Source organism: Mesorhizobium sp. P160187, from assembly GCF_057766425.1.
On sequence record NZ_JBYMDX010000004.1, the window covers coordinates 781,360 to 1,010,562 of the forward strand.

Below are 229,203 nucleotides of genomic sequence, written 5' to 3' on the forward strand. Positions count from 1 at the left end.
GGTGGCCTGCTTGCGGTGCAAGCCGGCGCCAATGCCCAACTTTCAAAGGCGGTCGGCTCACCCTTTGCCGCGACCACGCTTCAGCTCGCGGTCGGCGCCATCGTGCTGTTGTCGATCACGGCCCTCACCGGAACGACACCGGCTCTGCTTGCCGTTCGGCAAGCCGAATGGTGGCATGCGATCGGCGGCATGGCTTCGGCCTTCTACGTTGTTTCGACCATTCTTCTGTTCCCTCGCCTTGGCGCCGTCGTGTCCGTCGGGCTCTTCATCGCTGGGCAGATGCTTGCATCCTTCGCCCTCGACACGTTCGGCTGGCTCGGGATCCCCGAAGCCGGACTGCGAGCCGGGCCTGCCTTCGGCATGCTCGTCTTGCTTGCCGGGGCTGCCCTCATCGTTCTGGGACAGAAGGGCGCGGCCGACAATACCGCATCCTCAAGACCAGGGTGGATCGGACTGGCGCTGCTGGCAGGCGCCGTGCTTCCGGTGCAAGGCGCTGTAAACGCCTTGCTTCGGCACGACCTTGGCGGCGCGCCGTTTGCGGTCGGCACCATCTCGTTCCTGGTGGCGATGCTGGCCATGGCCGCGGTGCTTCTGATCGCGCTTGCCCTGACGAAGACGCCCCGCCCTCGCCTCGCCGGCCTGTCGTCGATGCCCTGGTGGGGCTGGCTCGGAGGTTTTGCCGGCGCCACCTATGTCACGACCGTGTTCACCGCCATCCCCGTCATCGGAGCGGCAGCTGCCGTCAGCCTGACGGTGGCCGGCCAGCAGGTCGCCGGCATCTTCGTCGACACCTTCGGCTGGTTCCGCCTGCCGCAGCGGCTTGTCTCCGGCATGCGGCTCGCCGGCGTCGTGCTGCTTTTGGCCGGCTGCATCATCATCAAGGCGCTTTGATCCCGCTGGAACAAGGCAAGCCGAATCAAGCCAGCCCCTGCCCTCCCTGATTTGGGGGGTCAGGTGTCGCTCCGGCGTCACCAACGAAGCAAGGTCCGGGCGCCGCAGAAGCAATTTTTCGCTCCTTCCACAACCGGCTCTAGAATTTCGATCGCAAATCACGCATGATGCACTTGGTATTTTCCCGGGACGGCTTCGCGCCCCCTGAAATACCGGGAGGAACGGGACATGCCCATAGTGGTTGTACTCGTTTTGATCGTCGTGGGCTCGGTGTTGTTCCACTTCCTGAGCCCATGGTGGTGGACTCCGATTGCCTCGAATTGGGACTATATCGACAACACCATCATCATCACCTTTTGGATTACCGGCGTCGTCTTCGCCGCAGTCGTCCTATTCATGGCCTATTGCGTTTTCCGCTTCCGTCACCGCGAAGGCAACCAGGCGGCCTACGAACCGGAGAACAAGCGGCTCGAATGGTGGCTGACGATCGTCACCGGAGTGGGTGTTACCGCCATGCTGGTTCCCGGCCTGTTTGTCTGGAGCCGGTTCGTCAACGTTCCAAGCGACGCAACCGTGGTCGAAGTCGTCGGCCAGCAATGGCAGTGGAGCTTCCGCTTGCCCGGCAAGGACGGCAAACTCGGCACATCCGACACCCGCGACGTCACCGCTGAAAATCCGCTGGGCGTGATCGCCAAGGATCCCAGCGGCCAGGACGACGTCGTGGTCGAAGCGGCCGACCTGCATCTGCCGGTCGGCAAGCCGGTCAAGATGCTGCTGCGCTCGATCGATGTGTTGCACGATTTCTACGTTCCGGAATTCCGCGCCAAGATGGACATGATACCGGGCTCGGTCACCTATTTCTGGTTCACCCCCACCAAGACCGGGACCTTCCAGGTTCTGTGCGCCGAACTGTGCGGCCAGGGGCACCCGATGATGCATGGCATCGTCATGGTCGATACCGAGCAGGACTATGTGGCCTGGCTCGACCAGCAGCAGACGTTCGCGCAGTTGTCGGCGCCGCAGCAGACGGGCTCGGTGGAACAGGCGCCGGGCAACGCGACGGCGTCAGCTCTAGAAGTTGCGGCAAAACTCGAAACTGTCGGGTCCCGCTGAAGGGCACGGAGGTGCTCCGCCTATGGTCGATATCACGCCTGCAGATGCCGTCCCGCCCGCCGAAGTCGCGGAAATGGAGCTTTACCATCCGCACAGCTGGTGGACGAAGTATGTCTTCTCGCAGGACGCCAAGGTCATCGCCATCCAGTATTCGGCGACCGCAACGGCCATCGGCCTGGTCGCGCTGGTGCTGTCCTGGCTGATGCGGCTGCAGCTCGGCTTCCCCGGCACGTTCGATTTCATCACCCCCGAGGCCTACTACCAGTTCATCACCATGCACGGCATGATCATGGTGATCTACCTGCTCACGGCACTCTTCCTCGGCGGCTTCGGCAACTACCTGATCCCGCTGATGGTCGGCGCCCGCGACATGGTCTTTCCCTATGTCAACATGCTGAGCTACTGGATCTACCTCCTTGCCGTGCTGGTGCTGGTGTCGAGCTTCTTTGCGCCCGGCGGACCGACCGGCGCCGGCTGGACGCTCTATCCGCCGCAAGCCATCATGACCGGCACACCTGGCGGCCAGGAATGGGGCATCATCCTGATGCTCGTCTCGCTGATCCTGTTCATCATCGGCTTCACCATGGGCGGTCTGAACTATGTCGTGACGGTGCTGCAGGCCCGCACGCGCGGCATGACGATGATGCGCCTGCCGCTGACCGTCTGGGGCATCTTCACCGCCACCGTCATGGCGCTGCTCGCCTTTCCGGCGCTGTTCGTCGCCTGCGTGATGATGCTGCTTGACCGCGCGCTTGGAACCTCCTTCTTCATGCCCGCAGTTGTCGAGATGGGGGAACAGCTACAGCACAATGGCGGCAGCCCGATCCTGTTCCAGCATCTGTTCTGGTTCTTCGGCCACCCGGAAGTCTACATCGTGGCGCTGCCGGCCTTCGGCATCGTCTCCGATCTGATCAGCACGCATGCGCGCAAGAACATTTTTGGCTACCGAATGATGGTCTGGGCCATCGTTGGCATCGGCGCGCTGAGCTTCGTGGTCTGGGCGCACCACATGTATGTCAGCGGCATGCACCCCTATTTCGGCTTCTTCTTCGCCACCACGACACTGATCATCGCCATCCCGACGGCGATCAAGGTCTACAATTGGGTGCTGACGCTGTGGCGGGGCGACATCCATCTCACCATACCGATGCTGTTTGCCATGGCTTTCATCGTCACCTTCGTCAATGGCGGGTTGACCGGGCTGTTTCTCGGCAACGTCGTCGTCGACGTCCCGCTGTCGGACACGATGTTCGTCGTCGCTCACTTCCATATGGTCATGGGTGTTGCTCCGATCGTCGTCATCTTCGGCGCGATCTACCACTGGTACCCGAAGGTCACCGGCCGGATGCTGGACGAGACGCTCGGCCGGTTCCATTTCTGGGTCACATTCCTCGGCGCCTACCTGATCTTCTTTCCCATGCATTACATCGGCCTGATGGGCGTGCCGCGGCGCTATGCCGAACTGAGCGACGTGACGGTCATGACGGAGTCGGCGCATCACCTGAACTCGTTCATCAGCATCATGGCGTTTATCGTCGGCTTCGCCCAGATCGTTTTCCTGTTCAATCTTATCTGGAGCATCCGCCATGGGCGCGAGGCCGGTGGCAATCCATGGCGAGCCACGACACTCGAATGGCAAACGCCGCAGACGCCACCGGCGCATGGCAATTTCGGCAAGGATCTGCCGATTGTCTATCGCTGGGCCTATGACTACAGCGTGCCGGGCGCCAAGGAGGACTTCATTCCGCAAAACATGCCGGGCACGTTCGGCCCCTCCAGGGAGCCGGCATGAGCGTCATCCTGGTCTTCCTTCTCGTGATCGCCGGCTTTGCCGGCTGGTGGCTCTCGCATCAGCGGCTGATGGCGAAACCATGGCTCGAGCAAGGTGTGGCAGGAGATTTTGTCGCCTTCGACCGATCGAGCCTGCCGACCGCCAAGATTGGCCTCGGTGTCTTCCTCGCCGTGGTCGGCTGCCTGTTTGCGCTGTTCACCAGCGCCTACTTCATGCGTATGGCGCTGTCGGACTGGCAGCCGCTGCCCATCCCACGCCTGCTCTGGCTCAACACCGGCATGCTGGTGCTGAGCAGCGTTGCCCTGCAATGCGCCTCGATCGCGGCGCGCAAGCGCCAGATGGACACGGTCAGGCTCGGCCTTGCCGCGGCTGGGCTCACCGCGATCGCCTTCCTCATCGGGCAGCTCATGGCATGGCGGGACCTGACCGCCGATGGCTATTTTCTGGCCTCCAATCCGGCCAACAGTTTTTTCTACCTGATAACCGGGATGCACGGCCTGCATATAGTGGGAGGGCTGGTGGGCCTGGGCAGGACAACCGCCGGCGCCTGGAACGGGGCACGGCCGGAACGGCTTCGCCTCAGCGTCGAATTATGCGCCATGTACTGGCATTTCCTGCTTTTCGTCTGGCTCGCCATCTTCGCTCTTTTAGCCGGCTGGGCCGCGACGTTCATCGATATTTGCCGGCAGTTGCTGACCTAGGAGGTCGAGGAGCATGGCAGAAACGACACTGACGCATACCGGCCAAACGGAGACGCGGCCCGCAGGCTGGCAAGGGATCGCCGCCGATTGGTCCTCGGATCAGCGCGCGTTCAAGAACGTGTCCTGGGGCAAGGCCATGATGTGGATCTTCCTGCTCAGCGACACCTTCATCTTCGGCTGCTTCCTGCTCTCCTACATGACCGCGCGCGTCTCCACACGTGTGCCGTGGCCCAATCCGAGCGAGGTCTTTGCGCTTCGCATCGGCGGTTCGGACATTCCACTGATCCTGATCGCCATCATGACCTTCGTGCTGATATCGAGCAGCGGAACGATGGCCATGGCGGTCAATTTTGGCTATCGCCGCGACCGCCGCAAAACCGCAATCCTCATGCTTCTGACGGCAGCGCTAGGAGCCACCTTCGTCGGCATGCAAGCCTTCGAATGGACCAAGCTGATTACCGAAGGCGTACGGCCGTGGGGCAATCCCTGGGGCGCGGCACAATTCGGCTCGACTTTCTTCATGATCACCGGCTTCCACGGCACGCATGTGACGATCGGGGTGATCTTCCTCATCATCGTGGCGCGAAAGGTCTGGCGTGGAGACTACGACGTCGGTCGTCCCGGCTTCTTCACCAGCCGCAGGGGTCGCTACGAGAACGTCGAAATCATGGGGCTCTACTGGCATTTCGTCGACCTGGTCTGGGTGTTTATTTTCGCATTCTTCTATCTTTGGTGAGAGGCTGACATGGCTGAAGCAACCGCAAACGGCCTCGGGCAACACGCGCTGCACTCTGATCATGCGCATGAAGGGCCATCGACCGGCGTCGCGGAGGTTCATCAGGAACATCCGATCAAGCTCTATCTGGTGGTCTGGGCATGGCTGTTCATCCTCAGCGCCTGCTCCTACATGGTCGATTATCTCGGCATCCACGGCTATCTCAGATGGTCTCTGATCCTGATCTTCATGATCCTCAAGGCCGGGCTGATCGTCGCCGTGTTCATGCACATGGCCTGGGAGCGGCTGGCCCTGACCTATGCGATCATCCTGCCGCCACTTCTGATATTGGTGTTCGTGGCGATGATGCTCTTCGAAGCGGACTACACGCTTCTCACCCGGTTGTCCTTCTTCGGACCGGGGCCCTGACGCACAGTCTTCATCTCCGGTCAAAGACCGGAGATGAAGCTTCCCATCAGCTGATCTGCAGGGTCAGAGGCCTACCCGCGTCGGGGACGATGGCGGCTCCACAACCTTGCGGTAGACATGCCAGGTGGCGTGACCCAGGATCGGCAGCACGACCGCCAGCCCGGCAAACACCGGCAGCGAGCCTATGATCAGGGCGACGGCGACAATCAGTCCCCAGACAGCCATGGGGATCGGGTTCGCCAGCACCGCTCGCACCGACGTGTGGATGGCTTCGTAGGCGCCGACGTCGCGGTCGAGCAGCAATGGGAAGGCGACAACCGTCGTGCACAACACCACCGCGGCGAAGACGAAGCCGATGGCGTGCCCCAGGACAATCAGAGACCAGCCGCGTCCGGTGGCAAATATTTCATTGATGAAGCCCGAAATCGATGCAGGCGGAGCCGGGCCGAAGAGATATTCGTAGAACACCTGCGCCGCCAAAAGCCAGGCGATGAAGATTGCAACCAGCATGATCCCGACTGCGGCGATGGCTGGCAGGGCCGGAGAATTCCTGACCTCGAACGCGTGCGTCCAGGAGGTGTCGAGCCCGGCTTCTCGTCTGCGGCTGATCTCGTAAAGGCCGATCGCCGCGAATGGACCGATAAGCGCAAAGCCGGACACCAGCGGAAACAACATCGGCAACGCATTGGCACCCGAAGTCCAGGCAGCGAGCACCACGCCGACAAGCGGATAGATCAGGCAGAGAAAGACGATGTGCGACGGTTTGACCATAAAATCGTCAACACCGCGCTTGAGCGCATCGAAAAGATCGGAAACACTGATTTTTCGGATTTTGGTGTGTTCCAGCGTTTCGCTGGCGCCTGCAATCACGTGAAAACTTGTCATGCCCGTTCCTCCAGACCAGGTCCGGCAAGGTCGCGGTATCACGGTGCTGCCGTTCTGCATGACTGGCCACGCGAACCGCGACCTGCACCGCAATCAATATACTCCATTGACTGGAGCTTGTCGCCCGTTCTTACAAAAGGCTCCCGGAGGCGAAGTTTCCGAACACAGCGTCATGCCGTCACCCTCCGGCTGACATGAACGCGCGCATCGCGATGGTATCGGCAAGCAGCACGGCAAAGATCGCGAAAAGATAGAAGATCGAATAGGCAAACAGCGCCTTGGCCGGCTTCATCTCCTTGTTGAGGATGACCAGGGCGTTCCAGGCATGCCAGATGAAACCCGCGCCCAACGCAGCCGAAACAATCCCATAGACCCCGCTCGTAAATCCGAACGCCCAAGGCAGCACTCCGATCGGTGCCAGGAGCAGTGAATAGGCGAAGATCTGCCTTCTGGTCGAGGCCTGGCCGGCCACGTTCGGCATCATCGGGATGCCGGCAGCGGCATAGTCGCCGGCCTTGAACAGTGCGAGCGCCCAGAAATGCGGCGGCGTCCACAGGAAAATGATCAGGAACAGGATGAGGCTTTCAATGCCGATGGCGCCGGTGGCCGCCGCCCAACCGATCATCGGAGGAAGGGCACCCGCCGCGCCGCCGATGACGATGTTCTGCGGTGTCGAGCGCTTCAGCCACATCGTATAGATGACGACGTAGAAAAAGATGGTGAAGGCCAGCAGTGACGCGGCAAGCCAGCTCACCAGCACGCCGAGCGTCATGACCGAAAGTGCGGAAAGCACCAGGCCGAAGCCGAGCGCTTCGCCGGCCGTGACGCGGCCCGACGGAACCGGCCGCTTTGACGTGCGCGACATCAGCGCGTCGATGTCGGCGTCGTACCACATGTTGAGCGCGCCGGCCGCTCCCGCTCCAACCGCAATAGCACCTATGGCGATCACGGCGATGACCGGGTTCATCGCGCCGGGCGCCACCATCAGACCGACGAAGGCGGTAAACACGGCAAGGGCCATGACCCGAGGCTTCAAGAGCGCAAAGAAATCACTGGCCGTCGCTTCCGAGAGGCGGACGCCGGTATCCTTGAGGCTTTCCTTGACCGACATTTGAGACGACCATCGATGGAAACCGGGCAGCCTAGAGCAATTCCAGGAAAGTGTATGGGGTTTTCCGCCCGGAATTGCGTAAGAACAAAGAGATCGAGCGGATCGCAGTTTCCGTGAAACGGTGAAACGCTCTGGCCGGCCGAAGAGCCAGGTTACGGGGAAAATTGCTTCAGATAGGCGATGACGTTGGCGACGTCCTCGTCCTTCTTGAGGCCGGGAAACGCCATCTTCGTCCCTTTGACCATTGCCTTGGGGTCGTGAAGATACGTCGTCAGTGTCGGCTCATCCCATTTGACGCCGGATGTGCCGGCCGCGATCATGGCTTCGGAATATTTAAAATCCGGATGCGTGCCGGCCGTCCGGCCGATAACGCCATGCAACGAAGGGCCTATCTTGTTGGTGTCTTGGTCTGCGACGTGGCAGACCTTGCATTTGGTGAAGACCTTCTCGCCCGCCGCGGCGTCCTGTGCCCGCGATGGATTGGCGATGAAAGTTGCAACGGAAACGACGGCGAAAAACGCAACCAAGCGCATGGCATTCCTCCCTGATCGTCAAATTTTCCTCAGACGGTCTGCACATGCCGGTAGCACCAGCATGCGCCCTGCACGGCAGAATAGATTCTCCGCTCCTCCCCAGATGGAATTGCGCCACCTGTGTACCACAGAATCTGGCCGGTAGGTAGAACAGGTCGACCGTACAAAGGTTCAGGTGGGCTGCGGTGGCTCAAGGCACATCCGCCACAACGTAAAAGGCCGCCTCGAGGGCGGCCTTTTCTGATCTTGTCGTCAGACGCTTATTCGGCGTCCTTGGCGGCCTTCTTCTTCGGGGCTGCCTTCTTCTTCGGCTCTTCCGCGTCGTCGGCCTTTTCAGCCTTGTCGGCCTTCTTGGCAGCGGCCTTCTTCGCCGGCTTGGCCCTGGCGGTATCGCCCTCTTCGTCGTCAGCCATCAGCTCTTCCTTGCTGACCTTGACGTCGGTGACCGAGATCTGGCTGAGCAGATGGTCGACGACCTTCTCCTCGAACATCGGCGCGCGCAGCGTGTTCAGGGCTTCCGGATTGCTGCGATAGAACTCGAAGGCTTCCTGCTGCTGGTTGGCCGGGTAGCGGCGCACCTGCTCGAACAGGCCGCGCTGCAGTTCCTCGTCGGAAACGGTGACGCCGGCCTTCTCGCCGATCTCGGCCAAAACCAGGCCGAGACGCACGCGGCGCTCGGCAAGCCGCAGATATTCGGCGCGTGCCTCTTCTTCCGTCGTCTCCTCGTCGGCGAAGGTACGGCCGGCGGCTTCGAGATCGCGGTTGACCTGGGTCCAGATGTTGTTGAACTCGGCATCGACGAGCTTCGACGGCGCCTCGAACGAATAGGCCGCGTCAAGCTGGTCGAGCAGCTGGCGCTTGACCTTCTGGCGGGTCATCGAACCGAACTGGTTCTCGATCTGGCCGCGCACCACGTCGCGCAGGCGCTCCAGCGATTCCAGGCCGAGGTTCTTGGCCATCTCGTCGTTGATTTCCAGCGCGCCGGGCTTGGACACTTCCTTGACGGTGACGTCGAAGGTGGCTTCCTTGCCGGCCAGATGCGCGGCCTGGTAGTTTTCCGGGAAAGTGACCGTGACCTGCTTCTCGTCGCCGGCCTTGGCGCCGATCAGTTGGTCCTCGAAGCCCGGAATGAATTCCTTGGACCCCAGAACCAGCGGCTGATCGGTGCCGGCGCCGCCGGAAAAGGCCTCGCCGTCGATCTTGCCGACATAGTCGATCGAAACGCGATCGCCTTCGGCGGCCTTGCCGGTCTTCGGCTCGAAGCTTCGCGCCGATTCGGCAACGCGCTGGACCTGCTCGTCGATCTCGCTGTCCGGCACTTCGAATACCTGGCGCGTCACCTTGATGTCGGAGAAATCCTTGATCTCGATCGCCGGGATGACCTCGTAGTTGAGGCGGAATTCGAAGTCGGCGCCGCCGGCCAGGATCTTCTCGGCCTCTTTCTCGTCTTCCGTCATGATCACTTCAGGCTGCATGGCGGCCTTTTCGCCGCGCCCCGTGATGATCGAACGGGTCGAATCGTTGAGGATCTCATTGACCACTTCGGCCATGAACGACTTGCCGTAGACCTTGCGCAAATGCTGCACAGGCACCTTGCCGGGACGGAAGCCGTTAATGCGGACCTTGTTCCTGGCGTCGGACAGCCGCGCCATCAGCTTGGCTTCCATATCACCGGCCGGCACGGTGATCTTGATCTCGCGCTTGAGACCGGAGTTGAGCGTTTCGGTGACCTGCATCGTAAAACCTTTATCTTCACCAAAGAGGCTGCCACGGCGTCTTGCCGTTCACAGCCTGCCGGTACAATCTTGCCGGGAATGGCTTTTGGTACGGAACCTGGCGATTTGACCGAAATTACGGCTCAAATTGTTCCAAACTGCGTTCCAAGATGTGAATAAGTTCTTGTTTTTCCTACTTCTTATCACATTCTGCAGAAGCGGATCGGCGCGTCCCGTCACATTTGACACGCCTTTTGTCACAGGCGAGGCCAATTTTCAACCATCTTCGCGTTGCAGCGAATGACCGCCCCAACGGCAGACATTTTCGCCCCGACATTGACAGAATGATGGCTACATGGGATTGCCGACAAATGCGGATGTGGCGGAACTGGTAGACGCCCTGGATTTAGGTTCCAGTGCCGAAAGGCGTGGGGGTTCGAGTCCCTTCATCCGCACCACCCTTCGCTCTATCGAGGTTCGGGTGGCAGGCCACCCAGGAGCTTGATAAAGCGAAGGGTGTCCTCCGAAGCCGTGGCGTAGGAGGACTGGCGGCGACGGCCTACACTTCAAACACTTGACCGGTAAACCACTCCGCCAATTTCGCCAGCTCCGGCCCCAGCACCCGGTCGGCGTCGACCGGCGGCACGATCTTCCTGATATCCGCGACAAAATCCTGCAATGCCGGCGGCGCGGCGCGTTCAGTCACGTACAGGGCCTGCGAGGCGATCATCGCCAGCATCGCCATTGCCGCATCGAGGCAGCGGCCGGCCGTCGCTTCCTTGGTCCAGGCGAAGAATGCGGTGGTGGCGACGTCGTCCTGGCCGGCGCCGGCCGATTCGGTGCCCGGAATGAAGGTGCGCTGCGCCGCGAGTTTGGCCTGTTCGAGATAGCCGGTGATCGCCATCGGCACATAGCCGACATTGCCGTGCCCGTCGCTGTCGGCCCAATGCCGCCCGGTCATCAACAGGTCGGGCAGCAGCGACACCTTGCCGTTCAGCAGCTTTGAGGCGTGGCGGTCGCAGAGCAGGCAGAGATCGGCCCAGATCGCCGCCAGATCGTCGAGCGCCGGCGTCGCCATGGCATTGTGATAGCCGCCGGTGGAGATGCAGCGCCCCAGCGGGTGCGCCGCGTCGGGCGGGATATAGACTGGATTGTCCGAGATCGAGGCCAGCGATACGGTCGCCGCCTGCTCGGCGCCGGCCAGCGCCCGATGCGCATGGCCGAGCACGCGCGGCACGATGCGGTAGCTGACCGGCGCCTGATAGTTGCGCCGGCCGTCGCCGGCGCCAACCAGATATTGCCGCAACCCTTGCAAGGCGGCCGCTTCGTGCGCGTCACCCCAGAGCCCGTCGAGGGCCGCATCATAATGCTCGAGCGGCGCACGAAAGGCTTCGATCGACAGCGCAAACACCTTGTGCGCCATGGCGGCGCGTCGGCGCGCGGCAAGTGCTGCGTCGGCCACGAGCGCCGCCGCGCAAGGTGAACCATTGATCAGCGAACCGCGCTCCTTCACCTCCAGCTCGAAACGCTGGGTAAGCGCGGCAAACAGCGGGTAGAGCGCCAGGATCTCGCCAGCGCCGCCCTGCCCCTGCGACGACACCACCGGCATCGGGCCGCCGTCGAGCATCGCCGCAACGGCTAGCGCGATGCGCGGCGTGGTGGCGGCATTGCCTTCGATGAAATTGGTCAGCCGTGCCAGCACGATCGCCCTGACCACGCGCTCGGGCAACGGCTCCCCGAAGGATGTGGCGGCGGCAAACGCCTTGATGCGCGCATGACGGTCCCGCTCGTCAAGTTCCAGCTTGCGGCTCGCCAGTTCGCCCATGGCGGTGGTGACGCCATAGATCACCGGCGGCGGATCGGATTCGATGAGTTTCAGGAACGAGGCGCGGCATTCGGCAATGCGTTGCAAGGCCTTGTCGCCGATTTCGACCGTGTCGTTTCTCCAGGCGACGCGCAAAACGGCATCGAGATTGATATCTTCGCGCGTCGTCACCGTAATCGGCATTGTCTTCGCCCGTCTGGTTTGCATGAGGGCGAAGCGATCGATCGTTGCCGAAATCCATGCCCTGGGTAATGTCTTCTAGTAGAGCGGTTCCTCAAACAATGTCTTGTCGCCGTCCATCAGCGCCTTGATCTGTGCCTGGCCACTGGCGGCGAGCGCGACGCGCACGCCGAATGGCCGCACCCGCATGTCGTTCTGGATCGCCATGCCCTGGCCCTCAGGTAGGTAGAAGCGGTCGATGCCGTATTGCGGTGCGATCGTGGATTCAGGATCAAGCGTCCAGCCCGGCGCGACCTGGCCGACAATATCGGCTTCGTCGGCGGTCGCCGGCGTCGGAGCCCTGCCGAACCAGGCCGTGGTCGCATGCCAATAGCCGTCGGCGCCCGGCTTCAGCCGGACCACGATCGGCGTGTTCTCGCTCACGAGCTGGCCGGCCGGGATGTTGGCGATCAGCTTCACCGGCAAGCGCGATATTTCATAGCCGAGGATAATATAGTCGCCGCGCAGCAGATCGCGCGGATCGACCGGCTCGACTTTCAGCAAGACCTCCTTGCCGGTGCGCAGGATCGCCGCGCGGCCGGCGATGATCCAGCTCAGGAAGCCGATCTGGACGAGCGCCAGGACCAGCGCCGAGATGACAAGTTTCTTTCCCGACATCATGCTGCCGCTCCTTCCGGGGCCTTCATGCGTTTTTCCACACGGATGATGACGAGAGCCAGGATGCCGAACAGCACTGCGGCAGCCAAGAAGAAGCCGGCCGTGCCGAGCATCGTCTGCAAGGTCACGACATAGATAATGGCAAGTTCGAAGGCAAAGCCGGCATAGGCAACCCAGCGCAGCCCCCTGCTCTCGCGCCCGCCCAGCATGATCGCCGCGGCAATGCCGGCCAGTGCGATGACCGACGCAATGGCAAAGCCGTTGCTGAAGGCGTTATCATCGCCCAGTTCGATCTGGATCATCGCCAGCCCGGTGAGAAAGCCGGTCAAGGCGTGCAAAGGCAGCCGCCCGCCGAGCTGCAAGATCCAGTCGGCCGGCCCGGCGGCGAAGATGGAAACCGCAAACAGCAGCGCCGACACCGCGACCAGAGGAATAGCCAGGGCGAGCGTGTTCTGGTCCAGGCCGCGCACCGCGATATAGAAAATGACCGAAAGAATGATCAAGTGGCGTGCCGGCTGGCTACGCGTCCAGAATGAGACGACAAAAAGCACCGGCGCCATCACGACGAAGAAATCCGGAAATACGGGGCGGTCATAAAAGTCGAACGCGCGCACGAACAGCCAGGCAATGGATATGCCGACGGCAGCGACCGTGAGCGGGTTCGAGCGCAACGCCACCGCGGCAAGTGCCGTGCCGATGCCCCAGGTGACGATGGCCGAGGCCTCGTCGCCCGTGAGATGGTACATCTGGCCGATCAGCGCGATCGATCCGCCGAAGGCCGCGGCGGCCACGATCCACAGCGCCTCGCCGATCGCCGCATGGTCGCGCATCTTCAACACCGCGCCGCCGACATAGCCGGCGAGAATGACGGCAAACAGTGCCGCGACCCGCACCAGCCGCGGGATGGCGTCCCAGTTGGCGGCGACGAAGAGCAGGATCGCGGCGCCGAACAGCAGCGCCGCCATCATGGCCAATATAGTGCCGAAGCTCAGCGATTTGCGCTCGTTTGCGTCGATGTCGCACTTAAGCGCATCGGCCGTCTTCGCGTCGATCAGGCCGGCCTGCAGCCACCGCCCGATATCGGCCCTCGCCCGTGACGAATAACTCGCCATGTCGCTTCTCCCCCAGCTTGGTCTTTCTGACAGCCGATCCGCTCAAATCGTTGACGCAACGTCATTTTCCGATTCGGGTCTCTTCATGACGAAGCCGTGAACGCGCGTTAATGTTGCATTGCACAATTTGCATTGCTGCCATGCGCCAACAGCACTTTTAAATCGATATTACCCAGCCTATTTACTGTTCGTACACAAACGGAATGAACCGAAGAAAGACGAAACGAGCACTACCATGAACCTGATCCGCAACTACCGCAACTGGCGCCGCTACCGGGACACCGTCTCCGAGCTGAGCCGCCTTTCGAACCGTGAACTGACCGACCTCGGCATCAGCCGCAGCGACATCCACTACGTCGCCCGCAAGGCGGTCTAATCCTCTTCGGATCGCAAATGGTCCGAACCAGTTTTGAAAAAGAGAACGACAATGAACCTGATCCGCAACTATCGTAACTGGCGCGTTTACCGCGACACCGTTACCGAGCTGGGTCGCCTTTCGAACCGTCAGCTCCATGATCTCGGCATCGTCCGTGACGAGATCAAGATCATCGCCCGCAGGGCGACGATCTAGCCAGAATTTCGCCAGGGTCGACCTCCTCCCCGACCCTGACGGATACGGTCAGCCTTCACCTCCTCCCGAGGGTTGACCACCAAAACGGCGCCCGCCGCACCTCCTCCCGCGGCGGGCGCTGTTTCCAAAGCGAACGCAGTTCGTCTTTCCGAAGCGAACGCTAGTTCGTCTTCAAAGTGAACGCAGTTCCTCTTCCAGGGATTTCGCCTCCCTCGATCCGGCGAACAGAATTTCGTCAAAGCCGACCTCCTCCCCGGCGATGGCGAATACGGCCGATCCCCACCTCCTCCCGAGGATCGGCCCCAAAAACGACACCCGCCGCACCTCCTCCCGCGGCGGGTGTTGTTGTTTTTGGGGCAGGTTTGCGGCTGTGCTTGCGGTCGATCGAGGCGCTTTGCGCCGCCATCCAAGCGTCGCCGCGGACATAAGAAACTCGAGCTCCGTCGTTGCACGACAATGACCCACGCTCGCACCGGCCAATTGCAAACGGCGCGCCAAGTGATTATTCCGGCGCTCATGAGCAAAAATCCTATCCACATCGTCGGCGGCGGCCTCGCCGGCTCCGAAGCCGCCTGGCAGGCAGCACAAGCCGGTGTTCCCGTCATTTTGCATGAGATGCGCCCGGTGCGCGGCACCGATGCGCACAAGACCGATGGGCTTGCCGAACTTGTCTGTTCCAATTCCTTCCGCTCCGACGATGCCGAGAACAACGCCGTCGGCCTGCTGCATGCCGAAATGCGGCTGGCCGGCTCGCTGATCATGAGCGCCGGCGACGCCAACCAGGTGCCGGCCGGCGGCGCGCTGGCCGTCGATCGCGACGGCTTCTCCGACGCGGTGACGAAAAGGCTCGAAGCGCACCCGCTGATCACCATCGAGCGCGAGGAAGTGCCGGGCCTGCCGCCGGCGGAGTGGGACCAGGCGATCATCGCCACGGGACCGCTAACCGCGCCGTCGCTCGCCCAGTCGATTGCCGAGGCAACCGGCGCCGATGCGCTGGCCTTCTTCGACGCGATTGCCCCGATCATCCATTTCGACACGATCGACATGGACACCTGCTGGTTCCAGTCGCGCTATGACAAGGTTGGGCCCGGCGGCACCGGCAAGGACTACATCAATTGCCCGATGGACAAGGACCAGTATCTCGCCTTCGTACAGGCGCTGGTCGACGGCCAGAAGACCGAATTCAAGCAGTGGGAAGGCACGCCCTATTTCGACGGCTGCCTGCCGATCGAGATCATGGCCGAGCGCGGCGTCGAGACGCTGCGCTACGGGCCGATGAAGCCGATGGGGCTGACCAATGCCCACAATCCGACGGTAAAAGCCTATGCCGTGGTGCAGCTGCGCCAGGACAATGCGCTGGGCACGCTCTACAACATGGTCGGTTTCCAGACGAAGCTGAAGCATGCCGAGCAGGTGCGCGTGTTCCGCACCATTCCGGGTCTGGAAAACGCCGAGTTCGCCCGTCTCGGCGGCCTGCACCGCAACACCTACATCAACTCGCCGACCTTGCTCGACGCCTCGCTGCAGCTGAAGTCGCGGCCGGGCCTGCGCTTTGCCGGCCAGATCACCGGCTGCGAGGGTTATGTCGAGAGCGCGGCGATCGGCCTGCTCGCCGGCCGCTTCGCCGCCGCCGAGCGGCTCGGCCACGCGCCATCGCTGCCACCGCTCACCACCGCCTTCGGCGCCTTGCTCAACCACATCACCGGCGGCCACATCGTTTCCGACGACGAGCCGGGCAAACGCTCGTTCCAGCCGATGAACGTCAATTTCGGCCTGTTCCCGCCGGTGGAAGCACCGAAGACCGAAGGCAAACGCCTGCGCGGCAAGGACAAGACGGTGGCCAAGCGCCACGCGATCACCTCACGCGCGCGGGCAGATTGTCGGGAGTGGCTAGGGCTGCCGGCGCAAACAGCGGAAGCTGCTGAATAGCCAAGTCTCAGAGTCCTAACGCGATTGACGTTTACGTTAACTCGCTGGCCAACCCCGCGTTGCGCGCCTGAGCAACAGCCAATGCCGGCGCAGAGCCGAAAGCCGGTCTGCGCCACCAAGCGGCGAGCGGCCATTGGCCATCTTGCCGAGATAGGCGCTGGTCAGCGCCAGCGGCAGGAACGCCGGACGCAGCGTTTCCGGAAGTGCGGACGCCCCTTGCTCGAAAGCGCGGAGATGCTCCTGCGCCAATGCAATCATCGCAGCCACCGCGCGCTGAGCGCCGGGGCCGCCGTCGCCGCTGACGAACTCCTCCGGCGACGAGCCGGCCGCTGCAAGGATATCCGCCGGCACGAAGCATTGCCCGCGTCGGCGATGCAGCGGCAACAGCAGCAACAGGCCGGTCATCGCCTGGGCGCAGCCGGCCCTGCCCGCCAGTTCGGCAAAGCGCGGCGCCTGATTGGGATCGAGCACCATCGCCGCCAGCTGGATCAGCGCGGCCGCCGTCTCGCCGCAATATCCCTCGAGATCGGTGCGCGACGGCATCGGATCGTCATAGAGGTCGAAGATGCGGGCCTCGAGCATGTTGTCGAAGGCAGTTTTGGGCAGGCCATGGGCAGAAATCGTCGCCTTCAGCGCATCGGCGAGCGGGTTGCCTGTGGCTGCGGCTTCAGCAGCGATGACATCGCGCCACCATTGCAGCCTCACTTCGCCCGGCAATGCCTCGTGGATGCGGTCGCGGACAGACGCAATCTCGGCATTGAAGGCGTAAAGCGAAAACAGCGCCGCGCGCTTGTTGGCCGGTGCATAGAGTGCGCTGACATAGCGGTCATGGTCGCCGGCGCGCACCGTCTCCATGACGATGTCAGCTGTATCGGTCACGTCAGTCGACGGCGATCAGCGCCGCGGCCACGGCGCGGTCTTCGGCGAGCAGAACATTGTAGGTCCGCACCGCTGCCCCCGTCGACATCGGGTCGGAGCCAATGCCAGCCGCTTTCAGCGCCGCCCGAAGTGCTGTCGGCAAGGGCCGCAAATCCTTGCCTGTGCCGACCAGCAGGATCTCGACCTTGCCTGCCTCAGCCAGCAGCAGGTCGAAATCCGCCGCCGTCAGGGCCAGCGGATCGGCCGGCTCCCAGCCATGGATGCCGGAGGGCAGGCAAAGAAGCGAGCCGCGATGCGACATGTCGGCGAAGCGGAAGCCGCCATTGCCGTAGGCTTCGATCGGCGCCCGTCCGGGGAAATGCGCCTCGCGGATGACGATACCTTTTGCCACCAGCGCAGCCGTCAGGTCGCCATGGCCTTGCCGCCACCAACCGGCTTCTCCTCATCGGCGCTCGCTCCCTGCGGCCTGAGCCTGAACAGGATCAGCAAGGGCGCTGCGATGAAGATCGACGAATAGGTACCGAAGACGACGCCGAACAGCATCGCCATGGTGAACGAGCGGATCACCTCGCCGCCGAACAACACCAGGGCCAGCAGCGCCAGGATGGTCGTCACCGAAGTCAGCGTCGTTCTCGACAGAGTCTCGTTGATGGCGTTGTTCAACAATTGCGGGAGCGGCATTCGTTTGTATTTTCGCAAATCTTCTCGAACACGGTCATAGACGACGATCGTGTCGTTGAGCGAATAGCCGATAATGGTCAGGATCGCCGCCAGCGAAGACTGGTTGAATTCGAGCCCGGTGATGACGAAGAAGCCCAGCGTCATCACCACATCGTGCACCGTCGCCACGATGGCGCCGACCGCGAACTGCCATTCGAAGCGGAACCAGACATAGACCAGGATGCCGATCAGCGCGATGATCATCGCAATCGTGCCTTGCTTGGCCAGCTCGCCCGAAACCGTCGGGCCCACCACCTCGACGCGGCGGAAATCGTAATTGTCCTGCAGCTCGCCGCGCACCTTGTCGATGACGGTCTGCTCGGCGTTCTCGCCGCCATCCTGGGTGCCGACGCGGATCAGCACATCATTCGGCGCGCCGAATTGCTGGACCTGCACTTCACCGATGTTTAGCTCCGACAGCCGGCTTCTGATATCGCCAATATCGGCGTCGCCTTGCTTGGACTGCACCTCGATGATCGAGCCGCCCTTGAAGTCGATGCCGTAGTTGATGTCGATGGTCAGGAATCCGATAACCGACGCGATCGACAGCAGGCTGGACAGTGCGAAGGTCCAGCGGCGGATGCCCATGAACGGGATTTTCGTGCCGGCCGGAACGAAGGTCACCGGCGCACGCGGCAATTCCTTCGGACGCGCACGGCGCAGCCAGATCGACACCAGCAGACGGGTGAAGGTGAAGGCGGTGAAGACCGTGGTCAAGATGCCGATGGCATAGGTGATGGCGAAGCCCTTGACCGGTCCGGTGCCGAGATAGAACAGCACGACCGTGGCAATCAGCGACGTCACGTTGGAATCCACGATGGTCGCCAACGCCTTGGTGAAACCTGTGTCGATCGATTGGATGACCGAACGGCCGGCCCGTCGCTCCTCGCGGATGCGCTCATAGATCAGCACGTTGGAATCGACCGCCATGCCGATGGTCAGCACGATACCGGCAATGCCGGGCAAGGTCAGCGTCGCGCCAAGCAGCGACAAAACCCCGACGATCATCGCCACGTGCACGGCGAGCGCAATGTTGGCGAGGAAGCCGAGAAGTCCGTACGCGACGAACATGAAGGCGACGACGAGAATGGAGCCGATGATGCCGGCGACCTTGCCGGCATGGATCGAATCCTGGCCGAGGCCCGGGCCCACCGTGCGTTCTTCGATCACGGTCAGCTTTGCCGGCAACGCACCGGCCCGCAGCAGCACGGCGAGGTCGTTGGCGCTTTCGGCGGTGAAATTGCCTGAAATCTGGCCGCTGCCGCCGAGGATCGGTTCGCGGATCACCGGCGCCGAAATCACCTGATTGTCGAGGATGATGGCGAACGGCTTGCCGACATTCTGCTGGGTCGCCTGGCCGAACCGTGTCGCACCGCGCGAGTTGAAGACGAACGAAACCACTGGCTCGTTGTTTCGGGAATCATAAGTTGCGGTGGCCTTGGCAAGATCCTCGCCGGACACGATGACGCGATTTTCCACCAGATACGGAACCGGCGGATCGTCCTGCGAATAAAGCACCGAGGAGCCTGCCGGCGGGCGGCCGTTCAGCGCATCCTGCACCGACATCGAGGTATCCACCATCTGGAAGGTCATCTTGGCGGTCTGGCCAATGATCTCCTTCAGCCTTTGCGGATCCTGCAGGCCCGGCACCTGGACGAGCACACGGTCGTCGCCCTGCCGCTGCACGATCGGCTCGGTGGTGCCGAGTTCGTTGACGCGGCGCTCGACGACTTCGATCGACTGCGCCAATGCGGCTGAGGTGCGGTATTTGATGCCGGCGTCGGTGACGGTGAATTTGAGCAGCCCGGCTTCGGAATCATCCAGGGACATTTCCTGGATGGAGCCACCGGTGAACAGGCCGGCGGCGACCGGATCGGTCAGCGGCTTAAGCGCCGTCTTAGCGGCATCGATCTGGGTTGGATCGGTGATGCGCACCTGCACGGTCCTGCCGGTGCCGCCAAGGCCAGTATAGGCTATCTTCGCATCACGCAGCAGCGTGCGGATTTCGTCGCGCGTCGTTTCCAGCTGCGCCTTGACCAGATCGTTCTGGTCCATCTGCAAGAGGATGTGCGAACCGCCCTGCAGATCGAGACCAAGCGTCATCTGCCGCTTCGGCACCCAGTTGGGCAATTGCGCCAATGTGCTGGCCGGGAAGAGATTTGGCGCGGCAAGGATGAATGTGACGGCCACGGCGATCCAGATCAGGATCATCTTCAGGCGCGAAAAATACAGCATATGGCGTTGTCCGTCAGGGCGTACTGGCGGATCGTTCCGCCGACAATTCGGTTATTTCTTGGCGTTCTTATTTGCCACCGGCTCGCCCTTAACCCGCACTTCGCCGATTGTCGAGCGCGCTGAGGTCAATTTGGCGCTGCCGCCGGCAGCGGTTTCGGCGTCAATCGCCTCTGTCGGTTCCCATTCTAATTCTGATCACCGCCGGGCGCTATCGTGCGCTACTCGACTATTTTCAATTGTGCAGGCATCGGTCCGGAACGCAAAAGTAAGGCCAGATCATCGGCGTTCTCCTTGGTGAGGTTGCCCGATATCTGGCCGCGGCCGTTAAGAATTGGCTCGCGGACGACTGGCACCGAAAGCACTTGGTTGTCGAGGATCATCGCAAATAGCTTGCCGACATTCTGCGAGGTCGCTTGCGCAACGCGTGCCGTTGCCCTGGAATCGAAGGTGAACGAAACCGCCGGCTCATTTGTGACGGAGTTGGGAGTCGCCTGAGCATTGACAATGTCGTCACTGGAAACGATCGTCCGGCTCTCAACCAGATAGGGAACCGGTGGATCGTCCTTCGAATAAACCACCACCGAGCCAGCGGGCGTCCGGCCATTGATCGCATCAGCGACCGGCATCGACTCATCAACCCACTGAAAAGTCGCCATTCCGGTTCGGGTGAGAATTCTCCTCAACCTTTGCAAATCCGCAACGCCCGAAGTCCGGACCAGCATACCGTCTTCGCCCTCTGGCTGAACTACTGGGTCGGCAACACCAAGATCACGCAGGCGATTCTTAATGACCACGATCGACTGCGCAAGCGCGATCGAAATCCGATACTTGATGCCTGTGTCTGTTACCGTGAACTTGAGCAACGCTGCTCCGGTATCATCCAGGATCATTTCCTGGACCGGACCAGCGCTGCCAAGGACAGGATCAGTCACCGCCTTCAATGCCATCTTGGCCGCGCCGACCTGAGCGGGGTCGGTGATATGCACCTGAACGGCCCGACCCGACTTAGCAAGAGCAGTATAGCCGATCCTTGCATCGCGCAGCAGCGTCCTGATTTCGTCACGCGTCGCCTCCAACCGGCGATCGATCACATCGGTCGCGTCCAATCGAAGCAGCACGTCCGGGCCGGCAGCGTGAAGACTGGGCGCGTCGACGAGCATTGTGGCCATAGCAAGCCAGATCAGGATCATTTTCAGGCGCGAAAAATGGACCATACCCCGTCTTTTGTCAGAGCTCTGCCCGCGGATCGCTCCGCTTGGGAAACTGGCTTACTTCTTGGCGTTCTGGTTGGCCACCGGCTCGCCCTTGACCCGCACGTCGGCGATCGTCGAGCGCAGCGCCGTCACCTTGGTACCGCCGCCGAGGTCGATCTCGAGCTCGTGGTCGTCGATCACCTTGGTCACCTTGCCGACGAAGCCGCCGCCGGTGATCACCGTGTCGCCACGACGCACGGCCGAGATCATCTCCTGGCGCTTCTTCAACTGGGCGCGCTGCGGCCGGATGATGAGGAAATACATGATCACGAAGATCAGAACGAACGGGAGTATCATGCCGATATCCCCGAACGGACCAAGCGGAGTTCCGGTAGCTTGGGCGTATGCCGGTGTGACGAACATCAAGAACTCCTGGTTACGAAGAAGGCCGTAGGGCGGCCTCGCCAAATTTGGCCGGAATATAGTGGGTAAAGTTACCAATGCAACTGCGCGGCCGGGCTTTCAGCTGCTTTTCCGGCCGGTTGACCCGTGTTAGAGCATGCTCCCGGAATACGAGCGTGGTTTTCGCAAAAGATCATGCCCAAACAAAAGCTTGGAACCAGTTTCTATCTCGCCCGGATCAAGACGATTTCGGCCCCTACGCACGTTCGTGCGGAAACATAAAAGACGAGACATGACCGACAGCACCATCGAGGCCCTGAACAAAAAGCTCGACCGCCTGATCGAGGCAGTCACCCGCCTCGCTCCGCCGCCGGTGCCGCAAACCGATCTTGCGGTTGCCGATTGCTTCGTCTGGCAGGCCGACCCCGGCTATCTCGAGCCGGTGCGCAAGGTCAACCGCGTCGAAATCGGCCTGATCCGCGGCGTCGACCGCGTGCGCGACATTCTGGTCGAAAACACGGAACATTTCGCCGCCGGCCATGCCGCCAACAATGTGTTGTTGTGGGGTGCGCGCGGCATGGGCAAATCCTCGCTGGTCAAGGCCGTGCATGCGCAGATCAACGCCCAGGCCAAATCCGACCTGCCGCTCAAGCTGATCGAGATCCATCGCGAGGATATCGACACGCTGCCCAGGCTGATGGGCCTGCTGAAGGCGGCGCCGTTTCGCTTCATCCTGTTTTGCGACGACCTCTCCTTCGACCATGACGACACCTCCTACAAGTCGCTGAAGGCAGCCCTTGAAGGCGGCGTCGAGGGCCGCCCGGCCAATGTCATCTTCTACGCCACGTCGAACCGCCGGCACCTGTTGCCGCGCGACATGATCGACAATGAGCGCTCGACCGCCATCAACCCGTCCGAGGCGGTCGAGGAAAAGGTTTCGCTGTCCGACCGCTTCGGCCTGTGGCTCGGCTTCCACAAATGTTCGCAGGACGAATATCTCGATATGGTCAACGGCTATGCCACCCATCATGGACTGAAGATCGACCCGGAGCAGCTGCGCGCCGACGCCCTGGAATGGGCAACGACACGCGGCAGCCGCTCGGGCCGCGTCGCCTGGCAATTCACTCAGGATCTGGCCGGCCGGCTCGGCAAGCCGCTGAACGACTGATTGATTTCCGTCAGGTCACTGAAAAAGCCCGCCCCTTGCGGAGCGGGCTGAGCCGGCGGGCCGGACTGGAGGTCAGACGGCCTGCAAAACGTTTATTGTTCTATTCCCGACTATTCGAGATAACCTGAGGGGTCGACCGGGGCCGAGTTCTTGCGCACTTCGAAGTGCAGTTTCGGCGAGTCGGTGGTGCCGCTCATGCCCGACAGCGCGATCTCCTGGCCGCGCTTGACCTTCTGGCCGCGCTGCACCTCGATCGACCTGGCGTGGCCATAGACGGTGACCAGCCCGTTTTCGTGGCGCACCAGCACCGTATTGCCGAATTCCTTGAGGCCGTCGCCGGCATAGATGACCACGCCGTTCTCGGCCGCCTTGACCGGCGTCCCCTCAGGCACGGCGATGTCGACGCCATCCTTGCCGCCACCAAAATTGGAGATGACGCGGCCACGCACCGGCCAACGCATCTTGCCGATGCCGGTGGCATCGGGCGCAACAGCATCGTCGTCCTCGGCCTGCTGGATGACCTTGGCGTCCTTCTTCGGCGGCGTGTAGGTGGCGAGTGTCTCCGTCGGCTTTGCCGCCGGTTGGGTGGTCGCGGTCGTCACCGGATCAACTTTGGTCGGCTTGGCGCTGGCGACCGTTGCGGTGCCACCTGCCGGAACCTTCAGCGTCTGGCCGATCTTGAGCAGGCCGTCCTGCATGCCGTTCGCCTGCTTCAGCGCCACGACGCCAACGCCGGTCTTCCTGGCGATGGAGGACAGGCTGTCGCCCGACTGGACCGTGTAGGTGCCCGCGCCGGCTTTTGGCGCGGCCGAGGCAGTCTGCGCCGGCTTGTCGGTCTTCGGCTTGTTCGCTGCCGAAGCGTCAACCTGCGCGGCGGACTTGCCGTCCTTGAGTTTCGGCTGCTGCGGCAGTACGGCGATCTTCTCCGGCGCCGGCGCCTTGGGGCTGTTTGCCGGCTTGCCGTCGGCAAGTTTCGGCTCTGTCCCCTTGCTTGAATAGGCATAGGCCGGGATGACCAGTTTCTGACCGGTCTTCAGCCCCTTGGTGGCGCTCAAGCCGTTGACCTTCATGATCACGTCGGCGGGCACATGATAGCGATGAGCGATGCCGGAAATGGTCTCGCCGTCGCTGACCACGATCTCGGTCGCATGCGGCGTACCAGCCGCAACTGGTTTCGGATCGGAGTCACCGGCATTCTTGAACGGCCTCGCCGGCTGGACCGTGCCGGTAGTCGTTCTGTCGACATGCGGTGCCGGTGCAAGCGCCGGCGCGGAAGCGGTGCGCATCGGAGCAGCTTTGGGCGCGCTCGGCGGCGGCAGCTGCTGGACGGTGACTGGCTCCAGGCTGGAGCGGCTGACCGACTGGTTATGGCTGCCATCGACAGGTGCCGCAGCGATCGGCTCGGCCGCCACATCGCCCGGATAGGGCTGCGCAGTGCTCTGCTTGTCGATGATGGCGCGCTGATTGTTGGTCGAGGAGGTGAAGACGTCGTCGACACCATTGAACCGCGAGACTTGGGAGCTACACCCCGCCGCCACTCCGGCTAGCATGAGGACAGCGCAGCCCCGCGACAGAGTACGCCCGTTTGCCTTCAAAACACTGAATTGCATCGCACTAACCCGCACAGACCCGGTACACACTGGTCATGATTAAAGCGCGTTAATGTTACTGGCGGGTTAACCCCATAGAATCAGGCGCAAATTTTCTTAAAACATTTTCGAACGCGCCGAAGGTGCGTTGAGATTCAGGTCAGGCCGAGTCGAAAATGACAGGTTCTGAGAACCGGCCTACCGGCCGTAGCCTTCATAGAGCGGAGGCATTTATGACGGCTTCGGCCGTCGAAGGCCGGAGCGGAGCGTACTCAAACACGTGAGCACCGGAAGCGCAGGAACCTGCCATTTGCAGGCCGGCCTCACATGAATATCAGTGCACCTAAATAACCGCCGCGACGCTGCGCAGGATCGGCTGCAGGCGCACGGTGCCGATATCCTCGCGCTCGAAGCGGCTGCCGACCTTGGTCAGCTTGGCCAGCACCTGCTCGCCCTCCTCCGGCCCGATCGGGGCAATGACGATGCCGCCGCTCGACAATTGGTCGAGCAGGAAGCGCGGCAGGCTGTCGAAAGCCGCCCAGGCTACGATGCGGTCGAACGGCGCTTCATTGGCAAGCCCGTTGGAACCGTCGGCCTGGCGCACGATGACATTGCCGATGCCGAGCGCCTCGAAGCGTTGCCTGGCCTGCTCGGCCAGCGTTTTGTAGCGGTCGACGCTGACGATGCGAGCCGCGAGCCGCGACATCACCGCTGCCGTGTAGCCCGAGCCGGTGCCGATCTCCAGCACCCGGTTGCCGGGCTCTATTGCCAGGGCCGCAATCACCGCCGCCTGCAGATCGGCGCCCTCGATCGCCTCGCCGCATTCGATCGGCAGCATGCCGTCCGACCAGGCGATGGAATGGAACTGGCCGTTGAGGAAGCCGCGCCGCGGCGTCGCCTCGAAGGCTGCGATCAACGCCTTCGGCACCGCGCCTTGGCCGCGCAGGCGCAGCAGGAAAGCGGCAAAACCCTCGCGATCGTCGAGCGGCAAGTTCATGCCAGAACCTTCTTCATGCGAACACCTTATTCAGACAGCGCCTTGGTCAGTTGGTCACGGATTTCATGCGCGGTCAGGTCAAGCTGCAGCGGCGTCACAGACACGAGCCGGTTGCGCAGAGCATGGAGATCGGTGCCTTGCTTGCCCTCGACCGGTTCGCGGCCGAAGCGAAGCCAGTAATAAGGCAGGCCGCGCCCGTCGCGGCGCTCGTCGACCCACAGGCTGTGCACCAGCTTGCCCTGCGACGTCACGACGGTACCGGCAACCTCGTCAGGCAGGCAGTTGGGAAAGTTGACGTTGAGCAGCACGCCGTCCGGCAGCGGCATGGCGACGAGCTTTTTCAGCAGCGCCGGCGCCAGCACCTCGGTGGTCTCATAGGGAACGACGCGGTCCTCGCCGACATAGGAATAACCCTGGCTGAGTGCGATCGAGCGGATGCCGAGCAGCGCGCCTTCCATGGCGCCGGCGACGGTGCCGGAATAGGTGACGTCGTCGGCGATGTTGGCGCCGGAATTGACACCGGACAGGATCAGGTCCGGCGCGCCAGGCAGGATCTTCTTGACGCCCATGATGACGCAGTCGGTCGGCGTGCCGCGCACGGCGTAGTGTTTCTCGCCGATCTTGCGCAGCCGGAGCGGCTCCGAGATCGACAGCGAGTGCGCGTAGCCGGACTGGTCCTGCTCCGGCGCCACGACCCAGACATCGTCCGACAGCGTGCGGGCGATGCGTTCGAGCGACGCCAGGCCCTCGGCATGGATGCCGTCATCATTGGTCAGAAGGATGCGCATTACTTCGATTCGATCTTCGCCAGACCGCCCATATAAGGCCGCAGCACTTCAGGAATGGTTACGCTGCCATCCTCATTCTGGTAGTTTTCGATGACGGCAATCAGCGCACGGCCGACAGCGGTGCCCGAACCGTTCAGCGTGTGCACAAAGCGGTTGCCCTTGCCATCCCGGTCCTTGTAGCGGGCATCCATGCGCCTGGCCTGGAAGTCGCCGCAGACCGAGCAGGACGAGATTTCGCGATAGGCGTTCTGGCCGGGCAGCCAGACCTCGATGTCGTAGGTCTTGCGCGCGCCAAACCCCATGTCGCCCGTGCACAGGACCATGGTGCGGAACGGCAGCTCCAGTCGCTTCAGCACCTCTTCCGCGCACTGCGTCATCCGCTCGTGCTCGGCGAGCGAAGACTCCTGGTCGGTGACCGAGACCAGCTCGACCTTGTAGAACTGGTGCTGGCGCAACATGCCGCGCGTGTCGCGGCCGGCGGAGCCCGCTTCCGAGCGGAAGCACGGCGTCAGCGCCGTATAGCGCAGCGGCAGCTTTTCATGGGCCGTGATTTCTTCGCGCACCAGGTTGGTGAGCGGGACCTCGGCGGTTGGAATCAACCCGAGCCGGCCATCGCCATGCTGCACGAAGAACAGGTCGTCCTCGAATTTCGGCAGCTGGTTGGTCCCGAAAAGCACTTCGTCGCGCACCATCAGTGGCGGGATGACTTCTTCATAGCCATGCTCGGTCGTGTGCAGATCGAGCATGAACTGGCCGATGGCGCGCTCCATCCGCGCCAGCCCGCTCTTCAGCACGGTGAAGCGTGATCCCGACAGCTTTGCCGCCCGCTCGAAATCCATCATGCCGAGCGCTTCGCCGATCTCGAAATGCTCGTTCACCCAGTTCGGCCGGGTCGGCACCTCGCCGACGATATGCTTGACGACATTGTCGTGCTCGTCCTTGCCGACCGGCACGTCGTCGAGCGGCACATTCGGCAGCACCGCCAGCGCATCGTTCAGCGTCTTGTCGAGCTCGCGCTCGCGCGCCTCGCCATTCTGGATGAAGGTCTTGATATCGCCGACTTCGGCCTTGAGCTTTTCGGCAAGTGCCGTGTCGCCCGAACGCATGGCGTTGCCGATCTCCTTCGAGGCGGCGTTGCGGCGTTCCTGCTTGGTCTGCAGCTCGGTGACGTGCTCGCGCCGCGCTTCGTCCTTCTTGATCAGCTCATCGACCGTGGACTGCGCCTCGTCAGCCGACCACGAGCGCTTGGCCAGCGCCTCGACAAGGGCCTTCGGGTTGTCGCGAATCCATTTGATATCAAGCATGGTTGGTCGTCCTCGAGCTAAGGCCTGAGGGCGTAAACCGCATCCTTCATCGATGCAAGATGGCGGCTGTCGCGTTTTTCCGCTAACGCGGATACCCGAACGCGACGGCCTATGAAGGAGCCTGCTTTGAGGACGCGTCCGCCGCCTTTTCGGCCACGGCTTCGGCGGGTTCCTGCTTCTCGCGCGCCAGCTTCTGCTTGACCTGGTCGCGCTCGATCAGCCGGGCCGCCCAGATCGACACCTCGTAGAGCAGGATGGTCGGGATGGCCAAACCGATCTGGCTCATCGGATCAGGCGGCGTCAGGACCGCCGCGACGACGAAGGCGATGACGATCGCCCATTTGCGCTTCTCGGCCAGCGCCTTCGACGACAGCATGCCGACGCGCGTCATCAGGCTGGTCACCACCGGCAGCTGGAACACCAGGCCGAAGGAGAAGATCAGCGTCATGATCAGGCTGAGATATTCCGACACTTTCGGCAGCAGCGAAATCTGCACCTGGTCGTCGGTGCCGGCCTGCTGCATGGCGAGGAAGAACCACATCACCATCGGCGTGAAGAAGAAATAGACCAGCGACGCGCCCATCAGGAACAGGATCGGCGATGCGATCAGGAACGGCAGGAAGGCGTTGCGCTCGTTCTTGTAGAGGCCAGGCGCAATGAATTTGTAGATCTGCGTGGCGATCAGCGGAAAGGCGATGACCATGCCGCCGAACATGGCGAGCTTGACCTGGGTGAAGAAGAATTCCTGCGGCGCCGTATAGATCAGCTCGACCTTGTGCGGATCGAGCCCGGCCCATTGCGTGGCCCATTTGAACGGAACGACCAAAAGATTGAACAGCTTCTTGGCAAAGAAGAAGCAGACGAGGAAGGCGACGAAGAAACCGCCGATCGACCAGATCAGCCGCCGGCGCAGTTCGATCAGATGCTCCATCAGCGGAGCCGACGACTTCTCGATCTCGTCCTTTTCGCTGTCCGTAATGCTCACTTGGCGGCCCCCGCCGTCTTCTTGGACGCGGGCTTCGTGGCCGGCGCAGGCTTCGGCTCAGCCTTTGCGACCGCCTTCGGTGCAGCAGCGGGCTTGGTGGCGGCTTTTCCAGGTGCAGCCTTGGCGGGCGCCGCTGACGGCTTGGCCGCAACCTTCGCCACAGGCGCCGGCTTTGCCGGTGCTGCCTTGGCTGCCGCTGTTTTGGTTGCCGGAGCCTTTGATATCGCAGCCCCCTTGGCGCGCGCGTTTCGTGGCGCCGCTGTTGCTGCAGCCGGTGTCACCACCGCCTCGTCGGTCATCGCCGGAAGGATCGGCGCCGCCGGCGCTGTCTCCGGTCCGTTGACACCCGGCATCACCGTCGCGCCGTTCTTGAGCGGCTCGGCCGCCTGTGGTGTTTCTGCCGCGGGCGTTGCGGGATCGACGGTGGGCTTCGGCTTCATCACCGCATCGACGCCGGAGCGAACCTCTGCTGCCGCCTGTTCGAACGGATTGAGCTGCTTGCGGATCTCGGCCGCCGGATTGAGGCCGCGCAGCGTATCGACCGACTTCTTGACGTCGTCGAGCTCGGCTTCCTTCAGCGCCTCGTTGAACTGCTTCTGGAAGTCGGAGGCCATGGCACGCAGCTTCGCCGTCGTGCGGCCGAAGGTGCGCAGCATATTGGGCAAATCCTTGGGTCCGACGACCACGATCATGACGATCGCGATCACCAGCATTTCGGTCCAGCCGACTTCAAACATGGCAATCAGTTCCGACTAGTGCTTGTCGCCCAAGAGTGCGAAGCGGCTTTTGGACAGGACTTGCTCAAAAGCAACAACCTCGGGCTCAGCTCTTGCTGGCCTTTTCCTTCACTGCCGAAACGGTCTCGTCCGGGCGGTGCTCGACGGTGCGCTTGTCTTCGGCGGTATCGTCGTCGGCCATGCCCTTCTTGAAGCTCTTGATGCCCTTCGCCATGTCGCCCATCAGCTCGGGTATCTTGCCGCGGCCGAACACCAGCAGCACAATCACCAGCACGATCATCCAGTGCCAAATCGAAAATGAACCCATTGTAACTCTCTCTCGAATGTTTTCCCTGGCGATGATCTATGCGTTTTCGCGTTGGGATTCAAACACAACAGCGACAAAGTTTATGAAGGCGCGGCTTATGTCACGCATTTTCGGCAAAGCTGCCCGCTACCAATCGGCGCATCTACCGCAGCAATGCAGCTTTTTGACAGCCGCTTGCGGTCAATCTTCCGTGACGCGCGGCGTCAGCAGGCCGAGTTCCTCGAGATCGATGTCGGTCAACGCATCCTCGTCCTCGGTCAGGGCGTCCGGATCGGCCGGCGGCAACGGGATGGCGAAATTCGACGGCATTCGGCCGGAAAGCAGCCCTGCCCCCTTCAGTTCGTCCATGCCGGGAAGATCGCGGATATCCTCCAGTGCGAAATGGTCGAGGAAAGTGTCTGTCGTGCCGTAGGTGACGGGACGGCCGGGCGTGCGGCGGCGGCCGCGCATGCGCACCCATTCCGTTTCGAGCAGCGTATCCAGCGTGCCCTTCGAGGTCTCGACGCCTCTGATGTCCTCGATCTCGGCGCGCGTCACCGGCTGGTGGTAGGCGATGATCGCCAGCACTTCGAGCGCCGCGCGCGACAGCTTGCGCTGCTGCACCGTGTCGCGGCTCATCAGGAAGGCGAGATCGCCGGCGGTACGGAAAGCCCAGGCATCGCCGACCCGGACCAGATTGACGCCGCGCCGCGCATAGATCTGCTGCAGCTCAGCCATGGCAGCGGCTATGCTGATGCCGTCGGGCAATCTGGCTGCGAGCTGCTTTTCGCTGACCGGCTCGGCGCTGGCGAACACAATCGCCTCGGCCATGCGTATGGCTTCGGCCATATGCAGCCGTTCGCCAGGATTCAGAAGCAGGGTATCAGTCGGGTCCTGGGCGATAATGCCCTCCTCGGTCTCTTCTTCGACCTTGAACGGAATGACCGAAGCGTTGGCGCGTTCGCTCATGATGCCACCTCGACTGCCTTGATTGGCTGCGCGCGGCCGCGCAGATAGAGCGGCGCGAACACCTGGTCCTGCCGCATCTCGATGCTGCCTTCGCGCACCAGTTCCAGCGACGCCGCAAACGAGCTGGCAATCGCGGTACGCCGTTCGTCCGGGCTGGTCAGGTAATTGATCAGATAGCTGTCCAGCGCCGTCCAGTCGCGCAGCGAGCCGACCAGCCGGGTCAGGATATCGCGCGCATCCTTGAGCGACCACACGCCACGCCGGGCAATTGTCACATTGGTGATCGCCTGTTTCTGGCGCTGCTGCGCATAGGCGGTGAGCAAATCGTAGAGCGAGGCCGAATAGGCGTTACGCTTCTCGACGATGACCATTTCAGGCATGCCGCGTGCAAACACGTCGCGGCCGAGCCGGTTGCGGTTGACCAGCCTTGCCGAGGCGTCGCGCATGGCCTCCAGACGCTTCAGCCGGAACTGCAGCACCGCGGCCAGTTCCTCGCCGCTTTCGCCTTCCTCGCCGGGCTGCTTGGGGATGAGGAGCTTCGACTTGAGGAAGGCCAGCCACGCCGCCATCACCAGGTAGTCGGCGGCAAGCTCAAGCCTTAGCGCCCTCGCCGTCTCGACGAAGGTCAGATACTGCTCGACCAGCGCCAAGATGGAAATCCGCGACAGATCGACCTTTTGGTTGCGGGCGAGATGCAGCAAGAGGTCGAGCGGACCTTCGAACCCGGCGACGTCGACGACAAGCGACGGGTCGCCGGTGACCCGTGAATCGTCGTTCTCGGCCCACAGACGGTCCATCGGTGCGGCCTTCGCAGCCTTGCTGTCCAATGTCTCCGCCACTTGTTCCTTTACCTCTGGTTAGAGCATGATGCCGAAAAGTGTGAAGCGGTTTTCGGACGACATCATGCTCTCTCTATCTAATTTAGAGACGGATTCAGATTTCAGGTCGAACAGACCTGAAATCATCCGTCTCTAGGCCACCGCATCGAAATAGGTGGCAAACTCGGCGCGTATCTCGGTTTCGTCGGCCCGGTCGCGATCCCTTATATAGGTCAGCGCCCGCTTGGCGCGCTCCAGCGATGTCCCTTCAAGTCCCGTGGTTCGCGATGCGATGCCCGCCATCTCCTCGAAAACGCCATTGCAGTGAAGGACCAGATCGCAGCCCGCCGCAAGGATCGAGGCCGCCTTTGTCGGGAAATCCCCAGAAAGTGCCTTCATCGAGGTGTCGTCGCTCATCAACAGCCCGTCGAAGCCGATCTCGCGGCGGATGATCTCGTCGATGACCTTACCTGACGTGGTCGCCGGGTTGTTCGGATCGATGGCGCTATAGACGACATGCGCCGTCATCGCCATCGGCAGATGGCTAAGCTCGCGGAAAGGGGCGAAATCATGCCGCTGCAGGTCGCTCAGCGAGGCATCGACCACAGGCAGTTCGAAATGCGTGTCGGCAAAGGCGCGCCCGTGACCCGGAATGTGCTTCATGACCGGCAGCACGCCGCCCGACATCAGCCCTTCCGCCGCCGCGCGGCCGAGTTCGATGACCGGGCGCGGCTCCTTGCCATAGGCGCGCGCGCCGATGACGTCGCTGGCGCCCTCGATCGGCACGTCCAGCACCGGCAGGCAATCGGCAGAGATACCGTAGCGTAACAGGTCGAAGGCGTGCAGCCGCGCCATCAGCCAGGCAGCGCGGGTGCCGGCATCATGGTCCTTGCGCCACAATGCACCGAGCGCGCCGCCGGCGGGATAGTTCGGCGCCAGCGGCGGCCGCAGGCGCTGCACCCGGCCACCTTCCTGGTCGATGAACACCAGCGCATCGGGGCGCCCGATACAGTCGCGCATTTCGGCGACCAGATCGCGGATCTGCTCGGTTTCGCCGATGTTGCGCGCAAACAGGATGAAGCCCCACGGGCATTCATTGCGATAGAAACGGATTTCTTCGCGGGTCAGCGATTTCCCGGCACAGCCGAGGATCATGGATTTTGATTCGGTCATTCCACCAGTTTAGGGCTTCGCGCCGGCAAAGGGAATCTCCCCGGACGGCAAGCGCCTCAACCTCTCGCCCATCCACATGAAAAAGCCGGCGCGACCCTTGGGAACGCACCGGCTCTGATAATTGGATCCGGCCTTACCGAGACACGAAGCAGTTGCCGCCGGCAGCCTTGTAGCTGGTGCACAGATTGATCGCATCGTTGCGCGATTGCGCAGGCACCCGGACACGGTAGAAGGTGCCCTTGCCGGCGATCTCCGCCTTGACGATGTTGGCGGTGCGACCGGCGAGCACATTTCCATAGCGGCGCTGCAGGTCGGCGTAGTTGGCCTGGGCGCTTTCGACCGTCGGCTGCGAAGCGATCTGCATCGACCACGAACCGCCCGATGTCGAAGCCGTCGCCGGGATGGAGGCAACCTGGTCGGGCTTGACCTCGCCGACCACGTCGACCGGCTGGTCGGACGGGCGCTGCGGCGCCACGGCAACCGTCTGCGGCGTGTTGGCGGACTGGGTCTCAGCCTTCGGCGCAGCCGCCGGCTTCACCGGCTTGACCGGCTTGGCGGTCTCGGCACTTGCCTGGTCGCTATTTGCCTGATCGGCAGGCGCCACGGTGCCGGTCTGCTCGGCATCGGCCGAAGGGGCGACGTGCTGCGGCGCCGGGTCAAGCGGCTCAGTCGCCGCAACCTGCGGCGCGGCCGGCGTCGAGTCCTCGCGTGCCACCAACGAGCCGTCGGGCTTGACCACCATGGTCCGCACCTTGCGCGGGGCAACGGCGACCGTATCGGGGTTCTTCTCGGCTTCCTGCAGCACCTGCGCAATGCGGTCCTCGGATTTTGGCGCCGGCGCGACAGCCGCGTCGGGGTTGCCGGCAGCGTCGGGGTTGACGGCAGCTTCGGGGTTGCCGGCAGCGTCGGGGCCTGGGGCAGTATCGTAGGGCGACAGATCGACGACGCGGCTTTCAGGCTCCTGCGCCTTCACATCGACCGGCTCTTCGGTGTTGGTGACCAGCTTCTCCTGAACCGGCTCGGCCGGCTTGGTGCCCTTGGCGACCGCATCATAAACCTTGTTGTCCTGGTTCGGCACCACGGCGCCGCCCGGATTTTCGGGCTTGACCTTGATCGGCCTGTTGTCGGCTTTGACAATGACCGGCGCATCGCTGCCGCCCTTGCCGCCGAACGACAAGGCGAAGGCGCCAAGGCCGCCGGCAATCGCAACCGCAGCAACGACCCCCGCGAACAGCAGCCCGCTCCTGCGCGGCCGTGCGGCTTCCTGCTCGGCGAGGCCCGGCACCGCCATTGCCTCGTCCAGATCCGGATCGTAGTCGAGTTCGTCGACCGCGAAATCGTCGGCCTGCGAAACCGGCTGGCTGCCGGGCAGATCGTCCATGTCGAAGCCGCCGGCGGCATCGGCGTGGTGAGCTTGCGTGGCTGCAAGCACTTCGGCTGGCCGCGCCGCATAGGCGCGCTGGTCGAGCTCGTGGCCCGAACTGAAGCTGGAACTGTAGGAATCGTCATCATAGCCGGCACTGCGTGCGGCAGTGGGCGGCGCCACTTCCACCGCGTTCATGTCGTTGAGCATGCCGGCGAATTCGGCGTCGATGTCGTCATAGGCGGCCGGCTCGTCTTGCTCGAAGCTGAGTTCTGGAATGTCGAGGTCGTCGGCAATCGCCACCACACGCTCCGGCACATCGACCGTCTCGACATCCGGCATCTCGTCATAGGCCTGAGGCGGCGCCTGGCGCGATGGCGTCGGCGCCACATAGGCAGCAGCGGCAACCGGCTGGTCGCGATAGCTTGGCGCTGCCGCCGGCGGCATGGACGGCTTTTCTGCAAAAGAAGCTTGCGGCTGCGCTGCAAAGGAAGGCTGGGCCGGGGTGGGAGTCACGCGGCTCCACGAACGCGCCGGCTCCGGCGGCGTCGAGCGCCAATCGCCAGCGACCGGTGCTGCCGTATCGTCATGACCGAGATCGATGCCCTTGGCCAGCGCCGCGTCGAAGGCGTGATCATCGAACTCGATCTCGGGCACATGGCCTTCAAGTTCGCCGGCAAGCAGATCGTCGAAATCGGCATCGTCCGCCTGGGCCTCCTGAGGAGCAGGCGCGTGTTCGTCTAGGTCCCAGTCGAGATTATCGACCGGAGCGACCGGCGTCGCGACGGACCGCTGCACCGGGGCAACCGGCTCATAAGTCCTGGTGGGCTCGATGGCGGCAGCCCTGGTGGGCTCGGTGACCACCGGAATCGGGGCGACTGGCGCCGGGCGTGGTGTGGTCATGGCGCCAAGCAGCGCGTTGAGTTCATCTTCCAACGTCCGTTCGTCAGCGACCGGAGCGGCCGGGGTCGCCATATTGGTAGGCGCCACATAGGTTGGTGCGACCGGAGTTGGCTGAACCGGAGCGGGTGCGGTCTCGGCCACCGGCTCGTGATCGGCAAGCGCATCATCGATGCTCAGATCGAAATCGTCGAATGCTTCGTGCGCAGTCTCATGAGAGGGGCTGGCCTCCACGGTCCAGGCCGGCGTCTCGTCCACTTCCGGCGCATCCATCTCAACCGGCGCGCTGGCCTGCAGATCGCTGACATCCAGATCGCGCTCTTCCGGATCCTCGGCCTCAACAGGCTGAGCCTCGAAAGCCTGAGGCTCGAAATGCTCGGCCGCAAAATCCTGGGCTGCAAAATCCTGGGCCGCAAAGTCCATGTCGACATCGGCCATCGCGCCATCGAAATGACCCGCAAAATCCTCGTCGGCAACAGCGTGGTCGGCGGAGCCGACGGCGTCGAAGGTATGGATCGGCGCCTCGGCTACTGGCGCGGCATACTGGTCCTGCGCCGGCGCAGGACCGTCCAGCGTCAGCTCGTCTTCCAGCGACATCGAGACGGCATTGTCGAAATCATCGTCGAACGCGAGATCGTCGGCAGGCGCAGCAGCAACCTGCGCGACATCTGCGGCATGGGCGACGGTCGCATCGTCATCGAGCAGCAACCCCTGCTCGAGCGAAGCGGCAAGCTCGTCATCCATCGGCAGGTCGTCTTCGAGCGGCGATACGTTTTCCAGTGAACTGGCCACGGCATTGTCGAAATCGTCATCGAATGCAGCTTCGTCGAATGCGGGCTCGGCAAACCAAGGTTCGGCAACCGAGGGTTCAACGGGAGCAGCCGCAGCCTGCGGGGCAGCGCCGAAATCCAGATCGGCGGCATCGTCGAAGACGAAATCATATTCCAGCGAAGCAGCCAGCGCATCGTCCATCGCGGCATCGGTGGTTTCGAAAGCCGGCTCGCGAATCTCGGCAGCAGGTTCGTAGGGCTCAGCGGCAGGCTGGTGAACCTCGGGAGCTGGCTGGCTGGCCTCCATGGAACCGACTTCATCGCCGAATTCGCCCATCAACTCCTTCTCGAGGTCGATGTCGAAATCGCCCTCGTCCGCAGCCGTCTCGACGGCTGGCGCCTGCGGCTTGACCGGCTGGCGCGGATCGAAACCCATGATCCTGGTCAGTTCAGCGAACGGATCATCTTCGGCGATGTCGTTGTTGTCGGCTACTCTCAGCTGGGTTCTGTCTGCCATTATTGTTCCCGAACTCGCACTCATTCGGACGCCATGGACGTCGCGTAGGGTTGGCCCTTACCAGCGCAATGTGGGCAAATGGTGACAGGTGTTTTAGTTAAACCTAACGCATCTCAGTGGGCGCATCAGCCCCAATCAGCGTCAGGCCGGAGGTCAAAACATCCGAAACAGCCTGCACCAGCCCTAGTCTGGCATGAGTCAATTGTCGGTCGTTAACCTTAACAAAACGTAAGTCGGCATTCTCGGTGCCCCGATTCCAGTGTCCATGGAAGCTGGAAGCCAGATCGTAGAGGTAGAATGCCAGCCGGTGCGGCTCCAGCGCAAGGGCCGCAGATTCGACCAGCCGGGGATATTCAGCCAGCTTCCGGATCAGGCCGATCTCGCCCTCATCGGTGAGCGACGCCGAGGCCGCGGCCAGGCTGTTGCGGTCGAAATTGGCCTCGCCCAGTTGCTCGCTCGCCTGCCGGAACACCGAATGACAGCGCGCCGAAGCGTACTGCACGTAGAACACGGGATTGTCCTTGGACTGTTCGGTGACCTTGGCGAAATCGAAGTCGAGCGGCGCGTCGCTCTTGCGGTAGAGCATCATGAAGCGGATCGCATCGCGGCCCACCTCCTCCACCGCTTCGCGCAAGGTCACGAAGTCGCCCGACCGCTTCGACATCCGAACCGGTTCGCCATCGCGAAACAGCTTCACCAGATTGCACAGGAGCACCGTGAGTTGCAGCTTCAGATCATCGCCTGCAATCGCCCGCGCCAGCGCTTCCAGCCGCTTGACGTAGCCGCCATGGTCGGCGCCCAGCACATAGATCAGGCCGACGAAACCGCGGTCGACCTTGTCCTTGAGATAGGCGACGTCGGCGGCGAAATAGGTGAACGAGCCGTCGGACTTGACCAGCGCCCGGTCCATGTCGTCGCCGACCGCCGTCGAGCGGAACAGCGTCTGCTCGCGGTCTTCCCAGTCGTCCGGCTTCTCGCCCTTGGGCGGCGGCAGCTTGCCCTTGTAGATATGGCCCTTCAGCGTCAGATCGTTGATCGCCGAGCGGATCCTCCTGGCATTGTCGGCATGCAGCGTGCGCTCGGAGAAGAAAACGTCGTGATGGACATTGAGCAACGCCAGATCCTCGCGGATCATCACCATCATGGCGTCGATCGTGCGGTCCTTGACGATTACCAGCGACTCATCGTCGGGCATCTGCAAGAGCTTGCGGCCAAATTCGGCAGCCAGCGCCTGACCGACCGGCACAAGGTAATCGCCGGGATAGAGACCGGCCGGTATCTCGCCAATGTCGTCGCCCAGCGCTTCGCGGTAGCGCAGGAAGGCCGAACGCCCGAGCACGTCGATCTGCGCGCCGGCGTCGTTGATGATGTATTCCTTGGTGACGTCATAGCCGGCGAAGGCCATCAGATTTGCAAGCGTGTCGCCGACAACCGCGCCCCGGCAATGGCCGACATGCATCGGCCCGGTCGGATTGGCCGAGACATATTCGACATTGGTCTTCTTGCCGCCACCAATGGTCGAGCGGCCGTAGTTTTGCCCCTCGCCCAGCAGCGCAGTCAGATGTGCCTGCCAGAAAGCGTCCTTGAGCCGGAGATTGACGAAGCCGGGACCGGCGACGTCGGCTTCGGCAACATCGGCGTCGCTGCGCAGCACTTCCACCAGCCGCTCGGCCAGCGCGCGCGGGTTCTGCCCGGTGGGCTTGGCCAGTACCATCGCCGCATTGGTGGCGAGATCGCCATGGCTGGCGTCGCGCGGCGGCTCGACGGCGATGCGCGACAGGTCGGGCGAAACGCCATTACTGTCTTTCAAATCAAGCGCTTCGACGGCTTTTGTGATTCGCGCGCTGAAATCGGCGAAGATGTTCATGGGTCTTGCTCTGGCGGACTGTGCAGGGGAACCGGCTCATTGGCCGGCAAATCGCGCCCGCCCTAGCTTAAATCGGGCGTATGGTCAAACAGACGGCGGTGTTCCTTCAAGGCGTAGGTATCCGTCATCCCCGCCAGGAAATCGGCGACGCTGCGCGCCTTGATGCGGTCCTCCGCCCGGTCGAGCCCCTCCCGCCAGCCGTCCGGCATGGCGCGCGGATCGGCGAAATAGACATCGAACAGGTCGCGCACGATCTGCTCGGCCTCAGTGCGAACGCGCATCACCTCGTCATGCCGGTAGAGATGCTTGTAGAGAAAGGTCTTCAATTCCTTCTCGGTCGCCGCCACGTCAGCGGAAAAGGTCACCATCGTTTCGCCCGCCGCCCGCACCGCTTCGGCGCTGTCAGGCTTGATGCGCTCAAGATTGGCGGTGGTGGAAACAATGACATCCTCGACCATCATCGTGATCTGCCGGCGCATCAGCTCATGGCCGGTGCGCACATCGTCCAGGCCCGGATAGCGCGCGCGCACGCTTGCCAGGATCGATCCCGGCAGCGCCACCGTTTCCAGCATGTCCAAGGTCAGGAAGCCGGAGCGCAGGCCGTCGTCGATGTCATGGGTGTTGTAGGCGATATCGTCGGCGATCGCAGCACATTGCGCCTCGATGCCGGCGAAATGGTCGAGTTCGAGGTCGTGCAGCTCGGAATAGTCGCGGATCGCCTGCGGCACCGGGCCTTTGAGCCCTTTTCCCTTGGCATCTGTCAGCGGCCCATTGTGCTTGACCAGCCCTTCCAGCGTTTCCCAGGTCAGGTTTAGCCCGTCGAACTCGGCATAGCGCCGCTCCAGCCGCGTCACCACGCGCAGCGACTGCGCATTGTGGTCGAAGCCGCCCCATTGGGCCATCCGCTCGTTCAGCGCGTCCTCGCCGGTATGGCCGAACGGCGTGTGACCGAAATCGTGCACCAAGGCGACCGCCTCGGCCAGATCCTCGTCGCCGCGCAGCGCTCGCGCCAGAGCCCGCGCAATCTGCGCGACCTCGATCGAATGCGTCAGCCGGGTGCGATAGTGGTCGCCTTCATGGGCGACGAACACCTGCGTCTTGTGCTTCAGGCGGCGGAACGCGGTGGAATGGATGATGCGGTCGCGGTCGCGCTGGAATGGCGTGCGAGTCGGGCTCTCGACCTCGTCATAGAGCCGCCCGCGCGACCTGGCTGGGTCGCTGGCATAGGCCGCGCGCGGCCGATAGCCGAACCCAATGTCGCCAAGCTCATTTGTCATGGCTGATGCCGCCGCAGTTGACTTGCCCCTTCCCGCTTCATACCTATCATGTGAAACCGAAAGCAAGGTGACGCCCATGGGCGCTGATGCCAAGACTGCCATGAAAGTCGAGATGACCGAGTCCGCCGCCAGGCGGATCGCGAAAATCGTCTCTGGCGAGGCCGGCAAGACGGCGCTGCGCGTCTCAGTAGAGGGCGGCGGCTGCTCCGGCTTTTCCTACAAGTTCGACCTGGTCGATACGCGCAATGACGACGACGTCGCCATCGAAAAGGACGGCGCCACCGTGCTGATCGACGATTTGTCGCTGGTCTATATGGGCGGCTCGGTGATCGACTTCGTCGACGATCTGATGGGCCAGTCGTTCCAGATCCGCAACCCCAATGCAGTCGCCTCCTGCGGCTGCGGCACCAGTTTCTCCATCTAGGCAGATGTCCGGCGTCGGCGCGGTCCGTCAGGTCGCACTGTCGGCCGGGCGCGACCTCGACGTCACGCTGGCCTTCTGGCACGATGTGCTCGGCCTCAGCGTTCATGCCCGCTACGATCCGCCGGGCATCGCCTTCATCATGGCCGGTGATATCAGGTTGCTGTTCACCGATGGCGTTCCGGCCGGCACCGTCTATCTCGATATAGCCGGGCTCGAAGCCTTCCACGCCGAGGCGAAAGCGTCCGGCGTTCCCTTCACCGCACCGCCGGCGCTCGTCCACAACGACACCGAAGGCACGTTCGGAACGGCGGGGGAAAGCGAGTGGATGGCCTTTCTAAAGGACCCGGCAGGCAATACGATCGGGCTTGTCGAACGTCTTTCGCCCGAACATCCCTGAGGCCGCCCATGAAAATCGTCACCTGGAACATAAACGGCATTCGCGCCCGCATCGGCAACCTCACCCACTGGCTGAGCGAAAGCCAGCCCGACATCGTCTGCCTGCAGGAGATCAAATCGGTCGACGAGCAGTTCCCGCGCGCCGAGATCGAGGCGCTTGGCTACAACGTAGAAACCCATGGCCAGAAGGGCTTTAACGGCGTCGCCCTGCTGTCAAAACTTCCGTTCGACGAGGTTATCAGAGGCCTGCCAGGCGACGAGACTGATGAGCAGGCGCGCTTCATCGAGGGCGTGTTCTCGACCGACCAGGGCGCGCTGCGCGTCGCCTCGCTCTATCTGCCCAACGGCAACCCGGTCGATGACGAGAAGAAGTTTCCCTACAAGCTGGCCTGGATGGAACGGCTGCATCGCTGGGCCGAGCAGCGGCTGCTTCTGGAGGAGGCGCTGGTGCTGGCCGGCGACTACAATGTCATCCCCGAGCCGGTCGATGCGCGCTTCCCCGAGAACTGGCTTGGCGATGCGCTGTTCCAGCCGCAGACCCGGCAGGCCTTCCGGCGGCTGAAGAATCTCGGCTTTACAGAGGCGGTGCGCGCCGTCACCGATGCGGCCGACGTCTACACCTTCTGGGACTACCAGGCCGGCGCCTGGCAGAAGAACAACGGCATCCGCATCGACCATCTGCTGTTGTCGCCCGAAGCGGCCAACCGCTTTTCCTCGGCCTCGATCGAAAAGCATGTGCGCGCCTGGGAAAAACCTTCCGACCACGTGCCGGTGGCGATCGATCTGGCGCTGCTGCCGGCCTGATCAGCCGAAACCCTGATATCGCCACAATCGCGCCATTCAGTCAGAGATCAGCATGGCGGCTGGGGTTCCATGGCACTACGATTCCTCCTTTGCCCGATCGGCCTGGCATTTGCCATGGCCTCCCCTGCAGCGGCACTTGCCGACCAGCAGTGCCTGGCCAATGGCAAGTCCTACCAGGTCGGCCAGGTCACCTGCCTGACGGTTTCAGACAAGAGCCATATGGCCCGCTGCGACCTGGTGCTCAACAACACCTCATGGACCAAGATCGGCGACAGCTGCCCCGACAGCACGATGAAGCCGCATCTGCACGTCACGCCGATCTCGGTGCCGGTACACAGAGCGGCGCCGGCGGAACTCACCGAGAACTGATGGATGTGAGCTAATCTCCCCCCTTGCGGGCATAGGCGCTAAGATAGGTATTGCCCTGCGGAATCGGGTGTGATTCTACACTGCGATGACACACGAATCGCTTGTTGATGACGGCTGGGCCGAGACGATTGAGCTTCTGGGCGGCGAAGAGTTGATCGCAGCAAGCGCCCGCGAGACGAAGGCGTTCCTGCGCCCGCGCGGCGTCAGGTCGGCGAGCGACCTGTTGCGCCTGACACTGGCTTACTGCCTTGGCAAGGTTGGCATGCGGGGCGTCGTGGCCTGGGCGGCGGCGAGCGGGATTGCCGACATTTCGGACGTGGCGTTGCTTGGCCGGCTGCGCAATGCAGGACCATGGCTGCAGCAGTTGATTGGGCACCTTTTGAAGCGCGAGGATGCAGGTTTGGCCAAAGGCCGACTGATCCGCATCCTCGATGCGACAGCGGTTGCCAAGGCCGGTGCGTATGAGAAGAAGAACAATGGTCTTTGGCGCATGCACTGCGCCTTTGAGCTTGAGCGCGAGCAGTTCGACTTCATCGAGATCACCGACCAGAGCGAGGCCGAGTTGATCGACCGCGTGCCGGTGGTGCCGGGCGAGATCCGCATCGGTGACCGCGCCTATCTGCAGGCCGAGCGGATCGCCAAGGTGATGGCGCAAGGCGGCGATGTTGTTGTGCGCGCGTCGTGGAAAAACGCGCGATGGCTCGACGCCAACGGCAGGGCGTTCGATCTCATCGGCTACCTGGAGAACTGCCGGGAGGAAGTCTGCGAAACGCCTGCCCGGCTGGCACTCAAGAAGGGCGAGCCTGTGAAGATGCGCCTGATCGCCTTGCGCAAATCCGAGGCCGCGGCACAAGAAGCGCGGCGCAAAATCAACAAGGAAGCCAGGGCCAAGGGCAACAAGGTTCAACCGCAGACGCTGATTGCGGCCGGCTTAGTCCTGCTTGTGACCTCGCTTGACCGGGAGGAGTTTCCCGCCGATACGGTCTTCAAGCTCTACCGCATGCGCTGGCGCATCGAGCTCGCCTTCAAGCGCCTGAAGAGCCTGATCGGGCTGCGCTCTCCTCCCGCCAAGGACCCAAGGATCGCAAAGCCTTGGATCTTTGCACACTTCCTCATCGCGCTTGTGACCGAACCCCTCTCGCAGGAGTTGGGTGTCTCTCCCCCTTGAGCGACGGGCGCCCGCTACTGTGGCGCGCAACCCGCCAGATCGTCGCCTCTCTGATCGCGACCATCTTTACTCAACCTTCCTTGGCGGCCCTGCGCCAAAATCTCCATGCCTTGCGATATCGCTGGCGCGAACCACCACGAAAGCGCAAGTTTCAGTCCATGCCAAAGCTATCTTAGCGCCTATGCCTTTGAGGGGGAGATGGCCGGCAGGCCAGAGGGGGGCGCGAAGAAACGCGACCTTTCGGTCAAACAAGCTCACCCTCTCAGTCCAACCCGGGCAAACTTTAGTCAACTGAAATGCCAGCGGGACAGCGCCCCCCTCTGCCCTGCCGGGCATCTCCCCCTCAAGGGGGGAGATTGGCAATTTCACTGGTCGTCACCACCCTTGGTGAGAAGATCGTCGGCAAGCGAAATCGCCGTGCGGCGGTCGGCTTCGCCGGCGGCGGCAAATGCCTCTTCCTGCATGCCGCGGATCCACGGCTGGTCGCTCGGCGAGGCGCGTTCGAGCGCGGCGGTCATCATGGCCAGCCCGCGCACGATCTTGCCGCTCTGGAACAGAAGATTGCCGAGCGTCGCCTGGGCGCCGGCATGGCCTTTTTCGGCGGCGAGTTGGAACCAGCGGCCGGCCTGCTTGACGCTGGCCTTGACGCCGCCCTCGCCCTTCAAAAACATCTGGCCCATCTCGAACTGGGCGTTCGGGTTGCGGTAGTTGGCGGCCGCGCGCATGTAATATTCCTGCGCCGCGACCTCGTTTTCCTCGACCGGGCTGCCGGGGATACCTGTCCGGAGATAGTCGCCCAGCGCCACCAGCGCGTCGGAGACATAGCTTTCCTCCGGCGATCCCGGCTCGACATCCTGATCGACGATCTCGGAGAAGAATTTGAAGGCCGCATAGTCGTCGCGCGTCACGCCGTCGCCTTCGGCGTACATGCGCGCGAGCTTCCAGGTGGCGCCGATCTGGCCGTTCTCGGCGGCGTATTTATAGGCCTCGACCGCCTGTTCCTTGTGGCCGCTCTTGTAAGCGGAGAAGCCGAACTGGAACACGGCCCATGGGCTCGATTGCGGCTTCACGCCGGTCTTGTCGTCGAACACCTTGTCGTCGAAGGCCATGGCCTGGCCCACGGCGCCAAAGATCGCAACAGCGACCAGTGCCGGAAGGACAGACGACCTCAACAACTCAGATATCCGCATAGCAATGTGTTTCTTTGGCACCGCCCGGATGGGTGACCGCGCCGTCGCGGGCAGGCCCTACCGTTTGTGCGTATTTCCAGATCGCGCCCGACTGATAGTCGGTCGTGCGCGCCTTCCAGGCCTTCGCCCGCGTTGCCAGTTCGGCCTCGGACAGGTCGACCTCGATCGTGCCTTTGGTTGCATCGATCGAAATCACATCGCCGTCTTTCAAGAGCCCGATCGGGCCGCCAACGGCAGCTTCGGGCCCGACATGACCGATGCAGAAACCGCGCGTCGCGCCCGAGAAACGACCGTCGGTGATGAGAGCGACCTTGCCGCCCATGCCCTGGCCGTAGAGCGCCGCCGTCGTCGACAGCATCTCGCGCATGCCCGGGCCGCCGCGCGGACCTTCGTAACGGATGACGAGAACCTCGCCTTCCCGGTAGTTGCGGTGCGTGACCGCCTCGAAACATTCCTCTTCCGAATCGAAACACCGTGCCGGACCTGAGAATTTCAGCTCCGTCATGCCCGCGACCTTCACGATCGCGCCTTCGGGGGCAAGGTTGCCCTTCAAGCCCACGACACCGCCGGTTTGGGTGATTGGTCGGTTGGCGGGACGGACCACATCCTGGCTATCATTCCAGGCAACATGCTCCATGTTTTCGGCCAAAGTACGGCCAGTCACGGTCATGCAGTCGCCATGCAGATAGCCATGGTCGAGCAGCGTCTTCATCAACAGCGGAATGCCGCCGGCCTCGAACATGTCCTTGGCGACATATTTGCCGCCCGGCTTGAGGTCGGCGATGTAAGGCGTCTTCTCGAAAATCGCGGCAACGTCGAACAGGTCGAACTTGATGCCTGCCTCATGCGCGATCGCCGGCAGGTGCAAAGCCGCATTCGTCGAGCCGCCGGTGGCCGAGACCACGGTCGCCGCATTCTCCAGCGCCTTCAGCGTGACGATGTCGCGCGGCCGGATGTTCTTGGCGATCAGCTCCATGATCTTTTCGCCGGACGCGAAATTGAAGCGGTCGCGCATCTCGTAAGGCGCCGGCGCGCCGCAGGAATAGGGCAGCGCGAGGCCAATCGCCTCGGCGACGGTGGCCATGGTGTTGGCTGTGAACTGGGCCCCGCAGGAGCCGGCGGACGGACACGCCGCCTGCTCGATCTCGAGCAGTTCGGCATCGCTGACCGTGCCGACCGAATGCTGGCCGACCGCCTCGAACACGTCCTGCACAGTGATCTGGCGGCCGCGATAGGAGCCCGGCAGGATCGAGCCGCCATAGATGAAGATCGACGGCACGTTGAGCCGCACCATGGCCATCATCATGCCGGGCAGCGACTTGTCGCAGCCGGCAAGGCCGACCAGCGCATCGTAGCAATGGCCGCGCATGGTGAGTTCGACCGAGTCGGCGATGACATCGCGCGACACCAGCGACGACTTCATGCCCTGGTGGCCCATGGCGATACCGTCGGTGACGGTGATGGTGCAGAATTCGCGCGGCGTGCCGTTGGCGGCCGCGACGCCTTTCTTGACCACTTGCGCCTGGCGCATCAGCGAGATGTTGCAAGGCGCCGCTTCGTTCCAGCAGGAGGCAACGCCGACCAGCGGCTGCGCGATCTCGGCCGCCGACAACCCCATGGCATAGAGATACGAACGGTGCGGCGCACGCGCCGGACCGACGGTCACATGGCGGCTAGGCAGCTTGGCCTTGGAGATGACTTTGGCGTCCATTCTCTTCCTTGCCGCGGGCGGCGCGGCCTGCCTCATCGCCGAGCCTTTTGGCGCGTGTCCCGAGACAAATTCGAGGTGCGCCGGGTTTATGGCGGGAAATGGGCAATTTGGTCGGGCGGAACTCTAGCGCGGGGGTTGTTCAGAAACTGTTGCCAAAACGTCACAATTACCAGAGGCGAAAGTGATGCGACGGATTTGCAGGCTAACTTTCACCCACAAAACAAAAGGCCGGGCAACGCCCGGCCTTTTATTATAATTTTCAGAGCCTTAGAACTTGATCTTGACGCCGCCCGAAATGGCCGTGACCAAGTCGTTTCCGAAATTGTAGCTGACATCGGTGCCGGCCTGGTAGCCGTTCTCGTCTGTCAAAGTTCCTGAGTGACCGCTGGTCAGCACACCGATCGCGCCGGCCAACCGCACTTCGATGTTGGCGGTTGGCGTGTAAGCGACGCCGCCACCGAGTGTCCACGTGTCGCTCTGGGAGCCAACGCCGTGCGAGGTACCACGATCCCACGAAATCTGAGCTGCGCCGCTCCACTGCTCGTTGAACTTGTGGCCAATGCCTGTGGTAACCGTCCAACCGTCACGGTACATCAGATCTAGCGACGTCAATCGCACCGGAGTCGGAGAGCCGAGCCCCGGAGAAATCGACGTACAAGCTGCCAGCCCCTTAGAAGCTTGCGAGCAGATAGGAATGCTCTGCAACACGCTCCAGTTGACCCATTTGACGGACCCGAAGGCAAGCCAGCCGGGTGCGATACCGGATTGGAGCTTGAATTCCAACGAATCTGGCATGGAGGCATTGCCATATATGTCTATCGGCTCGGCCCCTATGCCGACCTTCGTCAAATCAAGCGTGCCAGAGAGATTGTCGAGCTTTACTTGCGAATTATAAACAAGGCTTGCGCGCAGCGCTATCTCAGGAATTTCGTAAGCAAGGCCAGCACGCCAGCCCCAGCCAGTGCCTTTGAGGTCAACGCGACCCGTGCCGCCGAAATTGGGCACCAGTGGCGACACAAGGCTTTCCTTGAAACCGTAGACTTCCTGGTAGAACACACCGCCGATGAAGCGAAGCTGCCCCTTGCCGGCATCCATCTTGTAGGAGCAGGTGCCGGCGTAGTTATTACTCTTGATGTCGGTTTCCATGTTGGACTGCGCGCCGGCCCAAAGGCCGGGAGCCGTATGCGCACCCCAAGGCTGTGAATAGTCGACCATACAGTCGACACCCTTGACCACCTCGGCCTTGACGCCGATGCGTGGCACCCAGTAGCTCTCGCTGTCTTTCGCCGTGCTACCCAACGCCGACACGTTGCCATCTGAATTATCTGTGTCCACCGCATTCTTGAGCTTGCGCTCCGGCATGACATACGTCGCTTCGGCTTCGGTGGCGAAGGGCGCCGGATCGAACAGAAGGTCGACGTCGTAGCCACCGCGCTCGATGCCGCCGGCATGCACGGAGCCGATCAGGCTCAGCGAAAAACACCCCGCCCCCAGCAGTGTTTGCAAACGCAAATTGTTCATTGGATGTCCTCCCCGAATACTAGTGGATCAAGCTAGAACCAATTCGGGTTAACGGTGCAACAATGAATTGATAATGCGTACATGTACGCACTTGCAGAACGCATTTCGGACAAAGTGGCGACCCGCGCAAGCATGCCGGAAAAGGGCCATTTGAGCGGCAATCGGCGCAAAAAATCAGGAGGATTCGCTCTAAACAGTATAAAAACCGGCTGTTTTGCCGGCAATGGCCGCCATTGTTACATTATGGCAACAATGGGGCGAAAACTTTCCGTTTACGTCAACATTAACGCTACGGAATGCCTGTTTTTCGGGCAGAAGACCTGCCTTGACGCCGTTCCCGGGCATCGCGAATCCGGCGGATCAGCCGGCGTCGCGCACCCTGGTCAACGCCACCGAAAGCTTCTCCTGCTGATCACGGTATTCCGCGAGTTTTTCGCGCTCGGCCGCGACGATCTCTTCCGGCGCGCTGGCGACGAATCTTTCGTTCGACAGCTTCTTGTGCAGCCGCGCGATTTCCTCGGTCACCTTGGCCAGTTCCTTCTGCAGCCGCGCCGCCTCGGCGGACAGATCGATCAGGCTGCCGAGCGGCAGGCAGATCGTCGCCTCGCTGAGCACGATCTGGGCCGAGCCCTTGGGTGCGGCGTCCTGCAGCGAGATGTCGCCGACCCGCGCCAGCCGCTTGATGGCGGACGCATGGCGTTCCAGCCTCTGGTGAGTCTCGGCGCTGGCGCCGACCACCACCAGCGGCGCGATCGCCGCCGGCGGCACGTTCATTTCAGAGCGCACGGAGCGAATACCGGAGACCAGATCGACCAGCCAGTTGATGTCGGCGGCTGCATCGGCGTCCTCGAAGTCGGGCGACGGCCAGGCGGCGTGGCAAAGCAGCGTTGCGCGCGTCCTGCCCTCACCTGCCGTCTGCGCCCACAGCTCCTCGGTCATGAACGGCATCATGGGGTGAAGCAGCTTGTAGATCTCGTCGAGCACGAAGGCGACGCAGGCGCGGCTTTCGGCCTTGGCCGCCTCGTCGGTGCCCATGAACACCGGCTTCAGCAGTTCCAGATACCAGTCGCAGAACAGGTTCCAGACGAAGCGGTAGGCGGCGCCCGCCGCTTCGTTGAAGCGGTAGCCGGTGATCCCTTCGGTGATCGCGTGCGACGCCCTGGTCAATTCGGTCAGGATCCAGCGATTGACCGGCAGCTTGGCGTCGTTCAGCCAGAAGTCGTCATTGCGCGCGACCTCGTTCATCTCGGCAAAGCGTGTCGCGTTCCACAGCTTGGTGCCGAAATTGCGGTAGCCGGCGATGCGCGCCGGATCGAGCTTTACGTCGCGCCCCTGCGCCGCCATCACCGTCAGCGTGAAGCGCAGTGCATCGGCGCCAAACTCGTCGATGAGGTCGAGCGGATCGATGACGTTGCCTTTCGACTTCGACATCTTCTGCCCGTTCTTGTCGCGCACCAGCGCATGCACATAGACGGTGTGGAACGGCTCCTCGTGCATGAAATGCAGGCCCATCATCATCATCCGGGCGACCCAGAAGAAGATGATGTCGAAACCGGTCACCAGCACGTCGGTCTGGTAATAGGTCTTCAGCTCCGGCGTGTGATCCGGCCAGCCCAGTGTCGAGAACGGCCACAGTGCAGACGAGAACCAGGTGTCGAGCACATCCTCGTCGCGGCTCAGGATTTCGCCCGGCTTGAAGGTCTCGAGCTTGTCCTCGACCCAGGCCTTCCACGGGCCTTCCAGCGCCAGATAATATTCAATCGCGGCGCCCAGCGCCTCTTCCTCGGTCTTCTCGACGAAGACGCGGCCGTCCGGCCCGTACCAGGCCGGGATCTGATGACCCCACCACAGCTGGCGTGAAATACACCAGGGCTGAATGTTCTCCATCCAGTCAAAATAGGTCTTTTCCCAGTTCTTCGGCACGAAGTTGGTACGGCCTTCACGCACCGATGCGATCGCCGGCTTGGCGAGCTCGGCGGCGTTTGCATACCACTGCTCGGTCAGAAACGGCTCGATCGGCACGCCGCCGCGGTCGCCATGCGGCACGGCGTGGCGGTGCGGCTCGATCTTGTCGAGGAAGCCGCCGGTCTCCATCAGCTCGACGATTTTCTTGCGCGCGACGAAACGGTCGAGACCGTCGAGCTCGTCCCAGACGGCCTGACGCTCCGGCGTCACGTCGAGCCCGGCGAGAAAATCCTCATTATCCCTGAGCGTTATTGCCGCCTCGATGGTCAGGATGTTGATCGCCGGCAGCTTGTGGCGCTTGCCGACCTCGAAATCGTTGAAGTCGTGCGCCGGCGTGATCTTGACCGCGCCGGAACCCTTTTCCGGGTCGGAATACACGTCAGCCACAACCGGGATTTTCCGGCCGACGATCGGCAGCACGACATTTTTCCCGACCAGCTGCCGGTAGCGCTCGTCGTCCGGGTGCACGGCGACCGCCGTATCGCCAAGCATCGTCTCGGGCCGTGTCGTGGCCACGGTAATGAAGGTCGCCGAATTTTCCGGATCGAAAATCTCGCCCTCGATCGGATAGCGGAAGTGCCAGAGATTGCCGTTGATCTCCTGCGGCTCGACCTCCAGGTCGGAGATCGCCGTCAACAGCTTCGGGTCCCAGTTCACAAGGCGCTTGTCCTTGTAGATCAGCCCTTGCTTGTAGAGGCTGACGAAAACTTCGAGCACGGCCTTGGACAGGCCTTCATCCATGGTGAAGCGTTCGCGCGACCAGTCCGCCGAGGCGCCGAGCCGCTTCAGCTGGTTGAAAATGGCGCCGCCGGACTCGGCCTTCCACTCCCAGACCTTGTCGATGAACTGTTCGCGGGTAAGATCGCGGCGATGTATCTGCTTTTCCATCAGCTGGCGTTCGACCACCATCTGCGTGGCGATGCCGGCATGGTCCATGCCGGGCTGCCACAGCACGTTCTTGCCGCGCATGCGCTCGAAGCGCACGAGTATGTCCTGTAGCGTGTTGTTGAGCGCGTGACCCATATGCAGCGAGCCGGTGACGTTGGGCGGCGGGATGACGATGGTGAAGGCCTCTGCCCCCTCCTCGGCACCTGCGCCGGCGCGGAAGGCGTCCGCCTCTTCCCAGATTTTGGCGATCTTGGGCTCGACGGTCTTGGCGTCGTAGGTCTTTTCAAGCATGGGAAAGTGGTCCGCGCGGTCGGGAGTTTTGCTGACCCGGTGTAAATCGGAAGGTTTTGGCCAAGTCAACCGCGAGGGCTGCCTCAGTCCTTCAACGCAAATAGGCGGGGCCCTGGTCATTTCAACGGGAAGGCCATGCCCGCACCTTCATCGTCAGCGATCCCGACGGGAAGCTGATCGCATTCGCGACATCAGCCGGACGCTGGCCTGCAGCGAGAAAGCGCAGCCCGAAGGCGGCGCTTTAATCCGGAACGGCTGTGGTGATGCCTATTGCGCGCCGCGCGCGACGCGCTCGATTTCTTCGCGTACCAGGCGCTCGACCAGCGTCGGCAGGTTGTTGTCCAGCCAATCCTGCAGCATCGGCCGCAGCATCTCCTCGGCCATCTCGTCGAAGGTCTTCTTGCTGCGGCTGGCGAACGCGTCGGAGAGCTCGCCGAAGGCGGCTGCGACCTGCCGTCCCGTATGTTCCGAAACGATCGCCGGACGGGCCGGGGTTGTATCGGCCGGGCGCGCGTGCTCGCCGCGCGAAGGACGAGGCTCGAAAGCCGGCTCGGCAGCGAGATCGTCTTCGAAAGCCTCGACCTCCGCGATTGCTGCCTGCCGATTTTCAGTCTCCGGCTGCCTGATCTCCGGCTGCCTGATCTCGGGCCGCCGTACTGTGTCAGCCGGTTTTGCCTGATTGCCAACGGCCGCGATTTCGCGGCGCCAATCCGTGACGATCGAGTCGGTGGTTTCCGCCTTTGCCCGCACTGCAGCTTCTGCCCTGACGGCGGGGGCAGGCTCGCTGGCTATCCTGGCGCTCACTTCCGCCAGGGTCATCGGAGCATGCGCGGGTGGCGCGGCGGTCGTGGCATTTGCCGCAATGGCAGGCTTCACTGGCGACGGCTCGGAGCGCCGCTCCAGCCGCGCAACCACCGGCTCGGCCAGTTGGGCCTGCACCTCGGCCAGCGTCACCGGCTTCTTGCTTTCGGTCGAGCTGTGCAATTCGTTGCGGAAGGCCTCAACATCCGAAACAGGCCCGGCGGCCGGCACAAGGTCCTGGCGCAACTCATCGGCGTCGCCCGGCAGCTTGCGGCCGGTGTCGCTGTCTTCGATGATCCTCCTGATGGAAGCCAGTATTTCTTCCATGGAAGGTTCGCGCTGTGCGCTGCTTGCCGTCGCCATCGTCACATCCGCCGCCCCCGCGCATGATCCCGAAAATCGATCTTCGATTTTCGAAGAGGATCAGGCGCAAATCAAAATTCTACAGCGTCCTTTGCGCATCCATCGGACGCGTGGCGCTGTAGTGACCCGTTCCTGGATTCCTGTCCGGCAAAGCCAGGATACGAATCATGGCGACAGCGTAGCCGACGGATCGCCATCCGAGAATCCCCAATCTCGGAAGACGCCGGATTTCAACAATTTAGGCTACAAAAGACAAACGCCGCGCATCCATGGGAAGCGCGGCGTGAAATGCTTCAACCCTGGCGGGACTTGAGCCGCCCAGGTGGGCTCAACGACCGTCCGGCGTACGCAGCCCGATCCATTTGTCCTTTACGGCTCTGTAGTGCTCTTCAGGCTTGTACTTCACCACATTCAACGCCAGGCGATCGGCCGACAGGCGGCCCATGGCCGACAGGATGGCGTAGCTGGCTACAACCACATCGCGCTCGGAGCTGGCGAGGTCGATCTTTGCCGAGATGACGGCGTTCTGGGCATTCAACACGTCGAGCGTGGTGCGCTGTCCGACATTGCGCTCCTCGATGACGCCGTTGAGCGCCAACTGTGCGGCCGCGATCACCTGCCGATTAGCGTCGACGCTTTCCCGCGCTGCGATGTATTGCGTCCATGCCGAGGTCACGGCCTGGCGCACCGAGTCACGGCTGACATCCACCTCGATGCGAGCCTGGCTGAGCGATTCCTTCGACTGACGAACGAGTGCGGAGGTACGGCCGCCCGAATAGATCGGAACGGTCAGCGTCGCGCCGACGGTGGCGGCATTGGAGTCGCCGTCCGAATTCCCCGCGCCAGGTACAGTATTTTGATAGGCATGGGAAAGGCCGGCACTGGCAGTCAACTGCGGCAGCAACGCACCTTCCTGCGTCTTTACATCAAATCCCGCTGCATCGACGGAATGTAGGGCGGCCAGGATGGCCGGATGCTCGTTCGATGCAATGCCGATCGCCGCCTCGAGACTCCTCGGCAACAGCTTCGCCAACGGCGACGCGGCCTTGAGCTTGCCCGGCTCGTCACCGACGATCTGATGATAGGTTGCTGCACTGGCCAGAGCCTGCGCACGGGCAGCACTCAATTGCGCCACCGCGGCCGAACGAGACGCGTCGGCCTGCGCCACATCGGTGCGCGTGCCCTCGCCGACCTCGAAGCGTGAGCGCGCCGCGCGCGCCTGCTCGGTCAGGAACTGCAGATTCTGTTCGGTCAGCACCGCCACCTGGCGGTCGCGAATCACGTCCATATAGGCGCTCGCCGCGTTGAACAGCGTGTTCTCTTCGGTGTTGCGCAGGCCCTCGACCGAGACCCTCACCTGTGCAGCGGCCGACGCGACCCTGTTCTTGGTCTGGAAGCCGTCGAACAGCGTCTGGTCAATCCGAACGCCGAAGCTGCCGGTGGTCAATGCCAGGCTCGCGTTCCTGCCGTTTAGGTGCCTGGAGGTGTAATCGATATCAGCCGAACCAGTGATCACCGGGCGATAGCCCGACTTGGCGATCGCCACGCCCTCATCGGTGACGCGCACGCCGGCACGGGCCGAATTCAGCGAGGAATTGTTCTGGTAGGCCTTGGAAAGCGCGCCGAGAATGGTTTCCGCCGAGGCGGCTATCGGCGAAAGCGCTGTCGCGGAAATGAGGACGGTAACAAACAGACTCTTGGCTAAGGACGGCACTTTATATCCCTCATTCGTTTTGCACGGGAACCACGCCACGCCAGCCCATCCCTAGGGATCGGCCAGCGCCGCGTCGATCTATCGTTCCCCCGCTGACAGCTCCCGAAACCCCGGTTAACCAATCAGCAACGATTATTCAATCGTAAGCCAACATGACAGAGTCTTTGCTGCAAGGCAAAATCACTTAGAACTCGAAGGCATGAATGCGTTCAAATCCGGGTAGTGGCTTAATTGCCGCATTAAATGCCCGTCTTCCGGTTACAACCCCCCCTGCGTTGAAAAAGAGCCGGGCTACGCCCGCATTGCCCTGCCCTTCCACAGCCACCAGCCGGCCGCCTTCGGCAAGCTGGTCAAGCAGCGCCGCAGGCACTTTCTCGACGCTGCCGCCGATGAGAATCACATTGTAAGGCGCCTTGGCGGCATGACCTTGCGGCAGTGGGCCGGTGACCACGGTGACGTTATCGCAGCCCTGCGCCGAAAGCGCCGCTTTGGCTGCTTCCGCCAGTGTGGTATCGCTTTCCAGCGCCACGACGGATTTGGCCAGCCTGGACAGCAGCGCCGCGGAATAACCGGTGCCGCAGCCGACATCGAGCACCGAATCGCCGGCGTCGATCTCGGCCAACTGCAAAAGCTTGGCCAACGGCGACGGCTCCATGAGGTAGCGCGCACCGCTGCCATCGGCGCCGTCGGAGATGCGGATATCCTCGTCAATATAGGCGAGAGCCTGTTGGCCGGCCCCGACAAAGGCCTCGCGCGGCACGGCAAGCATGGCGTCGAGCAATGCTGCGTCGGTCACATCGGTGGTGCGGACCTGGCCGTCGACCATCTTGACGCGAAGTTCGGAGAAATCAGCGCTCATGTCCCAACCAATCCGTCAAAAGCCAATGCGCTGAAATGCGCTTGTCGCGCCGACACTGCGGCGCATTCGACCGGAACTCAAGCCCCCGGCATGCGGGAGTTGAAGCGATTGGAGGCCTCGCCCGGAATCGAACCGGGGTGCAAGGATTTGCAGTCCTCTGCGTAACCACTCCGCCACGAGGCCTCATCGCTCCCAGCGAGCGAACTCAATATGGTGGCAGCGAAAGGTCGTCAAGCGTCAGCGCGGCATTCCGGCGCGCTTTCCTCATCAGCCGCCGCAACGTGGTTCCCGAGCGGTTTCAGCGCTTGGCGCACCGGCATATTGGCCGCTCCTCAAGCATGGCTGCGCGACCGGCGAAACTCGAACCCGCGGCTTTACGCAGCGGGTGCAAACCGGCTTTCACCGCATATCGCGCGCGGCTGGCACCAGCAGTTGCCGTTCTCAAGGAGATCTTGAGGGGGAAATCTGCGACGGGCTGGAAAAGCGAAGCGGCCGCTCCGGGACCGCGCGCCATCGCTTTCAATTTGGCCGGCGACGCCGTTCCCACCAGACGACGAACCGGCGCCGCAGGCGGCGCACCGCGGCAAATTCGTAGGAAAGCACCAAAAGGCCGAGCGGAATCATCCAGAAGCCGAGAATCGGCAGGAAACCGAGAAGGCCGAAAAACACCAGCACGATACCGATGGCGATCCTCAGCCCGCGCGAGCGCGGCATGGTGAACTCGCGCCCGAACACCGAGATTTTCCGCGCCGGTGCCTGGTTTTCGTCTGCTGCAGTCATGTCGAAAGTCGATCCGGTTGCCTTCGATAAAGCCATATGCGCTAAAGGCTGCAATCGCCTTTCAGGTTCCGCCGACCAAGGTCCGACGGCGCCCAAGACGGCTCATATGTGGTGTCATCCGGCGATTGCCAGAAACCATTGGGTGAAAATGCGCTAAAAAATGCGAAATGCTTCTTTGCAAAGCTGAAAAGGGTTTGCTATAGGCTGCGCCACTCACATGAGAGCCTCTATTCCCCGGTAGCTCAGTGGTAGAGCAACCGGCTGTTAACCGGTTGGTCGCTGGTTCGAATCCGGCCCGGGGAGCCAACATTTCCAAACATTTAGCCCGCTTTCCCTTTCCTGACCGTTTGCTTGAGTTCCGGACAGGGCAACATCTGGGGCAACGATGACCTTCGCCCTTGCAAATGGTTACTGCTCGCGTGGCGTTCGTCGGCGCAGACCGTCTATACAGCGGCGTGGACAGCATGAAGTCGTTCGCGGCCACCAAGATGGCCAGGCTGGAAACCGTCGACGGTCACGGCTTCATCACCTATGCTGGCGCCGGCGCGAGATCAGGTAGCAAGCCTTTCGAAGTCAGCGAGTGGATCGAGGGCGTTCTGCGCGGAGCGAACCGGACGCTCGATCAGACCTTGCGGGAAATTGCCGCTGCTGCCGAAGAGCAAGGCTTCGATAAACACGCCCCCGGCCACACGTTCGGGTATGTGGGCTTCATCGACGGGAAGGCCCGAGTTGCGGCTATTACGTCGCTGGACCAGATGCAAATGAGGCTGGAGACGGGTGCCTCGACAATCGATACGAAAGGCCAAACCAAATTTCGGGTGATGGACTTCAAGCTCGGGCCGCGTGCTTATAGCTTTGGCATCGCTCTCGGCTCAGGCGCTCCCCAAGGAGCGTGCAGCCGACCGTCTCTGCGCATGGTTCGTGCGAATGAACAGGGAGATCAGCGCGAAGGAGCCGGCGACCGTGGACCGCAAGCACTTTGCGCATGGGCTTACCGCGAAGGCGGCGGGGCGCATTCAGCTTATGATGCCGATGGCCGTCGAATCAACAATACAGGCATGCTGCCATTGATCTCGAAAGGCTTCCCGATGAACCAAGTGCTCGGGCCACTCTGGGAACATGTTCAACGGCAGATGGCGACGGGGTGGAAGACCGGTGAAGCTCCCCCTGTGCCATCGCAGGAAGAACTGAATGCAATTACTCGGTCCATTGACGATCGACCGCAGCGGAAATTCTTAAAAGCAGCCCGCCATAGCAAGACAGGGGGCTGGTTGTTTCGGCACGGAATGATCTAGCGCGCCCAGCCCGGCACCGCGGGGCCGCGGGCCATTTATCGCCAATTGGCGAAAGGTCAGTCGCGAAGGATGCGCGTCACCCCCGGTATGATCTTCAGCAGAGGTAAGTCGCCGATCTCGCCGCTTCGCCAGCGCCCCCAATCGCGCACGACGTCTTCACATAGGCCTGCGTCACATCAGGGCGGCGCTGCGCAAACTCTCGTAGGATTGCCTTCCCGATCGCATAGCCCGTGCCTGAGAAGAGCGCGGGCCCGCCGAGGCCGCTGATGTCGCAGGCATCCTCAAGGCTCCAGGCTTCCAGCCCGACGCCGCTTTGCCCCGTACGGTTGCCCCAGCCAAGGCTCGGCTCGTAGTCCCCTTCGTCCTGCGAATCGTGTCGTCTTGGACGTCGCCACCGTGCTCGTTCTCCTCCTCGCGCTCGCCGTCCTGGGCGTGCAATTCCAATTGGCTGCCATATCCCCATCCGAGGCTTTCCTCGAGATCAGGATCCGGGCTCATTGCGTCGAGCAGGTTGCTATCCCCAGGCGGTCGTTTTCCGCCACGGTGAGGAAGATTGCCCCGTCTTCACGGCGCATTTCAGGTTGATGGATGGTCATGATGTAGGCTCTCTGGTTTCGGCTTCTCACGGCCGGTTGCCAGTGGACAGCACTGGCGCCGGGAGGGTGAGAACATGGCCAGAGACCATGCGCGAACGGCCTTTCCCTTTCGGGTCTTGTATAGCCGCCGCTCTCCCGGCATAGTGCTGCCGTTCGCTCCGACGGCTAAGTCGGCTCGTTCTACCCGTTGGCAATATCGATCCTTGGAGGGATCGCCCCGCTAACGCTCTGGGTGCAGATGGCCCGGCAGGGCCATCTGCGGGAGTTCTCACGCTCCGCCGGTGATGATGCGCCGACACCTTTAAAAACTCAAGCACGCCCTTGCGGGGGCGAAGCTTGCGCGCGCAACATAGGCGGAAGAACAACCAACGGGGGAGGCTTCCAGTGGAATGGCGCACAGGCCCGGCACAGCCGTCTGGCTGACATCTATTAGCTCCCGCTCACCTTGACGCCAGCGCCGGCTGCTCCAGAATCTGGGACATGGCTCGGGGCAATATCAAAGTTGGCGATGAGGTCGCCGTCACGGCGGTTGTGCGCGGCCGGGTGACACCCGATCGCATCAGCGTGACGATCCCCTCCTATGACTTCCCGCATTCTGTTGTCGATTCGACTTCGAAGGCTGTGATTGGCCAGCATATGGAGCTCACCGGCAAGGTCACGCGCGTTGACGGCGACACCGGTGACCGTCAGCCTCCGGCCATTGGTGACTGTCGACGTCGAGCATGTTCGCCTGGTCGAGAGCTACGTCGCGCCAAAGCGGAAGAATCCACTTGTCGATAAGGCCTAGCTACTACCCTTGGCTGCTGGCTGCAGGCGTTTCTCTGTGGTATCGGCAAAAGATGGGAGGCAACAACAAAGAGCAACGTTACACCGGTCTGCAGGCTTTACGAGCTATCGCTGCCCTATTGGTTGTGATTCAACATGCGGGCTATTTTTCCGGCCTTGTGACAGGATCTGATACGCTCGGCTTTCGGCATCTCCAGCTTGGCACCACTGGTGTTTTCATCTTCTTCGTCATTTCCGGCGCAGTCATGGCACTGGAGTCCAAGGAAGGGCCGACGGCCTTTGCTCTTGCGCGCCTGACACGAATATACCCTGCCTTCTTCCTCGCCCTCGTCTTCGCCTATGTCGTACTGTGGATCGCAGGGACACGCCCCCACGTCGGACCGGATGCTTCCCTGCTTCTGCTTCCGACCGGTGATCTCAATTCCACGTTCAATATCCCCTATTGGACGCTGATTTACGAGATGCAGTTCTATTTCCTGCTTTGGCTGGCCATGCTTTGCCGGACTTCTCACCAGCAGAGGATGTGGCTGGCTGTCGGTTGGGCTGTAGTCATCTTGGCTGCAGGCGCTGCGAGAGTGGCGGTGCCCGTTGCAAACCCAACTGCCACACAGATACCGCTTGTCGGAGTGAATTTATTTTTCGTCATCGGCTATGTGATGGCGTCGGGCATGATGACAAAGGACTGGCGACCGTTTTTTATCCTGCTGGTGCTGACTTCGATCATGAGTGTGTACGCAAATGCCTGGAGCGGAACTTACCTCGGGCTCGCTGTCCTGAGTGCTTCGGCGGTATTCGTCGCCCTCAAAATCGAAGCCGGCTTAGTGCCGAAATGGTTGGCAAAGGCAGGGGACTATTCCTACGGGCTCTATCTCGCCCATCTGTCGATCATCTCCGCGATCTATACCTTGGCGCCAGGCTGGCCGCTTTGGGCGATGGTGGTCACTATGCTGTGCGCAGGGCTGGGAGGCGGCTTGATGTTTGGCCGCCTGGAGCAATGGCTCTATGTGAGATACTGGCGGCCAATCGCCAAATGGGCATATTTGGTTAGTCCCGTAGCTCAGGCTCAAGCCAGTTAATGGCGGCGCAGCGAAATTACGATCTGGACGCGCTTCGCGGGCTGGCAGCGCTCAGCGTGGCGGTCGGGCATTGCGCTACCGCTATCGGTGGCGTTGGCCCTGCGTTGCGTATGACCATCGAAACAGCACCGGACGCGACGCTGCAGGATGGCGTTTTTCGGCTCCTGCACATCGTCTTTCATGCCGACGCTGCGGTTATCGTGTTCTTTGTTCTGTCGGGTCTGGTGCTTTCCCGGTCGCTTAGGAGCCGAGACGATGGCATTGTGGCCTACATCGTCCAAAGAACTTTCCGCCTTTTCCCGGTGGCGGCCGCCTCAGCACTCATCATTGGCTATCTGACGCCGGCAAGCACCTGGTCGCAGATCCTAGGCGCTTCGATCTTGTACGACACCTCTCTAAACGGGGTGCTGTGGACACTGCAGATCGAGGTTCTGGGGAAGCCTTTGGGTCTACGCCGCAGCGACAGGCAGGCGAATACACCCGGCAATCTTCTATGCCTTTGTAGCCGCCACAATCGCAGTTTCCTACTTCGACCATCGCCCGGTTCCGCTGTTCATGAGCGCCTTCGCCCTTGGCGCGATCATCGACGATCTGCCGGCCACCGTGATCACCCGCGTTGCCGCTGTGCTCGGGCTTGTCGCCCTAATGACGGCTGACTTCATGCTCGGCCAGGGCTTTGCAATGCGTTGTTGGCAGATGGCGGGAGCGGTTTGTGTAGTTGCCTACATTTCACGCAATTCGACCTGGCTGACGGCGAATCGCTTCGCCCATTTCCTCGGGCGGATAAGCTACCCGTTTTACCTACTTCACCTTGCGGGCGCGCTGATCGTCGCAAAGCTTGGGGTAAGGTCGCTAGACCTCGACCCCTTTTCGCTCTTTGCAGTCTACAGCGTCACGTCGATCGCCATAGCCATCGCCCTCGCGTGGATCACTCACCTTGCTGTCGAAGTCCCCGGCATGGCCCTAGGCGAGAGGATCCGGCGCCTGCTTGCAGCGCCGAGGCCCGTGCCCACAGTGGCCTAGTCCACTATCTCAACCGTCTGGCCCTGGCAGGTGATATCGCCAGCGCTCGCCACTCCGTTCTGCCCTTGGAACTTGACGACGATCGCTCCTCTGGTGGCCTCGGCACCTGTGCCTCATACGACCTGCGAGATGCTGCTTCCTCCGACTGTCGTGCGCCTGTAGGTCTCTGCCGAAGCGCCAGTCACGAGCAGCTCGGCGCTCACCTCCCACCCGATGGCGTTGAGCCGCCCATGTTGGTCGCGCCGAACCATAGCCGGCCGGTCTTGGTGTTCGCATTGGCGGCAGTCGTGCCCCAGGACCTGATGCGAACGCGCTGACCAACCTTAAGCGCAGCAGCGGGGATGCTGTAGGTCATCAGGTCTTCAGCGGTCGTGACGGCTGTCGTGGAAGCCGGCGTGACGTTAGCCGACACCATGTCCGAGCTAACGCCATTCACCAGGCGCTGGCCGGTTGCATTGACGCCCGCCGTGCCGAGCACGTTCTTACCGAAAAGCCGAACGTCGGCGTAGGGTGACGCGCCAAGGTCGACGTCGTAGAACGCGCCCGCCGCCTGATTACTATGAAGCGCACTCGGGTGAGTTCAGCGGCCACGGAAAGCTCGGCCGCGGTCTGGACCTTGGAGAGCGTCACAGGGGTCAGCGTGTCGGCACCGCCGAGCGCTTGGGCGAACATGTCGACAAGCTCCTGCCGGCGGCGCCACTCGCGCGTGCGGCGGTCCAGCATGCCTTGAGCAAGGCCGCCATACTTGCGGGCGATGTCAGGCGCTTGAGCGGGGTTGATGGCTAGCACTTTCGTTGCCCTTGCGTTGCCCCAGATAAATTATCGACGCAGACGATGCGGCAAGAATGGCTGATTTGCAAGGGTTCGACGGGTGAGAACAACCGGTTTGAAGCCGGATGGGCGCTAGTGTGCGCTCTTTTTTGACGCTTAGCAGCGGGTGAGAAAAAGTCGCGTTCCGAGCACGAGCATTGGGCGATTTTCTCAGAACTCAGTTTCAATGCAAACAGGGGCAATGAGGAGCCTCGCGCGCGCGGCGTTTAGCGCTGACAGGAAGACGCGGGGCCTGAGGCCCCACACCCCCACTCGTTCCGCTTCGCGGACATTATGCTGCCGTTGGCGGCGGCGCGCCATGATTGGGCATGGAATGGTCGATAGTGCTGGCAACGGCTGCCGAGTATCGACGGATTTCCATATCGACTTGGCGGCAGGGAATACCGACGGCGCGAAGCTGGGCTCGGAGGCCTTTGACGTGCTCGCTCCAGAACTTGCGGCCGGCGTATAGTCGAGGGTGCAGAGTTCGTGTGCGATGGCGCGGATAAGGACGACGCGGCGATCGGCGGGGAATGCCACTATCTGGCCGGTCTTCCTTGCTGGCTGCTTGAAAAGGTCGAGTTGTGTCATGCGTCACCCGAGCAAGAGATGGCTGTATTAGCGGGACCACTGTGGTCTCGCCTGCGGAGGGGTGCGGGAAAGGTCCATGCGGGACCACTGTGGTCCAGGAGACCAGCGCCGGCATGCGGGACCATTGTGGTCCTCATGGCTCCTCACCTCTCGCTGTAAATTTTGGATTGAAGGGCGTCGGCAGCGCCAACCGAAGCGTCCGCACTTCGTTGATGCCACCACCCGGGATTTTGTGCCGACACCGGCTCACGATGAACAGGCCGAGCCGCTCGTACAGGCCTATCTCGCGGGATATCGTTTTGATTGAGCAGCCTCCTCCCATCTTGGCAAATTCGAAATTCGTGCCGCTGATGGTCCCGGCCTTCATGTTGAGGTGCTGTCGGACGAAGGCCAGCAACCGGAAGCTGATGTTCTCGGCGTGAACGATTTGCAGGGCGCAGTGGTGCCAGTCGGCGAAAGCCTCCTCGCATTCCTTGAACGTGGATCCCCACCTCATGTGGATGGCAGCGCTGCGCTGGATCTTCTTCCGCTTGCCGCTCCACCGCGGATTGCTGGCGTCGGCGCCGGGGATGAATGGGCTGGGCTGGACGGTCACGCATCCCCCCTCGGGGCCGGCAAGGCTGCAGTGATCAACTGCCGCTCGCGTGCCTGTATATCGCGGTCTTCATGGAACTGGTGAACGTCGAACAGGTCGATGATATGTGACCGCAAGATATGAGCGATGTTGTCGGGCGACAGCGCCTCGAGTTGGCATGTCTCACCCTCCCATCGCGCGGTGCGGCTGTCGGTCTTCTTGGGCGGCACGGTAGGCAGCGAATAGCGAAACACCTGGTCGGCGGTCAGGGCGATGCGTTTGAAGTCGACTGTCACCGAACTCCATGGGCGATCGGCGATGACGAAGGCAGAGACGTCCTCGGCGATGACATCGAACATCGATTTGCCGCTCGGGTCATAGTCGCCCAGGTGCAAGATCACCGTCGGCTTTGCGATCTCGCATATTCGATCGGCCAGATCCTTCTTCGCAGTGAGACTGTCGAAGCCGCCTGAGGAATAGGCTTGCACCGAGAATTCTCGGCTGACCTTGAAGAGCTGCGACAGCATGCCGGCGGCGTCGCACCAGACCTCGACGTGCAGGTTTTGATTGGCGAGCATGTTCCGATGGTAGTTTTCGCCGAGCACCCGCACATGGCGCAGGAAATGGTTCTGGTCGTCAAAATGGTCCATGCGGAGCGTGACCACGCCATCGTCGCGGATCGCATTGAACGGGATCACCCGGCCGCGGCGCGCGTTGCCGATATGGTCGATCAGCTTCGAGTAAAACGACTCATCCTTCGGATAACCGTAGGCGCCGACCAGCCGATAAAAGACATGGCGGATCGTGAGCGGCCAGTGTTCCCGGTATTCGGTGAGAACCATGTCGACCGCATCGAGCAGCGTCTTGGTCTGCGGCTGGTAGTTGGCGATGTAGCCCTTCGGTCGGCCAGTTTTACGGCTAGGCGTAATTTCGCTCATGTGGCGCGGGCCCGCCGCAGGTTCGCTTCCCTGATCGCTTCGATCGCTTCAGCAGCGGTCAGGCCGAACGCCTGCTTCAGGTGGGGGATAATTGGCCGGCTGATGCGCTCCCGGCTGTCAGATCGCAGCCAGGCTGCAGCCTCATCGATAGCGGCGCTATGTTCGTGATCAGTGGTCATTAGGCCACCGCGTCTCGCTGGTCGACGCGGGCCTTCACCCAAGCATCTAACTCAGCCTCGACAAAGGCGCGCCGACGGGGCGAAAGGAACACCGGCTTAAACCGGTGCTCCTTGATCATGCGGTCGATGTAATTTCGAGAGTACACGATCCCTTTGAGGGGCGTTCACTGAAGGCGACAAGAGTTTGCATTGGAGTGCCTTACGTTGCTATCGAAGGCCTCATAGCGTAGTCATTTCAGCGTCGGGAAATACACTTCTTTGAAGAAATTTTGTGCGAACAAACCCGCGTGCTGGTTTAGAGCGCAATCAGCACTGGCAAATCAGGATAGCTTGCTTTTCTCTTCATCCCTATAAGCGATGATGCGAGTGACGATCGACTTGCGAGGCGGCGCGGCGCCAAGGAATAGCTTGGCACCGGTCTCAATGAAATTGGCAGTAGGGCTGCCGGCGCTCTCCGATATCTTTATATGAGCAATCGGCACTTTAAACGCCGCGCACCAGAGCCGAGCAAGGCCACGTATGAGCCCATCGATCTCGGGCTGCTCGTTTTTCGTCGGTCGACCTTCAACCATTTTTCCATGCCGTCAGCCATAGCGGTCACGCTCGCAAGCAGGCGGTGAAGCACCCGTTTAGCGATCTCGACGTCACCCTCGGTGAACTCAGCCGGAACGAGGCATGCGTTTAGTTCTTCTTCCGACATGGGGACCGGAGCTGCGTCGTCCCAACTATCAGGCACGCGCACACCCGCCCCAAACTCGGTAGCCGTCGACAACTCGAGCTTTTGGCTATCCGAATACTGCACGGTGGACGACACCGCCTCCTGGAGCCTTTTCCATTCATCGACGGTCCCTTGATGTGTGTCCTTTTTCCGCCGCTCAGCCGACCAATGAAACGTATTTGCAATGTCGTGCAGCTTCGTTCTCAGCCAATCGCCATGAGGCATGGAAAACCCTTGGGATTCCAGCATTGAAAGGATCTCTCGTTCGGCTCGCTCCGAGAAATCGTGCTGATAGTTGAAATTGAGGGTCATTGACCGGCCGCCTTTATCTGGATGACATTGTTGGCCGTCTTGCGGCCTGTCAGCGCCACAAGCGCGCCCTCCCAGCGCGTCAGGGCGTCTCGCTTCACCTTGAGGCGGTCAGACTGGTTGTACGTCCTGACTAGCGCCGTAGGCACATGCCCGATGACAGCCTCGGCAACCTCGTCCATCACGTCGAGCTCGGACAGCCGGGTGCGAACCGTCCGGCGGATGTCATGATTGACCCACGCCGGCAGCTTGGCCTCTTGATCGTCTTTCCGAAGCGCTGCGAGCATGGCGGCGTCAATCCGCAGCTTGACCTTATGGCCGATCGTCACCGGTCCCGCGCCGTCGAGCGAGCAAAGCCAGTTGCATTTCTTTAACCGCGGCAACTTGGCGATGATGCCGAGCGCTTCGTCAGTGAGAGGCACAACGTGATCGCGGCCGGACTTGAAGCGCGCCGCCGGCACAGTCAGCGTCTTGCGGTCAACGTCGACTTCGGTCCATGACGCCTGGGCGATATCGTTGAGGCGCTGGCCGGTCAGCAGCAGCAGCCGATAGACGGCGCTGTAGACGTCGCCAGCGGCCGTGGCAGTCCAGAGCGCCCAATCTCAGCATCGGTCAGGACGCGGTCCCTTGATCCCTTCTCGCCGATGGTGGTGCGCACCTTCTTTGCCCGGAAGGGTGAGGCGGTGATCAGGTCGTCATCGACACACCAGCCGAAGAACGTCCCGATCTTCTGGGCGATGTTGAGCGCCTGCCGCTGCGCGCCGCGCGCATAGATCGGTTCGACCACTTCCATGATGTCGGCATTGGTGAGGGTGGCGACGTCCCTGCCCTTCCACTTCGGCAGGCATTCCCGGTTGAGGTCGCGCTCGTCCTCGTCGGCCTTGCGGATGCCATCGCGGCGCCGGGCTTTGATGAACCGTTCAAGGATGGTTTCGAAAGACCGGTCACGGCTCTCTGTCGCTGCCCTCGCCGCCGCCTGCCGCTCCTCGTCAGCCTGGACCTTCGGGTCAATGCCGCGATCAATGAGCGCTGCCCACTGCCTCGCCTTGGTGCGTGCCGCTTCAAGCGACATGACGTCGTACTCTCCCAGCGCGCGGCGGGCTGGCTGAGTTGCAACACCGAAACGGGCGATGTAGACAAAGCTGACTTGTCCGGCCTTAAGCTTTGAACCGTTGGACGGCTCCTTGTCGGTTACGCGGACGCCCATGCTCGGGACTTGGGCATCCATGATCACGTATCGCTTGCCAGGAGCAGCCGGCTTCAAAGCCTTCAGGCGGTTGTCGGTCAGGTTCTCGCGGGGCATTAGGGCTCTCCGGGGCAACGTCGGGGCAACAGGATGCAACTGCTGCCTATGTTGCCCTGTGTGCTCTAATGTGCAACAGGAAAGCTGAAATCGTTATGAAACAAGGGGTTTTTCAGGAGTGGAACAACCGGTATATGGCGCTGGTGGGCTATCCCGAGAGCGGCTGTTAACCGGTTGGTCTCTGGTTCGAATCCGGCCCCGGGGAGCCACCGCCTTTTCTAAGCCGTGGTGCGATCTTGTACACTACAGCGCCATTGTCCGCGCACTTCGGTCCGCTTAGCTTCTGCCAGAACGGCTGGTAACAGCTACGAAGCCGATCGAGGCAGTTTGGTGGGCATCGCGCCCCTGCCCTCGCCCGAAGGCAGCCTGATAACGCCCGGTATCACCTATGAAAATACCAAATCGGGAGGACGTTGGTGCAAACCAAGAAGATCATCAATGACGGCAATCGGGCCGTCGACGAGATGCTGGAAGGCATCCTGGCTGCGCATCCCCGCCATCTCAAAGCCGTTGACGGAAGCCCGCGCTCGATCATCGCCCGCGATGGACCGCGCCAAGGCAAGGTAGGCCTCGTCATTGGTGGCGGCTCGGGCCACGAGCCGAGTTTTCTCGGCTTCGTCGGCAAGGGGCTGGCCGACGCGGCGGCGATCGGCAATGTCTTCGCCTCTCCGCCGCCCGACCCGATCCTCGAATGCGCCAAGGCGGCGAGCGGCGGCGCCGGTGTGCTGTTCATGTACGGCAACTATGCCGGCGACGTCATGAATTTCGACATGGCGGCCGAGATGGCGCGATGGACGACATCGAGGTGCGCACGGTGCTGAGCACCGACGACGTCGCTTCCGCGCCCGTTGGTGACAGGCACAAGCGGCGCGGTGTCGCAGGGAACTTCTTCATCTTCAAGGCGGCAGGCGCCGCCTGCGACCGCATGTTGTCTTTCGATGAATGCGAACGCATTGCCGGGAAAGCCAACGACCACACCTTTACCATGGGCGTCGCATTGGCGCCCTGTTCGTTGCCGCAAACCCGCCGGCCGAATTTCGAAATCGGACCCGACGAGATGGAGATCGGCATGGGCATCCATGGCGAACCCGGCATCGCACGCGGAAAACTCAAAACGGCCGACGAGATCACCGACGAAATGCTGGACAGGATTCTCGCCGAGATGGCGCCGGCACGCGGCGAGAAGGTCGCCGTGCTGGTCAATTCGCTGGGTTCGACACCGCTGATGGAACTCTACATCATGAACCGGCGCGTGAAGCGGCGGCTTGACGATATCGGTGTATCCATTCACGCAAGCTGGGTCGGCAATTACTGCACCTCGCTCGAAATGGCCGGCGCTTCGATCACGCTGCACCACCTCGACGACGAGTTGCAAACGATGCTCGACCACCCTTGCGACTGCGCCATGTTTCGCGCCGGGTAAACTGGGGACGGCAAGGAACAACAGATGACAACAATCGACACCACCCGCCTTGCCGCGATGTTCGTTGCCATCGCCGACGCCATGTCAGCCGACCGGGACCGGTTGTGCGCGCTTGACGGGGTGATCGGCGATGCCGACCACGGCATTGCCATGGAGTTGGGATTTGCCGCGGCACGCGACGCGGTGGCCGCATTGGACGACGGGACCACCGATCCGACCATCTTGCTGAACACGGCGGCGAAGTCGTTCCTCAACGCCGTCGGCGCCTCCTCGGGCCCGCTCTATGCCACGGCATTCATGCGCGGCGCGGCCGCCGTCAAGGGCAAGGCGACGCTCGACGACGCCGACGCGGTCGCTATGTTCCAAGCGATGGCCAGAGGCATTCAGGATCGCGGCAAGGCCGAGCCTGGCGAAAAGACGATGATCGATGCGTGGGCGCCGGCCGCGAGGGCTGCGGGCGAGGCACTGGCCGCCGGCAAGGGGCTGGCCGGCAGCCTCGCGGCTGCAGCCGAGGCGGCAAAGGTCGGCGCGGAGGCGACCAAGACGATGATCGCCACCAAGGGCCGGGCCTCCCGCCTCGGCGAACGCTCGCTTGGCCATATGGATCCAGGCGCGGCGTCCGCCGTAACTGTGATCGAGGCGATGCGGATCGCCTTGACCGGCTAGGTCGGGAGCGGATCCTCAGCGCTTCGCGTCGAGCTTGTCGACAGCCTGCACGTTGGCGGCAGAGGGACCGTTCGGATCGAACTCCGAGGCCAGCCAGGCGTCGGCGATCGATTTGGCCAGTTCGGGGCCGATGACGCGCGCACCCATGGTGATGATCTGGGCATTGTTGGATTTCGCAGCGCGTTCCGCCGAATAGGTGTCGTGGGTTAGCGCGGCACGGATTCCGGGCACCTTGTTGGCCGAGATGCTGACGCCGATGCCGGTGCCGCAAAACAGGATGGCGCGGTCGTAATTGCCGTCGACAATTTCGTGGCCGACCGCAGCGGCAATATCGGCGTAGAATCCGGCCTGGCTGAGATCGACGACCTGCAGTTCTGGCTTGGTGGCGAGATGCTTGGCGATGACATCGAGCAGCGGCTTGCCGGCGCTGTCGGCTCCGAGTGCGATCTTCATGGCAATTAACTCCTTCGTTTTCGTGGTCAGCGCGCAATGGCGGCCGACGCCTTTTTGAGAATGTCGATATAGCCTTCCGCTTGCCATGCCGAGCGGCCGATGAACAGCCCATCGATATGCGGCTGGCCGATCAGTTCGGCCGCGTTGCCGGGATTGACGCTGCCGCCGTAGAGCACAAGCGGGGCGGTCGGCAACCGGGTTGCTGCGACCTGCTTGATCAGCGCCTGCTGCTTGTCGGCATAGTCGGCGCTGGCCGGAATGCCTTTCTCGCCGATCGCCCACACCGGTTCATAGGCAAAGAGTATCTCTGCCGACAACTCATTGTTTGCGAGACCCTGCAGCGCGCCCAAAACCTGCGCGGTCAGGATTTCGTCGGCGCGGCCGCCCTCGCGCTCGGCCAGCGTCTCGCCGACACAAATCAAGGGTACGAAGCCGTGCTTGACTGCCGCTGCGGTTTTCAGTCCCACGATCTTGTCCGTCTCGCCAAAATGCTCACGGCGCTCGCTATGGCCGAGTTCGATCAGGTCGAGCCCACAATCCCTCAGCATCACCGGCGAAATCTCGCCCGTCCAGGCACCGGCATCGGCCCAATGCATGTTCTGGGCGCCGACCTTGACGCGGGTGTTGGCGAGCGCCGCCTTGACCTGCCGCACCGCGGTGAAGGGGGGAATGACGAAAGGCTGTATCGCCGGATCGAAGCCCGGCACGAACGCCGCCAATGCCTCGGCGAACTGCAGCGCCTCCGCCAGCGTCTTGTTCATCTTCCAGCTCGTGCCGACCCAATATGGGGCCATTCTTCTCTCCTTCGATCCGAAATTCGGATGATGCGTGTTTCCGGGTCTACGCGCCGGCCTTCGGGCCGACGCTTTCCCTCAAGCGCGAGGCGTGAGACTTTCGCGGCCGCTGTCGATGTAAGGCGCCCAGAAATCCACCGACTCGCGGATCATTGCAATAACCTGATGATCGACCGGCTCCCTCTCCCGGAAGGAAAGTTCGAGGCAAATCTCATTGTCGGTTCCGCCACCCGCCCGCACTGCATCGAGCAGCTTCTGCGGGATGATGCGGCCATCCTTGTTGTATGCGGCCGTGAACGGCCAGTGCCCGCCCTTGTTCATCGACGACTGCTTGATGTGGATGATCGGCGATCGCAACGGGAACGCTTTCGCCCAGGCATAGGGATCGGTGTCGTCAGGATTGGGCGAGGTCACGTCGCCATGGTCGATGTCGACCATCATCTGCATCGGGATCGGCAGCTTGGCCGTATCGATGGCGCCCTGCAATTCGACGCAGCTTTCGATCGTGTGGCCGAACTCCCGCCCCACCGACATCGGTTCCCAGAACAAATAGGTCAGGCCCGCCGCCTTGGCGTGCTCGGCCACTTCGCGCCAGCATTCGAGCGCGATGTCGAGAAGCGCCGCGCGCCGCTGCGGATCGTCAAAATCCTTGTAGGTGAATATGGCGAACTGCGTGCCCATGCCCGACGCGCCAAGCTCGGCGGAAATGTCGGCAAAGGTCTTGAACCAGTCGACATAATAGCGGCGCACATCCGCGTCCGGATGGCCGAAATGGTTGAGCCGGCCATAGGGACCGGTCATGCCGGAGGTGATCCGCACGCCAGTCCGCGCCAGCGCGCTGTTGAACAGGCGAACGAACTTGACGATCGTTGCCGCCGGCCAACCCGGATTGACGAATTCATGCGTCAGCTGCACGTCGCGGATGCCGATGCCATAGGCAATGGCGTCGATCAGATCGTCGGGATCGGCGAAGCGATTGACCAGCGGGTTGGTGTTCAGCGAAAGCGTGAAGGCCATCAGTTCACCGCCGCCATGGTCTTTGTGCACCAGTCTTCGAATGTCTTCCGCTCGGCCGCATTGATATGCAGCCCGTGTTTGGTCCGGCGTTCGAGAACGTCGGCGGCGGTCATCGCCCATTCGGTCTCGAACAGGAAGACAACTTCCCGCTCATAGAAATCCGGGCCGAAACGCCGGCCGAGATCGGCTTCGCCTTTTACCCCTTTCAGCAGAGCGCGCGTGCGCGTGCCGTAGCTTCGAGCATAGTGCTTCACCAGCGACGGGCTAAGCCACGAGAACTCGGCATGCAGATCGCCCAGGAACTGCTCGAAATCCGCGTTGGGCAGGTCGCCTCCCGGCAGGGGAATTTTGGCCGTCCAGGCCTTCTTCATGGTCGGAAAGAAGGGCTGGATCTTTTCCAGCGCATGTTCGGACAGTTTGCGGAAGGTGGTGATCTTGCCGCCGAACACAGAAAGCAGCGGCGCGCCACCGTTCGGGGCGTCGAGTTCGAAGATGTAGTCGCGCGTCACCGCGCTTGGATTGTCGGCATTGTCGTCATAGAGCGGACGCACGCCCGAGAAGCTGTAGACCACGTCTTGCGCGGTGAGCTGTCGCTTGAAGTAGCGATTGACCACCTTGATCAGATAATCGATTTCGCTGGCCTCGGCCGCCACTTCTTCGGGCCGGCCCTCGTAGGGAATGTCCGTCGTGCCGATCAGCGCCAGATCGTTCTCATACGGGTTGACGAAGATCACCCGCTTGTCGTTGTTCTGGATAAGATAGGCCTGCCGCCCCTCCCAGAATTTCGGCACGACGATATGGCTGCCCTTCACCAGGCGAACGTTGCGGGTGGAATTCTGCCCGGCGACGCGGCTGACGATGTCATTCACCCACGGCCCAGCCGCATTGACCAGCCCGCATGCGCGGACCTTCGTCACCGCACCGGTGCGGCCATCCTGCATGTGGATCGACCACATGCCGCCTTCGCGCCGGGCAGCAATACAGGCGGTGCGGGTGAAGACTTTTGCGCCGCGCTGACTGGCATCGAGCGCATTGAGCAACACCAGCCTGGCGTCATCGACCCAGCAGTCGGAATATTCGAAGCCGCGCTTGAATTCGTCCTTGATCGGCGCCCCTTCCGGCGCTGTTCTCAAGTTCAGCGTCCTCGTTCCCGGCAGCCGCTCGCGGCCGCCAAGATGGTCGTAGAGAAACAGCCCGAGCCGGACCAGCCATGCCGGCCTGTCCTCGGGGCTGTGCGGCAGCACGAAGCGCATCGGCCAGATGATGTGCGGCGCCGCCTCAAGCAGCACCTCGCGTTCGATCAGCGCTTCGCGCACCAGCCGGAACTCGTAATATTCGAGGTAGCGCAGACCGCCATGCACCAGCTTGCCGGAACGCGAGCTGGTGCCTTGCGCCAGATCGTCCTTCTCGCACAGGATGACCGACAGCCCACGGCCGGCGGCATCGCGCGCTATACCGGCGCCGTTGACGCCGCCGCCGATCACGAAGAGATCGACAATATCCGTTGTATCGCTCAAGACTTAGCTCCTGTGCGGTGCGCCATCGATTTCCACACCGGATGCAGCGCCTGACGCGCCGCGACAAAAGACGGAAACAGCGCATCGTAGGTTTGCGAAAGCGCCTCGTCATAGGCGTCGCATTCGCCCAGCAGCGGCGTCACCCACTCGGCGCAGCAATCATCCATCGAGCGATAGACGCCAAGCCCGACTGCGGCCATCATCGCCGCACCCGCGGCGCCGGCTTCCTGGCGGCTGCTGGTCCTGACTTGCGCGCGGGTCGCCGCAGCGATGATACCGCGCAGCGACGGGCTGCGCGCGGCGCCGCCAGACAGGCGGATTTCGCCGGGCACGCTGCCCATTGCCTGGTAGCAATCGCGGGCCGCGAAGGCCAATCCTTCAAGAACCGCGCGTGCCAGATCGCCAAAACCGTGCTTGACGGAAAGCCCGATGAAGCCGGCGCGCGCGTCTGGATCGACGAACGGGCCGCGTTCGCCGGCAAGCGAGATATAAGGCTGATAGACCAGCGACCCCGGTTCCGATCCTTCGACCCAGACATCGAGCGCTTTCAGCAATTCGTCGCCCGAAGGTTTTGCGCCGCTGGCGGTCAGCAAGTCGCGCGCCAGGCCGAGCAGCCAGTCGATGTTGAGCGTCGCCGCCATATTGGATTGCAGTTGCGCATAGGCGCCGGGAACCGGCATGGCGATCGTGTAGCCGGACGCGTTGTCGTTGAGGATGACATCGTCGGCTGTGCGCGCCAGGCGCGTGTGGATGCCGGTCGAGCCGATGACCGTGCAGCCAACATTGCCGCTTGGATCATAGAGGCCGGCGCCGAGCGCGGTGCTGACCATGTCGACGTAGCCCAGCACCACCGGCGTGCCCGCAAGCAGGCCGGTCTCGCCTGCTGCCGACGCAGAAAGCGGATGATGGTCGGTCGTGCCTTCGAGCATGGGGGGCAGCAGGCGGCGGTGCGACGTCAGATCGAGAATGTCGAGCACCTCGTCGGAATAGCTGCGCGCGCGGAAATCGCCGAAGGTGAAGGTGCCTTCCGAGGGATCGGTGGCGCGCTCGCCGGTCATCTTGAAATAGAGCCAATCCTTGCAGTGAAAGGCAGTGGCGGCGCGCTCCAAAATTTCCGGGCTGTTTTTCTTCAGCCAGCTGAGCTGAGCGCCCTGCTGGCAGGCGTTGAGCCCGGTGCCGGTGATCGCGAACCGCGTGCGATCCCGGGGATCGCCGCGCATCTCGTCCACCAGATGTCCGGCGCGCGCATCGAGCCAGAGCCAGGCGCGCCCGACCGGCATGCCGTCGCCATCGATCAGCCAGGTGCCGTCGCCCTGCCCGGTCACCGCGACGGCCGCGGTTCGCCGCGCGAGGTCTGGAATTTTCGTCGCCAGATCGAGAACGGTCAGCACCATGTCGCGCCAGGTCTGATTAAGGTCCTGCTCGGCGCCGCCGCCTTCCAGCGTGACGAAGCTGTTGGTCACCGACGCCATGGCAAGCTGCCGCCCCGACAGATCGAAAGCGACCGATTTGATCACGGACGTTCCCGCGTCGATCCCGATCAGCAGGTCTTTCATGCCGCACGTTCCGGATGGTTATGAAGGCAATTCACAAGGAGCAGTCTTTATTGTCTGGAGCCGTGGAAGAGCCAGGGAGTGTCCGCAAAGGACACCCCCTGAGCACGTTTTATTCCGACAGCACGAAGGGTGCGGTGTACTTGTCCACATTGTCCTTGGTGATGAGCAGGCAATCGAACAGCTGCTTCTCGCTGGTGGCGCCGGTAGCGCCCGACTTGATGAACGAGTCGGCCTGCTGCACAGCCTTGGCCGAGAAGATGGCCACCGGCTGAAGCACGGTGTACTGCAGTTCGCCGGACTTGATGGCCGCAACCGCATCCGGGGAACCGTCAAAGCCGCCGACCTTGATGCCGGCGAGCTTGCCAGCTTCCTTCAGCGCCGCAACCGCGCCAAGCGCCATTTCATCGTTGCCGCTGATCACCGCGATGATGTCGGGATTGGCCTGCAGCATGCTCTGCATCTTGTCATGGCCCTGGGTACGATCCCAGTTGGCGACCTGCGAAGCGGCCTTTTCGAGATCCGGATACTGGCTGAGCACAGTCGCGTAGCCGTTCGAGCGCGTGGCGGCGTTGTTGTCCGACGGGGCGCCGAGCAGTTCGACATACTTGCCCTTTTCACCGACCGCCTGCACCCACTGCTGGGCACCGAGAGCCGCACCCTGGGCGTTGTTGGAGACGAGCTGTCCCTTGGCAAGACCTTCCTGGTTGATCTCGGCATTGACGAGGAAAACCGGGATGTTGGCGGCAATCGCCTTCTTCACCGCGCCGACCGAACCATCGGCATTGGCCGGGTCGAGGATGATCGCCACCGACTTGTTGGTGATGGCGGTGTCGATCAGATTGCTTTCGGTATTGGTGTCGCCCTTGTGGGCGGCGACGTTGGCTGTATAGCCAAGCTTTTCGGCTTCGGCCTTGGCAACGTTGCCTTCGGTCAGCCAGTAGGGGTTGGCCGGATCGTTGACGATGATCGAGATCAGGCCCGCGGCCGATGCGGCTGCGCTAAACCCGACCACCATCGCGGCGGCAAGCAAACTTCTAAGCACGATTTTCATGTACATTCCTCCAATGATTACGCGGTGTTGCTGCCAGTCAGCTGGCAGTCTTCCCTTGGGCAGGATTGGCCGGTTCGGCCTTCCCCCGTTTCTGAGAAGTCGGTTGGCCGCCCGTCGAAGCTGGAAGCTTGCTACGGCGGCGATACTGAACGGCATTGAGGAGCACGGCGAGCACGATGACGGCGCCTGTGAACACTGTCTGCCAGTAGGATGAGATGCCGATGATCACCAGACCATCGGATAGGAAGCCGATGACGAAGGCTCCGAGCAAGGTGCCGCGAATGTTGCCGCGCCCGCCGGTGAGTGCGGCGCCGCCGATGACCACGGCGGCGATGGCCGTCAGTTCGTAGGTGGTGCCGGCGGTCGGCCCGGCCGAGGTCAGCTGCGAGGACAGGATCAGGCCGGCAATGGCGGCGCAGATGCCCGACAGCACATAGACCGAAATCTGCACGGTCTTGACCGGAACGCCGGAGAGTTCGGCGGCGCGCTCATTGCCGCCCGAGGCGTAGAGCCAGCGTCCAAAGGCGGTGCGGTTCAGGACGATGCTGCCGATCAGCGCGATAACCGCCAGCACCACCACGCCGGTCGGCACGCCGAACAGGCGGTTGAAGCCGAGAGCATCGAAACCGGTGTTGCCCAACTCCGGCTTGCCGCCGAGATTGTTGTAGGTCAGGCCGCTGGTCATCAGCAGTGCCAGGCCGCGCGCCATGTACATGACGCCGAGCGTGGCGACGAAGGCCGGAACCTTGAACCGCGCGATCAGCACGCCGTTGATAAGCCCGACGGCCGCACCCAGCATGCAGGCCAGCACCGCGACCACCCAGACCGGCGGGTAGAGAACGACGCCCAGCCAGGTCAGCGTCACGCCCTGCATCAGAAACCCAGCGACGACGCCGGCAAGCCCGAGCGTCGACCCCACCGACAGGTCGATGCCGCCATTGAGGATGACCAGCAGCATGCCGACGGCGAGAATCCCGAAGATGGCGACATGCGAGGCCATGGTCAGGAAATTCGCCACCGAGAGGTAATAGGGCGACAGGATCGAGAAGACGACAATGATGACGATCAGGGCAAAGAAGGCCCGGCCTTCGAGCAGCAGCTTGGCCACGTCGAAGCCCTCGCCGCCCGCATTGGGGCTGGACTGTTTGCTGGCCTGGCTGACATCGCTCATGGGTCGGGGCTCCGAAATTCTATGGTCAGGCGACCACGGCTTCGCCGGAGGCGGCCATGATCTGCTCTTTGGTGGCGTTGGCGCCGAATTCGGCTGAAATCTTGCCGCGCCGCATCACGACGATGCGATGGGCGATGCTGAGGCACTCATTGACCTCCGAAGTCGAGAAGACGACCGCCAAGCCTTGCGCGGCGCGCTCGCTGAGCAAGCGAAAGACTTCGGCCTTGGCGCCGACATCGATGCCGCGGCTCGGCTCGTCGAGAAGGATGACCTTGGGATCTGTCGTCAGCATCTTGCCGATGACGACCTTCTGCTGGTTGCCGCCCGACAGCGATCCGATCATGGCGTTGCCGCCCGCGGTCTTGATGGTCACCTTGCGGATCGAATCGTCGATCAGTGCGCGTTCCCTCGGCCGGGAGAGGAACAGGCCTTTCGCGAACGCCTCGATGCTGGCAAGCGACAGATTGCGGCCGACGGTCATGGTCTGAACCAGGCCATCGCGCTGGCGATCCTCGGGGACCAGAACCAGACCTCGGGCGATGCGCTGGGCAATGGTCAGCCCCGAAACGTCCTCACCCTCCAGCAGCGCCCGCCCGCCCGCCATGGGCACACGGCCGGCGACGGCCTCCAGCAATTCCGTGCGGCCCGCGCCCATCAGCCCATAGATGCAGACGATCTCGCCCGCTTTGACATCCAGCGACAGATGATCGACGACGTAGCCTGAACCCGAAGCGTCGGTGACGCTGACATCCTCGATCGAAAGCGCCACCGCGCCGAACTCGTGGCCGGTCGGCGGCGAGCCGAGATCGAAATTCTCGCCCACCATGTTGCGGACGATCCATTCGAGGTCGATGTCCTTGGCCTCGGCCGTTGCCGTGATCGCCCCGTCACGCAGCACGACGGCGTAGTCGGTGATCTGCAGCGCCTCTTCGAGGTGATGCGAGATGTAGACGATGGAGACACCGCGGCTGGTCAGATCGCGGATCACCTTGAACAGCACCTCCACCTCGGTCGCACTGAGTGCGGAGGTCGGCTCGTCCATGATCAGGATGCGGGAATCGACCGACAGCGCGCGTGCGATCTCGACGATCTGTTGCTGCCCCAGGCGCAGGTCCTCGACCAGGGTCATCGGATCGATGTCTTCTTCGAGGTCGGCCATCAGCGCCCGCGCCTGGCGCGCCTCCTCGGCGAAGTCGAGGCCGGTTCTGGTGCGCAGTTCGCGGCCCATGAAGATGTTGTCGCGAACGCTGAGGTTCGGCGCCAGGCTGAGCTCCTGGTGGATGATCGAAATGCCGCGATCGCGCGCGTCCGAAGACGAGGCAAAGCTGACAAGATTGCCATCGAGCACGATGTCGCCGGATGTCGGCGTCACCACGCCGGACAGGATCTTCATCAGCGTCGATTTGCCGGCGCCATTCTCTCCGAACAGGGTGGTGACCTTGCCGCGATGGATGTCGAAGTTGACGCCCTTGAGCGCGTGGACGCCGCCATACGACATGACGACATTGCGCGCCGAAAGCACGGCATCGCCAGTCGCGGGTTCTGTGCCGGCAGCCATTGTCATTTGACGTCCAGCCTCACCGGTGTGACCAGCCAGCTCTTCGGATTGACCAGCTTGAAGACGCCGACCACCGCTATTGTCTTGCCGGTCAAGGCACTGGTATCGACTTTCGCCAGCACCTCCTTCTTCATCTCGTTGTTCAGCGCCGAGCCGGCGTCCTGATACTCGATCTGGTTGGTGAACTGACCAAAGGTGATCTTGCCGGTGGCGTCGCGAAGCTCGGTTCCGTTGATCGCCGGCCCAGTCTGTACGCGGACGGTCAACGTGTCCGGCAAACCGTCGACGGCGACCTTGTAGATGCCCGATTTTCCCTCGCCGACGACGCCGGTGAACTTGACCGAGATGACCGGTCCGACTCCCGCCGGCACGCCATATTCCTTTTCGGCCGTCGCCCTGTCCTTGGCGATCGCCGTCGCCACCGTAGCGGCGTCGGCGGCACGCGCTTCGACATCGGCTTGCACCTTGGGGAATTCAGATTTGCCGTAGTCGGCGGCCGAAAACACGGCGTTGCGAACATCGCCGGCAGAGCCGATCTTGATCACCTTGGTGTCGAGCGCCATGGCGCCGAGCAGAACCAGAGCCGCGGCGCTGGCAAGGACCCGGCGCAGGTTGGGCGAAGCTTGCCGGGCGGTGGCAGCCTTCGCGCTCATGATGCAACCACCAGCGATTTTCCGTTGTCACGCATTCGAAGTTCCTCCGTTCACGCGGCGCTTCGCGGTCCCGGCTGCATCGTCGAGCTCGACCAGCGCGCGGGCCGTGCATTCGTCGGTGACCAGGCCGCTGAGATAACGGCTTTCGAGTACTGCCTTGATGGCGCGCACCTTCACCTTGCCGCCGGCGACGGCAACGATCCTGCGGCCCTTCAACTGATCGCGCGGAAGCGCCAGTATTCTTTCCGACAGCGCCGTTTCGACCGGACGCCCCTTGTCGTCGAAGAAATGCGCCAGCAATTCACCAACGCCGCCGTCACGCTTGACCTCGTCGATTTCGGAAGGCTCGATCATGCCGGTGGCGACCAGCGACGCCTCCCGCTCGGCCGTGCCTATTCCGACGAACATCAGGTCGGACCGGCTGGCGAGAGCGAACACATCGCTGATGCCGCGCTGGCCAAGCAGCACTTCGCGGTCCTCGGCGGTATTGGCGACAAAAGGCACCGGCATGACGAAAGCCTGCGCGCCGGTCCGCTCTGCCAGGCGATGCATGACGTCGTGCGGGTTGGCGGCGAATTTGCGCGTCACGCCGCCAAGCAGCGAGACGAAACGGATGTGAGCAGCAGTTGCGCGCGTCAGATATTCGACGCTGGCGGCAAGCGTGCGGCCATGGCCGACGCCGATCAGCATGTCTTCGCCGCGATCGATTTCGCGCTTCAGGAACTGGGCGCCGGCAATGCCCAGCCCCTTGAGCGGCAGTTCGTCCTGATCGAGATCGGGAACCACCTCGCAATAGTGGAGCCCATAGGCGGCGATCAGGCGCTGTTCCAGGTCGACGCATTCGGCGACGTCGCCGTCGATGAAGACCCTAACCAGACCTTCCTGGTTGGCCTTGGTGATCAGCCTATGCGCCTTGAGGCTGGTCAGGCCAAGCCGCTTGGCCACCTGGGCCTGGGTCAGACCACCGGCATAGTGCAGCCAGGCCGCGCGCGTGGCGAGGCTGGATTCATGGTCGCGGTTTGCGCTTCCGCCGGAATTCAAGCCATCCCCTCCCCAGGGTGATAATATTATCTTTGTGTGCAAAAATTTTCATACCTTTGCACCGCTGTCAATCCCTCCGCAGATGGTTGCCTCAGCCGACGTTCGGCAGCCAACGCGAGCCTATTAGAAGGTAAGCATACAATATGACCATACGGTAGTGTTAATTTAACGTCAATTTGTGTTACCGTATCCAGTGACGGCATGAGCCCGTAGGCGCCGGCAAATCCCAATCCGGGTGCAAAATGGGAAGGTTGATGCACAAGGCGCAACAAGGGCAAATCGATCGGATTGCCTCAGGAAAAGCTAGGCGTCGGCGATCAAGCGATCAGTCCAGCCGCATCAGGTTCATGCCCTCGAGCTCGACAACAGCGGATTCGACCTCCCGCGTGAGGCGCTCGGTGCTCCACCCCAACGCCCGCCCCGCGATCGCGGCAATCTCCTGCAGGTCGCGGCTCGTCAGCGAGCCGCCTATCGCCAACGTGCTGCGGCGCATAACGACATCGGCCAGATGTTCGACGAATTCGTTGCGCACGATGTAGTCGATTTCCGCCTTGCCGTAGCCGTCCGAGTCCGGCAGACGACGACCCTCATCATCCGACCCGTGCCTGGCGATCTCAACGGCTCTGGTCCCGTAGCGCGACAGCAATTGATCAAGGCGCCCTTCCCCGGCGCCTGTTGCCTGCTGTGCCTCGGCCAGCCAGTCCGCGCGGGCCGGGGCGTTGGCCGGGAAATCCCTCCCGCCGCCGATCGGCATGGCTCGCGTCGTCACCTTGCGGCTGCGCTGCAAGCGCTTCAGTACGGTATCAGTGACTTCCTCGGCAAAGCCGCGGAACGTCGTCCATTTGCCGCCGACCAGCGAAATGACTGCAAAGGGCCTGTTGCCGTCCGGCTCGGCAACGGGCGCCGAATGATCGCGGCTGATCAGTCCGGGCGTCGCTGCTTCAGACGTCGGCAGCGGCCGGATGCCGCTATAGGCGTAGACGATCTGGTCGTGCTCGAACGCCATGCCCGGCAAAAGCGTTCGCACGCTGTCGAGCAGATAGTCGACTTCTTCGGGTTCGCAGCGCACCGCGTCGGGATTGTCGGCCTTGATGTCGGTCGAGCCGACCAGCGCCAGGCCGAGATAGTCGTAGACCAGGCAGATGCGGCCGTCATCGGCCTCGAAATAGAGCATGCGCCCGGCCAGGCTTTTGACCAGTTCGTCATGCTTCAACAGGATATGCGAGCCCTTGGTGCCGCCGATCATCTTCGACGGCGCGCCAAGCAACGCATTGACGTCGTCGATCCACGGACCGGCGGCGTTCACCACCAGCTTCGGCCGCACCGAAAAAGCACTGCCGTTTTCCGGCTTGAGGGTGAGCACGCCATTGGCTGAAGCCGCCAGTGTCGTGTAGTTGGCACCGGCAGACGCCGCGTGGGCCTGCAAGCCGTCGAGGATCAGTTCCAGCACCAGCCTTTCCGGGTGACTTATCTTGGCGTCGTAGTAGGTGCCGGTGGCGACGATCGCCGGATTGAGCGCCGGCATGTCGCTAAGCGCCTGCCGCCGCCCGACCATGCGGTGGCGCGGCATGACCTGGTTTCGTGAACCGTAGAAATCGTAGATCATCAAGCCGATCTTGATCAGTATGGCGCCGCGGCTGCGCGGCGCGCTGGTCGAGCCGAACAGCGTTCGCAACGCCGCGAGCATGCCCTTGCTCCACGAGAAGATCGGGATGACGGTCGGCAGCGGGCTGACATAGTGCGGCGCGTTTTGCAAAAGCAGATTGCGTTCGAGCGTCGACTGCGCCACCAGCCCGAACTCGCCGGTCTCGAGATATTTCAACCCACCGTGGATGAGCCTCGACGGCGCGGCACTGGTGCCCGAGCCGAAATCCGCCTTGTCGACGATCAGGCAGCTGACACCTTGCGCGCACAGATCGCGAAACAGCCCTGCCCCGTTGATGCCGGCGCCAAGAATGACGACGTCGACCTCGCCGGTCCCGGCTATCGCGGCGAGACGCCCGGCGGGATTGTCCGCCCCTGCTCCGTCTGTTCGGCTCATGGCGCTTTCGTCTTGACGATGCGCAGTTTCACCCCGGCCCGCTCGAGGCTCTGCGCCTGCGCATCGCCGAGGCCCTCGGTCACCAGCACGGCGTCGAAACTGGTCAAATCGTCGAAGACATGCAGCGCGATCCGGTCGAATTTTGCGTGGTCGACCAAAAGGATGCGCTTCACGGAGGCGGTCATCATCGCCTGCTTGACCCGCACGACATTCGGATCCTGGATGAAGGCCGTGGTGCCGGTGACGGCCGAAGCCGAACAGATCAGCACATTGGCGCGCAACTGCGCCACTGCGTTCTCGCAGACGATGCCGATATAGGCATTGTAAGTGGGATGATACTGGCCGCCGAGGCAGATGAAATCGATATCGTCCACATTGATCAATTGGCCCGCCGTCGAGACGCTGTTGGAAATGACGGTCAGCGGCTTGACGTCGAGCAGCAGCGTCGCGACCGCGTTTGCCGTCGATGAGTCGTCGAGCATCACCACCTGGCCTGCCTCGACATAGTCCAATGCCGCCCGCGCCAGTGCATCCTTCTCGGCTCGATTGACGGTCACCCGGTAGCGGAAAGCGCTCTCGTAGAGACCGGACGGCTGGACCGTCACCGCACCGTGCAGCTTGCGCAGCACGCCCTGCTGCGCCAGCCGGTCGATATGCCGGTGGATGGTCATGCGCGACACGCCGAAATGCTCGACCAGATCATCCATGCGCACCTGGCCGAGCTTGATCACATAATCGGCGATCTCTTCGCGTCGTTCGTCGGCCTTGATCATGCGTTTACCCCCGGCCGCGCCAGCCTTTCGATATCAGGCCAATGCGACTTCAGCTGCTCGGCTATGCGGCAGTAGAGCGAAAACCGCTCATTGAACACAGCACTGGAGGCGGGCACGGTTTGATACGTCCGCTCCGTCATCCCGACCTGCCTGGCGCCCTGTTGCGGCGTCGCGAAGATCCCGACCGCGGCACCTGCGCAAAGCGCGGCACCGAGGGCCGCGGTCTCATCCGTCGAGGTGACGGTGACCGGGGCGTTCAGCACGTCGGCAAACATCTGCACGAAGGCAGGATTACGCGAGCCGCCGCCGGTCAGGCGGATCTCGCTGATAGCAAAGCCTTCGCGCAAAGCCTCGACATGGGTGCGGTGATTGAAGGCGATGCCTTCCAGAACCGCCTTCAGCATGTCGCCGCGATTGTGCCAGCCATGCAGGCCGACAAAGCTGCCGCTGGCCAAATCGCCATAGGGAGAGCCGAACAGATAGGGATGAAACAGGATGGTCGAAGGCTTCTTCAACGCCGCGTCGATCTCTCCCGCCAGCAATTCGTGGAGGGAGCCGCCATCCGTCCTGTCCTGCTCCGCGCGGCAAAACGTGTCGAGAAACCAGTCGTAGTTCGCGGTCGAGGCCGGCGAGATCGACATGTTGTTCCAACGGCCCGCGTCGATGGCGTTGCGGCAGAACCAACGCCGGTCGACGCGCGGTTGCGAAGAGACGACTTCATTGATGGAATAGGTGCCGGCGACGATGGCGAGCACGCCGTCTTCATGGCCGCCCATGCCAAGCGCCGATGCGGCCACGTCGTGCAGGCCGCAGGCGACCGGTGTTCCCTTGCGAAGGCCGGTCCTTTCGGCGGCATCGGCTGTGACTTGACCGGCGATGTCAGCGGAATGCGCCACCGGCGGCAGCGCGTTGAACAGATCCTCCAACCCGAAGATGCGCAGCGCTTCAGGCGCATAGGCTTGCGTGCGAAAATCCGTGAATGAAGTGCTGGCCTCCGTGCGGTCGGTCCCGATCGTGCCGGTCAGGCAAAAGCGCAGCCAGTCCTTGCAGGCCAGCACATGGCCGATGCGGCCATAGCGATCAGGATCGTTCTGCTTGAGCCACGCCAGCAGCGCCGACGGCGCCGAAACATGCGGCGTCTGGCCCGTCGTCGCCAGCGCATCGGTGAAAACGGTACCGGCGGACCACCTGTCGACAATGTCGCCGGCGCGGCTGTCGAGCGACAGGATGCCTGGTCCCAAAGGCTGACGATCATGATCGAGCAGATAGAGACCATCGCCATGCGCGGTCGCCGCCACCGCCTGGATGTCTTCCGCCGGCCTGCCGGAGAGCGCGATCGCCTCCTTGATGGCGTCGGCGGTTGCTTGCCACAGGCCTGACATGTCGCGCTCCACCCAGCGCGCGTGGGGCATCGATTGCGGCACCCGGCGGCGCGCCACTGACAATTGCGTGCCGTCGGCATCGAAGATGACCGCCTTGGTGACCGTGAGGCCGTTATCGATTCCGAGCAGGCTGGGCATGATCACCGCCTCTTTCAGCAACTGGCGATTGCTACAGGGCGATCCTGTAGTCTGATGCAAGGGCGAAACACATGGCGACAACCCCGATTGAGCAAGGGGGACAAACGGCAAAAGCACCTCGCCGCAACAAAGAACTCATATCTTTATGTGAATTTAACGTCAACATACGCGACAAAAAGGCTTCGGCGCCAGGGAGCCACGGATGGATCTCGCGGTTGCCGGAGCGACGCGTTGTCAGCTGCTAAGGCCGTCGCGGATGGCGCTGAAATAGCGGTCGGTTCCAACCTGCCCGCCCTTGAGCGCCACCTCCAGCCCATCGATCGCCTCAATACGCGAGTGAGCGACGCAAAGCGGCGAGCCCGGCGACGCCGGCAACGGCATCCGCACGGTCAGCGCATCGACGCCCATCTGGCCGAGCGCGTGGCTCGACGTATCGCCGCCGGCAACGACCACGCGCTGCAACTTCTGCTCGATGGTCAGCGCGCGAAGCAGTTCGCCGAGGCCCCGCCCGAGCTTGTGGCGGGCGCCTTCCTGGCGGTCGATTTCGCCCCCCCTATCGGCCGCGGGTCCAAGGGCCGTGTAGAGAACGACGCTGCGCCCGGCTTCCAGACTGGCGCGACCGGCTGCCGTCGCGCGTGCGATCGCATCTCCGGAAGCTGCGGAGATCAGTTCGACGGGATCGACCTCGATGCCATCGAAGCCGTCGGTCAAAGCGTGCCGGATCTGTCGTTCGGTCGTCGGCGAACAACTGCCCGAGACGACCGCGATCCGGTCGGCAGCACCCGGCGGTGAAAATTTTGGTTCAGCTCTGACCGTCCCATTCGACACCCATTCGGCCAGCAGCGCATATTCGATTCCGGACGAACCGACGACGAACGAACCGCCCGGCTTGCGAGCGCGCCATATCTCCTTGCCGGCAAGCGCCTGCGTCTCGAGGCTGTCGACATCGACAAGTACGATGTCGGTGCCCTCAGCGAGCAAGCGGTCGAAGGCTTCCGAGCGCGACACCGACTGCAACGTCGCGAGATCGACCAGCCCCGATGTGAGCTCCGTCTGCCGCGACAGATGGATCAGCAGGTCGGATTCATCCATCGGCGTCGTCGGGTGGCGGCTCATCACCGGATGGCGGTCGATGCGGAAATACTTTTCACGATAGGCCGCGAACAAATGTCCAAAGGCGGTGTAACGCTTGAGCTGCGGCGCCCCAACCAGCAGCGGCACGCTGTCCTGAGCGAAAACCGAGCGGCCGATCTCGATGGCGCGACCGATGCTGCCGATCGTCGGACTGGAATCGAAGGTCGAGCAGACCTTGTAGTGACAGATCGCGGCATTCAGCGTCTTCAGCCAAGCGAAGGCATCGCTCAGATGCGTGTCCATCCATTGTGGCGTCTCGCTGCGGCTGGTGCCGGCCAGGCCAACGGCTCGGCAATGTGCGAACTGCGCAAGCATGGCCGCGTCCGGCTGGCGCATGAACAGCACGGTCGGCACGCCGCCGAGTTCGAGCGCTTCCATGACGTCGGTCGAACCGGTGAGGTCATCGCCATAATAGCTGAGAAGCAGATCTTGCATCGCTTCAGGCCGCTTTGCCGTCGCCGAACTTTTCGATCGACCGCGCCAGTTCGGGATGGCTCAAGGCGAACTCCGCCAGCGGAATGCCGTCGACCGCAGCTTGCCAGGCCTGCTGCACGGCACGCACCCCGGCGCCCGGTCCATCCGGATGGCTGACGATGCCGCCGCCGCACAGATAGAGCAGATCGACCGTCCGGCCGGTCCGTTCATAGGTCTCGGGCGCTTGCCCGCCCCATTGGCCGGAGCCCGCCACAGGCAAGGCGCAATCCTCAGGCGCAAAAATCGGCGTCGTCACCGCCTTGAAGGACTCGACGAAAGACGCGTCCGGCTCCCAGTATTTCGATTGGATGCCGTTGATCTGGAACTGGTCGATGCCGAGCAGCCGCCAGAATTGCTGCCAGACCTTGAAGTCCATGCCGAGTCCGGGATGGCGGGTAAGAATGTCCCAGCCGTTGCGGTGGGCATGCAGCACCAGGCTGGAGCGTTTTCTCAAGAAGGCCAGGCCACCGAAGCCTATCGAATTGATGTTGACCACCGCGCAATTGCCGCCGGCCTTGGCCACCAGATCATGATTGCGCATCATCTCGTCCGGGTCGGCATGCGAGATGCCGAAGGCATACATGACCTTCTTGCCGGTCCTCTGCTCGTGGTCGAGGATCAGCGGCATGATTGCCTTTACCCGCTCCGCCAGCGGCGAATAGGCTGGGCTCATCAGCTTCTCATCGTCCTTGATGAAATCGACACCGGCGGCGATCAGCTCCCCCACCATTGCGGCGGTCTCGTGTGGCCGAAGCCCCAGCGCCGGCTTGACGATCGTGCCGATAATCGGTCGGTCCGCGACACCTGTTAGCCTGCGGCTGCCGGCGACGCCGAATTGCGGACCTGGATGCGCGCCGCGGAATTGCTCCGGCAGCTTCATGTCGACAACGCGAATGCCGGATAGCCCTTTGATCGAATAGGCACCGCCGATGGCGATCGTCATCAGCGCCGACAGGTCGGTGCCGATGGCATCGAACGGAAAGGCGATGTCGACATCCGCGCGCTTGAACGGCCCGTTACCGGCCTCGGGAATGGAGGGGCGAAGTGCGTCCGGCAGGTGCCGAATGGCCAGAACGCGCGCGGCCACCCGGGCTTTCAGTTCCTCGGTCTCACCGGGCAGCGCGACGAAGGTTCCAGTCGACTGGTCGCTGGCGATCTTGGTCGCCAGCGCCTCGATGCTACCTGACGTTTCGATGCGGTAAGTGAGCGTGATCATGGTTCGTTGTCTGAGGCCGCGGAGGTTCGAAATGAGTTCCTTGATCGTCAGAATCTGGTATAATGAGTACATAAGCTTTGCAAGCAATATCCTGTCTTGCGGCTATGGCCGTTCGGGGCGACGGCCATTCCGGGAATGGCTGTGGCAATGCTAGATAGAGACAGGTCAAGGGAGTGATTCGCGACGATGAACCGTTCGGAGCCGATCGTCCGGCGCAAACTTTCCGACGAAGTGTTTTTGCGGTTGAAGCGCCTGATCACCAGCGGAGAACTGACGCCGGGCGACGACATGCCGTCAGAGCGCGAGTTGATGGAGCGCTTCGAGGTCGGCCGGCCCGCGATCCGAGAGGCGATGCAGGCGCTGAGCAATATGGGCCTCGTCGCGATCTCGCATGGCGAGCGCGCCAAGGTGCTGCAGTTGACCGCCAAGTCGATCATCAAGCAGGTCGACGGCGCAGCCAAGATCATCCTGTCATCGTCGAAGGACACGCTGGAGCACCTGAAAACGGCGCGCATCTTCTTCGAGCGCGGCATGGTCAGGGAAGCCGCCGAAAACGCCACCGCAGAGGATGTTGAGCAGCTGCGGGCCACAATTGCCGAACAGCGTGGCTTTCGCGGCGATTCCGAAGCTTTCATCTCAGCCGACATGAAGTTTCACACCCAGATCGCGGCCATTTCAGGCAACCCGATCTATATCGCCGTCAGCGAGGCGATGCTCGGTTGGCTGAAGGAATATCACACCGAAATGCTGATCTGGACCGGCAAGGAACAGTTCACGCTGACCGAGCATGAAGAGATCATCGGCCGCATTGAGAAGAAGGATGCCGACGGCGCCGAGAAGGCGATGATCAAGCACCTCGAGCGCTCGCGCGCGCTTTATGTGATGAATTCCGAAAAATAACTCAGCCGAATCGGGCAATCGCGTATGGCGCCAGTTGGCCTCGGCCAAAAGCTGAGATGTCGACCGTCACGTCGTCCGCCGTCAGGTTCGCCAGCCACGCCACGGTCTTGCCCGAAGCGGAGCGGCCGGCCAGCGCCAGCACCTTGGTCTCGTCGCTCGTTTTCGTCGCCACATACGTAAGGCCGGCCAGTTCGCAAAGCCCCTTGATGGCATCGAAGATCGGCCGAGGCGATCCTTCCGCGACGGGTTCGCCGGATGCTGCAAGCACGCCGAAGGGCCCGGCGAAGCCGGACAGCGTGAGCAGTTCCAGCCCGGCCGGCGCGACACGCGCGGCATAGCCGATCGCCCATGCGGCTGCGAACAGGCCGGCATGGCGAGGGTCGCGATCGGCCATGGCGATGCGCTGTCCCCCGGGATTACCCTTGGTCGCGCCGCCATAGGGGTTCTGGCGCATGGCGATCGTCGATGGACCGATGCGGCAAGGCTTTTCCCCAAAGATCGCCCGCGCCGACGCGGTTATGGAGGGCAGCGCCTCCAGCGACTGCATGACGCTGAGATCGTCGGCGGCGTGCACGATCGGGCACGTGCAGTGAGTGACGAAATCGAGCAGGCCCCCCGGCACGCGCTTGCGGTTGAGTTCGGTGAAATAGCTGAACATGCCGCCACCAAGCCGGATATCGGGAAAGGCGCGCCGCGCCGCGTCATAGACGTCTTCGAGCGGCGGACAGTCCGGCCACGCACTGCCCGGCGGTGTCGACTGCCGGTCAACCGAAGGCGAGACGGCAATGGCCGAAAGCTTCAACCCGGCTTGACGCACCATGTCGGCAACGCCTGACAGCTCGGCATCGAGGTCGCCCGCGCAGGCAACAACGCATTCCAGCGTCGTCTGCACCGGATAGGCGGCGGTGAGCCTTGCATAAGACTGCAATGCTTCGAGACCGTGGCCGCGCGTCGGATCGTAGTGGAAGACAAGTTGCTGCGGGCCGAGTTCGGTCAATGTCGAAAGATTTGCGAGCGCTGCTTCGACCTCATCCGGGTAGATGATCACGCCGAGATCCGGCAGCCTCTGCCCGGTCTCGCCGAGTTCGACGCTGACCGGTTCGGCGGCAGATGCTGCGGCCGGCATTCCCCCCTCGCCGGTGATGCGCAGGCTGACCGTCTGGCTTACAGTTTGGCCGGCCGGCAGCACATAGGGCCAAGGCAGCGCCAGTGGCCGCACATAGGTCTTGTAGGACGCGTCCGACCAGTTGCGCTGGTCCTCCATCTCGAAAGTGTCGCCCTCCATCCGGCATTCGGCAGTGATGCCCGGCCGGACCTCATGGGTGATCGCGCGCAAATCCTTGAAAGGCTGCCAGGGATCGATCAACAGCGGCAGTTTCGTCGCCACCACGCTTCCGTCAGTATGCTCGACCGTGACCGGGCTGCCGGCGAGGCCGGCGATCGGATGCAGGACGCAAAAACCGCAGCGATTGGTCTCGAAATCGCTTTCAGGGACCGCGCTAACGTCGAACACTAGGTGACCGTTGGCGGAGCCCTTGATCGTAGCGCGAAAGTCGAGCCGGCTTCCGCCCGGTGCTAAGCAAGTTGCGGAGTAGCTGACGGAGAAGCTGTCGGCGTCCTGATCGACGGCAAGGTCCGCCAGCGCCGGTTCATAGGTGCCCCAGTCGCGGTCGCGCACGATGTAGGCGATGGCGCGCAGCACTTCGATGCCGCCGTAACGGATGGTGCGCAGGCTGCCGTTGACAAAGTCGGCGCTGAGCAAGCCCGCACTCAGCCTAACCGGCTCGGCCTCGACCACGCGTGTGCCGTATAGGAGGAAGGCGTCGGCTGTCATGTCAGCAAGCCATCCAGGTGGACAGGTTCGTGGCTCGCGGCGCCCAGATAGGCCGCCTCGACCAGCGCGAATGTCTTGAGATTGTCGGCGCCCGAGGTCGCCGGCTCGGTTCCCTTTGCCAGGCAGTCGACCCAGTGCTGCTGGATGGCGACGACGCTCTCCTGGATGTTGTGCCATGGGCGCGATGCCCAGGCGAGTACGGGCGGCGAAACGTCGGTGATCTTCGTGCCGCTCCTGCCGGTGACGGTGAGCCGATATCCCTGCGCCAAGCGGATCGTGCCGTCGCTGCCGTCGATCTCGATAAGCGTTTCGGGAAACGGTTCGGTGGCGAGCTTCGTCGCGTAGCTACAGTCGACCACTGACGTCGCCCCGCTCTTGTGGTCCATCAGCATCGTCGCGACATCTTCGCCCGCGATGCCGGGGTTGATGCGCGCGGTTCGCGTCGTGATCGTCGACACGTCGCCCAGTAGAAAACGGGCGATGTCGAGACTGTGGATACCGAGGTCCTCGATGATGAAGCGCTTTCCCTTGGCGAGATAGGGCTGGCCGGAAAACACGTCATAGGCAGAGCGGAAGGAGATGCGCCCGAAGAACGGCGTGCCGATCTCGCCGCTGTCGAGCACGGCACGCACCGCCTGGATCGCCGACTGCCAGCGAAAATTCTCATGCACCATCAGCGGTACGCCGGCTTCCACGCAGGCCCTCACCATCGCCTTGGCGTCGGCAAGCGTCGGCGCGAACGGCTTTTGGCAAATCACCGGCACACGGTGCAGCGCCGCCATCTCGACCAGCGGACGATGGCTGGGAACGGTAGTGGCGATATCGACGAAGTCGAGGCTTTCGCTTGCAAACATCTCTGCCGCGTCGGTGTAGCGCTTCGCAATGCCGAACTGGTCGCCGATGATGCGCAGCCGCTCCGGGTCGCGGTCGCAAATGGCGACCATCGCGGCGCCTTCAATGTCGCGCCAGGCATGCATCTGGTTGATGGCAAAGAAGCCGCAGCCGATGAGCCCTCCCCGCAACTCCGCCATGCTCAGCCTGCCTTAGCCATCTGCATCAACGTCACCCGGCTCTGCAGCCGGCGCTGCGCCTGGTCGACGACGACGGCGACGATGATGACAAGGCCCTTGATCACCATCTGCCAGAAGGAACTCACGCCCATCATCACCAACCCGTCCGAAAGAATGCCGATGACGAAGGCGCCGACAATGGTGCCGCCGATCGTGCCGCGCCCACCTGACATCGAGGTGCCGCCGAGCACTGCCGCCGCGATGGCGTTGAGCTCGAAACTTTCGCCCGTTGCCGGGTGCGAAGCCATCAGTTCGGACGAGATGATCAGACCGACGATCGCCGCGCAAAAGCCGGAGAACATGTAGACGAACATTTTCACCACGTTGACACGAACGCCCGAAATTCGCGACGCCCGTTCATTGCCGCCGACGGCGAAGATGTGGCGGCCGAGCGGCGTGTATTTGGCGAGATATGCCGCAACCAGCGCAACAACGATCAGGATCCAGATCGCCACCGGCAGGCCGAGCAGCCGCCCGGCGCCGAGGAAACCAAACCCGGTGGTGCCAAGCTCCGGCTTGCCGACGAGGTTGGGGAAGGTGCGGCCGTCCGACGACAGCAACGCCAGGCCGCGCGCGACATAGAGCACGCCGAGTGTGGCGATGAACGGCGCGACGTTCAGCCTGGTGATCAGCAATCCGTTGACGGCGCCGATCAATATGCCAACCGCCAGCGTGATCAGCGCGATCTCGACGACGTTGAAATAGATGGTGTAGCCGAATTGCAGGTCGATGCCGTTGAGCACGAGATAGCCGGCGACCATGCCGCACAGGCCGACGATCGAGCCGACTGAGAGATCGATGCCGCCGGTGATGATGACGAAGGTCATGCCCATGGCGAGGAAGGCGTTCAGCGCCACATGTTTCGACATCAGGATCAGGTTGGCGGTCGACAGGAAATTCGGCGCCGCGATCGAGAAGAAGACCAAGACGGCGATCAGCGCGATGAAGGTCCTCGCCTTCATCAGCGTCAGCAGCAGCGAGCCGCTCGAAACGGAGGAGACAGCCGCCTTGGCCGGGATGTCAGTCATGGGTTCTCCGTGTGCGGAGCCGGTCCGTGGCCAAGTGCCGAGGCGGCGACAAGGGCTGCCTCCGTCGCCTCGGCGCGATCGAACATGCCGGTCAGTTTTCCATTGCTCATCACCGCGATCCGGTCGGACAGCGCCATCACCTCATCGAGATCGGAGGTGGCGAACAGAATACCGAGCCCATCGCGCGACAGTTTGCGCATGGTGCGGAAGACGTCGGCCTTGGCGCCGACATCGATGCCACGGCTCGGCTCGTCCATCAGCAGCACCTTCGGCCCGGTGAGCAGCGCCTTGCCGATCACCACCTTTTGCTGGTTGCCGCCCGACAGCGACGAGACCTCCTGCGCCGGGTCGGCAACCTTGATCGCCAGTTCCCGCACCATCTGCGTCACCGCCTGCTTCTCCTGGCCGCCACTGATGTGGAACAGGCGGACAAAGCGCGACAGGCTGGCCAGCGTCAGATTGCTGGCGACGGAGAGGATCGACACCAGCCCTTCGCGTTGGCGGTCTTCGGGGATCAGCGCCAGCCCGCGCCGGATGCGCCGCGTCGTGTCCCGCTCCTTGACCTTCTTGCCGGCGATGAAGATCGCGCCGGTCGCCTGGCCATGGCGGCCCATGATGCAGTCGAACAGCTCGCTTCGCCCGGCGCCCATCAGGCCGTATATGCCGAGTATCTCGCCGGCGCGCAGCGACAGCGAAACGTGATCGACCGCCAGTCCGCCGGTCGCGCGCGGCAGGCAGATGTCCTCGGCGCGGAATATCTCTCCGCCGGGAACATGGCCGTCGGCCTTGGCGAAATCCTTGGCGTCGGAGCCGATCATCTGCCGCACGATCCACCGCGTGTCGACGTTTTTCATCTCTTCCTGGCCGGTGATGTGTCCATCGCGCAGCACGGTGATGTAGTCGCCGATGCGGATCAGTTCTTCCAGCCGGTGCGAGATGTAGACGATGGCCACGCCGCGCGCCTTGAGGTCGGCGATCACCTTGAACAGGATCTCGACTTCCGCCGCACTCAGCGCCGAGGTCGGCTCGTCCATGATCAGGATGCGTGCATCGAGCGAAACCGCCTTGGCGATCTCGACCAGCTGCTGCTGGCCGATGCGCAGATCCTCGACCAGCATGTCGGGCCTTATCCCGGCCTGCAGGCGTTCGAGAAATTGGGCCGCACGGCGCTCCTGCTCCTTGCGGTCGATCTTGCGAAACCGGTTGGTGATCTCGCGCGTGGCGAAGATGTTCTCGGCGACGGTCATATTGCCAAACAGGTTCAGCTCTTGGAACACCATGCCGATGCCGCGGTTCACCGCGTCGCCCGATGACGAGAAGGAGACCTCCTCACCTTCCAGGAGGATCCGGCCGAGCGTCGGCTGTTCGACGCCGGCGATAATCTTCATCAGCGTCGATTTGCCGGCGCCGTTTTCGCCGACCAGCACATTGACGGCGCCCTTGCGCACCTCGAAATTCGCGCGCTTGACCGCGACGGTGCCGGAATAGACCTTGGAGACGTCCTCCAGCTTCAAGACGACATCGTGAGCAACCGCAGCGCTCATGGCTTCGGCCCGATTTCTGCCTCCGCCGGCGTCACCAGCGGCAGGTCCTGGCCGTTTTCGAGCGTATAGGCGCCGAGGACCTTGGCGGTCCGGCCTTCCAGCGCGTCACGCGGCAGTTTGGCAAGCACGGCCTTGACGGCATAGGCGTTGAACGCCTTGCCGAACTGGGCGAAGTCGATCTGGTTGGTAAAGTCGTTGAACTGGATGAAATCGAGACTGTCGCGCAGCGCGGTTCCCCGCATCGCCGGTCCGATTTGCACACGCGCATCGGCCTTGCCGTCGCCGTCGACATCGATATCCATCGTTGCCGCGCGTGACGCCGTGTTGGCTGCGATGATCTTGCCCTCGACGCGAACCGCGAAGGTCCACGGCGAATTCGCCTGCTTGTTCGGATTGCCATATTTGGCGCCAGCGGAAGCAGGATCGGTTTTCGCCAGAGCGTGGACCTCGGCAAACGGCCCGGCCTTCTGCTGGAGGTAAGGCACGACCTTCGCGGCCCAGATCTCCTCGACCATCTTGTCCGGATTGAAGACGGCGGCATTGCCGCTGCCCCCCGAAGGGGTCGGGAGGATCTTGCAGGCGGTCAAGCTGATGCCGAGTATCACGGCAAGGATCGGCCAGGTCGGCTTGTTGTTCAGCATGATGGCTTGTTGAGCATGTGATCAATACCCACGGAAAATGCCGACGAGGGACGACCCTTGGGTCGCCCCTCGCTGTTCATGTCACGCCGGCTCAGTTGGTCAGCGCAAACGTTTCCAGCTTGGCAGCATTGTCACCATTGACCAGAACGCAGTCCATCAGCTGCTTTTCCTTGGCCGGCGACTTCTTGTTCTTGATGAAGTCGTTGGCCTGCTCGACCGCCATCTGCGCCTGCGCATAGGCCGGCTGCAGGACGGTTGCCTTGATGCCGCCCGCGGTGATCGAATCGCGCACGTCGTTGGATCCGTCGAAACCGACGACGATGACGTCCTTGCGGTTCGCCGCAACCAGCGCCGCATACGCGCCCATGGCCATCGTGTCGTTGCCGGAGATGACGCCCTTGATATCCGGGTTGGCCTGCAGGATCGATTCCATCTTGGAATAGGCTTCCGTCTGGCTCCAGTTGGCCGATTGCTGGGCGACCATCTTCAGGTCCGGATAATCGTCGATGACGTCATGATAGCCCTTCGAGCGAATGCCGGCATTGGTATCGGATTCCTTGCCGACCAGCTCGACGAAATTGCCCTTCTCGCCCATCAGCTTGACGAACTCCTGCGCGCCGAGCTGGGCGCCCTGGTAGTTGTTGGAGACGATCTGAGCCACGGCGACGCCGGTGGCGTTGATCTCGCGATCGATCAGGAACGACGGCACGCCTGCGTCCTTGGCCTTCTGCACGGCAGCGACGGTGGCGTCGGCGCCGGCATTGTCGAGGATGATCGCCTTGGCGCCGCGACCGATCGCCGTATCGATCAATTCGGATTGCTTGTTGGCGTCGTCGTCATGGACGAGCACAAGCGCTTCGTAGCCGAGTTCCTTGGCCTTGGCTTCGGCGCCGACGGCTTCCGCCTTGAAGAACGGATTGTCATGCGAGGGCGTGATGATGGCAATGAGGTCGGCCGCATAGGCGGGCGCCGCCGTGCCAAGCGCCAGCATGCCGGCGAACGCCGCAAGTGTCATTCTGCGTGTGAGTTTCATGATGTCCTCCCGTTTGAAAAATTGCCTGATCAATCAAGGCCCCTGCATTCGAATTCGTCGCGCAGCGCGGGCCGCTGATCGGTTCGGGCTGAAATGCCGTTGCCGGCTTCCCACCTGACGGATCGTTGCGCCCCCGCCGTCCCTCCACTCGTCCAGGCTTCGTACTTCCCGCGAACCCTTGCCCAAGCCATCAACAGCTAAGCCAACTGGTATGATGAGTCAATCACTAATCGAGGTGACATGTGCCCACTGAGCAAAAACAGTTGGGTGTCATGGCGGGTGTGTCGAGCCACCGAGGCACTCCGGCAAGCGCCCGACTCGGCCTTTCTCAGGTAATGCGCCGAATGCTCGCGGCGATCTCTTCCGGTTCGAACACCCGCTTCCAGTCGTCGCGCATCAGCACCGGCTTGCCGAATTCGATCGCCTTGTTGCAGGCATCCGAGAATACGCCCTTGGTCTCGCCGAAAATCACGGCGCCGAGCACGTTCATGTGGCCGAGCAGGAAGTCGAGCGCCGCCTGTTGGTCGACGCCTCGCGCGACGACCTCGTCGACGGCTTCCTTCATGACGACAAGCAGTGACGCGCACACCGTCTCCGATAGACCGGGCTCCAGCAGCGCCATCTGTTCGACGGTGACACGGTGCGAGCGCATGACCGGCGCCCAGATGATTTTTGCGACCGCCTCGCCCTTGGCGTAGTCCGCTTCCGGCCCCTGCATCAGCGCGCTGACCATATGCTGCTTGGCCTTGACGCCGCCAAAATAATCCTTCTTGGCCGCCATGTCGGTCTCGTCGTTGAAGATCGGCGGATGACAGGGATGGGTGACGAAATAGGTCAGGTCCGGCCGGTTGGGCAGATGGCCGGCGAAGGGTGCGGCCGCATCGAGCACTATCACCATTGTGCCTGGCGCCAGTTTGCTCTCGATATCAGCCGCCACCTTGCCGATATGCGTGTCGGGAACGGCCAGGATGACGATATCCGCCCCGTCGAGCGCCGCATCGGCACTGACCGCGTCGAAGCCCAGTCCGGTCTTCAGCCGCTCGCGGCCGGCCTCGCTGACCTCGACATGGCGTACCGTGTAGGGCGATCCGCGAAAATTGGTCGACAGTCGGTAGCCCATTTTGCCGCCGGCACCGAGCAGCGCAATCGTCGTCATCTATCCCTACTCCCGCTTTAAACGACGGCCGCGCCGATCGTCATGTTATTGACTGGTATAATCACCTTACCACGGATTGAGGAGTTGAACAGGGCTTTGATGCGGCCATGCGGTCGTCTGTTTGGCATTCCGCTCGCACGTGGCGGGCCTGCCTGGGTCCCTGGTCTTCCTTCCCAGCCCGAAAACTATCCCTGCGCCGCGAGTTCTCGTAGCGCCTTCAGGATCCAGTCACGCGCCGGCGTCCTTCTTCAACCAGGTGAAACCGGTAGCGATCGCGTATGAACTCGTTGAAAAATTGCCCTTTCGAGAAGGCGGCGCGGAACGCCGCATAGGTCTCGGGCTCGACCTCTTCATAGTCGTAGCGGGCTCCGCTCGGGACGAACCAGACCGAGAGGATTTTCGTCGACGGGTCGTAGTGGGTGTTGCGAATGGCAGTGGACGGCATGTCGAAAATCCTGCTTCGTCCCCAAATCTTTCGCCCCAAATCCTGCTTCGAACATGCGTAATGCCGCAACGATGCGGAGGTTCCGTCAGGGAGGCGCACCACAACGCCGAAAATCTTGCCCGGGCCGCGAGGCTTCCTATCTCTCCGTCAGATGTCACAGACGAAATCCAGTACAACAGCGTATGCCAGCCAGGGCGATCTCTTCGGCGCGGCCGACACGCTGCCGGAAGGATTTTCTTACCGGCCTAGCCTGATCACAACGGACGAAGAGGCGGAACTGGTCCGTCACCTCAATGAACTGTCCTTCAAGCCGTTCGATTTCCATGGCCATATTGCCAACCGGCTGGTCGCCGGCTTCGGCTGGCGCTACGACTATGACCGGCGACAGGTCGTCGAAGCGCCGCCCATCCCGAAATTCCTGCTGCCGCTTCGCGACAAGGTCGCGGATTTTGCCGGCAGGCAGGCCACGGAATTCGCGCAAGTGCTCATCAACGAGTATCGGCCGGGCGCGGGCATAGGTTGGCATCGCGACAAGCCGCATTTCGATCTCGTCGCCGGCGTCTCGCTGCTGGCGCCCTGCAGCTTTCGGCTGCGCCGCAAAAAAGGCTCGAAATGGGATCGCGAGACGATCGAGGTCGAACCGAGGTCCCTCTATCTCATGGACGGTCCGGCGCGCCACGAGTGGGAGCACAGCATTCCGCCGGTCGCCGGGCACCGCTATTCGATCACGCTGCGCACTCTGAAATAGGCGATACTCCAAGCCACGCAGCAGCCGCTCTGGAAGGCAGCACGCAGTTGTGCTTCGATTGCATATGAGCGTTGATCGCAGCAAAATCCCGGCCATCCGCGTGGCGCTCTTTCTGTGGGCATGCCTGTCCTGCGTTCTGGCTCTGCAGTGGCTCGTCGACCTCGGCATGGTCGGCTTTCCCGACGGATACATAACGCCCTATGCCCGAGCAACGAGCACGCTGTTGCATGTCCTTGTCTGGGCATGCCTGGCTCAAAGTCTCTACTTCGCTTGCCGAGCCTTGCTTGGCAAACGCTTCGAGCCTGCTCCTCTCTTCCTGCAAATCCTGATCGCCGCCGCACTGACTGTCGTGCCGGCATTCATCGTAAAACACTGTCCGCGGTCTCAGGTATGCAGCAACATCTATGAAGCGCTCACGAATACGATGATGGACGACGGCACCGGCGGATGACGTTGTGTCTCCAGTAACTGACGAGAGTTCGAACTTTGGCGTCGCGCCGCGCGGTGGCGGTAAAACCTGGAGGAACCATGCGAAAGATCCTGGCATCGATGCTGCTGTTCGCGGCAGCGCTATCTGCAAACCCCGCTCGGGCGCTGGACAGTACCATCCCGCCGGTTGTCGTCACACCGCTTGCCGATCGCAGCCAGACGGCGTCCGGTCAGCCGATCGTGCTGCCGCAGAAAAATGTCCAGGTCCTGGTTTCAACCTATGACATTGCGGTCGGCGCCACTCTGCCGGTGCACAAGCACCCGTTTGCCCGCTACGCCTATGTCGAGGCCGGGACACTCAAAGTGACGAATGTCGAGACCGGCAACAGCAACACCTACAAGACGGGCGATTTCATCATCGAGATGATCGGCCAATGGCACCAGGCCACCAACATCGGCGACGCCCCGGTCAAGCTGCTGGTCATCGACCAGGTCGAACAAGGCGCCAAGAACACGGTGCTGCAGAAACAATAGATCTCTCGCTACGGACCTAGGCAGGGTTGCCGGGCTGGCCCAAGCAGCGACTGGCTGTTCCGGCTTCCCCACCAACCGAGCCGATGCTAGGGCTGGCCGTCATGCAATCATGAAGGATCGCCCCTTGGCAGGAAATGCTCGCCCCCTGATCGAAATCTGCGTCGAAGGCATCGATGGACTGCTGGCCGCGCAGGCCGCCGGCGCCGACCGGGTCGAGCTCTGCGCCAGCCTGGTCGAAGGCGGCATCACGCCCAGCCTCGGCACGGTGCGCGCCGCACTCGAGAGCGCGACCATTCCCTTCCATGTCATCGTGCGGCCGCGCGGCGGCGATTTCCTCTACAGCGAGGCCGAATACAGCTCGATGCTCGCCGATGTCGCAGCGCTTCGTGACCTCGGCGTCGCCGGTGTCGTCGTCGGTTGCCTCAATGCCGACGGCACCATCGATGAAACCCGCATGGGCGCGCTGGTCGATGCCGCCGGTCCGCTCGCCGTCACCTGCCACCGCGCCTTCGACATGACGCGCGACCCGGCCGAGGCGCTGGAAGCGCTGATCCGCTGCAAGGTCGGCCGGGTGCTGACCAGCGGCCAGAGGGACACCGCGGTGGAAGGCGCCGGCCTGTTGGCGGATCTCGTCCGCCAGGCCGACGGCCGCATCATCATCCTCGGCTGCGGCGCGCTGGACCCCGAAAACATCGCCGGGGTGCTGGCATCAACCGGGCTGACGGAACTGCATTTCGCCGCGCTCAAGGACGTACCGAGCGCCATGGCCTACCGCAACCCGCAAGTCGGCATGGGCGGCGGCGATCTGGACCGCGAATACCGCACCACAGTCACCGATGGGGCGCTGGTTGCCGCGACGATTGCGGCGGCCAGAGCATGATGAGCGAAGCCGTGACTGGGCCGTCGCCGATCAGCCGTGTCTCGCCTCAGGACGAAGCGGCCATCCTCGCACTCAACAATGAGCACGCCGCCGAACTGTCATGGCTCGAGCCCGAACGGCTGTCTTTCCTGCTTGGCGAAGCGTTTTACGTCAGGCGCATCGGCACGCTCGAAGCCTTCATCATGACCTTCGACCAGAATGCGGCCTACGACAGCCCGAATTTCCTCTGGTTCCGCGAGCGCTATCCACGCTTCGTCTATGTCGACCGCGTCGTCGTCGCGGCGCAAGCGCGCGGCCGCGGCCATGCCCGCCGGCTCTACGAGGATCTGTTCGGGGAAGTCGCACGCGCGGGCCACAGCATCGTCACCTGCGAGGTCAATGTCGAACCTCCCAATCCGGCTTCGGACGCCTTCCATGCGGCGCTTGGCTTTGCCGAGGTCGGTGACGCGGTGATCCATGGCGGCAAGAAGGCGGTGCGCTACTACCTCAAGGAGATCGCCGGCTGATGGGTCGCTGGCTGATGATCGGCAAGCAGATCGCCACGGCGGCATAAGATTAGGAGTCCGTAGCCCTCACCAATTCCGGTTCAGCCAGGCCCGCGCGGGCTTCTCGACCAGATAGTAGCTGCATAATGCACAGGCGAAGACAGCCGCCAGCATCGGGATCGGCGCACTGCCCTGCTCGGCGACGAATTTGTAGAAGGCCTGTTGCCAGAGATAGAGCGAGTACGACCACAGCCCGATCATCACCATCGGCCTGGATGAAAGCAGGCCGGTCAGATGCCAGCTGCTGGTGTCCAGCGTATTGACGGCAAGCGCCAGCAAGGGCACCGCCAGGAGATAGTGGACCGGCGTCGGCACCGGATCGAGGAACAGCAGAATGGCGGCGGCCGCCGACACCAGACTGACATAGGGACCCTTCAGGAATGCCGGCAGCCGGTCATCGTGCCTGAGCAGGCAGATCGATGCCGACAGCAGGATCGAGGCGATATGCACGTCGGTGCGCCAATAGCTGTGCTCGTAATCCATGCCGAGTACCCAGTACGAAATGGCGCCATTGGCCATCGCCAGCAGCGACAGCGTCACCAGCAGCCGAACGACACTGCCCCGCCCGGTCACCACCACGCTGATCAGCGCCAGGATGATGTAGGCATGCTCTTCCACGCATAGCGACCAGATGTGGTCGAGCGCGCCGGCGCGGGTGATGAGAATTCCGGCATAGTTGTAGGTGAATGTCAGCGCCGTCAGCGCCGCCTTCCATCTGAAGGCGATGAAGGTGCCGGAGAGCCCGATCATGGCTGATATCACGAACACCAGCAGCGCGGGATAGATGCGCGAAAAGCGGCGCTTGAAGATTTTTTCAGCGGAAAGCGTTCGATGAAAAGGATCTCGCCCATCAGCCGGCCTGAGAGCACGAAGAAGAACTCGACGCCGAGCACGCCGAGATTGATCCCGGGAACGGGGAAGAAATGGCCGATCAGCACCAATGCGATCGAAAGCCCGCGCCAGCCGTCGAGATAGGCCAGTCTTGCTCTAGCATTCTGGTCGGCTGCCGTCCGCGGCAAGGCAACGGACGCTGCGGAAATGTCGGCCATGCCGATCCTCTACGACGCAAGATCTTGGCGCAGCTCACACCGCCGCGCGCAGAATCCACCCCGTGTTCCGCCTAGCTATACATATTGCAGTGCAATATCAGATTGTGCAAGTGCGAGAATGGGGCTGGGCAGTCCCTTGGGAAGTATGCGCCTGTTCTTGCACGGGAATTACCTGAAACAACGGATTTGCGCGTGGCAGCGAACCCGCAAGGCCTGGCAGTTACAGCCCGCCGCAGACGAACAAAGGGGCCGCGATGGCCCCTTTCCTTGTCAGTAGCTTATGATGTCAGGCGTTGGCTGCCGCCACCGCGCGCTTCGCCATCACGGCGATCAAATTGGCACGGTATTCGGCCGAAGCGTGGAGGTCGGTCATCAAATTCTTCGCCGGCACTTTCACGCCGTCGAGCGCCGATGCGGCAAAATTTTTCGCCAGTGCGGCTTCGATCTCCTTCGAGCGGAACACGCCGTCATCGCCGGCACCGGTAACGGCAACGCTGACCCCGTCCTTGCCCTTGGCCACGAACACGCCGACAATCGCATAGCGCGAGGCCGGGTTGCGGAATTTTTCGTAAGCAGCCTTGGCCGGCGCGGTAAAACTCACCGCGGTGATGATCTCGCCTTCTTTCAGCGCCGTTTCGAACAGGCCGGTGAAGAATTTCGCGGCTGAAATCTCGCGCTTGTTGGTGACGATGGTGGCGCCCAGCGCCAAGAGCGCCGCCGGATAATCGGCGGCTGGGTCGTTGTTGGCGACCGAGCCGCCGATCGTGCCCTTGTGGCGCACCGCCGGATCGCCAATCAGCGACGCAAGGTGCGCAAGCGCCGGACAGGCCTTCCGCAGCTTCTCGTCATTGGCGACGTCGTAATGGGTTGTGGCGGCGCCGATGGTGACGGTCTTGCCCGACACCTTGACGCCTTGCAGCTCCCTGATCCGCGACAGGTCGATCAGGTCGGACGGTGCGGCGAGCCGCGTCTTCATCGCCGGGATCAGCGTCATGCCGCCTGACAAAAGCGTGGCGTCGCCGCTCTTCACCAGCTTGGCGGCGTCGACGACCGAGGCGGCGCGGTGGTAGTTGACTGCGTACATGGGATCCTCCCCTGAAGTGGTTAGGCAGTAGTGAGTAGTGAGTAGGGAGTAGGGAATAAGGACGCTGTCATCTCCGGTAATGCCAATTCCCTACTCACTACTCCCTACTCACTCATTTCTTCGCCCTAATCGCCGCCCACACCGTCGACGGCGAGGCCGGCATGGCGATGTCCACAATCCCCAAAGCGTCGGTGATGGCGTTGATGACCGCTGGCGGCGAGCCGATGGCGCCGGCCTCGCCACAGCCCTTGATGCCGAGCGGATTGCTCGGACACGGCGTGTTCGAGGTCGACACCTTGAATGACGGCAGGTCGTCCGCGCGGGGCATGGTGTAGTCCATGTAGCTCGCCGTCAAAAGCTGCCCGCTATCGTCATAGTGAGCGCCTTCCAGCAGCGCCTGGCCGATGCCCTGGGCGATGCCGCCATGCACCTGGCCCTCGACGATCATCGGGTTGATGATGTTGCCGAAATCGTCCGCGGCGACGAACTGGACGATCTCGGTCGTGCCGGTTTCCGGATCGATCTCGACCTCGCAGATGTAGCAGCCGGCTGGGAAAGTGAAGTTCGCCGGATCGTAGAAGGCGGTTTCCTTCAGTCCCGGCTCCATGCCTGCCGGCAGATTGTGGGCGGTGTAGGCGGCAAGCGCCACCTGGAACCAGGGCAGGCTCTTGTCGGTGCCGGCAACCTTGACCTCGCCATTCTCGATGACGATGTCGCCCTCGTCGGCCTCGAGCAGATGGGCGGCGATTTTCTTGGCCTTGGCCTCGACCTTGTCGAGCGCCTTGGCGATTGCCGACATGCCGACCGCGCCCGAGCGCGAACCGTAGGTGCCCATACCCATCTGCACCTTGTCGGTGTCGCCATGGACGATCGACACCGAGTCCAGTGGCACGCCAAAACGCTGGTTGACGAGTTGCGCGAAGGTCGTCTCATGGCCCTGGCCATGACTGTGCGAGCCGGTCAGCACCTCGATCGTGCCGACGGCATTGACCCGCACTTCGGCCGATTCCCACAGGCCGACGCCGGCGCCGAGCGAGCCGACCGCCGCCGACGGCGCGATGCCGCAGGCCTCGATGTAACAGCTCATGCCGATGCCGCGCAGTCTGCCCTGGCTGGCGGCCGCCGCTTTGCGCTTGGCAAAGCCGGCATAGTCGGACGCCTGTGTCGCCGCATCGAGTGAAGCTCCATAGTCGCCGGCGTCATAGTTCATGATGACCGGCGTCTGGTGCGGAAACTCGGTGATGAAATTGATGCGCCGCAACTCCGCCGGAGAGACCCCGAGTTCACGCGCGGCGGTCTCCATTGTCCGTTCGAGCAGATACGTGGCTTCCGGCCGCCCTGCCCCGCGATAGGCATCGACGGGTGCCGTGTTGGTGTAGACGGTGCGCACATTGGCGTGGATCGTCGGGATGTTGTACTGGCCCGACAGCAGCGTCGCGTAGAGATAGGTCGGCACGCAAGACGAGAACAGCGACATGTAGGCGCCGAGATTGGCGATGGTGTCGACTTTGAAGCCGGTGATCTTGTTGTTCTTGTCGAACGCCATTTCGACCGTCGAGACATGGTCGCGGCCATGTGCGTCGGTGAGGAAGCTTTCGGTGCGGTCGGCGACCCATTTGACCGGGACGCCGGTTTTCTTGGACGCCCACAGGCAGACGATCTCTTCGGGATAGATGTAGATCTTCGAGCCGAAGCCGCCGCCGACATCGGGCGCAATGACGCGCAGCTTGTTTTCCGGCGCGACATTGTAGAAGGCGCTCATCACTAGCCGCGCGACATGCGGGTTCTGCGACGTCGTCCAGCAGGTAAAATGGTCCTCGGCCTTGTCGTAATGGCCAAGGGCCGCGCGCGGCTCCATGGCGTTGGGAACCAGCCGGTTGTTGACGATCTTCATGCGGGTGACATGGGCCGCCGCCTGGATCGCCGCGTCGGTCGCCTTGGCATCGCCGATCTCCCAGTCGAAGATAAGATTGTCCTCGGCTTCGGCATGGACCTGCGGCGCACCTTTTTGCAGCGCCTTGGTGGCATCGACCACCGCCTTCAATTCCTTGTAGGTGATCTCGACCGCTTCGGCCGCGTCGCGGGCCTGGCCCTTGGTTTCCGCCACCACGATGACGACCGCGTCGCCGACATAGCGCACCTTGTCGACGGCCAGCGGCGACCACGCGCCCATCTTCATCGGCGAGCCGTCCTTGGAATGGATCATCCAGCCGCAGATCAGGTTGCCGATGCCGTCGGCCTTGAGCTCCTTGCCGGTCAAGACGCCGATGACGCCGGGCATCGCCTGCGCTCGTCTGACGTCGATCTTCTTGATCTGAGCATGCGCGTGCGGGCTGCGCACGAAAGCGGCATGCTTCATGCCGGGAACCACCATGTCGTCGACATAGCGGCCGGCGCCGGTGATGAAGCGTTTGTCTTCCTTGCGCACGACCCGAGCGCCGATACCTTCAATGCCCATAGGAATTCCTCCGGAATAGCGAATAGTGAGTGGCGAATAGTGATTAGTGAGTAGGAATTGTGCTCGGAGCGGTTCGGCTAAACCGACTACTCGCTACTCCCTATTCGCTATTCGCTTCTTTCTTACGCTGCCTGTTTCGCCCTGCCCTTCGGCACCTTCGCCATCGTCTGCGATGCGGCGAGGATCGCCTTGACGATGTTGTGGTAGCCGGTGCAGCGGCAGATGTTGCCTTCGAGCTCGGCGCGCACCGTCGCCTCGTCAAGGCCTTCGGGATGGCGCGCGATCATGTCGGTCGCCGTCATGATCATGCCCGGCGTGCAGAAGCCGCATTGCAGCCCATGATGTTCCTTGAACGCGGCCTGCATCGGATGCAGGTCGCCGCCATTGGCAAGCCCTTCGATCGTCACCACGGTCGACCCGGAGGCCTGCACGGCCAGCATCGAACAGGACTTCACCGCCTTGCCGTCGACATGCACGACGCAGGCGCCGCATTGAGAGGTGTCACAACCGACATGCGTTCCGGTGAGACCAAGATTTTCGCGCAGGAAATGAACCAGAAGCGTTCGGTCCTCGGCAGCGCCGCTGATCCGTTTTCCGTTCACGACAAACGAAACGTCCGACATGCATCCTCCCTGGGTATGACCTTGGTAGTCATGCTGCCGATGCGGCTTTGGCGCTCGGCCATGCGCTATTGGTACACTGCACAAAGCGCAAAAAACACACGGCGCTCATTGTACTTTCGGTCATGGAGAAAACGAAAATCATGGGCCTGTCCGCCCCATTGCTAAAGAGCGAATAGGGGGCAACAATGCCCTCGACGCCAGCGCGCCGAGAGACATAAAAACGGGCGCGCGCAGGAAGCGTCGGAGGATATCGGGAGGAAGCCTCTGGCCAGTTCACGGACGAGCTATGCATCCGGTCTGTCGGCGCTCACCACCGACGAGCCCGACGCCGATGCATTCGCCCTGGCGGTCGCCGTCGAGGCCGCAGCCATCGATGCCGGCTTTGCCCTGCTGTTCTTCTCCCAGAGCCTGTTTGACGCGAGCGTCCTTTCGCAAGGGCTGAAGACCCACGCGCCGACGCTGGCCTACGCCGCCTGCTCGACCGCCGGCGAGATTACCCCCCAGGGCCTGGAGGAAGGCCATGTGCTGGCGCTGCTCTTTCCCTCCGCGTCGTTTTCGGCGGTCAGCACCATGGTCGACAATCTCTCCTCGTCGGGAATGGACAGGATCACTGATGAAGTCGAGGGCTTGCGGCGGTTGCTGCGCGGACGCACCGGCAGTTGCCATGCCAAAAGCACTTTCGCGCTCTGCTTCATCGACGGGCTGTCCTTTGCAGAGGAAGCGGTGACCTCGGCCATCCATTGGGGGCTCGACGACATCCCGCTGATCGGCGGTTCGGCGGGCGACGATTTGAAATTCGAAACCACAAGGCTGATTTCAAACGGCAAGGTTGCGTCCGACAGCGCCATCATTGTGCTGGTCGCCACCGAGATACCGTTCCATGTCTTCAAGACCGACAATTTCATCCCAACCGACGAGAAGCTGGTGGTGACGGCATCCGATCCAGACCACCGCACCGTGCGCGAATTCAACGCCACCAACGCGGCTGAGGAATATGCAGCCTCGGTCGGCATCGTTGCGCAGAACCTGACGCCGATGAGCTTCGCCTCGCACCCGGTGGTGGTGAAAGTGGGCGGCGAATATTACTGCCGCTCGATCCAGAAGATGCATGCCGACGGTTCCCTGTCTTTCTTTTGCGCCATAGACGACGGCGTCGTGCTGTCCATCGCCCAGCCCAAGGACATGGTGGAATCGACGCGCGCCGCACTGCGCGACGTCGAGCAACGGCTCGGCGGCATCGACATGATCCTCGGCTTCGATTGCGTGCTGCGCCGGCTCGATGCGCGCAACCGCCAAGTCTTCCGCGACATTTCGGAGCTCTACCGGGTCAACAATGTCATCGGCTTCGGCACCTATGGCGAACAGTACCGTTCGATGCATCTGAACCAAACCTTCACCGGCATCGCTTTCGGCGAACGCCAGGCGGCGGAATAGCCCATGCCGCTCAGGGACATCAACGACGTCGACAGGCTGAAGAAGATCAACGCCGCTCTGGTCAGCCGCGTCGAGCGCTCAATGGACCAGCAGGGCAACGCCTTCTCGCTGTTCCAGACCGCAATTTCACTGGAAAACCGCGTGCGTATGCGCACCGAGGAACTGCACTCGACCTTGCGCCGGCTGGAACAGTCGAACATCGACCTCAGCGCCGCCAAGGAAAACGCCGAGCTGGCAAACCTGTCCAAGACCAGGTTCCTGGCCGCCGCCAGCCATGACGTGCTGCAGCCGTTGAACGCCGCCCACCTCTCCGTCTCGGCGCTGGCCGAAGTGCAGACCAGCGACGAGGGCAAGAAACTTGTCCGCCAGGTCGAGCGCTCGCTGGAGACGATGGAAGACCTGTTGCGCACGCTGCTCGACATTTCCAAGCTCGATGCCGGCGTGGTCCAGCCCGACATCGGCGATGTCAATCTGGAGACGCTGTTTTCCTCGCTGCGGTCGGATTTCCTGCCCGTAGCCGAGATGAAGGGGCTGGCGCTGAAGTTCCGCCCGGTCAGCGCCGTGGTGCGTTCGGACCGCACGCTCTTGCGCCGCATCCTGCAGAACATCCTGTCCAACGCGCTGCGCTACACCCGCTCCGGCGGCGTGCTGGTCGGCACCAGGCATCGCGGCGACACCATCCGCATCGATGTCGCCGACACCGGCTGCGGCATTCCCGAGGATCAGCGCGAGGCGGTGTTCGAGGAGTTCCATCGCGGCTCCGCCATTCCAGCCGACACCGGGATCTCCGGCGGCGGGCTGGGCCTGGGCCTTGCCATCGTGCGGCGCATGGCCGCCGCGCTCGGTCATCCCGTGACGTTCTCGTCTAGGGTCGGGCGCGGCACCATCTTCCACATCGACGTGCCGGTCGGCATCGGCGCCAGCGCCGACGCCATCGCCAGCCTTGCCGAGATGGAGCGGCCGCGCGGCTACGGCCTGTTCGGCACCAAGGTGCTGCTGGTCGAAAATGACGCCGACGTGTTGCAGGCGATGACCTTCCTGCTCGAGCGCTGGCAGTGCCTGGTGCGCGCCGCGACCTCGACCGAGGCTGCGGTCAGCCTGCTTGGCGACACCGACTGGGTGCCCGACATCGTCATTGCCGACCAGCATCTCGACGACGGCGACCTCGGCACCGCAACAATAGCCGAAGTCCGCGACTATCTCGGCCGCGCCGTGCCAGCGCTGATCGTCACCGCCGACGGATCGGAGGCCGTCGCCAAGGCAGCCCGCGCCGCCGGCATCGAACTGATGCGCAAGCCGCTGAAACCGGCGCAGCTAAGGGCGCTGCTGGCGCATTTGCTGGCTTGAGCCCCATACCCTCCCCTCGATGGGGAGGGTCGGCGCGCAACGCCGGGGCGGGGTGCAGCGCCAAGCTCCCCCACCCCGCTCCGCTTCGCGGATCGACCCTCCCCACAAGGGGGAGGGTAAAGATCAAAACCCGGCCTGATCGCGAAACAGCTCCGCATTGTCCAGCTTCGACACCTCGATCACCGCTTGCGTGCGGCTGTAGACGTTGAGCTTGCGCAGGATCTCCGAGACATGCGCCTTGACCGTGGTCTCGCCGACCTGCAGCTCGTAGGCGATCTGCTTGTTCAGCAGGCCCTGGCGCAGCATCTGCAGCACGCGCAGCTGCTGCGGCGTCAGTTTGGCCAGCCGCTGCACCATATCGGCGCGGTCGGCGCTGTCGGCGTCGGGCGGCTGTCCCTCATAGGTCTCCGGCACATAGATCGCGCCCTCCATCACTGAGCGGATGGCGGCGGCAAGATCGCTCTTGCGCGCCGATTTCGGGATGAAGCCGGCAGCGCCATAGGACAACGCCTCGGAGATGATCTTCGGCTCCTCATAGCCCGAGACGACGACCACCGGCAGCCGCGGATGGCGGGTCCTGAGTTGCAGCAGTCCATCGAAGCCATGGACATCAGGCATGTTGAGATCGAGCAGCGCCAGATCGAACGGTTTTATCCCACCCAGGAGATCGAGCGCCTCGGCGATCGAGCGCGCCTCCACCGTGTCGACTTCCGGGTACGCCATCTGCACGGCGCTGTGCAGCGCCTCGCGAAACAACGGATGGTCGTCGATGATCAGAAACCGGGCGCGATCGTTCACTGCGGTCATGGTGTTCGTTTCAGTCCTCCCTGGGCAGGATACTCCCGCTGGTATGGGCAGCTTATTGGCAAATAGTCTATCGCCATCTTAACCCCCGGAGGCGAAGCCGACTTTATCCGACAATCAAGGCGCAGCCGATGCTTTTGCGGACGCTGATGCCTTGCCCGGCGGTTCAAATCGGTCAAATGTGCCGTCAAGATCCCAAGCAGAGACCCGCGCATGACAGACTTCGTCCTTCCCCTGCCCGCAACCCCATCGGTCGCCATAGAAGGCTCGGCCGAGCGCTTTGCGGTGCGCCGCATCTTCTGCGTCGGCCGTAACTACGCCGCGCACGCCCGCGAACTCGGCAATGACGAGCGCGACCCGCCCTTCTTCTTCACCAAGCCGGCCGATGCGGTGGTCGATTCCGGCACCACGGTCCCCTACCCGCCTTTGACCAAAAACCTGCACCATGAGATCGAGCTGGTGGCGGCGATCGACAAGGCCGGCTTCCGCATTCCGCGCGCTGAGGCGCTCGAGCATGTCTGGGGCTACGGCGTCGGCATCGACCTCACCCGCCGCGACCTGCAGGACGAAGCCAAGAAAGCAGCGCGGCCCTGGGATTGGTCCAAGGCCTTCGACCGATCGGCGCCCTGCGGCCCGTTGGTATCAGCCGCCAAATCTGGCCACCCGCAAAAGGGCCGCATCTGGCTCGCCGTCGACGGCGCGGTGAAACAGGAGGGCGACCTCGCCGACCTGATCTGGCCGATCGCCGATATCGTTTCGATCTGCAGCAGTGCGGTTGTACTACAACCGGGCGACCTGATCTTCACCGGCACGCCGGCCGGCGTCGGCGCGGTGGCGCCGGGTCAGACGATGACCGGCGGTGTCGACGGCATCGGCACCATCGAGATCACTGTCGGCCAAGATTCGGTCGGCAAGCCGTGATCCGATGAGCGACCTCGTCCTCCACAACTACTACCGCTCCTCCACCTCCTATCGCGCACGCATTGCGCTCGAGATGAAGGGGCTGGGCTACGATTACGTGCCGCATCATCTGCGTCATGGCGACCATCTGGAGCCGGCTTACCTGGCGGTCAATCCGCAGGGGCTGGTGCCGGCGCTCATCCTGGGCGACGGCACGCTTTTGACGCAGTCGCTGGCGATCATCGAATATCTCGACGAGACCCACCCCGAACCGCCGCTACTGCCGAAGGACGCGCTCGGCCGGGCGCGCGTGCGAATGCTGGCGCAGATGATCGCCTGCGACATCCACCCGGTGAACAATCTGCGCGTGCTGACCTCGCTGCGCACTTTGTTCGGCGCCGGCGACCAAGATGTCATCCACTGGTTTCGCCACTGGGTGAACGAAGGGTTCCAGCCGCTTGAAAAGATTCTGGCTTCATCGGATGAGACCGGCACATTTTGCCATGGCGACGCACCGGGCCTCGCCGACATCTGCCTGGTCGCCCAGATCGCCAGCAACGCCCGCTTCGGCGTCGACCTGACACCCTACCCCGAGATCTCGCGCATCCACGCCGCCTGCATGGCGCTGCCGGCCTTTCAGAAGGCGGCGCCGGAGAATCAGATAGATGCCGAATAGGCTCACAATGCCGGAGCAGAGCACGGAGAGTTGCCGATGAAAGCCGTCGTCTTCGAAAAATTCGGCGAAGCGCCGAGAATCCAGACGGTGCCGGATCCGAAACCGGCCGCCGACGGCGTCGTCATCAAGGTCGAGGCAACCGGGCTCTGCCGCAGCGACTGGCATGGCTGGATGGGCCATGACGATGGCATCACACTGCCGCATGTGCCGGGCCATGAACTAGCCGGCATCGTCGTCGCCGTCGGCAAGCAGGTGACCCGCTGGAAGGCCGGCGAACGCGTCACCGTGCCGTTTTGCGTCGGCTGCGGCCGCTGTTTCGAATGCAATTCGGGCAATCATCAGGTCTGCGAGCACCAGACGCAGCCGGGTTTCACCGCCTGGGGATCGTTTGCCGAATATGTCGCCATCGAGCATGCCGACACCAATCTCGTGCGCCTGCCCGAGGAGATGGAGTTCGCCACCGCCGCCAGCCTCGGATGCCGCTTCGTCACCTCGTTTCGCGCCATTGTCGACCAGGGCCGGGTGACGCCGGGCGAATGGGTGGCGGTGCATGGCTGCGGCGGCGTCGGCCTGTCGGCGATCATGATCGCCAGTTCCATGGGCGCCAATGTCATCGCCATCGACCTCACCGACGAGAAACTGGAATTGGCCAAAAAGATCGGCGCCGTGGCGACCATCAACGCCTCGACGACGCCGAACGTGGTCAAGGCGGTCAAGCAGATCACCAATGGCGGCGCGCATATGTCTATGGACGCGCTCGGTCACCCCACGACATCGTTCAACTCGATTGCCAATCTGCGCCGGCGCGGCCGCCACGTGCAGGTCGGCCTGATGCTGGGCGAACATGCCCGCCCGCAAGTGCCGATGGACAAGGTGATCGCCTTCGAGCTGGAAATCCTCGGCAGCCATGGCATGCAGGCCTACCGCTACCCCGCCATGATGGAGATGATCCGCACCGGCAAGCTCAAGCCCGAACTGCTGGTCGGCAACAAGATCAGCCTTGATGAGGCGCCGGCGGCGCTGATGGCGATGGGCGGGTTCGAGGGGATTGGCATTGGGGTGGTGACGAAGTTCTAGGGCGGAGTCGCCCTCCACCACCAAACTCCTAGCGTGCAAACCTCTTCGCCCCGACCACGCAGGCGACCACACCCAGCGTGACAACCACCATCAGCGGGCTGACCTGCTCGTGCAGCAGCGACGCTGCCAGCGCCAGGCCGAAAAAGGGCTGCAGTAACTGCAACTGCCCGACGGCAGCGATGCCGCCTTGGGCGAGGCCGCGGTACCAGAACACGAAGCCGATCAGCATGCTGAACAGCGAGACATAGGCGAGACCCATCCAGGCGCCGGAGCCGACGCCGGCGAAGGACGACGGCAGCGTCGCAAAGGTCAGGACCAGCATGATCGGCAGCGAGATCGCCAGCGCCCAGCAGATCACCTGCCAGCCGCCCAGCCTGCGCGACAATGCCGCCCCCTCGGCATAGCCCAGGCCGCAGACGATGATGGCGGCCAGCATCAGGCCGTCGCCGACAGGTGAGGCCGTCACGCCTTGCATCAGGGCAAAACCGGCGACCAGCGCGCTGCCGATGCAGGAAAACAGCCAGAAGGCCGGGCGCGGACGCTCGCCACCGCGCAGCACGCCGAAGATCGCGGTGGCCAGCGGCAGCAGGCCGACGAAGATGATAGAGTGGGCAGAGGTGACGTGCTTGAGCGCCAGAGCGGTGAGCAAGGGAAAGCCGACAACCACCCCAAGGGCGACGATCACCAGCGACAGAAAATCGCTGCGCGCCGGGCGCTTCTGCTGGAACAGGACGAGCATCGCGAGACCAAGCAGCCCGGCAATCGCGGCGCGGGCCGAGGTCAGGAATGTCGGATCGAACTCCGCCACGGCGACGCGCGTCGCCGGCAGCGAGCCTGAGAAGATCAACACGCCGATGAATCCGTTCACCCAGCCGCTCGCGGTCTTGTCCATTCCAGGCTCCATTGCTTTCGCCCTCTATCGGGCACGTGCCTATGGTGCAGCCAGAGACAATGCAGTACAATTCCATCAAACTGTAATGGCTGATTGAGCAATACAGATGACTGGTCTCGTTCTGGAAGTCGACACCGCACGCACTGTTGCCGCGGCCACTCTGGTCGAAACTGTCATGGCGACCATCCGCCAGCGGATTGCCGCGCGCAGCCTGACGCCGGGCGCGCGGCTGCCTTCGATCCGCGCCTTCGCCAAGGCCATGCAGGTGTCCAAATCCACCGTCGTCGAAGCCTATGAGCGGCTTGCTGCCGAAGGCGCGATCCGCTCGCGGCCGGGCTCGGGTTTCTATGCCGCCGGATCGCTGGCGCCGCTATCGCTGGCCGAGATCGGCCCTCGGCTCGACCGCGCTGTCGATCCGCTTTGGGTTTCGCGCCAGTCGCTGGAAGCCGGCGACGAGATGCTGAAACCCGGCTGCGGCTGGATGCCGGCCTCATGGATGCCGCAGGCGGCCTTGCGCCGGGCGCTGCGCACCGTGGCGCGCGCCGACGATGTCGACCTAGCCGATTACGGCACGCCGCTCGGCCTGCCGCCGCTCAGGCAATTGCTCGCGCGGCGCATGGCCGGCCACGGCATCGAGGTCTCGCCCGAACAGATCATGCTGACCGAATCGGGCACGCAGGCCATCGATCTTCTGTGCCGCTTCCTGATCGAACCCGGCGATACCGTGCTGGTCGACGACCCCTGCTATTTCAATTTCCACGCGCTGCTGCGCGCCCACCGCGCCAAGGTCGTCAGCGTGCCCTACACGCCATCCGGGCCTGATATCGAGCTGTTCGCCCAGGCACTGGCCGAGCACAAGCCGCGCCTCTACATCACCAATTCCGCCATCCACAACCCGACCGGCGCGATCCTGTCGCCGGTCACCGCGCACCGGCTGCTGAAGCTCGCCGACCAGTCGGACCTGACCATCGTCGAGGACGACATCTTCGCCGATTTCGAGCACAGTCCCGCGCCCCGGCTGGCGGCGTTCGACGGCCTCAACCGCGTCGTCCATATCGGCAGCTTCTCCAAGACGCTATCGGCATCGGTTCGCTGCGGCTTCATCGCGGCACCGCGCGACTGGATCGAGCAACTCACCGACCTCAAGATTGCCACCACCTTCGGCGGCGGCCGGCTGGCGGCCGAACTGGTGCTGACGCTGCTTAGGGACGGCAGCTACCGCAAGCACATGGAATTGCTGCGCGCGCGGCTTTCCCGCGCCATGGGCGAGACGGGCGTGCGCCTGAAGGCGATCGGCATCACGCCCTGGATCGACCAACCGGCCGGCTTGTTCCTGTGGTGCAGCCTGCCCGATGGCGTGGATGCGGCCGAAATCGCCCGCCGCGCGCTGGCCGACAACATCGTGCTGGCGCCCGGCAACGCATTCAGTCTGTCGGGAACCGCCAGCCGCTTCCTGCGCTTCAACGTTGCCCAGTGCCAGGACGAGCGGATTTTCAGGGTGCTCAAGGCGGCAATGGCGCGCTGAGCGCTCAGCGGGAGGCCGCGCAGACCTCCCGAACGCAATCTCGCAGCCAGCGTTGCGCCGGATCGGCATCGAGCCGTGGATGCCAGAGCATCGAGATGGTGACCTCCACAGTGGCGACCGGCAGCGGAAAGCTGACCATGCCGGCGCGTGCGCCTTGCGTGTGCCGTTCGGGCACGCTGGCAATAAGGTCCGAAGCGCGCGCCATGGCGAGTGCAGCCGAAAAGCCGGAGACCATGCACGCCACGGTTCGCTGCAGGCCGAGCAGCGCCAAAGTCTGATCGATCGGCCCTCTTTCCCGACCCCGCCGTGAAACGCTGATGTGGCGGCCGGCCGCGTAGCGTTCAGGCGTCACCGCGCCTTCGCTCAAGGGATGGCCGGCTCCTACGGCGCCGACGAACCGGTCACGGAACAGCGCCTGTATCAGCACTTCAGGTCCGGTCTCGCCGGCAACGCCGATTTCCAGATCGATCGCTGCGTCGCGCAACGAGGCGACATCCTTGTCGGCTTTCGGCGCAAATCGCAGCCGCACGCCCGGCGCCTCGGCCTGGATGCGAGCGACAAGACGCGGCCCGAACTCCTCGACGAACCCTTCATTGGTGCGCAGCGTGAAGATCTGGTTCAGCTTCGCGAGATCGAGAGGCCTGGCAGGGCGCAGCAACGTTTCTGCTTCCTGGACGACACGGCCGGTCTGCTGCCGCAATGCCTCCGCGCGCGGCGTCGGCACAAGGCCTCGACCGGCCCGAACCAGCAGCGGGTCGCCGGTCGCTTCGCGCAGTCGCGCCAGGGTGCGACTCATCGCCGAAGGGCTGAGCCGCAGCCGGGTTGCCGCGCGAGCCACGCTACCTTCGGTCAGCAGGACGTCGAGAGCGAACAGCAGATTGAGGTCGGGCGATGTCATTGGCGGATTGTAGCACATGCCATGGCGTTTGGTGCACGAATAAGATGCAAATGCTGCGCCTTCCGCCATTCCACCCTGACGACTAGATCTCCGACAGGTCCGGTTGCGGGACTGACAAGGAGGAAATCGCCATGGCAACTGCCGAGCAGAACGAGTGCGCATCGGCGCCGCAGAACACCCGGTCCGCAGGCCTGGCCCACTCTCCTGTCTTGGCATTGGCCAGCCTGTCGCTCGCCACGCTGCTGTCGTCGCTTGGAACCAGCATTGCCAGCGTCGGACTGCCTTCCCTCATGCAGGCGTTCGGTGCGCCGTTCCAGTCCGTGCAATGGGTGGTTCTCGCCTATCTGCTCGCCATCACGGCCCTGATCGTCAGCGCCGGCCGGCTGGCCGATATGGTCGGCCGCCGGCCGTTGCTGCTCGGCGGCATCGCGCTGTTCACACTGGCCTCGGTGCTCTGCGGCCTGGCGCCGACGCTCTGGCTGCTGATTGCGGCGCGCGCCGTGCAAGGGCTGGGTGCCGCGCTGATGATGGCGTTGACGCTGGCCTTTGTCGCGGAGACCGTGACCAAGGAGAGAACCGGCAGCGCCATGGGCCTGCTCGGCGCCATGTCGGCGATCGGCACGACGCTCGGACCCTCGCTCGGCGGCTTGCTGATCGCCGGCTTTGGCTGGCGGGCGCTCTTCCTCGTCAATGTGCCGCTCGGCCTCCTGACCTTTGCCCTCGCCTGGCTGGCCCTGCCTGCCCGCGGCAAGGCTGCGGGCGTTCAAGGCGGGTTCGACGCGATCGGGACGGTCTTGCTAGGCCTGACGCTCGCCGCCTATGCACTGGCCATGACGCTCGGCCACGGCCATTTCGGCGCCCTCAACACCGGCCTGCTGGTTGCCGCCGGCATCGGCGTCGTTCTGTTCGGCGTCGCGCAGAAGAGGGCGAAGAATCCCTTGATCCGGCTTGCCCGGTTGTACGACATCCGGCTCAGCGCCAGCCTCGCCACGAACCTCGTTGTCGCCACAGTGATGATGGCGACCCTGGTGGTCGCTCCGTTCTATCTGTCGCGAGGGCTGGGGCTCAATGCTGCGATGGTCGGCGTGGTCCTGTCGACAGGTCCGCTGGTCTCCGCGCTCTCGGCGCTCGTCGCCGGCCGCCTCACCGATCGCTTCGGCGCGCACAGGATGATGGTCGTCGGACTGTTCAGTCTTGCCGTCGGAACCTCATTGTTGTCGCTCGCCGCAACAAAACTCGGCATTGCCAGCTATATCGTGCCGATCGCCGTCACCTGCTTCGGGTACGCCCTGTTCCAGACATCCAACAATGCCGCCGTGATGAGCGGTGTCGCTGCCGGCGAGCGCGGCGTGGTGTCCGGCCTGCTCAATCTGTCGCGCAATCTCGGCCTGATCACCGGCGCATCGCTTATGGGCGCCATTTTTGCGGCTGCCTCGACGGGAGAACGGCAAAGCCAGGACATGCTGACCTCAGCGGCATCCGCGCACGGCATGCAGGTTACCTTTCAGACGGCAACGGTCCTGGCGGTGGCTGCGCTGTTGCTGGCACTGCTCTCGACCCGCGCCGGCGGCAGGCTGTCGGTGCGGCAACAGCCATCATGACCGAAGATAGGGAGCTTACGCTCCCGCCCGCTTGCGCCGCTCATAAAGCATGACCAGCGTTTCGGCGGTCAGCGCCGGCCTCTGTTCGCCCTCGATCTCGACCGTATTGGCGGCCTTCATCAGATACTGGCCCGGCCCCTTGTCCTCCACCGACAACAGCGTCGTGCGCAGCCGGATGCGTGCGCCGACCCTGACGGGCGCCAGGAACCGCACCTTGTCGAAGCCGTAATTGAAGGCGGCTTGCGTGTTTTCGGGGACGATGCCCATGCCCAGCGCCAGCGCGCCGATGATCGACAGCGTCAGATAGCCATGCGCGATCGTGGTGCGAAATGGGCTCTGCCGCTTCGCCCGCTCCGGATCGACGTGAATCCACTGATGGTCGCCTGTGCATTCGGCAAACTGGTTGATGCGGTTCTGGTCGACGGTCGTCCATTCCGACACGCCGAGCTCCTGCCCGGCCATCGCCCTTAACTGCTCGAAGGTCGGCGGCGTTTTCGGCCGTAGTTCCGTCATTCCTGCTTTCCCGATGGCTCCCAGTGCCTCGGACCACGAACGGACGGCTCCTGTCAATTCGCCCGTTGCGATTCCGTTCCGCCATTTTCCGCCAAACAGCGTCCCTCGTCCATGCTCATGCGCCGCAACCGGCCCACTCCTCTCATGGTTGCGTTGAGAGTCACTTCTTGTCATAGCCCGAGCGGATTTCCTCCATCGCTTCCTTGATGCGGCTGCGCAGGATTTCGACCGATTCGGTGCCGGATTTCTTGACCAGCTCGGCCACTTCGCCGGCATTTTTCAGGGCGGCTTCGAAGGATTTCCTGGCGAACTCCGCCTGTTTTGTCATCAGTTCCTGGGGATTGCCCGGCGCCTTGTAGCTCTGCGCCATGTCGCTGACTTCACGCAGCGTGTCCTGCAGCATCTCGCGCTGTCTGGACAACAATGAGGTCGCGCCGGCAGCTCCCGCCCGCGCCGATCTTTCCAGGGCCTCGAGGTTCTTGCGATGATGCGCGAGGATCGCCTCGACATTCGGCACCTTCAGGTCACGGCCGAACCGGCTGAACATGTCAAGGAACGAATCGGAGTCGGGTTGTTTGGCCATTGCTCGTGCTCCCCAGTGTCGCAAATGCTGAACCCTGTTCTGGACAATAGCACTCGCGCGCCGTGTGTCCATTCGCACGCCCAAGCAATTCAGCGGCAAATGCAGCATCAGCCAGCGAGAAACAGCCTCTCCGCCGTGTAGAGCACGAGACCGGCCAGGCCGCCAATAATCATGCCATTGAAGCGGATATATTGCAGGTCCCTGCCGATGTTCATCTCGATCAGCCTCGTCAGCTGGGCAAGGTCCCAGCGCTTGACCTGATCGGCGATGAACGTCGACACACCGCTCTTCTGGCTCTCGACGAATGACGACAGCGCCACGACAAAGCCCCGGTTCATGTCGGCCCTGATCTGCGGATCGCCTGAGAGATGGCGGCCGACCTCGACGAACATGTTGGCGAGATGCGCGCGAACAATCGAATTCTCCGCCTTGGCGTCCTGTTCGATGAACACGCTGAGGCTCTGCCACATGTCGCCGGCGAGCGACTTCACTTCCGGCCGCGCCAGGAAATCGCGCTTCAGCTTCTCGGCCCGTTTGGCGTATTGCTTCGAGGTTCTGAGCCGCTCGATGAAGCTGTGCGCGAAACGGTCGAATTCGGCGCGCATCGGATGGTCGGGGTCGGCCCGCACCTCGTCAAGCAGCGAACCGGCGGAAGCGACGATCTTTTTCAGCAGATAGGCGTCGGCTCTGAACAGGTTGAACAGCGACGGCAATTCCTCGCGGATTTTCTCGCGCATGGTCGCCAGCGCCTCTTCATCGTTCAGGAACCGGCCGATCACCCTGGTGAATTCGTCGAAGAGTTTCTGGTGGCGGCGGTCGTCGGTCAGTGCCGACAGCAATTCGGCCGCGAGCGGCGCCAGCGGCACCTTGTCGATCTGCTCCAGCATGCGGCTGGTGACGAAGCCGCGCAGGCCGGATTGCTCGATCGCCGCAAGCGTCTGCGGGACCAGCCGTACGACGAAGCGTGACAGGCCGGCAGAGCGTTCGGCGTCAGTCAGCCAGTCGGCGACGAGTGCTGCAAAATCGACCTCGGCCAGCTTTTCCTGCACCGGCTCCGGCGCCAGAAAATTGACCTCGATGAAGCGGCCCAGATTATCGGCGATGCGGTTCTGGTTCGCTGGGATGATGGCGGTGTGCGGGATCGGCAGGCCCAGCGGCCGCTTGAACAGCGCCACCACCGCGTACCAGTCGGCCAGGCCGCCAATGGTCGCCGCCTCGGCGAAGGCCGCCACGAAGCCCAGCCACGGATACTTGGCCTCGAACGATTTGGCCACGGCAAAAACCACGACGCAAAGCACCAGCGCAGCCGTGGCGAGGAACTTTGTCCGCCGCAACGCGAAAAGCTTGGCGCCCGTCTCGGCATCAAAACCGCCAGGCGCCAGGGACGAAGCCGATTGGGACATGATACGCCGCTCCTCATCGATCTCTTGGCTATCTGGCATGGGCTATTTAGGGGGTGTTTGGGCCCGTAGCATGATCGGATGGGCCGATTTCGTCCGGGAATTGCCGGTTTCGCACGCAAAGTTGACAAGAATGTTCATCTATCATGAAATCCCAGTCTGGAATTGTTCCAAGGTATAGGCCATATTCCGATCGGGCCAGTGTGGGCGAATCCGAAACTCCGGGTGAGAAAGCCGCACCAGCACAATCTAAAATCTGGTGCAGTTCCAGCGCGCCAGCACTCGGGTGAGGAATTAAATGCGGCTGACGCGCCAGACCAACTACGCCATGCGCATCCTGATGTATTGCGCCGCCAACAACGATCGCCTGAGCCGCATCCCCGAGATTGCGGCCGCCTATTCGGTGTCGGAGCTTTTCCTGTTCAAGATCCTGCAGCCGCTGGTCGAGCATGGCCTGGTCGAGACGGTGCGCGGCAGGAATGGCGGCGTGAGGATCGGCCGCCCCGCCGAGCAGATCAGCCTGTTCGACGTCGTACGGGTGACCGAAGAGAGCTTCGCCATGGCCGAGTGCTTCGAAAACGACGCCGCCGAATGCCCGCTGGTCGACAGCTGCCAGCTGAATTCGGCGCTGCGCGAGGCGCTCAACGCCTTCTTTGCCGTACTCTCCCGCTACACCATCGCCGATATGGTGGCGGCGCGCCCGAATGTGCGTCATTTGCTCGGCATCGACATGCTGGTCCAGCGAGCTCCGGCCGCCTGAGTTTTCTAGTGCATGTCGCTCAAAAGTGGCCCCGGTTTTGAGACAACGACATGCATAAAAACAAAGACCTAAAGCGCGTCGCCTGAGTCCGTTCAAACGCGACGCGCTTTTAGGCGGCTGACTGCGGCAAGACGAACGGCATGCTCGCCGCCGGCAACACACCGACCCTTAGCCGACAATCGAACACCTTTTCGATCAGATCGTCGCTCAGCACCTCCTGCGGTGAACCGTCGGCGGCGAGCCGGCCGCGATGCATCACGAAAATCCGGTCGGCATACATGGCCGTCAGATTGAGGTCGTGCAGGATGGCGATCACACCGCCGCCGCGCCGGGCGAAATCGCGGGCGATGTTCATGATGATCAGCTGGTGCTTGATATCGAGGCTGGAGACCGGCTCGTCGAGATAGAGATAGCGCGGCTTGCCGTCGAGCACCGGCGCCCAGACCTGGCACAGCACGCGCGCCAGTTGCACACGCTGTTGTTCGCCGCCCGAAAGCTCCTGATAGAAGCGGCCGGCAAAGCCGTCGAGGTCGACCCGCACCAGCGCCCGCTCGGGCAGACGATCATCTTCGCCCGGCAGAACGCCGGAACGGCCGCCGATAAGGCCGAGCCTGACCACTTCGTGCACGGTGAAGGGAAAGGACAGCGTCGCGGCCTGCGGCAGCACGGCACGCACAGTCGCGGCCTCCACCGGCTTCATCGCGGAGAGGTCGCGCCCGTTGACGGCCACTGTCCCCGCAAACGCCAGATCGCCCGACAACGCCTTCAAAAACGTCGTCTTGCCCGAGCCGTTGGGTCCGACGATTGCCGCAATTTCGCCCGGCCGCGCGACGAAATCGACATTGGCAACAATGCGCTTGCCGCCGATCGCCACCGAGACATCGCGTGCTTCGATCATGCCGCCTCACAAGTCGATTACGCCGCGCTTGCGCAGCAGGATCCAGAGGAAGAACGGCGCGCCGGCGATCGCCGTGACGATGCCGATTGGCAATTCGGCCGGCGCCACGATGACGCGGGCAACTGCGTCGGCAAGAAGCAGCATCGAGGCGCCGAGCAGCGCCGATGCGAGCAAAAGATAGCGATTGTCCGGACCGATCAGCAGCCGCAGCAGATGCGGCACGACGATGCCGACAAAACCGATGCCTCCGCTGACTGCGACAGAGGCGCCGACCGCTGCCGAGACGCCGACGATCGCGGTGTATTTCAGCCGCTGTACCGGGATGCCGAGATGTCCGGCCGTCGCCTCGCCGAGCGCCAGGGCGTTGAGGCCTTTGGCCAGGAACGGCATTGCCGCAAGCGCCAGGATGATGATCGGACCGACGGAAGCGATCTTCGGCCAGGTCGCGCCGCCCAGCGAGCCCAGTTGCCAGAAGGTCAGGTCGCGCAACTGCCGGTCGTCGGCCATGAAAATCAGGATACCGGTCAGCGCCATGGCAAGGGCTGCGAGCGCAATGCCGGCAAGCAGCATGGTAGCGACCGATGTGCGCCCCTGCCGCGTGGCGACGCGGTAGAGCACCAGCGTGACCGCAAGGCCGCCGCAGAAAGCGGCGAGCGGCAAGGCCAGCCCGCCGAGCGCCAGAGTGAGCGGCGCCAGCCACGTCGTGCCGAGCACGATGACGGCGACCGCGCCGAGGCTCGACCCGGCGGAAACGCCGATCAGGCCGGGATCGGCGAGCGGGTTGCGAAACAGGCCTTGCATGACCGCACCCGATACGGCCAGTGCCGCCCCGATGAGCACACCGAGCAGTACGCGCGGCATGCGGATATCGTAGACGATCAACCGGTCGCGGGCACCAAGCGCGGCGTCGTCCGGCGTGGCGCCGGTCAGCCAGTCACGAATGACACCAACGGCCGATGCATCGGAAGCGCCCGACCTCAGCGACAGGAACATCGAAAGGGCAAGCGCCACACACAGGAGCACAATAACCAGGCGAGCGCGCCCGGAACGATCGCCCTCGGCCACCTTGCCCGCCGCGCCGGCGATCGACTGATCCACCATCGGCTCAGTCCGTGACCTGGCTGCCATAGAGCGAGGCGGCCAGATCGTGGATGGCATCGGCCGTGCGCGGCCCGAAGCCGAGGAGATAGCTGCCATCCATCAGGGTCAGCTTGCGGCCTTCGCCCGCCGGCGTCGAGGTGATCGACGGGATGGCGAACAGCTCGGCCTCCGCAATCGGCGGGCCGGCATTCTTCATGGCCAGGATCACGTCCGGCCTGGCAGTGACGATCGCCTCGTCGGACATCTGCTTGTAGCCGGAAAAACCTTCGACCGCATTGACGGCACCGGCGAGCTTGATGATGCCGTCACCGGCGGTGTCGGTGCCGGCGGCCAGGATCTTGCCGCCCTGGATCGACAGCACGAACAGGATGCGCTTGCGCTGCTTGATCGACGCCGTCTGCTTCTCGGCCGCCTTCAGCTTGGCGTCGGTCTCAGCCACCAGCGTCTCGGCCTTGGCGTCGACGCCAAGCGCCTTGCCGACGATGCGGATCTTTTCCAGGATGCCGTCATGGCTGTAATGCTCGGGCACGTCGATGAACGGAACGCTCGACTTTTTCAGCACATCGACCGCTTCCTTCGGCCCACTGCCATGCAGCGCCAGAATGCCCGAAGGATTGACCGACAACACGCCTTCCGGCGACAGCTGGCGCATATAGCCGACGTCGGGCAGCGCGACCGCGGCGGCGGGGTAGCGGCTGGTCGAATCGCGGGCGACGAGATGACCTTCCTCGCCAAGCGCGTAGACGATCTCGGTGATCGAACCGCCGATCGCCACGATCCGCGACGTGTCGGCCAACACGGCCACGTTCTCGCTGGCCGGCACTGGGGCGGCAATAAACAGCGACAGGCCCATGGCCGCGGCAAGCGTCCTGAACAGTGAAATCATCGTCGTTTCCTCAGGCTGCGGTCGGGCTTGGAATGCGCGGCAGGTTCTCGGCAAGGAACCGCCAGTCGTCGCGCTCGCCCTCGCCTTCACGGCGCTTGCCGAAGAACTGGATGATCATCTTGCCGTCGGCGCCATAGGCTTCGAGCGAGGTGACATGACCGTCCTTGGTCGGTTTGCGCACCGCCCACACCTCCTGGATGTGGTCGGTGCGCAGATGCAAATGGAAGGTCTCGTCCATGACGTTGATCCACGGCCCCATCGGCTTGATCGACTTGACCGGGCCGGAATGGATCTGGATGCAGCCTCGGTTTCCGACAAAACACATGATCGGCATGCCGTCGGCGGCGGCATGGTGGAACATGGCGCCGATGGCGTCATTGTCGAGCAGCCAGGCATAGTCCTGGCCGACCATGCGCACGGCCTGGCGGCGGCTGAGCTTCAGCGCTTTCAACATGCCAAAGAACTGGTGGACGTCGGTCAGCCGGCTCCAGCGGTCGCGCAGATCATCGATGTCTGCGGCAATGCCCGACGTCTCCGCGTCGTCGTCGGCCAGGCCTGCGATAGACACGGTCGCCTCCTGGTTCGGCGATTCGAGTGCGGCCACGAGCTTCTGGTAGGCATAGAGATTGGACGCCGGCCGCAGATGCACCTTGTGCACCGCATCGCCGGCCGCGTCGAAGAATTGCAGGCTGCGGCGGATGTCGCCACCGTCGCGCTTTTCCACGGCAAAGCCATGCGCCCAGACTTTGGGAAAAATGCGCAGGTCGATGTTTTCGCCCAGCACCATGGCGTTGTGCGTGCCTGTGACAACCTTGTCGTAGACGCCGATCTTCTCGTGCACCGCGCTTTCGTTGCGGGTCAGCGCCATCACTTCGCCGATGGCGTCGAGGCCGGTCAGAAGATCGTTGACCCTGGGCTCGACGCGCACGACGCCGTCGCCGCAATGCGCGGCCACCAGCTCGGCTTCGGAAATACCGAGCTCGGCGGCAAGATCGCGCTCGCGCGCTTTCGGATTGTCTGCCCGCGCTCGCCGGATTTCATGCGGTGCGGGTTTTACGCGCTGGTCCATGTCCTGCTTACCTGTCCTGCCTGGCGTTTTGGCCTGCCTGGCTGTTTCGTCACTTGTTGAGGATGAGCTTGCCCTGGCGGGTGATCTTCAGCCGATAGAGCGCCCCATGGTGCTCGATGCCGATCTCGTGCTCGCCCTGGAACAGCGTGTTGGAGGACAGCGTCCGCACCGCCAGCGGCACCCGGTCGAAGCGGGTCGGCGTCTCCTCGGAACGGCGGACGCGGTAACGGAAGTCGTTGGGATTGTGGGTGTTCATCTCTTTCGATCCCTTTCCTGTGCCGGGCAACTGGCTAGCGTTGTAAAAATGCCGATTCATTTCTTGACTCGAATAATCATGTTTATTAGTCAGTGCAATACCGGACAAAATGAGTCAACATTTAAGACGCCGGACAGAATGAAAAATGCCAGCGAGCACCAAGCCAGCCAGCATCGAACCTGGAATTTTGGAGTTGGGGCATGGGCTTGGGAAATTGTGGACGACTGGGTCTGGCGAACGCCGATCCGGTGCATCGGCCTATGGCAAAGGCAATGGCAGCCTTGCTTGCGGGGGCAGCGACGATCGCGCTGCTGACATCGCCGGCCAGCGCTCAGCAGGCTGCTCAGCCGGCCGCTGACCAGGCCGACCAGACCAGGAAAACCGAAGACACCAAGCCGGCGCCCGCCGGCGCGACCCTGCTGGACAAGATCCTCGTCATCAGCCGCACCGGCGAGACGGCAATCGAATCGCTGGCCTCAGCCAGCCATGTCGACCAGGAACAGCTCGACCGCCGCATGGCGACGACGCCGAACGAAATGCTGCTCGGTGTGCCTGGTGTCGCCGTGCAGGCCGATGCGCGACGCGTCAGCTCCAGCATCAACATCCGCGGCCTGCAGGATTTCGGTCGCGTCGCCGTCATCGTCGACGGCGCCAGGCAGAATTTCCAGCGCTCAGACCACGGCACGCAGTCGACCTTCTATGTCGATCCCGAGCTCATCAAATCCGTTGACGTCATTCGCGGACCGACCGCCAACACCTACGGCTCCGGCGCCATTGGCGGCGTCGTCTTCTTCGACACCAAGGATGCGGTGGATTTCCTCAGATCGGGCGAAACCTGGGCCGGCTCCGTCACCGGGCGCTATGAAAGCAACGGCAAGGGCTGGACCGCCAGCGCCAGCGGCGCCTACAAATTCAACGACGATTTGGATGTGCTGGGCAACATCGTCTACCGCGACTACGGCGACTACAAGAATGGCAGCGGCGACACCGTCGCCGGTACCGGTTTCGACGTGCTGAGCGGCCTGCTCAAGACCACAATCCGCCCGAGCGAGAACAGCGAATTGAAGCTCGGCTGGGTCGGCTCGAGCGACGGCTGGACGGAAACCAGCGGCGGCGTGCCGGCCAACGACGTCGACCTGAAGTCGAACACCTTCACCGCCCGCTACAACATCACTGACGACGCCAAGAGCTGGCTCGACCTCCACATCAACGCCTCCTACAACAAGACCAATCTCGACCTCACCACGCTGGTCCCGCAGAACCGCTTCGATCCGTCGACCGGCCTTCCCGTGCTGCTGCCCGTCGGTTCGACCTCGACCTTCGACGTTGGCACGGCCGGCGTCGACATCTGGAACACGTCGCGCTTCGAAACAGCCGGTGTTGCGCACGAATTGACCTATGGCGGCGACTGGGTGGGTGACGATGTCGAGACCGGCGGCACCGCCGGCGGCGACAGCTTCTACACCCCATCGGGCAAGCGTAGTGTTTCGGGCGCCTACATCCAGGACAAGCTCACCTGGGACTGGCTCGAGGTCATTGCCGGGCTGCGTTACGACAATTACAGCCTCGAAGACAGCACCCACGAAACGTCAGGTGATCGTCTGTCGCCGCGCATCACCGTTGGTGTCACGCCCTTCGAAAGCGCCAGCCTGGCGGGCCTGCAGTTCTATGGCACCTACGCGGAAGGCTACCGCTCGCCGTCGCTGACCGAAACGCTGATCAGCGGCAACCATCCGGCGGGCGTCACCTTCCCGTTCCTGCCCAATCCGAACCTGCGGCCAGAAACCGGCAAGACCACTGAATTCGGCGTCAACTACAAGCTGAACGACCTTATCGAGGCCGGCGACGCGTTCCGGCTCAAGGCCGGCTACTTCCACAACGATGTCGACGACTACATCGAAGGCGTCACGTTGTCGGCATTCGACCCGACCAGCGGTTGCCCGTTCGGCCCCGGCATCCCGATCTGCTTCCAGTACCAGAACGTCGCCCAGGCCAAGATCAACGGCTTCGAACTGGAAAGCGTCTACGATGCCGGCTGGGGCTATGCTGGCCTCTCAGCCTCGATCATCAACGGCCACACCATCTCCGATGAAGGCGAGCGGGCCGACCTTGCCACCATCCCGTCCTCGCAGGTCACCGGGCAGCTCGGCTTCCGCTTCCTTCAGGACAAGCTGACCGTCGGCGGCGAGGTGCAGTACAACGGCAAGCCGAAGGGCAACCCCGTGGCCAAGGATTATACTCTGGTCAACGCCTTCGCCAGTTACCAGGCCACCGACAATCTGAAGGTGGACTTCCGCGCCGACAATTTGTTCGACGTCAAATACACCAACCCGCTGAACGGCGGTACCACCGCCGTCATCTATGAACCCGGCATCACGCTGAAGCTGGCCGCAACCATGCGCTTTGGAGGCTGACACCCATGACAAGTTTGACGGCATCGCTTCGCCTCCTGACCTCGACGCTGGCGATGTCGCTTGGCTTGATGCCGGCGTGGGCTCAGTCCGCGTCGGCTCCGCAACTCAGCCTCGAGCTCAATGCCGCGCAGCCCTCCGAAAAGGGTTGCCGGCTGACCTTCGTCGTCAACAATGCGCTCGGGGCCGATCTTTCCAAGGCGGCATTCGAAATCGCGCTGTTCAACGAGGCCGGCATTGTCGACCGCCTGAGCGTGCTCGACTTCAAGGACCTGCCGGCCGGCAAGACCAAGGTGACCCGCTTCGACCTCGCCGGCACCGACTGCACCAAACTCAGCCGCGTGCTGATCAACAGCGCCACCGAATGCGCCGGCGTCGAACCGGGCGCCTGCATGCGCGGCCTGAAGACGCAGACCAAGACCGGTATCGCATTCGGCGTCTGAGGTGGGCCTGCATCCCGCCTTCCTGCACGACAATGCGACACGACCCGTCGCAGCTCCGCCGTCATGGCCGGCAACCGATCTTGATTTGACAATCCCGCCGCGCTCGCGGCAGGTCTCGCCGCGAACCATGCAGGACATCACCCCCCTCCCCGACGCCGGCAACGAACCGGCGATTACGATGGACGAGCTCGCACAGCCGGCAGCCGCGGACCGCAAATGGACTGTGGCGATCGTCGCGTCCTGCCTGCTCCATGCCGCTGCCGCAGCGGCGTTCTTCATCGGACCCGCAGGGACATTCGATTCCAGTAACGCGATACAATCCGAAGGCACCGACCAATCGGGCGCCGAGGTGGTCGGCAGCGCCTTGGACAGCCAGGCTCCCGACGCGGTCGATGTTACCCTGGTAACCGATCCGCAGCCGGCCAAGCCCGAGGCCGTTCGACCCGTGCCGCCGACCGAGGCGCCTCAACCGGTAAAGGAGCCGGCGGCGCCCAAGCCTGCGCCGGAAGCCGCCGAACAGGCGACCGCCGCGCCAGATACACTGACGGCCGCCATCCCGAATGATCAAACTGTCGCCCCAAGCGCTGAGACGTCGACTCCGCCAGGGGTTCAAACGCAAAGTTCAGAGGCACCGCCCGCCGACGAGCCCGCCGTTGATTTGCCTGCTGCCAAACCACCAGTCCCGAGCCCGCGGCCGACCCCTCCAGCCGGATCTGGAGATACCCGCGGTGCGGCAGATGGCGAAGAACGCGACGCACTGGCGGTTGCCAGCAAGGGTAAAAACCAGGACGCGGCTGGCAATGCGATGGAATCTCGTTACGGCGGTGAAATTCAAAAGAAGCTTGCCCGCGCTAACCGGCGCGTTTCGAAGGAAATTCAAGCCAAGGCTCGCAACAATGCCAGGGTCTATTTCGTCGTCATGGCTGACGGCAGCGTCAGCGACTTGCAGCTTGTCGAAAGTTCAGGGTCTGCCGAACTAGACCAATTCGCTTTGAAACTGGTGCGCCAGCAAGCCCCGTTCCCGCCCATTCCACCCGAGACCGGATTATCAAGTTGGGTGTTCAGGGCGCGGATCGGTCCGTTTTAACCAGCTCGTAGACCTTCGCCAAATGTCATCGTCCATCAATTCAAGAGGAAGCCCAATGTACATCGCCATGAACCGCTTCAAGGTCCAGAACGGCTCGGAGACCGCTTTCGAGGATGTCTGGAAGAACCGCGATTCGAGCCTCTCGGAGATGAAAGGCTTCAGGGAATTCCACTTGCTGCGCGGCCCGGTCAACGAGGCCGACGGTTACACGCTGTTTGCCTCGCACACGGTGTGGGCAAGCCATGAGGATTTCGTCGCCTGGACCAAATCCGAGAATTTTCGCGCCGCCCACCGCAACACCGGCACCTCGAAGGTGCATTATCTCGGCCATCCGCAGTTCGAAGGCTTTTCGGTCGTCGAAGGGGCCTGATTGAGATTTCACCCGTCGACGAGATCTGACGACGGGCAGATGCCGTCATGTTCCGGTTGAATTCCGGCCGCCCAGTCGCCGAAGCCGCTGGGCAATGTGCAGGCGCAGCCGCCGCCAGGGCTGTCCGCGTGTCAGGTAGCGCGCCAACCGCGGATCACCGGCCAGCTCCGGGAATTGGCGCACATGCTGCGTCAGGAATGCAGGTATGAAATTGCGCCCGTTGAGATCGCTGAGCCAGGCAGAATTCGCCAGCAAATAGTCTGCGGCATCCGCCGCCAACACGCTCCTGTAGCTCCTGTATGCAGGCGTTTGCCGCACATTGCCGCCGGCAAAGGCAGTTCCGGTGGACAGGTTGGAGCCATGCAGGCGATAGAGCCCGAGACCTTCTGACAGGATGAGGCTGCCGCCGGCCTGGTGCGCGAGTGTCGCCGTCAGATAATCCGTCCCGACCTTGGCCTTGAACGGGAAGGACAATACCGGTTCCAGCGCGCCACGCCGGTACATGATCGCCGAGCATTGCGACCACAGCCAGCCCGTCACCGCAGGTGCGAAATAGGTTACCGGATGCTCCGATGCGTAGGCGATCCCGGGCGCCATGCCGGCAAGCCGGCCACCGGGCGCGATGGCGACGCCACTGCGATCCGCTCCGGACCGCGGTTTGCGCAAGGCAAGGAAGGTACCGCCCAGCAAGGTGCCGTCGCCATCGACAAGGAACACATCGGAACTCGACAGTGCGGCCGAATGCGTCGTGTTGAGGTGGGCGGACAGATGCGCGAGGAGAAAATCCGGCAGCCACACGTCATCGGCGTCGAGAAACGCGACGAAGGGCGCATCGGTTGCGGCAAAGCCGTCGCGGAATCCCGCGGTCTGGCCGCCATTCTCCTTGCGCGCCAACAGGCGCAGGCGCGGGTCTTCTATATCCCTTAGAAGCTGTCGGACATGGTCGGCCGAGCCGTCCGTCGAGGCATCGTCGACGATGACGCATTCCCAATTCCGGTAGGTCTGCGCAAGCACCGAGCGGATCGCCTGTTCGACGTACGGCCGATAGTTGAAGCAGGTGATGACCACCGCCACGCGCGGCAGCTCAAACGGTCGGGACGTGTCTTCCATCTGTTCGGCTGCCCCGCTCGAGTTGCTCTCTATCCCTTGCGCATACCCTTGCAACCCGACGCAGGCAAGCGAGCCGCGAAAAGCCCCCTAGGCCGCCGCGAGCAGGCTGGCATTGCCGCCGGCAGCCGTGGTGTCGACGCAGACAGCGCGTTCATGCGCATAGGCCGCCGGGTTGAGCACCTCGCTGACCAGCGGCACGATCGGCCCGCTGCGGTCGGCAATGACCTTGCGCACGATCCGCGCCGCCTTGGGCCTGCCCGAGAAGGCGACGACATGGACGCGCAGGGAACGCGCTTCGACTGGGTCTGGCCGACCGTCTATGGCCGCCAGCGGCAACCCCTTGCCGGTCAGCGCCGACAGTGCCGCCGGCGCGCCCGGCGCCACGGCCAGCACCGCATTGCCGGCGGCCAGCGCCTGGATCGTCTGGGCAAGCAGCGTGTCGGCGTCCGGACCGAGGCACAGCACCCGGCCACGCGGCGACAGCGACAGCGTGTTGGCCTCGCCGGTCGGTCCGGGCAGGTCGACCTGGCCGAAATCGATGGCGGCTGCAGCGCCGATGGCTGCAGCGCCCTTGCCGCGCAGATGTTTTCTCAAAATGGCGATGCGGTCCGGCCTCGTCGACCAGCCGCCAAGCGTCGGATCGGGCAGATTGTCGGCCAGTTCGGTCGCCGTCACCTTGTGGCCCTCGGCAATCTCCGTGCCCGCCTCCGGCCCTTTGCGGAACTGCCGGAGATAATGCGGCCCGCCGGCCTTCGGCCCGGTGCCCGAAAGCCCCTCGCCGCCAAAGGGCTGCGAGCCGACGACGGCGCCGATCTGGTTGCGGTTGACATAGATGTTGCCGGCATGGATGCCGTCGACGAAATGCTGGACGCGGCCTTCTATGCGGGTGTGCAGGCCGAAGGTCAGGCCATAGCCCTTGCGGTTGATGGCGGCGATGACGGCGTCGATCCCGTCGGCGTCGAAGCTGGCGACATGCAGCACCGGACCGAACACTTCGCGCTCCATCTCCTCGATGCCCTTGACCCGGAACACATGCGGCGCAACGTAGCGGCCGTCCTTCGGTGCTTCGAGCTTTGCAATTAACCGGCCCTGCAGCCCCATCTTGGTGCAATACTCGCGGATCGATTCCTGCGCCTCGTCATCGATGACCGGCCCGACATCGGTCGAAATCTGCCAGGGATCGCCGATGGTGAGCGCTTCCATGGCGCCCTTCAGCATCTCCAGCATCTTCTTCTCGACATCCTTCTGCACGTAAAGCACGCGCAGCGCCGAGCAGCGCTGGCCCGCACTCTGGAAGGCGGACGCCAGGATGTCGCGCACCGCCTGTTCGGGCAGTGCTGTGGAATCGACAATCATGGCATTGAGACCGCCGGTCTCGGCGATCAGCATGGCGTCGGGCGCAGCTGTCTCGGCCAGTTGCTTCTCGATCAGCTTTGCAACCTCGGTCGAGCCGGTGAAGCAGACGCCGGCAATGCGCGGATCCGCGGTCAGCGGTCCGCCGACCGACGGGCCGTCGCCCGGCAGAAGCTGGATCACATCTTCCGGCACGCCGGCCTCGCGCAGCAGCTCGACGGCGCGGAAGGCGATCAGCGGCGTCTGTTCGGCTGGCTTGGCGATGACCGAATTGCCGGTGACGAGCGCTGCCGCGATCTGGCCGGTGAAGATGGCGAGCGGGAAATTCCACGGCGAAATGCACACGATCGCGCCGCGCGCCTCGGTGCCCGCTTCGTTGTTGGCCGCTTCGGCAGCGTAGTAACGCAGGAAGTCGACGGCTTCGCGCACTTCAGCCACGCCGTCGGCCAGCGACTTGCCGGCTTCCCTTGTAGCCAGCGCGAAAAACTCGACCGCATTGGCCTCATAGAGGTCGGCGGCGCGGTTGAGGATGGCGGCGCGCTCGGCGACGGGACGCTTCGCCCAGGCCGGCTGCGCTTCCACAGCAAAGCGCACCGCGGTCGCGACCTGCTTGGCAGCGGCTTCGGCGACCGTGCCGACGATCTCGGCAGGCTTTGCCGGATTGACCACCGGGCGCTGCTTGCCGTAGCCGGCGGCGCGCGTGATCGGCTTGGCATGCCAGCGCTCGGGCCCGGCAAAGGCCGCCTTGGCCTTGTCGATCGCCGCCAGCGTCACCGGATCGGTGATGTCGAACCCCTTCGAGTTGCGCCGACCAGCGCCGAAGATCGTCGCAGGACGAGCGATTGCCGGATTGGCGGCGGGGCCCTGGCTCTCGACCGTCTCGAGCGGATCGCGCGCAATATCCTCCGGCTCGACGTCCTCGTCGGTGAGCTGATGGACGAAGGAAGAGTTGGCGCCGTTTTCCAGCAGACGGCGAACCAGATAGGCCAGGAGATCGGAGTGCGCGCCGACCGGCGCATAAATGCGGCACCGCGTGCCTTCGGCCTGGCGCACCGTCTCATGCAGCGCTTCGCCCATGCCGTGCAGGCGCTGGAATTCGAAAGCGTCGCGATTTGTCGCCATCGACAGGACGGCGGCGACGGTATGGGCGTTGTGCGTGGCGAATTGCGGATAGATGCGGTCGGTCATCGACAGCAACTTTTTGGCGCAGGCCATGTAGGAAACATCGGTGTTGGCCTTGCGGGTGAAGACGGGGTAGCCGGAAAGCCCGAGCGTCTGTGCCCGCTTGATCTCGGTGTCCCAATAGGCGCCCTTGACCAGCCGCACCATGATGTTGCGGTCGTACTTTTCCGCCAGCGCATAGAGCCAGTCGATGGTGAAGGCCGCGCGCGGGCCGTAGGCCTGGACGACGACGCCAAAGCCATTCCAGCCGGCAAGCTCCGGCTCGGACAACACACGCTCGATGACGTCGAGCGACAGGTCGAGCCGGTCGGCCTCCTCGGCGTCGATGTTGAGGCCCATGCGCGAATGGCGTGCGGCCAGCGCCAGCGACAGCAGCCGCTCGGCCATCACCGGCAGCATCTTTTCCTTCTGTGCCTCTTCGTAGCGCGGATGCAGCGCCGACAGTTTGACCGAGATGCCGTGGTTCTGGCGGATATCGGGACCGTTGGAGCCTGAATCGAGCGAGGAGATCGCATCGGCATAGGCCTTGAGGTAGCGCAGCGCGTCGGCCTCGGTGCGGGCCGCCTCGCCCAGCATGTCGAAGGAATAGAGATAACCTTTCTGGATCATCGACTTGCCGCGCTTGACGGCTTCCGCAATGGTGCGGCCGAGCACGAACTGCTCGCCCATTTCGCGCATGGCGGCGGCGACCGCCTTGCGGATCACCGGTTCGCCCAGCCGGCGAACCATCGAGCGCAGCGTGCCTTCAATGCCGCCCTCGCCTTCGTCGAGCACACGGCCGGTCAGCATCAGCGCCCAGGTCGAGGCGTTGACGAAGATCGAGCTCGAACCGCCCGAATGCGCCGACCAGTCATGCGGTGCGATCTTGTCGGCGATCAGGTCGTCCATAGTCTCGGTGTCAGGCACGCGCAGCAGTGCCTCGGCCAGGCACATCAGCGCCACTCCTTCCTTGGTGGAGAGGCCGTAGGCCGAGAGAAAAACCTCCATCAGCCGCGGGTCGGACGAGCCGCGCACCGCGCGCACCAGATCCGCGGCACGGGCCGAGACGGCTTTGCGGTCATCGGCCGAAAGTTCTGTCGCGGCAGCCAAGCGCTTCACAGCCGCGTCTTCGTCGGGCAGGTAGTTGGCGCGGATCTGCTGGCGGATGGTGTCGAGCGGCATGGCGGTCCTGCGGAGCAAGCATCTGGGAGCGGGCCGGCGGTCGCCGGACCGAATGGCGCAAGCTAGCACAGAGCCGTATTTTCGGCCGGTCCAAAGAAATCGACATGGCAGGCCGAATAATCTATCATTGCGGCTCAATTGTTATCAGATGGGCTGTGATATCCGTGACAGAAGACCAATTGGACCGCATCGACAGAAACATCCTGTCGGCGCTGGCGCGCGACGGGCGGCTGTCCATGTCGGAACTGGCCGGCAAGGTCGGCCTGTCGAAGACGCCCGTGCAGGCGCGGGTGAAGCGCCTGGAGAAGGACGGCTATATCAGGGGCTATCAGGCGATCATCGATCGCGAGCGCATGGGCGAAGGCCATGTCGCCTTCGTCCAGGTCAAACTGTCGGACACGCGCTCGGCCGCGCTCGATGCTTTCAACCGTGCGGTGCAGGCCGTGCCGGAGATCGAGCAGTGCCACATGATGGCGTCGAGCTTCGATTATCTCCTGAAAGTCCGTACCACCGACATCGCCGCCTATCGCCGCGTGCTCGGCGAGCGCATCTCGGCACTGCCGCAAGTTGCGCAGACCTCGACCTTCGTGGCCATGGAGACGGTGAAGGATCGCTAGCTCACTCCGACAGCGTCTTCAAAAACGCCACCAGCGCCGCGCGTTCGCGATCCGACAGTTGCAACGGGTGCACTTCGGAGGTGCCTTCAACGGCCGCCTCCGCCTTCGCGTAGTGCGCCACCACCTCCTCCAGCGAGGAAAACTGTCCGGCATGCATATAGGGCGGCCGCGTTGCCGCGCCCCGCAGCGACGGCGTCTTGTAGGCGCGCATCAGTTCGGGTGCTGCCTTGACGATGAAGCGCAGCTCGCCGCAGGCGCCGGCGTCGCCATCGCGGAAGGCGCCGAAGCAGTTGAATGGGTCGGCCTGAACCTGGGCCACCGCATCGAAACGGCCGCGATCCAAAGGCAAATCCCTGACCGGCGGCACGCCGGTGTTGTGGAAAGCGTTGTCGGTGAAGCGCGGGCCGTTATGGCAGGTGACGCAATTGGCCTTGCCGATGAACAGTTTCAGCCCGAGCATCTCCTCCTGCGAAAAGGCATCGTCGGCTTTCGGCTTGGCGCCTGACACAAGATCGATGGCAAAGCGGTCAAAGCGCGTCTGTGCCGGTTCGATCGACCGTTCGAAGGCGGCGATCGCCTTGCCGATGTTGGAAAAGACGCGGTTGACGTCGTCCATTTGGGCCGCGGTCATTGCCTTCCACGCCGCCTGCTCGGCCTCACTGCCGAGCGGGCTGGCGTTGGCCGGCACGGCGGAAAGATCCGGCAGTGGCCCGAAGATGCGCTCATAGCGCTCGCCGAACCGCTTCTGGATGTAATGCGCGAAGGCCGCGCGGTTCCCCGCCTGCTCAAGCGGGTTTTCCAGCGGCGTCAGCGCCTGCGCCCACAGGCTGTCGCGCCGTCCATCCCAGAAGAACCACGGATTGCGGGCAATGCCGGCCAGCGGCATCGAGCGCCTGTTGGTTCGGCCAACGCCGACGGATTGCGGCAGGTCATCCTGGAATTGCCGGTCGATCTTGTGGCAGGTCGAGCAGGATACGTTCCCGTCACGGCTCATGCCCTGGTCGAAGAACAGAGTGGAGCCCAGGGCGGCGGCGGCTGGCACGTCGGCGAAGCGGTTGGTGGTGTCGGGTTTGAGCGCCGGCAAGGTGTTCAGCGCCAGCGAGGCGATGGTCTTCTTCTCGGCATCGGAAAAATCCGGTTTGCCGCAGCCGGCAACGAGCACGACCGCCGCCAATGCCAGAAGGCGCAACAGGCGGCTCATTCGCTCACAGCACCACGTTGAAGACGACCGTGTCGGAACCGGCCGCCGCCGAAATGGCGAAGCGCAACTGCCACACGCCGCTCATGGTGAATTTGAGCCCCTCGATCCGGTAGCGCCCCTCGCCAAGATAGTCGGTCGCCTGCGGACTGGTCGGCAAGCCGTGATTGTGCTGCGGCATGCCGCCGGACACCGAGATCGCCGCACCTTCCACGGAATCGCCGTTGACCGTCTTCAGGGTCAGCAACCAGGATTGCAGTTCGCCTTGCCGGATAACGCCGCGTTCCGGCTGAATGCTGGCGACAAACAAGCCGTTCGCCGTCTTCTTCGAGCGCGAAACATCGGGGCTCGGCGCCGACTGCGGCGCGGTCAGATAGACGATCGCCAATATGCCAGCCAGCAAGGCGGCCAGACCAACGCCCGCAAGAAGATAACGCCATATCGATGCCAAACCGGTTCCTCTTCTGGGCATAACGTCTCGCGAAGCAATTCGCGTCCCGCCGCTTCTGTGGGAAAACGCTTCTGGCGCAAAAAACCGCCGCCGCCAAGCATGGCGCTGCCGGCCGCAAAAAGCTACAGCAGCGAACTGGTCCGGAGACAGATACATGGCAGCAGACGGCGTCGCTTCGATCGGTGAATGCATGCTCGAGCTGTCCGGCCAGGCCGGGCCGAACTGGCGCATGGGCTTTGCCGGCGACACGTTCAACACGTTGTGGGCGCTGCATGCGCTGAGCGGCGAGCGGCCGGCGACCTATGTCTCCGCCTTCGGCGACGATCCCTTCTCGCAGGGCCAGATTTCGTTCTTCGCCGAAAACGGCATCGGCATCGGCGCCAGCCCGGTCATCCCAGGCGCGCGGCCCGGCCTCTACGCCATCACCTTGACCGGCGCCGAACGCGCCTTCACCTATTGGCGCAGCGACGCGGCGGCCAGGCGGCTTGCCTCGGATCCAGCCGCCTTGGCAAAAAGCCTTGAAAACCAGGCGCTTGTGTATTTTTCCGGAATCACCTTGGCAATTCTGGATGCCGCCGCGCGCAAGACGTTGCTGGCAGAAGTGGCCAAGGCGCGGGCTGCCGGTTCGCTCGTCGCTTTCGACCCCAACTACCGGCCGCGCCTGTGGCAGAGCCGCGAGGAGGCGCAAGCCGCGATCCTCGACGCGCTTGCCGTCGCCGACATCGCGCTGCCGACCTTTCCCGACGAGCAGATGCTGTTTGGCGACTCGGCACCGCAAGCGACCGCCGAGCGGTTCGGAAAACTGGTCGGCGAAGTCGTCGTCAAGAATGGCGAGGAACCCGCGCTGATCGCCACTGGCGGAGCCCTGCAGCCGGTTCCGGCCCAGCATGTCGCCACCCCGGTCGACACCACCGGCGCCGGAGATTCCTTCAATGGCGGCTATCTCGCCGCCCGGCTGGCCGGCCATGCCCCGGCGGATGCCGTGCAGCGCGCGCATCGCGTCGCCGCCGCTGTCGTGCAGGTGCGCGGCGCGCTGGCGCCGTTCGAGGTTCTAAGAACCGCTTTCGAGGGCTAAGACCTTAGGGAAGCCTGAAACGATATTCCGTCACCTGATGATAGATCTGGCCCGGCCACAGCGTGGCCTGTGGGAAATAAGGCCGGTTCGGCGCGTCGGGCCAGGTCTGCGCTTCCAGGCAAAAGCCGGAAAACGCCTTGTAGCGCCGTCCGTCCAGGCCGCCTGAGGTTGGCGCGACATACTGGCCGGTGTAGAGCTGCAGGCCGGGCTCTGTGGTCCAGACCTCCATCTCGACGCCGGAATTGGCGCCTTGCGCCCACGCCACCTGGTGAAGCGGGCCCCGGGCTGACGCCAGGCAGAAATTGACGTCGTAGGGAAGCTGCTCGCCTTCCGTTTCCATGCGCAGCGGCCGCGCCTGGCGGAAGTCGAAGGGCGTGCCGTCGACCGGTTTGACCACGCCGGTCGGGATCATCTCGCCATCGACCGGCGTATAGGCGCCGGCATTCAGCATCAGCCGGTGGTCGAGAATGTCACCGGCGCCGCCATCGTCGAGATTGAAATAGGAATGCTGCGCCAGATTGCACAGCGTCGGCTCCTCGCAAGTGGCGGTCAGTTCCATCGAGAGCGTGCCGGGAATCTTCAGCCGGTAGGTGCAGGTGACGTCGAGCGCGCCGGGAAAGCCCATCGTGCCCTCGGGATCGTGCAGGGTCAGGGTGACAAAATCCCGGCCGTGCAGCGAAACCGTCCACGGCCGGTGGAAGAAGCCCTCCGAGCCGCCATGCAGCGTGTGCTTGCCGAGGAAATTGCGCTCGGTCTGGTAGCGCTGGCCGGCAATGGTGAAGCGGCCGTCGCGGATGCGGTTGGCGTAACGGCCGACGACCGCGCCGAAGAAGGCCCGGTCAGTCTCGTAAGGCTCGAAGCGATCGTAGCCCAGCACCAGCGGCGCGTCGTGCCCGGCGAGCCGCAGATCCTGGACGATTGCGCCGAGCCCGATGATGTTGGCGCTGACGCCGCCGCCCCGGATGGTGAAACGGCGAACGGGTTCGCCTGCCTGCGTCGTGCCGAAGACTTCGCCGTCCTTCATCGCTATGTCCAAATGCTAATTCGTCGATCTATCGACTTAGAGCAATTCCAGGAAAAGTGTGAAACGGTTTTCCGTCCGGAATTGCAAAAAACAAAGAACTGGAGCGGTTCGGCGTTTCCGTGAAACGCTGAACCGCTCCAGTCCGGCTGAATGTCGTCTGGCAAGGGCAGGCGCGCGGCCTGCCCCCGTCAATGATTTAGAGGCCGAGACCCCCGATGCAGACATATTTGGTGTCGAGGTAATCCTCGATGCCCTGGTGTCCGCCTTCCTTGCCGAGGCCCGATTCCTTGACGCCGCCGAACGGCGCTTCCGGCGTGGTGATCAGGCCTTCATTGACGCCGACCATGCCGTATTTCAGGCCTTCCATGACCCGGAAGGCGCGGCCGAGATCGCCGGTGTAGAAATAGGCGGCCAGGCCGAACTCGGTGTCGTTGGCAAGCGCAATGGCTTCCTCTTCGGTCTCGAACTTGAACACCGGGGCGATCGGGCCAAAAATCTCTTCCTTCATGAAGCGCATGTCAGGCTTCGCATCGGCGATGACAGTCGGCTGGAAGAATGAGCCGCCAAGCGCGTGGCGCTTGCCGCCGGCAACGACCTTGCCACCCTTCGACGTGGCGTCGGCGATGAATTCCTCGACCTTCTCGACCGCCTTCACGTCGATCAGCGGTCCCTGCTGCACGCCCTCTTCCAGGCCCGAGCCAACTTTCAGCGCATTGCTCGCGGTGGCCAGCTTCTCGACAAACTTGTCGTAGATGCCGGCCTGCACCAGGAAGCGGTTGGTGCACACGCAGGTCTGGCCGGAATTGCGGTATTTGGCGGTGATGGCGCCGGCGACGGCGCGATCGAGGTCGGCATCGTCGAAGACCAGGAACGGCGCATTGCCGCCGAGTTCCATCGAGACCTTCTTGACGGTGACGGACGACTTCTGGATCAGCAGCTTGCCGATCTCGGTCGAGCCGGTGAAGGTGATCTTCGACACCAGCGGATTGGCGCAGATCTCGTCGCCGATTTCGCCGGCGGCGCCCGTCAGGATGTTGATGACGCCCTTGGGGAAGCCGACTTCCTCGGCCAGCGCGCCCCATGCAAGGCCGGAATACGGCGTCTGCGAGGCCGGCTTGACCACGGCGGTGCAGCCGGCGGCAAGCGCGGGACCGAGCTTGCGGGCAAGCATCGAGGAGGGGAAATTCCACGGCGTGATGGCGGCAATGACGCCGACCGGCTCCTTGGTCACCAGGATGCGGCGATCGCCCCATGGTGATGGCACGACATCCCCATAGGTGCGGCGGCCTTCCTCGGCAAACCACATGATGTAGGCGGCAGCCGAACCGATCTCGCCCTTGGATTCGGCGAGCGACTTGCCCTGCTCGATGGTGAGCAGTTCGGCCAGCACATCCTGATTGTCCATCATCGCGTCATGCAGCTTGCGCAGAAGCTTCGAGCGCTCCAGCGCGGTCGTCTTGCGCCAGGTCTTGAAGGCTTCGCTTGCGGCTTCGATGGCGCGGCGGGTTTCCGCCTTGCCCGACTTCGGCACGGTGCCGATCTTGAGACCGGTGGCCGGGTTGTTGACGTCGACCGTCTGGCCGCTGTCGGCCTGCACCCATTCGCCATTGATGAGATTGGCCTGGCGCATGAAATGGCTGGTTTTCTGCAGCATGGTCTAGCCTCCGTTCGGCGCACTGACGGGCCGGTCTGTGGATGTCTTCGATGAGCGCGCGCAATGGCCTGGATGCCCGACACGCTGAGCCACTGCTCTTTACCTAGGGCAAGCTCGGCAAGCAATTGCAAGATGGCATATAGGCTTTGGGCCAGCCAAACGCCAGAGAAAATTCACATGTAAATTAGTTTGGGCCCCAGCCTTGCCAAAGACCAGCCTTACAAAAGACCAGCCTTACAAAAGACCAAGCCTACCCAAAGACATGAACCACCACCGTCAGCCAAAAGGCGGTTGTAACAACCGCGCTTGCCGTGGCGATGGTCATCTGGTTCGACGCCAGCGCCTGGCCGGTGTTGAACTGCACGGCGATGAGATAGGAATTGATGCCGGACGGCAGCGCCGCCACCACGACCGCCACCTTGGCCGTCAAGGGCGGCAGCCCAAGCAGCCAGACCAGGCCGAGCACGAGCGCCGGCATCAGGAACAGTTTCAGCGTCGACAGTGCCAGCGCCGGTCGGATGTTACCGGAAATGCCGAAACGGCGCAGGCTGAGCCCCATGGCGAACAGCGCCACCGGCCCGGCGGTGTTAGCCAGCGCATCGACCAGCCGCGTGGCAAGATTCGGCAGCGGCGCGCCGGTAAGGCGCCATGCCAGCCCGGCCAGGATGCCGATGATCAACGGATTGGTGAACAGTCTTCTCAGAAAGCTCTGGATGATGCGCAGCGGGTGTACGGGCTCGCTGCTACCGCGGCCAAATATCTCGAACATGATGATCGAAGCCATCATCATGGTCGGAAGATGCACCGAGACGAGCAGCGACAGCACTTCGAATCCGCTGGACCCAAATACGCCGAGAACGAAGGGAATGCCCAGCAACACCACATTCGAGAAGGACGACGACACTCCACCGACGATGCCGGTGCGCGCGTCCCGCCCGAAGATCCGTGTCGTCACCAGATGGCCGGCGGTCCATGTCATCGCAACCGCCGTGAAGTAAGCGCCCCACAGCGACCAGGGCGCCACACCATGGAAATCGGAATTCACCATCGTCCGAAACAGCAGAAGCGGCATCGCCACGTTGATGGCGAACTCGGCGATACCCTCGCCGCTCGCCGGCTTTAGATAGCCGGTGAGCCCGGCGAGATAGCCGAGCGCGACAAGGCTGAAGACGAAAAGAACGGTTTCCGTGAGCGGCGACATTTTTCAGGGATAGGCGAGCCCGGATTGCAGTGCAATCGCCCTGATCTTCAGAAATCGATCCTCGATCCGGCCGGCGCCTGAATTTGATCATGGTCGGGTGACAGCGCTATACAGGCTTGGGATCATTAGGGCGGACACAAAGAATGGTCGCGACGCCGAAACAGCGTCATTTCAGACGGGAGTGGCTGGTCAGACAGGGGTGGCTGGTCAGACAGGGGTGGCTGGCGGGTTTCGTCGTTATACTGCTTTGCCTTGGCGTATCTGAGGCCCAGGCCGCCGAGACCAAAAGTCTCAAGGGCGTGGCGCTGATCATCGGCCAGTCGAAATACGAACACATCGCAGCCCTTGCCAACCCGGCCAACGACGCCCGCGACATGGCCAAGATGCTGACCGACCTCGGCTTCGACGCCCGCAACGTCACCGATCGCGATGCCGCCAAGCTGAAGCGCGATCTCGATCGGTTTGTCGAGGACGCCGAAGGCGCCGACGTAGCCTTCATCTATTATTCCGGCCACGGCATCGAGGCCGGCGGCGAGAACTATCTGGTGCCGGTCGACGCCGACGTCTCGTCGTTGAAAAATGCTGGTGAGGCGCTGGTGCCGATTTCAGCCGTCATGGACGAGCTGAAAAAGACCATGCCGGTGACGATCGTGCTGCTTGACGCCTGCCGCACCAACCCGTTTCCGCCGGACGCGGTCGTGCGACGCGGGCCGACGGCTTCCGCCGAGCCCGTCGGCGCCGGCGGGCTGGAACCGGTGCGCGGCGCAAAAGCCCTCGCCGATGCCTCAGTGGATGATGCCAGCCTGGGAACCGTGGTCGGCTTCGCCGCCGAGCCGGGCCGACCGGCGCTCGATGGCGTCGCCGGCGAAAACAGCCCCTACGCCGCCGCCCTGCTGCGCCACCTCACCGCGATGAAAGGCACCGAGTTCGGCTCGGTCATGCGCATGGTAACCGAGGAGGTCTATCTCGACACCAAGGCAAAGCAGCGCCCCTGGGTCAGCGAGAGCCTGCGTCGCCTGCTCTATTTCGGCGTCGCGCCGCCCGAACCGACCGGCGACGACGGGCTGATCACCGGCGAGAGGCGGCAATTGCTGCTGACCATTTCCGACCTGCCCGATCCCAAACGGGCTCAGGTGGAGTTGGCTTCTCTCCAGGACGGCGTGCCCCTTGACGCGCTCTACGGCGTGCTCAAGGCGCTCGGCACGGAAAAGATCCCTGAGGATCCCAACGACCTGCAGAAGGTGCTGGACAGCCAGGCCGAGCGTCTGAAGAAGATGATGGCCGAGCGCGCCGCATTACGCACCGACGATCCCGAGATCAGTCGCCTGGTCGCATCCGCCGACAAGGCCATAGGCCAGGGCGCCATGGTGACGGCGCGCAAATTCCTCGACGACGCGGTCGGCCGGATCGAGGAAAACAGCGGTGCGGTGGATGAGGCCGAGGACCTGCTCCGGCAAAAGCGCATCGCCGACGCCGCCATCTATGCCAAACGCGCCGACGCCGCCGCGCTGGTCTTCGACTACAAATCCGCCGCCACCGACTACGCCAAGGCGTTTTCGCTGGTCGAGAAGTGGGACGAAAAGCTGCGCTGGAACTACAAGAACCAGGAGGCCGAGGCGCTGAACGCTTATGGCTACGCCACCGGCGACCTCGATGCACTACAACAGTCCATCGAGGCCTATCATGTCATCTTGAACTTCATTCCCAATGGCGAACAGAACCGCGATTGGGCAATCACTCGCAACAACATGGCGGTCGTGCTGCAAACCATCGGCGAACGCGAAACCGAGACCGCGCATCTGGAAGAGGCAGCGCAGATCTTCCGCGGTTCGCTTGCCGTTTTCGAGCGCGAGAAAGATGATCGCAACTGGGCCGCTGCGCAGAACAACCTGGCCAATGTGCTGCTGAAGATCGGGGAACGCGAAAGCGACCCCAAGCGCCTGAACGATGCGGTGGCGGCAATGCGCGCCACGCTGGAGAGGCGCCCGCGCGACAAGCTGCCTTTGGACTGGGCCTCTTCGCAGAACAATCTTGGCCTCGCCCTCTATGCGCTCTCCGAACGCGAACCCACCGGCGAGCATCTTAAGCAGGCCGAAGCCGCCTACCGGCTGGCGCTTGAGGAATACACGCGCGAAAAAACGCCGGTAGAATGGGCGATGATCGAGAACAATCTCGGCAACACGCTGGTCACCCTTGGCATCCAGCTCAACGATAAGGCCAAGATCAATGAGGCGGCCAACGCTTTCCGCGCCGCGCTGGAAGTGCGAACCCGCGAAACCTTCCCGGTGTCCTGGGCGACCAGCCGCCTCAACCTGGGCGATGCGCTGAGCGGTATCGCCCGCTTCGATATGGGCACGGCTACGCTGGAAGAAGCTGCAGCTGCCTACAACGACGCTCTGACGGTGTTTACCCGCAAGCGCTTCCCGATGGACTGGGCGTCAGCCCAGAACAATCTTGGATCGATCTATCAGACCCTTGGTCAGCGCACCCGTGATGCGGCCAAGCTGGAACAGTCGGCGGCAGCCTTCCAGGCGGCACGGCAGGTCTATGTCAGGCGGAAGTTCCCGCAGGACTGGGCGATGAGCTACTACAATCTCGGCAACACGCTGCAGCTTCTCGGCGGCGTCACCGACAAGCCCGAGCATTACAGCGAGGCGGTCGACGCCTACGGCAATGCGTTGCGCGAGTACAAGCGCGAGACGAACCCGCGGCAATGGGCAATGGCCCAGGCCGGCCTGGGCTCGACGCTGCACTGGTTGAGCATGAGCAATGGCGATGCCAAGACGCTGCAGGATTCGATTGCGGCGCGGCGGGCAGCGCTCGAAATACTCACCATCGAGGCCGCGCCGGTCGACTGGGCCAACGCTCAAAATGGCATCGGTATGAGCCTGCTCAATCTCGGCAATCTCCAGCGGACCGACAAATATCTCAACGACGCCGAAGCGGCGTTCACGGCGGCGCTGAAGGTGTTTACGCGCGAAAGTCAGCCGCTGCAGTGGGCCTTCGAGCAGAACAATATCGGCGACGTCCACTGGAACCGCGCCAGCTATGGCGCGGGCAAGCCGGAATATCTCAAGGCGATCGAATTCTTCGAGAACGCCAAGCAGGGCTTCACCGAAGCCGGCTACACGATCCCTATCCCGCTCACCGATCAGAAGATCGAGCTGGCGAAGAAGCAAATGGCGAAAATGTGAAGCGAACCGAGGGTTCGCCTTTCGCTTGTCTTTGTGCCGGCTTTCCGATCCCTATATCAGAATGACCGGAGCGGCATCAGGCTCCCGGAAAAGGTTTCGATGATTCGATTTGTGCTGTCGCTGTTCCTGCTTGCTGTTCCCGCCGTCGCCCACGCGACCGACGCCGGCTGGGCGCTGCTGCGTGACGGCGGCCATGTCGTGCTGCTTCGCCACGCGCTGGTCACCGGCACCACCGACCCCGCCAATTTCGTCATCGACAACTGCGCCACCCAGGTCAACCTATCGGCGCGCGGCAAGCAGCAGGCGAGCAAGATCGGCGCCTTGTTCGGCGCCCGCGCCGCCCCCATCGAGCGGGTGCTGTCCAGCCGCTATTGCCGCTGCCTCGACACTGCCCGCATCGCCTTCGAGGCGGAGCCGGAGCTTTTTGCGCCGCTCGACCTCCTGAGGAGCGATCCGACCGAGAAGGCCGCGCAGCTCGACGCGGTGATGAAGGAAATCCGCGCCTACACCGGTTCCGACAATCTGGTCATGGTCACGCATCTCGAAAACATCGTCGCGCTGACCGGCGTCTCGCCGCGCGAGGGCGAAGCGGTGGTGGTCGAGCCGCAGGGCGATGGCTTGCGCGTGCTCGGCCGCGTCACGTTCTGAGAAAGCCAGTGGTCAAGCTCCGTGAAAACTGAGCTGACGTAACGTCAACTGGGAGGGCCGCCGGCTTGTCGGGCGGCCCTTCTTGTCTTTATGGGAAGGCCATCCCATCTGCGCCCGGCGCATCAGGCCTTTTCCTGCCGGGAAAAACCGATTAGACAGCGCCCAAACCAGATGCGGACAGATTCCGCCCGCAACCGAAGGAAGAGCCCTTGTCCACCACGTTCGACAAAGTCGCCAAGATCATTGCCGACACCAGCGAGATCGACATCGATACCATCACTCCCGAGAGCCACACGATCGACGATCTCGGCATCGACAGTCTCGATTTCCTCGATATCGTCTTTGCCATCGACAAGGAATTCGGCATCAAGGTGCCGCTGGAAAAGTGGACCCAGGAAGTCAATGACGGCAAGGCTTCGACCGACGATTACTTCGTCATGAAGAACCTGTGCGCCAAGATCGACGCGCTGGTCGCCGCCAAGACCGCCTGATATCGGCAAGCGCGCGGCCTTGACGGGCTGCGCCGCCTGACCCACAAAGCCGCTCATGAGCAGCCCTCGCGACGTCGTCATCACCGGTATCGGCCTTGTCTCCTCGCTGGGAGAGGGTCCGGATACCCACTGGCAGAAGCTGGCGCAGCCGGGCCTGGAGCCGGTGCTCGAAGCCGCGCGCTTTGGGCCCTACACCGTGCATCCCCTGCCGGAGATCGACTGGAACCTGCAGATCGCCAAGCGCGGCGACCAGCGGCAGATGGAAACCTGGCAGCGGCTGGGCACCTATGCCGCCGGCATGGCGCTGGACGACGCCGGCATCAAGGGCAATGACGAACTCTGCACGACCATGGACATGGTTGTCGCTGCCGGCGGCGGCGAGCGGGACGAGGCGGTCGATGCCGCCATCCTCGCCGCGTCCGAGAGCCGCAACGACCGCGACGTGCTGCTCAACGAGAAGCTGACCACCGAATTGCGGCCGACGCTTTTCCTGGCCCAGCTCTCCAATCTGCTCGCCGGCAACATCTCCATCGTCCACAAGGTGACGGGATCGTCGAGGACCTTCATGGGCGAGGAAGGTGCCGGCGTCGCCGCCGTCGAGACCGCCGCGGCGCGCATCCGCTCCGGACAGTCGACCCACATACTGGTAGGTGGCGCCTTCCAGACCGAACATTCCGACATGCTGCTCGGCTATGAATTGGCCGGCTATCTGCATCGCGGCCCATGGAAGCCGGTCTGGCAGAGACAGGGCGCCGAGGGCGGCGGCCTGGTCTCCGGCTCCGGCGGCGCGTTCCTGGTGCTGGAGCAGCGCGAACACGCGCAAAGCCGTGGGCGGAAAATCTATGCCGAGCTCGGACCGGTCGTCTCAGGCCGCGCCCGGCGCTCGCGCGGCGAGCTTGACGCCGAGATCGCGACACTGCTCAAACAGGCAACTCTCCCAAGCGGCAAGCTGCTTGCCCTGTCGGGCGCCTCCGGCGCGCATACCGCAACGTCAGCCGAAAAGTCAGCGCTGGATGCCAATCCGGCGATATCGGCGCGCGGCTTCGCCACGCTGACCGGGCATATGAAGGAAGCGCAGTTTCCATTCGCGGTCGCCCTCGCCGCCCTGGCCGTTGACCGCAAGGCCGCCTACCCAGTATTCGACGCCGCGGCCGAGAAGCCGTTCGAAGGCATTCCCGAAACCGTGCTCGCAACGGCGATCGGCTATCACCAATTCGAGGGCATGGCTCTGGTCAACGCTGCTGCTTGAAGCAGCGCTGCGCGATCATGCTGCAAAGTTAAGAGGTTCCGGATGGCCAATCTCAGAGATCACATGGGCAGGCCGATCGTCGCCGTCACCGGCATCGGTGTGGTAACGTCGCTCGGCATCGGCAAGGCCGATAACTGGGCGGCACTGACCTCCGGCAAATCGGGCATCCACCCGATCACCCGCTTTCCCGTCGACCACCTCAACACCCGCATCTCCGGCATGGTCGATTTCCTCGACTCAAGCTCGAAAGGCGCCAGCCTGCTGACCTACGAACTGGCCGAAACCGCCGCGAATGAGGCGGTGGCCGAATCCGGCCTCGATTCCTCTGATTTCGGTGGCCCGCTCTTCCTCGCCTCGCCGCCGGTCGAGCTCGACTGGCATGATCGCTTCGCGCTCTACAATTCCGACGGCAAAGGCGCTGGCGCCGAAAGGCTGCTCAGGGTGGCGCGCGGGCTGAACGAAACAGATACGTTCGCAAGCACGCAGTTCGGCGCGATCGCCGACCGGCTGGCCGACCGCTTTGGCACACGCGGCCTGCCGATCACGCTGTCGACGGCCTGCGCTTCGGGCGCCACCGCCATCCAGCTCGGGGTCGAGGCGATCCGGCGCGGCGAATGCGACCGGGCGCTGTCGATCGGCGCCGACGGTTCGGCAACCGCCGAGGCGCTGATCCGCTTTTCGCTGCTCTCGGCACTGTCGACCCACAATGACATCCCGGAAAAGGCGTCAAAACCCTTCTCCAAGGACCGCGACGGCTTTGTGCTGGCCGAAGGCTCCGGCGCGCTGGTGCTGGAATCGCTTGAGGCAGCCCTTGCCCGGGGCGCCAGCGTTCTCGGTATCCTGCGCGGCTGCGGTGAAAAGGCCGACGATTTCCATCGCACCCGTTCCAAGCCCGACGGTTCGCCGGCGATCGCAGCAGTCCGCGCCGCCCTTGCCGATGCCGGCTTGAGCAAGGACGAGATCGACTACGTCAACGCTCACGGCACCTCGACACCGGAAAACGACAAGATGGAGCATCTGTCGCTGTCGACCGTGTTCGGCGATCGCATCGGCTCGATGCCGGTCTCGTCCAACAAGTCGATGATCGGCCACACGCTGTCGGCGGCCGGCGCCGTCGAAGCGGCGTTTTCGCTGATGACCATGCGCGAAAGCGTCATTCCGCCGACCATCAACTACGACAATCCCGACCCGGCAATCGTGCTCGACGTGGTGCCCAACAAGAAGCGCAATGCCGAAGTCGGCACCGTGCTGTCGAACTCGTTCGGCTTCGGCGGCCAGAACACCTGCCTTGTCATGGCGCGGGAACCGGTCTAAGCGACCTTTTTCAGCCAGACTGAACTGACAGGCCCCATGCGCGCACTGCAACTTATCGAGGACCGCCGTCTTGAAACGGTGGACCTGCCGCCCCCGCCGCCCCCCGCATTGGGCGAAGTCACGCTGCGCATCAAGGCGGTGGCGCTGAACCATATCGACGTCTGGGGCTGGCGTGGGATGGCCTTCGCCAAGCGTAAGCTGCCGCTGGTCGTCGGCGCCGAGGCCTCCGGCGAGGTCGAGGCTGTCGGCCCCGGCGTCTCCAGCCTGCTGCCCGGACAATTGGTGTCGATCTACGGCGCGCGCACCTGCGGCCTTTGCCGCGCCTGCCACGAAGGCCGTGACAATCTCTGCGAACATGTCTCGGGCGTCCACGGCTTCCATCTCGACGGCTTTGCGCAGGAGAAGATCAACCTGCCGGCGCGCCTGCTGGTCCCTGCCCCTCCCGGCGTGACCGATGTCGGCGCGGCTGTCGCCCCCGTCACCTTCGGCACCGTCGAGCACATGCTGTTCGACAATGCCAAGCTGCAGCCCGGCGAAACCATCCTCATCCATGCCGGGGGCTCCGGCATCGGCTCGGCGGCGATCCAACTGGCCAAGCGCATGGGTTGCACCATCATCACCACGGTCGGCTCCAACGACAAGATCGACAAGGCCAAGGCGCTCGGAGCCGACCATGTCATCAACTACCGCGACGATCGTTTCGAAGGCGTCGTGCGCAAGCTCACCAGGAAGAAGGGCGTCGATGTCGTGTTCGAACATGTCGGCGCCGACACCTTTGCCGCCTCGATGCTGTGCCTCAAGCGCGGCGGCCGCCTGGTCACCTGCGGCTCGACCTCCGGCGTGTCGACCCAGATCAATCTGATGCAGCTGTTCCAGCAGCAGCTGAAGCTGCTCGGGTCCTTCGGCTGCCGCATGGAGAACATGGCCAACGCCATGCAGAAGATGGCGGCGGGACAGGTAGCACCTGTTATCGACACCGAGGTCGGCTTCGACGGCATCGACGCCGCGCTGAAGCGCATGGAAGGCCGCGACGTGTTCGGCAAGATCATTCTGCGCGTTTCTTAGGCTATGGTCGGCAAGGTGTTCAAGAAAGCCCGCCGGGACTTCATGTTCCGCTATGGCAGGCGGCTGCGCCAGATGGAGCACTGGCTGGTTGCGCGTGCGGCGATGACGATCATTTCGCTGCTGCGCCTCTTGCCCGCGGACAGGGCGCTCAATTTTGCCGACCGCGCGGCCCGCCGCATCGGCCCCCGTGTCAGGCGCCACCGTGTCGCCATCAACAATCTGCGCCTTGCCTATCCCGAAAAGAGCGATGTCGAGATCGAGGCCATCGCCTCCGACATGTGGGGCAACATGGCCCGGCTCGCCGCAGAATACATCTTTCTCGATGCGCTCTTCGACTATGATCCGAACGCAGCGACGCCCGGCCGCGTCGAAGTCGGTGGCGCCGATCATTTCCATCAGATAGCCGGCGAGGACAAACCGCATATCCTGTTCACCGGCCATCTCGGCAATTTCGAGCTGCTGCCCGTGGCTGCCGCGACGTTCGGCATGAAGATCACGGCGCTGTTTCGTCCGCCGAACAATCCTTACCTCGCGGATTATATCCATTCGACGCGGCGTTCGAGCATGGGCGCCTTGCTGCCGTCTTCGACCGGCGCCTCCTTCGCGCTGGCGTCGATTCTGGAGAAAGGCGGCAATATCGGCGTGCTGGTCGACCAGAAATTCTCCAGCGGGCTGGAGACAATCTTCTTTAACCGCCCATGCCAGAGCAATCCGGTTCTGGGCATGCTCGCCCGTCACTATGATTGCGACGTCTATCCGGCGCGATGTGTGCGGCTGCCAGGCAACCGCTTCCGCCTCGAGATCGAGGACAAGCTGACCTTGCCGCGCAATGAAAGCGGCAGCGTCGATGTCGCGGCCACCACCCAACTGCTCGCCGACGTGGTCGAGCGCTGGGTGCGCGAAGATCCGGGACAGTGGATGTGGTTCCACAAAAGGTGGGAAATCTCAGGCCGGCGTCGCCGCCGGCGTGGACAAGCGAAAGAAGCCGCCCGCTAGCGGTTTAAGCCTTTTGCTGCCTGTTGCGCGGACAGAAAACCCACGCTCAATGAAAAACCGCGAAGATTTCTCCTCGGGGCTTTCCAGTTTGATCTTCTGTTCGTTAGCCTGTCGGACCTGGATCTTACAGGAACGGGGTGACAAAGTTCGTTCGATATGTATCCATCGTGGCGCCGTTGCGATCTTCGTCGAGCAGCGTATCCGACCCGAAGCTTGCGCGCAGACCAATCACATATTTATGGATGTTCACGTTTTCTCCAGCTATGGATACGTGGTCCAGTTGATAGCGTCCGAACACCGAGAGTGGCGTGTCGGAAAACCGGTACATGGCTTGCAGCGCCGCGGTGACGGTATCGAGATGCTCGCCACCTAGGGACAGTCGCGTAAAGCCGAGCTCACCATCGAAGCGAAGATTGTCCAGCGCAAAGTAACGCACCACGCTGCGGCCACCCCAATTGTCCGCATGCTCGGATGACCCGCTGGCCCGCAGCTGACCATAATAAACCTGGCCGTAGAGGGTTGCGTTGCCCACGTAGACTTGGGCCTCGGGTCCGACCGAGAAGCTGTAGACATCCGGAAAGCCAAGAGAGTCGCCACCGTAGCCGGTGATTGAAGCAAAGCCGCCGAGCGCATAGGCGGTGGGATCACGCCAGTAACCGTGAACGGCGCCGCCATAGCCATAGAGATTTTGATCGTCGATCCAAAGCGAATCGATGATCGCATCAGCCTGGATGTTCCAGCGGGAATCGATCGGGAAATTGACGCGACCGGCACCGCCGGCCACCGTCGACGTCGAGTGTCCACCACTGGCCGACAGATACAGTCCGCCGAGATAGGCCTCGACGTAGCCAGAAATATGCGGCTGAGTGAGTTCCTGGTCCAAGACGACCGGCGCATCGGCGGCGAAGGCCGATGTGGTTGTCGCGGCAATCGCCGCGCCGAGAATAAGTCGATACATCAAGAGCCCCTCGTGTTTGCCTGTTCGGTATCTACCTCGCTGCCGACTGACGCAAGCATAAGTAGCATCAAATATGGAGCACGGGCCGAGTCTGACGGCCAGTGCGATATTCCTGCAACATTGGCGCCAGAGTTGCTTGAACACAACCAGTCGCATTCCACCTGGATGGGTGTGGAATACTGGCGCCCGACAAAACCTACTGTATTTCGTCAATAGTGAATCAGTTCGTAACAACGATCCGCGTATTGCCGAAGCCGACTTCGCGCACCATCGCATAGAACATCGCGGCATTGGCGGTGTGCAGCCGCACGCAGCCATGCGATGCCGGACGCCCCAGCTGCCTGACCGCGCCGGTGCCGTGGATGGCGTAGCCGCCATGGAAGAACACCGAGTAAGGCATTGGCGACATGTGGTATTTTTTCGAATACCACATCCGCGCCGTCCGCTGCGGCCGGTAGGTGCCGCGCGGCGTGAAATAGCCACTGCGGGCGGTCGACACGCTCCAGCGATAAAGCACCTGGCCGTATTGGCTGACGGTCATGGTCTGCGACGAGACGTCGATGCTGGCCACCAGCGAGGCAGCCCTGCTTTCGATGGACGTGCCGAACAGCATCGCCGCAAAAGCAGCTGCCACGAGAACGATTTTAGTCATGAGATCAAACCCCTTTGATGCCCCTTGCCTGCCCTGTCATCACGCGGTTTTTCATCTTTTTAACGACAGGTGAGTGATCTAGCACACACTCCTTGATAAATTCGCCAATCTAAAGCAGCGAATTTGAACGATTTTCCCGCCATAGTTGCCGCTGCGACACGAAGTTTCGGCGCCAGTGGCGCGATGCTTGCAAAGCCACCCACTTGCCTGCTCAAATCCGGGAATGAGCGAACGACTCTTCAAAGCGATAGACGCCCGTGTTGATGACCTGGTCGCACTGACCGCCGACCTGATCCGCTTCCCGACCATCAACCCGCCTGGCGAAGCCTATCGCCCCTGCGTCGAATATATAGGTGCGCGCCTAGGCAGGCTTGGCTTCGAAACCGAATTCATCCGCGCCGAAGGCACGCCCGGCGACACCGACCGCTACCCCCGCGTCAATGTCGTCGCCCGCTTCGACGGCCGCTCGCCTGGGGCCTGCGTCCATTTCAACTCTCACATCGATGTGGTCGAAGCCGGCGAGGGCTGGAGCGTCGATCCCTTTGCCGGCGTGGTGAAGGACGGCAAGGTCTACGGGCGCGGCGCCTGCGACATGAAAGGGGGCATGGCCGCCTCGATCATCGCGGCGGAAGCCTTCATGGAGGTTTTCCCCGACTTTCCTGGCGCCATCGAAATCTCCGGCACCGTCGATGAAGAGTCCGGCGGCTTCGGCGGCGTCGCCCATCTGGCGAAGCTTGGCTATTTCTCGAAACCCAAGGTCGACCACGTCATCATCCCCGAGCCGCTAAACAAGGACCGCATCTGTCTTGGCCATCGCGGCGTCTGGTGGGCGGAGATCGAGACCAAGGGCGAGATCGCGCACGGCTCCATGCCGTTCCTCGGCGACAATGCCGTGCGCCACATGGGCGCCGTGCTGCAGGCCTTCGAGGATGAACTGTTTCCGGCGCTCGACCGCAAGGTGACGCGCATGCCTGTCGTGCCCGAAGGCGCAAAGCGCTCGACCATGAACATCAACTCGATCCATGGCGGCCAGACCGAGGATTTCCGCCCCGGCCTGCCCTCACCCAACGTGCCCGACGCCTGCCGGCTGACCATCGACCGCCGCTTCCTGCTCGAGGAGGACCTTGCCACGGTCAAGAGCGAGGTGACCGATATCCTCGACCGGCTGAAGCGCGAGCGCAAAAAGTTCGACTACGAGATTCGCGACCTGATGGAGGTGCTGCCGCTGATGACCGAGCGCGACGCGCCGGTGGTCAAGGCGGTGGCGCAAGGCATCATGGCGATCTTCGACCGCGAGCCGGAATATGTCATTTCACCAGGCACTTACGACCAGAAGCACATCGCCCGCATCGGCCACATCTATGATTGCATCGCCTATGGCCCGGGCATTTTGGACCTCGCCCACCGGCCCGACGAATGGGTCGGCATCTCTGATATGGTGGAGTCGGCCAAGGTGATGGCGATCGGGCTGAATGTGCTGCTTAGGGGCACGGCCGCGGACTGAACCATCGACTTCGCTGAAAAAACATTCCTCCCCGCGCCGCTGCAGAGCACGAAACGCAATTTACTCCACCTCGAAATCACGCTTCTATCGCACCAGGGTTCGAGCATTTGGGAGTTGCACGATGAAATTGTGGAAAACCATTCTTGCCGCCGCGGTGCTGGCACTGGGCGGAAGTCAGGCATTTGCCGCACGCACCGACCTGGTGATCGGCATTACGCTCGAGCCGCCGCATCTCGATCCGACCGCCGGTGCTGCCGCGGCGATCGACGAAGTGCTCTACGCCAACGTCTTCGAGGGCCTGACCCGCATCGGTCCGAATGGCGAAGTGCTGCCCGACCTCGCCGAGAGCTGGGCCATTTCCGACGACGGCAAGGTCTACACCTTCAAGCTGCACACCGGCGTCAAATTCCATGACGGCAGCGATTTCGACGCCGGCGACGTGAAATTCTCGCTCGACCGCGCCCGCGCCGACAATTCGGTCAACGCGCAAAAGGCCCTGTTCGCCTCCATCGATGCGGTCGAAGTCGTCGATCCGACGACGGTCAGGGTGACGCTGAAGAACCCGCAAGGGTCGTTCCTCTACAATCTGGGCTGGGGCGACGCGGTGATCGTGGCGCCCGAGAGCGCCGACACCAACAAGGAAAAGCCCATCGGCACCGGCCCGTTCAAATTCCAGAGCTGGGCCAAGGGCTCGTCGATCACGCTGGTGAAATCGGACACTTACTGGGGCGCCCCGGTGTTCCTCGACAAGGCCGAGTTCCGCATCGTTCCCGACGCCGCTGCCGCCGTGCCGGCGCTGCTCTCCGGCGACATCCAGGCTTTCCCTTTCTTCGATCCCGACAGCGTCGCGCAGGTCAAGGACGATCCGCGCTTCAAGGTGGTGATCGGCTCGACTGAGGGCGAGACCATTCTGGCGATCAACAACAAGAAGCCGCCTTTCGACAAGCTCGAGGTGCGGCAGGCAATTGCCTTCGCGCTCGACCGCAAGGCGATCATCGACGGCGCCTCGGCCGGCCTCGGCGTGCCGATCGGCTCGCACATGTCGCCCGCCAGCAAGGCCTATGTCGACCTCACCGGCCTGTACCCGCACAATGTCGAGAAGGCCAAGGAGTTGCTGAAGCAGGCCGGCTTCGAAAACGGCATCAAGGCGACGCTGAAGCTGCCGCCGCCTTCCTATGCACGGCTTGGCGGCGAGATCATCGCCTCGCAGCTGCGCGATGTCGGCATCGACCTGGAAATCATTCCGGTCGAATGGGCGCAGTGGCTGGATCAGGTGTTCACCAAGAAGGATTACGACCTGACCATCGTCTCCCACACCGAGCCCAACGACATCGATATCTACTCGCGCAAGGACTACTACTTCAACTACGACAACCCCGCCTTCGACAAGATCATCGCCGAGCTGAACCTCACCTCCGACGACGCCAAGCGCAACACGCTGCTCGGCGAAGCACAGAAGATCCTGGCCGACGACGCCGTGGTCGGCTTCCTCTATGAACTCCCGAAGGTCGGCGTCTGGGACGCCAAGCTGCAGGGCCTGTGGGAGAATGCGCCGATCCAGGCGAATGATCTGACCAAGGTGAAGTGGACGGATTGAGGCGGCTGGCCAAGGCGCAGCGCTTGCGCTCCGTCACACCCCCCTCTGCCCTGCCGGGCATCTCCCCCTCAAGGGGGGAGATTGCGCTCTCATCTCTGCTTTCGCCAATTGCCAGCGCCGCAAAGGAAAGCCCGGCGCTGAAACTGCTGATCTCCCCCCTTGCGGGGGGTGAGGAGTGGTCCGCGCAGCGGACGGAAAGCCAACTGCTTGGCTTTCCGAACAACGAACGCCCGAAGCGACAGCGAAGGGCCGGGTCCGGCAGGACAGAGGGGGGTGTGACAGAACGCTGCCTTTGCTCAGTCATCGCACTTGGCAACGCACCATTCCCTCCACCATGACCGCCTACCTCCTCCAACGCCTCGCCATTGCCATCGCCACCTTGATCCTGGCCTCGATGGTCGTCTTCACCGTGCTCGAAATCCTGCCCGGCGATCCGGCGCGGCTGATGCTTGGCCTCAACGCCAGCGCCGAGCAGGTCGAACTCCTGCGCAACCAGATGGGCCTTAACGCGCCGCTTCTCCTGCGCTACCTCCACTGGGTCGGCGGTCTGCTCAGCCTCGATTTCGGCCGCTCCTACACTTATTCGGTGCCGGTCATCGACCTTGTCCGCGAGCGCATGGCGGTTTCCCTGCCGCTGGCGCTGATCGCGCTAACGCTGTCCACCATCATTGCCATTCCGGTCGGGCTCTATTCCGCCAGTCGGCGCGGCCGCGCCGGTGACACGATTGCCATGGGTGCCGCGCAGCTCGGCGTCGCCGTGCCGAACTTCTGGTTCGCGCTGATGCTGATCTACCTCTTTGCCGTCTGGTTGCGGCTGGTGCCGGCCGGCGGCTTTCCCGGCTGGAGCGCCGGCGCCTGGCCGGCGCTGAAATCGCTGCTGCTGCCGGCCATCGCCCTCGCTCTGCCGCAGGGCGCGATCCTGGCGCGCGTTGCCCGCTCCGCGCTGCTCGAGGTGCTGAACGAGGATTATATCCGCACCGCCCGCGCCAAGGGCCTGCCCTATCGCGCCGTACTATGGCGGCACGCGCTGCGCAACGCGATGATCCCGGTTCTGACCATTCTGGGCCTGCAATTCGCCTTCCTGCTCGCCGGCACCATCATCATCGAGAACGTCTTTTATCTGCCGGGCCTCGGACGGCTGGTGTTCCAGGCGATCACTCAGCGCGACCTGATCGTGGTGGAAAGCATCGTCATGCTGCTGGTCGTCGCCGTCATTGCCGTTAACCTCGTCGTCGACGTCTCCTACGCCATCGTCGATCCGCGCCTTCGAGGCCGGCAATGACGCTGCACATCGACATCCCGCAGGAGACGTTGGGCAGCATTCTGGCCAAGGCCTTCCGCAACCGCTCCTTCCTCATCGGCTTCGCCATCACGGTGCTGGTGGCTGCAATAGCGGTCATCTCCTACGTCTGGACGCCCTACGACGTGACCAAACTGGTGATCTCGGACAAGACGCTGGCGCCCTCTGCGGCGCACTGGTTCGGCACCGATCATTTCGGCCGCGACATCCTGTCGATGATCATGGTCGGCGCCCGCAACTCGATCGCCGTGGCGCTGGTCGCGGTTGGCATCGGCATGGGCGTCGGCGTGCCGCTCGGCGCCTTCGCCGCGGCGCGCGGCGGGTTCGTCGACGAGGCGCTGATGCGGCTGAACGACCTTGTCTTCGCCTTCCCGGCGCTTTTGTCGGCGATCATGATCACCGCCATCTTCGGACCGGGCGCCATCAACGCCATCATCGCCATCGGCATCTTCAACATCCCGGTGTTTGCGCGCGTCGCCCGCGCCGGCGCGCTGGCGATCTGGCCACGCGAGTTCATTCTCGCCGCGCGCGCCGCCGGCAAGAGCAAGACGCAGATTACAATCGAGCACGTGCTGCCCAACATCGCCACGCTGCTTCTGGTGCAAGGCACCATCCAGTTCGCGCTCGGCATTTTGGCCGAAGCCGGCCTCTCCTATGTCGGCCTCGGCGCCCAGCCGCCAATGCCGAGCTGGGGCCGCATGCTGTTCGACGCGCAGACGCGCATGGTGGTGGCGCCTTGGATGGCCATCTTCCCCGGCACGGCCATCGTCGTCACGGTGCTTGGGCTCAATCTGCTCGGCGACGGCATCGCCGACATACTCGACCCGAAATCGCGGCGGCAGCGATGAGCCTGCTGCAGATGGAGAACCTGTCGCTGGCCATCGGCGACACGCCGATCCTGAAAGGGGTCGACCTCTCCGTCGCGCCCGGCGAGGTGATGGGGCTGGTCGGCGAATCCGGCTCGGGCAAATCGATGACGGCGCTGACCATCATGCAGCTTCTGCCGCATGCTGCGCGCGCCACCGGCTGCGTGACCTTCGACGGCATCGACATTCTCGCGGCCACAGAGGACCAGATGTGCGCGTTGCGCGGCGATGACATCGGCATGGTGTTCCAGGAGCCGATGACGGCGCTGAACCCGGTCAAGACCATCGGCGAACAAGTCGCCGAAGGCATACGCTGGCACACCAAAGCCAGCCGCGCGGAAGCCGAAGACCGGGCGCGCAAAATGCTCGACCGGGTTGGCCTGCCCGAGGCGAAATTCCCGCTGTCGCGCTATCCGCACGAATTGTCGGGCGGCCAGCGCCAGCGCGTCGTCATCGCCATTGCCTGTGCGTTGAAACCCAAGCTGCTCATCGCCGACGAACCGACCACGGCGCTCGACGTGGTGCTGCAGGCGCAGATCCTCGACCTCTTGCGCGGCCTTGTCAGCGAAAACCGCATGGGCCTGCTGTTGATCTCGCACGATCTCGCGGTCGTCACCGAAATGGCCGACCGCATCACCATTCTGCGCCATGGCGAAGTGATGGAAGCCGGCGACACCGCACGCACGCTGTCTGAACAGCTGCATCCCTACACGCGCCAGCTGGCGCTGGCCTCGATGCACGTGCCCGCGCGCGCCAAAGTTCACGCCACCGGATCGGCCAAGCCGCTGCTTGAGGTCGAAGGCGTGACCCGCGACTATCCCGGGCGGCGTACATCCCTGTTCAAACCCGCTCCCCCGATCCGCGCTGTCGACGACGTCTCCTTGTCGCTGGCGCCGGGCCAATCGGTGGCGCTGGTCGGCCGCTCCGGCTGCGGCAAGTCAACGCTTGCCCGCATGATCCTGGCGCTCGACAAATCGACATCGGGCACGATCCGCTTTCGCGGCGAGACCATCACCGGCAAAAGCGAAGCGGAGCTCAAAGCCGCGCGGCGCGACATGCAGGTGGTGTTCCAGGATCCCTACGGCTCTTTCGACCCGCGCCAGAAGGTCGAGAAACTGGTCGCCGAGCCGCTGCATGTACTGGAAAAGAAGCCGACACCGGCCGAGCGGCGCGAGATGGTGGCGCATGCGCTGCACGAGGTCGGCCTCGGCGTCAGCGACATGGACAAATATCCGCATGAGTTTTCCGGCGGCCAGCGCCAGCGCCTGTCGATCGCCCGCGCCATCATCACAAGGCCGAAGCTGGTCGTCGCCGACGAGCCGGTCTCGGCGCTCGACGTGTCGATCCGCGCCCAGATCCTCGATCTGTTCGCAGAGCTCAACCAGAAGCTCGGCATCGGCTATCTCTTCATCACTCACGATTTGACCGTCGCCCGCGCCATCACCGATGAGGTGCTGGTCATGCATGACGGCAGGATCGTCGAGCGCGGCAAGACCGGCGACGTGCTCGATCATCCGCAGTCGGAGGCGGCCAGGGCGCTGGTCGCGGCTGCGCCCGATCTGCATCGGGCGATCGCTCACCGTATGCAGGAACAGGGGTGAGTGACCGGTTCGCGCAGCGAATTCATCGTGCCAGTGGCACGATGAAAGGTCACGAACGCTGGGACGCTGCGAAGCAGCGGGGACCCGGCCGGGCGGCCGTTGCCCCTGGTCTGCCTCATTCCTCCGGCTTCACCACATCGACCGGGCTGATGTCGAGCAAATCGAGCGTGCGGCGCAACAGCCGCACTTCGCTCTCGGCCAGTTTGGAATCGGCTTTGGCGATCTCCGCCATGTGGAGCGCCAGCAACTTGCGCCGTTCGACATCGAGATCGCGGAACAGCGCCATGGCTTGCGAACCGTTGGTCTCGTAGCCGAAATCATTGAGATATTCGATGACCGCGTCGATGCTGGTTTCCGGGATGCCGAAGGCGTCCTTGCAGATGCGCCGGAAGGCGACCATTTCGCTCTCCGAAACCGAGCCGTCGGCCAGGATCATGCGAAACAGCATCAAGAGTTCCGCCGAAAGCACGGGGTCGTCGGCAACCTTGCGCACGCCGGGGTCACCATCGAAGATCGAGCGTATCTGGTCGAGCAATGCCATCGCCAACAGTGTCCCTTTCCCGAGCCCGCCCAGCGCACATGACCCAAAACTGCGCAGCGGTACTGAGATAATGACATGCACCACAGGAAATCCAAGCGCAACGCGCTTGGATGGACGTAGCGCGGAATCGGCCTTGCGCAAACCGGATGGCCATGAGAAGGCGCGGCACCACCTTTCCCGCCGGAATGTTCAGAAAATCCCGATGCTCGACCTCGCTACCCAGACCGTCATCATGCTTGCCTTCGCCGCCTTTGCAGCCGGCTTTGTCGATTCGATAGCCGGCGGCGGCGGGCTGATCACCATCCCGGCCCTGCTGCTTGCCGGCTTCCCGCCGGTCGCAGCACTTGGAACCAACAAGCTGCAGGGCATTTTCGGCACCGCTTCGGCGACCATCCACTACGCCATGAATGGCCATGTCGATCTGCGCCGACAGCTGCCATCGGCGCTTCTGGCCCTTGCCGGCAGTGCCGTCGGCGCCTTGCTGGCGGCATTCGTGCCGGGTGATCTCCTGCGGGCGCTGCTGCCGCTGCTTTTAATCGCCATCGCGATCTACTTCGCCGTGAAACCCAACATGAACGATGTCGACCGCGCCGAGCGCCTGTCGCCCTTCCTGTTCGGGCTGGTCATCGCCCCATTGGTCGGCTTCTATGACGGGCTGTTCGGGCCGGGAGCCGGCTCCTTCTACATGCTGGCCTTCGTCAGCCTCGCCGGCTTCGGCGTGCTCAAGGCCACGGCACACACCAAGCTGCTCAATTTCGCCTCCAACATTGGCGGCTTCATCGTCTTTGCCATCGCCGGCGTCGTCTGCTGGAAGATCGGGCTGATGATGGGCGTCGCCCAGTTCCTCGGCGCCCGGCTCGGCGCCAGCCTTGCCATCCGCATCGGCGCCCGGCTGATCAAGCCGCTGCTGGTGATCATCTGCCTGGCTCTGGCGGTGAAGCTGCTGGCCGACCCGGCGAACCCATTGCGCCAGCTGATTGGTGTATAAGCCTCACGCCTGATAGAGTGCCGTTGTACGAATCATGTTGGAGGGACCACACATGAATCTTAGTGCACCCACTCAGCTTGTTTTCATCATATCCCTAGTTATCGCCATCATCGGCGTGCTCGCCGCGCTTGGCGTTCTTGCGTTCATTCCTCTGGCTGCGGTGTGGATTGTCCTCATCGCATACATCGTGCTTGCCGCCGCCTGCCTGATGCGCGGCGCCTAGGCACCCGCGACTTCTGCATTCGAAGCGCCCGGTCAAAGCCGGGCGCTTTTGCTTTGGATGCATGGTCCGTTAGGCTCTTCCGCGCGGAAGGATGACCATGTCCGGCGAGACGGAGCGCCACGATCAACAGCACCGCCCGGTAGCCGACCGGTTCGAGATGGTGCGGCGCGCGCCGGGCCTGCGGCTGCAGAACGCGGTCACCGACATTTGTGGCTATCGCGAAACGGCGCCCGGCCATTTTCGCAATGTCGAATACGCCTCGCTCACCGTCCCGCTGGTGATCAGTTTCGCAGAATCCTTCGCCATCGGCCTTGGTCCTTCAGCGCCGCGTCGAAGGTCGGCGAAAGCGCCCGAACTTCGACATCCACGGAGTGGAAACGAAGCGGAAGCGCAGACCCGAGGATGACGAAACGATGGGCGGCCCTACCTCGCTAACCCTAAAATCGCATCGCAATCGAGATGGCGCTCCAGTTCGGTTGCGATCTCGTCCAGAGCGTTTTCCACCTCCGCCCGATAGTCGACGCCGCCGCCTTTCACGCCGAGGCTTTCCAGGAATCTCGCTCGGAAAGCGTCGGCGGAAAACAGGCCGTGCAGATAGGTGCCAAAAACCTTGCCATCGGCGGAAATGGCACCGTCGTCGATGCCGTTGATCACAGCCGACGGCCGCGCCATGTCCGGCCCGGTGGTACGGCCGAGATGGATTTCGTAGCCCTCGAGCGCCAGGCCGAACGGCACTGAGCGGGCGCTGACATTGCGCACCGTCTTTTCCGGCTCCATCACCGTCTCGATGTCGAGCAGACCAAGACCTTCCGCCTCGGTGACGCTGCCCTCGATGCGATCGGGATCGCGCACCAGGCGGCCGAGCATCTGGAAACCGCCGCAAATGCCGACGATATGGCCGCCGCGTTTGCGGTGCGCGAGGAGATCGCGATCCCAGCCATTCTCGCGGAATTTCATGAGATCCCCGATCGTCGATTTGGAACCGGGAATGACCACCAGGCCGGCATCCTCCGGCAAGCGCTGCCCCGGCGGCACGAACACCACTTCGACCTGCGGCTCGGCCTTGAGCGGGTCGAGGTCGTCGAAATTGGCGATGCGGCCAAGCATCGGCACGGCGACCTTCAACGCCCGCTTCTCGCCCGATGCCAGGCGTTCGAGCACGACCGAATCCTCCGAAGGCAATCGCGCCGCCGCCTTCAGCCACGGCACGACGCCAAAGCAGCGCCAGCCGGTGAAGCTTTCGATCGACCGGATGCCGTCGTCGAACAGCGAGACATCGCCGCGGAACTTATTGATGAGGTAGCCGACGATCATGCGCCTGTCTTCCTCCGGCAGGATCAGATGCGTGCCGGCGACCGAAGCGATGACGCCACCGCGGTCGATGTCGCCGACCAGGATGACCGGCACGTCGGCGCGCGTGGCAAAGCCCATATTGGCGATGTCGCGGCTGCGCAGGTTGATTTCGGCCGGCGATCCGGCGCCCTCGACGACGACCAGATCGGCGCCCTCACCGACCTTCGTCCAGGACTCCAGCACGGCGTCCATCAGCCCCGCTTTCATTGTCTGGTAGTCGCGCGCTCGCGCCTCGCCGAACACCTTGCCTTGCACGATCACCTGCGAACCGATGTCGCTCTGGGGTTTGAGCAGCACCGGATTCATATGCACGGTCGGCTGAACACCACACGCCAGCGCTTGCAGCCATTGCCCACGGCCAATCTCGCCGCCGCCGGGGCGGTCGTCGCCCGGAATGTCGGCGACGGCGGCATTGTTCGACATGTTCTGCGGCTTGAACGGCCTGACTTTCAGCCCGCGATTCCTGGCCGCGCGGCAGAGCCCCGCCACCAGCACCGTCTTGCCGACATCCGAACCCGTGCCTTGCAGCATGATCGCCTTGGCCATGCTCAGCCCCTGCCCTGCGCGCCGGAAACGGTCGATTTCTGCGCCAGCGGCCCGCCGCGCCAGATGTAGAGCGCCAGCAACGCTTCGCTGCCGGTGCGCATGGCATGGCTGACATTGGAGGCGTGATGGATAATTTCGCCCGCCTGGCGGGTGTGAAAGCCGCCTTCGCCCATGCGCCACTCGGTGCCGCCGGTCAGCGGAATGTAGATCTCCTCGGCAATGTGATGATGGTCGGGATAGGTGATGCCGGGCCCCAGGATCAGCAATCCGGCCGCGACCTCTTCATTGGCGAAATGGCCGCGCGTGCCAAACACCTCTAGCCAGCCGTAGTTCTGCAAGAACGCTTCACCAAAATCGCTCGCGTTGTAGGTCTGCCCCCAGCACAGATCGTCACGACGCTCCGCCAGCAGTTGCACCAGAGGCTGCGGGTCCGGCGGCGCCAGTTCGACAATGCGGTCGAGCAGACCAAGGCAAGGCAGCGGATGCGCTTCGAGCACGCGCGCCGTCATATTCCAGCCGATCCGGGTCACGGCGTCCCGCACCAGCGCGTTGTCCACGCCCCGGAGATAGGCATGGAAGCGGTCGAGCAATTCGTCGAAATATGTCGGCACGCAATGCTCCGTTGATCCATTCATGCACAGCGGCTGCGCGGCGAGCCGGGTTGCGCGGCGGCATCATTGGTCTAGATTGAGCGGCGCGCAAAGCCAAAAACAACAGGCCAGCAAGCCACCCCAGCTGGGGAAACACAGGGAGCACGCCATGGACGCCGCGGTCGATGCGAGCACCAGTCAGTTCGAACTCAATGAGGAGCAGCGCGCCATCCAGGAGATGGCACAGGCCTTCGCCGCCGATCGCGTTGCGCCCAATGCGCTCGAATGGGACCGGGCAAGACACTTTCCCGCCGATGTAATCCGCGAGACCGGCCCGCTCGGCCTCGGCGGCATCTATGTCAGGGACGATGTCGGCGGCTCGGCGCTCGGCCGGCTCGACGCCGTGCTGATCTTCGAGGCACTGTCGCACGCCGATCCGGCGTTTTCCTCCTTCATCTCGATCCACAATATGGCGGCGTCGATGATCGACCGCTTCGGCGACGACGAGCAGCGCCAACGCTTCCTGCCGAAGCTGACCTCGATGGAATGGCTGGCGAGCTACTGCCTGACCGAGCCGGGCTCAGGCTCGGATGCCGCGGCGCTGAAGACGCGCGCGGTGAAGAGCGGCGACGACTATGTGCTCAACGGCGCCAAGCAGTTCATCTCCGGGGCCGGCGACAGCGACCTCTATGTCGTCATGGCGCGCACCGGCGCCGACGGGCCGAAGGGCATTTCCACCTTCGTCGTGCCGAAGGATGCGCCCGGCCTGTCCTTCGGCGCCAACGAGCACAAGATGGGCTGGCACATGCAGTCGACCCGCCAGGTGATCTTCGAGGACTGCAAGGTGCCGGCTGCAAACCTGCTGTCGGGGGAAGGCGCAGGTTTCGGCATCGCCATGGCCGGCCTTGACGGCGGCCGCCTCAACATTGCGGCATGCTCGCTCGGCGGCGCGCAATCGGCGCTCGACAAGGCTTTGGCCTATACGGGCGAACGCAAAGCCTTCGGCTCGAAGATCAACCAGTTCCAGGCGCTGCAGTTCCGGCTGGCCGACATGGAAACCGAACTGCAGGCGGCACGCATTTTCCTCTATGCTGCCGCCTCGAAGCTAGACCGCAAGGCGCCGGACGCCGGCAAATGGTCGGCCATGGCCAAGCGCTTCGTCACCGACATCGGCTTCAACGTCGCCAACGAGGCGCTGCAGCTGCATGGCGGCTACGGCTATCTCCATGATTACGGCATCGAAAAACTGGTGCGCGACCTGCGCGTCCACCAGATCCTCGAAGGCACCAACGAGATCATGCGCGTCATCATCGCGCGGGCGTTGATTGGACGGCAGTAGGCAGTAGGCAGTAGGCAGTAGGCAAAGGATGACCGGCAAGATCAACTCGTACAAGGATCTTATCGTATGGCAGCAGGCGATGGATCTGGCTGTCAGCAGCTACTCATTGACCAAGACATGGCCCAAAGAGGAATTGTATGGGCTGACCAGCCAAATCCGCCGTTCAGCAACCTCTATCCCTGCCAACATCGCGGAAGGCTATGGCCGAGACAACCGAGGCTCCTATCAGCAATTTCTCAGGATAGCCCAAGGCTCGCTGAAGGAGTTCGAGACACACCTCCAAATCGCTCAACGCATTGGCGTTGCCACGCATGGGCAAGCTGAGCACCTGCTTCTGGCGGCCGAGGCCATCGGAAAGATGCTTCGCCAACTTATTATCAAACTCGCTCCCGAATAGGTCGCCCTACTGCCTACTGCCTACTGCCTACTGCCTACTCATCATGGAGCACCGCTATGACCACCATCGCCTTCATTGGTCTCGGCAAAATGGGCAACCCGATGGCTGCCAATCTCGTCAAGGCGGGGCACGCGGTGCACGGCTTTGACCTGATGCCGGAAAACCTCACCGTCGCCCACGAGCATGGCGTCATTGTCACGGCGAATGCCGTGGCGGCGGTGAAAGACGCCGATGTCGTGATCACCATGCTTCCCGCCGGCAAGCACGTGCTCTCGGTCTACGAGGACATCGCACCCAAGGCCAAACCAGGCGCCCTGTTCATTGATTCCTCGACCATCGATGTCGAGTCGGCCCGCAAGGCGCATGCCGTAGCAAGGAAGCACGGGCTGCATTCGATCGACGCCCCCGTCTCCGGCGGCACCGGCGGTGCTGCTGCGGGAACGCTGACCTTCATGGCCGGCGGCGCCAAGGATGCCTTCGCCAAGGCCGAACCGGTCCTGAAGCCGATGGCAGGCCGCATCGTCCATTGCGGTGACGACGGCGCCGGTCAGGCAGCCAAAATCTGCAACAACATGATGCTCGGCATTTCGATGATCGGCGTCGCAGAGGCCTTCGTGCTGGCCGAAAAGCTCGGCCTCTCGCATCAGGCCCTGTTCGACGTTGCCTCGACCTCGTCGGGCCAGTGCTGGTCGCTGACCACCTATTGCCCGGTGCCGGGTCCCGTGCCGGCCTCACCCGCCAACCGCGACTACAAACCGGGCTTTGCCGCGGCACTCATGCTGAAGGACCTGAAACTGGCGCAGGAAGCCGCCCAAAGCGCCGGCGCGGTGACGCCGATGGGGGCCGAAGCGGCCCAGCTTTATGCGCTGTTCAACGCCCAGGGAAATGGCGGCGACGATTTTTCCGGCATCATAAATTTCCTTCGCGGCAGTTCTCTATAAGTTTCGAATTTAGCAGCGCTTTTTATTGCGCGGAAAAATTGCAAATTTAGATTTGCTTAAGCTCTCGATAACCCGGCGGTAACGATGTGCCTATATAACGGATGGCGAGGCGGACACATCGCATCCGCCCGGCGCTCCGGATCAGGTCTCGCGTACCGGAGCCCGTAAGTTTCGCAAGTGTATTGTTGGCGAAATGCCATGCGTATCTGGCAAAGCCGCGTTCCGATGGAGCGCGGTTTTTTGCGTTTTGCAGTCCTATACTGTTCGGTCTGAATTATATTCCGATTGCAGCGTTCGGAATTGCCTGATGGTCTTCATTGACCAGCACGATCGGTGCGCTGACCCCTTCGACCCTGACGATAAGCAGGCGCACAGTCCGGGCGCCCTGATTGCAAGGCGTCCGGCTGTCGTTCCATCTACTTCTTGCGCAAATCCGCTTGCGCCAGATCCAGCGCTTTGGCGATGCGATCGCAAGCCATGTCGATCGTCGCGCGGGTCCAGATCAGCGGCGGCGACAGGATCATCGTGTCGCCGGTGGCGCGCAGCATCAGGCCTTGCGCGATGGCGTGGTCGCGGACGGTGACGGCGGCACTGCCCGCCGGCAGGAAGCGCTCCTTGGTCGCCTTGTCCTTGACGATCTCGACCGCGCCCATCAGCCCGATCGATCGCACCTCGCCGACCAGTTCGTGGCCGGCAATGCGCTCCTGCAGCGCCTGGGCGAAGTAAGGTCCAGTGTCGTTCCTGACCCTGTCGACCAGGCCTTCTCGCTCCATGATCTCGAGATTCTTCAGCGCCACCGCGCAGGCCACCGGGTGACCCGAATAGGTATAGCCGTGGTAGAATTCGCCGCCCTTTTCGACCAGCGTCGCCGCGATACGGTCGCCGACCAGCAGCGCCGACAGCGGCTGATAGCCCGAGGTCAGTGCCTTGGCCGTGGTGATGGTGTCGGGCTCGATGCCGAAGGTCTGCGCCGCAAACCATTCGCCGGTGCGGCCATAGCCGGTGATGACCTCGTCCAGCATCAAAAGCACATCGTATTTGCGGCAGATGCGCTGCACTTCCGGCCAATAGCTCATCGGCGGTATTTTCACCCCGCCCGCTCCCATCACCGGCTCGCCGATGAAGGCAGCCACCTTGTCGGCGCCGGCCTCCAGAATGGCATCCTCGACCGCCTTGGCGGCGCGCAGGCCGAAATCATGGTCGCTTTCGCCGGGCAGCCCCAACTCATAGGCATAGGGCATCATCACATGGACGATGTTGGGAACCGCCCCGCCGAGTTGCTTGTGCATCAAATCCATGCCGCCGAGCGACGTGCCGGCGACGGTCGAGCCGTGATAGGCCGACTTGCGCGAGATGATGCGGTTCTTCTCCGGCTTGCCTTCCAGCACCCAATAGTGGCGCACGAGCCGCAGCGCCGTGTCGTTGGCCTCCGAGCCGGAGGAGCCGTAGAAAACCTGGCTGATGCCCTTGGGCGCCAGCTCGGCCAGCTTCTTCGACAGCAGCACGGGCGTCGGCGTCGAGCATTTGAAGAAGGAATTGTAGTAGGGCAATTCCTTCATCTGCGCGTAAGCGGCGTCGGCCAGCTCGTCGCGGCCATAGCCGACATTGACGCACCACAGCCCGGCCATGCCGTCGAGTATTTCGGTGCCGTCGGCATCGTAGATGAACGGGCCGTTGGCGTGGGTGATGATGCGCGAGCCGGTCTCGCGCAATTCCTTGTGGTCGGTGAAGGGATGCAGATGATGCGTCGCGTCAATCTGCTGAAGCTGCTTCAGCGAATAGTTCTGGTAAGTCATGGGTTTGCTCTTTCCTCTGGAATCAAACCGGCAAGCTGCCGGGGCGACTTCGTCAGAGGACGGCGGGCGGCGAATAGCCGATGCGGGCGCACAGCCTGAGCAGTTCGGCGCGCAGCGTGCGCGGCGACGGTGTCACCGCGACCCCGAAGGCGCCGGATGTGCTCATGTAGACCATGGCGGCAGTCTATGCCGCCCGAGGCCCGGAATTCAAGCGGTGCCGCTCAATACCCTTTGCAGGAACACGTATTTCATGGCGGTTTGCGCCGCTTGCGGCCGGCGGTCGCCGCGCCCGCCATGGCCGCCTTCCGTCTCCTCGAAGAACAACGTCTTGCCGTGACCTGCTTCCTGCAGCTTCGCCGCCATCTTGCGGGCGTGGCCGGGATGGACGCGGTCGTCGGCGGTCGATGTCGTGAGCAGCACCGGGGGATAGACGGCATCGGCCGAGACATGATGGTACGGCGAATAGGCGGCGAGCCACTTGGCTTCTTCCGGTTTTGCCGGATCGCCATATTCGCCGATCCACGAGGCGCCTGGCGGCAGTTCGGTGTAGCGCAGCATGTCGAGCAGCGGCACCTCGATGATGACGGCGCCGAACAGTTCGGGATGCTGCGTCAGGGAAACGCCGGTAAGCAGGCCGCCATTCGAGCCGCCCTGGATGCCGAGGGAAGCAGCCGTGGCCATGCCGCGCCTGACGACGTCCTGCGCCACCGCGGCGAAATCGTCGAAGGCAGTCTGGCGATTGCCCTTCAGCGCCGCCTGATGCCAGGCCGGCCCAAACTCGCCGCCGCCGCGAATGCAGGCCTGCACATAGGCATTGCCCTTCTCCAGCCACAGCCTGCCGCGCACGCCGGCATAGCCGGGCAGCAGCGGTATTTCGAAGCCGCCATAACCATAGAGAAGCGTCGGTACCGGACCCTTCTGGTCGCGCCGCCTGACGACGAAATACGGGATCATGGTGCCGTCCTTCGAGCGCGCCTCGAACTGTTCGGAGACCAGCGGCGCGGCGTCGAACCGCGCCGGCTGCGATTTCACGGTGGCCAGCGTCACCCCGTCATCGTCCGACCAGATGATCGAACTCGGCGTCAGGAAATCGGTGAAGGAGAAGGAGACGCTGGAACCGAAATGCTCGGCATGCGCGATGCCGACATTGCCGTTCTCGGGCAGCGCCACCGGCTTCAGCGACCAGCGGTCGCCGCTGCGCTCGGCGACAACGACCTTGCCGCGCACATTGTCCATCAGATTGATGAACAGCCGGTCCTGAGTGCGGGCAATGCCGGCGACCGAAACACGGTGCGCTGGCGCGAGCATGGTTTCAACAGGGCCCAGGTCGCCGGTGTCCATCCAGTGTTCGAAATCGAAGGAATAGAGGCCGTCCGGCAAGCACTCAGTGCCGCCCGGCGCCGTCCATGGGCTGCGCACCCCGAACACGAACCGGCCCTTGAACAGCGCGGTGTCGGTGACATCGTCCGGCAGCGGGATGCGCCGGTTTTCGCCCGACGGCAGGCGCAGAAAACTGTGCGAGGAGAAGAAGGCGATCGTGCGGGCCAGAAACAAATACTGCCTGTCGCCATCATGCTCGACCCCCGCGCCGGCCGCGAGATCCTGCTTCTCGGCCTCGAAGATCGGCGTCGCCTCCTCCAACCGGGTGCCGCGCTTCCACAGCTTGACGACGCGCGGATAACCGGACTGGGTCTTGTCGTCTTCATCGAAGGCAGCCGAGACAATGACCGTGTCCCTGTCCAGCCAGGAAAAGCCGGATTTCGAGGCGGGAGCGCGGAAGCCGCCCTCGATGAATGATTTGGTCTCGATGTCGAATTCGCGCATCTCGCTCGCATCGCCGCCATCCGGCGACATCGCCACCAGGCAAAGGTTGAAATCGGGGTAAAGGCGGCTGGCGCCGCTGAACACCCACTTCACCCCCTCCTTGGCCGACAGCACGTCGAAGTCGATGATCGTCTCCCACACAGGCTTCTCGGTCTTGTAGGAAGCAACCGTCGTGCGGCGCCAGAGGCCGAGCACATTGGTCTTGTCCTGCCAGAAATTATAGACTTGGCCGTTGAGCGCGGCACCGACCGCAATGTTGTCCTCGGCCGTCATCAGGTCGAGCGCCGTCTCGAAGGCCGCCTGGTAGGATGGATCGCCCTGTAGTTCGGCCACGGTGATCTCGTTCTGGCGATGCACCCAGTCGAGCGATTCCTTGCTGGTCCGGTCCTCCAGCCAGAGGAACTTGTCCTCTGCGGTGGCATCCGTCTGGCGTTTTGTCGTCGATTGGGTCACGCATGGTCTCCAGGCTAGTGGCGGGCAGCCCTGCCTACATCGCGTTGCAAGCGGTTTTATTCAAGATGGTGACGTCAGGTCATCGGGGGAATGCGGCCTCAAACCATCCGCCGGCGCAGGACCGTGGCCACAGCCAGTGCCAGACAAATCGCGCCCAGCGTGATCGGCAGACCGGAGGCGCCGATCACATCCATGACGCCACCCGCCAGCGGCGGCACCACGATGCCGCCGATGCCCCACATCAGGGAGAAGGCGGCATTGCCGGCGACCAGCGCCGAGCCGGTAAAGCGCTCGCCGAGCTCGATGATCGACATGGTGTAGATGCCATAGGAGACCGCGCCCCAGATAAAGACGCAAGGCCAGATCAGCGGCGTCTCGATGAGCAGCGGCAACAGGGCGCAGCCCAGCACCGTCACCACGACGCAGATGAATCGCACCAGCCGCGCCGTCAGCCGTTCCGCCAGCAAGCCGAGCGGCACCTGCATGGCGATGTTGCCTGCGATCATCACCGATAGCAGCGCCGACATGCGCGCTTCCGCGATGCCATGGTGCGTGCCGTAGACCGGCAGCAGCGCCAGCACGCCCTGTTCGAAACCGGCGGCAACGACCACCGCCGACAGCAATAGCCATGCCAGTGGCATGAAGCCCATGACCGAAACCCTGCGCCCGGCTTCGTCGACCTTCGGCAGTCGCGGCAGCACCAGCCCCAGGCAGGCGCCGCAGAAGATGAAGGCGGCGATCCCCACCAGGAATGGCGGCCATCCCACGGTGCCGACAGCGAGCAGGCAGAGCGGCCCGGCAGCGAAGCCGGCCGAGATGATGGTTGAATAGACACCCATGACGCGACCGCGGCGCGATGGCGGCGCCAGTGCAATGACCCAGATTTCGCTCAAGACATAGAGCGGATTGGTCACCACCCCGATCAAGAAGCGCAGCGGAAACCACAGATAGACATTCTGCGTCCAGCCGATCAGCGCAAGCACAATAGCCGAAAGCGCCGCGCAGGTAAGCGCGGTGCGCCCTGCCCCGAACCGGCGCGCCAGTGCCGGGATCAGCGGCGACGAGACAATGAAGCCGATCGGCGTCATTGCCGCCGAGAGCCCGATGATGGCCGGCGAAACGCCTTGGCGTTGCAGGATGAAGCTCAGCAGCGGATAGGACAGGCCTTGCGCGATGGCGAACACCGAGACGGTCGCGATCACGCCGCTGATCGCCGCCCACTGCATCTTCTCGTTGTCAGCTTCCGCCAGGTTCATCATTGGCACCTAAACCAGGCTCAGGACTAGCTTTTCTGTCCGACGCGGGTAAGCCCCGCCCCGGTAAAAACCGTTTGCTCCAGACAAGGCCTGTCATGAGTTTGGGCCTGTCAGGAGTTTTTGGGCCTGTCAGGAGTTTGGCGCTTGAACGATCGGTAAAGCGCGAAGCTCACCAGCAGCGCGTCGAGTCCGGCGATCACCACCGGCAGGCCGAGCGGACCGATGACCTGCATCAGCGCACCGGCGCCGGGCGGGCCGACAACGCCGCCGGCGCCCCACATCAAGGCAAAGGCGGCGTTACCGGCGACCAGCACGGTTCCCTTGAAGCGGGTGCCGAGCTCCACCAGCGCCATGGTGTAGACGCCATAGCCGACCGCTCCCATGACGAGAAGGACGAGCCAGATCGCCGGCGTCGTGATCAACAACGGCAGCAAAACCGCGCAGGCCGTTGTCGCCAACGCACAGAAGATGATCATCGCCCGCCCGCCGAAACGCTCGGCAAGCAGGCCGAGCGGGATTTGCAGGAAGATGTTTCCCAGCGACAGTGCCATCACCAGGGCCGCCAGCGTCCTTTCGGGCAGGCCATAGGCAGCACCGAAGACCGGCATCAATGCGTAGGTGCCCTGCTGGACCGCCGCCGAAACCAGCACGGCAAACAACAGCGCCGGCGCCAGCCTGGCGAAACCGAAAAAGCCGCCGGGCAATTGGCCGTCATCCTCGAAGCCGGCGAGGCTTGAGGAAACAGCACGAAGGATCGCGGCGCACAGGATGAAGCCGGCCATGCCGACCAGGAAAGGAACCCAGCCCGATATCCCTACCGCGGTCAGGACCAAAGGCCCCGCAGCATAGCCAGCGCCCAGCACGGTGTTGAATGCCCCCATCACCCTGCCGCGGCGCGACGGCGGCGCCAGCGACAGCGCCCATACTTCGCCCAGTATATAGAGCGGGTTGATGACGATACCGATGATGAAGCGGATGACGAACCAGCCCACCCAGTCCTGCAGGTAGCCGATGCCGAGGAAGCACAGCGCCCCAATCAATGAGCAACCCACAGCCAGGTTGCGCGCGCCGACCAGCCGAATGGCTGCCGGCACGAACGAGGCCGAAAGGATCAGGCCAAGCGGCATCATCGCTGCCGACAAGCCGATCAGCGCCGGCGACATGCCTTGCTTCTGCATCAGCAGCGTAAACAGCGGCGAGCTCAGCCCTTGCGCCGCACCGAACATCGCGAGGGCGGCAGTTACGCCGGCAAGCGCCGCCCATTGCGTCCCCGCTTCGCCATCGCTCGAACCGGTCGCAGCCATGATGCCTTCCACATGAATTGCCGGCCCATCCAGCGGCAAACCACTGAGCTAGCGGTTCGATTTAGGGAAAGGAAGGGCCGCGCCTGAAATCCCCTTGCGCCAAGAGCCGCAGTGGGCGCGTCCTGTCCGCTAATCCCCGGCAAGGTTGTCAACTATCGGACTGCCGTTCGGGCATGTCGCTTCCCTCGTCCTAGTGGTCGCCGCCTCCGCAATGGTCGGACAGCCGCCGGTCCATTATGCCGCCCGCTACCAGCATCGTACGAGGACCATCATGACCGCCGCCCTGCATCCAGCCGAACCGCCTTTGGCAACCGACCGGGCCCGTCGCGGTGGCCGTGCGGGCAAGCGCGCCGGCGGCTCGGCCGCCTTCGAACAGCCGGCTTTTCGGCAACTGAGAAATCCGCTGACGCCGACCAAGCTGGTCTCTGACGACGAGCTGGAATCGATCCACCTCGCCTCGCTGCGCGTCTTAAGGGAAATAGGCGTCGACGTGCTGCATGACGAAGCGCGCCGCATCATGAAGGAAAATGGCGCTGATGTCCGCGAGGGCAGCGAGCGCGTGCGCTTCGACAGCGACATGATCCTCGATCTCATCTCCAACTGCCCGTCGGAATTCACGCTCCATGCCCGCAACCCGGCGCACAATGTGCGCTTCGGCGGCAACAATGTGATCCTCTCGATGATGGCGTCGGCACCGAACTGCTCCGACCTCGATCGCGGCCGCCGTCCGGGCAACCAGCAGGACTACCGCAACTTCCTGCGTCTGGCGCAGATGCACAACATCCTGAACTGCACCGGCGGTTATCCGGTCGAGCCGACCGACATCCATCCGTCCGTGCGCCACCTCGAATGCATCCGCGACCTCGCCACGCTGACCGACAAGGTGTTCCACATCTATTCGCTCGGCAAGGAGCGCAATGTCGACGGCATCGAGATCGCCAGGATCGCCCGCGGCATCAGCCATGAGCAGATGCTCGAAGAGCCGTCCGTCTTCACCATCATCAACACCAATTCGCCGCTGAAACTGGATGTGCCGATGATGGAAGGCATCATCCAGATGTCGAGCAAGGGTCAGGTCGTCGTCATCACGCCCTTCACCCTGTCCGGCGCGATGGCGCCGGTGACCATCGCCGGTGCGCTGGTGCAGCAAAATGCCGAGGCGCTGTCCGGCATCGCCTTCGCCCAGATGGTGAGAAAGGGCGCGCCGGTTGGCTATGGCGGCTTCACCTCGAATGTCGACATGAAGTCAGGCTCGCCGGCCTTCGGCACGCCTGAATATATGAAGGCGCAGCTTGTCGGCGGCCAGCTTGCCCGCCGTTACAAGATCCCCTACCGCACCTCCAATACCTGCGCCGCCAACACCGTCGACGCGCAGGCAGCCTATGAAAGTGTGTTCTCGCTGTGGGGCGCCATCCAGGGCGGCGGCAATCTGATGATGCACGGCGCCGGCTGGCTCGAGGGCGGCCTGCGCTGTTCCTACGAGAAGACCATCCTGGACATCGACCTGTTGCAGATGGTGGCCGAGTTCCTCACCCCGCTCGACCTGTCCGACGAAGCGCTCGGCTTCGACGCCATCCAGTCGGTCGGCCCCGGCGGCCATTTCTTCGGCACCCAGCACACGCAGGACCGCTACAAGACAGCCTTCTACTCGCCCATCCTCTCCGACTGGCGCAATTTCGAGACCTGGGCCGAAGCCGGATCGCCGACCGCGCTGGAAAAGGCCAACAAGGTCTGGAAGGAGCGGCTGGCATCCTACGAGGAACCCTATATGGAGCCGGCGATTCGCGAAGAGCTCAACGACTTCGTCGAAAAGCGCACGTCCGAAGGCGGCGCGCCGACCGATTTTTGATCGGCAAGCAACTGGCGGCATCCCGCCAACCGACACACCTGATTCAATTTACGCAAAAACGGACCTATCTCTCATGAAATCTCATGTAAAAGCGGTTGTCATTGGCGGCGGCGTCGTTGGCTGCTCGGTGCTCTACCATCTGGCCAAGGCCGGCTGGACCGACATCATGCTGATCGAGCGTTCCGAGCTCACCTCCGGCTCGTCCTGGCACGCAGCCGGCGGCTTCCACACGCTGAACGGCGATCCCAACGTCGCCAAACTGCAGGCCTATACGGTGCAGCTCTACAAGGAGATCGAGGAAATCTCCGGCCAGTCCTGCTCGCTGCATCTGACCGGCGGCGTGATGATGGCCGATACGCCCGAGCGCATGGATTTTCTGCGCCTGGCCCACGCCAAGGGCCGCTATCTCGGCATGGACACCGAGCTGATCACGCCCTCCGAAGCCAAGGCGATGTTCCCGCTGATGGACGAGACCAATTTCGTCGGCGCCATGTGGGATCCGGTCGAAGGCCATCTCGATCCCTCCGGCACGACGATCGCCTACTCCAAAGCGGCCAAGAAGCTGGGCGCCGAGATCGTGCTGCGCAACCGCGTCGTCGAACTGACGCAGGAAGTTGACGGCACCTGGAACGTCGTCACCGAACAGGGCACCGTCCACGCCGAGCATGTCGTCAACTGCGGCGGCCTGTGGGCGCGCGAGATCGGCCGCATGGTCGGCGTCGAACTGCCGGTGCTGGCCATGGAGCACATGTACCTGCTCACCGAGCCGATGCCCGAGGTCGAAGAGTTCAACAAATCGACCGGCCGCGAGATGATCGGCGTGCTTGACTTCAAGGGCGAGATCTACACCCGACAAGAGCGCAACGGCATCCTGCTCGGCACCTATGAAAAGGCCTGCAAGCCATGGTCGCCGGTCAACACGCCGTGGGATTTCGGCCATGAACTGCTGCCGCCCGACCTCGACCGCATCGCGCCGTCGCTGGAGATCGGCTTCAAGCATTTCCCCGGCATCGAGAAAGCCGGCATCAAGCAGATCATCAACGGCCCCTTCACCTTCGCGCTCGACGGAAATCCGCTGGTCGGGCCGGTGCAGGGCCTGACCAATTTCTGGTGCGCCTGCGCCGTCATGGCCGGCTTCAGCCAGGGCGGCGGCGTCGGCCTCGCGCTGTCCAACTGGATGGTGCATGGCGATCCCGGCTTCGACGTCTGGGGCATGGATGTCGCCCGCTTCGGCGAGTGGGCCGGCCTGCGCTACACCAACGCGAAGGTGCGCGAAAACTATTCGCGCCGCTTCTCCATCCGCTTCCCCAATGAAGAGCTGCCGGCTGCGCGTCCGGCGCAGACGACGCCGCTCTACGATACCATGCTCGCCAACAACGCCGTCATGGGCGATAGCTGGGGCCTGGAGACCCCGCTGTGGTTCGCGCCGAAGGGCAAGGAGCCGAAGGACGTCGTCTCCTTCCACCGCTCGAACGATTTCGGTCCTATCGGCGAGGAAGTGCGCGCCACGCGCGAACGCGTCGGCGTCACCGAAATCGCCAACTTCGCCAAATACGAAGTGTCCGGACCTGCGGCTGAGGATTTCCTCAACCGGCTGATGACCAACCGCATGCCGAAGACCGGCCGCATCGTGCTGACGCCGATGATCAACGAATTCGGCAAGCTGATCGGCGACTTCACCATCGCCAAGGCAGGCGAAGACAGATTTATGATCTGGGGCTCGTCCGCTGCGCAGAAATACCACATGCGCTGGTTCGAAAAGCACCTGCCGAAGGATGGTTCGGTGCGCATCCACCGCTTCGATCAGACGCTCGTCGGCCTGTCGATCGCCGGGCCGAAATCGCGCGACCTCTTGCAGAAGCTGGTCGATGTCGACATCTCGACCAAGGCATTTCGCTTCATGGATTTCCGCGAAATGGCGGTCGGCGGCGCGCCCTGCATGGTCAACCGCATCACCTATACCGGCGATCTCGGCTATGAAATCTGGATGGCGCCGGCCTATGAGCGCCTGGTCTACAAGGCGATCAAGGACGCCGGCGAGGAGTTCGGCCTCGTCGATTTCGGCATGCGCGCTTTGCTCTCCATGCGCCTGGAGAAGAACTTCCCGACCTGGTACCGCGAGCTGCGGCCGATCTACGGCCCGTTCGAAGGCGGGATGGACCGCTTCATCAAGCTGGAGAAGAACGACTTCATCGGCCGCGAGGCCGCCGCCAAGGAACAGGCGGAAGGGCCGAAACTGCGCCGTGTCTCCTTCATCATCGATGCGGCCGACGCCGATGTCATGGGCGACGAGCCGATCTGGGCCAAGGTCGGCAAGGACTATGGCACGGTGGAAAAGCCGCATGGCTATGGCGCGCCACGCTTCGACATGGCGGGCAAGGAAGTGCGTGGCTCGAAGGCTGCCGAAGGCGCTTCCGCCGTGCGCGGCATCGTCGACGGCGACTGGCGGGTGGTCGGCTGGGTCACCTCGGGCGGTTATGCGCACTATGTGCAGAAATCGATGGCGCAGGGCTATGTGCCGGCGGCACTCGCCGAGCACGAAAGTGCCGGACTGTTCGAGATCGAGATCCTCGGCCACCGGCGTCCGGCGCGCATCAATGTCGAGGCGCCCTTCGACCCCAGCGGCGAGAAGATGCGGGCCTGAAAAGGCGACAGGGAGCGTGAGATCGTGTAAGGGGCCTTCGGCAGTTGGCCGCAGGCATTTTCCCTCAATGAGAAGACGATCCCCTTGCAGTATCTAGAGAAATGGACGGACTGGCTCTGCGAAGGCAAGGTCGGTCCCTTCAACGCCGCACTGGTCTGCGTCGCGGTCTATTGCGTCGTCCAGATCGTGGTGATGGCGCTGCTGTCCCATGTCGTAGGAACCGGTGTCGGCGTCGACGATTCCGAACAGCTGATGTACATGCACTACCTCTGGGCTGGCTATGGCGGCTCGCAGCCGCCGCTCTACACCTGGCTTGCCCGCCTCGTCGCCGCCGTGGTCGGAACGAACATCCTGGCGCTCAAGATCGTGAAGTACCTGCTGATCGGAGCGGCGCTGGCGTCGGTTTTCATCGCTGTCCGTCGCCTGGGCTATTCCAGCCGCGCTGGCGCCGCCGCATTGTTCGGCCTGCTGTTGTTTCCGCAGATGGTGTGGGAGATGCAGCACGCCCTCACCCACTCGATCGCCGCTTTCTGTTTTTCAGTGGTGCTGTTTCTTGCGCTCGTTGAACTGGTGCAGCGGCGTTCGCTGGCCACCTATGTGCTGTTTGGCGTGGCGATGGCCGCCGCCATCCTGTCGAAATACAACAACGCGATCTTTCTCGGCGCGCTGATGCTGTCCACCCTGTCGCTGCGCGAAACGCGCGGCGTCATCCTCAACCGCCGGTTTTCGATCAGCCTTGTCGTGGCGGTGCTGCTTTGCCTGCCGACGCTCTACTGGAACCTGACCTATACCGACCAGTTGCTGTCGCACAGCGGCGGCTTCGGCATGGGCAGAGGAGAAAGCGCCATACAAACCGCATTCTACGGAATGCGCGGACTGGGCAAGGCTATCCTGTATTTCGCCGTGTTGCCGGCCGGCATATTCGTCGCGGCTTTGCTCATCGCATGGAAAAAGCCGGCGCCGGCTCTGCAACCGGCGCCATGGACCGAGAAACTGGTGTGGCGCACCATCGCTTTTGCCCTGGCGATGACCATCGTGCTCGTCCTGGCGAGCGGGACGACGCAATTTCGCGATCGCTGGATGCTTCCCATTCTTGTGTTGCTGCCGGTCGCGCTGGCCTTGCGGATGGATGCCAGAGGCGACAAGGGAAGGAAGGTGCAGGACGTCGTCGTGTTTGTCGGCGCAACGCTTGCCATCCTCGTGCTGCCGGTGACCTGGTACACGCACCTCAATGGCGGCGACAGCCGCGGCAGCATCGTGCGTGTCGACTACCAGTCGCTCTATGGCCAGCTGACGGCAAACGGTCCGGTTCGCACGGCGATATCGAGCTGGCACTGGGTGGGAAATCTGCGTCTTGTCGATCCCGATCTGGTCGTGCTCGACGACGAGATGCCGGACTTCGGCCATTTGCTGATCGAGCCGGCGGTGCTCGTGATGGCCAATGACAAGGAACCTCCCGAGGGCATCCTGCGGGCCTTGAGCGAGGCCGGCTATGTCGCTGACGGCTCGCCGCAGCAGTTGGTCGTTCCGATGCTGTTCGACAGCGAGCCGCCCACCCGCACGCTGACGGTCACGCGGCTGAAGAAAGCGGCCGCGGGCGCAGCGTCACAGTAAGTCGGCAGGGAGGCGTCGGGTGGAGAAACAAGGGTTCGGCCGTCACCGCAAGATCATGCCGTTCGAGCCCGGCTCCGTCGAAGCCTTGCGCGAAACATCGCGCCAGAAGGCGGCGTCGCTGAACCAGCATCTGCTGGGCTATGGCGCGCTGGCTGAAGCCGAATGGCAAGCGGCAGGCATCGCCGCGCCCGATCTTGCCGCGATGCGCAAATACCGGCTCGAGCGCCTCCGCGCCGAACTGAGGCGCCGAAACTACGCCGGCGCGCTGCTCTACGACCCCGTCAACATCCGCTACGCCACCGATTCGACCAACATGCAGCTGTGGGTCGCGCACAATCCGACCCGCCACTGCTTCGTCGCCACTGAGGGACCCGTGGTGCTGTTCGACTATTTCTCCTGCGAGCATCTGTCCGATCATTCCGGCGTCGTCGACGAGGTGCGGCCGGCAGTGTCGTGGATGTATCTCTATGGCGGCGAGCTGACCGAGCACAAAGTCCGCCGCTGGGCGGCCGGCATCGCCGATCTGGTCAAGGAGCATGGCGGCGGCAACAGCCGCATTGCGGTCGACCACATCAACCCGGAAGGCGTCGAGGAACTCGCCCGGCTCGGCATTTCGATCGGCAATGGCGAAGCGGTGATGGAAAATGCGCGGCTGATCAAATCGCCGGACGAGATCCTCGCCATGCGCCGCGCCATCGTCGCCTGCGAGGCGGCGATGGGCGAGATGGAAGCGGCGTTGAAGCCGGGCATTTCCGAAAACGAATTGTGGGCCGAACTCCACCGCGGCAACATTGCGCGCGGCGGCGAATGGATCGAGACCCGGCTGCTGGCCTCGGGGCCGCGCACCAATCCGTGGTTCCAGGAATGCTCATCGCGCGTGATCGAGGAAGGCGACCTCGTCGCCTTCGACACCGACCTGATCGGCCCCTACGGCTTCTGCGCCGATCTCTCGCGCACCTGGCTTTGCGGTGACGCCAGGCCGTCGAACGAGCAGCGCGACCTGTTCCGCATTGCCGCCGACCAGATCGCCCACAACACGCAATTGATGCAGCCCGGCATGTCCTTTCGCGACCTGGTCGAACGCTCCGTGGTGCCGCCGGGAGATTGCTTCCCGGCGCGCTACGGCGTGCTCTATCACGGCGTCGGCCTCGCCGACGAGTATCCAACCCTGCCACATGCCAGCGACTGGACGCCGGACACGCCCGATGGCGTGCTGGAGCCGGGAATGGTCCTGTGCGTGGAAAGCTATATCGGCCGTCTCGGCGACCATGAGGGCGTCAAGATCGAGGAACAGATCCTGATCACCGAGACCGGTAACGAGCAGCTTTCAACCTACCCGTTGGATGCGAGGCTGCTCGGCTGATCCGGCAAGCGCCTCGCGCAGAGCCTTGAGCGTCTTTTCCGGCGTCGTCCTGGCGGTGATGTAGGGCAGGCCTTTGCGCCTTGCCGTCCAGCCGACGACCTTCACGGCGTTTGCCGCAGGCTCGAAACGCTGCGCCAGCGCCCAGCTCTCACAGTCGATGGCAGCTATATCCGCCTTGCCCTCGGCGACCGCGACGATCGAGCCGCGATGGCCACCGCTCTCGCTGCGCGAGGGAAACATATCCATGCTCTCGCCGGCGGCCTGCAGGTCGCGCGTCAGCGCGATGATGCCCGACATCGAATCGAGGCTGTTGTAGGTAAAACACTTGCCACGCATCAGATCGAGCGGCAGCAAGGCTTTGCCATCCGCGGGCGAGCGAACCTCCGGTCCCTCGCCCGTCCGCATCACCAGCGCGCTCGAATAGAGTTCGCCTTCGCCGCCCTCGTAAGCGTCGTAGCTCGGCTGGCCGACCACCTGCACATGCTTGCTCAGGCCGAGTTCCATCGGCCCCCAGCAGGTCTGCGCGAACAGCAGCGCCGGATGCAGCCAAAGCTGGTGATGGTCGAGTTCGTCCGGCGGCAGTATCGCCGGATCGGGCGCGATCAGTCTGCCCTCGGCGTCGTGGATACCGCCCGGCACCGGCGGCAGGTCGCCATTGCGGCGCACGATTGTCTGCGGCCCATCGACGCCCTTGTGCCGAAAAGCATCGCGCAACGCTGCCCATTGCGCGTCGACCTCGCCACGCACTTCGGGCCAGTCATACATCGGCAATGCCGCAACCAAATCACTCATGCCGACACTCAATCATCATGGCTCGGGAAAGGATCGCAAAAACGCGGCGTCCAATCAGAATTGGCCGACACGGGTTCGGGAAGTCCGGGGATTATTCCTTCGGCGGCTCGGCCGGAACCGGCGCGCTGCCAAGCCCGCTGATGCTGCGCGCCCTGATGCGCGGCTTGAACGCCCTGCCCGGCTCGGGCTGGCGGCGCAGCACCGGGTGCACGATCGGCTCCTTGGCCTTGAAGGCGTAGGCTTTGATCAGTGCGAAATAGTTCGGATAGGCGTAGCCATTGTTCATCCGCAGCCACTCGTCGCGGCGGTCGGCAAACAGTTTTGGAAGTCTGTACCAGGCAACCGTCGGCGTCTTGTGGTGAACGAAGTGCAGATTGTTGTTGAGGAACAGGAACGACAGCGGCGAGCGCTCGATGATCACCGTGCGTCCTTCAGGGTGCTCGGACCACTGATGTTCGGCGAAAGTCCGGACCGCGATCAGCGACTGGCCGAGCCAGACCGGCACCAGAATGTAGAGCCATACCGGAATGCCGAAGCCGAACTGCACGATCGGCACCACGAAGGCGAGGCCGATCGCATGCAGCAGCCATGCCTTGCCGATCACCTTGTCGCCGGCAATCACATGCCTGGCGTCGTCGACGAAGAAACCGATGCAGGACAGCCAGGGGCCGAGAAAGAAACGGCCGGCCATGGTGTTGTTGATCTTGAGCAGGAATTTCATCGTCGGCGGCAGATCGTCATGCATCCACAGCGCCTGGTAATAGCTCTCGGGATCGTCGAGCGGATCGGTCAGGCGCTCGTCGGCGTGGTGGCGCAAATGAAGCGTCTTGAAGCGACGGAACGGCCAGACCAGGCCGATCGGCAGGAAGACGAAGGCTTCGTTGATGAGCGCGCTGCGCGTCGGATGGCCATGCAGCACTTCGTGCATGATCGACGACTGCAAGGCCAGGATGAAGCCGAGGAGAAGAAGTGCCGGGATCGGATAAGAGGGCCAGAGCAGGAGCCCGGCAGCGAGCCACATTCCGTAACAGAAGAAAGCGAGGACCACGGTCGGCCACTCGATGGCCGCTGCGTCGCGTCGTTTGATGCGCTTGCCTGTCATGCTATCGACCACTGCCCCTCAGTCGCCGGAATTGGTTCCTGACAGCATAGTGTCAGGAGAAGCGATTCCGCTCAACGAGACAAAGTGTACAAAATGTTGCGATTGCGCATTTTTGGCCGCAGATGTTATACATTGTAAACACCCCTACGGATTCATTTACGCTGGAAGTGCTGATTCGACGGCTCGGGCGCAAATTTTTCCTAAGAGAGTGCGGAGAACGAACAGTGGACAAACGGGACCTTTCGGCAATCTTCCGGGAGCGCCTGAAGCTGCTCCTGACACGGTCCGATCTCAACCAGTCAGCTTTCGCGTCTGCAGTCGGCATCGACCGGTCGGCGCTGTCGCAACTGATGTCCGGCGCCTCGACGCGCCTGCCACGTGCCGAAACGCTGCTCAACATCGCCGCCGAATTCAAGATCTCGCTGGACTGGCTGCTCGGCCTCTCCCAGGATGAAGGCGTCACCGGCGAAATCCGCGAAAGCCTGGAGATCGAAGAGGCGCCCGACGGCTTCGACCGCACGCTGCTCGCCAAATGGTTCGCCGAGGCCGCAGGCACCAAGATCCGCTATGTGCCGGCCGGCATTCCCGATCTCCTGCGCACACGCCAGCTGGTCGACTACGAAGCCAACATCACCAACCGCAGCCGTCTGGCGCAGGCCTGCGAGACGCAGTACCGCATCGAGTACAACCGGCGCCCTGAGACCGACATGGAGGTCTGCATGCCGCGCCATACGCTTGAGATCTTTGCCCGCGGCCTGGGCGTCTGGGACCGCTTTCCCGAGGCTGACCGCCGGCAGCAGCTTGCCCATATGGCGACGCTGCTTGACGATCTCTACCCCACCTTCCGCCTGTTCCTCTATGACGGCCGCATGCGCTATTCCATCCCGCTGACCATCTTCGGCCCTTATCGCGCCGCCATCTATGTCGGCGACATGTATGTCGTGCTGAACGCCACCCAGCCGGTACAGGCGCTGACCCAGCATTTCGACAATCTGATCCGGGCCGCGGACATCAACCCGCATGAGGCCGCCGCCTACGCGCGCAATCTGGCCGGCGCGTCATTTCCATCGGGTTCTGCCTGATCGCCAACGCCCCGGAAAGGCGCGCCGCGCGGCATTGCAGGTTGCAAACACATTGACTGGACATAAAGACTTCTTTATATCCTTATTCCATTCAAATATCTGAAAGTCGATCCGATGACCGCGAACAATCCCATCGATGCTCTGCTGGCCGAAAAGGGCGTGCTGCTCGCCGATGGCGCCACCGGCACCAATCTGTTCGCCATGGGTCTGGAGGCCGGCGAAGCGCCGGAGTTGCTGAACGAGACAGCGCCCGACACCATCACCAGCCTGCACCAGAATTTCGTCGACGCCGGCGCCGATATCATTCTCACCAACTCGTTCGGCGGCACGCGCCACCGGCTGAAGCTGCACCATGCGCAGGACCGCGTGCATGCGCTGAACAAGCGCGCCGCAGAGATTGCCCGGGCGGTCGCCGACAAGGCCGGCAGGAAAGTCATCGTCGCCGGCTCGGTCGGGCCGACCGGCGAGTTGCTGGTGCCGCTCGGCGCCATGACCTATGACGAGGCGGTCGAGGCCTTCGCCGAACAGATCGAAGGCTTGAAGGAAGGCGGCGCCGAAGTCGCCTGGATCGAGACCATGTCTGCGCCGGACGAAATCCGCGCCGCGGCGGAGGCCGCCATCCGCGTCGGCCTGCCCTACACCTATACCGGTTCGTTCGACACTGCCGGCCGCACCATGATGGGCCTGCTGCCCAGGGATATCCACGGCGTCGTCGACGGACTTTCAGAGACACCGCTCGGTGTCGGCGCCAATTGCGGTGTCGGCGCCTCCGACATCCTGGCCTCGCTGCTCGACATGACCGAGGCGAAGCCGGAAGCGACGGTGATCGTCAAGGGCAATTGCGGCATTCCCGAATTTCGTGGCACCGAGATCCATTATTCCGGCACGCCGGAGCTGATGGCCGACTATGTCCGGCTGGCGGTGGATGGCGGCGCGAAGATCATCGGCGGCTGCTGCGGCACCTCGTTCCAGCACCTTGCCGCCATGCGCAAGGCGCTCGACGCGCACACCAAATCCGAACGCCCGACCGTCGCGGGGATCGTCGAGCGCATCGGTCCGATGCGCAACAAGGTGGCGACCGAAAACACCGCCGAGACCAGCGAAGCCCGCCGCGAACGCCGCCGCAGCCGGGCCTGATATCGAACTTATTCGCTGTTTTCAGCGTAACGCGATAGCGCCGTCGTGAAATCCAGGGCGGTGCTGTCGGCGCTTTCATTCATCGTCACCAGGTCACCCGACGACTGCGGATTGCCGATCTGCTCCAGCATGACACGAAAGCGGTCATTGGTCAGCGCCGACTTTGCGGTATTCCGGGCTGCGTCGACGTCATCCATGATGCGCCTGGATTCTGGCGACAGCGTTCCCGACGCCTGCGTGTGTCTCACCGCCGGCGTCGTGTTTCCAATGTTCATGATCTGCAATTCCCGGCTCCCCAAGCCCAGTCCCTAACCATGGGATAACATTCGGAGCATTGCGATGACGTTCCGGAAAAGCCACACAATTTAATGATCGGCCGGACATCGCCAGTACCCGGAAAAAAGGCCGGCAGGGTTTCCCCCGCCGGCCTGCCTCACCCGCCCGTAGCCGGTTCCCCGTATCAGAACGACCCCCGTCTGAAAGGAACCGGCGTTATTGCCACTACCGGTTACCGCCCAGCGCCGAGGCAAGGCGCACAAGCGAAAGGAACTCGGACCTGTACCCAAACGGGTCGGCTCCTCGGGCGGCGGTGGCAATCTCAATGATCTTGTCGTAGCCGAACTTCGCGGTCGCATCCTCGTCGCGCAGCTTCTGGCCGAAGGCGGCGACAGCGACGGAGAAACGCTGGTCGGTGCTGGCCTGGTCGAAGGACGCGACCTCGTTGGCCGAGGTCACCGGCGTGGTGATCAGCTTCGAGACGTCTTCGTTCGGCAGCTTGTAGCGGATCTTGACGAATGCATATTCGTCGGCATTGGCGACGCCGCCATTGTTGACCGTCGCCTGGCCGTAGCGCAGCGGATCCATCTGCTCGCCGCCACTGCCCTTCGGCGTGATCTCGTAGATGGCGGTCACCGAATGACCGGAGCCGATATCGCCGGCATCGACGCGGTCATTGTTGAAGTCCTCGCGGTTCAAGGCGCGGGTTTCATAGCCGATCAGCCGGTACTCCGAGACCTTGTCTGGATTGAACTCGACCTGGATCTTGACGTCCTTGGCGATGGTGAACAGCGTCGAGGAGGCATCCTCGACCAGAACCTTCTCGGCCTCGGCCAGCGTGTCGATATAGGCGGCGGTGCCGTTGCCGTTCTGGGCGATGGTCTGCATCATCTGGTCGTTCAGATTGCCGCGGCCGAAGCCGAATACCGACAGGAACACGCCGGTCTTGCGCTCCTGCTCGATCAGCCGCTTCAGATCGTCGTCATCGGTCTGGCCGACATTGAAGTCGCCGTCCGTGGCCAGCATCACACGGTTGATGCCGTCCTTGACGAAGGACTGCTGGGCAAGCCTGTAGGCTTCCTTGATGCCCGCCTCGCCGGCCGTCGAGCCGCCGGGCGACAGATTGTCGATGGCGTTGAGGATCTTGTCCTTCTCGGTAACCTTGGTCGGCATCAGCACGGTGCCGGCGTCACCGGCATAGGTGACGATCGAGATGGTGTCGTCCGCCTTGAGCTTGCTGACCAGCAGCCGGAAAGCCGACTTGAGCAGCGGCAGCTTGTCAGGCTCGTCCATCGAACCCGAGACGTCGATCAGGAACACCAGATTGGCCTTGGGCTGCTCGACCGGCTTGATGTCGAAACCCTTGATGGCGACGTGCATCAGCTTGGTGTGCCCGTTCCACGGTGTCGGCATGACGCTGACGGTCGAATTGAACGGCGTCGAAGCCGAGTCCGGCCCCTTCCAGTCATAGGGGAAGTAATTGACCATCTCCTCGACGCGCACCGTGTCGGCCTGCGGCAGGTAGCCCTGCTTCAGCGAGCCGCGGACGAAGGAATATGAAGCGGTGTCGACGTCGATCGAGAAAGTCGAGACCGGATCCTGAAGCGCTGCATGCACAGGATTGGTCTTGAAATCCTCGACGCGGTCGCGGTTTGGTTCCTGCGGCGCTATCTGGTCGGCCGGCATCGTCGAAGGCTGCGCCAGGTACTTGGACTCGGTCGCGCCGGCCATGCGGTCGACCCGCGCGCCGCCGGCCGGAGCAGCGGTGCCGTCAAGCGAAAACTCGCGGCTCTCAACTGGCGCAGGCTCGGCCAACACGCCGCGCCCCAGCGCATCCTGCTGCGCCGGGGCGACAGCAACGGTCGATTCGGGCTTCGGCGGCGCGGGTGGCGTAAGCGGCGTAGTGGTGTCGCGGCTTCGCACATCGGCGTCGGCCTTCTTGTCGCCTTCGGGCGCCTGCTTTTCTTTTACCGGCGCGTTGATCGCCGGCCCATTGGTTGCCGGCTTGTCGGCCAGCGTTTCGGTAATCTTCTCGTCGCCGCCGAACGGCGACGGCTGTTCCCTCAGCATGTGGAAGGTGGCGTATCCGGCGATCGGCAGGGCGACGAGCCCGGCAATGGCTGGCGTGGCGATGAGTTTCTTCTGCATGATCTCGCTCCAGAGCTTTTGTGCTCGCTCTGTGAGACGAAGCCCGCCGACCGATCCTTGGGTGACGGCAGAAATATTTTCCTGATCATAGGCGCTCATGGCGGCTTCGACGGCGCGTGCCTTCGCGCTTTCGCCCGGCGCCGGTACTGCTGCGTCGCGCAGCCTGTTGAGTTCGTTGTCGTCGACCATGGTCACACTTCCCCGGCTGAACGAATCAACGTCTTCAGCCGTTTCTTCGCTTCATGGATGTGCCAGGAAACCGTCGTCTCCGAGATTGCCATCGCCTCGGCGGCGGCCGCATGGCTCAAACCTTCGCCATAGACCAGAAGTACTGCATCGCGCTGCTTGTCCGGCAATTGCCGCACCGCTGCCCAGAGCGCCTCAGTGGGATCTTCAGGTTCGGCCGAGGCCTCTCCCGATATCATGCTGTAGGCGCCGAAAGCCTCGGTCTTGACGTTTTCGCGCGTCGTCTTGCGCATCATGTCGCGCGCCGCGTTCAACGTCACGGAATAGAGCCATGTCGTGAACGCGCCGCCGCCGCGGTAGTCGCGGATCGCCTTGCCGAGACGGACACAGACCTCCTGGGCGATGTCTTCGGCATCGGCCTTCTTTCCGCACCAGCGATAGGCGGCGCGATAGACGAAGTCGTAGTGCCGCTCCAGCAATTTGCCGAAGGCACCCCTGTCTCCGCCCTTCGCCCGCCCGATCAATTCGGCGTCGGAGGCTTCGCTTTCATCCAGCATCATCGCCATCATTTGCCTGTTGGACGAAGGCTAATGGCCAATCCTTGGGGTTATGGAAAGATTTTTTTCCGAGGCGACGGATGCACGCGCAACAGGTGCGCTGAGATTCAGGTCAGGCCGAGCCGAAAACGATGGATTTCGAGAACCGGAGCGGAGCGTACTTTTGGTACGCGAGCACCGGAAGCACAGAAAGCCGTCGTTTGCAGGCCGGCCTCACCTGAATATCAGCACACCTGGCCCGAGGCCCAGCCGGACGACCAAGCCCACTGAAAATTATAGCCGCCCAGCCAGCCCGTGACATCGACGACTTCGCCGATGAAAAACAGCCCCGGCACGGATTTCGCCTGCATCGTCTTCTGATCGAGCCCGTTGGTATCGACACCGCCAAGCGTCACTTCCGCCGTGCGGTAACCCTCGGAGCCGGCCGGCTTGATGCGCCAGTCGTTGACGGCGGCTTCGACGGTTTTCATTTGCAGGTCTGTCAAATCAGCGAGATTGCCATCGATCCCACTGCGCTCGGCGACTGCTTGCGCAAGGCGCTTCGGCAAATGGTTTGCAAGCACCGTCTGCACCGCTTGCCTGCCGTTGACGCGCCGGGCGGCGCGAAGCAGTTCCGCCACATCCCTCCCCGGCAGCATGGCGATGCGGATCTCGTCGCCCTCGCGCCAATAGGACGATATTTGCAGGATGGAAGGCCCGCTCAAGCCGCGATGCGTAAACAGCATCGCTTCTGAAAACCGCGTCTTGCCGCAGGCGACTTCGGCATCGACGGCATTGCCGGCCAAAGGCGCCAGCCGCTCCAGCGTTCTTGCGTCGAAGGTAAGCGGCACGAGCGCCGGCCGTGTTTCCAACACCGCAAGGCCGAATTGCGCCGCAAGCTCGTAGCCGAAACCGGACGCGCCCATTTTGGGGATCGACTTGCCCCCGCAAGCCACGACCAGCGAATTGCAGGCGACGCTGCCAGTGGAGAGCGTCAGCACAAAACCGTCCGCGGCCTTGCTGACGTTCCTCACCTCGGTCGACAGCGCAAGTTCCACGCCCCCATCCTGCATTTCGGAGACCAGCATGTCGATGATCAGCCGCGCCGAGCCATCGCAAAACAGCTGTCCCAGCGTCTTCTCGTGATAGGCGACGCCGTGGCGTTCGACGAGCCCGATGAAATCGCGCTGCGTGTAGCGGCTGAGCGCCGAAATGCAGAAATGCGGATTGCCCGAGATGAAATTCTTCGGGCTCGCATGGATGTTGGTGAAATTGCAGCGGCCGCCGCCGGAGATGCGGATCTTCTCGCCGGGCTTTGTCGCGTGATCGAGCACTAGGACCGAGCGGCCGCGCTTGCCCGCCTCGATGGCGCACATCATTCCGGCCGCACCGGCGCCGATCACCACGACATCATAGGATTGCATCAGGCTGTTCGTTCCCGCTCGACTGGCGCTGTTTTAACAGGCCGCGCCAATCGTGCAGTCTCTACCCGTTCGTTGCGACTTCAGGCAACGCCTCGTTAGATCAGCGTCTCGGCGAACAGCGTCGTCAGTCGCTTCCAGTGGCGCTCGGCGCCGGCCGCGTTGAAGACGCTGTGATCCGACACGCACCAGCCATGCGCCATGCTGGCATAGTTCTCCAACAAATGGTCAACCTCCGCCACGCGCAGCGCCTCGGCCAGTCGCGCCGACTGCTCCGGCGGAAAACTGCGGTCCACCCCAGACGTTCCGACATAGACCCGCGCCTTGATCATTGCAGCCTTGCGGTGCGGGCTGTCGGCGGCATCGCTGGCCAGATTGCCGCCATGGAAGCTTGCCGCCGCCAGGATGCGATCGGGATAGGTTGCAGCCGCATTCAAAGCCCGCGCCCCGCCCATGCAGTAACCGACGACACCGACCGGTCCGGTGACACCTTCAGCGGTAAAATGGTCATGTCCTGTGTCGTGCCGTGGACCAACGCCGTCAGCGCGACCTTGGTCTCCTCGACGACGAAAGCGGTCTTGGGCTCGAACGGCCCGTAGGGTGCGTTGCGATAGAAAAGATCCGGCACCAGCACCGCACAGCCCTCGCCAGCCAGGCGCTCCGCCATTGCGTCGAGCGCCGGTCGCGGACCGAAGGCGTCCATATAGAGAATGACACCGGCCCTGGACGGGGAAGCGGTCGCCGAACGGAACAGCCCGGCTTTCGCTACGCCGTCCTCGGTTTTTATCTCAATGTCCTGCTTCGCCATGGCGCGCCCGTAGATTGTCGTGCGATACATATAAGCAGGCATTGTCAGGGCAAGCCGTTCCCTGACAATCCCGTTCAACACTTTGTGCGGGCTTTCGACCCGGCTACAGGCCAGCAAACGCCGTCATGTGAAAGGCCTGAACCTCAGGCGGATAGCGATGGGCCGTGCCATACGGACAGGCGTTGCGGTCGAGGCAGCCGCCGCCGCGGCATGGTTCGCCCTTCGATCCCCGCACATGCGCCAGGCAAGCCTGATGAGCGAAACCATCGACCGAATAGGCATCAACCGGACAGGATTTCAGGCAAGGTTTTGCGACACAGGCGTCGCAAAGGTGAATCGCTTCGCGACGTTCAGGAAGCGCGATCTCATCCTCGAACAGCAACGCGCCGCGATAGGCATGCCAGAGCCCGTACTGCGGATGCATCAGGATGCCCAGCGGCGACGGTCTCAGCCCCTCCGCTCGCATCGCCCATTGCTGGAACGGCAGATAAGGTCTGTCCGAAGGCGAAACGGCGCGCGCGCCGAATTTCTCCGCCACCGCACCGATCACTTCGCGCGACCATGTGTCGAGCGGATTAGCAATGGTTTGCGGTTGCCGGTCGCGCCAGCGCAGGAAATGCGGCCAGGGTGCCGCTCCCGCCTGCCCGACCAATAGCACGGATTTGGCAGGGGCGGCTGAAGGGCCATGCGGCGGCGTTTCGCTTGTTGCGAAATTGAAGCCGCCGCGCAGGATGAGGCCGTCGGCGGAAAGCGCGGCCGCTATCTCGTCAGCCCGGCGCCGCGCAATCATCCCTTCTTGTCCGGGTCGGAGAAAGCGCTCCGCCAGACTTCCTTGTGGATGATGTTGGCGACTTTAGCCCCGCCTGACTCGGGCTCCTTTCAGGTGAAGGCGTCAGCCATCGACGCCTTCTTCGTCGCGATGTAGTCCTTCAGCCCGTCGTCGATGCCCGGATCGAGATACGGCGCCTCGTAGGTCTCCAGCCAGCGGCGGGCGAGTTCGTTGGCGCGCTGCGGCGCTGTTTTCTCCCCCTCGGCCAGCCACTGCTCGTAGGAATTGTTGTCGGCGATGCTGGAGCGATAGAAGGCGGTCTGGAAATTCGCCTGCGTGTGGTCGCAGCCGAGATAGTGGCTGCCCGGGCCGACCTGGCGGATGGCGTCCATCGCCTGGCCGTTTTCCGAGAGGTCGACGCCTTCGGAAAACTTTTGCGTCATGCCGAGCTGGTCGATGTCCATCATGAATTTTTCGTAGCAGGAGGCCAGTCCGCCCTCGAGCCAGCCGGCCGAATGCAGGACGAAATTGGTGCCGGCAAGAATGGTCGAGTTGAGCGTGTTGGCGCTCTCATAGGCGGCCTGCGCGTCCGGAACCTTGGAGGCGCAGAGCGAGCCGCCGGTGCGGAACGGCAGACCGAGCCGGCGGGCAAGCTGTGCGGCGCCGTAGGAAACCAGCGACGGCTCCGGTGTGCCGAAGGTCGGCGCACCAGACTGCATGGAGATCGACGAGGCGAAGGTGCCGAACAGCACCGGCGCGCCGGGACGGATCAACTGCGTGAAAGAGGCGCCGGCCAGCACCTCTGCCAGAACCTGCGTCAGCGTGCCGGCCACCGTGACCGGGCTCATCGCGCCGGCAAGGATGAACGGCGTGACGATGCAAGCCTGGTTGTGACGCGAATAAACCTTCAGCGCGCCCAGCATGGTTTCGTCGAACACCATCGGCGAATTGGCGTTGATCAGGCTGGTCAGCACGGTGTTGTTTTCGACGAAATCGTCGCCGAACACGATCTTGGCCATGGCGACGGTGTCTTCGGCCCGCTCTGGCGCCGTCACCGAACCCATGAACGGTTTGTCCGAATATTTGATGTGGCTGTAGATCATGTCGAGATGGCGTTTGTTGACCGGCACGTCGACCGGCTCGCAAACCGTGCCGCCCGAATGGTGAATCGACGGCGCCATATAGGCGAGCTTCACGAAATTCCGGAAATCCTCGATCGTCGCGTAGCGCCTGACACCGTCGAGATCGCGCACGAAGGGCGGACCATAGACCGGCGCGAAGACCGTGGCGTTGCCGCCGATCTGCACCGAACGTTCGGCGTTGCGCGCATGCTGGGTGTAGATGGGCGGCGCGGTCTTCAGCAGCGAGCGGCAGAGGCCCTTGGGAAAATGCACGCGCTCGCCCTTGACGTCGGCGCCCGCCTCTTTCCAAAGCTGCAGCGCCTCGGCGTCGTCGCGAAAGATGATGCCGATCTCTTCCAGCACCGTATCGGTGTTGTTTTCGATAATCGCCAGGCCTTCCTCGTTGAGGACCTCATAGATGTTGATCTTGCGCTTGATATAGGTGAGCTGGGTGCCCGGTCCGCCGCCCGAGCGCGCCGCCCGCCTTGCAGCCGCGCCGCCGCTGGCAGCACGTCCACGTCGCGCATTGGACGCTTCCTGGTCGACTGACGCGTTTTCACTCATGATCGTTTTTCCCTAAAAACCGTTTGCGGCCGCGTATGGCGGCTTCTCGCCCGGATCGTAGCCATGCACCCTATTCGAAACGGCCCGCCAGCGCCAACGCCTGTCGCAAAATCGACAAGAATTCCAATAGATTTGCGGTCGCTTTCCTTTTGCGGGAAGTCGCAAATCAGCTATGGATACCTGCCCCCGCCGGGTTAGGTATTGACGCGATTATTTTAAGCCGCCGTGGTCGCATCCCGTGCGGCAAGGAGCCCGAGAAAAATGGCCGACGACGAGATCATCCTCTCCGAGCTTTCCGACGACGAGTTGGTGCAGCAGATGCACGACGATCTCTATGACGGGCTGAAGGAAGAGATCGAGGAAGGCACCAACATCCTGCTCGAGCGCGGCTGGGTGCCCTACAAGGTGCTGACCGAAGCTCTGGTCGAAGGCATGCGCATCGTCGGCGAGGACTTTCGCGACGGCATCCTGTTCGTTCCCGAGGTGCTGCTGTCGGCCAACGCGATGAAAGCCGGCATGTTCATCCTGCGCCCGCTGCTGGCCGCCACCGGCGCGCCGAAGCAGGGCAAGATGGTGATCGGCACCGTCAAGGGCGACATCCACGACATCGGCAAGAACCTCGTCGGCATGATGATGGAAGGTGCCGGCTTCGACGTCATCGATCTCGGCATCAACAATGCGGTGGAAAAATACCTCGACGCCATCGAGCAGCACCAGCCCGACATTATCGGCATGTCGGCGCTTTTGACCACGACCATGCCTTACATGAAGGTCGTCATCGACACGATGAAGGAAAAGGGCATCCGCGACGACTATGTCGTCCTGGTCGGCGGCGCGCCGCTAAACGAGGAATTCGGCAAGGCCGTCGGCGCCGATGCCTATTGCCGCGACGCGGCTGTGGCGGTCGAGACCGCCAAGGACTTCATGAAGCGCAAGCATAACGTGCGCGCTTCAGCCTGATCTGTTACGAAATGCGTCTGGGCCACAATCGAAAGCCGCGCCTTGCAGCGCGGCTTTTTTGTTCCAGCTATTGGAACGGATGGCTGCGTCAGGGTTTGGTGACGGTGTCGTCGACGGCTTTCGCAGTCGATTTGATATCCCGGCCGACACCACGGACGGTGTTGGCACAGGCCGTAAGCGCCAGGATGCAGGCAAGGATTGCAATCGGCGCAACGCGTAACAGTTTCATGGACGGTTTATCCCTCTCTCGATAGATTCGCCCCACAGCAACGAAGGCCGCTTCGACCAGGTTCCATGGCCAGAATGCAAAAAACGAAACCGAATCAGGACGACAGGCTGCTGGTCATCGCCTGCGGAATGATTGCGCGCGAAGTTTTGGCCGTCAAGGAGCAGCTCAAGCTCGACCATCTCGACCTGACCTGCCTGCCGGCGGAGTTCCATTTCTACCCCGACCGCATCGCACCGGCGATGGACAAGGCGATCGAAAAGGCCAAGGCGGAAGGCTATAGCAACATCTTCGTTGGCTATGCCGATTGCGGTACCGGCGGCATGCTCGACCGGGTCCTGGAGAAGCACGGCGTCGAGCGCATGGCCGGGCCGCACTGCTTTGCCTTCTACCAGGGCATGGACGCCTATGCGAAGGTCGCCGACGACGACATGATGTCGTTCTACATGACCGATTTCCTGTGCCGCCAGTTCGACGCCTTCTTCATGAAGCCGCTCGGCCTCGACAAGCACCCGGAGCTGATCAAGGACTATTTCGGCAACTACCAGAAGCTGATCTACATCGCCCAGACCGACGATCCGGAACTCGACAAGGTCGCCGAGAAGGCCGCGAAGATGCTTGGCCTCGCCTATGAGCGCCGCTCGACGGGCTATGGCGACCTGACGGCCGGACTGGCGCAGGCCGCCGCCCACGCCTGAAGCGGTTCTTGAGCCGGGACGCTGTCGAGAACAGATGACAGGCCGCCGCGAATGGTTAAGTTGTGAGCCAAAAGCAAACAGGCTGATTCAGCCATCCGAACACGGAACGTCCCGATGACCCCTCGCGTCCTGCTTGCCGCCCTTGGCCTCCTCTGCCTCGTCTTGCCCGCTCGCGCCGACGGCGAGGTGCAGAAGATCATCACGCCTGCCGACAAGGTTCGCCTCGACAAATATGGCGAGACCCGCAAGGCGGCGCTGGCCGAGGCAAAAGCGGGAGACCCGGCTGAGGTCAGCCAACTCGACGCGCTGCTGGCAAAGCCGATAGTGGCCTTTTCCGACAAGGACCTGAGCGGCAACTGGCAATGCCGAACCATCAAGGTGGGCCTGACCGGCCCGCTGGTCATCTATGGCTGGTTCAAGTGCAAGGTCACGGACGATGGCTCCGGCTGGCAGCTGGAAAAGGTCAGCGGCTCGCAACGCACCAAGGGCCGTTTCTTCGACGATAGCGAAAAACGCGCGATCTATCTCGGCTCCGGCTATGTCAATGACAACAAGCCAAAACCCTATGGCAGCGGCCCGGAAAGCGACCAGGTCGGCTATGCCTTCCGCACCAGCGCCAATGAATGGCGCATCGAATTCCCGGCGCCCTACTACGAATCGAAACTCGACATCATCGAGTTCAAGCGCTGATCCGTTGGTCTCTCGCTGGCCGGGCGGTCATCAAGATTTAACCTCGCCCGGCACAGAATTGAGCCGGGCAGCGCACGGCAAATGGTTGCGCGCCGGCAAGAAAGCGTGCCATGGCATCAGCGGTTGAAAAAAGTGCTGCGATCGTCATCGTCACCGAAGGCGGACCGCACATCTGGGCAATCGTCAACGCCATCGCCGACCAGTTCGGTCCTGTCAGCGTCATCCTCGAAAGCCCTGAATCCAAAAAACAATTGCTGCTCGGCCGGGCGCGCCGCCAAGGCTTGTTTTCGGCCATCGGCCAGCTTGGCACGATGGTGCTGACCAGGCTCGGCAAACACTTCTTCGCCGGGCACGCGGAGCGGCTGATCGCAGCGCAAAAACTGCAGACAGAGCCGAGGCCGGGACAAAAGATCATCCACGTCTCCTCCGCCGACGGGCCCGATTGCCTGCAGGCGGTCGCCGACATCCGCCCGGGCGTGGTGCTGCTCGCCGGCTGCCGGATTTTGTCCCGGCAGACGCTGGCGCAAATGCCCTGCCCGGTCCTCAACTACCACGCCGGCATCGCGCCCAAATACCGCGGCATGAATGGCGGCTACTGGGCGCTGGCCTCCGGCGATCTCCAGAATTGCGGCACCACCGTGCATCTGGTCGACGCCGGCGTCGACACCGGCGGCGTGTTGAAACAGGCGCGCGGCAAGCCGGAGCCCGGCGACACGATTTCGAGCTATGCGTTGCGCCAGGCGGCGTTCTCGCGCGACATCTGCGTCGAGGCGGTCCGCGACGCCTTGGACGGAAAGTTGGCCACGATCAAGCCGGACCTGCCGTCGAAACAATGGTACCATCCGACGATCTGGTTCTATCTCTGGACCGGCCTGACCAAGCGGGTTTGGTAGCCAGCCTTCCCTCGGAATCTCGCCTTTCTTTTTGCGACGTCCAATAGCGTCGCTTTTGAATGCGCGCGCGTCGTCCCATAACAAGCAGCCCCACTGCGCATCCGGCAATGCTCACACCTGCTGGACAAAGTGGTGGAGCGTCGTTTCCCTCATGGACGCACGGCGCTCTACAGGGAGTGAGAGAATTCATGGCCGATCTGATCGTCGTCTATTGGCGCGACATCCCCGCCCAGGTCATCGTCAAGAAGGGCCGGCAGAACGCCAAGCGCGAACTGCCGCTGCGCTTCACCGAGGCGATCGATATGTGCGCCATGCGCACCGGCGCCGGCGGCACCGACGATTACCTCGCCGAATGGCGCAAGGCCGATCCGATCCCGGTCGGCGACGACCTCGAAGCCGAGGTCGAGAAGGCATTCAGCGACATCGACGCGAAATACGACCGCGAGCGGCTGGTCGCTCTAGTCAAGGCAGGCGGGAAAGAAAATGTCTGAAACGACTCCTGCCAAAGAGGGGCCAAGGGTTACCCAGCCGGTTACCCAGGCCACGCAGGTCAAGAAGGCAGCGCCGAAATCCGACTACAAGCCGGCCGACGTATCGCCGCAGCGGCGCGTGCAGCGCTCGTTTGCGATCAGGCTGTGGTCGATCCGCCATTCGCGATTGCTCGAATGGTTCTACTCCAGATTCGCAGACATGTTCCTGCTGCTCCATCCGCTGTGGAAAGGCCTTGGCTACGGCCGCGTCGAAGCGCCGATCAAGTTCGTTGAAAAACGCGTAAAAGGCTTCATGTTCGACTGCCGCATGTGCGGCCAGTGCATCCTGTCCTCGACCGGCATGTCGTGCCCGATGAACTGCCCCAAGCAGCTGCGCAACGGCCCTTGCGGCGGTGTGCGCGCCAACGGCAATTGCGAGGTCGAGCCCGATATGCCTTGCGTCTGGGTTAAGGCCTGGGAAGGCTCGCGGAACATGGAGCATGGCGACAGGATCCTGACCGTGCAGAAGCCGGTCAACCAGTCGCTGCGCGAAACCTCGGCCTGGCTGCGGGTGACGGCCCAGTCGGCAGCGGCCCGTGAAGCAGCGGCCAAAGCCAACACTGGAGCGGCCGCGTGATCGGCCGCCAGCGCGATGAAAACCCGGCCGGCATCCATCTGCCGCTCGATCCGCTGCCCGGCCACTCCTCGCGTGGCCGGCTGGAGCGTGTGCTGCGGCGCGGCGAATTCGCGGTCACCACCGAGCTCAACCCGCCCGACAGCGCCGATCCCGAAGACGTCTATAACCGCGCGAAAATCTTCGACGGCTGGGTCGACGCCATCAATGCCGTCGATGCCTCCGGCGCCAACTGCCACATGTCGTCGGTCGGCATCTGCGCGCTTTTGACCCGCATGGGTTACGCGCCGATCATGCAGATCGCCTGCCGCGACAGGAACCGCATCGCGATCCAGGGCGACGTGCTGGGCGGTGCCGCCATGGGCGTCGCCAACATGCTGTGCCTCACCGGCGACGGCGTCCAGGCCGGCGACCAGCCCGGCGCCAAGCCTGTCTTCGACCTCGATTCCATGTCGTTGCTCGAAACCTGCCGCATCATGCGCGACAACGGCAAGTTCCTGTCCGGCCGCAAGTTGACGACGCCGCCGCAAATTTTCCTCGGCGCCGCCGTCAACCCCTTCGCGCCACCCTTCGATTTCCGCCCGATCCATCTCGGCAAGAAGATCGCCGCCGGCGCGCAGTTCGTGCAGACGCAATACTGCTTCGACGTGCCGATGTTCAGAACCTTCATGCAGAGGGCGCGGGACTTGGGGCATACGGAAAAAGTTTTCATCCTGTGCGGCGTCGGCCCGCTGGCTTCGGCCAAGACGGCCAAATGGATCCGCTCCAACGTGCCGGGCATTCATATTCCCGACGCCATCATCAAGCGGCTGGAAGGTGCGCAGGACCAGAAGAAGGAAGGCAAGCAGCTCTGCACCGACATCATCAACGAGGTGAAGGAAATTCCTGGTGTCTCCGGCATCCATGTGATGGCCTACCGCCAGGAGGAATATGTCGCCGAGATCGTCGATGAATCGGGTGTGCTGAAAGGCCGCCAGCCATGGAAACGCGAGATCCGCCACGACGATCAGATGGTCGCCGACCGGCTCGAGAGCATACTGCACGACGACATTACCGAAACGCAGGTGGATATGGTGAAGACCGCGCACTGACAGCGCGGACGGCCAGCCATTCGCTTGAATGAAACCAGACAACGATATAAAGAAATCTTTATATCAGGCGGAGAGACTTCATGACCCGGACCATCGTCGCCTCGGCGACACGAGAGATCATCATCGGCTTCGACCAGCCTTTCTGCGTCATCGGCGAGCGCATCAACCCGACCGGCCGCAAGAAGCTGGCCGCCGAGATGATCGCCGGCAATTTCGAGACCGTCGTCAAGGATGCGCTGGAACAGGCCGCCTGCGGCGCCACCATGCTCGACGTCAATGCCGGCGTCACCTCCGTTAATCCGAACGAAACCGAACCCGGCCTGCTCGTGCAGACGCTGGAGATCGTCCAGGGCCTTGTCGACTTGCCGTTGTCGATCGACTCGTCGGTGACCGCCGCCATCGAGGCAGCGCTCAAGGTCGCCAAGGGCCGGCCGCTGGTCAACTCCGTGACCGGCGAAGAGGAAAAGCTCGAAGCCATCCTGCCGCTGGTCAAGAAGTACAACGTTCCGGTCGTCGCCATCTCCAACGACGAGACCGGCATTTCGATGGATCCGGATGTGCGCTTCGCCGTCGCCAAGAAGATCGTGCAGCGCTGCGCCGATTTCGGCATTCCTGCGCATGACGTCGTCGTTGACCCGCTGGTGATGCCGATCGGCGCGCTCGGCGATGCCGGCCGCCAGGTCTTCGCGTTGCTGCGCCGTCTGCGCGAAGAGCTCAAGGTCAACACCACTTGCGGCCTGTCCAACATTTCGTTCGGCCTGCCGCACCGCCACGGCATCAACGCCGCCTTCATCCCGATGGTGATCGGCGCCGGCATGACTAGCGCTATCATGAACCCGGTTCGCCCGCAGGAAATGGAAGCCGTGCGCGGCGCCAATGTGCTCAACGGCACCGACGAGAACTGCACCAACTGGATCCGCACCTACAAGGATTACAAACCGGCCGAAGGCGGCCAGGCGGTCGCAGCGCCCACCGCCGTTAACGCTCCGGGCGAAGGCGGCGGCAATGGCGGTCGCCGGCGCGGCGGCCGTGAAGCCCGCATGGCCAGGGGATAAGCGCGCAATCGTGAACTCGCCTGCAAACATTACTGATCCGCTCGTGCTGTTCATGCCGTCAGGCAAGCGCGGGCGCTTTCCCGTCGGCACACCGGTGCTCGATGCCGCGCGTCAGCTCGGCGTCTATGTCGAGAGCGTCTGCGGTGGCCGCGCCACCTGCGGTCGCTGCCAGATCGAAGTGCAGGAAGGCAATTTCGCCAAGCACAAGATCGTCTCGTCCAACGACCACATCTCGCCCAAGGGCGCCAAGGAAGAGCGATATGAGCGCGTCCGCGGCCTGCCCGAGCGGCGGCGCCTGTCCTGCTCGGCGCAGATCCTCGGCGACCTCGTCATCGACGTGCCGCAGGACACGGTCATCAACGCCCAGACCATCCGCAAGGATGCCGACACGCGCGTCATCGCCCGCGATGCGGCGATCCGCATGTGCTATGTCGAGATCGAAGAGCCCGACATGCACAAGCCGCTGGGCGATCTCGACCGCCTCAAGATCGCCTTGATGAAGGATTGGGGCTTTAAAAACCTCGAATTCGACTTCTACCTGATGCCGCAGGTGCAAGGCATACTGCGCAAGGGTAACTGGACCGCGACCGCGGCCATCCACAAGGATGCCGAAAGCGACATCGCCCGCGTCATAGCACTCTGGCCCGGCCTCAAGAACGAGGCCTATGGACTGGCCTGCGACATCGGCTCGACCACCATCGCCATGCATCTGGTGTCGTTGCTGTCGGGCCGCGTCGCCGCTTCGTCGGGCACCTCCAACCCGCAGATCCGCTTCGGCGAGGATCTGATGAGCCGCGTCTCCTATGTGATGATGAACCCGGACGGCCGCGAAGGCATGACGGTCGCCGTACGCGAGGCGATCTCGGGCCTGGTCGACAAGGTCTGCGCGGAAGGCAATGTCCAGCGCAACGACATCCTGGATTCCGTCTTTGTCGGCAATCCGATCATGCACCATCTGTTCCTCGGCATCGATCCGACCGAACTCGGCGGCGCGCCCTTCGCACTCGCCGTCTCGGGCGCGGTGCGCATCAAGGCCTCCGATATCGGCCTGAAGCTCAACCAGGGCGCCCGCCTCTATATGCTGCCTTGCATTGCCGGCCATGTCGGCGCCGACGCCGCAGCCGTGACGCTGTCGGAAGGCCCGCATCGCCAGGACGAGATGATGCTGATCGTCGACGTCGGCACCAATGCCGAGATCGTGCTTGGCAACCGCAAGCGGGTGGTCGCAGCCTCCTCGCCCACCGGTCCCGCCTTCGAGGGCGCGGAAATCTCCGGCGGCCAGCGCGCTGCCCCCGGCGCAATCGAGCGCGTGCGCATCGACCCCGATACGCTGGAGCCGAAATACCGCGTCATCGGCTCTGAACTCTGGTCCGACGACCCCGGCTTCCTGGATAGCGTGCAGGCGACCGGCGTCACCGGCATTTGCGGCTCCGGCATCATCGAGATCGTGGCCGAAATGTACCTCGCCGGCATCATCTCCGAGGATGGCGTCATCGACGGGTCGCTGGCCGAGCGGTCGCCGCGCGTCACGGTCAACGGCCGCACCTTCTCTTATGTCTTGAAGGAAGGCGAACCCAAGATCACCATCACGCAGACCGACGTGCGCGCCATCCAGCTTGCCAAGGCGGCGCTCTATGCCGGCACCAAGCTTCTGATGGAAAAGCAGAACACCGAACACGTCGACCGCATCCATTTCGCCGGCGCCTTCGGCTCGTTCATCGATCCGAAATACGCCATGGTGCTCGGCCTGATCCCGGACTGCGACCTCGACAAGGTCTCGGCCGTCGGCAACGCCGCCGGCGCCGGTGCGCGGATGGCGCTGCTCAACCGCGGCTATCGCCGCGAGATCGAGGACACGGTCAGCCACATCGAGAAGATCGAGACCGCACTGGAGCCGAAATTCCAGGAGCATTTCGTCTACGCCATGGCGCTTCCCAACAAGGTCGATCCGTTCCCGAAACTGTCGGCGGCGGTGAAATTGCCGCCACGCAAGACCGTCAGCGAGGATGGCGTCGCCGGCGACGCCGCCCCGCGCCGGCGTTCGCGCGAAGGCCATGCCGCCAGGCGCAGCCGGGAATAAGCCGCCTTACGAAGGCCGCCAATTCGCCCAATTTCATTTGTATGCAAATGTTTCCAGATCGCACCGATCTGGAAACCGAAACGCTGTTTTGGCGCAATCCGTCCGATACAGACGTGAAGCATTTAACGGACATCGAATGGCGGACCGGACTATTCCGCCGCCACAACGCTCCAAAGGAGAATAGAGATGTTCGAGACCCTGGGCCGTTTTCGTGCGGCCATGAAGAATGCACAGGCCGTGCGCGCCATGAACAACCTGCCACCCGAAATCCAGAAGGACATCGGCTGGCCCGTGTCGCCGCGCATCGACGCCCAGACCAACCTGTCGCGTCTGATCCTGGGCTCGGGCCGCTGATGACCTTCGCCGACAAGTGCAAATTGCTGACCAAGCGCCGGGGCCGCCGCATGGTCCCGGCTGCGACCGACGTCAAGCTGCGCGCCGCGCTGCTGCCCCGGCGCTGAGCCGCGCTGCGCAAAACAGCGGACCTGGCTGATCAAACAACCGTGTTGGCTTGGGCCAGAATCTTGACATTTCGGCTGGAGGTACGATCTTCGAGACAGTGGGGGAATTCTCTTAGTCGGCTGCGGCCGAGCTTGTGTACGCGAATGCCCAGTTTCAAAAGCCACCTCGTTTCCTTCATCCTCCGGCACAGCCGCAAGAAGGCATTTGCCAGCCCGGAAAACCTGCAGCGCTGGATCGCCTATGCCCGCAAGACCGAGGATCATCATCCCCCGGCATTGCTGCGGGAGCAGCTCGATATCACCGAGCGCAGCGTCGATGGCTTCCCTGTCTATGAAATCGCGCCGAAGGCCGGCGAACGCAGGCGCATCCTCTACATGCATGGCGGCGCCTATGTCTTCCAGATCACATCCTATCATTGGGGGTTGATCGCCGAGGTGGCCGAGCGCTTGGGTTTCGGCATCACCGTGCCGATCTATCCCATCGCGCCGGAGCATGATTTCCACGCCATGTTCGGCATGGTCGGCGACGTCTACCGGCAGATGCTGGATGAGACCGACGCTGAAGACATCGTCTTCATGGGCGATTCCGCGGGCGGCAACATGGCCGTCGTGCTGACCATGATGGCGGCTGAGGAAGGCCTGCCCTTGCCGTCGCGCCACGTGCTGATTTCACCCGGCCTCGACATGTCGCTGTCCAACCCCGAAGTGTTCGAGGCGGAACGCAACGATCCGTGGCTCGGCATTTCCGGCGGGCTGGAAGCGATCCGCATGTACAGTGCCGGCATCGATCGCAGGGACTGGCATATCAGTCCGCTCTATGGCGACCTCTCGGTGCTGCCGCAGACCCTGCTTCTGACCGGCTCGCACGACCTGCTCAGCCCCGACAATCTGATCTTCGCCAAAAAGGCACGCGCTGCCGGCGTCGATATCGACGTCGTCTATGAGGAAGGCATGTTCCACGTCTGGCCGCTGATCGAGATGCCGGAGGCGCGTCGCGCCAGGGACAGCATCGTCGCCTTCCTTGAAGGTGAGCCCACCAAGCGGCGCGCAACTGCGCGGCGCACGGCGCGACCCGCTCTCGCGGCGCGCCCCGCCCAAGCAGCGGAATAGCAGAGCAATTCCAGGAAAAGTGTAAAACGGTTTTCCCGGGAAAGCGTGTAGCGCTTTCCCTTGGGAATTGAGTCAAAACAAGGAGTTAGAGCGGCTCGCCGTTTCCGTGAAACGGTGAACCGCTCTAGAACTTGCCGGTTTCGCGGAAAAGCTCGAACGTCGCACGGATATGGTCGGCGACGGCCTTGACCGGCGCGCTGGCGTCCGGCGACACCACCATCGCCAGATTGTAGGTGCCGATATCGGGCATGCCGTCCTTCGGGCAAAGCTCGACCATGTCGTTGCCCAGGAACGACTTCGGCAACGGTGCAACCGCGAGATCCGACATGATGGCGGCGCGCTGGCCTGCCGTGTGGGCGCTCATATAGGCGATGCGGTAATTGCGGCCTTCACGGCTCAGCGCATCGAGCGCGCCGGCCCGCCAGGCGCAGCCCTCTTCCCACAGCGACACCGGCAAAGGCTCGCGCAGATGCGCGCTGCCGCCCTTGGCGCCGGCCCAGACGATCGGCTCGGTGAGCAGCACCTCGGCGCCGAGTGCGCTGGTCTTGTAGGAATTGGTCAGCAGCGTGATGTCGAGCGCCCGGTCGTCCATGCGGCGGCGCAGATTGCTGCTCTGGTCGATGGTGACGTCGACGGCAATCGACGGATGCGACTGCGCGAAACGCTTCAGCACATGCGGCAACACGCGCTCGCCATAGTCGTCCGGCGAGCCGAGCCGCACCACGCCGACGATCTCGGGGATGATGAACTTCGACACCACCTCGCGGTTGATCGACAACAGCCGGCGGGCATAACCGAGCAGCATCTCGCCATCCGTGGTCAGCGTCACCGAGCGCGCATCCCGCGCGAAAACAGAGCGCCCGAGAATGTCCTCGAGCTTCTTGATCTGCATGGAGACCGCCGACGGCGTGCGGAACACCGCATTGGCCGCCGTGGTGAAACTGCCGGTCTCTGCAATGGCCACGAAGGTGCGCAAAACGTCGAGATCGAGCAGCGGCAGCGGATGATTGAGTGGGGCGTTCATCGGGATCGACCTTCAATTTTTCTGATGTGAAGCATCATTCCATTTCGTTTGATTGAACATCAGATTGGGAGGATAGTCAACTCCATCGAACGCAGGACGTGCCATGGCTCCAACGCTCCTGACACGGAATTGCACTCGATGCGGAATATCCAGGCGACGGAACGCGTTCATGCGGGACGTGCCACAACCAAAGGAGAATGAAATGTCTATCCTGTCATCCATCGGTCGGCTTGCGACCGAATTGAGCGCGGCCCGCGCCCGCTTCCAGACCGAACGTGCGATCCGCTCGCTGCCGATCGAACTGCAGAAGGATATCGGCTGGCCTGAAGCTGCCGACACCAAGACCGGTGCACGCCACGGCGTCGGATCCTGGGCTGGAGCAAAGTAAACCATTGTGTACCTTGTGCTGAAGGCCTGCCGCGCAGACCAGCCCGGCAGGCCTTCTCTATTGGCCCTGCAGGCTTTCTCCAACTTATTTGCACTCAAATGATTTTCAGAGCCGTGTCGCCGCTGCATGGCGCATATGCGTCACTTGCATGGCGCCTCAATGTCGCCGGTAACACACTGTAAGTAATCGTAAATTTTGGGCACCATGCCCAATAATGTCGCAAACGATGTCGCATTTCCATTCAAGCGCTTCGCATTTGCGATTTAGTTTCTGCTCACGCAGGCCTATATCACCGTCAGCAAACGAGCTGCCCCACTCCATCAAGCGAAGGCGACCCGTCTGAGCAACCGATAGGAGATGATGATGAAGCTTTTTGCCCGCCTCTTTGCCCGCCGCGAAATGAACCTGACGACCGCTCTCGAGCGCCAGCGCCTTGCCAATACCATGCCCGGCCAGACCGGTGCCATGAATGCGGTGCGCCTCGGTTTCGTTGCCTGAGATAACGGCTAGCGCTCAGCGCTTCCCTGCCGCTGCCGATAGTCGATAACAGCGCCGCTTCGGCTTGACCGAAGCGGCGTTTCTCATTTTTGGCACCTATGCCGCCGCCACCATGCCCAATCCGTCGGCAGCCCGTGCCTGTCATCCCGGACGATTGCTCATTTGCGACCCATGTCGCAAATATAGTTTCCGCTTAGCCCCCTAGCCGATTGACAGGAATGGTTTTTCCTGATGTCGCTGTGCTGTTCGCGACATCCTGTTCGCGCCATGGCCGCGTGAGGTTCCCTTGAACGCCGTAAAGCATCCGATCAAGCGATCGTTTGTATTCTTCCTTGTCCCGGACTTCACCATGATCGCCTTTGCGACGGCGCTCGACCCGCTGCGCTCGGCCAACCGCATGCTCGGCTATGAGGCCTATCGCTGGCGCCTCGCCAGCATCGACGGCAAGCCGGTGCGCGCCTCCAACGGCGTCGAATGCGCCGTCAACACCTCGCTCGAGGAAGAGCGCAAGAAAATGGCCGGGCCGGATCGGCCGAACATGGCCATCGTCTGCAGCGGCATGAATGTCGAGCGCTACCAGAATAGGTCGGCCTTCGCCTGGCTGCGCGAGGAATACAACAGAGGCGTCGCCGTCGGCGGCCTGTGCACCGGCGCGCATATCCTTGCCGCCGCCGGCCTGCTCTCCAACAAGCGCTGCGCCATCCATTGGGAAAACCTGCCGGGCTTTTCCGAGGCCTTTCCCAAGGCCAACGTCTTTGCCGACCTCTTCGAGATCGACCAGAACATCTACACCTGCGCCGGCGGCACCGCCGCCCTCGACATGATGCTCAAGCTGATCGGCGACGATTTCGACGACAATCTGGTCAACCGCGTGTGCGAGCAGGTGCTGACCGACCGCGTGCGCAGCCCCACCGACCGCCAGCGCCTGCCGCTGCGCGCCCGCCTCGGCGTGCAGAATTCCAAGGTGCTGACCATCATCGAACTGATGGAAGGCAATCTCTCCGAACCGCTGTCGCTGATCGAGATCGCCGACCATGTCGACCTGTCGCGCCGCCAGATCGAGCGCCTGTTCCGCACCGAGATGGGCAGATCCCCTGCCCGCTACTACTTGGAAATCCGCCTCGACCGCGCCCGGCACCTGCTGATCCAGTCCTCGATGCCGGTGGTCGAGGTAGCGGTCGCCTGCGGCTTCGTCTCGGCGTCGCATTTCTCCAAATGCTACCGCGAACTCTATGCCCGCTCGCCGCAGCAGGAGCGCGTCGACCGCAAGCAATTGCTGGCGGCCTGATCCGAAAACGCACTCAGGCTTCGGCGGGCTGCGCCTGTACTGTGCGCATCGCCTCGACGCGGATATCCTCGGTCAGCCGCGCCTTGAGCGCCGAGAACTCCCGGCTGGTCTTCAGCGTATAGTGACGCGGATGCGGCAGGTCGATGGCGACATCCGACTTGATGCGGCCTGGCCGCGCGCTCATCACGATCACCCGCGAAGCCATGAAGATCGCCTCCTCGATGTCGTGGGTGACGAACAGCACTGTCTTCTTGCGCCGCTCCCAGATGCCGAGCAGCAGTTCCTGCATCAGTCCGCGCGTCTGGTTGTCGAGCGCACCGAACGGCTCGTCCAGCAACAGGATTTCGGGGTCGTTGGCCAGCGCCCGGGCGATCGCCGTGCGCTGCTGCATGCCGCCGGACAGCTGCTTTGGCCAATGGTTCTCGAAGCCCTTGAGCCCGACGAGGTCGACATAGGAAGCGACGATCCCGTCTCGCTCCTTTTCGGCCATGCCACGTTCGCGCAGTCCGAAGGCGATATTCTGCGCCACCGTTAGCCACGGAAACAGCGTGTAGGACTGGAACACCATGCCGCGATCCGGTCCCGGCCGCGTCACCGCCTTGCCGTCGAGCAGCACACGGCCTTCGCTCGGCGCTTCCAGGCCGGCAACGATCCTGAGCAGCGTCGACTTCCCGCAGCCGGACGGCCCCAGAATGGTGATGAAGTCGTTGGCCGCGACCGCAAGGTCGACCGGCATCAGCGCCTTGACCGGCTGCCCGCCGCGCACGCCGGCGAAGGTTCGCGAGACGCCTTCGATAAGCAACTTGCTCATGCCAGGCTCCAGGGAAAGAGCCAGCGATTGAACGCCTTGAAGGCGAAGTCGGACAACAGTCCGATCAGCCCGATGACGATGATGCCGAAGATGATCTGCCCTGTCGCCAGCCGCGACTGGCTGTTGATGATCATGTAGCCGATGCCTGAGGACGAACCGATCAGCTCGGCGACGATGACATAGGTCCAAGCCCAGCCGAGCACCAGCCGCAGCGTCTCGGCAATCTCGGGCGCATTGGCCGGCATGATGACCCGTTTGACGATGCCGCTGTTGGTCGAACCCAGCGTATAGGCCGCCTCGACCAGGTCGCGCCGCGTCGAGCCCACCTTGACCGCGACGATCAGGATGATCTGGAACACCGAGCCGACGAAGATGACCAGCAGCTTTTCCAGCTCGCCAATGCCGGCCCACAGGATGAGCAGCGGAATGAAGGCCGAAGCCGGGAGGTAGCGGGCGAAGGAGACGAACGGCTCCAGAAACGCCTCTATTGGTTTCCAGGCGCCCATGGCGATGCCGATCGGCACGGCGACGATCGACGCCAGCAGGAACCCGCCGAAGACCCGCCAGATGGTGATCAATATGTCGAGCCAGAAGCGGTCCTCGACCAGCAGCCGCCAACCATCCCGCAGCATCGACAGCGGGTCGGCGAGGAAGATGCGGTTGACGTGGCCGCCAAGCGTGATCCACGCCCAGAAGGCGACGAACAGCACGAAGAAGGAAATGCCAAGCACGGTTCGAATGCCCGGCGACACCGGATGCAAGGGGCGCATCTTCAGATCGTCCGCATCGTCAAATCATCACTTGTCCAGGAGAGAGCGGCGGCCCTAGGCGCCGCCGCACAATGGTCAAAGGCGAGGCCTGTCAGTTCGCCACCGCGCTGGTGTCGGCCAGCGTGGCAACGTCTGGCGCTTCCTTGATCAACCCCATCTGCAGCAGAAGCTCGCCGGCGGTCTTGGAAAAGTCCTGGAATTCCTTGGTGAAGAACTGCTTGTTCTCCGCCTTGTCGGCCCATTTCAGGTATTTCGCCGAATCCTCGAATTCTTTCGCAGACTGCTTCACGTCGGCGCCCATGATCTCGTAGGATCTCTGCGGATCGCTCTTGATCAGGTCGAGCGCTTCGAAATAGCTGTCGGCCAGCGCCTTGGCGGCGTCGGGATTGGCGGTGAGGAATTCAGGCGTGCAGCCGACCGTGTCGAGCACCATCGGGTAGTCGAGCGTGGTCGCCAATATGTGGCCCTGATCGGACTTGTCGCGCACCGCCGAGATGAACGGCTCATAGGTGACCGCCGCATCGTTCTGGCCGGCGAGGAAGGCTTGCGCCGCCGCATCCGGTTCCAGGTTGACGACGGTCACATCCTTGGTCGACAGGCCGTTCTTGTTCAGCACCCAGGCCAGCATGAAATAGGGCGACGTGCCCGGCGCCGAGGACGCGACATTCTTGCCCTTGAGGTCGGCGACGGTCTTGATGTCGTTGCGCACGACAATGCCGTCGGCGCCATAGGATTTGTCGAGCTGGAAGATCTGCTTGGTGGTCACCCCTGAGGCGTTCCACACCAGCCAGGTCTCGACCGTGGTGGCGGCGCATTGCAGATCGCCGCTGGCGATGGCGAGCGGCCGGCTGGCCTGCGGCACCTTCTTCAGGGTCACGTCGAGGCCATGCTTCTCGAAGATGCCGGCCTGCTTGGCGAGCGTCAGCGGCGCAAAGCCGGTCCATCCGCTGATGCCGATGGTGACCGATGTGGCAGCCTCGGCCGGCACGGATATTGCAGCCGCAAGCGCCAATACCGCGGCAGCGACGATGGTCTTGTTCATGTCGGTTCCCCTTGTTTTTTCGGATGCCGAATTGTGTCACAGACGCCCATGGGCTTGTCAATGAAACCGGCCCTTCACGGCAGCGTGATGATGCGAACGCTAACGCGCATCGAACATCCAGCTGCGGTCGCGCCACATCTTTTCGCCGACCTGGCAGTCGGTCGGCCGGTCCTGCGCCAGCACCACCGGCGGATGCCCGGCCTCCTCGCGCGCCCGTTGCGGCGAAGCGGCGCCGGCCAGCTCCAGCACCAGCTTGCGGCGGATGGCTTCGGGAAACTGCGTCCAGTCATTGACCGGGATCATGAAGGATCCGGGACCGCCGATGACGCAGTCGCTGTAGTAGCGGTCGAGATTGTTGACGTCATAGGCGCCGCCGAACCCGCCGCGCGTCATCAGCGGCAGGCCGTTGATGATGATGCCTTGCTTGACCACCGCGTCGCGGGTGATGTCGACGGGCGCGCCCTGGTTGTTGGGCCCGTCGCCGGAAATATCGATGACGCGCTTTGTCCCCTGAAAGCCGCTTTCGGCGAACAGATCGCTGCCGAATTCCAGCGCGCCGGAAATCGAGGTGCGCCGGGCGCTGGCCGGCGGATGGGCGGAAAGCTGCGCGGCCACCCGCTCGGCATCGACCCGGCTGGCGATCACCGTCCACGGCACGACGACCTGCTGCGTGGTCGCTCCGGCCCATTCGACATAGGTGACGGCGACCTTGCCATAGGCGCCGTCGGCGATGGCCTGCAGAACATTGTCGTGCGTCAGCGCAGCAGCATAGCCGTGACGCTGGATTTCAAGTTCGCCCGGCGACATCGACAGCGACACGTCGACGGCCAGCACCAGCTCGACGTCGACCGGCTCGGCGGCTTGAACCGGCGGCACAAGCCAGAGCACCAGCGCCAGTGCGGCGCTGCCTGAAAACAAATGTCGTGCGCAAGAAAATGCAGACATGCCCGAAGGTAAGCGAAAATCGGCTGCTGACAAAGCGAAAAGCCCGGCGAGGTGCCGGGCTTTTCGATGTGTTGGTTGGAACCTATGACGCTCAACTCCGCGGTTTCAAATTCTCCGGATCGTAGAGCGGCTTGTAGCCGACGGCAGCCACCTCGACCGGGTAGGTCTCGCCGAAATATTCGATGGCAAACTTGCGGCCCTCCTGGGCGTGGGCCCAGGGCAGATAGGCGAGGCCGATGTTCTTGCCGATGGTCGGGCCATAGGCCATCGACGTGGTGAAGGAGCGGCGGCCGAGTTCGTCGACAAGGGTTTCGCCGGTCTTCGGATCCATCACCGGCATGGTGCCGACGGGATAGCGGGCAACACCCTTCGAATCGACGTTTTCCGTCATCACCAGCGTGCACAGGATCGCCGGCTGGTGTTCGCGGGCGCGGTATTCGACATGTTTGGCCTTGCCGCAGAAGTCGTTCTCCTTGACCTTCGGTCGGGCAAGGTCGGCCTCGAGCAGATTATACTCGGTCAGAAGGTCGGCGTTCTGCAGGCGCAGGCTCTTTTCCATGCGCCGGGTGTTGGCATAGGTCTCGACGCCGAACGGCATGACCCCGGTCGAGCGCAGCGCGTCCCAAACGGCCAGGCCGTCCTCGTAGCGCATGTGCAGTTCCCAGCCCTGCTCGCCGACATAAGAGATGCGGAAGGCGGTGACGTCCTTGCCGCCGATCCTGACCGGCTTGATCGCCGCGAACGGGAAGTTCTCGAGCGAGAGACCATCCGGATTTTCGACCACTTTCTGCAGCGTCGCCCGCGCGTTCGGTCCCCAGATGCCGATGGTGACATATTTTTCCGTCACGTCGGTGATGGTGACGTCAAAGCCTTTGTCCTGCGCGGTGCGCTGCATGTAGCGGAAGTCGCGCGGGCCGGCGTCGGCGCCGTCGATCAGGCGGCAGCGGTCGGCCATGCGGATGACGGTGAAGTCGGCGCGCACCATGCCTTCCTCGTCGAGGAAGTGGGTGTAGATACCCTTGCCGATGTTGTTGTCGCCACCAATCTTGGCCGCGCACAGCCACTCCAGCAGCGCGACATGATCCGGCCCTTCGATGTCGTACATCGAGAAATGCGAGAGGTTGACGATGCCGCAATCCTCGCTCATCGCCAGGTGCTCGGCATTGGACACCCGCCAGAAATGGCGATTGTCCCACTCGTTCTCACGTATGGGAACCCGGTTGCCATACTTCTCCAGCAGATGCTCGTTGGCGGCATAGCCATGCGCGCGCTCCCAACCGCCCAGCTCCATGAAGTAACCGCCAAGCTCCTTCTCGCGCTCCCAGAATGGCGAGCGGCGGATGTTGCGGCCTTTGGAGAACGGCTCGCGCGGATGCACCGCCGGATTGTAGACCTTCATCGCCGTCTCGGTGCAGCGATCCCAGATGAACTGCTCTTTCGTCTGGTGCGGATAGAAGCGCGCATAGTCGATGGCGTGATGGTCGATTTCCGTGCGGCCGTCCGTCATCCAGTCGGCGATCAGCTTGCCCATGCCGGGGCCGTCCTTGACCCAGATGGCGACGGCGTACCAGAGGCCCCTCACCTTCTGGCTCTCGCCCATGGACGGGCCGCCATCGGCGGTCACCTGCAACAGGCCGTTGAAGGAATGGCTTTCATTGTAGCCGAGTTCGCCCAGGATCGGCGTCAGCTCCATGGCGCGCTCAAGCGGCGCCAGGATCTGCTCCATGTCGAGATCGCGCTGCGACGGTGACAGCCGCGCCTGATCCTTTTCCAGCAAATCGCGCGGATGGCAGAGGCGCGGATTGGTCTCTTCGTAATAACCCCATTCGATCTGGCCGCCTTCGGCGGTCTTGGGATCGCCGGTGTCGCGCATATAGGCCGAATTGCCTTGGTCGCGCAGCAGCGGCCAGCCGATCTCCTTGCCGGTGCCGGCGAATTGATTGTAAGGCCCGAAGAAGGTCAACGGATGGTCGATCGGCATGACCGGCAGGTCTTCGCCGACCATTTCGGCGATCAGCCGGCCCCAGATGCCGGCGCAGACGATGACATAGTCGGCCATGATCGTGCCGCGGTCGGTGACCACGCCCTTGATGCGGCCCTCCTCGACAATGAGGGATTTGGCCGGCGTGTTGGCGAAGGACTTCAACTTGCCCGACGCTTCCGCCTGATCGACCAGCTTGCCGGCGACGGTCTGCGAACGCGGGATGACCAGGCCGGCATCGGGATCCCAAAGGCCACCCTGCACCATGGACTCTTCGATCAGCGGAAATTTTTCCTTGATCTCGGCCGGCTCGATCAGCCGGGCGCGGGTGCCGAAGGATTTGGCCGAGGCGATCTTGCGCTTGATCTCGTCCATGCGGCTGTCGTCACCGACGCGCGCCACCTCGAGGCCGCCGATACGCGCATAATGGCCCATCTTTTCGTAGAAATCGATGGAGTAGAGCGTTGTCCAGCAGGACAGGAAATCATGGCTGGTGGTATAGCAGAAGTCCGAGGCATGCGCCGTCGAGCCGATATCGGTCGGGATGCCCGACTTGTCGATGCCGACAATGTCGGTCCAGCCGCGTTCGATCAGATGATGGGCGATCGAGGCGCCGACAATGCCACCCAGGCCGACGATGACGACCTTCGCCTGTTTCGGAAACTCTGCCATTGCCCGCGACTCCAAGGGATAAAGCGGGCGTGTCCGCGCCCGTTCGAATGGCGCACAATATGCAGAGGACGTGGATGGAGCTACCGCCTGTTTGCGACACGTCGCAGATGCGACGCGACCCGGCGCGCCGGCGTGCCGCCAGTGGCGATCTATCTCAGGCGAAGGCCCAGATGTCCTCGGCCTGGAAGCCGACCTGGTAGCCTGATGTCTTGAGCTTGACCACGACCTCGCCGATTTCAGCCGCCGGCAGCGCGCCGACCTCGACCTTGATCATGCCGGGGCGGTAACGCTTGAGATCCAGCTGTTCGAAGACGATCCAGTCGGCGCCCTCGCAATCGACCAGGAAGGCGTCGATATGCGTGATGCCGTTGCGGTCGAGCAGTGTCTGCAACGTCTCCGACGGCACTTCGATGTCCCTGAGATGCGGCGCGAACTTGTTGAAATTGACGTCGGCCTCGCCCCAGGCATTTTTGCCCGACATCAGATTGGTGTCGGTGACCGACGAGCAGCCGATGAACTCGATCGGCAGCGTGCCGGCCTCGAGTGCCGCGGCATCGAAAGTGTGGACGGTGATCGTGCCTTTGGTTTTTGTCACCGCGACCGGTTCGACGACGAAGCGTTCCGTGTCGGGATAGTTGGCGCGCAACCGCTTCTGATTGTACGGGATCGGCTCGACCAGCACGGCCCGCGCCCGCGGAATGCGGTGCAGCCACGGCGTGGCGTCGTCGAACAGCGCGCCGTCGCAAGCGCCGACATTGACCATTTGGAAGGCTTGCCCACCGCCAAACCGCGCCTTCAGCGCCGCCTTGGCCAGGAATTTCGTGCCACGCAACGCCGGCCCGCGATCGAGCAGACCGGCAGGCAGGCCGAGTGAAAGGGCGATGCGCGCCAGCCCGGAAATGGAACTCATGGCTTATCTCCAGGTATGGCGATGGGCCGCCTTCCATTCAGGCTTGCCGACGCCCACAGCGCCATGACCGGGCCGACGAGCAAAAGGTAGGGCGGCAGAAGGTTCGGGAAGTAGATGCGAGTGTCGTGGATCGGAAAGACGGTGAATTTCGCCAGCACGCCAAGCACCAGTGCTGCAAGCAGGATGCCGGCGCGACGATCGAGCCGGAAGCCGGCGCGGCCGAGCGCAAACCACGCGGCCAGCGCCAGAACCGAGACCCCGACCCAGCTGTTGATGCTGATGGCGCGAATGAAGGATGCGGCAAACGCCTTGAGATAGGCGCCAACCGAGAACGGCGGCTCGAAGCCATCCATATTGTAGTGCTGCTCGATGCTGGAGAACCACAGATGCGGCCACCAGCCGGGATGTTGGGCCCAGTGCGAAATCGCGAAATAGGCGACGAAGGACGCGGCAAAGCCGGCCAGCGCGCCCCACGCCCGCTGCCGGAAGACCAGCAGCAGCACGGCGAAAATGGCTAGGAACACGATGTTGTCCGGCCGCGCCATGAAGGCCAGGAAAAGCAGGACAGCGGTCGCTGCCTCGCGGCCGCGCACATAGGCAAGCAGCCCGCCTAGGAACAGCGCCGAGCACAACAGATCCGGGGTCGAGGCGCGCGCCGCGTCGCCGAAATCGGCCATGATCAGCACCGCGCCGGCCACCGGCGCCAGCGCCAGCACGCCTTCGGTTCGCAACCAGAGCAGCGTGATCATCCCGAACAGCAGCACCGAGACCACCTGCAGCACCCGCATCGCCTCGACCGGCGACATCACCGAACTCATCGTCGACAGCATCTCGGCATAGAGAAACTTGATCCGGTACATGCCAAGCAGCGAGTGAAAGTCGGCGGCATGTTGCGCCATATGGCTGCGGAAACCGCCGCCATCGTCGGTCAGCGCCTTGTAGTCGGCGGCCGACACGCCGGCCTGGACCGTGCTGTAGGCATAGTCATGCAATGCCTGCGCATCGGGATAAGCGCCCTCCTCGGCGATGGCGAGATAGGGCAGCATGTCCCAATTGGCGTCGGGCATCGTCAAGGCCATGAACGCCGTCAGCAGGATATAGAGCGAAAACGCGATCGCGCCGACCGGAGCCGCCCATCGCGCATAAGTCCCCTCGCCCCACGCGAGAGCGGCCGCAGTCAGCCGGTCGAGTGTGTTTTGCGGGGCGGGAGACTTGCTCAGCATTGTCGGACTCAGGACTTCGCTCAACGGACTTCTTTTAACGGACTTGGCTTTTGACGAAATCCTTGACGATTCCCACGATGCCGCGCGACAGCAGGCTGTCGAAGGCATCGACGAAACGGTCGACATGCTCGCGCTGGCAGATCAGCGGTGGCTCGAGACGGATGACGTTGCGGTTGTATTCGGTGAAGGCGACGAGCACGTCATAGTCGCGCAACAACAGCGCGCCGACGAAGCCCGACAGCGAGCCCTTCAGCTTGTCGTCGAGGACGCTGACGATCGGACGCAGCACCATCGGCAAGGTCTGCGAGAAGTCGTGGAACTCGAGCCCGATCATAAAGCCTTTGCCGCGCACGTCCTTGATGATCTTAGGGTACTTCTCCTTCAGCGCCTGCAGGCGCTGAAGCAGATAGTCGCCGGTAGTGGCGGCGTTGTCGATCAGCCCCTCATCATAGAGCACGTTGATGCCCTCGATCGCGGTGACGCAGGCCTCGCCCATGCCGCCAAAGGTGGCCATGGCATGGATCATCGCCGTCTTCGGCGTGCCATAGGCCTTCATATAGACCTCGCGCCGGGCGATCATCGCGCCGACCGCCGCCTTGCCGGCGCCGAGCGATTTCGCCAGCGCCGTCACATCGGGCACGACGCCATAATGCTCGAAGGCATAGAAGCGTCCCGAACGGCCATAGCCGCACTGCACTTCGTCCGCCACCCACAGCACGCCATACTGGTCGCAGAGCACGCGCAATTTCTGCCAGTATTTGGCCGGCGCCTGGATGATGCCGCCGCCGCCCTGGATTGTCTCAAGCACGATGACGCCGACCTCCGGGTCGGAGCGGAACAGCCGCTCGACCGCTTCGATATCGGCGAACGGAATGCGAACGGTGTTCTCAGCCATCTTGAAGTCCGCGCGGTAGAGCTGGCCATCGGTAATGCCGAGCACGCCCTTGGTCTTGCCGTGGAAGGAATTCTCGGCATAGACGATTTTTGGCCTCTTAGGCCCGGCGGCGCGCTCGGCGAGCTTCACCGCCGCTTCCATCGCTTCCGAACCCGACGAGCCCAGAAACACCATGTCGAGATCGCCGGGCGAGCATTTGGCGATGTTGTGCGCAAGGGCCGATGCATATTGCGACATGAAGGCGATGGCGATTTCCTGGCGCTTCTCCTCCTGGAATTTGCGCCGGGCCTCCAGGATGCGCGGATGGTTGTGGCCGAAGGCCAGCGAACCGAAGCCGCCGAAGAAGTCGAGAATCTTGCGGCCGTTCTGGTCGATGTAGAACATGCCTTCGGCACGCTCGATCTTGATCTTGTGGAAGCCGAGCAGCTTCATGAAATGCAGCTGGCCCGGATTGAGATGCGCCTTGAACAAGTCGGTCATGCGCGCAACATCCATCGCCTTCGCCTGCTCGACGCTGATCAGGTCGGGCTTGGCGATGGCGGTAGGCGACAACGCCGGCGCGCCGACCATGGTGCGCGCGTTCGTCTGCTCAGGCTTGGCCATGACGGTCATTTCGGAGTTCTCCTGGTCGTCCCACCTATTCGGCGGGGACATGATTTGCGGTGACGGCAAGCCCGTCTTTCTTGGCGCGGTATTCGCTGTAGGCGGCGATCAGCATGTCCTCGTCGCGATATTGCGGCACCCAGCCGAGCTGGCGCTCGGCCTTGGATACGTCGAGCACGCACTCCTCATCGGCGATCAGATATTGTTCGGGATCCATGATCGGCATGTTCATGAGATCGAGCAGGTCGAGGGTGCGCTTGACCGCCCAGCCCGGCGTCGGGATCAGCAGCGATTTCGAGCCGGCATGCTTGATCAGGTCGCCCAGCAATTTCTTCACCGGCGGCGGATTGAGGGAGCCCAGATTATAGGCCTGGTTGGGCACGCCTGCCTTCCAGGCCGCGCGGGCAGCTTCCGCGCAATCGAACACCGAGATGAACTGATAGGGGTTCTTGCCCGAGCCGATCATCGGCACAGGAAAATTCCAGTCGATCAGTTTGAACAGCTTTTCCAGGATCCCGAGCCGGCCGGGACCGATGATCAGCCGCGGTCGAAAAAGCGAGATCGACATGCCGCGCTTGCGCCATTGCGCGGCGAGCTCCTCGGTCTTCTGCTTCGACCAGCCATATTCGCCGAGCGGCGCGACCGGGTGCTCCTCGGTCATCGGCTGGGTGACCGTGTGGCCGTAGATCATGTCCGTGGTGTAGTGGACGAGCTTGGACGCGCCGGCCTTGTCCATCGCCTGCATGATGTGTTCGGTGCCGTGGAGATTCACCGGAAAGAAGAAGTCGTGACGCTTGGCCCGCACCTGGATCGGCGACAGCATTTTGGCCGACAGGTTGTAGACCATGTCGTCGGCCTTCAATCCGATGTTGGCCACCGAGGCCGTATCCGTGACATCGCAGGTGACGAAGCGAACGTTGCGATAGTGCGCCAGGTCGCTCTTGACGATGTCGGCAACGACAACCTCTTCACCATCGGCCACAAGCTTCGGGGCAAGATGACGGCCGACGAAGCCGTCGCCGCCGAAAATAACATGTCTCATCGAACGATCTCGCTGGTCTTGTCGGGGATGATGGAAGCGGTTTGGTCGTCATGCCCGCGCCCGCCCAAGTCTCGACCGCTTTGCGCGATCAGCACGGTGCCGACGCAGATGAAGGCGATGCCGGCAATGCGCCAGGCATTGAGGTCCTCGCGGAAGATGAAATAGGCGAAGATCGCAACCGCGACATAGGCAAGGCTGAGGAACGGATACGCGAAGCTGAGCTCGACCTTGGACAGCACATAGAGATGCGAAGCCATCGAGATGACGAAGGTGCACAGGCCGAGAAACACCCATGGGCTGAAAACGACCTGCAACAGCCTCAACAGCGGATTGGTGCCTTCGAACGAAATCGGCCCGAGTGACATCATGCCTTGCTTCAGCATCAGCTGCGCGGCGGCATTGGTCATGACCGTGAACAGAATGAAGACGATGTATTTCATATTTTGCACCCGCCACTCGCAACGGTCGTATTACGAACCTGCAAACATTTCATGAAGTCACGACAATGCTTTGAGTAAACCACGGAAATTACGATCTATTCACCATGACTTATTCGGATTGTACCTATTCAGCTGCCTCGACACGCCCTGGCCGGACGTTGAGCTTTTTCGCCGTCCGCAGCCAGAAACTGGACACGAACGCCGGGTCGCGCAGCGCTTCAAGCCGCTGCCAATTCGGGAAGGAGGCCGCGAAAGTATCAGCGCCCATGCGCGCATCCTTGTACGGGTTGACCGCGCCGCCGGCCGCGACCGTGATGCCGTCGAGTTCGCTGAGCAGGGCCAGCGTCCTGTCGCCGCGATTGGGGAAATCCAGCGTCAACGTGAAGCCTGGCCGCGGAAAAGACAGCAGCCCCGGCGAGCGGATCGAGCCGAAGCGCTTCAACACGGTGAGGAAAGAGCCCTGCCCGGCCCGTCGCGCCGCCTCGAGCAGCGCCGGCACGGTCTGGCGCGCGACATTTTCCGGCACCAAGCTCTGGTGCTGGTAGAGACCTTTCGGGCCATACAGCCGATTCCAGTCGCCGACACCATCAAGCGGAAAGAAAAAGCCCTGGTAGCCGGTTTGGCTCGGCCCCGGCGAGCGCCCCTTCTTCCACCGATAGGCGGCGTTGAAGGCGGTGAGGAACGGCCGGTTGAGCACATTGAACGGCGGCTGGAACGGCACTGAAAAACGGGAGCCGGCGCGAGACGCCGCATGCGAGCCATACTCGGCATGATTGCCTGTCAACAACAGGCCGCGCCCGCGGCCATGGCCGCCGGCAAGCTGGTCGATCCAGGCGACGGCATATTCATTGGCCTGGTCGGCGGCCTCGGCCAGTTCGAAGAATTCGCCGAGATCGGCAAACCGCGTTACCTTCTCGGCGATATCGAGCGAATGCACCCGCATCAGCCGGATCGAGGCCGACAGGATCAGGCCGGTCAGCCCCATGCCGCCGATCGTCGCCGCAAACAGCCTTGCATTGTCGGTTGCCGAGCAGGTGTAGGTCCGCCCGTCCGAGCGCAGCAGCGTGAACGACTCGACATGGCAGCCAAAGGTGCCGCGCCGGTGATGGTTCTTGCCATGGACGTCATTGGCGATCGCGCCGCCAAGGGTGACGAACTGGGTGCCTGGGACGACAGTCGGAAAGAAACCGTAAGGTGCAGTGTGCGCAATGATATCGGAGAGGAACACGCCGGCCTCCGCCTCGAGCAGGCCGGTCTCGGCATTGAAGGCGCCGATGCGGTTCAGCGGCCGCATGTCCACGACCGCACCTGGCCCGTTCTGGCAGGAATCACCGTAGGAGCGGCCATTGCCATAGGCGAGCAGAGCGTTCTTTGTCGCCTTGCGGCTTCGCATCAGCGCGATGGCATCGTCGGCCGCGATGGCTCGCTTTGCGGCCGGCGTGGCGAGGCCAAAACTCCGGTACCGTTCGCCGGCCATGCCCTACCAGCCTCCCGCGACCAGAAGGGCGGCGCCGATCACCACGACGATCTGGCTTCGCCAGTCGCGGATGATGAAGATGACCGGATCGTCATTCATCTCGTTGCGGCGCGCCAGGATCCAGACCCGCATGGTCAAATACAGCACGATCGGCGCCAGCGGCCAGACCAGCCAGGGATGCGGATAGAGTTCGCGTACCGCGACGCTGTCCATGTACAGCGCCAGCACCAGCGCCGAGGAGAAGGCCGACGCCATTCCTGCCTGGGCGACGATCTCCTGGTCTTCGATGCGGTAGCCGCGGCCGGCAATGCGCTCGCCCACCGGAATGGCTGTGGTGCGCAGTTCGACATAGCGCTTCACCAGCGCCAGCGACAGGAAGAAGAAAATCGAGAAGGCAAGCAGCCAGAACGAGACTTCGACCCCGGTCGCCGCAGCACCTGCCAGCACACGCACTGTGTAGAGCCCCGCCAGCGTCAGTACGTCGGCCAGGAGCATGCGCTTGAACGACAGCGAATAGGCTGTCGTCACCACCAGATAGCCGGCGAGCACGCCCAGGAACTCGGTCGGCAACAGAAGCCCGGCGGCAATGCCGATCGCCAGCAGCACCGCCATCGCGCCGAGACCGAACGGGATCGACAAAGCGCCGCTGGCGAAAGGCCGGTTGCGTTTGGTCGGGTGCTTGCGGTCAAGCGCAAGGTCGAAGAAATCGTTGAGGATGTAGATGGCGGAAGCCACGGCGCTGAAGGAGACGAACGCCAGCAGGCATTGCCAGATCATGTTGATGTTGAAGTATTCATGCGACAGCACCATCGGCACCGCTATCAGCGAATTCTTCAGCCACTGATGCACCCGCAGCATCTTGACGAATGTCTTCAATGTCCTTTTCGGCGCCGGCATCCTTTCGGCGCTATGCGCGGCCTGCCAGCGCCTCGCATGGCGGTCGGGCGCCACGACGATGGCGTTGCGTGCGGCTCCGAAAACCTTGAGGTCGTGCCGGCTGTTGCCGGCATAGTCGAAACCGCCGTCGCCATAGGCGGCGATGAGCGCGTCGCGCTTGCGGCCCGAGGTCATGTTGTGGGGACCGTCGGTCGCCAGCACATAGTCGAAGACGCCCAGATGCGCGGCGATCGCCTCGGCGAACTTGCGTGGCGTACCGGTCGCCAGCACGATCTTGCGTCCGTCGCTATGGTCGGCGCGCAGCCGCTGCAGCAGCGCTTCGCGATAGGGCAGCGAGGCCGGATCGATGTCGATGCGGTCGGCGATCGCTTGTTTCAGCCGCGCCGGGCCGGCGGCCAGCCAGAACGGAACCAGGAAAACATAGAGCGGATTCTTCTTGAGCAGGATGAACAGGCCTTCCCAAAGAAGATCGGTCGCAATCAGCGTGCCGTCGAGGTCGACCGCAAGCGGAATTGCGTTCTTGTCCGACCGCGCATCCATATCTTTCCTGCCCAGCTCAAAAACCCGTCGCGCCACGTTTCGGCGTATTGGTATCCGGCATAGCGAGCAACGGCGCAACGAACGTTAAAACGTCTGGTTGCAACGGATATGCGCCGGGGTATTTCCCTCGTCATCGTTAAGCAACCGTTGCCGTAGACGAGAAAAGGCCGGGCATTGCCCGGCCTCTGCAAGAGCTGCCTGCCGACTTTACTTGATGCGGGCAACGCCACCCGAGATTTCGACCGTTTCCGAGCCGGTCAGGGCCTCGAGGTCACCATTGGGCAAGGTGACGAAACAGCCGTTCGGGCAGAATTCCACGGTTTCGCCGGCGGCCAGCGCCAGCTCCGTCTTGCCGCCGCCTTCCGTCACGATCAGCGTACGGGTCTCAGCATCCTTGTTGACCGCGCTGGCGGCAAAGGCCGAGCCACTCGCTGCGGTAAGAGCGATGGCGACGACGAGCGACTTCCACATTTTGCAATATCGGTGTTTCCACACCGCCTCTGTTGCATTTCGCAAGGCATTCTCGCCTTTGCATGTGAGCTTATATGAGATGCAAGCTGAACCGCAACTGAATGCCGCATTCATGCCGCAATTGGTTTGGGAGGAGCTTGGGGCCTTAGCTGGGATCGGGTTTGCGGGCCTTGCGACCAGTTTTGGCCAGCCGCTTCGCCTCGGCGGCGGCTCTGGCCTCCGCCTGCTCCTTCTCGGCGAACTCGACCTCGATCTTGTCGTCGTCGATCGGCCATGCGTCGGTCTTCTTGACCTTGACCTCGGCGCGCGGCGTCGAGGGGATTTCTATGTGCTCGGCGTCAAAAGCATCGAGAACGGCAAAGCGGATATCGTTCTGAACGATGGCGCCGTTCAGCACATCGGCCAGGAACACGCGGATCTCGAACTCGAGTGCTGCCGGCCCGAAATTGGTGAACAGCACGAAGGGTTCCGGGTTCTTCAGCACCAGCGCATGGCCGCGCGCAATCTCAAGCAGGACCGCGTGTACCCGCTTGAGGTCGCTGCCATAGGCGACCCCGACCTTGATCTCCACACGTCCGAGCTTGTTGCGGTGCGTCCAGTTGCCGACGGCGTTGTTGATGAGGTTCGAATTGGGCAGGATCACCGATTGCCGCTGGAAGGTCTCGATTTCGGTGGCGCGCACGCTGATCTTCTTGACCGTGCCTGATGTGTCGCCGGCGACGATCCAGTCGCCGACCTTGAACGGCCGCTCGGCGAGAAGGATCAGGCCCGACACGAAGTTGGACACGACATTCTGCAGGCCAAAGCCGATACCCAGCGAGAGTGCGCCGGCAACGAGCGCCAAATTGGAAAGATCGATGCCCGCCGCCGAGATGCCGACGAGGCCGGCGAGCGCGACGCCGGCATAGCCGACCGCCAGCCGGATCGAGTTGCGCACGCCGGTATCGACCTTGCCGCGCGCCATAACCGAGCCGTCGAGCCAGCCCTGGAACCAGCGGGTCAGGAAATAGCCGATGATGAAGACGACGATGCCGGTGAGGATGCCGGTGACCGAAATCGTCACCGAACCGACGGTGACGCCTGTCGCCAATTTATAGCCCCAGGCCTGGATATCGCCGGGCTGGAAGCCCCACATCAACAGGATCAGCGGCAGGAACACCAGCACGATCATCAGGTTGATCGCGACGCTGACGACGAGGCCGAGCTGGTCGAGCGCGGTGTCCTCATAGCTGGAGTTGGTCTTCAGCCAGCGCCCAATCGAGGTGCCGGCGAAACCACCCTCCTCGCCGATCTCGCGCGCCGACAGGAAGCCGATATAGGCGGTAAGCAGGATGGTGCCGGTGACCACGACCTGCAACGAGACGAAGATGGCAAGACCGATATAGCCGAACAGTGCCGCCGCAATCGTGAACAGGCCGAGCGCGACACAGGTGTAGCGCAGCCAGGCCGGCCAGGGGCGCCAGCGCCCGTCGGCGTCCTTGTAAGGCTTCAGCAGCGCCATAAGGATCAGGATGACGCCCACGATGACGGTGGCGACAAAACTCCTGGCCACCGTCAGCGACAGGGGCGAGCCCATCTTGTCGTTGACGATCGACAGGAAATTGTTGATGCCGATGACGACTGCCATGGCCGTCGTCAGCCGCACCAGCCAACGCGCCGGGCCGGTCTCGACCTGGATCAGGCGCCAGTTCGGCATGCTAGGCGACAGCGCCGCATTGGTCAGGCGGTTGACACAGAACACTATGGCGATGACGGCTGCCAGCGCGTTGAGGAACACGCCTATGTCGCCGCGCAGCACATTGTAATAATTGTACAGGAACACCGTCGAGGCGAGGAAGGCGCTGACCGCCAGCGTCGGCAGCAAAGTCGACCAGAACGCCACCGACAGGCGACTGAGATATGTCGGATCTTCAACCGACGCGTCGGGCTCGAAGATGCGCCCAAACAGGCGGCGCCCGCCGACCAGAAGCACCACGGCCAACGCAAGCGCCATGAGGGTCGCCGCGAGCATCGCCTGGAACTTGAACTTGAAGGCAAAGCTCAGCCACGATGACACCGCCCTGTAGAAGTTGGCGTATTCGTCCCTTGCGTCGGAAAACACCTGGGGGCTCAGTGCATCGGACAACACATAGCGCTTGGTCAGCCCGCTGCGAAACAGCTCGCTGCGCATGTTGCCGATCTTCTCGATCAGCGCATTGATGCGGATCGACAGGTTCTGCGCGCCGGCGATGACGGCGTTGATCTCCGCCTTTTCCGACGCCAGCGCCTGGCGCTCGCCGGTCACGATGTCCGGTTCAGGGGGCTGTCCGGCAGCCGGCGGTGCGCCAAGCTGCTCGAGCCTCGAATTGATCTCTCCCAGCCGCGAACGAAACGCCAGCGCGCTGTTCAGCGCAGCGCGCGACAGCTCTTCCAGCTGCAGGCGGATCTCGACAAGGGTGGTGTCGTCGACGCCGTCCTCCTGGACTTTCTTCTCCAGAGCGTCGGTCTTCGTCGCCAAACCCTGCAGGATTTTCTGCTGGTCGGCGACCAGCCCGGCAGGCGCCTGGCCCAGCCCCTGCGCCTTGGCGCCGAACGAATGCGGCGCCAAGGCAACGAGCGCTAGGACCAGGATCAGGCGAAAGAAGCGAAAAAACATAATGGTGGCGACTCAAAGGGCGGCAAAGGCCGCCTCTAAAGCGGTCCTTGATAGAGACGCTCATCCCGTGGGGCAAGTCGTGGCGAAGTCATGACAGTTGGGCGCCTTGCGGGAGTCGGCCAGTCGAAAAGCCATGGCGCAATCTTGGCTTTGCGCACGCCGCCTGCTCTATAGTCTGCCGCATCGCACCCGAGCCGGATGGCTTCAGGTCTGTTGGACCTGAAATCATCCGGCTCTAAAAATCAAAGATATAGAGCATGATGTCGTCCGAAAACCGCTTCACACTTTTCGGCATCATGCTCTAGGGATGACATGAAGAATGGCGGAATATTCAGCCCTTTCGCTTCTCACGAACGCGCTCAAGGGAAACAAGGACTGGAAGCCGGCCTGGCGCAAGCCCGACCCCAAGGCTTCCTATGACGTCATCATCATCGGTGGCGGCGGCCACGGCCTGTCGACGGCGTACTATCTGGCCAAGGAGCACGGCATCACCAATGTCGCGGTGCTGGAAAAGGGCTGGCTGGGTTCCGGCAATGTCGGCCGTAACACCACGGCGGTGCGCTCCAACTACCTTTTGCCGTCCAACACCCGCTTCTACGAACATTCGATGAAGATGTGGGAGAACCTTTCGCACGACCTCAACTACAACGTCATGTTCTCGCAGCGCGGCTGCCTGAATCTGGCTCACACGCCGGGCCAGTTCGACGACTTGGCAAGGCGCGGCAACGCCATGCGCCATCTCGGCGTCGATGCCGAGCTGATGAGCACCGCCGAGATCGCGCGCCTGGTCCCGGCGCTGGACATGTCGGCCTCCGCGCGCTTTCCCATCGTCGGCGGCCTGATGCAGCCGCGCGCCGGCACCGCCCGTCACGATGCGGTTGCCTGGGGCTATGCCCGCGGCGCCGACCGACGCGGCGTCGACATCGTCGAGAATTGCGAGGTCACCGGCTTCCTGCGCGACGGCGACCGCATCACCGGCGTGCAGACGACGCGCGGAGAGATCCGCGGCAAGAAAGTCGCCGTGGCCGTTGCCGGCAGCACCGGACGGGTGATGCAGCTTGCCGGCATCGACAGGATGCCGATCGAGAGCCATGTGCTGCAGGCCTTCGTCACCGAATCGCTGAAACCTTTCGTCGACACGGTGCTGACCTTCGGCATGGGTCATTTCTACATGTCGCAGTCCGACAAGGGCGGCCTCGTCTACGGCGGTGACATCGACGGCTACAACAGCTACGCTCAGCGCGGCAACCTGCCCATCGTCGATGAGGTGATGAGCGAGATGCTGGCGCTGTTTCCCGGCCTTGCGCGTGTACGCATGCTGCGCTCCTGGGGCGGCGTCTGCGACATGTCGATGGACGGTTCGCCGATCATCACCACCGGCCCGCTGCCCGGCATGTATCTCAACTGCGGCTGGTGCTATGGCGGCTTCAAGGCGACGCCGGCCTCGGGCTGGTGCTTCGCATACACCATCGCCAAGGACGAACCGCACGCGTTCAACGCGCCGTTCACGCTCGACCGTTTTTATCGCGGCCTAGTGATTGACGACAAGGGCCAGGGCGCAACGCCCCGGCTGCATTAGGGTTCAAACAAATGCTTATCACTTGTCCCTATTGCGGCCCGCGCGACGTCATCGAGTTCACCTATCAGGGCGACGGCAACCGCGAGCGCCCGCAGCCCAACTCGCAGGACCTCGACGCCTGGAACGCCTATGTCTACGATCGGCTGAACCCGGCCGGCGACCACAATGAGATCTGGCAGCATTCGGGCGGCTGCCGCACCCATCTGAGGATGGTGCGCAACACGGTCACGCATGAGATTTCCAGCACCTGTTGCGCCCGCGGCGACCACAATGCTGCCGCCCGGCACAAAGCCGGAGGCAAGTCGTGAGCCCGCGCCGCACCGAGACCGGCGGCCGCGTCGACCGGCTGCGCACCATCCGCTTCACCTTCGACGGCACGCCCTACACCGGCCATGCCGGCGACACGCTGGCCTCGGCGCTGCTTGCTAACGGCGTCACGCTTTTCGGCCGCTCATTCAAATACCACCGCCCGCGCGGCCTGCTCTCGGCCGGCGTCGAGGAACCGAACGCGCTGGTGACGGTGCTGCGCGGCGAAGTGCGCGAGCCCAACATCGCCGCAACCATGGTCGAGATCTATGACGGGCTGGTGGCCGTCAGCCAGAACCGCTTTCCCTCGCTCGCCTGGGACATCAACGCCGTCAACCAGCTCGGCGGCAAGATCCTGGCCGCCGGCTTCTACTACAAGACCTTCATGGGCCCTGTCTTCGGCCCCTTGAAAGGCACCCGCTTCTGGATGTTCTGCGAGCATTTCATCCGCCGCGCCGCCGGCCTGGGCCGCGCCGGTATTGCCGCCGACACCTCGCGCTACGAGCGCATGAACGCGTTTTGCGACGTGCTGGTGGTCGGCTCCGGCCCGGCCGGCCTGTCAGCCGCCAAGGCCGCTGCCGACCAGGGCGCGCGCGTCATCCTGGCCGAACTCGAGCCGCGTTTCGGCGGCTCGGCCAACTGGTCCGGCGAGGCCATCGACGGCGCGCCGGCCGCCGACTGGGCGGCGCGCGCCGTCAGCCAGCTCGAAGGCCATGACACGGTCCGCCTGCTGCCGCGCACCACGGTGTGGGGCTATTACGACGGCAACACGCTAGCCGCGCTCGAGAGCGTCACCGACCACAAGGAAACGCCCGGCAAGGGCGAGCCGCGCCATCGCTACTGGGCGATCCGCGCCAAGACGGTGGTGCTGGCCACCGGCTCTTTCGAGCGGCCGCTTGTGTTCCCCGGCAATGACCGGCCGGGCGTCATGCTGGCGCATGCCGCCGAGCGCTATGCTAACGATTATGGCGTGCTGCCCGGCGACAGGATCGCGCTGTTCACCAACAATGACAGCGCCTATCGCTCGGCGCTGGCGCTGAGGAAGGCCGGGGCGGCTATTGTCGCCATCGTCGATGTGCGCCCCGAGCTTTCGGCCGAAATGCGCAGCCTCGCCACCGAGGCCGAAGCCGAAATCCTCTCCGGCCATGCCGTGGTCGCCACCGAAGGCGGCAAGGCGCTCTCCGGCCTCAAGGTGCAGCGCTTCGACATGACCTCGGGCGCGCTCAGCGGTGACGCCCGCAGCATCCACGCCGATAGCCTGCTGATGTCGGGCGGCTGGTCGCCGACCATCCACCTCGCCAGCCAGGCTGGCGCGAGAGCCGAGTGGAATCCTGCCCGCCAGGCCTTCCTGCCGCCAAAGCAAACGCAACACTGGCCAAATCAGCAATGGATTGGTGCGGGTGCTTTCAACGGCAGCTTCTCGACCATCGAAGCGATCACTGAGGGCCGCGCAGCCGGCCTGTCCGCAGCGGGCGGAGCGGCTGCGCCGGCAGCCTTGCCGGATGTCGAAGCAGCCCCGGGAAACCCAGATCCGGCCCCGGTGTTCGAGATCAAGGCGAAAGGCAAAAGCTTCGTCGACTTCCAGCATGATGTCACCGCCGAGGACGTGCGGCTGGCGCATCGCGAAGGCTTCGTCTCGGTCGAGCACCTGAAGCGCTACACCACGCTCGGCATGGCGACGGACCAGGGCAAGAATTCCAACGTGCCGGGTCTCGCCATCATGGCCGAGGCGCTGGGCAAACCGATCCCCGAAGTCGGCACGACCCGCTTCCGCCCGCCCTATTCGGCGGTCTCCATCGGCTCGCTCGCGGCCGAGCGCTTCGGCGATCTGAAACCCGAGCGGCTGACGCCGATGCATGACTGGCACCTCGCCAATGGCGCGACGATGTATTCCGCTGGCCTCTGGTATCGACCAATGATCTACGGCCTTGCCGGCGAGACGGTCGAGCAGGCCTATGTCCGTGAAGCCAGGGCGACGCGCGAAAGTGCCGGCATTGTCGACGTCTCGACGCTGGGCAAGATCGCCGTGCAGGGACCGGATGCCGGTGAATTCCTCGACCGCGTCTACACCAACATGTTTTCTACCCTCCCCGTCGGCAAGGCCCGCTACGGCCTGATGCTGCGCGAGGATGGGCTGGCCTTCGACGACGGCACCACATGGCGGCTTGGCGAACAGGATTTCCTGATGACGACCACCACGGCCAACGCCGGCAAGGTGATGCAGCATCTGGAATATTTCCTCGACGTCATCTGGCCGGAACTCAAAGTGCATGTCACCTCGGCAACCGACGAATGGGCGGGCGCGGCCATCGGCGGGCCGAAGGCGCGGGCCATCCTCGCCGCCTGTGTCACCGGCACTGGGGTCGACAACACAGCCCTGCCCTTCATGGGCATCGTGCGCGGCGAGATATCAGGCGTGCCGGTGATGATTTGCCGGCTGTCCTTCTCCGGAGAAATGGCCTTCGAGGTCTATTGCGGCGCCGGCTACGGCACCCATGTCTGGGAAGCCCTTATCGAAGCCGGCAAGCCGTTCGGCCTGGTCACCTACGGGCTGGAGGCGTTGGGCACGATGCGCATCGAAAAGGGCCATGTCACCGGCGCGGAGATCGACGGCCGCACCACGGCGCGCGACCTGCATCTCGACTGGATGCTGTCGAAGAAGAAGCCGTTCATCGGCTCGGCGATGATGGACCGCGAAGGCCTGATCGCGCCCGAGCGGCTGCAGCTGGTCGGTCTGGTCTCGCTCGACAATCGGCCGTTCAATGGCGGAGCCCACCTCGTCGAGGAACTGGACGAAGCCAATCCGCACGACTCCATCGGCCATATCACCGCCTGCTGCTACTCGCCGGCGCTGGGCAAGCACATCGCGCTGGCTTTGGTCGAGGGCGGCAAGGCGCGCCATGGCACCCGGGCATTCGTCTCCGATCCGCTGCGCAAGCGGTTCGGGCCGGTCGAAATCGTCTCCAACCATTTCTACGACCCGGACGGGAGCCGCATGCATGGCTGAGCGCCAATCACGTGAACGCCAGCCACCCGAGCGGCTCTCGCCGCTCGAGCCGGTGTTCCATCCGGGTTCGCACGGCAACTTCGAGCATGGCGTCGATGTCATTCTGACCGAAATCAGGCCAGGCTCGATTCTGCAGCTGGCCGCATGGCCGGGCGCGGAAAAGCAGCTGATCGAAGCGATCCGCAAGGTCACCGGCCTAGATTTGCCCGATGGCGCCGGCGGCGGCGTTGTCAAGGACGGCAAGGCCGCGTTCGGTTTCGCGCCTGGAAAATTCACCGCCGTCGACGATGCCGAGGGCCTGGCGACGCGTTTTGCCGGGGACGTAACCCCGGCAATCGGCACGATCACCGACCTGTCGCATGGCCGCACCGCTATCCGCATCGCCGGCCCTAAGGCCGAATGGGTGCTGGCGAAATTCTTCGCCATCGACTTTGCGCTGCCCGCCTTCCCGATCGGCTCCGGCCGTTCGACCACCCATCACGACGTCTTTGCGCAGATCCAGCGCACCGGCACCGACCAGTTCGACATCTATGTCTTCCGCTCCTTCGCCCGCTCGTTCTGGAAGGCGCTCTGCCATGCCAGCGAGGAGGTCGGCTACGAGGTTCAGTAGGGCCGACAGCCGTTCTGGCCTCAAGGCCAGCCGGTTCTGCCGCTAGAGAATGCTCCAATGGAAGCCCATGGTGGGGAACGTGGCCCAACCGGCCCAGGGGATCAAAAAGCTCCCGTCTCAGAGTCGGCATCGTCGTTTGGTTCGAACATCCCCATGACCGCAGAACTATCCGCCGGCGCCACGGATCGCGCCGATGTGTCGGCCAGAGCCTTGCTCCTGCTGCCGCTGACGGTCGCCTGCGGTGTGTTCATGACGAGCCTCGACCAGAATGTCGTGGTCACCGCCCTGCCCGGCATCAGCGACAGCCTCGGCCGGCCGCCGAGCCAGCTCGGCCTGTTGATCACCGTCTATGTCGCCAGCCTGATCATCTCGATGCCGCTCGGCGGCTGGGCCGCCGACCGCTTCGGCTTGCGCAACGTTTACTGCTTCGCCTTGCTGGTGTTCGCCGCGTCATCGGCGCTGTGCGGATTGTCCAACGACATCTGGACGCTGGTCGGCGCCCGCGCGCTGCAAGGCTTCGGCGGCGCCTTGATGGGGACGCTCGGCCAGGTCGTCATCCTGTCGACCTTCCCGCGCAGCCGCACGCTGAAGATCAACATGTATATTTCGCTGGCCGGCCAGTCCGGACCGCTGGTCGGCCCGCTGGTCGGCGGCGCGCTGACGACCTACATTTCCTGGCGCTGGATCTTCTTCATCAACGTGCCGTTCGCGCTGGCGGCGGCCGTGCTTGCCGCCTCGCTGTTTCCGACCGTTACCAAACCGGTGCGCACGCCGTTCGATTTCCCGGGCTTCCTGCTGGTCGGCAGCGGCATGGTCCTGCTGGTCTTCGGCATGGATTCGCTTGCGGCCAAAGACGCCGCCGGCAGCATGATCGCGGCCGAGCTGGCGCTGGCGATCGTCATCCTGACGCTTGCCTCCTTCTACTGCCTGCGCGCCCGCAACCCCTTGCTTGACCTGAAACTCCTGCGCATCCGCACCTTTCGCATCTCATTCCTCACCGGTGGTGGGCTGGACACGATCGGCCTGAGCTCGGTCGTTTTCCTTTTGCCGCTGATGTTCCAGCTCGGCTTCGGCATGAGCGCGGTGCAGGCGGGATCGCTGACTTTCGTCGCCGCAATCGGCTCGCTGATCATGCGTGTGTTCATGCCGCGCCTGCTCAACCGTTTCGGCTTTCGCCGCGTGCTGGTCATCAACACGCCGATCGTTGCTGCCATGGTAGCGGGCTTCGCCTTGATTGAGGCGACAACGCCGGTTTGGATCGTGCTCGTCTATATCTTTGCCTTCGGCGTTCTGCGCTCGGCGCAGTGGGCTTCGACCGGCAATCTCGCCTATTCCGACATCGCGCCCGACCAGCTCGCCCGCTTTAGCGCGCTCTACTACATACTGTGGCAGTTGGGGGTGGCGATCAGCGTCGGCCTGGCGGCGGCGCTGTTGTCGTTCCTGGCTGGCGGCGGGCCGGCGGTGACCAGCGATTTCCGCATCCTGTTCGTGGTCGAGGGCGTCATCACGTTGTGCGCGCTGATCGCCTATCTCAGACTGACACCGCAGGACGGCGCCCATGTCAGCGGCCATGGCGCGCAGATGAACGTGGAATAAGGCCCCGGTAGCCGAGGCCTAGCCGCTGAACGTCACCCACTCTTCCAGCGGCACGCGGTCGGTGCGGAAGTCGTTTTCGGGTTTCGACGTATCCTCGAGGCCGAGCGCCATGCCGCAGACGACGATCTCCTCGTCGGGGATGTTGAGCACCGGCCGGATCTGCCGGTGATAGGGCGCGAAGGCGGCCTGCGGGCAGGTGTGCAGGCCCCTGCCTCGCGCCGCCACCATGATGTTCTGCAGGAACATTCCGTAGTCGATCCACGAGCCCTGGTTCAGCCGCCGGTCGATGGTGAAGATAATGCCGACCGGCGCGTCGAAGAAGACGAAGTTGCGGTCGTGCTGGGCGCGCATCTTGTCGACCTCGCGGCGGCCGATGCCGAGTGCCCCATAGAGCCCGAAACCGTTGGCGCGGCGGCGGGCGAGATACGGCTCGAAGAACTGGGTGGGATAATAGCGATACTCGTCCCAATCGGCCTTTTCGGCGCGGATACCGGAATTCAGGATGGCATCGGTGATCTGCTGCTTGACCTCGCCCTTGACGACATAGACCCGCCAAGGCTGCATATTGGTGCCCGAAGGCGCGCGCGCGGCGACGCCAAGAATGGCTCGGATCGTCTCGTCATCGACCATGTCGGGCAGGAAGGCGCGCACCGAACGGCGCGAGATGATCGCCTCGTCGACAACAGCCGCGTTTTGCGCTGCCAGGCCATTTTTTTCCAGCATGGGCCGTCCCTTTGCGCACACTTCGAAAGCCGAACCGGCTATCGGAGAAGACCTTGCGCAGATTTCAATCCATGGTCGCCGACCCGCATTCCCACACCCGCCGCTCGTGCCAGAGCCTTTGCATGAACCGCCAAAATCGCGCAAGCAAATCTTGTGTGTCCATGAAAATTCGCTTGATTTTTTCACGGACATGAGCTCTCATGAAATTCATATCCAGTTTTTCATCAAGTGAGCGTTTTGCCCCCAGCTATCCCCAAAACATTGCAGGGACCTGACGAGCGCCTGCTGGCGAGCGACATCCGTGCGCTGCGAAAGGCGCGCGGGCTGACGCTGGCTGAGATAGCGCTGAAGCTTGGCCGCTCCGTCGGCTGGGTCAGCCAGGTCGAGCGCGGCCTGTCTATCCCTTCGCTTGGCGACCTCAGGGACTTCGCAGACCTGTTCGGCGTGCCGCTCAGCCTGTTCTTCAGCCACGACGTGCCGATCGAAAAGGAGCGCGGCTTTGTCGTGCGCGCCGGCAGCCGGCGCACGCTTGGCACAAGCGAATCCGGCCTGGTGGAGGAGCTTCTGTCGCCCGATCTCGGCGGTAGTTTCGAGATGGTGCGTTCGATCTTTGCGCCGGGCGCCGAGATGAAGAGCGAGCAGCTGCGGCCGACCGAGGAAGCCGGCTACATCGCCTCTGGCGTTTTCGAGATCGAGATAGCAGGCGTCTGGCACCGGCTCGGCGAAGGCGATTCCTTCCGCTTCGAGCGCAAGCCATACCGCTGGCGCAATCCCGGCACCGAGCCGGCCGTAATCATCTGGGTGGTTTCGCCGCCTGTTTATTGAATGCATGTCGCCCAAAGTGTGCAGCGGTTTTGGGAAACGACATGCGTCAAGCAAAAAGATAGAAGCGCAGCGCGCTTCAGGTTTGGGAGAAGAATATGGCCGGTTTGCCGACCACGGCGCGCGTGGTAATCATCGGAGGCGGTGTCGTCGGCGCCTCCTCGCTCTACCATCTGTGCAAGGCGGGCTGGACCGACTGCGTGCTGCTTGAAAAGAACGAGCTGACATCGGGCTCGACCTGGCATGCCGCCGGCAATGTGCCGACCTTCTCGTCGTCCTGGTCGCTGATGAACATGCAGCGCTATTCGACCGAGCTTTATCGCGGTCTCGCCGACGCGGTCGACTATCCCATGAACTACCACGTTACCGGCTCGCTCCGCCTCGCCCACACCAAGGAGCGCATGCAGGAGTTCCAGCGCGCCAAGGGCATGGGCCGCTACCAGGGCATGGACATCGCCATTGTCGGCCCTGATGAGGTCAAGCGCCGCTATCCCTTCATCGAGACGCATGACCTCAAAGGTGCGCTCTACGATCCAAACGACGGCGACATCGACCCCGCGCAGCTGACGCAGGCACTGGCCAAGGGTGCGCGCGACATGGGCGCCAGGATCGTCCGCTTCTGTCCGGTGTCAGGTGTGCGCCGCGAGAACGACGAATGGGTTGTCGGGACGCCGCAAGGCGAGATCCGTTGCGAAATCGTCGTCAACGCCGCCGGCTACCGAGCCGCGGAAGTCGGCAAAATGTTCGGCCGCGACGTCCCGATGATGGTGATGAGCCATCAGTACATCTTGTTCGAGGAAATCCCCGAACTGGTGGCGTGGTCGAAGGAGCAGGGCAAGAAGCTGCCGCTGCTGCGCGACGTCGACACCTCCTACTATCTGCGCCAGGAAAAGAACGGCATGAATCTCGGTCCCTATGAGCGCAATTGCCGCGCGCATTGGGCAACCCACAATGACCCGATGCCGGAGGACTTTTCCTTCCAGCTCTTCCCCGACGATCTCGACCGTCTCGAGCACTACCTTGCCGATGCCGTAGCCCGCGTGCCGATCCTGGGCACTGCCGGCCTGTCCAAGGTGATCAACGGGCCGATCCCTTACGCGCCGGACGGCAATCCGCTGATCGGTCCGATGCCCGGCGTTCCCAACGCTTTCGAGGCCTGTGTCTTCACATTCGGCATCGCCCAGGGCGGCGGCGCCGGCAAGGTGCTGGCCGAGTGGATCACCGAGGGCCAGACTGAATGGGACATGTGGTCCTGCGATCCACGCCGCTTCACCAGCTTTGCGGCCGCCCCCGACTATAGCGTCGCCAAGGGCATGGAGATCTACGGCAACGAATACGCCATCCAGTTTCCGCGGCATGCCTGGCCGGCCGGGCGCGACCGTAAGCTGTCGCCGATCCACGATCGCATCAAGGCGCTCGGCGCCCAGTTCGACGCCTATAATGGCTGGGAGCGTGCCACCTGGTATGCGCAACCCGGTGACGACACGTCGGAAGAAGCAACACTCACCTTCCGCCGCGACGGGCCGTGGCAGCACCGCGTGCGCGAAGAATGCCTGGCGGTGCGCGACGCCGCCGGCATTCTGGACCTGCCCGGCTTCTCGCGCTTCAACCTCGAAGGTCCTGGTGCAGCCGCATGGCTGGCGCTGCAGGTCACCGGCCTGGTGCCCAAGCCCGGCCGAATCGGCCTC

The 229,203-nt window shown here is 63.1% G+C and carries 211 protein-coding genes, 3 tRNA genes and 3 pseudogenes (2 of these 217 cut by a window edge); 90 read left to right on the forward strand and 127 right to left on the reverse strand.

All coding sequences use genetic code 11. The annotated features are described in order from the left end of the window. From AC3CCE_RS20845 to AC3CCE_RS20870, 6 genes are all read left to right on the forward strand, one after another. A protein-coding gene (locus tag AC3CCE_RS20845; protein WP_023705987.1) for a DMT family transporter crosses the window boundary here: on the forward strand, positions 1-891 show its 3' portion. It extends 36 nt beyond the left edge of the window; only the last 891 of its 927 coding nucleotides appear in the window; the start codon falls outside the window, past its left edge; its stop codon occupies positions 889-891. 228 nt (positions 892-1,119) lie between these two features. Then, complete coding sequence (locus AC3CCE_RS20850; RefSeq protein WP_023667661.1) at positions 1,120-2,004, forward strand: cytochrome c oxidase subunit II; 885 nt, start codon at positions 1,120-1,122, stop codon at positions 2,002-2,004. 22 nt (positions 2,005-2,026) lie between these two features. Beyond that, the gene (ctaD, locus tag AC3CCE_RS20855; protein WP_352511700.1) at positions 2,027-3,796 is read left to right on the forward strand and encodes a cytochrome c oxidase subunit I; all 1,770 of its coding nucleotides are present in this window, start codon (positions 2,027-2,029) and stop codon (positions 3,794-3,796) included. Further along, positions 3,793-4,497, forward strand: coding sequence for a cytochrome c oxidase subunit 3 (locus AC3CCE_RS20860; protein ID WP_023688233.1), 705 nt, complete (start codon positions 3,793-3,795; stop codon positions 4,495-4,497). The genes ctaD and AC3CCE_RS20860 overlap by 4 nt, the downstream gene beginning before the upstream one ends. 13 nt (positions 4,498-4,510) lie before the next feature. Next, positions 4,511-5,233 carry a heme-copper oxidase subunit III family protein gene (locus AC3CCE_RS20865; protein ID WP_023667664.1) on the forward strand — a complete coding sequence of 241 codons (723 nt, stop codon included), beginning with the start codon at positions 4,511-4,513 and terminating at the stop codon, positions 5,231-5,233. Positions 5,234-5,242: 9 nt separating this feature from the next. Then, a complete protein-coding gene (locus AC3CCE_RS20870) occupies positions 5,243-5,641 on the forward strand; it encodes a cytochrome C oxidase subunit IV family protein (RefSeq protein WP_023667665.1) in 399 nt (132 codons plus the stop codon). A 63-nt stretch (positions 5,642-5,704) separates the two neighbouring features. Here the strand turns inward: AC3CCE_RS20870 and AC3CCE_RS20875 are convergent, their stop codons facing one another. From AC3CCE_RS20875 to tig, 4 genes are all read right to left on the reverse strand, one after another. Beyond that, on the reverse strand, positions 5,705-6,526 hold the full coding sequence (locus AC3CCE_RS20875) for a DUF2189 domain-containing protein (protein ID WP_023691119.1): 822 nt from the start codon (positions 6,524-6,526) through the stop codon (positions 5,705-5,707). A 178-nt stretch (positions 6,527-6,704) separates the two neighbouring features. Next, complete coding sequence (locus AC3CCE_RS20880) at positions 6,705-7,637, reverse strand: heme o synthase (protein WP_352625672.1); 933 nt, start codon at positions 7,635-7,637, stop codon at positions 6,705-6,707. Between the two features lie 152 nt (positions 7,638-7,789). Next, a complete protein-coding gene (locus tag AC3CCE_RS20885; protein WP_023667668.1) occupies positions 7,790-8,170 on the reverse strand; it encodes a c-type cytochrome in 381 nt (126 codons plus the stop codon). A 260-nt stretch (positions 8,171-8,430) separates the two neighbouring features. Then, the gene (tig, locus tag AC3CCE_RS20890; RefSeq protein ID WP_352511702.1) at positions 8,431-9,906 is read right to left on the reverse strand and encodes a trigger factor; all 1,476 of its coding nucleotides are present in this window, start codon (positions 9,904-9,906) and stop codon (positions 8,431-8,433) included. A gap of 352 nt (positions 9,907-10,258) precedes the next feature. Here tig and AC3CCE_RS20895 point away from each other — a divergent pair. Then, positions 10,259-10,343: transfer RNA gene (locus tag AC3CCE_RS20895), tRNA-Leu, on the forward strand. Between the two features lie 101 nt (positions 10,344-10,444). Here AC3CCE_RS20895 and AC3CCE_RS20900 read toward each other — a convergent pair. The 3 genes from AC3CCE_RS20900 to AC3CCE_RS20910 all read right to left on the reverse strand — a co-directional run bounded on the left by AC3CCE_RS20900 (position 10,445) and on the right by AC3CCE_RS20910 (position 13,659). Next, positions 10,445-11,893: an aromatic amino acid lyase gene (locus AC3CCE_RS20900; RefSeq protein WP_352625669.1), complete on the reverse strand. Its 1,449-nt coding sequence runs from the start codon at positions 11,891-11,893 to the stop codon at positions 10,445-10,447. Positions 11,894-11,968: 75 nt separating this feature from the next. Beyond that, the gene (locus AC3CCE_RS20905; RefSeq protein ID WP_352511704.1) at positions 11,969-12,550 is read right to left on the reverse strand and encodes a GDYXXLXY domain-containing protein; all 582 of its coding nucleotides are present in this window, start codon (positions 12,548-12,550) and stop codon (positions 11,969-11,971) included. Then, on the reverse strand, positions 12,547-13,659 hold the full coding sequence (locus AC3CCE_RS20910) for a DUF2157 domain-containing protein (protein WP_352511705.1): 1,113 nt from the start codon (positions 13,657-13,659) through the stop codon (positions 12,547-12,549). The genes AC3CCE_RS20905 and AC3CCE_RS20910 overlap by 4 nt, the downstream gene beginning before the upstream one ends. Before the next feature lie 235 nt (positions 13,660-13,894). Between AC3CCE_RS20910 and AC3CCE_RS20915 the strand changes: the two genes are divergently transcribed. Together AC3CCE_RS20915 and AC3CCE_RS20920 are read left to right on the forward strand one after the other, a co-directional pair. Next, positions 13,895-14,035 (forward strand): DUF1127 domain-containing protein, encoded by a 141-nt coding sequence (locus AC3CCE_RS20915; RefSeq protein WP_006335194.1) that lies wholly within the window; start codon positions 13,895-13,897, stop codon positions 14,033-14,035. A gap of 51 nt (positions 14,036-14,086) precedes the next feature. Beyond that, entirely contained in the window at positions 14,087-14,230 is a 144-nt protein-coding gene (locus tag AC3CCE_RS20920) for a DUF1127 domain-containing protein (RefSeq protein ID WP_023667673.1), read from the forward strand. Positions 14,231-14,401: 171 nt separating this feature from the next. Here AC3CCE_RS20920 and AC3CCE_RS20925 read toward each other — a convergent pair whose 3' ends face one another. Beyond that, positions 14,402-14,728 carry a hypothetical protein gene (locus AC3CCE_RS20925; protein WP_156935994.1) on the reverse strand — a complete coding sequence of 109 codons (327 nt, stop codon included), beginning with the start codon at positions 14,726-14,728 and terminating at the stop codon, positions 14,402-14,404. An 18-nt stretch (positions 14,729-14,746) separates the two neighbouring features. Here AC3CCE_RS20925 and trmFO point away from each other — a divergent pair, with 18 nt between their 5' ends. Beyond that, positions 14,747-16,159, forward strand: a complete 1,413-nt coding sequence (gene trmFO, locus AC3CCE_RS20930) for a methylenetetrahydrofolate--tRNA-(uracil(54)-C(5))-methyltransferase (FADH(2)-oxidizing) TrmFO (protein ID WP_352511706.1) — start codon at positions 14,747-14,749, stop codon at positions 16,157-16,159. 36 nt (positions 16,160-16,195) lie between these two features. Here the strand turns inward: trmFO and AC3CCE_RS20935 are convergent, their stop codons facing one another. The 5 genes from AC3CCE_RS20935 to yajC all read right to left on the reverse strand — a co-directional run bounded on the left by AC3CCE_RS20935 (position 16,196) and on the right by yajC (position 21,609). Further along, positions 16,196-17,014, reverse strand: coding sequence for a phytoene/squalene synthase family protein (locus AC3CCE_RS20935; protein WP_460222073.1), 819 nt, complete (start codon positions 17,012-17,014; stop codon positions 16,196-16,198). Positions 17,015-17,039: 25 nt separating this feature from the next. Next, complete coding sequence (locus AC3CCE_RS20940; RefSeq protein ID WP_023688226.1) at positions 17,040-17,429, reverse strand: Mth938-like domain-containing protein; 390 nt, start codon at positions 17,427-17,429, stop codon at positions 17,040-17,042. 11 nt (positions 17,430-17,440) lie between these two features. Then, a complete protein-coding gene (gene secDF / locus AC3CCE_RS20945) occupies positions 17,441-19,993 on the reverse strand; it encodes a protein translocase subunit SecDF (protein ID WP_352625664.1) in 2,553 nt (850 codons plus the stop codon). Positions 19,994-20,211: 218 nt separating this feature from the next. Next, on the reverse strand, positions 20,212-21,207 hold the full coding sequence (locus AC3CCE_RS20950) for a SecDF P1 head subdomain-containing protein (RefSeq protein ID WP_352625662.1): 996 nt from the start codon (positions 21,205-21,207) through the stop codon (positions 20,212-20,214). Between the two features lie 54 nt (positions 21,208-21,261). Then, a complete protein-coding gene (gene yajC, locus AC3CCE_RS20955; RefSeq protein WP_023741503.1) occupies positions 21,262-21,609 on the reverse strand; it encodes a preprotein translocase subunit YajC in 348 nt (115 codons plus the stop codon). Between the two features lie 271 nt (positions 21,610-21,880). Here yajC and AC3CCE_RS20960 point away from each other — a divergent pair, with 271 nt between their 5' ends. Continuing rightward, a complete protein-coding gene (locus tag AC3CCE_RS20960; RefSeq protein WP_352625660.1) occupies positions 21,881-22,756 on the forward strand; it encodes an ATP-binding protein in 876 nt (291 codons plus the stop codon). 110 nt (positions 22,757-22,866) lie between these two features. Here the strand turns inward: AC3CCE_RS20960 and AC3CCE_RS20965 are convergent, their stop codons facing one another. The 13 genes from AC3CCE_RS20965 to AC3CCE_RS21025 form a co-directional block, all read right to left on the reverse strand. Beyond that, positions 22,867-24,366, reverse strand: coding sequence for a peptidoglycan DD-metalloendopeptidase family protein (locus AC3CCE_RS20965; RefSeq protein WP_023830613.1), 1,500 nt, complete (start codon positions 24,364-24,366; stop codon positions 22,867-22,869). Positions 24,367-24,688: 322 nt separating this feature from the next. Further along, complete coding sequence (locus AC3CCE_RS20970) at positions 24,689-25,342, reverse strand: protein-L-isoaspartate(D-aspartate) O-methyltransferase (RefSeq protein ID WP_023667683.1); 654 nt, start codon at positions 25,340-25,342, stop codon at positions 24,689-24,691. Positions 25,343-25,368: 26 nt separating this feature from the next. Further along, positions 25,369-26,130, reverse strand: coding sequence for a 5'/3'-nucleotidase SurE (gene surE, locus AC3CCE_RS20975; protein WP_023681648.1), 762 nt, complete (start codon positions 26,128-26,130; stop codon positions 25,369-25,371). Further along, on the reverse strand, positions 26,130-27,434 hold the full coding sequence (gene serS / locus AC3CCE_RS20980; RefSeq protein ID WP_352625657.1) for a serine--tRNA ligase: 1,305 nt from the start codon (positions 27,432-27,434) through the stop codon (positions 26,130-26,132). The genes surE and serS overlap by 1 nt, the downstream gene beginning before the upstream one ends. Positions 27,435-27,543: 109 nt before the next feature. Further along, positions 27,544-28,419, reverse strand: coding sequence for a twin-arginine translocase subunit TatC (gene tatC, locus AC3CCE_RS20985; protein WP_352625655.1), 876 nt, complete (start codon positions 28,417-28,419; stop codon positions 27,544-27,546). Further along, positions 28,416-29,156, reverse strand: coding sequence for a Sec-independent protein translocase protein TatB (gene tatB / locus AC3CCE_RS20990; protein WP_352625653.1), 741 nt, complete (start codon positions 29,154-29,156; stop codon positions 28,416-28,418). The genes tatC and tatB overlap by 4 nt, the downstream gene beginning before the upstream one ends. A gap of 85 nt (positions 29,157-29,241) precedes the next feature. Further along, on the reverse strand, positions 29,242-29,463 hold the full coding sequence (locus AC3CCE_RS20995; protein WP_023681650.1) for a twin-arginine translocase TatA/TatE family subunit: 222 nt from the start codon (positions 29,461-29,463) through the stop codon (positions 29,242-29,244). 180 nt (positions 29,464-29,643) lie between these two features. Then, positions 29,644-30,411 (reverse strand): SMC-Scp complex subunit ScpB, encoded by a 768-nt coding sequence (scpB, locus tag AC3CCE_RS21000; RefSeq protein ID WP_023735290.1) that lies wholly within the window; start codon positions 30,409-30,411, stop codon positions 29,644-29,646. After that, complete coding sequence (locus AC3CCE_RS21005) at positions 30,408-31,208, reverse strand: segregation and condensation protein A (protein WP_352625821.1); 801 nt, start codon at positions 31,206-31,208, stop codon at positions 30,408-30,410. Before AC3CCE_RS21005 ends, scpB begins: the two co-directional genes overlap by 4 nt. A gap of 174 nt (positions 31,209-31,382) precedes the next feature. Continuing rightward, on the reverse strand, positions 31,383-32,402 hold the full coding sequence (nagZ, locus tag AC3CCE_RS21010; RefSeq protein ID WP_023681654.1) for a beta-N-acetylhexosaminidase: 1,020 nt from the start codon (positions 32,400-32,402) through the stop codon (positions 31,383-31,385). Positions 32,403-32,535: 133 nt separating this feature from the next. Further along, complete coding sequence (locus AC3CCE_RS21015; RefSeq protein WP_352625650.1) at positions 32,536-35,952, reverse strand: SPOR domain-containing protein; 3,417 nt, start codon at positions 35,950-35,952, stop codon at positions 32,536-32,538. 103 nt (positions 35,953-36,055) lie between these two features. Next, entirely contained in the window at positions 36,056-37,819 is a 1,764-nt protein-coding gene (argS, locus tag AC3CCE_RS21020; protein ID WP_352625648.1) for an arginine--tRNA ligase, read from the reverse strand. A gap of 62 nt (positions 37,820-37,881) precedes the next feature. Beyond that, the gene (locus AC3CCE_RS21025; protein WP_023716245.1) at positions 37,882-39,096 is read right to left on the reverse strand and encodes a deoxyguanosinetriphosphate triphosphohydrolase; all 1,215 of its coding nucleotides are present in this window, start codon (positions 39,094-39,096) and stop codon (positions 37,882-37,884) included. Between the two features lie 76 nt (positions 39,097-39,172). Here AC3CCE_RS21025 and erpA point away from each other — a divergent pair, with 76 nt between their 5' ends. The 5 genes from erpA to AC3CCE_RS21050 all read left to right on the forward strand — a co-directional run bounded on the left by erpA (position 39,173) and on the right by AC3CCE_RS21050 (position 42,257). Further along, on the forward strand, positions 39,173-39,520 hold the full coding sequence (gene erpA / locus AC3CCE_RS21030; RefSeq protein ID WP_027050337.1) for an iron-sulfur cluster insertion protein ErpA: 348 nt from the start codon (positions 39,173-39,175) through the stop codon (positions 39,518-39,520). 4 nt (positions 39,521-39,524) lie between these two features. Further along, positions 39,525-39,917: a VOC family protein gene (locus AC3CCE_RS21035; protein WP_023681658.1), complete on the forward strand. Its 393-nt coding sequence runs from the start codon at positions 39,525-39,527 to the stop codon at positions 39,915-39,917. A gap of 8 nt (positions 39,918-39,925) precedes the next feature. Beyond that, positions 39,926-40,720 (forward strand): exodeoxyribonuclease III, encoded by a 795-nt coding sequence (gene xth / locus AC3CCE_RS21040; RefSeq protein ID WP_023688213.1) that lies wholly within the window; start codon positions 39,926-39,928, stop codon positions 40,718-40,720. 114 nt (positions 40,721-40,834) lie between these two features. After that, complete coding sequence (locus tag AC3CCE_RS21045) at positions 40,835-41,089, forward strand: hypothetical protein (RefSeq protein WP_352984105.1); 255 nt, start codon at positions 40,835-40,837, stop codon at positions 41,087-41,089. 85 nt (positions 41,090-41,174) lie between these two features. Further along, a complete protein-coding gene (locus AC3CCE_RS21050; RefSeq protein WP_488377189.1) occupies positions 41,175-42,257 on the forward strand; it encodes a transposase in 1,083 nt (360 codons plus the stop codon). Between the two features lie 365 nt (positions 42,258-42,622). Here AC3CCE_RS21050 and AC3CCE_RS21055 read toward each other — a convergent pair whose 3' ends face one another. The 5 genes from AC3CCE_RS21055 to AC3CCE_RS21075 all read right to left on the reverse strand — a co-directional run bounded on the left by AC3CCE_RS21055 (position 42,623) and on the right by AC3CCE_RS21075 (position 50,987). Then, positions 42,623-43,447 (reverse strand): tetratricopeptide repeat protein, encoded by an 825-nt coding sequence (locus tag AC3CCE_RS21055; protein ID WP_023714413.1) that lies wholly within the window; start codon positions 43,445-43,447, stop codon positions 42,623-42,625. Then, on the reverse strand, positions 43,434-45,158 hold the full coding sequence (gene ilvD, locus AC3CCE_RS21060) for a dihydroxy-acid dehydratase (protein ID WP_023688211.1): 1,725 nt from the start codon (positions 45,156-45,158) through the stop codon (positions 43,434-43,436). Before ilvD ends, AC3CCE_RS21055 begins: the two co-directional genes overlap by 14 nt. Positions 45,159-45,425: 267 nt before the next feature. Further along, positions 45,426-46,679 carry an OmpP1/FadL family transporter gene (locus AC3CCE_RS21065; protein ID WP_023818113.1) on the reverse strand — a complete coding sequence of 418 codons (1,254 nt, stop codon included), beginning with the start codon at positions 46,677-46,679 and terminating at the stop codon, positions 45,426-45,428. Between the two features lie 360 nt (positions 46,680-47,039). Continuing rightward, entirely contained in the window at positions 47,040-49,823 is a 2,784-nt protein-coding gene (locus AC3CCE_RS21070) for a valine--tRNA ligase (RefSeq protein WP_352625949.1), read from the reverse strand. 267 nt (positions 49,824-50,090) lie between these two features. Next, complete coding sequence (locus tag AC3CCE_RS21075) at positions 50,091-50,987, reverse strand: PopZ family protein (RefSeq protein ID WP_352625948.1); 897 nt, start codon at positions 50,985-50,987, stop codon at positions 50,091-50,093. On the opposite strand from AC3CCE_RS21075, the gene AC3CCE_RS21080 reads away from it, so the two are divergent. Continuing rightward, positions 50,929-51,300, forward strand: a complete 372-nt coding sequence (locus AC3CCE_RS21080) for a hypothetical protein (protein ID WP_352625957.1) — start codon at positions 50,929-50,931, stop codon at positions 51,298-51,300. The genes AC3CCE_RS21075 and AC3CCE_RS21080 overlap by 59 nt on opposite strands. Before the next feature lie 15 nt (positions 51,301-51,315). Here the strand turns inward: AC3CCE_RS21080 and AC3CCE_RS21085 are convergent, their stop codons facing one another. The 4 genes from AC3CCE_RS21085 to AC3CCE_RS21100 form a co-directional block, all read right to left on the reverse strand. Then, complete coding sequence (locus tag AC3CCE_RS21085) at positions 51,316-52,701, reverse strand: TolC family outer membrane protein (protein WP_352625956.1); 1,386 nt, start codon at positions 52,699-52,701, stop codon at positions 51,316-51,318. 184 nt (positions 52,702-52,885) lie between these two features. Beyond that, positions 52,886-53,560 carry a protein-L-isoaspartate O-methyltransferase family protein gene (locus AC3CCE_RS21090; RefSeq protein WP_023667707.1) on the reverse strand — a complete coding sequence of 225 codons (675 nt, stop codon included), beginning with the start codon at positions 53,558-53,560 and terminating at the stop codon, positions 52,886-52,888. A gap of 109 nt (positions 53,561-53,669) precedes the next feature. Continuing rightward, a tRNA-Cys gene (locus AC3CCE_RS21095) sits at positions 53,670-53,743 on the reverse strand. 336 nt (positions 53,744-54,079) lie between these two features. Continuing rightward, entirely contained in the window at positions 54,080-54,340 is a 261-nt protein-coding gene (locus AC3CCE_RS21100; RefSeq protein WP_027050334.1) for a PGPGW domain-containing protein, read from the reverse strand. Positions 54,341-54,571: 231 nt separating this feature from the next. On the opposite strand from AC3CCE_RS21100, the gene AC3CCE_RS21105 reads away from it, so the two are divergent. From AC3CCE_RS21105 to AC3CCE_RS21130, 6 genes are all read left to right on the forward strand, one after another. Beyond that, positions 54,572-54,646: transfer RNA gene (locus AC3CCE_RS21105), tRNA-Asn, on the forward strand. Between the two features lie 158 nt (positions 54,647-54,804). After that, positions 54,805-55,635, forward strand: a complete 831-nt coding sequence (locus AC3CCE_RS21110) for a hypothetical protein (RefSeq protein ID WP_352625947.1) — start codon at positions 54,805-54,807, stop codon at positions 55,633-55,635. A 1,076-nt stretch (positions 55,636-56,711) separates the two neighbouring features. Next, the gene (locus AC3CCE_RS21115) at positions 56,712-57,011 is read left to right on the forward strand and encodes a hypothetical protein (protein ID WP_352511713.1); all 300 of its coding nucleotides are present in this window, start codon (positions 56,712-56,714) and stop codon (positions 57,009-57,011) included. Next, positions 57,002-58,093 (forward strand): acyltransferase family protein, encoded by a 1,092-nt coding sequence (locus tag AC3CCE_RS21120; protein WP_352511715.1) that lies wholly within the window; start codon positions 57,002-57,004, stop codon positions 58,091-58,093. Before AC3CCE_RS21115 ends, AC3CCE_RS21120 begins: the two co-directional genes overlap by 10 nt. Next, entirely contained in the window at positions 58,093-58,749 is a 657-nt protein-coding gene (locus tag AC3CCE_RS21125; RefSeq protein ID WP_488377190.1) for an acyltransferase family protein, read from the forward strand. Before AC3CCE_RS21120 ends, AC3CCE_RS21125 begins: the two co-directional genes overlap by 1 nt. Next, positions 58,649-59,116, forward strand: a complete 468-nt coding sequence (locus AC3CCE_RS21130) for a hypothetical protein (RefSeq protein ID WP_488377218.1) — start codon at positions 58,649-58,651, stop codon at positions 59,114-59,116. The genes AC3CCE_RS21125 and AC3CCE_RS21130 overlap by 101 nt, the downstream gene beginning before the upstream one ends. A 199-nt stretch (positions 59,117-59,315) precedes the next feature. Here AC3CCE_RS21130 and AC3CCE_RS21135 read toward each other — a convergent pair whose 3' ends face one another. From AC3CCE_RS21135 to AC3CCE_RS21180, 10 genes are all read right to left on the reverse strand, one after another. Next, positions 59,316-59,471, reverse strand: coding sequence for a hypothetical protein (locus AC3CCE_RS21135; protein ID WP_352511717.1), 156 nt, complete (start codon positions 59,469-59,471; stop codon positions 59,316-59,318). A gap of 77 nt (positions 59,472-59,548) precedes the next feature. After that, entirely contained in the window at positions 59,549-59,905 is a 357-nt protein-coding gene (locus tag AC3CCE_RS21140) for a hypothetical protein (protein ID WP_352511718.1), read from the reverse strand. A gap of 313 nt (positions 59,906-60,218) precedes the next feature. Further along, positions 60,219-60,632: a DUF6074 family protein gene (locus tag AC3CCE_RS21145; RefSeq protein WP_352511720.1), complete on the reverse strand. Its 414-nt coding sequence runs from the start codon at positions 60,630-60,632 to the stop codon at positions 60,219-60,221. A gap of 18 nt (positions 60,633-60,650) precedes the next feature. After that, positions 60,651-61,112 (reverse strand): hypothetical protein, encoded by a 462-nt coding sequence (locus AC3CCE_RS21150; protein ID WP_352511721.1) that lies wholly within the window; start codon positions 61,110-61,112, stop codon positions 60,651-60,653. After that, positions 61,109-62,029 carry a hypothetical protein gene (locus tag AC3CCE_RS21155; RefSeq protein ID WP_352511723.1) on the reverse strand — a complete coding sequence of 307 codons (921 nt, stop codon included), beginning with the start codon at positions 62,027-62,029 and terminating at the stop codon, positions 61,109-61,111. Before AC3CCE_RS21155 ends, AC3CCE_RS21150 begins: the two co-directional genes overlap by 4 nt. Beyond that, a complete protein-coding gene (locus AC3CCE_RS21160; protein WP_031197728.1) occupies positions 62,026-62,208 on the reverse strand; it encodes a hypothetical protein in 183 nt (60 codons plus the stop codon). The genes AC3CCE_RS21155 and AC3CCE_RS21160 overlap by 4 nt, the downstream gene beginning before the upstream one ends. Continuing rightward, positions 62,208-62,354, reverse strand: coding sequence for a helix-turn-helix transcriptional regulator (locus AC3CCE_RS21165; protein ID WP_352511724.1), 147 nt, complete (start codon positions 62,352-62,354; stop codon positions 62,208-62,210). The genes AC3CCE_RS21160 and AC3CCE_RS21165 overlap by 1 nt, the downstream gene beginning before the upstream one ends. A gap of 317 nt (positions 62,355-62,671) precedes the next feature. Continuing rightward, positions 62,672-63,238, reverse strand: a complete 567-nt coding sequence (locus tag AC3CCE_RS21170; RefSeq protein WP_352511725.1) for a hypothetical protein — start codon at positions 63,236-63,238, stop codon at positions 62,672-62,674. Next, positions 63,235-63,780, reverse strand: a complete 546-nt coding sequence (locus AC3CCE_RS21175; protein ID WP_352511772.1) for a tyrosine-type recombinase/integrase — start codon at positions 63,778-63,780, stop codon at positions 63,235-63,237. The genes AC3CCE_RS21170 and AC3CCE_RS21175 overlap by 4 nt, the downstream gene beginning before the upstream one ends. Further along, positions 63,768-64,538, reverse strand: a complete 771-nt coding sequence (locus AC3CCE_RS21180; protein WP_352511726.1) for an integrase arm-type DNA-binding domain-containing protein — start codon at positions 64,536-64,538, stop codon at positions 63,768-63,770. The genes AC3CCE_RS21175 and AC3CCE_RS21180 overlap by 13 nt, the downstream gene beginning before the upstream one ends. Before the next feature lie 416 nt (positions 64,539-64,954). Here AC3CCE_RS21180 and AC3CCE_RS21185 point away from each other — a divergent pair. Both AC3CCE_RS21185 and dhaL read left to right on the forward strand, forming a co-directional pair. After that, positions 64,955-65,961: pseudogene (locus AC3CCE_RS21185) on the forward strand (dihydroxyacetone kinase subunit DhaK). Positions 65,962-65,985: 24 nt separating this feature from the next. Continuing rightward, positions 65,986-66,627 (forward strand): dihydroxyacetone kinase subunit DhaL, encoded by a 642-nt coding sequence (dhaL, locus tag AC3CCE_RS21190; protein ID WP_023714405.1) that lies wholly within the window; start codon positions 65,986-65,988, stop codon positions 66,625-66,627. 15 nt (positions 66,628-66,642) lie between these two features. On the opposite strand, the gene derI is transcribed toward dhaL, so the two are convergent. The 15 genes from derI to oiaX form a co-directional block, all read right to left on the reverse strand. Beyond that, positions 66,643-67,080 carry a D-erythrulose-4-phosphate isomerase gene (gene derI / locus AC3CCE_RS21195; protein WP_023672592.1) on the reverse strand — a complete coding sequence of 146 codons (438 nt, stop codon included), beginning with the start codon at positions 67,078-67,080 and terminating at the stop codon, positions 66,643-66,645. Between the two features lie 26 nt (positions 67,081-67,106). Further along, complete coding sequence (locus tag AC3CCE_RS21200; protein WP_023701685.1) at positions 67,107-67,874, reverse strand: triose-phosphate isomerase; 768 nt, start codon at positions 67,872-67,874, stop codon at positions 67,107-67,109. Between the two features lie 78 nt (positions 67,875-67,952). After that, complete coding sequence (locus AC3CCE_RS21205; RefSeq protein WP_023744770.1) at positions 67,953-68,891, reverse strand: sugar phosphate isomerase/epimerase family protein; 939 nt, start codon at positions 68,889-68,891, stop codon at positions 67,953-67,955. Further along, positions 68,891-70,408, reverse strand: coding sequence for a glycerol-3-phosphate dehydrogenase (locus AC3CCE_RS21210; protein WP_023744769.1), 1,518 nt, complete (start codon positions 70,406-70,408; stop codon positions 68,891-68,893). Before AC3CCE_RS21210 ends, AC3CCE_RS21205 begins: the two co-directional genes overlap by 1 nt. Continuing rightward, on the reverse strand, positions 70,405-71,964 hold the full coding sequence (locus tag AC3CCE_RS21215; protein WP_352625946.1) for an FGGY-family carbohydrate kinase: 1,560 nt from the start codon (positions 71,962-71,964) through the stop codon (positions 70,405-70,407). Before AC3CCE_RS21215 ends, AC3CCE_RS21210 begins: the two co-directional genes overlap by 4 nt. A 109-nt stretch (positions 71,965-72,073) precedes the next feature. Then, a complete protein-coding gene (locus AC3CCE_RS21220; RefSeq protein ID WP_081725422.1) occupies positions 72,074-73,015 on the reverse strand; it encodes a D-ribose ABC transporter substrate-binding protein in 942 nt (313 codons plus the stop codon). 37 nt (positions 73,016-73,052) lie between these two features. Beyond that, entirely contained in the window at positions 73,053-74,186 is a 1,134-nt protein-coding gene (locus AC3CCE_RS21225) for an ABC transporter permease (protein WP_023688198.1), read from the reverse strand. A 25-nt stretch (positions 74,187-74,211) separates the two neighbouring features. Then, positions 74,212-75,750 carry a sugar ABC transporter ATP-binding protein gene (locus tag AC3CCE_RS21230; RefSeq protein WP_023697632.1) on the reverse strand — a complete coding sequence of 513 codons (1,539 nt, stop codon included), beginning with the start codon at positions 75,748-75,750 and terminating at the stop codon, positions 74,212-74,214. After that, positions 75,747-76,397: a DUF2291 domain-containing protein gene (locus AC3CCE_RS21235; RefSeq protein WP_023691086.1), complete on the reverse strand. Its 651-nt coding sequence runs from the start codon at positions 76,395-76,397 to the stop codon at positions 75,747-75,749. The genes AC3CCE_RS21230 and AC3CCE_RS21235 overlap by 4 nt, the downstream gene beginning before the upstream one ends. A 27-nt stretch (positions 76,398-76,424) precedes the next feature. Next, positions 76,425-77,438 (reverse strand): sugar-binding transcriptional regulator, encoded by a 1,014-nt coding sequence (locus AC3CCE_RS21240; protein WP_352625945.1) that lies wholly within the window; start codon positions 77,436-77,438, stop codon positions 76,425-76,427. 325 nt (positions 77,439-77,763) lie between these two features. After that, positions 77,764-79,479 carry a glycerol-3-phosphate dehydrogenase/oxidase gene (locus AC3CCE_RS21245; protein WP_352625944.1) on the reverse strand — a complete coding sequence of 572 codons (1,716 nt, stop codon included), beginning with the start codon at positions 79,477-79,479 and terminating at the stop codon, positions 77,764-77,766. Then, a complete protein-coding gene (locus tag AC3CCE_RS21250) occupies positions 79,476-80,252 on the reverse strand; it encodes a DeoR/GlpR family DNA-binding transcription regulator (RefSeq protein WP_352625943.1) in 777 nt (258 codons plus the stop codon). Before AC3CCE_RS21250 ends, AC3CCE_RS21245 begins: the two co-directional genes overlap by 4 nt. Next, the gene (locus AC3CCE_RS21255) at positions 80,249-81,772 is read right to left on the reverse strand and encodes an FGGY-family carbohydrate kinase (protein ID WP_352625942.1); all 1,524 of its coding nucleotides are present in this window, start codon (positions 81,770-81,772) and stop codon (positions 80,249-80,251) included. Before AC3CCE_RS21255 ends, AC3CCE_RS21250 begins: the two co-directional genes overlap by 4 nt. A gap of 234 nt (positions 81,773-82,006) precedes the next feature. Beyond that, positions 82,007-83,341 (reverse strand): four-carbon acid sugar kinase family protein, encoded by a 1,335-nt coding sequence (locus AC3CCE_RS21260; protein ID WP_352625941.1) that lies wholly within the window; start codon positions 83,339-83,341, stop codon positions 82,007-82,009. A 4-nt stretch (positions 83,342-83,345) separates the two neighbouring features. Continuing rightward, complete coding sequence (gene oiaX / locus AC3CCE_RS21265) at positions 83,346-84,596, reverse strand: 3-oxo-isoapionate-4-phosphate decarboxylase OiaX (protein ID WP_352625940.1); 1,251 nt, start codon at positions 84,594-84,596, stop codon at positions 83,346-83,348. A 186-nt stretch (positions 84,597-84,782) separates the two neighbouring features. On the opposite strand from oiaX, the gene AC3CCE_RS21270 reads away from it, so the two are divergent. Beyond that, complete coding sequence (locus AC3CCE_RS21270; RefSeq protein WP_352625939.1) at positions 84,783-85,496, forward strand: transcriptional regulator NanR; 714 nt, start codon at positions 84,783-84,785, stop codon at positions 85,494-85,496. Position 85,497: 1 nt separating this feature from the next. Here AC3CCE_RS21270 and apnL read toward each other — a convergent pair whose 3' ends face one another. The 8 genes from apnL to AC3CCE_RS21310 form a co-directional block, all read right to left on the reverse strand. Beyond that, positions 85,498-87,330, reverse strand: a complete 1,833-nt coding sequence (apnL, locus tag AC3CCE_RS21275) for a D-apionate lactonase (protein WP_352625938.1) — start codon at positions 87,328-87,330, stop codon at positions 85,498-85,500. Next, positions 87,327-88,361 carry a Gfo/Idh/MocA family protein gene (locus tag AC3CCE_RS21280; protein WP_023681700.1) on the reverse strand — a complete coding sequence of 345 codons (1,035 nt, stop codon included), beginning with the start codon at positions 88,359-88,361 and terminating at the stop codon, positions 87,327-87,329. Before AC3CCE_RS21280 ends, apnL begins: the two co-directional genes overlap by 4 nt. 2 nt (positions 88,362-88,363) lie before the next feature. Next, the gene (locus AC3CCE_RS21285) at positions 88,364-89,428 is read right to left on the reverse strand and encodes an ABC transporter permease (protein ID WP_352511740.1); all 1,065 of its coding nucleotides are present in this window, start codon (positions 89,426-89,428) and stop codon (positions 88,364-88,366) included. Next, positions 89,425-90,972 (reverse strand): sugar ABC transporter ATP-binding protein, encoded by a 1,548-nt coding sequence (locus tag AC3CCE_RS21290; RefSeq protein WP_352511742.1) that lies wholly within the window; start codon positions 90,970-90,972, stop codon positions 89,425-89,427. Before AC3CCE_RS21290 ends, AC3CCE_RS21285 begins: the two co-directional genes overlap by 4 nt. Then, the gene (locus AC3CCE_RS21295) at positions 90,969-91,613 is read right to left on the reverse strand and encodes a DUF2291 family protein (protein ID WP_352511743.1); all 645 of its coding nucleotides are present in this window, start codon (positions 91,611-91,613) and stop codon (positions 90,969-90,971) included. The genes AC3CCE_RS21290 and AC3CCE_RS21295 overlap by 4 nt, the downstream gene beginning before the upstream one ends. A 91-nt stretch (positions 91,614-91,704) precedes the next feature. Next, entirely contained in the window at positions 91,705-92,646 is a 942-nt protein-coding gene (locus AC3CCE_RS21300; RefSeq protein ID WP_023691074.1) for a D-ribose ABC transporter substrate-binding protein, read from the reverse strand. Between the two features lie 328 nt (positions 92,647-92,974). Beyond that, on the reverse strand, positions 92,975-93,802 hold the full coding sequence (locus AC3CCE_RS21305) for a phosphogluconate dehydrogenase C-terminal domain-containing protein (protein WP_023681705.1): 828 nt from the start codon (positions 93,800-93,802) through the stop codon (positions 92,975-92,977). Positions 93,803-94,019: 217 nt separating this feature from the next. Further along, positions 94,020-94,247, reverse strand: coding sequence for a KTSC domain-containing protein (locus tag AC3CCE_RS21310; protein ID WP_023681706.1), 228 nt, complete (start codon positions 94,245-94,247; stop codon positions 94,020-94,022). Positions 94,248-94,398: 151 nt separating this feature from the next. Here AC3CCE_RS21310 and AC3CCE_RS21315 point away from each other — a divergent pair, with 151 nt between their 5' ends. The 5 genes from AC3CCE_RS21315 to AC3CCE_RS21335 all read left to right on the forward strand — a co-directional run bounded on the left by AC3CCE_RS21315 (position 94,399) and on the right by AC3CCE_RS21335 (position 97,344). Next, positions 94,399-94,995, forward strand: a complete 597-nt coding sequence (locus AC3CCE_RS21315) for an alpha-ketoglutarate-dependent dioxygenase AlkB (protein ID WP_352499605.1) — start codon at positions 94,399-94,401, stop codon at positions 94,993-94,995. Positions 94,996-95,059: 64 nt separating this feature from the next. Beyond that, on the forward strand, positions 95,060-95,446 hold the full coding sequence (locus tag AC3CCE_RS21320) for a hypothetical protein (RefSeq protein WP_352499604.1): 387 nt from the start codon (positions 95,060-95,062) through the stop codon (positions 95,444-95,446). A gap of 77 nt (positions 95,447-95,523) precedes the next feature. Then, positions 95,524-95,958, forward strand: a complete 435-nt coding sequence (locus AC3CCE_RS21325) for a cupin domain-containing protein (protein ID WP_352499603.1) — start codon at positions 95,524-95,526, stop codon at positions 95,956-95,958. Between the two features lie 109 nt (positions 95,959-96,067). Next, complete coding sequence (locus tag AC3CCE_RS21330) at positions 96,068-96,838, forward strand: copper homeostasis protein CutC (RefSeq protein ID WP_488377191.1); 771 nt, start codon at positions 96,068-96,070, stop codon at positions 96,836-96,838. After that, positions 96,838-97,344 (forward strand): GNAT family N-acetyltransferase, encoded by a 507-nt coding sequence (locus tag AC3CCE_RS21335; protein ID WP_023741532.1) that lies wholly within the window; start codon positions 96,838-96,840, stop codon positions 97,342-97,344. The genes AC3CCE_RS21330 and AC3CCE_RS21335 overlap by 1 nt, the downstream gene beginning before the upstream one ends. Positions 97,345-97,410: 66 nt before the next feature. On the opposite strand, the gene AC3CCE_RS21340 is transcribed toward AC3CCE_RS21335, so the two are convergent. The 5 genes from AC3CCE_RS21340 to AC3CCE_RS21360 form a co-directional block, all read right to left on the reverse strand. After that, positions 97,411-98,133: an acyltransferase family protein gene (locus AC3CCE_RS21340; RefSeq protein WP_352625937.1), complete on the reverse strand. Its 723-nt coding sequence runs from the start codon at positions 98,131-98,133 to the stop codon at positions 97,411-97,413. 8 nt (positions 98,134-98,141) lie between these two features. Beyond that, positions 98,142-98,432: an acyltransferase family protein gene (locus AC3CCE_RS21345; RefSeq protein ID WP_352625936.1), complete on the reverse strand. Its 291-nt coding sequence runs from the start codon at positions 98,430-98,432 to the stop codon at positions 98,142-98,144. A gap of 286 nt (positions 98,433-98,718) precedes the next feature. Continuing rightward, a complete protein-coding gene (locus AC3CCE_RS21350) occupies positions 98,719-99,516 on the reverse strand; it encodes an FAD binding domain-containing protein (RefSeq protein WP_352511747.1) in 798 nt (265 codons plus the stop codon). Between the two features lie 112 nt (positions 99,517-99,628). Beyond that, on the reverse strand, positions 99,629-101,974 hold the full coding sequence (locus AC3CCE_RS21355; RefSeq protein ID WP_023688177.1) for a xanthine dehydrogenase family protein molybdopterin-binding subunit: 2,346 nt from the start codon (positions 101,972-101,974) through the stop codon (positions 99,629-99,631). A 122-nt stretch (positions 101,975-102,096) separates the two neighbouring features. Further along, the gene (locus AC3CCE_RS21360; RefSeq protein WP_023681712.1) at positions 102,097-102,597 is read right to left on the reverse strand and encodes a (2Fe-2S)-binding protein; all 501 of its coding nucleotides are present in this window, start codon (positions 102,595-102,597) and stop codon (positions 102,097-102,099) included. Positions 102,598-102,939: 342 nt separating this feature from the next. Between AC3CCE_RS21360 and AC3CCE_RS21365 the strand changes: the two genes are divergently transcribed. Next, entirely contained in the window at positions 102,940-104,031 is a 1,092-nt protein-coding gene (locus AC3CCE_RS21365) for an FIST N-terminal domain-containing protein (protein WP_352511776.1), read from the forward strand. Between the two features lie 3 nt (positions 104,032-104,034). Next, positions 104,035-105,378, forward strand: a complete 1,344-nt coding sequence (locus AC3CCE_RS21370; protein WP_352625935.1) for an ATP-binding response regulator — start codon at positions 104,035-104,037, stop codon at positions 105,376-105,378. Between the two features lie 123 nt (positions 105,379-105,501). Here the strand turns inward: AC3CCE_RS21370 and AC3CCE_RS21375 are convergent, their stop codons facing one another. After that, positions 105,502-106,185: a response regulator gene (locus AC3CCE_RS21375; protein WP_023701705.1), complete on the reverse strand. Its 684-nt coding sequence runs from the start codon at positions 106,183-106,185 to the stop codon at positions 105,502-105,504. Positions 106,186-106,395: 210 nt separating this feature from the next. Here AC3CCE_RS21375 and AC3CCE_RS21380 point away from each other — a divergent pair, with 210 nt between their 5' ends. The 3 genes from AC3CCE_RS21380 to AC3CCE_RS21390 are packed head-to-tail and all read left to right on the forward strand — an operon-like array spanning position 106,396 to position 108,835. Continuing rightward, positions 106,396-107,103, forward strand: a complete 708-nt coding sequence (locus AC3CCE_RS21380; protein WP_352625934.1) for a fumarylacetoacetate hydrolase family protein — start codon at positions 106,396-106,398, stop codon at positions 107,101-107,103. A 4-nt stretch (positions 107,104-107,107) separates the two neighbouring features. Then, entirely contained in the window at positions 107,108-107,758 is a 651-nt protein-coding gene (maiA, locus tag AC3CCE_RS21385) for a maleylacetoacetate isomerase (RefSeq protein ID WP_352625933.1), read from the forward strand. A gap of 36 nt (positions 107,759-107,794) precedes the next feature. Continuing rightward, entirely contained in the window at positions 107,795-108,835 is a 1,041-nt protein-coding gene (locus AC3CCE_RS21390; protein ID WP_352625932.1) for a zinc-dependent alcohol dehydrogenase family protein, read from the forward strand. Positions 108,836-108,863: 28 nt separating this feature from the next. Here the strand turns inward: AC3CCE_RS21390 and AC3CCE_RS21395 are convergent, their stop codons facing one another. Next, positions 108,864-109,727 carry a DMT family transporter gene (locus AC3CCE_RS21395; protein WP_023753398.1) on the reverse strand — a complete coding sequence of 288 codons (864 nt, stop codon included), beginning with the start codon at positions 109,725-109,727 and terminating at the stop codon, positions 108,864-108,866. A 106-nt stretch (positions 109,728-109,833) separates the two neighbouring features. On the opposite strand from AC3CCE_RS21395, the gene AC3CCE_RS21400 reads away from it, so the two are divergent. Further along, the gene (locus tag AC3CCE_RS21400) at positions 109,834-111,252 is read left to right on the forward strand and encodes an aminotransferase-like domain-containing protein (protein WP_352625931.1); all 1,419 of its coding nucleotides are present in this window, start codon (positions 109,834-109,836) and stop codon (positions 111,250-111,252) included. Between the two features lie 4 nt (positions 111,253-111,256). On the opposite strand, the gene AC3CCE_RS21405 is transcribed toward AC3CCE_RS21400, so the two are convergent. Beyond that, positions 111,257-112,150, reverse strand: a complete 894-nt coding sequence (locus AC3CCE_RS21405) for a LysR family transcriptional regulator (RefSeq protein WP_352625930.1) — start codon at positions 112,148-112,150, stop codon at positions 111,257-111,259. Positions 112,151-112,281: 131 nt separating this feature from the next. Here AC3CCE_RS21405 and AC3CCE_RS21410 point away from each other — a divergent pair, with 131 nt between their 5' ends. Further along, positions 112,282-113,751: an MFS transporter gene (locus AC3CCE_RS21410; protein ID WP_352625929.1), complete on the forward strand. Its 1,470-nt coding sequence runs from the start codon at positions 112,282-112,284 to the stop codon at positions 113,749-113,751. Positions 113,752-113,766: 15 nt separating this feature from the next. Here AC3CCE_RS21410 and AC3CCE_RS21415 read toward each other — a convergent pair whose 3' ends face one another. From AC3CCE_RS21415 to AC3CCE_RS21425, 3 genes are all read right to left on the reverse strand, one after another. Next, the gene (locus AC3CCE_RS21415) at positions 113,767-114,264 is read right to left on the reverse strand and encodes a MaoC family dehydratase (RefSeq protein WP_023681725.1); all 498 of its coding nucleotides are present in this window, start codon (positions 114,262-114,264) and stop codon (positions 113,767-113,769) included. A gap of 160 nt (positions 114,265-114,424) precedes the next feature. Continuing rightward, the gene (locus AC3CCE_RS21420; protein WP_023701714.1) at positions 114,425-114,847 is read right to left on the reverse strand and encodes a phasin family protein; all 423 of its coding nucleotides are present in this window, start codon (positions 114,845-114,847) and stop codon (positions 114,425-114,427) included. Positions 114,848-114,954: 107 nt separating this feature from the next. Next, positions 114,955-116,250, reverse strand: a complete 1,296-nt coding sequence (locus tag AC3CCE_RS21425; protein ID WP_023701715.1) for a DUF445 domain-containing protein — start codon at positions 116,248-116,250, stop codon at positions 114,955-114,957. A 295-nt stretch (positions 116,251-116,545) separates the two neighbouring features. Here AC3CCE_RS21425 and rirA point away from each other — a divergent pair, with 295 nt between their 5' ends. Continuing rightward, positions 116,546-117,007, forward strand: a complete 462-nt coding sequence (gene rirA, locus AC3CCE_RS21430; protein WP_023672640.1) for an iron-responsive transcriptional regulator RirA — start codon at positions 116,546-116,548, stop codon at positions 117,005-117,007. Between the two features lie 109 nt (positions 117,008-117,116). Here the strand turns inward: rirA and AC3CCE_RS21435 are convergent, their stop codons facing one another. From AC3CCE_RS21435 to hemP, 5 genes are read right to left on the reverse strand one after another with little or no spacing between them, the layout of a single operon-like run. Continuing rightward, entirely contained in the window at positions 117,117-117,905 is a 789-nt protein-coding gene (locus tag AC3CCE_RS21435; RefSeq protein WP_023681728.1) for a heme ABC transporter ATP-binding protein, read from the reverse strand. Between the two features lie 6 nt (positions 117,906-117,911). After that, positions 117,912-119,006 (reverse strand): FecCD family ABC transporter permease, encoded by a 1,095-nt coding sequence (locus AC3CCE_RS21440; protein ID WP_286461669.1) that lies wholly within the window; start codon positions 119,004-119,006, stop codon positions 117,912-117,914. Between the two features lie 4 nt (positions 119,007-119,010). Beyond that, complete coding sequence (locus AC3CCE_RS21445) at positions 119,011-119,892, reverse strand: heme/hemin ABC transporter substrate-binding protein (protein ID WP_031194752.1); 882 nt, start codon at positions 119,890-119,892, stop codon at positions 119,011-119,013. A gap of 10 nt (positions 119,893-119,902) precedes the next feature. After that, positions 119,903-120,961: a hemin-degrading factor gene (locus AC3CCE_RS21450; protein WP_352625928.1), complete on the reverse strand. Its 1,059-nt coding sequence runs from the start codon at positions 120,959-120,961 to the stop codon at positions 119,903-119,905. A 49-nt stretch (positions 120,962-121,010) separates the two neighbouring features. Continuing rightward, on the reverse strand, positions 121,011-121,217 hold the full coding sequence (gene hemP / locus AC3CCE_RS21455) for a hemin uptake protein HemP (protein WP_023673860.1): 207 nt from the start codon (positions 121,215-121,217) through the stop codon (positions 121,011-121,013). Between the two features lie 272 nt (positions 121,218-121,489). Here hemP and AC3CCE_RS21460 point away from each other — a divergent pair, with 272 nt between their 5' ends. From AC3CCE_RS21460 to hmuQ, 4 genes are read left to right on the forward strand one after another with little or no spacing between them, the layout of a single operon-like run. Next, complete coding sequence (locus AC3CCE_RS21460; RefSeq protein ID WP_031209530.1) at positions 121,490-123,631, forward strand: TonB-dependent hemoglobin/transferrin/lactoferrin family receptor; 2,142 nt, start codon at positions 121,490-121,492, stop codon at positions 123,629-123,631. A gap of 5 nt (positions 123,632-123,636) precedes the next feature. Next, positions 123,637-124,071: a hypothetical protein gene (locus AC3CCE_RS21465; RefSeq protein ID WP_023673858.1), complete on the forward strand. Its 435-nt coding sequence runs from the start codon at positions 123,637-123,639 to the stop codon at positions 124,069-124,071. Between the two features lies 1 nt (position 124,072). Further along, entirely contained in the window at positions 124,073-125,158 is a 1,086-nt protein-coding gene (locus AC3CCE_RS21470) for an energy transducer TonB family protein (RefSeq protein WP_352625927.1), read from the forward strand. 55 nt (positions 125,159-125,213) lie between these two features. Further along, the gene (hmuQ, locus tag AC3CCE_RS21475) at positions 125,214-125,528 is read left to right on the forward strand and encodes a heme-degrading protein HmuQ (RefSeq protein WP_023725635.1); all 315 of its coding nucleotides are present in this window, start codon (positions 125,214-125,216) and stop codon (positions 125,526-125,528) included. Positions 125,529-125,573: 45 nt separating this feature from the next. Here hmuQ and AC3CCE_RS21480 read toward each other — a convergent pair whose 3' ends face one another. Next, positions 125,574-126,638: a glycosyltransferase gene (locus tag AC3CCE_RS21480; protein WP_023818078.1), complete on the reverse strand. Its 1,065-nt coding sequence runs from the start codon at positions 126,636-126,638 to the stop codon at positions 125,574-125,576. A gap of 87 nt (positions 126,639-126,725) precedes the next feature. Beyond that, positions 126,726-130,334, reverse strand: a complete 3,609-nt coding sequence (gene putA / locus AC3CCE_RS21485; protein WP_352625926.1) for a bifunctional proline dehydrogenase/L-glutamate gamma-semialdehyde dehydrogenase PutA — start codon at positions 130,332-130,334, stop codon at positions 126,726-126,728. A gap of 164 nt (positions 130,335-130,498) precedes the next feature. On the opposite strand from putA, the gene AC3CCE_RS21490 reads away from it, so the two are divergent. Then, positions 130,499-130,951 carry an Lrp/AsnC family transcriptional regulator gene (locus tag AC3CCE_RS21490; RefSeq protein ID WP_352445965.1) on the forward strand — a complete coding sequence of 151 codons (453 nt, stop codon included), beginning with the start codon at positions 130,499-130,501 and terminating at the stop codon, positions 130,949-130,951. 1 nt (position 130,952) lies between these two features. On the opposite strand, the gene AC3CCE_RS21495 is transcribed toward AC3CCE_RS21490, so the two are convergent. Both AC3CCE_RS21495 and AC3CCE_RS21500 read right to left on the reverse strand, forming a co-directional pair. After that, complete coding sequence (locus tag AC3CCE_RS21495) at positions 130,953-132,152, reverse strand: cytochrome-c peroxidase (protein WP_023681738.1); 1,200 nt, start codon at positions 132,150-132,152, stop codon at positions 130,953-130,955. Between the two features lie 4 nt (positions 132,153-132,156). Next, entirely contained in the window at positions 132,157-132,600 is a 444-nt protein-coding gene (locus AC3CCE_RS21500; RefSeq protein WP_023670448.1) for a FixH family protein, read from the reverse strand. Positions 132,601-132,754: 154 nt separating this feature from the next. On the opposite strand from AC3CCE_RS21500, the gene AC3CCE_RS21505 reads away from it, so the two are divergent. After that, positions 132,755-133,675, forward strand: coding sequence for a sugar kinase (locus tag AC3CCE_RS21505; RefSeq protein WP_023707862.1), 921 nt, complete (start codon positions 132,755-132,757; stop codon positions 133,673-133,675). Positions 133,676-133,679: 4 nt separating this feature from the next. On the opposite strand, the gene AC3CCE_RS21510 is transcribed toward AC3CCE_RS21505, so the two are convergent. The 3 genes from AC3CCE_RS21510 to AC3CCE_RS21520 all read right to left on the reverse strand — a co-directional run bounded on the left by AC3CCE_RS21510 (position 133,680) and on the right by AC3CCE_RS21520 (position 137,554). Then, on the reverse strand, positions 133,680-134,705 hold the full coding sequence (locus AC3CCE_RS21510) for an aldose epimerase family protein (protein WP_352625953.1): 1,026 nt from the start codon (positions 134,703-134,705) through the stop codon (positions 133,680-133,682). A 190-nt stretch (positions 134,706-134,895) separates the two neighbouring features. Then, complete coding sequence (locus tag AC3CCE_RS21515; protein WP_023707861.1) at positions 134,896-136,353, reverse strand: NAD-dependent succinate-semialdehyde dehydrogenase; 1,458 nt, start codon at positions 136,351-136,353, stop codon at positions 134,896-134,898. 250 nt (positions 136,354-136,603) lie between these two features. After that, on the reverse strand, positions 136,604-137,554 hold the full coding sequence (locus AC3CCE_RS21520; RefSeq protein ID WP_023709673.1) for an AEC family transporter: 951 nt from the start codon (positions 137,552-137,554) through the stop codon (positions 136,604-136,606). A 143-nt stretch (positions 137,555-137,697) separates the two neighbouring features. Between AC3CCE_RS21520 and AC3CCE_RS21525 the strand changes: the two genes are divergently transcribed. The 7 genes from AC3CCE_RS21525 to AC3CCE_RS21555 all read left to right on the forward strand — a co-directional run bounded on the left by AC3CCE_RS21525 (position 137,698) and on the right by AC3CCE_RS21555 (position 146,511). Further along, complete coding sequence (locus tag AC3CCE_RS21525; RefSeq protein WP_352625925.1) at positions 137,698-140,748, forward strand: caspase family protein; 3,051 nt, start codon at positions 137,698-137,700, stop codon at positions 140,746-140,748. Between the two features lie 99 nt (positions 140,749-140,847). Continuing rightward, complete coding sequence (locus tag AC3CCE_RS21530; RefSeq protein ID WP_023670442.1) at positions 140,848-141,396, forward strand: histidine phosphatase family protein; 549 nt, start codon at positions 140,848-140,850, stop codon at positions 141,394-141,396. 209 nt (positions 141,397-141,605) lie between these two features. Then, a complete protein-coding gene (locus AC3CCE_RS21535) occupies positions 141,606-141,887 on the forward strand; it encodes an acyl carrier protein (RefSeq protein WP_010909964.1) in 282 nt (93 codons plus the stop codon). Positions 141,888-141,942: 55 nt separating this feature from the next. Continuing rightward, complete coding sequence (locus AC3CCE_RS21540) at positions 141,943-143,136, forward strand: beta-ketoacyl-ACP synthase (protein WP_023735253.1); 1,194 nt, start codon at positions 141,943-141,945, stop codon at positions 143,134-143,136. A 42-nt stretch (positions 143,137-143,178) separates the two neighbouring features. Beyond that, positions 143,179-144,450: a beta-ketoacyl-ACP synthase gene (locus AC3CCE_RS21545; RefSeq protein ID WP_352625924.1), complete on the forward strand. Its 1,272-nt coding sequence runs from the start codon at positions 143,179-143,181 to the stop codon at positions 144,448-144,450. A 36-nt stretch (positions 144,451-144,486) separates the two neighbouring features. After that, on the forward strand, positions 144,487-145,515 hold the full coding sequence (locus tag AC3CCE_RS21550; protein WP_352625923.1) for a zinc-binding dehydrogenase: 1,029 nt from the start codon (positions 144,487-144,489) through the stop codon (positions 145,513-145,515). Positions 145,516-145,518: 3 nt separating this feature from the next. Further along, complete coding sequence (locus AC3CCE_RS21555) at positions 145,519-146,511, forward strand: lipid A biosynthesis lauroyl acyltransferase (RefSeq protein WP_352625922.1); 993 nt, start codon at positions 145,519-145,521, stop codon at positions 146,509-146,511. Positions 146,512-146,635: 124 nt separating this feature from the next. Here the strand turns inward: AC3CCE_RS21555 and AC3CCE_RS21560 are convergent, their stop codons facing one another. Then, a complete protein-coding gene (locus AC3CCE_RS21560; protein ID WP_352625921.1) occupies positions 146,636-147,469 on the reverse strand; it encodes a hypothetical protein in 834 nt (277 codons plus the stop codon). 220 nt (positions 147,470-147,689) lie between these two features. Then, on the reverse strand, positions 147,690-148,121 hold the full coding sequence (locus AC3CCE_RS21565; protein WP_352625920.1) for a L,D-transpeptidase: 432 nt from the start codon (positions 148,119-148,121) through the stop codon (positions 147,690-147,692). A gap of 223 nt (positions 148,122-148,344) precedes the next feature. On the opposite strand from AC3CCE_RS21565, the gene AC3CCE_RS21570 reads away from it, so the two are divergent. The 5 genes from AC3CCE_RS21570 (at position 148,345) to AC3CCE_RS21590 (ending at position 154,989) form a co-directional block, all read left to right on the forward strand. Beyond that, on the forward strand, positions 148,345-149,625 hold the full coding sequence (locus AC3CCE_RS21570; RefSeq protein WP_352625919.1) for an acetylornithine deacetylase/succinyl-diaminopimelate desuccinylase family protein: 1,281 nt from the start codon (positions 148,345-148,347) through the stop codon (positions 149,623-149,625). A 121-nt stretch (positions 149,626-149,746) separates the two neighbouring features. Continuing rightward, positions 149,747-151,222, forward strand: a complete 1,476-nt coding sequence (locus AC3CCE_RS21575) for an ABC transporter substrate-binding protein (protein WP_352625918.1) — start codon at positions 149,747-149,749, stop codon at positions 151,220-151,222. Positions 151,223-151,556: 334 nt separating this feature from the next. Next, positions 151,557-152,504, forward strand: a complete 948-nt coding sequence (locus AC3CCE_RS21580) for an ABC transporter permease (protein WP_352625917.1) — start codon at positions 151,557-151,559, stop codon at positions 152,502-152,504. After that, on the forward strand, positions 152,501-153,370 hold the full coding sequence (locus AC3CCE_RS21585) for an ABC transporter permease (protein WP_352625916.1): 870 nt from the start codon (positions 152,501-152,503) through the stop codon (positions 153,368-153,370). Before AC3CCE_RS21580 ends, AC3CCE_RS21585 begins: the two co-directional genes overlap by 4 nt. Continuing rightward, a complete protein-coding gene (locus AC3CCE_RS21590) occupies positions 153,367-154,989 on the forward strand; it encodes an ABC transporter ATP-binding protein (RefSeq protein ID WP_352625915.1) in 1,623 nt (540 codons plus the stop codon). Before AC3CCE_RS21585 ends, AC3CCE_RS21590 begins: the two co-directional genes overlap by 4 nt. 115 nt (positions 154,990-155,104) lie before the next feature. Here AC3CCE_RS21590 and AC3CCE_RS21595 read toward each other — a convergent pair whose 3' ends face one another. Further along, positions 155,105-155,536, reverse strand: coding sequence for a TerB family tellurite resistance protein (locus AC3CCE_RS21595; RefSeq protein ID WP_023691035.1), 432 nt, complete (start codon positions 155,534-155,536; stop codon positions 155,105-155,107). Between the two features lie 196 nt (positions 155,537-155,732). Here AC3CCE_RS21595 and AC3CCE_RS21600 point away from each other — a divergent pair, with 196 nt between their 5' ends. The 3 genes and pseudogenes from AC3CCE_RS21600 to AC3CCE_RS21610 form a co-directional block, all read left to right on the forward strand. After that, positions 155,733-156,518, forward strand: coding sequence for a TSUP family transporter (locus AC3CCE_RS21600; RefSeq protein ID WP_352625914.1), 786 nt, complete (start codon positions 155,733-155,735; stop codon positions 156,516-156,518). A gap of 52 nt (positions 156,519-156,570) precedes the next feature. Then, positions 156,571-156,741, forward strand: coding sequence for a hypothetical protein (locus tag AC3CCE_RS21605; RefSeq protein ID WP_023670429.1), 171 nt, complete (start codon positions 156,571-156,573; stop codon positions 156,739-156,741). A gap of 97 nt (positions 156,742-156,838) precedes the next feature. Next, positions 156,839-157,057, forward strand: a pseudogene (locus AC3CCE_RS21610) (AraC family transcriptional regulator); the annotation flags it as partial. Between the two features lie 107 nt (positions 157,058-157,164). Here AC3CCE_RS21610 and AC3CCE_RS21615 read toward each other — a convergent pair. Next, the gene (locus AC3CCE_RS21615) at positions 157,165-158,640 is read right to left on the reverse strand and encodes a cobyric acid synthase (RefSeq protein ID WP_352625913.1); all 1,476 of its coding nucleotides are present in this window, start codon (positions 158,638-158,640) and stop codon (positions 157,165-157,167) included. A 2-nt stretch (positions 158,641-158,642) separates the two neighbouring features. Continuing rightward, positions 158,643-159,251 (reverse strand): dimethylsulfonioproprionate lyase family protein, encoded by a 609-nt coding sequence (locus AC3CCE_RS21620; RefSeq protein WP_023746812.1) that lies wholly within the window; start codon positions 159,249-159,251, stop codon positions 158,643-158,645. 148 nt (positions 159,252-159,399) lie between these two features. On the opposite strand from AC3CCE_RS21620, the gene AC3CCE_RS21625 reads away from it, so the two are divergent. Genes AC3CCE_RS21625 through mmsB form a run of 3 tightly spaced genes read left to right on the forward strand, consistent with a single transcriptional unit; the run spans position 159,400 to position 161,907 of the window. Further along, entirely contained in the window at positions 159,400-160,569 is a 1,170-nt protein-coding gene (locus AC3CCE_RS21625) for an isobutyryl-CoA dehydrogenase (protein WP_023744727.1), read from the forward strand. Positions 160,570-160,597: 28 nt separating this feature from the next. Then, positions 160,598-160,966, forward strand: a complete 369-nt coding sequence (locus AC3CCE_RS21630) for a four helix bundle protein (protein WP_352625912.1) — start codon at positions 160,598-160,600, stop codon at positions 160,964-160,966. A 56-nt stretch (positions 160,967-161,022) separates the two neighbouring features. Next, the gene (mmsB, locus tag AC3CCE_RS21635) at positions 161,023-161,907 is read left to right on the forward strand and encodes a 3-hydroxyisobutyrate dehydrogenase (RefSeq protein WP_352625911.1); all 885 of its coding nucleotides are present in this window, start codon (positions 161,023-161,025) and stop codon (positions 161,905-161,907) included. Between the two features lie 416 nt (positions 161,908-162,323). Here the strand turns inward: mmsB and AC3CCE_RS21640 are convergent, their stop codons facing one another. The 5 genes from AC3CCE_RS21640 to AC3CCE_RS21660 form a co-directional block, all read right to left on the reverse strand. After that, positions 162,324-163,703, reverse strand: a complete 1,380-nt coding sequence (locus AC3CCE_RS21640) for an aspartate aminotransferase family protein (RefSeq protein ID WP_352625910.1) — start codon at positions 163,701-163,703, stop codon at positions 162,324-162,326. 52 nt (positions 163,704-163,755) lie between these two features. Then, positions 163,756-163,878 (reverse strand): hypothetical protein, encoded by a 123-nt coding sequence (locus AC3CCE_RS21645; RefSeq protein ID WP_023670422.1) that lies wholly within the window; start codon positions 163,876-163,878, stop codon positions 163,756-163,758. Between the two features lie 32 nt (positions 163,879-163,910). Further along, positions 163,911-165,980, reverse strand: coding sequence for a prolyl oligopeptidase family serine peptidase (locus AC3CCE_RS21650; protein ID WP_352625909.1), 2,070 nt, complete (start codon positions 165,978-165,980; stop codon positions 163,911-163,913). A gap of 98 nt (positions 165,981-166,078) precedes the next feature. After that, positions 166,079-167,236 carry an MFS transporter gene (locus AC3CCE_RS21655; RefSeq protein ID WP_352625908.1) on the reverse strand — a complete coding sequence of 386 codons (1,158 nt, stop codon included), beginning with the start codon at positions 167,234-167,236 and terminating at the stop codon, positions 166,079-166,081. Between the two features lie 110 nt (positions 167,237-167,346). Next, on the reverse strand, positions 167,347-168,540 hold the full coding sequence (locus tag AC3CCE_RS21660) for an MFS transporter (protein ID WP_352625907.1): 1,194 nt from the start codon (positions 168,538-168,540) through the stop codon (positions 167,347-167,349). Between the two features lie 271 nt (positions 168,541-168,811). Here AC3CCE_RS21660 and AC3CCE_RS21665 point away from each other — a divergent pair, with 271 nt between their 5' ends. The 4 genes from AC3CCE_RS21665 (at position 168,812) to AC3CCE_RS21680 (ending at position 176,010) form a co-directional block, all read left to right on the forward strand. Further along, complete coding sequence (locus AC3CCE_RS21665; protein ID WP_352625906.1) at positions 168,812-170,389, forward strand: trimethylamine methyltransferase family protein; 1,578 nt, start codon at positions 168,812-168,814, stop codon at positions 170,387-170,389. Between the two features lie 73 nt (positions 170,390-170,462). Continuing rightward, the gene (locus tag AC3CCE_RS21670) at positions 170,463-173,033 is read left to right on the forward strand and encodes a GcvT family protein (protein WP_352625905.1); all 2,571 of its coding nucleotides are present in this window, start codon (positions 170,463-170,465) and stop codon (positions 173,031-173,033) included. A gap of 84 nt (positions 173,034-173,117) precedes the next feature. After that, a complete protein-coding gene (locus tag AC3CCE_RS21675; protein WP_352625904.1) occupies positions 173,118-174,647 on the forward strand; it encodes an ArnT family glycosyltransferase in 1,530 nt (509 codons plus the stop codon). Between the two features lie 55 nt (positions 174,648-174,702). Further along, the gene (locus tag AC3CCE_RS21680; protein ID WP_352625952.1) at positions 174,703-176,010 is read left to right on the forward strand and encodes a M24 family metallopeptidase; all 1,308 of its coding nucleotides are present in this window, start codon (positions 174,703-174,705) and stop codon (positions 176,008-176,010) included. Here the strand turns inward: AC3CCE_RS21680 and AC3CCE_RS21685 are convergent. Both AC3CCE_RS21685 and AC3CCE_RS21690 read right to left on the reverse strand, forming a co-directional pair. Beyond that, positions 175,975-176,802 (reverse strand): phosphate/phosphite/phosphonate ABC transporter substrate-binding protein, encoded by an 828-nt coding sequence (locus AC3CCE_RS21685; protein ID WP_023751607.1) that lies wholly within the window; start codon positions 176,800-176,802, stop codon positions 175,975-175,977. The two genes, AC3CCE_RS21680 and AC3CCE_RS21685, sit on opposite strands and share 36 nt — an antisense overlap. A 91-nt stretch (positions 176,803-176,893) precedes the next feature. Next, positions 176,894-177,904, reverse strand: coding sequence for a fatty acid desaturase (locus AC3CCE_RS21690; RefSeq protein WP_352625903.1), 1,011 nt, complete (start codon positions 177,902-177,904; stop codon positions 176,894-176,896). 224 nt (positions 177,905-178,128) lie between these two features. On the opposite strand from AC3CCE_RS21690, the gene AC3CCE_RS21695 reads away from it, so the two are divergent. Together AC3CCE_RS21695 and bmt are read left to right on the forward strand one after the other, a co-directional pair. Then, the gene (locus AC3CCE_RS21695) at positions 178,129-178,986 is read left to right on the forward strand and encodes a helix-turn-helix domain-containing protein (RefSeq protein WP_352625902.1); all 858 of its coding nucleotides are present in this window, start codon (positions 178,129-178,131) and stop codon (positions 178,984-178,986) included. Between the two features lie 114 nt (positions 178,987-179,100). Further along, positions 179,101-180,123: a betaine--homocysteine S-methyltransferase gene (gene bmt / locus AC3CCE_RS21700; protein ID WP_023688124.1), complete on the forward strand. Its 1,023-nt coding sequence runs from the start codon at positions 179,101-179,103 to the stop codon at positions 180,121-180,123. 8 nt (positions 180,124-180,131) lie between these two features. On the opposite strand, the gene AC3CCE_RS21705 is transcribed toward bmt, so the two are convergent. From AC3CCE_RS21705 to AC3CCE_RS21735, 7 genes and pseudogenes are all read right to left on the reverse strand, one after another. Next, on the reverse strand, positions 180,132-180,398 hold the full coding sequence (locus tag AC3CCE_RS21705) for a hypothetical protein (protein WP_023724232.1): 267 nt from the start codon (positions 180,396-180,398) through the stop codon (positions 180,132-180,134). 226 nt (positions 180,399-180,624) lie between these two features. Further along, a complete protein-coding gene (locus AC3CCE_RS21710) occupies positions 180,625-182,736 on the reverse strand; it encodes a vWA domain-containing protein (protein ID WP_352625901.1) in 2,112 nt (703 codons plus the stop codon). 2 nt (positions 182,737-182,738) lie between these two features. Next, positions 182,739-183,299, reverse strand: a complete 561-nt coding sequence (locus tag AC3CCE_RS21715; RefSeq protein WP_023688122.1) for an RNA polymerase sigma factor — start codon at positions 183,297-183,299, stop codon at positions 182,739-182,741. 215 nt (positions 183,300-183,514) lie between these two features. After that, entirely contained in the window at positions 183,515-184,693 is a 1,179-nt protein-coding gene (locus AC3CCE_RS21720; protein ID WP_352625900.1) for a BaiN/RdsA family NAD(P)/FAD-dependent oxidoreductase, read from the reverse strand. A gap of 95 nt (positions 184,694-184,788) precedes the next feature. Continuing rightward, a pseudogene (locus AC3CCE_RS21725) lies at positions 184,789-185,498 on the reverse strand (dienelactone hydrolase family protein). A gap of 103 nt (positions 185,499-185,601) precedes the next feature. Further along, positions 185,602-186,288 carry a 4Fe-4S dicluster domain-containing protein gene (locus AC3CCE_RS21730; protein WP_352519673.1) on the reverse strand — a complete coding sequence of 229 codons (687 nt, stop codon included), beginning with the start codon at positions 186,286-186,288 and terminating at the stop codon, positions 185,602-185,604. 89 nt (positions 186,289-186,377) lie between these two features. Further along, positions 186,378-187,952, reverse strand: coding sequence for a trimethylamine methyltransferase family protein (locus AC3CCE_RS21735; protein WP_023670403.1), 1,575 nt, complete (start codon positions 187,950-187,952; stop codon positions 186,378-186,380). A 261-nt stretch (positions 187,953-188,213) separates the two neighbouring features. On the opposite strand from AC3CCE_RS21735, the gene AC3CCE_RS21740 reads away from it, so the two are divergent. Continuing rightward, positions 188,214-188,912, forward strand: a complete 699-nt coding sequence (locus AC3CCE_RS21740) for a corrinoid protein (protein WP_023688118.1) — start codon at positions 188,214-188,216, stop codon at positions 188,910-188,912. 88 nt (positions 188,913-189,000) lie between these two features. On the opposite strand, the gene AC3CCE_RS21745 is transcribed toward AC3CCE_RS21740, so the two are convergent. Next, positions 189,001-189,141, reverse strand: a complete 141-nt coding sequence (locus tag AC3CCE_RS21745; RefSeq protein ID WP_023688117.1) for an entericidin A/B family lipoprotein — start codon at positions 189,139-189,141, stop codon at positions 189,001-189,003. 65 nt (positions 189,142-189,206) lie between these two features. On the opposite strand from AC3CCE_RS21745, the gene AC3CCE_RS21750 reads away from it, so the two are divergent. The 10 genes from AC3CCE_RS21750 to AC3CCE_RS21795 all read left to right on the forward strand — a co-directional run bounded on the left by AC3CCE_RS21750 (position 189,207) and on the right by AC3CCE_RS21795 (position 198,320). After that, positions 189,207-189,836, forward strand: coding sequence for a DUF1638 domain-containing protein (locus AC3CCE_RS21750; RefSeq protein ID WP_023691015.1), 630 nt, complete (start codon positions 189,207-189,209; stop codon positions 189,834-189,836). A 114-nt stretch (positions 189,837-189,950) separates the two neighbouring features. Further along, a complete protein-coding gene (locus tag AC3CCE_RS21755; RefSeq protein ID WP_023670399.1) occupies positions 189,951-190,526 on the forward strand; it encodes a DUF4893 domain-containing protein in 576 nt (191 codons plus the stop codon). 110 nt (positions 190,527-190,636) lie between these two features. Beyond that, positions 190,637-191,419: a formyl transferase gene (locus AC3CCE_RS21760; RefSeq protein WP_488377193.1), complete on the forward strand. Its 783-nt coding sequence runs from the start codon at positions 190,637-190,639 to the stop codon at positions 191,417-191,419. Positions 191,420-191,607: 188 nt separating this feature from the next. Continuing rightward, complete coding sequence (locus AC3CCE_RS21765; RefSeq protein ID WP_023670397.1) at positions 191,608-191,910, forward strand: virulence factor; 303 nt, start codon at positions 191,608-191,610, stop codon at positions 191,908-191,910. Then, positions 191,903-192,526 carry a methylenetetrahydrofolate reductase C-terminal domain-containing protein gene (locus tag AC3CCE_RS21770; RefSeq protein WP_488377194.1) on the forward strand — a complete coding sequence of 208 codons (624 nt, stop codon included), beginning with the start codon at positions 191,903-191,905 and terminating at the stop codon, positions 192,524-192,526. Before AC3CCE_RS21765 ends, AC3CCE_RS21770 begins: the two co-directional genes overlap by 8 nt. Next, a complete protein-coding gene (locus AC3CCE_RS21775) occupies positions 192,523-193,614 on the forward strand; it encodes a methylenetetrahydrofolate reductase (RefSeq protein WP_023681780.1) in 1,092 nt (363 codons plus the stop codon). Before AC3CCE_RS21770 ends, AC3CCE_RS21775 begins: the two co-directional genes overlap by 4 nt. Positions 193,615-193,694: 80 nt before the next feature. Then, positions 193,695-194,669: a methyltetrahydrofolate cobalamin methyltransferase gene (locus AC3CCE_RS21780; RefSeq protein WP_023681781.1), complete on the forward strand. Its 975-nt coding sequence runs from the start codon at positions 193,695-193,697 to the stop codon at positions 194,667-194,669. After that, positions 194,620-196,749 (forward strand): ASKHA domain-containing protein, encoded by a 2,130-nt coding sequence (locus AC3CCE_RS21785; RefSeq protein WP_032905612.1) that lies wholly within the window; start codon positions 194,620-194,622, stop codon positions 196,747-196,749. The genes AC3CCE_RS21780 and AC3CCE_RS21785 overlap by 50 nt, the downstream gene beginning before the upstream one ends. A gap of 186 nt (positions 196,750-196,935) precedes the next feature. Further along, on the forward strand, positions 196,936-197,103 hold the full coding sequence (locus AC3CCE_RS21790; RefSeq protein ID WP_196813564.1) for a hypothetical protein: 168 nt from the start codon (positions 196,936-196,938) through the stop codon (positions 197,101-197,103). A 251-nt stretch (positions 197,104-197,354) separates the two neighbouring features. Further along, on the forward strand, positions 197,355-198,320 hold the full coding sequence (locus AC3CCE_RS21795) for an alpha/beta hydrolase (protein WP_023688109.1): 966 nt from the start codon (positions 197,355-197,357) through the stop codon (positions 198,318-198,320). A gap of 124 nt (positions 198,321-198,444) precedes the next feature. On the opposite strand, the gene AC3CCE_RS21800 is transcribed toward AC3CCE_RS21795, so the two are convergent. After that, complete coding sequence (locus tag AC3CCE_RS21800) at positions 198,445-199,344, reverse strand: LysR substrate-binding domain-containing protein (protein WP_023670389.1); 900 nt, start codon at positions 199,342-199,344, stop codon at positions 198,445-198,447. A gap of 202 nt (positions 199,345-199,546) precedes the next feature. Here AC3CCE_RS21800 and AC3CCE_RS21805 point away from each other — a divergent pair, with 202 nt between their 5' ends. The 3 genes from AC3CCE_RS21805 to AC3CCE_RS21815 all read left to right on the forward strand — a co-directional run bounded on the left by AC3CCE_RS21805 (position 199,547) and on the right by AC3CCE_RS21815 (position 201,518). Then, positions 199,547-199,732: a hypothetical protein gene (locus AC3CCE_RS21805; protein WP_023681786.1), complete on the forward strand. Its 186-nt coding sequence runs from the start codon at positions 199,547-199,549 to the stop codon at positions 199,730-199,732. A 363-nt stretch (positions 199,733-200,095) separates the two neighbouring features. Continuing rightward, entirely contained in the window at positions 200,096-200,230 is a 135-nt protein-coding gene (locus tag AC3CCE_RS21810; RefSeq protein WP_023681787.1) for a hypothetical protein, read from the forward strand. 349 nt (positions 200,231-200,579) lie between these two features. Further along, positions 200,580-201,518 (forward strand): GlxA family transcriptional regulator, encoded by a 939-nt coding sequence (locus tag AC3CCE_RS21815; protein WP_348524244.1) that lies wholly within the window; start codon positions 200,580-200,582, stop codon positions 201,516-201,518. A 13-nt stretch (positions 201,519-201,531) separates the two neighbouring features. Here the strand turns inward: AC3CCE_RS21815 and AC3CCE_RS21820 are convergent, their stop codons facing one another. From AC3CCE_RS21820 to AC3CCE_RS21885, 14 genes are all read right to left on the reverse strand, one after another. Next, on the reverse strand, positions 201,532-202,329 hold the full coding sequence (locus AC3CCE_RS21820; protein WP_023696446.1) for an ABC transporter ATP-binding protein: 798 nt from the start codon (positions 202,327-202,329) through the stop codon (positions 201,532-201,534). Then, entirely contained in the window at positions 202,326-203,099 is a 774-nt protein-coding gene (locus tag AC3CCE_RS21825; protein WP_023688107.1) for an ABC transporter permease, read from the reverse strand. The genes AC3CCE_RS21820 and AC3CCE_RS21825 overlap by 4 nt, the downstream gene beginning before the upstream one ends. Before the next feature lie 91 nt (positions 203,100-203,190). Then, the gene (locus AC3CCE_RS21830; RefSeq protein WP_023688106.1) at positions 203,191-204,141 is read right to left on the reverse strand and encodes an ABC transporter substrate-binding protein; all 951 of its coding nucleotides are present in this window, start codon (positions 204,139-204,141) and stop codon (positions 203,191-203,193) included. 99 nt (positions 204,142-204,240) lie between these two features. Continuing rightward, positions 204,241-205,086, reverse strand: a complete 846-nt coding sequence (locus AC3CCE_RS21835) for a DUF1194 domain-containing protein (protein ID WP_352625898.1) — start codon at positions 205,084-205,086, stop codon at positions 204,241-204,243. 91 nt (positions 205,087-205,177) lie between these two features. Beyond that, the gene (locus AC3CCE_RS21840) at positions 205,178-207,739 is read right to left on the reverse strand and encodes a GcvT family protein (RefSeq protein ID WP_352625897.1); all 2,562 of its coding nucleotides are present in this window, start codon (positions 207,737-207,739) and stop codon (positions 205,178-205,180) included. 154 nt (positions 207,740-207,893) lie between these two features. Beyond that, a complete protein-coding gene (locus AC3CCE_RS21845; protein ID WP_352625896.1) occupies positions 207,894-208,649 on the reverse strand; it encodes an FkbM family methyltransferase in 756 nt (251 codons plus the stop codon). Continuing rightward, positions 208,646-209,872 (reverse strand): hypothetical protein, encoded by a 1,227-nt coding sequence (locus tag AC3CCE_RS21850; protein ID WP_352625895.1) that lies wholly within the window; start codon positions 209,870-209,872, stop codon positions 208,646-208,648. The genes AC3CCE_RS21845 and AC3CCE_RS21850 overlap by 4 nt, the downstream gene beginning before the upstream one ends. 34 nt (positions 209,873-209,906) lie before the next feature. Then, on the reverse strand, positions 209,907-211,337 hold the full coding sequence (locus AC3CCE_RS21855) for an aspartate aminotransferase family protein (protein ID WP_352625951.1): 1,431 nt from the start codon (positions 211,335-211,337) through the stop codon (positions 209,907-209,909). Positions 211,338-211,404: 67 nt separating this feature from the next. Then, a complete protein-coding gene (locus AC3CCE_RS21860; protein ID WP_023700339.1) occupies positions 211,405-212,412 on the reverse strand; it encodes an NAD-dependent epimerase/dehydratase family protein in 1,008 nt (335 codons plus the stop codon). Beyond that, a complete protein-coding gene (locus AC3CCE_RS21865) occupies positions 212,409-212,852 on the reverse strand; it encodes an EamA family transporter (protein ID WP_023741597.1) in 444 nt (147 codons plus the stop codon). The genes AC3CCE_RS21860 and AC3CCE_RS21865 overlap by 4 nt, the downstream gene beginning before the upstream one ends. Before the next feature lie 124 nt (positions 212,853-212,976). Then, the gene (locus AC3CCE_RS21870; RefSeq protein WP_352625894.1) at positions 212,977-214,329 is read right to left on the reverse strand and encodes an FAD-binding oxidoreductase; all 1,353 of its coding nucleotides are present in this window, start codon (positions 214,327-214,329) and stop codon (positions 212,977-212,979) included. Between the two features lie 3 nt (positions 214,330-214,332). Then, positions 214,333-215,766, reverse strand: coding sequence for a UbiA family prenyltransferase (locus AC3CCE_RS21875; protein ID WP_352513545.1), 1,434 nt, complete (start codon positions 215,764-215,766; stop codon positions 214,333-214,335). A 207-nt stretch (positions 215,767-215,973) separates the two neighbouring features. Beyond that, the gene (locus AC3CCE_RS21880; RefSeq protein ID WP_023670370.1) at positions 215,974-216,237 is read right to left on the reverse strand and encodes a hypothetical protein; all 264 of its coding nucleotides are present in this window, start codon (positions 216,235-216,237) and stop codon (positions 215,974-215,976) included. 145 nt (positions 216,238-216,382) lie between these two features. After that, positions 216,383-218,872, reverse strand: a complete 2,490-nt coding sequence (locus AC3CCE_RS21885) for a mechanosensitive ion channel family protein (protein WP_352625893.1) — start codon at positions 218,870-218,872, stop codon at positions 216,383-216,385. A gap of 319 nt (positions 218,873-219,191) precedes the next feature. On the opposite strand from AC3CCE_RS21885, the gene AC3CCE_RS21890 reads away from it, so the two are divergent. The 5 genes from AC3CCE_RS21890 to AC3CCE_RS21910 all read left to right on the forward strand — a co-directional run bounded on the left by AC3CCE_RS21890 (position 219,192) and on the right by AC3CCE_RS21910 (position 225,970). Then, on the forward strand, positions 219,192-220,451 hold the full coding sequence (locus AC3CCE_RS21890; protein ID WP_023670368.1) for a sarcosine oxidase subunit beta family protein: 1,260 nt from the start codon (positions 219,192-219,194) through the stop codon (positions 220,449-220,451). 11 nt (positions 220,452-220,462) lie between these two features. Continuing rightward, on the forward strand, positions 220,463-220,759 hold the full coding sequence (locus tag AC3CCE_RS21895) for a sarcosine oxidase subunit delta (RefSeq protein WP_352625892.1): 297 nt from the start codon (positions 220,463-220,465) through the stop codon (positions 220,757-220,759). Then, entirely contained in the window at positions 220,756-223,764 is a 3,009-nt protein-coding gene (locus tag AC3CCE_RS21900; RefSeq protein WP_352625891.1) for a sarcosine oxidase subunit alpha, read from the forward strand. Before AC3CCE_RS21895 ends, AC3CCE_RS21900 begins: the two co-directional genes overlap by 4 nt. Next, complete coding sequence (locus AC3CCE_RS21905; protein WP_352519660.1) at positions 223,757-224,374, forward strand: sarcosine oxidase subunit gamma; 618 nt, start codon at positions 223,757-223,759, stop codon at positions 224,372-224,374. Before AC3CCE_RS21900 ends, AC3CCE_RS21905 begins: the two co-directional genes overlap by 8 nt. Before the next feature lie 153 nt (positions 224,375-224,527). Continuing rightward, positions 224,528-225,970, forward strand: a complete 1,443-nt coding sequence (locus AC3CCE_RS21910) for an MFS transporter (RefSeq protein ID WP_352625890.1) — start codon at positions 224,528-224,530, stop codon at positions 225,968-225,970. An 18-nt stretch (positions 225,971-225,988) separates the two neighbouring features. Here the strand turns inward: AC3CCE_RS21910 and AC3CCE_RS21915 are convergent, their stop codons facing one another. Continuing rightward, the gene (locus AC3CCE_RS21915) at positions 225,989-226,693 is read right to left on the reverse strand and encodes a nitroreductase (RefSeq protein WP_352625889.1); all 705 of its coding nucleotides are present in this window, start codon (positions 226,691-226,693) and stop codon (positions 225,989-225,991) included. Positions 226,694-226,954: 261 nt separating this feature from the next. On the opposite strand from AC3CCE_RS21915, the gene AC3CCE_RS21920 reads away from it, so the two are divergent. Together AC3CCE_RS21920 and AC3CCE_RS21925 are read left to right on the forward strand one after the other, a co-directional pair. Continuing rightward, a complete protein-coding gene (locus tag AC3CCE_RS21920; RefSeq protein ID WP_352625888.1) occupies positions 226,955-227,518 on the forward strand; it encodes a helix-turn-helix domain-containing protein in 564 nt (187 codons plus the stop codon). A 95-nt stretch (positions 227,519-227,613) separates the two neighbouring features. Then, positions 227,614-229,203, forward strand: partial view of a GcvT family protein gene (locus tag AC3CCE_RS21925; protein ID WP_352625887.1) — the 5' portion only. Its footprint extends 864 nt past the window's final position; the window shows 1,590 of its 2,454 coding nt (coding positions 1-1,590); its start codon is at positions 227,614-227,616; its stop codon lies beyond the right edge, outside the window.

Coding starts and splice junctions, on each gene's coding strand:
- AC3CCE_RS20850 (WP_023667661.1), top strand. CDS start 1,120: ATGCCCATAGTGGTTGTACTCGTTTTGATCGTCGTGGGCTCGGTGTTG.
- ctaD (WP_352511700.1), top strand. CDS start 2,027: ATGGTCGATATCACGCCTGCAGATGCCGTCCCGCCCGCCGAAGTCGCG.
- AC3CCE_RS20860 (WP_023688233.1), top strand. CDS start 3,793: ATGAGCGTCATCCTGGTCTTCCTTCTCGTGATCGCCGGCTTTGCCGGC.
- AC3CCE_RS20865 (WP_023667664.1), top strand. CDS start 4,511: ATGGCAGAAACGACACTGACGCATACCGGCCAAACGGAGACGCGGCCC.
- AC3CCE_RS20870 (WP_023667665.1), top strand. CDS start 5,243: ATGGCTGAAGCAACCGCAAACGGCCTCGGGCAACACGCGCTGCACTCT.
- AC3CCE_RS20875 (WP_023691119.1), bottom strand. CDS start 6,526: ATGACAAGTTTTCACGTGATTGCAGGCGCCAGCGAAACGCTGGAACAC.
- AC3CCE_RS20880 (WP_352625672.1), bottom strand. CDS start 7,637: ATGTCGGTCAAGGAAAGCCTCAAGGATACCGGCGTCCGCCTCTCGGAA.
- AC3CCE_RS20885 (WP_023667668.1), bottom strand. CDS start 8,170: ATGCGCTTGGTTGCGTTTTTCGCCGTCGTTTCCGTTGCAACTTTCATC.
- tig (WP_352511702.1), bottom strand. CDS start 9,906: ATGCAGGTCACCGAAACGCTCAACTCCGGTCTCAAGCGCGAGATCAAG.
- AC3CCE_RS20900 (WP_352625669.1), bottom strand. CDS start 11,893: ATGCCGATTACGGTGACGACGCGCGAAGATATCAATCTCGATGCCGTT.
- AC3CCE_RS20905 (WP_352511704.1), bottom strand. CDS start 12,550: ATGATGTCGGGAAAGAAACTTGTCATCTCGGCGCTGGTCCTGGCGCTC.
- AC3CCE_RS20910 (WP_352511705.1), bottom strand. CDS start 13,659: ATGGCGAGTTATTCGTCACGGGCGAGGGCCGATATCGGGCGGTGGCTG.
- AC3CCE_RS20915 (WP_006335194.1), top strand. CDS start 13,895: ATGAACCTGATCCGCAACTACCGCAACTGGCGCCGCTACCGGGACACC.
- AC3CCE_RS20920 (WP_023667673.1), top strand. CDS start 14,087: ATGAACCTGATCCGCAACTATCGTAACTGGCGCGTTTACCGCGACACC.
- trmFO (WP_352511706.1), top strand. CDS start 14,747: ATGAGCAAAAATCCTATCCACATCGTCGGCGGCGGCCTCGCCGGCTCC.
- AC3CCE_RS20935 (WP_460222073.1), bottom strand. CDS start 17,014: ATGGAGACGGTGCGCGCCGGCGACCATGACCGCTATGTCAGCGCACTC.
- secDF (WP_352625664.1), bottom strand. CDS start 19,993: ATGCTGTATTTTTCGCGCCTGAAGATGATCCTGATCTGGATCGCCGTG.
- AC3CCE_RS20950 (WP_352625662.1), bottom strand. CDS start 21,207: ATGGTCCATTTTTCGCGCCTGAAAATGATCCTGATCTGGCTTGCTATG.
- yajC (WP_023741503.1), bottom strand. CDS start 21,609: ATGTTCGTCACACCGGCATACGCCCAAGCTACCGGAACTCCGCTTGGT.
- AC3CCE_RS20960 (WP_352625660.1), top strand. CDS start 21,881: ATGACCGACAGCACCATCGAGGCCCTGAACAAAAAGCTCGACCGCCTG.
- AC3CCE_RS20965 (WP_023830613.1), bottom strand. CDS start 24,366: ATGCAATTCAGTGTTTTGAAGGCAAACGGGCGTACTCTGTCGCGGGGC.
- AC3CCE_RS20970 (WP_023667683.1), bottom strand. CDS start 25,342: ATGAACTTGCCGCTCGACGATCGCGAGGGTTTTGCCGCTTTCCTGCTG.
- surE (WP_023681648.1), bottom strand. CDS start 26,130: ATGCGCATCCTTCTGACCAATGATGACGGCATCCATGCCGAGGGCCTG.
- serS (WP_352625657.1), bottom strand. CDS start 27,434: ATGCTTGATATCAAATGGATTCGCGACAACCCGAAGGCCCTTGTCGAG.
- tatB (WP_352625653.1), bottom strand. CDS start 29,156: ATGTTTGAAGTCGGCTGGACCGAAATGCTGGTGATCGCGATCGTCATG.
- AC3CCE_RS20995 (WP_023681650.1), bottom strand. CDS start 29,463: ATGGGTTCATTTTCGATTTGGCACTGGATGATCGTGCTGGTGATTGTG.
- scpB (WP_023735290.1), bottom strand. CDS start 30,411: ATGAGCGAACGCGCCAACGCTTCGGTCATTCCGTTCAAGGTCGAAGAA.
- AC3CCE_RS21005 (WP_352625821.1), bottom strand. CDS start 31,208: ATGGACCGTCTGTGGGCCGAGAACGACGATTCACGGGTCACCGGCGAC.
- nagZ (WP_023681654.1), bottom strand. CDS start 32,402: ATGACCGAATCAAAATCCATGATCCTCGGCTGTGCCGGGAAATCGCTG.
- AC3CCE_RS21015 (WP_352625650.1), bottom strand. CDS start 35,952: ATGGCAGACAGAACCCAGCTGAGAGTAGCCGACAACAACGACATCGCC.
- argS (WP_352625648.1), bottom strand. CDS start 37,819: ATGAACATCTTCGCCGATTTCAGCGCGCGAATCACAAAAGCCGTCGAA.
- AC3CCE_RS21025 (WP_023716245.1), bottom strand. CDS start 39,096: ATGACAAATGAGCTTGGCGACATTGGGTTCGGCTATCGGCCGCGCGCG.
- erpA (WP_027050337.1), top strand. CDS start 39,173: ATGGGCGCTGATGCCAAGACTGCCATGAAAGTCGAGATGACCGAGTCC.
- AC3CCE_RS21035 (WP_023681658.1), top strand. CDS start 39,525: ATGTCCGGCGTCGGCGCGGTCCGTCAGGTCGCACTGTCGGCCGGGCGC.
- xth (WP_023688213.1), top strand. CDS start 39,926: ATGAAAATCGTCACCTGGAACATAAACGGCATTCGCGCCCGCATCGGC.
- AC3CCE_RS21045 (WP_352984105.1), top strand. CDS start 40,835: ATGGCCTCCCCTGCAGCGGCACTTGCCGACCAGCAGTGCCTGGCCAAT.
- AC3CCE_RS21050 (WP_488377189.1), top strand. CDS start 41,175: ATGACACACGAATCGCTTGTTGATGACGGCTGGGCCGAGACGATTGAG.
- AC3CCE_RS21055 (WP_023714413.1), bottom strand. CDS start 43,447: ATGCGGATATCTGAGTTGTTGAGGTCGTCTGTCCTTCCGGCACTGGTC.
- ilvD (WP_023688211.1), bottom strand. CDS start 45,158: ATGGACGCCAAAGTCATCTCCAAGGCCAAGCTGCCTAGCCGCCATGTG.
- AC3CCE_RS21065 (WP_023818113.1), bottom strand. CDS start 46,679: ATGAACAATTTGCGTTTGCAAACACTGCTGGGGGCGGGGTGTTTTTCG.
- AC3CCE_RS21070 (WP_352625949.1), bottom strand. CDS start 49,823: ATGCTTGAAAAGACCTACGACGCCAAGACCGTCGAGCCCAAGATCGCC.
- AC3CCE_RS21080 (WP_352625957.1), top strand. CDS start 50,929: ATGGAAGCCAGTATTTCTTCCATGGAAGGTTCGCGCTGTGCGCTGCTT.
- AC3CCE_RS21075 (WP_352625948.1), bottom strand. CDS start 50,987: ATGGCGACGGCAAGCAGCGCACAGCGCGAACCTTCCATGGAAGAAATA.
- AC3CCE_RS21090 (WP_023667707.1), bottom strand. CDS start 53,560: ATGAGCGCTGATTTCTCCGAACTTCGCGTCAAGATGGTCGACGGCCAG.
- AC3CCE_RS21100 (WP_027050334.1), bottom strand. CDS start 54,340: ATGACTGCAGCAGACGAAAACCAGGCACCGGCGCGGAAAATCTCGGTG.
- AC3CCE_RS21110 (WP_352625947.1), top strand. CDS start 54,805: ATGAAGTCGTTCGCGGCCACCAAGATGGCCAGGCTGGAAACCGTCGAC.
- AC3CCE_RS21115 (WP_352511713.1), top strand. CDS start 56,712: ATGGCTCGGGGCAATATCAAAGTTGGCGATGAGGTCGCCGTCACGGCG.
- AC3CCE_RS21125 (WP_488377190.1), top strand. CDS start 58,093: ATGGCGGCGCAGCGAAATTACGATCTGGACGCGCTTCGCGGGCTGGCA.
- AC3CCE_RS21130 (WP_488377218.1), top strand. CDS start 58,649: ATGAGCGCCTTCGCCCTTGGCGCGATCATCGACGATCTGCCGGCCACC.
- AC3CCE_RS21135 (WP_352511717.1), bottom strand. CDS start 59,471: ATGACCTACAGCATCCCCGCTGCTGCGCTTAAGGTTGGTCAGCGCGTT.
- AC3CCE_RS21145 (WP_352511720.1), bottom strand. CDS start 60,632: ATGCCGGCGCTGGTCTCCTGGACCACAGTGGTCCCGCATGGACCTTTC.
- AC3CCE_RS21155 (WP_352511723.1), bottom strand. CDS start 62,029: ATGAGCGAAATTACGCCTAGCCGTAAAACTGGCCGACCGAAGGGCTAC.
- AC3CCE_RS21160 (WP_031197728.1), bottom strand. CDS start 62,208: ATGACCACTGATCACGAACATAGCGCCGCTATCGATGAGGCTGCAGCC.
- AC3CCE_RS21170 (WP_352511725.1), bottom strand. CDS start 63,238: ATGACCCTCAATTTCAACTATCAGCACGATTTCTCGGAGCGAGCCGAA.
- AC3CCE_RS21180 (WP_352511726.1), bottom strand. CDS start 64,538: ATGCCCCGCGAGAACCTGACCGACAACCGCCTGAAGGCTTTGAAGCCG.
- dhaL (WP_023714405.1), top strand. CDS start 65,986: ATGACAACAATCGACACCACCCGCCTTGCCGCGATGTTCGTTGCCATC.
- derI (WP_023672592.1), bottom strand. CDS start 67,080: ATGAAGATCGCACTCGGAGCCGACAGCGCCGGCAAGCCGCTGCTCGAT.
- AC3CCE_RS21200 (WP_023701685.1), bottom strand. CDS start 67,874: ATGGCCCCATATTGGGTCGGCACGAGCTGGAAGATGAACAAGACGCTG.
- AC3CCE_RS21205 (WP_023744770.1), bottom strand. CDS start 68,891: ATGGCCTTCACGCTTTCGCTGAACACCAACCCGCTGGTCAATCGCTTC.
- AC3CCE_RS21215 (WP_352625946.1), bottom strand. CDS start 71,964: ATGAAAGACCTGCTGATCGGGATCGACGCGGGAACGTCCGTGATCAAA.
- AC3CCE_RS21220 (WP_081725422.1), bottom strand. CDS start 73,015: ATGAAAATCGTGCTTAGAAGTTTGCTTGCCGCCGCGATGGTGGTCGGG.
- AC3CCE_RS21225 (WP_023688198.1), bottom strand. CDS start 74,186: ATGAGCGATGTCAGCCAGGCCAGCAAACAGTCCAGCCCCAATGCGGGC.
- AC3CCE_RS21230 (WP_023697632.1), bottom strand. CDS start 75,750: ATGACAATGGCTGCCGGCACAGAACCCGCGACTGGCGATGCCGTGCTT.
- AC3CCE_RS21235 (WP_023691086.1), bottom strand. CDS start 76,397: ATGAGCGCGAAGGCTGCCACCGCCCGGCAAGCTTCGCCCAACCTGCGC.
- AC3CCE_RS21245 (WP_352625944.1), bottom strand. CDS start 79,479: ATGAGCCGAACAGACGGAGCAGGGGCGGACAATCCCGCCGGGCGTCTC.
- AC3CCE_RS21250 (WP_352625943.1), bottom strand. CDS start 80,252: ATGATCAAGGCCGACGAACGACGCGAAGAGATCGCCGATTATGTGATC.
- AC3CCE_RS21255 (WP_352625942.1), bottom strand. CDS start 81,772: ATGCCCAGCCTGCTCGGAATCGATAACGGCCTCACGGTCACCAAGGCG.
- AC3CCE_RS21260 (WP_352625941.1), bottom strand. CDS start 83,341: ATGCAAGATCTGCTTCTCAGCTATTATGGCGATGACCTCACCGGTTCG.
- oiaX (WP_352625940.1), bottom strand. CDS start 84,596: ATGATCACGCTCACTTACCGCATCGAAACGTCAGGTAGCATCGAGGCG.
- AC3CCE_RS21270 (WP_352625939.1), top strand. CDS start 84,783: ATGAACCGTTCGGAGCCGATCGTCCGGCGCAAACTTTCCGACGAAGTG.
- apnL (WP_352625938.1), bottom strand. CDS start 87,330: ATGACAGCCGACGCCTTCCTCCTATACGGCACACGCGTGGTCGAGGCC.
- AC3CCE_RS21280 (WP_023681700.1), bottom strand. CDS start 88,361: ATGGCGGAGTTGCGGGGAGGGCTCATCGGCTGCGGCTTCTTTGCCATC.
- AC3CCE_RS21285 (WP_352511740.1), bottom strand. CDS start 89,428: ATGACTGACATCCCGGCCAAGGCGGCTGTCTCCTCCGTTTCGAGCGGC.
- AC3CCE_RS21290 (WP_352511742.1), bottom strand. CDS start 90,972: ATGAGCGCTGCGGTTGCTCACGATGTCGTCTTGAAGCTGGAGGACGTC.
- AC3CCE_RS21295 (WP_352511743.1), bottom strand. CDS start 91,613: ATGCTGAACAACAAGCCGACCTGGCCGATCCTTGCCGTGATACTCGGC.
- AC3CCE_RS21300 (WP_023691074.1), bottom strand. CDS start 92,646: ATGAAACTCACACGCAGAATGACACTTGCGGCGTTCGCCGGCATGCTG.
- AC3CCE_RS21305 (WP_023681705.1), bottom strand. CDS start 93,802: ATGACGACGATTGCGCTGCTCGGTGCCGGCGGCAAAATGGGCTACCGA.
- AC3CCE_RS21310 (WP_023681706.1), bottom strand. CDS start 94,247: ATGCCGTCCACTGCCATTCGCAACACCCACTACGACCCGTCGACGAAA.
- AC3CCE_RS21315 (WP_352499605.1), top strand. CDS start 94,399: ATGTCACAGACGAAATCCAGTACAACAGCGTATGCCAGCCAGGGCGAT.
- AC3CCE_RS21320 (WP_352499604.1), top strand. CDS start 95,060: ATGAGCGTTGATCGCAGCAAAATCCCGGCCATCCGCGTGGCGCTCTTT.
- AC3CCE_RS21325 (WP_352499603.1), top strand. CDS start 95,524: ATGCGAAAGATCCTGGCATCGATGCTGCTGTTCGCGGCAGCGCTATCT.
- AC3CCE_RS21330 (WP_488377191.1), top strand. CDS start 96,068: ATGAAGGATCGCCCCTTGGCAGGAAATGCTCGCCCCCTGATCGAAATC.
- AC3CCE_RS21335 (WP_023741532.1), top strand. CDS start 96,838: ATGAGCGAAGCCGTGACTGGGCCGTCGCCGATCAGCCGTGTCTCGCCT.
- AC3CCE_RS21340 (WP_352625937.1), bottom strand. CDS start 98,133: ATGATCGGGCTCTCCGGCACCTTCATCGCCTTCAGATGGAAGGCGGCG.
- AC3CCE_RS21345 (WP_352625936.1), bottom strand. CDS start 98,432: ATGGCCGACATTTCCGCAGCGTCCGTTGCCTTGCCGCGGACGGCAGCC.
- AC3CCE_RS21350 (WP_352511747.1), bottom strand. CDS start 99,516: ATGTACGCAGTCAACTACCACCGCGCCGCCTCGGTCGTCGACGCCGCC.
- AC3CCE_RS21355 (WP_023688177.1), bottom strand. CDS start 101,974: ATGGGCATTGAAGGTATCGGCGCTCGGGTCGTGCGCAAGGAAGACAAA.
- AC3CCE_RS21360 (WP_023681712.1), bottom strand. CDS start 102,597: ATGTCGGACGTTTCGTTTGTCGTGAACGGAAAACGGATCAGCGGCGCT.
- AC3CCE_RS21370 (WP_352625935.1), top strand. CDS start 104,035: ATGCCGCTCAGGGACATCAACGACGTCGACAGGCTGAAGAAGATCAAC.
- AC3CCE_RS21375 (WP_023701705.1), bottom strand. CDS start 106,185: ATGACCGCAGTGAACGATCGCGCCCGGTTTCTGATCATCGACGACCAT.
- AC3CCE_RS21380 (WP_352625934.1), top strand. CDS start 106,396: ATGACAGACTTCGTCCTTCCCCTGCCCGCAACCCCATCGGTCGCCATA.
- maiA (WP_352625933.1), top strand. CDS start 107,108: ATGAGCGACCTCGTCCTCCACAACTACTACCGCTCCTCCACCTCCTAT.
- AC3CCE_RS21390 (WP_352625932.1), top strand. CDS start 107,795: ATGAAAGCCGTCGTCTTCGAAAAATTCGGCGAAGCGCCGAGAATCCAG.
- AC3CCE_RS21395 (WP_023753398.1), bottom strand. CDS start 109,727: ATGGACAAGACCGCGAGCGGCTGGGTGAACGGATTCATCGGCGTGTTG.
- AC3CCE_RS21400 (WP_352625931.1), top strand. CDS start 109,834: ATGACTGGTCTCGTTCTGGAAGTCGACACCGCACGCACTGTTGCCGCG.
- AC3CCE_RS21405 (WP_352625930.1), bottom strand. CDS start 112,150: ATGACATCGCCCGACCTCAATCTGCTGTTCGCTCTCGACGTCCTGCTG.
- AC3CCE_RS21410 (WP_352625929.1), top strand. CDS start 112,282: ATGGCAACTGCCGAGCAGAACGAGTGCGCATCGGCGCCGCAGAACACC.
- AC3CCE_RS21415 (WP_023681725.1), bottom strand. CDS start 114,264: ATGACGGAACTACGGCCGAAAACGCCGCCGACCTTCGAGCAGTTAAGG.
- AC3CCE_RS21420 (WP_023701714.1), bottom strand. CDS start 114,847: ATGGCCAAACAACCCGACTCCGATTCGTTCCTTGACATGTTCAGCCGG.
- AC3CCE_RS21425 (WP_023701715.1), bottom strand. CDS start 116,250: ATGTCCCAATCGGCTTCGTCCCTGGCGCCTGGCGGTTTTGATGCCGAG.
- rirA (WP_023672640.1), top strand. CDS start 116,546: ATGCGGCTGACGCGCCAGACCAACTACGCCATGCGCATCCTGATGTAT.
- AC3CCE_RS21435 (WP_023681728.1), bottom strand. CDS start 117,905: ATGATCGAAGCACGCGATGTCTCGGTGGCGATCGGCGGCAAGCGCATT.
- AC3CCE_RS21440 (WP_286461669.1), bottom strand. CDS start 119,006: ATGGTGGATCAGTCGATCGCCGGCGCGGCGGGCAAGGTGGCCGAGGGC.
- AC3CCE_RS21445 (WP_031194752.1), bottom strand. CDS start 119,892: ATGATTTCACTGTTCAGGACGCTTGCCGCGGCCATGGGCCTGTCGCTG.
- AC3CCE_RS21450 (WP_352625928.1), bottom strand. CDS start 120,961: ATGGACCAGCGCGTAAAACCCGCACCGCATGAAATCCGGCGAGCGCGG.
- hemP (WP_023673860.1), bottom strand. CDS start 121,217: ATGAACACCCACAATCCCAACGACTTCCGTTACCGCGTCCGCCGTTCC.
- AC3CCE_RS21460 (WP_031209530.1), top strand. CDS start 121,490: ATGGCAGCCTTGCTTGCGGGGGCAGCGACGATCGCGCTGCTGACATCG.
- AC3CCE_RS21465 (WP_023673858.1), top strand. CDS start 123,637: ATGACAAGTTTGACGGCATCGCTTCGCCTCCTGACCTCGACGCTGGCG.
- hmuQ (WP_023725635.1), top strand. CDS start 125,214: ATGTACATCGCCATGAACCGCTTCAAGGTCCAGAACGGCTCGGAGACC.
- AC3CCE_RS21480 (WP_023818078.1), bottom strand. CDS start 126,638: ATGGAAGACACGTCCCGACCGTTTGAGCTGCCGCGCGTGGCGGTGGTC.
- putA (WP_352625926.1), bottom strand. CDS start 130,334: ATGCCGCTCGACACCATCCGCCAGCAGATCCGCGCCAACTACCTGCCC.
- AC3CCE_RS21495 (WP_023681738.1), bottom strand. CDS start 132,152: ATGAGCCGCCTGTTGCGCCTTCTGGCATTGGCGGCGGTCGTGCTCGTT.
- AC3CCE_RS21505 (WP_023707862.1), top strand. CDS start 132,755: ATGGCAGCAGACGGCGTCGCTTCGATCGGTGAATGCATGCTCGAGCTG.
- AC3CCE_RS21515 (WP_023707861.1), bottom strand. CDS start 136,353: ATGCTGCAGAAAACCAGCCATTTCATGCGCCAGGCCAATCTCATCAAT.
- AC3CCE_RS21520 (WP_023709673.1), bottom strand. CDS start 137,554: ATGTCGCCGCTCACGGAAACCGTTCTTTTCGTCTTCAGCCTTGTCGCG.
- AC3CCE_RS21525 (WP_352625925.1), top strand. CDS start 137,698: ATGGTCGCGACGCCGAAACAGCGTCATTTCAGACGGGAGTGGCTGGTC.
- AC3CCE_RS21530 (WP_023670442.1), top strand. CDS start 140,848: ATGATTCGATTTGTGCTGTCGCTGTTCCTGCTTGCTGTTCCCGCCGTC.
- AC3CCE_RS21540 (WP_023735253.1), top strand. CDS start 141,943: ATGAGCAGCCCTCGCGACGTCGTCATCACCGGTATCGGCCTTGTCTCC.
- AC3CCE_RS21545 (WP_352625924.1), top strand. CDS start 143,179: ATGGCCAATCTCAGAGATCACATGGGCAGGCCGATCGTCGCCGTCACC.
- AC3CCE_RS21550 (WP_352625923.1), top strand. CDS start 144,487: ATGCGCGCACTGCAACTTATCGAGGACCGCCGTCTTGAAACGGTGGAC.
- AC3CCE_RS21555 (WP_352625922.1), top strand. CDS start 145,519: ATGGTCGGCAAGGTGTTCAAGAAAGCCCGCCGGGACTTCATGTTCCGC.
- AC3CCE_RS21560 (WP_352625921.1), bottom strand. CDS start 147,469: ATGTATCGACTTATTCTCGGCGCGGCGATTGCCGCGACAACCACATCG.
- AC3CCE_RS21565 (WP_352625920.1), bottom strand. CDS start 148,121: ATGACTAAAATCGTTCTCGTGGCAGCTGCTTTTGCGGCGATGCTGTTC.
- AC3CCE_RS21570 (WP_352625919.1), top strand. CDS start 148,345: ATGAGCGAACGACTCTTCAAAGCGATAGACGCCCGTGTTGATGACCTG.
- AC3CCE_RS21575 (WP_352625918.1), top strand. CDS start 149,747: ATGAAATTGTGGAAAACCATTCTTGCCGCCGCGGTGCTGGCACTGGGC.
- AC3CCE_RS21580 (WP_352625917.1), top strand. CDS start 151,557: ATGACCGCCTACCTCCTCCAACGCCTCGCCATTGCCATCGCCACCTTG.
- AC3CCE_RS21585 (WP_352625916.1), top strand. CDS start 152,501: ATGACGCTGCACATCGACATCCCGCAGGAGACGTTGGGCAGCATTCTG.
- AC3CCE_RS21590 (WP_352625915.1), top strand. CDS start 153,367: ATGAGCCTGCTGCAGATGGAGAACCTGTCGCTGGCCATCGGCGACACG.
- AC3CCE_RS21600 (WP_352625914.1), top strand. CDS start 155,733: ATGCTCGACCTCGCTACCCAGACCGTCATCATGCTTGCCTTCGCCGCC.
- AC3CCE_RS21605 (WP_023670429.1), top strand. CDS start 156,571: ATGAATCTTAGTGCACCCACTCAGCTTGTTTTCATCATATCCCTAGTT.
- AC3CCE_RS21615 (WP_352625913.1), bottom strand. CDS start 158,640: ATGGCCAAGGCGATCATGCTGCAAGGCACGGGTTCGGATGTCGGCAAG.
- AC3CCE_RS21625 (WP_023744727.1), top strand. CDS start 159,400: ATGGACGCCGCGGTCGATGCGAGCACCAGTCAGTTCGAACTCAATGAG.
- AC3CCE_RS21630 (WP_352625912.1), top strand. CDS start 160,598: ATGACCGGCAAGATCAACTCGTACAAGGATCTTATCGTATGGCAGCAG.
- mmsB (WP_352625911.1), top strand. CDS start 161,023: ATGACCACCATCGCCTTCATTGGTCTCGGCAAAATGGGCAACCCGATG.
- AC3CCE_RS21640 (WP_352625910.1), bottom strand. CDS start 163,703: ATGACTTACCAGAACTATTCGCTGAAGCAGCTTCAGCAGATTGACGCG.
- AC3CCE_RS21645 (WP_023670422.1), bottom strand. CDS start 163,878: ATGGTCTACATGAGCACATCCGGCGCCTTCGGGGTCGCGGTGACACCG.
- AC3CCE_RS21655 (WP_352625908.1), bottom strand. CDS start 167,236: ATGAACCTGGCGGAAGCTGACAACGAGAAGATGCAGTGGGCGGCGATC.
- AC3CCE_RS21660 (WP_352625907.1), bottom strand. CDS start 168,540: ATGGCTGCGACCGGTTCGAGCGATGGCGAAGCGGGGACGCAATGGGCG.
- AC3CCE_RS21665 (WP_352625906.1), top strand. CDS start 168,812: ATGACCGCCGCCCTGCATCCAGCCGAACCGCCTTTGGCAACCGACCGG.
- AC3CCE_RS21670 (WP_352625905.1), top strand. CDS start 170,463: ATGAAATCTCATGTAAAAGCGGTTGTCATTGGCGGCGGCGTCGTTGGC.
- AC3CCE_RS21680 (WP_352625952.1), top strand. CDS start 174,703: ATGCCGTTCGAGCCCGGCTCCGTCGAAGCCTTGCGCGAAACATCGCGC.
- AC3CCE_RS21685 (WP_023751607.1), bottom strand. CDS start 176,802: ATGAGTGATTTGGTTGCGGCATTGCCGATGTATGACTGGCCCGAAGTG.
- AC3CCE_RS21690 (WP_352625903.1), bottom strand. CDS start 177,904: ATGACAGGCAAGCGCATCAAACGACGCGACGCAGCGGCCATCGAGTGG.
- bmt (WP_023688124.1), top strand. CDS start 179,101: ATGACCGCGAACAATCCCATCGATGCTCTGCTGGCCGAAAAGGGCGTG.
- AC3CCE_RS21705 (WP_023724232.1), bottom strand. CDS start 180,398: ATGAACATTGGAAACACGACGCCGGCGGTGAGACACACGCAGGCGTCG.
- AC3CCE_RS21710 (WP_352625901.1), bottom strand. CDS start 182,736: ATGGTCGACGACAACGAACTCAACAGGCTGCGCGACGCAGCAGTACCG.
- AC3CCE_RS21715 (WP_023688122.1), bottom strand. CDS start 183,299: ATGGCGATGATGCTGGATGAAAGCGAAGCCTCCGACGCCGAATTGATC.
- AC3CCE_RS21720 (WP_352625900.1), bottom strand. CDS start 184,693: ATGCAATCCTATGATGTCGTGGTGATCGGCGCCGGTGCGGCCGGAATG.
- AC3CCE_RS21730 (WP_352519673.1), bottom strand. CDS start 186,288: ATGATTGCGCGGCGCCGGGCTGACGAGATAGCGGCCGCGCTTTCCGCC.
- AC3CCE_RS21735 (WP_023670403.1), bottom strand. CDS start 187,952: ATGAGTGAAAACGCGTCAGTCGACCAGGAAGCGTCCAATGCGCGACGT.
- AC3CCE_RS21740 (WP_023688118.1), top strand. CDS start 188,214: ATGGCCGACGACGAGATCATCCTCTCCGAGCTTTCCGACGACGAGTTG.
- AC3CCE_RS21745 (WP_023688117.1), bottom strand. CDS start 189,141: ATGAAACTGTTACGCGTTGCGCCGATTGCAATCCTTGCCTGCATCCTG.
- AC3CCE_RS21750 (WP_023691015.1), top strand. CDS start 189,207: ATGGCCAGAATGCAAAAAACGAAACCGAATCAGGACGACAGGCTGCTG.
- AC3CCE_RS21755 (WP_023670399.1), top strand. CDS start 189,951: ATGACCCCTCGCGTCCTGCTTGCCGCCCTTGGCCTCCTCTGCCTCGTC.
- AC3CCE_RS21760 (WP_488377193.1), top strand. CDS start 190,637: ATGGCATCAGCGGTTGAAAAAAGTGCTGCGATCGTCATCGTCACCGAA.
- AC3CCE_RS21765 (WP_023670397.1), top strand. CDS start 191,608: ATGGCCGATCTGATCGTCGTCTATTGGCGCGACATCCCCGCCCAGGTC.
- AC3CCE_RS21770 (WP_488377194.1), top strand. CDS start 191,903: ATGTCTGAAACGACTCCTGCCAAAGAGGGGCCAAGGGTTACCCAGCCG.
- AC3CCE_RS21780 (WP_023681781.1), top strand. CDS start 193,695: ATGACCCGGACCATCGTCGCCTCGGCGACACGAGAGATCATCATCGGC.
- AC3CCE_RS21785 (WP_032905612.1), top strand. CDS start 194,620: ATGGCGGTCGCCGGCGCGGCGGCCGTGAAGCCCGCATGGCCAGGGGAT.
- AC3CCE_RS21790 (WP_196813564.1), top strand. CDS start 196,936: ATGTTCGAGACCCTGGGCCGTTTTCGTGCGGCCATGAAGAATGCACAG.
- AC3CCE_RS21795 (WP_023688109.1), top strand. CDS start 197,355: ATGCCCAGTTTCAAAAGCCACCTCGTTTCCTTCATCCTCCGGCACAGC.
- AC3CCE_RS21800 (WP_023670389.1), bottom strand. CDS start 199,344: ATGAACGCCCCACTCAATCATCCGCTGCCGCTGCTCGATCTCGACGTT.
- AC3CCE_RS21805 (WP_023681786.1), top strand. CDS start 199,547: ATGTCTATCCTGTCATCCATCGGTCGGCTTGCGACCGAATTGAGCGCG.
- AC3CCE_RS21810 (WP_023681787.1), top strand. CDS start 200,096: ATGAAGCTTTTTGCCCGCCTCTTTGCCCGCCGCGAAATGAACCTGACG.
- AC3CCE_RS21815 (WP_348524244.1), top strand. CDS start 200,580: ATGATCGCCTTTGCGACGGCGCTCGACCCGCTGCGCTCGGCCAACCGC.
- AC3CCE_RS21820 (WP_023696446.1), bottom strand. CDS start 202,329: ATGAGCAAGTTGCTTATCGAAGGCGTCTCGCGAACCTTCGCCGGCGTG.
- AC3CCE_RS21825 (WP_023688107.1), bottom strand. CDS start 203,099: ATGCGCCCCTTGCATCCGGTGTCGCCGGGCATTCGAACCGTGCTTGGC.
- AC3CCE_RS21830 (WP_023688106.1), bottom strand. CDS start 204,141: ATGAACAAGACCATCGTCGCTGCCGCGGTATTGGCGCTTGCGGCTGCA.
- AC3CCE_RS21835 (WP_352625898.1), bottom strand. CDS start 205,086: ATGTCTGCATTTTCTTGCGCACGACATTTGTTTTCAGGCAGCGCCGCA.
- AC3CCE_RS21840 (WP_352625897.1), bottom strand. CDS start 207,739: ATGGCAGAGTTTCCGAAACAGGCGAAGGTCGTCATCGTCGGCCTGGGT.
- AC3CCE_RS21845 (WP_352625896.1), bottom strand. CDS start 208,649: ATGAGTTCCATTTCCGGGCTGGCGCGCATCGCCCTTTCACTCGGCCTG.
- AC3CCE_RS21850 (WP_352625895.1), bottom strand. CDS start 209,872: ATGCTGAGCAAGTCTCCCGCCCCGCAAAACACACTCGACCGGCTGACT.
- AC3CCE_RS21855 (WP_352625951.1), bottom strand. CDS start 211,337: ATGGTCGGCGCGCCGGCGTTGTCGCCTACCGCCATCGCCAAGCCCGAC.
- AC3CCE_RS21860 (WP_023700339.1), bottom strand. CDS start 212,412: ATGAGACATGTTATTTTCGGCGGCGACGGCTTCGTCGGCCGTCATCTT.
- AC3CCE_RS21865 (WP_023741597.1), bottom strand. CDS start 212,852: ATGAAATACATCGTCTTCATTCTGTTCACGGTCATGACCAATGCCGCC.
- AC3CCE_RS21870 (WP_352625894.1), bottom strand. CDS start 214,329: ATGGCCGGCGAACGGTACCGGAGTTTTGGCCTCGCCACGCCGGCCGCA.
- AC3CCE_RS21875 (WP_352513545.1), bottom strand. CDS start 215,766: ATGGATGCGCGGTCGGACAAGAACGCAATTCCGCTTGCGGTCGACCTC.
- AC3CCE_RS21880 (WP_023670370.1), bottom strand. CDS start 216,237: ATGTGGAAGTCGCTCGTCGTCGCCATCGCTCTTACCGCAGCGAGTGGC.
- AC3CCE_RS21885 (WP_352625893.1), bottom strand. CDS start 218,872: ATGTTTTTTCGCTTCTTTCGCCTGATCCTGGTCCTAGCGCTCGTTGCC.
- AC3CCE_RS21890 (WP_023670368.1), top strand. CDS start 219,192: ATGGCGGAATATTCAGCCCTTTCGCTTCTCACGAACGCGCTCAAGGGA.
- AC3CCE_RS21895 (WP_352625892.1), top strand. CDS start 220,463: ATGCTTATCACTTGTCCCTATTGCGGCCCGCGCGACGTCATCGAGTTC.
- AC3CCE_RS21905 (WP_352519660.1), top strand. CDS start 223,757: ATGGCTGAGCGCCAATCACGTGAACGCCAGCCACCCGAGCGGCTCTCG.
- AC3CCE_RS21910 (WP_352625890.1), top strand. CDS start 224,528: ATGACCGCAGAACTATCCGCCGGCGCCACGGATCGCGCCGATGTGTCG.
- AC3CCE_RS21915 (WP_352625889.1), bottom strand. CDS start 226,693: ATGCTGGAAAAAAATGGCCTGGCAGCGCAAAACGCGGCTGTTGTCGAC.